This is a genomic window from Rhizobium favelukesii (assembly GCF_000577275.2).
GTDB lineage: Bacteria > Pseudomonadota > Alphaproteobacteria > Rhizobiales > Rhizobiaceae > Rhizobium > Rhizobium favelukesii.
In genome coordinates, this window is sequence record NZ_HG916852.1 from 3,428,532 (window position 1) to 3,657,446 (window position 228,915).

Consider the following 228,915-nt stretch of genomic DNA (forward strand, 5'->3'; position numbering starts at 1 on the left):
TCGATGTCTTCACCTCCGCTCGCTTCGAGGGTAACCCGCTGGCTGTGATCACGGAAGCGCGTGGGCTAACCGATACTGACATGCAGAACATCGCCGCCGAGTTCGGCTATTCGGAAGTTACCTTCGTCCTGCCGCCGGAAGATCCGGCAAATACCGCCCGCGTCCGCATCTTCACACCGACGATGGAAGTGCCCTTCGCCGGACATCCGAACGTCGGAACGGCCTATGTGCTCGGGCAGCAGGCGCATGTCTTCGGGCGGCCAGTCGGCGACCGCCTGCGCTTCGAGGAGAAGGCCGGCCTCGTCGAAGTCGATTTGAAGCGCAACGGCAATGAGGTGCTGTCGGCGGCCATTCGGGCGCCGAAGCCGCTCGCCATCGGCGCCACGGTCTCTGAGCAGACTGTTGCCCGTTGCATCGCGATCGGGCCGCAGGATATCCGCGTGGCGAAGCATTCGCCGGTTGTTGCATCGGTGGGGCTGAGTTTCGTCGTTGCCGAACTTGCAGATCTTGCCGCCCTTGGCCGCGCCCGCCCGAACCTTGCATACTTTCAAGACGCTGCCGCCCCGACCGCCGAAGGCAACCACGACTTCTCGCTGTTCGTCTACGTCCGCTCCGGGGAAAACCCATGGACGATCCGCGCACGGATGTTTGCGCCGCTCGACAACGTGCCGGAAGATCCGGCGACCGGCAGCGCCTCGGCGGCACTCGGCGCCTACCTCCTTTCGCTAGAGCCGGATGCGAACATGAGCGTTTCGCTGACCATAGAGCAAGGCGTCGAGATGGGACGCCGCAGCATCATCGCAATTGACGTGGTCAAGAAGGACGGCATCGTCACCGACGTGACGATTTCGGGCGGCTGCGCGCCTGTCATGCGCGGTGAAATCGCGTACTAGACGAAGACATCGCGCCCGATCAGCGCCACCGCCCAGATCGCGAAGGCGATCAGCGCGATCTTCCAGAAATCCATGCGTCGCTGCAGCCCGGGAACACCCAGCGGCTTGATCAGCTGAATCGCCATCGCCAGGATGAGCAGCAGAGCGATCAGCTTCGTCATGTCTTTATTTTTCCATCTCTTATGAATGTCACAGGACGGACATTTTTTCGCGTCACGACTGCATTTATTCATGCCGTAAAGGCATTTGGGGGCACAATCAATCATCTCGAGGCTGGGCGACACTGCGTGTTGCCATATGACCTTTGACATTCAACGCATAGAGTCTGCTAAATGAAAAGAAATCTGCTGTCCGTCGCCTCGCTTCTCTTCGGGACGCTCTTTCTCTTCATGGGCAACGGGTTGCAGGGCATCCTGCTTCCGATGCGCGGCAATCTGGAAGGCTACGCAACAACCACCCTCGGCCTGCTCGGCACCTCCTGGGCCGCTGGCTTCGTCATCGGCTGCCTCGTCGCACCGAAACTTGTGCGCCGTGTCGGCCACGTGCGGGCCTTCTCCGGCTTCATTGCCATCATCGCAATCATCGCGCTTGTCAGCGGTATCATCATCCACCCGGTCTGGTGGGTGCTGTTGCGAGCCGTCACCGGCTTTGCGACCGCCGGCACTTCGATGATCATCGAGAGCTGGCTGAACGAGCGCGCTACCAATGAGAGCCGCGGCGCGATCTTCTCGCTCTATATCGCCATTACACTCTTCGGCGTCGTGGCGGGCCAGATGATGATCCCGCTGGAGGATGTGCGCACGCCCGTCCTGTTCATGATCTGCGGCATCTTCTACTGCATCGCGATGCTTCCGACGACGCTCTCGACCGCAGCCTCGCCGCAGCCGCTGAAGGCCGTCAAGCTCGATCTGCCAGCCCTTTACCGCAACTCCCCCGTATCCTGCCTTGGCATTCTTCTCGTCGGCATCGCCAACGGCGCCTATGGTACGCTGGGTGCGGTCTTCGGCGCGGGCTCCGGCCTTTCCGATACCAGCATTGCCATCATGATGAGCGCCACCATTTTCGCCGGCGCCCTGATGCAGCTGCCGGCAGGTCGCCTTTCTGATCGCATCGATCGCCGCCACGTGCTCGCGGCGATGTCCGCAATTGCTGCTATCGCCGGCCTGCTGCTGGCGATCCTGCAGCCCTCCTCGCCCTACTTCATCATCGGCCTTGTCGTGCTCTACGGCGCCGTTGCAAACACGCTCTATCCAATCGCGGTCGCACACGCCAACGACTATGCCTCCGCCGAGGACTTCGTGAAGGTATCCGGCGGACTGCTGCTCCTCTACGGCATCGGCACCATCATCGGCCCGACCATCGGCGGCCCAGTCATGTCGATGATCAGCCCGCACGCCCTGTTCCTGGTAACGGCGGTCGCCCATGTGCTGATCACCGCCTACGCCATCATTCGCAGCCGCATGCGCGCCGCCGTTCCGGTCGGCGACCGCGACGCCTTTACCACCATTCCGACGGCCACGTCGCAAACGCTGACGCCCGAAAGCATGTCGCTTGCGGACCGCGGAACCGGCAAGACTCCCGAAACCGGCGATCCTGCCCTAAAATATAGCTGAGGCAAAAAAGGGAGGACTCCATATGAGCTTCATCGACGACGACCGGCCGCAGAAGAAGGTTACGCACGAGATCGGTGCCGACCTCTCCACCTTATCGGTCGACGAGTTGCGAGCGCGCGTCGCGCTGCTCAAAGCCGAGATCGTGAGAATCGAAGCAGAGGCCGCCAGCAAGACATCGACAAGATCAGCGGCGGAAAGCCTCTTCCGCTCGTAATTCGAGAGCGGGGTATTACAGCAAACTAGCGCTCGAAAGGTGTTAATCCGGGACAGGTTTAAGCGGCCATTAAGCTTTATAAGGTATTACTGTACTCATCCAGATCTTCTCTGGATCTCAGACAGTTTTCCATGCGGTGAATTGGTCTGATTTTTCTCCCTGTTTTACCTTGAGAGCCGCTTTTGCGGCTCTTCTTTTTTATTGCGCTGGGGACCATTTCCATGAAACTGTGGAAGTTAACCCTTTCTTAAGAAACGCCTTGCGCAATTCCGCTAAAGCTACCATCTTAAAAGCATAAAGAACGGCCGGAGAGACCTTTTCCCTTCGGCGGGCGTTACCTGACCATAAGTAGATGCGTGCAACAGGGACTGTTTAAATGTCAGAGCTTGGATTGAATACAATCAGTTTTGCAGGTCGCGCTGCCGCATCCTCGCAGTTCAAGGCGCTGTATTCGGAAGGCATGTCGCTGGTCGAAGAAACCGCCGCCTATCTCGATGGCCAGGGTCGCACAGCCTCCAAGGTTCTGCCGCGCATGGCGTCCGTTCTCTATGCGGCAGAGTCGATGCGACTGACCACCCGCCTCATGCAGATGGCCTCCTGGCTGCTGCTGCAGCGCGCCGTTAACAACGGCGAGATGTCGCGCGATCAGGTTCTGGCCGAGAAGAACAAGGTTCGCCTCGACGGCTTTAACGTCGATCGCAACGCACCGGGCTGGGGCGATCTGCCGGAATCCTTCCGCCACCTGATCGAACGCTCGTTGCGCCTGCAGAACCGCGTCGCCCTGCTCGATCGCGAAATCTATCGCCCGGCCGAGGCACCGATCGTTCCCGATAACCAGAACAGCGTCCAGGCTCAGCTCAGCCTGCTGCAGACGGCCTTCGGCAACAACTGAGCCGCCTCAAACTGAATTCACGAAACCGGCTGCGTCCTGCGCAGCCGGTTTTTCGTTGTGTGCGCAACAGAAAGCAACGCCAGGGCATGCGCTCAAAAACAAAGAGCCCCGCCGAAGCGGGGCTCTTTCAAATTCCACCAAGTGGCAACAATTAGAGGCCGAGGCCGCCGAAACGCTTGTTGAACTTGGAAACGCGGCCGCCACGGTCCATGAGCTGCTGGTTGCCACCAGTCCATGCCGGATGCGACTTGGAGTCGATTTCGAGGTTCATGACTGCGCCTTCAGAGCCCCAGGTCGAACGGGTCTCGTATTCGGTGCCGTCGGTCATGACTACCTTGATCGTGTGATAGTCGGGATGGATATCTGCCTTCATAACAATCTTCCTGCCATGCAACGTCCAAATTGACGCATCATCATTGCGACAAGAGGACCGATTGAATAAATGAAGCCGCAGACGCAAACGCCACGGCTTCCCATTAGGATGGGCTGCCTATACATGAAGGCCGGCAGGATAACAAGAGCCATCGGCCGCGGATAAGCGGTGTCGAAGGCGATCGGAGACGAAGTGGCATACGCAGGGCAAGCAGGGGAAAAAAAGTCGGGATCGCTGAAGCCGCTAGGCCGGCTGACGCCCTATGTCGTGCGCTATCGCGGCATGGTCGCCGGTGCCCTCGCTTCCCTTGCGCTTGCCGCCATCACCTCGCTCGCCCTGCCGCTCGCCATACGCCGCATGATCGACCATGGCTTCACGCAGGCCGACGGCAGCTTCATCAACAGCTATTTTCTGATGCTGATGATCATGGCGATCGTGCTGGCCGTCGCGAGCGCCCTTCGCTACTACTTCGTCATTACGCTCGGAGAGCGTGTGGTCTCCGATCTTCGCCGTGATGTCTTCAGCCATGTGACGCGGCTGTCGCCGTCCTTTTTCGATGTCAACCAATCGGGCGAGATCGTCTCACGCCTGACGGCGGACACGACACAGATAAAGTCAGCGGTCGGCGCGACCGCTTCCGTCGCCTTGCGCAACCTTATTCTCTGCCTCGGCGCGATGGGCATGATGATCGTGACGTCGCCAAAGCTGTCCAGCCTTGTGATCGGGGCGATTCCGTTGATCGTCTTTCCGCTGGTTGGCTTCGGTCGCTCGGTGCGGAAGCGCTCGCGCTCCGCCCAAGATACTCTGGCGGACGCCTCCGCCTTCGCCAACGAAACGATCGCCGCCAGCCGCACCGTCCAGGCCTTCGGCGGAGAGGACGCCGCTGCCACCCGGTATGGCACCGCTGTGGAAACGGCATACGATGCCGCCCGCGCGGCTATACGCTCGCGCGCCCTGCTGACAGGCATCGCCATTACCCTTATTTTCGGTAGCGTCGTCGCCGTTCTCTGGGTCGGAGCTCACAACGTCCTGGCGGGCACGCTTTCGCCCGGCACGCTCGGCCAGTTCCTTCTCTACTCCGTCATCGCCGCCGGCTCGCTCGGCGCTCTTTCCGAAGTCTGGGGCGAACTTTCGCAAGCTGCGGGTGCGGCCGACCGGCTGACCGAACTGCTCGATGAAGTCTCGCCGATTACAGCGCCCACGGTGCCCGCTGCTCTGCCTGCTCCGGCGCATGGTCGTGTCCAGTTTACGGGCGTGCATTTTGCCTATCCGTCGCGCCCGGAGAGATCCGCCCTCCATGGCCTGAGCTTCGAGGTAGCCCCCGGGGAGACCGTCGCGATCGTTGGTCCCTCCGGTGCCGGCAAGAGCACCGTCTTCTCGCTGCTGCTCCGCTTCTATGATCCGCAACAGGGTGCGGTAAAAATCGACGACGTCGATGCCCGCAGCACCGATCCCGACGCGTTGCGCAAACGCCTCGCGATCGTGCCGCAGGATGTGACGATCTTTGCGGCCTCCATTCACGACAACATCGCCTTCGGCCGCCCAGAGGCGAGCCGTGAAGAGGTGCGTGCCGCCGCGATCGCTGCACAGGCCGACGAATTCATTGCCCGCTTGGACAAGGGATACGGCACCGAGGTCGGCGAGCGCGGCATCACGCTCTCGGGTGGTCAACGCCAGCGTATCGCCATCGCCCGTGCCATTTTGAAGGACGCGCCGGTCTTGCTGCTCGACGAGGCAACCTCGGCACTGGACGCCGAAAGCGAAACCCTTGTGCAGAAAGCCCTCGACGGCCTCATGACCGGCCGCACGACCCTTGTCATTGCCCATCGCCTCGCGACCGTGCTGAAGGCTGACCGGATCCTCGTCATGGATCAGGGTCGCGTCGTCGAAGAGGGAACGCATCAGACCCTTATTCGACACGGCGGCATATACGCCAAGCTGGCCAAGCTGCAGTTCGAAACAGGTGCCGGAGACTTTCTCGCCGCAGCAAAGTGATCGTCCGACTGCACGTTCCTTCCCATCGCCAGCCTCCGGCGGTGGTATCGACATTACACTCGGTTTATAGACGGATTTATCGTCGCCGCGCGGTGAGAAAGGCTCTGGTGAAGCCGATAGATTTCGCCGATACGTTGATCCTACTCGTCGCCGTGGCCGTCGTCATATCGATGCTGCTGTGCTGTCGCTCGCTCCGGGAGGTCCGGGATTGGTCGCTCACCGACTTTGGTCAGAAGAAGTCGAATGGACGACGACCGACCCGGCCGGAAACCCCATCGATGCCGCGGGCATCCCCCTCGCAGCAGCGCAACTCCCCGATGATAAAGGCGAGTTCGAGCCGTTTATCGCTCGTGTTGGAACCGTCGCGATATTGATGCTCTATCTCGGCTTTCCTGGTGCTCTTCGCGCCGTACCTGATCAACACGTTCTCGTCGGTCTTCTCGATTTTCAAACCGCAGTGCGGCGCATTTCCTGCACGAAATCGGCTCGTCGCGCCGGTTGCAAAGCACGCAAATATCCCGATGGAATAGTTGCGTTTTTTGTTCTAGGCTGCGCCTGCAGATAGGACATCATCCTGATTCCGGGAGAAAAATCGATGTATAAGTTCGAAGTTTACAAGGACAAGGCTGGCGAGTTCCGTTTCCGTTTCAAGGCGCCGAATGGCGAATCCATGTTCGGCTCCGAAGGCTATAAGGCTAAGGCATCGGCGCTGAGCGCCATCGAATCCATCAAGAAGAATTCTCCCGGCGCAGAAGTCGTCGACACGACGAAGGCTGAGGCCTGATCAAATCAGGCGGCGCCAAACGCGCCGCCTCTACACCGCCCGCCCGGCAACCCTGCCGGAAAAGATGCAGCCGCCGAGGAATGTTCCCTCGAGCGCGTTATAGCCATGCATGCCCCCGCCGCCAAAGCCGGCCACCTCGCCCGCGGCATAGAGCCCAGGCACCGGATCACCACTATGGCCGATCACTCGTGCGGAAAGATCCGTCTCCAGACCACCTAAAGATTTGCGCGTCAGGATGTGCAGCCGCACCGCAATCAATGGTCCGGCCTGCGGGTCAAGCAGCGAGTGGGGCTTTGCCGTGCGCATCAACCGGTCCCCGAGATAGCGCCGAGCGCCGCGAATGGCGATGACCTGCGCGTCCTTCGAAAAGGCGTTGCCAATCTCCCTGTCGCGGGCCTCGATCTGCGTCCTGAGACGGCTTGCATCCACGCGCCTTTCACCTGTCAACCCGTTCATGCCGTCGACAAGCGCTTCCAGCGTATCGCGAACGATGAAATCCTCTCCCCTGTCCATGAAGGCCTGAACGGGTCCCGGCGGCTCCTTGCCCAATCGCTTGAGCAGCAGGCGGATATCCTTGCCGGTGATGTCTGGATTCTGTTCGGAGCCGGAAAGGGCAAACTCCTTCTTGATGATTGCTTTGGTCAGGATGAACCAGCTGTGGTCATGACCCGTCGCGCAGATTGCCTTCAGCGTCGCCAGCGTATCGAAACCGGGCATCGCAGGTGCGGCAAAGCGGTTTCCATCGGCATCGCACCAGAAGGAGGATGGGCCGGGCAGGATGCGTATGCCGTGATTGCGCCAGATCGGATCCCAGTTCTTCAGCCCCTCCGTATAGTGCCACATCCGGTCCGAATTGATTTCTCGCCCACCCGCGCGCTCGGTGATCTCGATCATCCGTCCGTCGACATGGGCGGGCACGCCCGCGACCATGCTCGCCGGAGGTCGTCCGAGCCGATCGACCGGCCATTTGCGGCGCACCGCGTCATGATTGGCCCCGATGCCCCCTGAAGTCACGATCGTCGCACCGGCCCGTATCTCGAAGAGCGCCGCAAAAATGCGGTTTGTCTCCTGGCCTCGAACGGAAGCGTCTGGCTGAAGGATCGTGCCACGGGCGCCGCAGACGACACCGTCTTGCACGACAAGGTCATCCACCTGATGCCTGAACAGAAGCGTGACAAGACCCTTCGCCTCCGCCTCGCGCACACGGCGAATAAATGGTGCAAGCACGGCCGGTCCGGTTCCCCACGTGACATGGAAGCGCGGCACGGAGTTGCCGTGGCCATGCGCCAAGCCGCCTCCCCGCTCAGCCCAGCCAACAACCGGGAACCAGCGCATGCCCTGCTGATAGAGCCAGCGGCGTTTCTCGCCTGCGGCAAATTCGAGGTAGCCCTCCGCCCAGCGACGCGGCCAGTAGTCTTCCGGCCGGTCGAACGATGCCGAACCCATCCAGTCCTGCCGTGCAAGGCCAAGACTGTCACGGATACCGAGTAGCCGCTGTTCCGGGCTATCGACGAAGAACAGCCCGCCAAGAGACCAAAACGCCTGCCCGCCAAGGCTCTGCTCGCCCTCCTGCTCGACGATGCAGACCTTCCGTCCGCGATCGGCCGCCTCCGCTGCCGCGACGAGCCCGGCAAGACCTGCGCCGATGACCAGCACATCGCATTCGATCAAAGCATTCTCCCCCACGTCTCATCGAACCTATGCGGAGCCTCGCTCGGCGACAACGCCACTTTTCCCGAGACGATATCTTTTGCAGCCCGATCCGAGAGACGCTTGTTGCACAGGAACGACCTTAGCCGGCAGCAATTGCAGCCGATCTTTTCGACTGGCGAAACGCCGCGTAGACCTACTTCTCGGTGAGCTTCAGTTCGATACGACGGTTGGTGGCGCGTGCTTCTTGGGTGTCGCCTGGCGCGATGGGCTGGAACTCCCCGAAGCCGGCAGCGACGAGACGGTCGGCCGGCACGCCGCGGGAGATCAGAAACTTGACGACGGAGATCGCGCGCGCAGAAGACAGCTGCCAGTTATCTCCGTACCTGCCGGTGCCCGCGAGCGGCACGTTGTCCGTATGTCCGTCGACGCGCAGGACCCAGTTGATCTCCGGCGGGATTTCCTTCGCAACGTCGAGAAGCGCCGTCGCAAGCTTTGCCATCTCGCCCTGCCCGTCCGGATTGAGATCCGCACTGCCAGAGGGAAACAGGACCTCAGACTGGAAGACGAAGCGGTCACCGACGATCCTGATATTCTCGCGATCGGACAGAATCTCGCGCAAGCGCCCGAAAAAGTCGGACCGGTAGCGGTTGAGTTCCTGCACGCGTTGCGCCAGCGCGACGTTGAGGCGACGGCCAAGATCCGCGATCTTCGTCTGCGAGGTCTGATCCTTCTGCTCGGAGGCCTGCAGGGCGGCTTCTACGGCGGCGATCTGGCTGCGCAACGCGGCAATCTGCTGGTTCAGCAACTCGACCTGGCTCATCGCCCGGTCGCTCATCTGCTTCTGTTCGTCGAGTTCCTTGGTGAGGCTGCCGATACGCGACTGTGCAGCGCTCTGGCCTCCCGAGCCAGCATCAAGCAGCGCCTTCAGCCGCGATCGCTCGCTTTCGGCCGACGACAAGGAGGCCTGAAGATTGGCGACGCTGTCCTCGAGGTCCTGCTTGCTTCCCTTCTCGAGAGCAAGCAGCTGCGTCAACTCGTTGATCTGACTGTTCAGACGGTTCAGCACCTCGTCACGGCCGGAGATTTCGCGGCTCAGGATATATTGGCCGACAACGAAGACGGTCAGCACGAACATGATGGAGATCAGCAGCGTCGACAGCGCGTCGACGAAACCTGGCCAGTACTCCACCGCGCGCTCGCGGCGGCGGTTGCGGGCAAGAGCCATAGCTTACTTGCCCTCGCTTTTTTCGGTTTGCGGCGTGCGTTGAACGCGCTCGCTCAAACCATGCCTTTCTTGCGAGCCAATCCGCTCGGCCAGACGATCAAGCGTGCGGCGCATCGCTTTCGTCTCTTCCTGCTGCGCGTCGATCCAGTCGCGCAGCATCTGCTGCTCATTGCGCATATTCTTGACCAGGCCCTGAATACCTTCGGCAAGATTTGCCATCGCCGCAACCGACCTCTGGGTGCCGCCGCTGCCCTCCTCGGAGATCCGGCGCATATAGTCGGAGAGCGCGCGAACCTCTTCGGGCGAGACCGCCGAGGTGCCGCTGATGGCGGGCATGGCGGTATCGGGGCCAACGTCGGTTACCGACGAAAGCCAGTTTTCCAGCTCCATGTAGAACCGGTTCTGAGCGCGACCCGCCTGGAGATCGAGGAAGCCGAGAATGAGCGAACCGGACAAGCCGAGCAGCGACGACGAGAATGCCTGACCCATGCCCGAAAGCGGCGTCGCAAGGCCCTCCTTCAACGCACCAAGAACATCGGTCGAGCCATTCGAGCCCGCATCGAGCGACTGGATGACCGAGCTGATCGAGCCGATTGTGCCGATAAGACCCCAGAACGTGCCAAGCAGACCGAGAAAGACCAGAAGACCGATCAGGTAGCGCGACACATCGCGCGATTCATCAAGGCGGTTGGCAATGGAATCGAGAATGGAGCGGAAGGCCGCGGTCGACAGTCCCGCCGAAGCACTACGGCTGCCAATCAGCGTTCGCATTGGAGCGAGCAGCTTGGGATTGCGTCCGACTTTGTCGGCGCTGCCTGCGGCGCGGAACGAATTGAACCATCGCACTTCCGGCCGCAGCGACAGCACATGGCTGAAGACGAGGATGATACCGACCGCCAGGACACCGAGGATCAAACCGTTGAGGCCCGGATTGTACATGAAGGCAGTCTGCGTCTGTCGGAAAAGAATGGCGGCAATGAACCCGACGATGACCAGAAACAGCACCATCGTCCAAAGAAACGGCATCGGACTGGAAAGTTTATAGCTGTAGTTGCTCGTGGTTTTTTCGGTCGAGCCGAATTCAGCCACATTCACATTTTCCATAGGTTCCGCAGCCTCCGGATTCATTTCAGCCGGAGACTAGAGCAACATTGTGCCGAATTGAAGTATGCGGAAACGAAAACCGTGTCTTTACAACAGCGATTTACCGGCTAGGAACGGGACGCTTGGCCACCTCAAGCAATGCCTTCTGGATATATTCGTTGCCCGCGACGACCGAACCGGTCTCGAGAATGGACGAACCGCCATCCCAATCGGACACATAGCCGCCGGCTTCGCGGATAAGGAGGATGCCCGCCGCGATATCCCAGGCCGACAGCGCGGTTTCCCAGTAACCGTCGAAGCGACCGGCCGCCACGTAGGCAAGATCTAGGGAGGCCGCGCCCATGCGGCGAATGCCGGCGACTTCGCCCATCACGTGACGAAGCTCAACGAGGAACTTACCGTGATTGCCGCGGCCGAGATGCGGAACACCGCAGGCAACGACGGAATCCGAAAGCACGCGGCGGGCGCCGACGCGCAGACGGCGATCGTTCAGGAAGGCGCCACCGCCACGCTCGGCGGTGTAGAGCTCGTCCGTTGCCGGATTGAAGACGACGCCAGCGACGATCTCATTGTTGCGCTCAAGTGCGATCGATACCGCAAACATCGGAATGCCGTGCAGGAAGTTGGTCGTGCCGTCGAGCGGATCGACGATCCAGCGGTGCGCACCGTCCGTACCCTTGATCTCCTCGCTCTCTTCTCCGAGGAAGCCATAAGTCGGGCGGGCCTTCAGGAGTTCGTCCTTGACGATCTTCTCCGCCTTGCGGTCGGCATTTGACACGAAATCGCCCGGACCCTTGACCGAGACCTGCAGGTTCTGGACTTCTCCGAAATCACGCCCCAGCGATTTTCCTGCCTTGATGGCAGCCTGAACCATGACATTGAGGAGAGCTGAACGAGCCATGTGAGCACTTTTCCTTGAGCGATAATACGGTGCGCGCTGTCAGGGCGGGAAAGGTCCCTGATCGCCGGAGAAGGCAGCGCTCGATAAGATTGGCGGCCTCAAGACCACAAAATCGGGAAAATTTCAAGAGGAGACAGGCGCTGCACGGCGCCGCTCGAACAAATGACGCAGAATATTCTAGACAGGTCAGTCCGGAATTGCTATTCATGTGTCCATGGCAAGGCACAAGGAATTCGATAGAGACAAGGCTCTCGATGCCGCGATCGGCGTCTTCTGCGAGCATGGCTACGAGGGTAGTTCCACCGACGCCCTGCTTACGGCGATGAAGATCAGCCGGCAGAGCATGTATGACACCTTCGGCGACAAACGCAGCCTCTACCTGCAGGCTCTGAAGCGCTACAATACCGACAGTATTCTTAGCATCATCGCGGACCTGAAGGACAGCGAGCATCCGCTTGACGCCCTGGAAGCCGCCCTCTTGGCCTTCGCATCCAGACCTTTTTCGGAAGCGTCCAGAGGCTGCCTCGGCGTCAGCGCCATTTGCGAATTCGGCCGCACCGATGCCGACGTGTCGAACCTGACCGACAGCGCCTCGGCAATGCTGGGCAAGGCAATTGTCGTGCTGCTGGAAGATGGCCAGAGGAAAGGTCAGTTATCGACAGAGGTCGATCCCGAGGTCGCCACTCAGTTCCTTGGCGCTACGCTATCCGGCATGAAGGTCAGCGCCCGCAACGGCGCAAGCCCCGAAACCCAGCGCGCCGTCGCCCGCCTCGCAATCCGCAGCCTTCGATAGCAGCATGATCGGACAGCAGTGACTTCTCGCGATCATTTCTAGACCAATCAGTCCAATAAAGGAGAAAAGTGAAAATGACGAAACCACTTGAAGGAAAGGTCGCAATCGTGACGGGCGGCTCACGCGGCATCGGTGCGGCTATTGTGCGCAGGCTGGCGATGGATGGTGCCTCCGTCGCTTTCACCTTTGCGAACTCGAAGGAGAAAGCCGAGGCGATCGCCGCCGACATCGAGGCAAAGGGCGGCAAGGCACTAGCGATCCATGCCGACAGCGCAGATGCCGCCGCTGTGCAAAGAGCCGTCGACACGGCCGCCAGTCATTTTGGCGCCCTCGATATTCTCGTCAACAACGCGGGAATTCTATTGTTGGATAGCCTGGAAGCCTTTCGGCTGGAGGACTTCGACCGCATGTTCGCCGTCAATGTGCGGGCGGTCTTTGCCGGCACGCAGGCTGCAGCGAAGCATATGCATGACGGCGGCCGGGTCATCACCATCGGCAGCGTGGTTGCGGAGCGCAGCGGCTTTCCGACATCCGCCGTCTACAGCATGAGCAAAGGCGCTGTCGCCGCCATGACGCGTGGCCTCGCCCGCGATCTCGGTCCGCGCGGCATTACCGTCAACACGATCCAGCCTGGTCCCACCGTGACCGACATGAACTCCGACCCGCATTCCCACGAAATGCTGAAGGGGTTGATGGCCCTCGGCCGTCTCGGGGAAGACCGCGAAATCGCAAGCTTCGCAGCCTATCTGGCCAGCCCGGAAGCCTCCTTCATCACCGGCGCCAGCCTCACCATCGACGGCGGTTATCTCGCCTGAGAGCAGGTCCGGCAGCATAAGCTGCCGGACTTTCAAAACGTCTGCTGGGTGATCAGGACATCACCGGCGATCTGATCGAGCGGCAGGAACCGATCCACCCCACCCTTGGCGATGGCTTCCTTGGGCATCCCGAAGACGACCGATGGCGCCTCGTCCTGTGCCACCCGTGTCGGCGCCGGCCTGATGCATCTCCAGCATGCCCATTGCGCCGCCATCGCCCATCCCGGTCATGATGATGCCCATTCATCGGCCGTCAATTTGCGTGCCGGCGCCCCATTGACCGCTTCGGTGACGGCATTGGTCAGCGTGCCCTTCGTGGTCAGCCGGATGCTTGCGGAATCATCGACAGTCAGAATGTTTGTGCTCATGGCGTCACCTCTTTATGCAACCAGAATTTAGCGTCGTCAGAGTTGAACGCGTCGAGGAACCCTGCGCGCTCAAGCACCTTCAGAACATTTCCCTTGGCGGGCGAGGAATGCGTGATCGATTTGCTCTGCGCCTTTGCCTGGCGACGAGCGGATTCGATGAGCTGAATGAAACTCAGATCCGCTTCGGCATGTTCGGGAATATCGATGACAATCGAATTAGGTGATGGCGAAATACTTCTAGAGCCCAAAAGGACTCTCATGAGAGGCTTAGCAACGGGCAAAGTTCGGTTGCCAGAACATGCAACTAAGCCGTGTCCAGGCTCCCCGAATTATTACCTGAGATAAATTACACTGAGGGTTGTTCACGTTGCATAATAAGCTGTTTTTCATTGGGAATACGAGAATTCGAGCTCCAGCGTCGGTCGCAGAGCGATATTTTTTGACACGCTGTTAAGCACAACATTGACGAGTCTCCGGTGTTTACCCGCTGTTTCCGTCCCACCCCTAAAGATAGGGTCAAAATTTGCCAGTGTTATAAGTAAAGGAAATAACGTGACGAACGGGGCGGCATCGGCACTTCAGGCATTTGAAGCTTCGGGATCAGGCATCAGCGAGACGCTCGAAGCGGCCCGCAGCCAGGTCGAGGAGCGTTTCCTCGAAGGCGGTACGGTGCTGCTTTCGGTGATGGATGTTCTCAACCGTTTGTTGAGCTCGCTCGACAATGTCACAAAGGTACTGGACGCCAACGAGCCCAGCGACACCGGCGCGGATCTGCGTTCGACGGTCAAGAGCCTAACCGACCTGCCGATCTCCGAAAAGGCGCGCCAGGATGCGCTCTCCTCGCTTGCCGACACGGGCAATTCGTTGCGCAAACACGTCGCCGACATGCAGGAGACGATGCGCTATCTACGCACCTTTGCAGTGACTGCCAAGATCACCGGCGCCGGTCTTCCCGAGTTCGCCGGCTTCGCGCAGGAGATCCTCGAGCGCATCTACTCCGGAACGGCTGAGGTCAACGGTTTTGCCGCCCACCTCGACAGCCTCGAGAAGGAAGTCAAGGTGGCGCTGAGCTTCGGCACGGCAGCCGCACGCAGCTATTCCGAAACAGTGCCCGACGTTGCAAGGGCATTGCAGGACAATGCCCGGAAGATTGCCGAACACCGGAAGAACTTCGCGGCCATCGCCCGGGATGTCTCGGCAATCGCCCGCGGCATACAGAGCAAAGTCGCCTCCACGCTGTCTGCCCTGCAGGTCGGAGACATCACCCGCCAACGCATCGAGCATGTCCAGAGCACCTTTGCGCTGCTCGACGAATTCCTCGGCGCAGAAGACGGACGCAAGCTCGATGCGGATGCGCGCCGGCGTCTGGAGAACGTCGTCCATCATCTGACGGCCGCGCAGATGAACGACATGTGCAAGGATTTCCATCGGGGTTCGCAGAATGTCGTAAAGACGATCGCGAGCCTCGGTCAGGATACGCAGGAAATCCTGCGCCTGCGCGACCAGATGAGCGGCGGCGGCCAGGGGAATTTCATGCGCGCACTGGAATCGAGCGTTTCCGCCGCGCACGAGATCGTCAAGCAGGTCGATCAGGCGACCCGGCAGGCCGATCAGGTAAGCCAATCGACGCTTGGCACCGCCGCCAAACTCCTGGAAGCCGTCGGCAATATCCGTGTGGTCAAAACCGACATCCATTACATGGCGTTGAATACCAATCTGCGCTGCAGCCGCTTGGGCGAAGAAGGAAAATCGATCAACGTTGTCACCGCGGAACTGCGCATCTTTGCCGCCAAACTCGACGAGTCCGCCGATGCGATCGTCAACGGCCTGCCGACGCTGGAAGCGGCTGCCGGCCGGATCGCGCCCGCCAGCGCCGACCCAGCAGGTGGTCTCGGGGAGAACCTGGCGTCAGCCGTCGGCAACATCCGTGCGGCAGCCGACACCGTGGAAGACGACCTCAAGGTGCTCTCCGAGCATGGTGGCGAAGTGGCGAACAAGATCAGCCTGTTGATCGCAAAGCTGGATTTCCAGCGCGACCTTGGCGAGATGCTGGCGCGCTGCGCCGACGTTCTGGAAGATGTGGCCGGCGCTGAAATCGCAGACATATCTGACATTGCCGGCGCGGTCGCACCACTCGATCGAAAGATTTTCAGGCTCTACACGATCGTGCAGGAGCGCAATGTCCATCGCGATATCGTTCCAGCCATGGAACAACGAACCGCAGCTGTCGCCGAGACTGCGAAGGTCGGGGACGACGAAGACCTCGTCGCCGACGCGCTGTTCTAGATCACTGGATCCGGCGGAACTTGTTGGCGGCATCGATGGCCGCCTTCTGCTGGTCTTCCTCGATACCGAGATAGAAGTCCTCGAGCGCTGCGTCGGGCAGGCCGGCCCGACGCGACAGCACATACCATTTTGCGGCCTCGACGGGATCCGGCTTGGTTCCGAGAGCGTTGATGTAGAGGTGCGCGAGCTTGTTTTGCGCAACCACGTTGCCGCGATTGGCGGCAAGCCGCAACCACTGGAAACCCTTGACGAAATCGCGCGGCCCGTTCTGACCGTTGACGAACCAGATCCCAAGATCGACCTGGGCCGTGTCGTAGCCAGCATGCGCAGCGCGTGCCATCCATTCGCGCGACAGCTGTTTCTTTTCTTCCGGCAGATCAGGCAATGAGGCGTAAATCTCCGCCACCGCATACTGCGCGTCGGCGATGCCCTGTTCGGCAGCCTTCTCGTAGTATGGCAAGGCGAGCTTCAGTCCCTTGTCGCCGGGATTGTCAGCCGTCAGGATCTGGCCCCAATTGAACTGGGCCGAGGCATTTCCGGCATCGGCCGCCTTGTGCATGTACTCGTCGGCCTTCGCCTTGTCGCGCTTGACGAACCGGCCCTCGATCAGCATCAGCGAGTATTTGAACATCGCCGCGGCGTCGCCGCCTTCCGCGCCCTTGCTGTACCAGAAGGCCGCATTTTTCATGTCGCGCTTGACGCCTAGCCCATCTGCCAGGAGCTCACCCATAAGCGCCTGCGCAGCCGGGTCGCCGAGCTGCGCGCGGGGTAGAGCCTTTTCCATCGCAGTTAGATAGTAGCCACGCTGATAAGCGCCGTAGGCATCGTCAACCGGCCCTTTGTAGTCCTTTTCCGGCGGCAGATCTGGCAGCTTCGCACCCATGCGGTCGAAAACCCCGACGCCCGTCGACGGTCCCGCGCCGTCTGTCTGCGGCCGCCCAGTTTTCAGCGGTTCGGGAGCGGTCGCGAGCGGCCGTGTCACGACGTTGTCGACCGTCTGGGCCGAAACGCCATGCGTCAGCCCCGCCAGAATGACGGCGGCAAAGGCAGCGGAAACGCGCAAATAGCGGGACAGGATCGGCATGAGCGCGATATCAATCCTCAAACCGTGGCGCTTTTTCGTCCAAGAGCGCATTGACCTCGGCGACGACGGAGGGCGCACGGCCTGCGTCCGCGAAAACCGCAAGCCGCAGCGCGACGAACTCCGCACCCGTCTCGGCCACCGCCAGCGCAGAAGCCGGATCCGTACCGCCCATCACGATGCAGGGAATCTCGATCATGGAGGCCCACCACTCGGCGAGCGCCAGGTTCTTGGAGTGTGCCTCCGGCTTGATGTCGCCTTCGAGCTTGCCGAAGAAGATATAGTCCGGTCGCTCTTCGCCGATCTCCAGCGCATGGTGCCGGTCGGCGGCATTGCCACCGCCGACGATCAGCTTGTCAGCATATTTGTCGATCGCTTCGGAGATTTCGCTGGCCGGTCCGGTCAGATGCAGGCCATCCGCTTTGGTCCGCCCGACCACGCGGCTGTCGCCTGCAAGCAGTGCGGCCGCCCCTGAGTCCTGAATAATTGGAACCAGCTTCTCGGCGTGCTTTTGGAACTCGCCATCATTGAGCCCGTATTGCGGCACAATCACCGAGGCGACATCACCGCCCTTTAAGGCATCGCCGACGATCTTTGCCTGCTCATCGGCATCGGCGATATCGGGGACGATCAGAACTAGGCGGCAGCGGTTTTCCGGTTCGGTCATGAACTCTTTCCATTTACAGCGGAACAGGCCGTTTCGCGGCCCATCTGCACTCGTCTTGTGTGAGTAATTCCGTTAGACGGGGCTGGCAAGGGGAGGATTTTCAAAAGCATGCCGATGGAACTGTCATTTTACTGCGCCGCTGTTCCCGCTGTCATCTTGGTCGGACTTGCGAAAGGCGGTATGGGCGATGCGCTGTCGCTGATCGGGCTGCCCTTTCTCGCTCTCGTCGTCTCGCCCATTCAGGCGGCCGCGATTCTGCTCCCCATCCTCATTTGCATGGACATGATCTCGCTGGTGATCTGGCGCCAGCACGGAGACTGGACAACCCTGAAAATCATGCTGCCAGGAGCGCTATTCGGCATCGCGCTCGGTTGGGCGACCTCGACGCTGGTTCCCGGCAACGTGCTTCGCGTCGTCATCGGCGTCGTCACCGTCCTCTTTTGCCTTCGCTATTTCTGGAACACCGTCGGCCCCGGCGCCGGGAAGCACACGCCGCCCCGCGGCCAGCGGCCGCTGCTTGCGAAGATCTGGGGAAGCCTGTCCGGCTATGGCAGCTTCGTAGCACACGCCGGCGGAGCGCCCTTCCAGATCTATGCCCTGCCACTGCAGATGCCGCCGCGCGAATATACCGGCACCAGTGTTCGCTTCTTCGCAATTCTCAATGCCGTCAAGCTCGTCCCCTACTTCGCGCTCGGTCAGCTCGACACCCAGAACCTCGCCGCCTCGGCCACGCTGCTTCCGTTTGCACCGCTTGCGACCATTGCCGGCGCCTGGTGCGTCCGCCGCATGAAGCCCGCGATCTTTTATCCTTTCATGTATGCCATGGCCCTGATTGCCGCCGCGCTCATCGCGAAGGAAGGCTTGGGTTTCTGACAATTTTGGGTTTCGCTGCGGCGCACAATTTCCTTGCCCGATTGCGCCGTTTGACGTAGCTTTTCGCCATGTCGAACACGGATCCCTTCACGGCGATAGCTGATCCCCACCGGCGCTTCCTGCTGGAAGAACTTCGACGCGCGCCGAAGACCGTAAATGAGCTTGCCGAGGGGCTTCCCATCAGCCGCCCCGCCGTCTCCCAGCACCTCAAGGCGCTGCTAGATTGCAATCTGGTTTCGGTCACCGCAGAGGGCACGCGACGCATCTACGCCGTCAACAATCGCGGCTTCGACCGACTCAATCTCTGGCTCGATCAGTTCTGGGCTTAGCCCGACCACTCAAATGAGAGACGCCGGCTCGCGACTTTCCGTCGGAACCGGCGCCATAATCGCCTGTCGAGCACGACCTTACCTAAGCTTTTGGTGGAATTGGACTTTTGCCCTCCTAGCCTAGGGCCGCGCTCGGAAATTTACTGCATCCTACTCAATGGAAGGATGATTTAAGGCGCTCAATCTCGTCCTTGATCCGCAATTTTCTGCGTTTGCACTCAGCGACTTCATTATCGTTTCGGGAGGGGGATATCATAAGCGAATGCAACTCCTCCTCGAGAGCAACATGCTTTTTCTGGAGTGACTCAAGATGAGCTTGAACAGTCATTTGACCCTTCCTTCCTCTTACCTCTCCCCGGCCAACACCGCCGGAGATCCAAGGCGTCAACCTTTCGACTGTGACACATTTTTGAAGCCTTGTCGAAGGTGAAAACAAGGAGAACAAGTGGCAAAATCATGACGAACAGCCGCTAGCCGTTACCTCTAATTGGTGATAGGAGCTTGCGGAAATCATCGGCAGAACGGACGATGTCCGAAGGCGGTTATGGGGAATGCATATGGCCGATCAGGAACAGGCGGAAATCAGGCTCATGGTCGCAAGACTGCGCCAGGAGCACGAGGATTACGATGCCGCCATCAATGCCATGATTGCCACCGGATGTGACGCATTGCGCATCCAGCGCATGAAGAAGAAGAAACTGGTCATCAAGGACAAGCTGACAAAGCTGGAAGACCAGATCATCCCTGACATCATCGCCTGAAGGGAATGCCGTGACGATGACAGACAGACCATCCGTGGCCATCATCATGGGAAGCCAGTCCGATTGGGAGACCATGAAGAGTGCCGCCGATACGCTGGAGGCGCTCGAAATTCCCTATGACGCGCGCATCATATCGGCCCACCGCACGCCGGACCGCCTGGTGAATTTCGCCAAGACCGCCCGCGATGAAGGCTTCAAGGTGATCATTGCCGGCGCCGGCGGCGCGGCTCATCTGCCGGGTATGGCCGCAGCCATGACGCCGCTTCCCGTTTTCGGCGTCCCGGTGCAATCCAAGGCGCTGTCCGGTCAGGACAGTCTTCTTTCCATCGTCCAGATGCCGGGCGGCATCCCGGTCGGCACGCTTGCCATCGGCAAAGCTGGCGCGATCAACGCCGCCCTTCTGGCAGCGGCAGTCCTGGCATTGTCGGACGAGGACATTGCCGAGCGGCTCGACGACTGGCGCGAGCGCCAGAGCGCGGCTGTTGCTGAATATCCGATGGACGACCTATGACTGTAAGAACCATTGGCATCATCGGTGGCGGTCAACTTGGCCGCATGCTTGCCATGGCCGCAGCCCGGCTCAATTTTCGCACCGTCGTTCTGGAACCACACGCCGACTGTCCGGCGGCGCAGGTCGCCAACGAGCAGATCGCAGCGGCTTATGACGATCCTGCAGCGCTCGCAGAATTGGCGAAGGCTTGCGACGTCGTCACATACGAGTTCGAGAACGTCCCGGTCGCCGCCGCCGAGGCCCTCGCAAGCCAGGTCCCCGTCTATCCGCCGCCCAAGGCGTTGGAGGCTGCGCAGGATCGGCTTGTCGAAAAGCGCTTCATCAACGGATGCGGTATTCCAACGGCCGGCTTCCACGCCGTCGACAGTCAAGCCGATCTCGATGCGGCGCTGACAAACTTCGGCGGTCGCGGCGTCCTCAAGACCCGCCGCCTTGGCTATGACGGCAAGGGGCAGAGAGTGTTCCGCTCCACCGACGATACGCCTCACGGCGCCTTTGCGGCGCTCGGCGGCGTACCGCTCATTCTCGAGAGCTTCGTTTCCTTCGAGCGCGAGATCTCGATCATCGCAGCGCGCGCAACCGACGGAACGGTCGCCTGCTACGATCCTGCCGAAAACGTTCACCGCGATGGCATCCTGCACACGTCAACGGTGCCCGCGTCCATCTCGGCGGAAACTGCAGCCGCTGCCTGCGGTGCGGCCGAGAAGATCCTGACTGCGCTCGGCTATGTCGGTGTCATCGGCATCGAATTCTTCGTACTCGCCGACGGCAGCCTGATCGCCAACGAAATGGCGCCGCGTGTCCACAACTCCGGTCACTGGACGGAAGCCGCCTGCCTCGTCTCCCAATTCGAGCAACATATCCGCGCGGTTGCCGGCCTGCCGCTCGGCAATGCCGACCGTCACTTAGACTGCGTGATGCAGAACCTGATCGGCGACGATATTCTGGCGCTCCCGGACTGGCTACGACGACCGGACACGCTGGTTCACCTCTATGGCAAGACGGAATCCCGTCCCGGCCGCAAGATGGGGCACGTTACCACGTTGACCACAAAATTGCCGGTTTTCCCCTGACAAAAGCCGTTTCGGCCATGGGAAAATCACCCTCATGTGGTTGACACAGGAAAGTCGCCGGGTTATCTGCACGCCCAACCTGAAGAGCGCGCCCTGAGCGCGCTTTTGAATGTAATAGATACGGGCGAATGTGAATTCCCCCTCAAACATCGCGGATCAAAACAATGAAGATCAAGAATTCGCTCAAGTCGCTCAAGGCTCGTCATCGTGACAACCGCCTGGTTCGCCGCAAGGGCCGCATCTACATCATCAACAAGCTGAACCCACGCTTCAAGGCTCGCCAGGGCTGATATAGCGCGCCTGGACGGTTTCGTGGCATTTTGCGCCCGTGCCTGTCGGGGGATTGCTTCGGCAATCAAATCAAATTGCTTTGATCTTCAGCGATGGCGGGCTACTATGCCCGCCATGCGCTTTTTTGCTATGACCTGTGCGGCGCTGCCGCTGTCTCTTTCCCTGCTCGCTCCCATGTCCCCTGCCGCAGCTGCGGAGAAGGAAGTCATCGTCGAGCAGCCGGACGCGAACCTCTCACCAAAGCAGCATCTGGATCAGCTCTACGCACAGCTGAAGCGCGAGCGCGACCCTGACAAGGCGAGTGGTATCGCCGACGAAATCCGCACCCAGTGGAACGACTCGGGCAGCGCGACCGTCAACCTCTTGATGCAATGGGCCGATAAGGCGATCCAGGAGAAACGCACCGCTGCCGCCCTCGATTTCCTCGACCAGGCGATCGCCCTCAAGCCGGATTACGCCGAAAGCTGGAATCGCCGGGCGACGCTCAACTACGCCAATGACAGCTATCGCAAGTCGATGTCCGACATCGAGCATGTGCTCGACCTCGAACCACGCCACTTCGGCGCACTCTCCGGCATGGCCGCCATTCTCACCGAATCGGGCAACGACCAGCTGGCCCTGAAAGCCTGGGAACGTTTCCTGGAGGTCTATCCGGCCAATCGAAGCGCCCAGGAGCAGATGAATACACTCTCCGAAAAGCTGGCCGGCAGCCGCACCTGATCTTGACGGTGAACCACGAGGGCCAATCTTACGTATTGGTCACGTGATTTTGACAGATGTAGCCATGCTTGCCGTAGCCTCCGCCCTCCTTGCACCCATCGCCGCCGCCATCGGCTACTCCTCCTACAAAGGACGTCAATTCGAGGCGACATCCCCGAACATCGGCGAGCTGACGGATATCGGCGGTTACCGGCTGAACGCCTTTCACGTCGCACGTCCAGAGACGGCCGACCTGCCGCCCATTGTTTTCATCCATGGTGCAAGCGGCAACCTGCTCGATCAAGTCGGCGCCTTCCTGCAGCCGCTGGAAGGCCGTGCCGAAATGCTCTTCGTCGACCGCCCTGGCCACGGCTATTCGGAGCGCGGCGGTCCGGAGAATGCCTTGCCCTCAGGACAGGCAGACGCGATCGCAAAACTGATGGAAAGCCGGGGCATCAAACGGGCCATCGTCGTCGGCCATTCCTTCGGCGGCGCCATTGCGGCTGCCTTCGGCGTGCGCCATCCTGACAAGACTGAAGGCCTGCTCTTTCTGGCCCCGGCGACACATCCCTGGCCAGGCGGCGTCGAATGGTACTATCACCTTGCGGCGATGCCCATACTCGGTTGGCTCTTCACCCACGCCGTAGTCGTGCCGCTTGGCTTGCGGCGGTTGGAGCAAGCAACACAAAACGTCTTCCGGCCCAATCCACGTCCGGAAGATTATATCGCGAAGACAGGTCCTACCCTGGTGCTGCGGCCGCGTGCGTTCTTCCACAACGCTGTCGATTGCACGCGCCTGCTTGACTACCTCAAGGCGCAATCTCCGCAATACTCCAGGATCACCGCGCCGACGGTTATCATTACTGGTGACAGCGATGGCATCGTTTGGGAGCACCTTCATTCGCAGGGACTGGCCCTCGATATCGCCGGCTCCGAACTGGTGAAGATCCGTGGCCTCGGCCACAAGCCTGACTATGTGGTCACCGATGTCGCCATTGCCGCACTCGAAAAAATCGGTGGGGCCAGCCGCGACCTCCAGGCCGCCGCACGCAAGGCCGAACAACGTTTGGCGCGACAGACACCGGCTGCGCCGACAGACATTGTGGCTCCCCTGGGCGACCCGACCGGACTGGCGCCACCTGTCACGGCGGAAAACTGATCCTTTAGCGACCGAACAGCGCCCGTAGCGGACAGCAGTGCATTGTCTAGCGCTCACTGCGTCCCATATCCATTGCACCGTCATGCTTTGAGGGAAGTCATGGATCACCCCCACATCAGAATATTTGCGGCTGTCGCCGCGCTGTCGCTTTCACTTGCTCCGCCGGCGCTCTCCGCTTCGCCCACGCCCGTTGAAGCCGAGCATGGCATGGTCGTAACAGCCCAGCATCTGGCGACCAACGTCGGCGTCGATGTGCTGAAGAACGGCGGCAACGCCGTCGATGCCGCAGTCGCCGTCGGCTATGCGCTCGCCGTCGTCTACCCGACAGCCGGCAACATCGGCGGCGGTGGCTTCATGACGATCCGCCTGAAAGACGGCAAGACGACATTTCTCGATTTCCGCGAGCGTGCGCCGTTGGCGGCCACGAAGACCATGTATCTCGACGCCAAGGGCGATATCGTTCCCCGCGCCAGCCTCGACGGCTATCTCGCCGTCGGCGTGCCCGGATCCGTCATGGGCTTTGAGATAGCCCGCGAGAAATACGGCACGAAGTCAAGGCAGGATCTGCTGGCGCCGGCCATTCGCTACGCCAAGGAAGGCTTCACGCTGGAACAAGGCGACGTGGCCAGCATCGCCGGCAGCGCCAAAAGGCTCGCGAAGGACGAGGCCGCCGCAAAGATCTTCCTGAAGGCGGAGGGAAAGCCTTACGCCGCCGGCGAGAAGCTCGTTCAACCCGACCTCGCCGCGGTACTTTCCAGCATCGCGGATAAGGGATCGGATGCCTTCTACAAGGGCGTGCCAGCCGACGCGATCGTCAAGGCGAGCCAGGCGACGGGCGGCATTCTTGCCAAGGAGGATTTCGAACAATACGCGGTCCGTGAACTGAAGCCGATCGAATGCAATTACCGCGGCTACGACATCATCTCCTCGCCTCCTCCCTCGTCCGGCGGCGTCATTATCTGCGAAATCCTCAACGTGCTGGAAGACTACCCGCTCTCCTTCCTCGGCTACGGCTCCGCCGAGACGGTTCACCTGATGGTCGAGGCTATGCGCTACGCCTATGTCGACCGCAATGCGGCCCTCGGCGATCCTGATTTCGTGGAGAACCCGGTATCGACACTGCTCGACAAGGGCTACGCCAAGGCGATCCGCGCCAAGATCGATCCCTACAAAGCCGGCACCTCTGCCAACCTGAAACCCCTAGGCGTCAAGGAAAGCGTCGAGACCACGCATTACTCGATCGTCGACGACGAAGGAAATGCCGTCGCGGTCACCTACACGCTGAATGGATCCTTTGGCGCCGGCGTCGTTGCGCCCGGCACAGGCATCCTGCTCAACAACGAGATGGACGACTTCACCTCCAAGCCCGGCGTTCCGAACCTTTACGGGCTCGTGCAGGGCGAAGCCAATGCGATCGCGCCGAAGAAGACGCCGCTCTCCTCCATGAGCCCGACCATCGTCACCAAGGACGGCAAGCCCTTCATGGTGGTCGGCAGCCCCGGCGGCTCGCGCATCATCACCATCACCCTCGAAGCGATCCTCAACGTCATCGATTTCGGCATGGACATCAGCCAGGCGGTCAATGCCCCGCGCATTCACCACCAATGGCAGCCGGACAAGATCTATCTCGAGCCCTACACGCTCTCGCCCGATACGATCCGGGCATTGATCGCGATGGGCCATACGCTTGATGATGGCAGCGGCCCGCCGCAATGGGGACAGGCCGCCGGTATTCTTGTCGGCGGCAAAAGCCTTGCCGATATCGAGAAGGGCGGCGGCGCACGCTATTATGGCGTGATGGACAGCCGCGCCACCGAGGGTTCTGCCGGCGGTTACTAGTTAGCGGATACGCGCATGGACAAAATCGCCCTTGATACTGACATGCGGCCTGGCGCCTTGCACACTCGGCTCCAGGCTATCGACATAGGACGCCTTGGCGATCACGGAATAGTCCACCGGCACGCCGCTCCCGAACTCTAGATCCGCCTGCAGCGACTGCGCATTGATGCTGACCGTCTCGTCCTGCCGGATCGTGTCGTAGCGTAGCCGTGCGCGCACCGCCGCACCGAGGATATCGATCCCGGTCGCGTGGCCGTCGAAGGTGATGTCGGCCGCCTTGCTGGAGATTGCAACGCTGGCGAAATCGCCATCCAATCGTGCCCTTACCGCCTGCTGGTCGATGCGCACGATGGCGCCCGGCAAAAGATTGGCCGAAACCTCGGGCGCGCAATCCGAAAGATCCGTCCATGAGGTCTGCATCACCTCGATTTTCAGGACCGTTCGATCGATGCGCATTGCGGTTCGATCGCGGCAGCCGTTGAAGAACCAGCTGGAATACCAGGATGAGAACCAGCCGCTGCGCCGCGCGCTCGTGTTGGCCCTGTAGGGTTCCGTGTTGGTCGTGGTCAGCCTGATGTCGCTGGCGTCGCCGCTGATGACGACGGAACGGACGGAGGAAATATCGAGTGCCTCGCCCGGCGTTCGAACATCGGCAAAGGCGCAAGCAAGCGTCAGGATGAATGCAGGTATGAAGAGGATCAGTGTCATCGATTTCTCCTTGAACGGGCCGGCCATCGGCTGGCGACTGCGTGCAAGGTGAAGAGCAAGACACGATCTGGAGACCTTAATCGCGATCCGGGTCGCCCGCGATTGCGATCAAGGCCATAGTCGTGCAGTTATTGAACGCGCCATACCGGACCCGCCGTCATGATCTTCGTTCCGCTTCCTTTTGTCGTCGCGTTGCTGCTCGCCATCCTGCTCGTGCGGATGCTGCGGCAGAACGATTGGGCCGAACAGGAGAAGCGTCCGTTCCTGCTCGTCATTGCTGCCTACACGCTGCAATCGATCCTGATCGGCATCCGCTGGGGCTATGACGTGATCGAGATCCTGCCGGCCCAGTCGGTCGTCGCCTCGCTGATTGCGGCGCTCGCTTGGATTAGCTTTCGCAATCTCGCCACGGATGGCCCGGCATCGCTCCTCCGCTTCTGGCCGCATATTTTGCCAAGCGTATCGATCGTCGCTCTCTTGGTGTTCTGGCGCGACCCGATCGGCCCTATCCTGACCGTCATCTTCCTCGCTTATGGAGCGGCCCTGCTTTGGCTGGGCCGTCAAGGTCCCGACGCGCTAGTCTCCTCGCGCCTCGATGGCGCTCTTCTATCCTACCGATCTCTCTTGATCACTGGCGTGGCGCTGATCGCCTCGGCAGCGGCCGATATTGCGATCAGCCTTGACCTCGAGCAGAGCGGCGGTCTCCATGCCGGCGCGATTGTCGCGCTCGGCAACGTGATCACGCTCCTGATCCTTGGCACCGCGGCCTCTATCGCCAGCGGCAGTCAGTCGATCGTCACGACAGCCTCGGAACCGCCCGCCCCACCCGTACCGAACCAGGAAGACGATGCGATCGCCGGCGCGCTGGAAAATCTCATGCAATCTCGGCAGATCTACCGCGATCCGGACCTCAATCTCGGCCGCATTGCCCGCAAGATGAATCTGCCGGCCCGCCGCGTTTCGATAGCGGTCAACCGCGTCCACGGCGTCAGCGTCTCGCAATATGTGAACGACTACCGAATCCGTGCGGCCTGCGAGACGCTTGTAAACACGGACGACCCCGTCACACGGCTGATGTTCGATTGCGGCTTCATCAGCAAGTCGAATTTCAATCGCGAATTTCTACGCGTCGCCGGCACCAACCCAAGCGAATTCCGGCGGCGAAGTCGCCACAAGCCAGAGGCTGCCGGAACGCGCCCGACGCTTTTCGTGTCACGGTGACAAAGTCACCGTTCACAAGCATCGCGTGCGGCCCTATGCAAGAGCGTTCCGTTATTTGAAAGAGTCTCCATGGTCAGCATTGAAATGATCGTTGCCGCCCGCGCCCGCCTGCGCGGACATGCGCGCCGCACGCCGCTTCTTTCCTCTCCCTTCATCGACGAGCTTGCCGGACGACGGGTGTTCGTGAAAGCCGAATGCCTGCAGCATACCGGCTCCTTCAAATTCCGGGGCGGCTGGTCGGCCGTTTCCGCACTCGATCCTGCCGTGCGCGCACGCGGCGTCATCGCTTTTTCGTCAGGCAATCACGCGCAAGGCGTGGCGCTCGCAGCGAAGCTTCATGGCGTTCCTTCGGTTATCATCATGCCGTCGGACGCCCCGAAGCTGAAGATTGCCAACACCCGCGCGCTCGGCGCCGACGTTGTGCTCTACGATCGCGCGACGCAGGATCGAGACGCCATCGGCGCTGCTCTTTCGGGCGAGCGCAAGCTGACGCTGATCAAGCCCTTCGACGAACCTCAGGTGATCGCCGGACAAGGCACGACAGGTCTTGAGATCGCCGAGCAGACGGAAGAAGAAGGCATCAGGTCGGCTGAGGTTTTGATCCCCTGCGGCGGCGGCGGCCTGACATCGGGGATTGCCCTGGCGCTCGAGGCAAGTGCGCCCGCATTTCGCGTGCGCCCCTGCGAACCTGAAGGTTTCGACGACACGACACGGTCGCTGGCCTCGGGCAAGATCGAACGCAACGCGGCGATGACCGGCTCCATCTGCGATGCGATCCTCACGCCGCAACCCGGCAATATCACCTTCCCGATCCTGCAGCGCCTCGCGGGTGCCGGCATCGTTGTCACCGACGAAGAGGCGCTCCGCGCTATGGCGCTCGCCTTCGTGCGGCTGAAGATCGTCGTCGAACCCGGCGGCGCGGTGGCACTTGCCGCAGCGCTGTTCCATGGCGATCAACTGGAAGAAGACAACGTCGTCGTCGTCACCTCGGGAGGCAACGTCGACGCCGATATCTTCGCCGGCGCACTGGCTCGGCATGGGTAGAGGCAGGACAAGCCTGCCTCATCACTTTCCTCACACAGCCTTGTAGCGCGCGGCCGGTGCCGACCGTGACATGTTCGGCATCAGCGCCTGGCGTGCATCCTCGTAGGCCTTTAGCAGTGCGGCTTCTTCGAGGGCCGGGATGGTCGCGAATTCGCCCTGGTCGAAGCCGGCGAGAGCTGCGTCCACCATGTCTTCCGCCGACATGACGATCTCGGTCGGCAGGTGGTCGACCGGCGTGCCGGCAATACCCCAGAATTCGGTCGCCGTCGCTCCCGGCAGGACAGCCTGGATGCGGATGTTCTTGTCCGCCAACTCGTGCCTGAGCGACTGGCTGAAGGCCAGAACAAAGGCCTTGCTGGCCCCATAGACGCCGTTCAGGATTTCAGGCGCGATCGCGACGATCGACGCGATGTTGATGATCGCGCCGCCGCCACGCGCCACGAAACCGGGCACGGCGGCATAGGTCAGCCGCATCAGCGCCGTGACGTTGAGGTCCACCATCGCTTGCATCTTGTCGACATCGGAGGCAAGCAGCGGTGCGGTGCCGCCGAAACCGGCATTGTTGACAAGAAGCGTGATGCTGCGGTCGCTCTTCAACACCGCCTCGACGCGCGCCAGATCGGCCCTGTCGCCAAGATCGGCGGGAACCGTCTCGACCGTCCTGCCCGTCTCTCTGGTCAATTTCGCCGCGAGTTCGGAAAGGCGTTCGGCATTGCGGGCAGCAAGAATGAGATCGTAGCCGCGCTTTGCGAGCCGCTGGGCATAGATGGCACCGATGCCGGATGACGCGCCGGTGACGAACGCGGTGCCTTTGTGCTGTTCGGTCATTGTCTTTCTCCATGTTGAGCAACGGCACCTGCTGTCCGCTTGAAGGGAGTCTTACGCTCAGTTGCCAATGTCTTGAATGTCATATAAACCACCATTTAGGACAAATAGAGTTTTGAGCCATGCAGCGCATTGCCGTTTTGCTCTTTCCCGGCTTCCAGATGATGAGCCTGGCTGCGATCTCGGCATTCGAGTTCACCAACCTCGAACTCGACGAGCAGGTCTACGACATCACCTACCTCTCGGAGAGCGGAGGACCGGTGCCGGGTTCCTTCGGCGTCACGGTCGAAACCAGCCGCTTCGACGATCCGGCCTTCGATACGCTGCTGGTGTCGGGCGCTGTCGGCATCAAACTGCCGACAGCGCAGGAGAGCGACTTCATCCGCAACGCCCTTGCCGCCTCCCGGCGCGTCGCCTCGATCTGCACCGGCGCCTTCCTGCTGGCCGAGGCAGGCGTTCTGGATGGTCGCCGCGCCACGACGCATTGGCTTCTCGCCCGTGAACTGCAATCGCGCTACCCGAAGATCAAGATCGAGGAAGATCGGATCTTTATCATCGACGGCTCCGTGTGGAGCTCGGCTGGCATGACGGCCGGTGTGGATTTGGCGCTTGCCATGGTCGAGAAGGATCATGGCGCGGATGTCGCTCGCGCCGTTGCCCGCAAACTCGTCGTCTATCATCGCCGCGCCGGCGGCCAGTCGCAATTCTCAGCGCTATTGGAACTGGAGCCGAAATCGGACCGCATCCAGAAGGCGCTCGCGCATGCACGCAGCAACCTTAAGAACACGCTCTCCGTCGAGGAGCTGGCAGAAGCAGCACACCTGAGCCCCCGCCAGTTCAGCCGGACATTCCGAGCCGAGACGGGGCAATCGCCGGCAAAGGCGGTGGAGAACCTGCGCCTCGAGGCCGCGCGCCTGATGATGGAACAAGGCCGGCATCCGATCGATGTCGTTGCCGCGGAAACGGGCTTCGCCGACCGCGAGAGGATGCGCCGCGCCTTCCTGCGCGCCTTTGGCCAGCCACCGCAGGTGATCCGCCGCAACGCGCAGCGCGAGTATCAGGCATAAGCCCTCGCGGCAGAGCGGACGGCCTGCGGCACGACATCGGCGACCGCCTCGCCGACCGATTGCAGCATGATTGACGCAAGCCGGGCCGCGGCCGGCCCGGGCTCCGCCTCGGCACGATGCAGGACAAGACCGAGCGACGGGAGCTCTGGCAACCCGGCCTCCTTCGCGAGGAGTGGCTTGACCTTTCGTGGCAATCCGATCGGGGTGCGGATGGTAATGCCGAGGCCCGCGGCCGTCGCCGCCCACAATCCACCAAGGCTGGGACTGACGAAGGCAAGCCGCCAGGCAATGCCCGCCGCATCGAGCGCCTTTGTCGCCGCGGTGCGCAGCAGGCACGGGGCCTCCAGCGAGGCGAGCGGCACCGGCTCGCCGCTGCCGGGGTTCCAGCCGACCGCCTCTTCCGCCGGTCCGATCCAGCGCATCGGGACGTCGGCGATCTTGTCGCAATGTGGCGTCAATGTACCCTCGCTCCATGTCAGCGCCAGATCGAGCTTGCCGGTCGTGACGCGCTCGATCAGTTCGATATTGCGCACCACCCGCGCCTCGATGCGGACCTTCGGATGCGCACGCGCAAAGCGTCCAAGCACGTCGGGCAGCAGGGTCTCGCCAAAGTCCTCCTGTAGTCCGAGCCGCACCCAGCCCTCGAGCTCCATGCTCTGTACCGCGGCAGCCGCTTCGTCGTTCAGTTCCAGCAGCCGGCGCGCGTAGGCCAGCATCGTCTCGCCGGCATCGGTGAGCGCAAGGCCGCGCCCCGCCTTGCGGAAGATCGGGGTGCCCGCCTGTTCCTCCAGCTTCTTCAGCTGGGCGCTGACGGCCGAGGTCGAGCGGCCGAGCCGGTCGGCCGCTCTCGCGAAGTTGCCAAGCTCCATCCCGGTCGCAAAGGTCCTCAGCACATCGAGGTCGAAGATCGTCCGTCGCATCGCAATAGTCCCGTTTTAGTGGATAATTAATCCATAAAATTCTGATTTTATGCATTATCGTGACGTGCGATGCTCCTCCTGTCAAGAATTCACTGAGAGGGGCTGTCATGCCTTTCGTTCGTATTTCTCTCCTGCGTGGCAAGTCGCCGGAGTATCTTCGCGCCGTTTCGGACAACATTCATCGCGCCTTGGTCGAGACATTCAACGTGCCGCATGCCGATCGCTTCCAGGTCATCCATCAGCATGAACCGGCGGAGCTGATCTTCGACCGCAACTATCTGGCCGGACCTCGCTCCGACGACTTCGCGCTTTTTGCGATCACGGCGGGAAAGCCGCGCTCGACGCAGGTGCGGCAGGCATTCTTCAAGCGCGCCGCCGAGCTTTTAGGACAATCGCCTGGCATCCGGCCGGAAGACATCATGATCGTCGTCACCACCACATCGCCGGATGAGTGGTCGTTCGGCGACGGAAGGGCGCAGATGAGCGAGCCCGGCTGGGAAGCCCAAGCATTCGGGAGTGCTGCGTGATGGGCAATCCCCAACGCATGACGATCCGCCGCCCGGGGAATGCCGTTCGCTCGCCGGATGGCAGTGCCACCGCACCGTTCTGGGTGGAGATGTTGTTGGAAGCGGCTGCCGATGGCGAGAACACGGCAATGCGGGCGACCCTTGATCCGGGCACGATCACGCATTGGCACACGCACCCGCGCGGCCAGCTGCTCTATGCGTTGTCGGGAAAAGGCTTGGCGCGGCGCGCAGGCGGTGTGGTGGAAGAGCTGCGGCCGGGCGATGCCGTCTGGTTTGCCGCCGGCGAAAAGCACTGGCACGGCGCCGGACGCGACAGCCCCTTCAGCTATCTCAGCATCCAGGCTAACGAAGCCGGCCGCTTCGTCGACTGGCATGAACCGGTGGAGGCTCTGACATGATGGCGATGCAGTACAGCTTCAGGCTGCCGGCCGACTACGACATGTCGATCATCGACCGGCGTATCCGCGACAAGGGACCGATGTTGGACGGATTTCCGGGCCTCGGCTTCAAGGCCTATCTCAGCGCCCGCAAGGGCGAGTTCGGATCCAGCGAAAATCTTTACGCGCCCTTCTACCTGTGGCAACAGCCGCAGGGCGCAAGCGATTTTCTCACCGGACCCGGCTTCGAAAGACTGACCCAGTCCTTTGGTTGGCCCCATGTGAAGACATGGATCGTGTGGCACGCCGACACCGCATCCGCGGTCACAGACGCCAAATTCGCCTCCGAGGGGACCATGATGATAGAGCCCTACGCCCCGCTGGCGCAGATCAGAGAGGACGAGAGCAAACGCGCGCAACGCGAGGCGCGACAGGCCGAGGTCTTGGCCTGCGTCTGCGCTTTTGACCCAACGAACTGGACGCTGGTGCGCTTCAGCCTGCACCGAACGGCTCCGCTCATCTCAGGCTCAAGCCAGATCTATCGCGTCGGACACGTCTGCCTGCCCTAGGTCTAGATCACACCGTCGCCCGACGATAGAGCGCCAGCGAACCAGCCAGTGCCAGTAGCGCGCCGCCGCAGGCGCGCTCGAGCCAGAGCGCGCCGCTCGTCTTGAGGAAGCGCACAGCCTGCGCGCCGAACACCGCATAGGCAAGCATGATAGTGAAATCGAGCGTGGCGAACACCAGCGCCAGCACGGTATACTGAACCGCCTGCGGGCTCGTTGGATCGATGAACTGTGGCAGGAAGGCCGAGAAGAAGAGATAGCCCTTCGGATTGGTCACCGCGACCATGAAACTCTTCAGACCGATCGAAAACGGCGTTTCGGTCGCGGCCGCAGTCCCTTGCTTCAAGGCGGCATCGATCGTGCCTTTCGACCGCAACATCATGATGCCGAGAAAAGCCAGGTAGGCGGCGCCGACATATTTGAGAGCCGAGAACCAGAATTCCGAAGCCGCCAGCAGCGCGCCGAGACCGATCGAAACCGCCCCGATCAGCACGAAATCCGACAGCACGGCGCCCACCATGCCGGCAGCAGCACGCCTGACGCCGTAGCGCGAACCGTTCGTCATCGCCAGAAGCACCGTTGGTCCCGGCGTGGCGATGCCAACGAAGGAAACGGCTGCGAACGCAAGAAGCGTGACTGTCTGCATGATACCCTCCCGGTCTTCGGGGCGCAGACTTGCATTTGCAGGTGTCCTACACAAGGGAGCATAACGCGTGGGCTGAAAACAGAAAGCCCGCCGCCTGTGTCAGGCGACGGGCTTTCGTTCAATCCCTGCGGCGAGTCTCAGATGCCGGTCTGGCCGTCGGAGCCGATATAGGCGATGCGCAGCATGTTGGTCGCGCCCGGCGTTCCAAGCGGCACGCCGGCCGAGATGATGATGCGGTCGCCCGGCTTGCCGAAGCCTTCGTCGGCAACGATACGGCAGGCACGGTTGACCATGTCGTCGAGGTCCGTCGCGTCATGCGTGACGACGCAGTGCAGGCCCCAAACGATAGCAAGGCGGCGGGCGGTCTGGATAACCGGCGACAGCGCCAGAATCGGTACCTGCGGACGCTCGCGCGAGGCGCGAAGACCGGTTGTGCCGGACGAGGTGTAACAGACGATGGCCGACAGGCGCAGCGTTTCGGCGATCTGGCGGGCGGCGAGCGAAATCGCGTCGGCCCCGGTTGCCTCCGGCTGCGCACGCTGCGCGTAGATGATGCCGGGATAGTGCGGCTCGCGCTCGATGGCGGTGGCGATGGAGGCCATCGTCGCGACCGCTTCGACCGGATAGTCGCCAGACGCGGATTCGGCCGACAGCATGACGGCATCGGCGCCTTCGAAAACGGCGGTGGCGACGTCAGACACTTCGGCGCGTGTCGGGACCGGCGCGGAGATCATCGATTCCAGCATCTGCGTGGCGACGACGACAGGCTTGCCCGAGCGGCGGCAGGCGCGGATCAGCTGCTTCTGGATGCCCGGAACGGATTCGAGCGGCATTTCGACGCCGAGATCGCCACGGGCAACCATGAGGGCGTCGGAGAGCTCGATGATTTCCTCGATGCGCTCGATCGCCTGCGGCTTTTCGATCTTCGACATGATGCCGACGCGGCCGCGCGCGATCTTGCGCACTTCGGCCAGATCTTCCGGGCGCTGCACGAAGGAGAGCGCGACCCAGTCGACGTCATCGGTTTCGAGAACCGCTGCGAGGTCCGTGCGGTCCTTGTCCGTCAGCACGCCGACGGTGAGCAGTGTATCGGGAAGGCTGACGCCCTTGCGGTCGGAGATCTTGGTGCCTGATATAACCGTCGTGACGATGCTCTTGCCGTCGCACTTTTCGGCGCGCAGTGCGAGCTTGCCGTCATCGATCAGCAACCGGTGCCCGGGCTGCACCGATTCCAGGATTTCCGGATGCGGCAGGAACACGCGGGTGGCGTCGCCGGCAACGTCCTTGTTGTCGAGCGTGAAGGTATCGCCCGGCTTCAGGTCGACCTTGCCTTCGGCAAACTTGCCGACGCGCAGCTTCGGGCCCTGCAGGTCGGCGAGGATGCCGATCGGACGGCCGGAGCGCGCTTCGACGGCGCGGATCCGCTTAATCAGCGTGCGCATGACGTCATGGCTGGCGTGGCTCATGTTGATGCGGAAGACGTCCGCACCGGCCTGGTGCAGCTTTTCGATCATCGATTCCTCGGACGAGGCGGGTCCGAGGGTAGCGAGGATTTTAATTTTGCGGTTGCGCTTCATCAATTCGGGCTTTCTTGCGTGCCGGGGGTATCGGAAAGTTGAACCATCCAGCTGCCCTGGCGGCCCGTGTCATATTCCTTGAACCCCATCTTCTGATAGCCACGGGCGTAGCAGTCATTGACCCCCGTGATCTTGAACTCGTTTTCCGCCACGCACATCTGTACGTCACCCGTCCATCGGCCTCCCCGGGCAGCGTCTTCGGCGTAGAGATAATAATATCGGGACTGCAACTCCCCTTCGATCAGCGTCGCGCAGGTCGTCGCCGGCACTTGCCACCAGCCTTCCGTCATCCAGCCATCCTTGGCTCGATATCCGATCGCCACGCCCACCAGATTCTGTGTTCCGTTGCATACGCGGAAATCCGCGCGGGCCACATCGGCAATGAAGAACGGCGAGAACGCCGTAAGAACAAAAAGGGCAAAACGGGCAAGCGGCCCGGAACGCGTAAGGAAACTTGGCGCGGTCTGGATCAACACGACTTCCAATTGGCTCCCGGTTATTCGTTGTTGTGCCTTCTTGCGCTGCCTCCCCGCGAATGTCAACGCAATGCTAATCGATTATATTCCGGATGGCCGGCCGTACTTGGACCGGGCCGCGGCCTTTGCTTGCCAACCGCGCTTGAACCCGTGCGTGCCCCGTGCGATCAGAGACAGCCCCGTAAACTGCGATCGGCCATTTCCTTCATGAGCACTTTCAAATCACTTGAACTATTAGCCGGCGATCATGACAAAGGCATGGTGCTCCTCGGCGATCACGCGATGAACCGACTGCCGGAGCGCTATGGCAGGCTTGGCTTGCCGGACAGTGCATTCGAGCGTCACATCGCCTATGACATCGGCATCGAGGGACTCGTACGGAACCTGTCGACGAAACTCGGTGTGCCCGCCGTGCTGGGCGGCTTTTCGCGTTTGCTGATTGACCCGAATCGTGGTGAGGACGACCCCACACTGATCATGAAGATATCAGACGGCGCGATCGTTCCGGGCAATCATCCGATCACCGCTGAGGAATGGAATTACCGGGTCGAAACGTTCCACCGGCCTTATCACCATGCCGTCAGTGAAACGATCGACAGGGTGGCAAACAAGACCGGGAGTGCGCCGCTCGTTCTCTCGCTTCATTCCTATACGCCGGTCTGGAAGCACTTCCCTCGCCCTTGGCACGCCGCCGTTCTGTGGGATACCGACCATCGCGCAGTCGCTCCCCTGCTTGATATGTTGCGCAGCGATCCCGATCTCGTGGTCGGTGACAACGAGCCCTACGACGGCGCACTGAAGGGCGATACGATGTATCGGCATTGCATGCTGACCGGCATCCCGCACGCGCTGCTGGAGGTGCGTCAGGACCTGATCGGCGACGAGCCCGGCATTGCCGCGTGGGCAAAGCGTCTCGCGCCGATCTTTCAGACGATGAACGCCAATCCGGCGCTGCACGAGTATAATGTCCACGTATCGCGCACCGGCCCGTACGAATGAAGGAGACCGAGATGGCCGCCCTGACGAAACGACAGCAGACCGAATTCGAGGCTGCGGCTTTTCGCCGCCTCGTGGAGCATCTGCGCGAGCGCAGCGACGTGCAGAATATCGACCTGATGAACCTGGCCGGCTTCTGCCGCAATTGCCTGTCCAACTGGTATCGCGAGGCGGCCGAGGCCGAAGGCGTCGCGCTATCAAAGGACGAATCGCGCGAAATCGTCTACGGGATGCCATATGAGGATTGGAGAAATCTCCATCAGAACGAAGCCTCGTCCAAGCAAAAAGCCGCATTTGAACTGAACAAGCCGCACAAATAGTCCCCTTGCGACCTGAATCGGCTTGACCCCGAGCACGCTTCGCGGCAGTCAACGCCATCCGAATTTCACACCCCCTATCAGGAGAACACGATGTCTGATGCTCATGGCGTCGCCCGCGACCAGCTTCGCGCTTTTGTGGAGCGCATTGAACGCCTGGAAGAAGAAAAGAAGACCATCGCCGACGACATCAAGGACGTCTATGGCGAAGCCAAGGGCATGGGCTTCGATACAAAGATCCTCAAGAAGGTCGTTGCGCTGCGCAAGAAGGACGAGCAGGAACGCATGGAAGAGGACGCAATCCTCGACACCTATCTGCATGCGCTCGGCATGATCGAAGCGCCGCCGGAAGGTTGAGTTTTCCACTTATTCCGTTCAAAGCCGCCGATCCCCTCGGCGGCTTTCTTTTTGTGCCGAGTTTGCGCTCGGCAGATCTTATCTGCCAGCTTCCTTGGCCGCCTTCTCGATCACGTCGGCGACCTTCTTGGGCTGTGATGCGAAGACGGCATGACTGGACTTGATCTCGGTAACCAGGCTGCCGGCGCGTTTTGCCATCGTCCGCTCCAACTCGGGGTTGATGGCGCGATCCTCTGTCGAAACGATCGACCAGCTCTTTTTCGTCCGCCAGGCGGGATCGCCGACTTTCGTGGTCAGAGCCTCCTTGGCAGCAAAGACCTGCGACTGGGCGAGGAAGGCCGCTTCGCCCTTAGGGACGTCGGCGGCAAAATCGGCATGATATGCGCTTGGGTCGAGATAAAGGTATTTGCCGTCCTTGGTTTCCTTGATGCTTGTTCCGGCCGGTGGCTTTGAGCCGGCAAGGGTGGCCAGATCGTCGCCCTTGTCAGGCTGGAAGGCTGCCACATAAACAAGCCCGTTGACGTGCGGGTTGTGACCCGCTTCGGTAATGACCATGCCGCCATAGCTGTGGCCGACCAATAGCGTCGGCCCATCCTGCAGGTCCAACACGCGGTTCGTTGCGGCGATATCGTCGGCCAGGGAAGTCAGAGGTTCCTGCACGAGCGTGACATGAAAGCCGCGCCGCTCCAAAATTTCGGTAGCCTTGCGCCAGCTGGACCCATCGGCGAAGGCGCCGTGAACGATACGATGTTCTTGATCTGCGGGCTTGGGCCGCAACGGCGATGACACTGGTGGCGAGTGCAAGCGCGAAAGTGGAAACGATACGACGATTCATGCGGTCACTCCTTTTGGTTTATGACGCATTCAGGCCCGGAAAAGATCTGGAGGCATCGGCTGAAGGCGTGGCAATCTGGTCAGTGCGACGTATCGCCGATATGTCAGGCTTCGCGGCTAAATGTACCGCAGTGTCGTGCCCTTCTAACATGTGCGGATTTGCGCAAAGAGCGGCCTCCTTGCTCAGGCGCGTATGCTCATAGAATAAGCAGCAGTATAAACTGCTTGATTTTGAGGCGTCGTTCGCGCATTCAATGGCCTCCCGACGGGCTTCGATAGCAGCCTCAAAGATCACAGGGCAGTACAACAACAGCATGGCACCTTTCGCGATACCAATGACGGCGCTATCTCATTCGATGCGCATGCCTGACATTAGCGACCGGCGGTAGACCCGTGGCCAACCGTTCTTCCACGCCCAGCGACCTCAATGTGCTCGTCATCGACGAGAACAGCATCCGGGCGTCGATCATCGAGGTTGGGCTGCGCGAGGCGGGCTACGACAATGTCACGATCATCGACGACATGAACGGCCTTGCGAGGCGCATCATGGAGATCAACCCCGATGTCATCGTCATCGACATCGAGAACCCGAACCGCGACATGCTGGAAAGCATCTTCCAGATCTCGCGCGCGGTAAAACGCCCCATTGCAATGTTTGTCGACAAGTCCGACGAGGCTTCGATCGAAGCCGCCGTCGAGGCCGGCGTTTCCGCCTATATCGTCGACGGCCTAAAGCAGGAGCGTGTGCGCCCGATCCTCAAGATGGCGATCAGCCGTTTCAATGCCTTCTCGCGCCTGAACCGCGAGTTGGAGGAGACGCGCGGAGAACTGGAGAACCGCAAGCTGATCGACCGCGCGAAGGGATTGCTGATGCGATCCCGCGGGCTGTCGGAAGACGAGGCCTATGCGCTCATGCGGCGAACGGCCATGAACCAGAACAGGAAGATCGTCGAGATCGCCCAAAGCCTGATTACCGCCGCAAGCCTTCTGGACCCGGGAACCGACGCATGACGAGCACACATCAGATCACCGCCGGCTTCCTGCCGCTTCTTGACAGCGCTCTTCTGGTCGCCGCCAAGGAAAAGGGCTTTGCGGCGGAACAGGAGATCGACCTCACGCTCGTACGCGAACGCTCTTGGGCGACGATTCGCGACCGACTTGCGGTTAGCCATTTCGACGTGGCGCATATTCTCGCTCCCATGCCGATCGCCTGCAATCTCGGGCTAACCGCACCGGCTCCGCGCATGATCGTGCCGCTGGCGCTTGGGCTTGGGGGTAACGCCGTGACCGTCTCCGCCGGTCTATGGAACGAAATGGCCGAATGCGGCGCCTTGCCCGATCTCGATGCTCGCTCCAGCGGCCTTGCTCTGCGGCAGGTCATCGATCGCCGCAAAGGCGAACGGCTTCGCTTTGGCGTCGTCCATCCCTATTCGGGCCATAATTACGAGCTGCGCTATTGGCTGGCCGCGAGCGGCATCGATCCCGACCGGGATGTGGAGATCGGCATTCTGCCTCCCCCTGATATGGCTGACGCGCTGACGGCCGGCATTATCGACGGCTACTGCGCCGGAGAGCCATGGAACACGCTCGGCGTGCTCCACAACCGCGCCCATCTGGCGACGGTGAAGGCCGCCATCTGGAAATCGAGCCCGGAAAAGGTCCTTGGCGTCAACAGCCGCTGGGCCGACGGCCACCCGGAGGCCTTGGCAGCTCTCCTGCAGGCTCTCTACACCGCCTCCCTCTGGTGCGCAGACACCGGCAATCACGAGGAGCTTGCCCACCTGCTGGCGAAGCCCGCCTATGTGGATCGACCCGCAGAAAGCCTGCTACCCGCATTGGCCGGTCTCCTGCACATCGGCGGAGGCGAGACGCTGAGCATCAAGGACTTTTTCGTCCCCAATGCCAAGGCGGCGACATTTCCATGGAAGAGCCACGCCCTGTGGTTTTATACACAGATGGTTCGCTGGGGACACATCCGGCACACGACAGAACGCCAGCAGATCGCCAACGACACCTACCGGCCCGACATCTACCGAAGCGCGCTGAAGAGCCTCGGCATTGCCATGCCGGCGGCAAGCTCCAAGGTGGAAGGCGCGCTCCGCCTCGAAACGCCCGTCGGCTCCAGCGGCGCCCTGACGCTCGGGCCGGACGGATTCTTCGACGGCGGCCTATTCGATCCGGATGACGTGGATGGCTACATCGCCATTCAGAGCCAATCCTAGCGCCTGCTTATTTTATGCGCATTGCACAATTTTTAGAGCGATTGCTGCAAAATGCGTTAGCGCAGACAATGCCGCCCGATCTAGGCAATCAATCTTAGCCATTTAAAAACAAGCACTTGAAAAACTGGCACGCGCCTTGCTTTGCGATAAGCAGGCCAAGAGGCCAAGAATTCGGTGTCCAACGACGGGCGCCCACAGCAAAGCCGCTGATCAGGATAGCCCGCGCACCTCGCGTGCATGCGCGCCCTGACCAGCGGCTTTTTGTTTTTAACCCCTAGCGATGGATCGGCACGACCTTGTCGGGCCCCGGAGAAGCCATGTCTGTTATCAAGAATACGCAGTCCATGTCCGCCGGCGAACCAGCCAAAGCATTGTGGATGTCCACGATTGCCTTCACCCTCTGTTTTGCCGTTTGGACGATCTTCGCGATCATCGGCATTCGCATCAAGGAGGAACTCGGCCTGAATGAGGCCGAGTTCGGATTGCTCATCGGCACGCCTGTCCTAACCGGCTCGCTCGTGCGCATCGTCCTTGGCATCTGGACCGGCCGTTATGGCGGCCGCCTCGTCTACACGCTGACCATGCTGGCCGCCGCCGTGGCGACCTTCCTCCTCTCCTATGCCCACACCTATACGCAGATGCTGATCGCCGGCCTCGGCGTCGGGCTTGCCGGCGGTTCCTTCGCGGTCGGTGTCGCCTATGTCTCGCCTTTCTTTCCAGCGCAGAAGCAGGGAACGGCGCTCGGCATTTTCGGCGCCGGCAACGTCGGTGCGGCTGTGACCAAATTCGCAGCGCCTTTCGTCCTGATCGCCTGGGGCTGGCAGGCTGTTGCCCAGATCTGGGCCGTCGGCCTGGCGCTGATGGCGATCGTCTTCTGGTTCACCACGACAGATGATCCGGCCTTCCGTCTCCGCCGTGAGCGAGGCGTTGCCTCCAAGAGCCTGCTTCAGGAATTCGCACCGCTGAAGAACGCACAGGTCTGGCGCTTCTCGCTCTATTACTTCTTCGCTTTCGGTGGCTTCGTTGCCCTGTCGCTGTGGCTGCCCCGCTATCTGGTCGGCGTCTACGGCTTCAATCTGGGTGTCGCCGGGATGGTCGCGGCCGCCTATTCCATTCCGGGCAGCATTTTCCGCGCCTTCGGCGGCGTTCTCGCCGACAAGAAGGGCGCACGCAGCGTCATGTACGCAATGTTTGCCGTGTCAGCCGTCGCAACGCTCATCCTGTCGCTCCCGGCGGCCGGGACCGGCGCTGCTCTCGGGATCACGCCGGTTGTCTTCATCGTCGTCATCTTCGCCCTCGGCTTCGTCATGAGCCTCGGCAAGGCTGCCGTCTACAAGCATATCCCCGCCTACTACCCCGAAAACGTCGGGGCCGTCGGCGGCATCGTCGGCATGATGGGCGGCCTTGGCGGCTTCATCCTGCCCATCGCCTTCGGCCTGCTCAAGGACATGACCGGCCTCTGGTCGAGCTGTTTCATGCTGCTCTTTGCGGTCGTCGTGGTCTCGCTCATCTGGATGCACCTGTCGGTCAAGCAACTCGACCGCCGTGGGCTCTCCACACAAGCCGTCGCCGCCACCTGATCTGAGGACCTGAAACTATGACTGAGAAGCTTGTCATCATCGGCAACGGCATGGCGCCCGGGCGCATGCTCGAGCACCTCTTCGAAAAGGCGCCCGACCAATACCAGGTCACGATCTTCAACGCCGAGCCGCGCGTCAATTACGACCGCATCATGCTCTCGCCGGTTCTATCGGGCGAGAAGGACTACGAGGAAATCATCATCCACGGCGACGGATGGTACATCAAGCACGGCATCACCCTCTACAAGGGCCACAAGATCATCGCGATCGATCGTGCCGCCAAGACGGTTACCTCCGATCATGGGGTCGTTGAAGGCTATGACAAGCTGGTGATCGCCACCGGCTCCGTGCCCTTCATCATTCCCGTGCCCGGAAAGGATCTGCCCGGTGTCATCACCTACCGCGACCTCGACGACGTCCAGGCGATGCTGCTTGCCGCCCAGTCGCGCGAGAAGGCGATCGTCATCGGCGGCGGCCTGCTCGGCCTGGAAGCGGCTGCCGGCCTTGCGTCGCGCGGTATGGATGTCACCGTTCTGCATGTCATGCCGACGCTGATGGAGCGCCAGCTCGATCCGGCCGCCGGGTACCTCTTGCAGAAGGCCGTGGAAGAGCGCGGCATCAAGGTCATCACCAAGGCCAACACCAAGGCGATCATCGGCAACGGCAAGGTCGAGGGCATCGAGCTCGATGACGGCCGTATCATCCCCGCGACGCTCGTTGTCATGGCGGTCGGCATCCGCCCGAGCGTCGGGCTCGCGAAAGAGGCTGGCATCGCCGTTAACCGGGGCATCGTCGTCGACGACGGCATGCAGACCTCCGACGGCAGCATCATGGCGCTCGGCGAGTGCGCGGAAGTGGGCGGCATGGTCTATGGCCTCGTCGCGCCGCTCTACGAAATGGCCCGCGTCGCCGCATCGCATCTGTCGGGCGACCGCTCGGCCACCTTCGTGCATTCGGACACACCGACCAAGCTCAAGGTCACGGGCATCGAACTCTTCTCGCTCGGCGACTTCGCCGATGGTGACGACCGCGAGGAAATCGTGCTGCGGGATGCCTCAGCCGGCGTCTACAAGCGTCTTGTGCTGAAGGACAACAAGATCATCGGCACCGTGCTTTACGGCGAGACTGCCGATGGTGCCTGGTTCAATGATCTGAAAAAGAAACAGACCGACATAACCGAGATGCGCGAAACGCTGATCTTCGGTCAAGCCTACCAGGGAGGGTCGCCGCTGGACCCTATGGCGGCCGTTGCAGCCTTGCCGGATGACGCGGAAATCTGTGGCTGCAACGGCGTCTGCAAGGGCAAAATCACCTCGACGATCACAGCTAAGGGTCTGACGTCGCTGGACGACGTGCGCGCCCACACCAAGGCTTCCGCTTCCTGCGGCACCTGTACCGGCCTCGTTGAAAAGCTGATGACGCTGACCCTCGGCGACAGCTACAACCCGGCCGCCGTCCAGCCCATGTGCACCTGCACGGAACTCGGCCACGACGACGTCCGCCGCCTCATCAAGGCCAAGGGCCTGAAGAGTATTCCTGCCGTCATGCAGGAACTCGAATGGAAGACCTCCTGCGGCTGTGCCAAGTGTCGCCCGGCACTGAACTACTATCTCGTCTGCGACTGGCCGGACGAATATGCCGACGACTACCAGTCGCGCTTCATCAACGAGCGCGTCCACGCCAACATCCAGAAGGACGGCACCTATTCCGTCGTGCCACGCATGTGGGGCGGCGTCACAAATTCCAACGAGCTGCGGGCCATCGCGGATGTCGTCGACAAGTTCGAAATCCCGATGGTGAAGGTGACGGGCGGCCAGCGCATCGACCTGCTCGGCATCGAGAAGGAAGACCTGCCGGCTGTCTGGGCCGATCTCGGCAAGGCCGGCTTCGTGTCCGGCCAGGCTTATGCCAAGGGGCTGCGCACGGTGAAGACCTGCGTCGGTTCGGACTGGTGCCGCTTCGGCACGCAGGACTCCACCGGCCTCGGCATCCGCATCGAGAAGTTCATGTGGGGCTCGTGGACGCCGGCCAAACTGAAGATGGCCGTCTCCGGCTGCCCGCGCAATTGCGCGGAAGCGACCTGCAAGGACATCGGCGTCATCTGCGTGGACTCGGGTTTCGAGATCCATTTCGCCGGTGCTGCTGGTCTCGACATCAAGGGCACCGAGGTTCTCGGCCTCGTCAGGACCGAGGACGAGGCGCTGGAGCATATCGTGGCGCTGACGCAGATGTACCGCGAGCAGGCCCGCTATCTCGAGCGCATCTACAAATGGGCAAAGCGCGTCGGCCTGGACGAAATCCGCCGCCAGATCATGAGCGACGCCGACAAGCGGAAGGCCTACTACGACCGCTTCGTCTTCTCCCAGAAGTTCGCGCAGGTCGACCCCTGGTCGGAGCGGGTCTCCGGCAAGGACAAGCATGAGTTCAAGCCGATGGCGACGATCGGCTACCCGCAGGCCGCTGAATAAGGAGATGGACATGAATTGGATTGCAATCGGCGACATCTCCGAAATTCCGCTCAGGGGCGCCCGCTGCGTGAAGACCCCCCAGGGCAAGATCGCGGTCTTCCGAACGGCCGAAAACGAAGTCTTCGCCATCGAGGACCACTGCCCGCACAAGGGCGGGCCGCTCTCCCAGGGCATCGTCCATGCCAAGGCGGTCACCTGCCCGCTGCACAACTGGGTGATCTCGCTCGAAACCGGCAAGGCGCTCGGGGCCGACGAGGGCGAAGTACGGACCATTCCGGTGCGCAACGAAGACGGCGCCCTCTTCATCGCTCTCGAAAGCCTGATGATGGCGGCCGAATAATGGACACAGAGGTTAAGACAACCTGTCCCTATTGCGGCGTCGGTTGCGGCGTCATCGCCAAGGTCGCAGACGACGGCAAGGTTTCCGTCAAGGGCGACCCGGATCACCCCTCCAATTTCGGACGGCTGTGTTCGAAGGGCTCGGCGCTCGGCGAAACCGTCGATCTCGATGGGCGCGTTCTCCATCCGGAGATTTCGGGGGAGCGAGCAGAATGGGGGCAGGCGCTTGACCTCGTCGCGCAACGATTTTCGGATGCCATCGCCGAACACGGACCCAATTCCGTTGCCTTCTATGTCTCCGGTCAGTTGCTGACCGAAGATTATTACGTCGCCAACAAGCTGATGAAGGGCTTCATCGGCTCGGCGAACATCGACACCAATTCGCGTCTGTGCATGTCGTCCTCCGTCGCCGGCCACCGTCGCGCCTTCGGCTCGGACACTGTGCCAGGCACCTATGAGGATATCGAGCTTGCCGATCTGGTGATCCTCACCGGCTCGAACCTCGCCTGGTGCCACCCGGTCATCTATCAGCGGCTGGCGGCTGCCAAGGCCACTCGCCCCGGCATGAAGGTCGTCGTCATCGATCCGCGGCAGACGATGACAGCCGATATCGCCGACCTGCATTTGGCCATCCGGCCCGACAGCGATGTCGCACTTTACGTCGGCCTGTTCGAGCACCTGATCGCGGTCAACGCCATCGACCAGAATTACGTGGCTGAACATACGACCGGCTTTGCCGAGGCGTTTTCGTCCGCCTCCGGCACCTCCTTCAACGAAGTGTTGGAGCTGACCGGCCTGCCAGCCATGCAGCTTCGCGAGTTCTATCGCCTCTTTGCCGCCACCGAGAAGGTGGTCACCTGCTACAGCCAGGGCGTCAACCAGTCCTCGTCAGGTACGGACAAGGTCAACGCCATCATCAACTGTCACCTCGCCACCGGCCGTATTGGCCGGCCCGGCATGGGGCCCTTCTCCCTCACCGGCCAGCCGAATGCGATGGGCGGGCGTGAGGTCGGCGGGCTTGCCAACATGCTTGCCGCCCACATGGCAATCGAAAGTGCTGAGGATCGCAACCGCGTCCAACGCTTCTGGCGGTCGCCGGCGATTGCCGGAAAGCCGGGTCTGAAGGCGGTCGACATGTTCAGGGCCGTCGCCGACGGGCGCATCAAGGCGCTCTGGATCATGGCGACCAACCCGGTCGTTTCCATGCCGGATGCCGACGCCGTCGAAGCCGCCATCAAGGCCTGTCCGTTTGTCGTCGTCTCCGACGTCCTGAAGGACACCGATACCACGCGTCACGCCCACGTCCTTCTGCCCTCGTTGGGTTGGGGCGAAAAGAGCGGTACGGTCACCAACTCCGAGCGCCGCATCTCGCGCCAGCGCTCCTTCCTCGATGCACCGGGAGAAGCGCGCGCCGATTGGTGGCAGCTCGCCGAGGTGGCCCGGCGGATGGGCTTTTCCCAAGCCTTCGACTTCCCCTCCAATGCGGAGATCTTCGACGAGCATGCCGCCCTCTCCGCCTTCGAGAACAACGGCAATCGCGACTTCGACATCGGTTCATACGTCGGTATGAACCGTCAGTCCTATGACGAACTCCCGCCTTTCCAGTGGCCGCAGCCTGCAGGCCACGGTGCGACTGAGACCCGCTTCTTCGCCAAGGGCGGCTTCTACCACGCTGACGGCAAGGCACGCTTCATCGCCGTCAAACCGGCCGCCTCTGATCGCACCAACGCCGACTATCCCTTCACGCTGAACACCGGCCGCATCCGCGACCAGTGGCACACGATGACGCGCACCGGCAAAAGCGCACGCCTCTCCTCCCACATCGCCGAGCCCTTCGCCGAGCTGCACCCGCGCGACGCTATCGAAATCGGCGTCGGCAAAGCCGGCCTCGTCGAGATCGAAAGCCCGCACGGCAGAGCCGTGGTTCGCGCCCTGATCACAGAGCGCCAGGCCCGCGGCAGTATTTTCGTGCCTATGCACTGGAACGATCAGTTTGCCGCCAAGGCCCGCATCGACGCCCTCGTCGCGCCTTTGACCGACGCGCACTCGGGCCAACCCGCCTCGAAAAACGTCGCAGTCGCTGCCCGACGCTTCAAGGCGGCGCGCTACGGCTTTGCGGTCTCCCAAGCCAAGCCGGACAATCTCGATGCCGCGTATTGGGCGTTGGCAAAGGCCGAAGGCGGGTGGCGGGTGGAGCTCGCCTTCGACCAACCGGTGGAGGACTGGTGCGCGTGGTGCCGCACCACTTTCGCTATCCCCGACGGCGTCGAACCACTTGGTTACGCCGACCAGCAATCCGGCGATCTGAGGCTCGCCTTCTTCGACGGCAGGCGGCTGATTGCGGCCCTGTTCCTGGCGCGCGAACCGGTGGCGGTTGCCCGCAACTGGGCGATCTCGCAGCTCACCGCCGAACACACCAATCTGCGCAAGCGCTTCGCTCTCGTTGCGGGTCGCCCTGGCGCAGACAAGCCTGATCCGGGCGCCACCGTCTGTTCCTGCTTCGGCGTCGGCGTCAACCAGATCGTCGCCGCCGTTCGCGGCGGCTGCCACAGCATCGAAGCCGTCGGCAAAGAACTCAATGCCGGAACCAATTGCGGCTCCTGCCGCGCCGAGATCAGGGGGATCATCGATGGATGTCTTGCAGCAGCCGCGGAGTGAAGCACCCGCCCGCATGGAGCCGCTTGCCAAGCTGCCGGTCTTTTGGGCGCTCGAAGGCAAGCGCGTGATCGTCGCCGGCGGTTCCGATGCCGCCGCCTGGAAGGCCGAGCTTCTCGCTGCCTGCGGCGCGAAAGTCGATGTCTATGCAAACGAGCTTTCCGAGACATTCGAACAGCTGATCGTACGGGGTGCCGAACATACCGAAGGCGGCTTCACCCGTCACCCACGCGCATGGGAGGCAACGATCTTCGCCGGCGCGGCCATTGCCATCGCCGACTGTGAGGAAGACGATGAGGCGCAGGCCTTTTTTGACGCTGCTTGCAAGGCAGGCGTACCGGTCAATGTCATAGACAAGCCCGCCTTCTGCCAGTTCCAGTTCGGCTCGATCGTCAACCGCTCACCGGTCGTCGTGTCGATCTCGACCGATGGTGCTGCACCCATCCTCGCCCAGGCAATCCGGCGGCGGATCGAGACATTGCTGCCGCGAGCGCTGAAGGGTTGGGCGGAACTGGCCCACTCGCTGCGAGACAGGATCAATGAGCGGCTCACGCCGGGGCCGCTGCGCCGCGCCTTTTGGGAGCGTTTTGTCGATCGCGCGTTTTCAAGTTCCGATACGCCGGAGGAGAGCGTCGGCGGCCTGCTTCTCAAGGAAGCCGAACGGCTTCGGGAAGCGCCCGCCGCCCACTCTTCCAGAGGTGGCCGAGTGACGCTGGTCGGCGCCGGCCCCGGCGATGCGGAACTGCTGACCCTGAAAGCCGTGCGTGCCCTGCAGGCCGCCGATGTGATCCTCTTCGACGACCTGGTTTCTTCGGAGGTCCTGGAGCTCGCTCGGCGTGAGGCCAAGCGCATGCTGGTCGGCAAGCGCGGCGGCCGCACGAGCTGCCGCCAGGAAGACATCAACGACATCATGGTGAAGCTCGCCAAATCAGGCAAGCGCGTCGTGCGCCTGAAGTCCGGTGATCCGATGATCTTCGGCCGCGCCGGCGAGGAAATTGCCCATCTCGATCGCGAGAACATTCCGGTCGATGTCATCCCCGGCATCACTGCGGCAAGTGCCATGGCCTCCCGCCTCGGGATTTCGCTGACGCATCGCGACCACGCGCAATCCGTCCGCTTCATCACCGGCCACTCTCGCCATGGCGGCCTGCCCGTCGATGTCGATTGGACCACCGTCGCCGATCCGGGGACGACCACCGTCTTCTACATGGGCGGGCGAACAGCACCGCTCATCGCCGATCGGTTGGTGGCGGAAGGCCTGTCGCCTGAAACGCCGGCCGTCATCATCAGCGACGTCAGTCGTGCAACAGAACGCCACTGGAGCGGCAGGCTCGCGACCATCTCAAAAGGGATTGCGGAAATCGGCTATGACAATCCTGTGCTGATCGCTGTCGGCAGCGCGCTTGCGGCACGCCAGACCGTCGCTGGCGATGCCAGTCACGTCGAAAGCGATCTCCGCTTGGTCATGGGCGCGCGCTGATGCAGTTGCAGACGATCGCCCCCGTCTTCCTCGTTCTGGCCATTGCCTTGAGCTGGCCGCGCTTCAGCAGCATCTTTCGCGGCGAAACACAGACGGCGGTGGCGACCGCGCTCCTCACGACGATTGCCAGCGCCGTCAGCCTTTCCGCTCTTGGATTGGCCTTTGCCGGGAACGGGCCATGGCTCGGCATGCTGATCGCGGCACCAGGCCTGCTTCTCGGTTGGACGATGCGGGCACCGGCGCCGGTGCTCGCGGTTTCCCTGTCCACACTCAGCCTAGCCGCCTACCTGCAGTTCGGGCCGGCCACTGCCTTCTAGACGCCATCTCAGGCGGCGATGCGCCCTGTCTGTTCCGGCAGCATGTGAGCAATGGCGCTGAGCAGGTCCGTCTGCGAGATGAGCCCAAGCACGTGGCCGCCGGCATCGACAATGACAACTGCGTGGGTGCGCCCGTCCGTCAGGTCAGGCAACAGGCTGATGGCGGGCGCATCCGGAGAGGCGATTGCCGCCGTTGCAATGTGATCGGAAAGCTGCTCGGCCTGCATCAATTCCCGCAGCCCGACCGTGCCCATCAATCGGCCGCTGCCATCCTTTACGGGAAGCGTGCGGACATTGTGCTTTAGGAGCAGAGCGCGCGCCTCTTCCGCGGTGGCGTTCTCGCCGACCGCGATCACATCGCGCGACATGATATCGGCACAGCGGACAGTGCCGTGGGAGCGAACGGCGGCCTCGACCTCGACCTGCCGCAGCAAGCGGCTCAGGTCGCCGCGATCGATATCGAAGGTTTCCTCGAATTTCGCCAACGCCGCGTCGACATCCTCCTCGCGAAAACCGTTGCGTGTCGCGGACGGCGGATCGATCGTCTGATGCGTATTGACCGGCGCCGGAGCGGCGATATGCGGATAGTTTCGCCGCCCGAGCCTGTGAAAGACAATGCCGAGCGCCACCAGAATGCAGGAGTTCAGTGCCACCGGCACGAAGGGGAAGAGCAGCCCCCAGCTTGCCACTGCCGGGCCGCCCAGCACAGCGGTCAGCGCCGCAGCACCGCCGGGCGGGTGCAGGCAGCGGGTGAACGACATGGCACCGATCGCCAGCGAGACACCCACGCCAATTGCGATGATCGGCTCATGGATGAAGTGCGCGGCGATGATACCCATCATCGCGGAAATCGTGTTGCCGCCAATGATCGACCATGGCTGCGCCAGCGGGCTTGCCGGCACGGCGAAAAGGAGAACGGCCGAAGCGCCCATCGGCGCGACAATCAACGGCAGATGAGAGCCCTGGCCAAAGAAGTAACCGCAGACCATACCGGTCAGCGCGATCGCAATCAGTGCGCCAAGGCAGGCAAGCATGCGCTCCCGCAGCGTGGCGCCGGCCAGGATCGGCGAAAACAGGCGGAGGCGGAAGCGGTGACGAGGATCGACCTTTGGACTGCTGGGATTTGACATGACGAACCGAAGAGTGTGTGAAACGAACGCCTGATTGAGAGAAGGATGCTGGCTGACGTCAGCCGCCGGGAATTGAGGGACCGTCCCTGCCCCGCGAGGCAATGAGGACGTCGTGAAAGGCCTCGAACGAATCCGATCGCTCGCCCTTTCGGTGGACGAGAAATGTCTCCACCGCACCGATCTTACCGGTGACGATGTCGACGGGCCAGCGCAAGAGATCGAACACCGAGCGCGGCATTACGCCAAAGGCATTGCCGGCGACAATGCTCGCGAGTATCGCATGGTAGGAGGCGAGTTCCAGCGTGCGCAGCGGGGTGACGCCCTGAGCCCACTCCTCGGCCATCCGCCGATAGGTGCACCCTGGCTCCATCACGGCAAGTGTCCCAACACGCAGGTCGGCCGCGGCTTTGACGTCGGGGTGTTTCGGAGGAAGGACGAGAATGAGGTCCTCGACATAGATGCGCCGCGCATCGAACCTGCCCAGGTCGAGATCCCCGTAGCGTGTCTGGTCGAGCGACGTCTCTGGCGGCCGGGCGACCAATGCGCAGTCCAGCTCTTCGGCCAGCACGCTCTGCATGAGGTCTCGCGTTGCTCCCATTGTGAGCTGCAGGGAGACGTGGGGCCAAAGCGATCCAAACCGCCTGATCACATCCGGAAGCCGGCTTGCGGCCGTGCTCTCCATCGTTCCGACGCGAAGTGTGCCCGATACCGCCAGCGGACGCACGGCCTGCCTTGCTTCCTCCGCCAGATCGGCAAGCCGCGTCGCATAGGATAGGAAGATCAAGCCTTCGCGCGTCAGCGACATCTTCTTGCCGTCGCGGCTGAACAGCGCCACCGCGAGATCCTCTTCGAGCTGCTGGATGCGCGTCGTGACGTTCGACGGTGCGCGGCCGACTGCCGCCGCCGCCTTCGTGACGCTGCAATGAGATGCGACCGCCTTGAAAATTTCGATTGACGACAGATCCATAGCTTCACTTTGAGAGAATATCGGAGGAGCTTTATTCTCGACATGGAAATGAAAATCAACCCCGCTCTTCAGGAAGCGACGTCTCACTGCGCGACTTTCCGCCACAGTCCGCAAAACAAAAGAGCCGCCGGATCGCTCCGACGGCCCTTCCAAACTCTTCCTTGTCGCCCTTAGTTCGAGTCGAACTTCCGCACTTCCATGAAGTTGACGGCGCTGCCGCTGAAGCGGCCCGGATCGATGGAGGCCGTCTTGGTGAAGCCTTCGGCATAGACTGCAGTCGGCTGGGCACGCAGCGTCTGGCTGACGAAGCGCGGCGCCTTGACCGGCCTGGTGACCATTTCCATGCGGGCATTGGTGAGCGCCCACTGCGAGATGATCTTCTGCGTCAGCTTCGGCTCGGTGCGAACCGTCGCACGGCTGGCGTCGGCTTCTGCGGCCTCATGCTTCGTCGGGCGGCCACCCTTGGTCGGCAGGCCCTGCGACAGCCCATTGGCATCCGCCGACTTCGGTGCATCGAAGGCATCGCCGAAGCTTGCGGACTTCGTGGCAGGCGCGAGAGCGGCAAGCTGCAGTGGCGACTTTTCGCTTGGAACCTTTTGTGGCGTTGCCGCGTTGATAACCTGCTCGACGCTCGTGACCGGCGGCTGGCTGGACGCGACCTGGCGGTCGTCGTCACCATTCTGCTGGTCAAGGGCATCGGCAACGGCCGGAGAAAGCGTATCCTCCTGGTCTGCCACGTCGTCTTCGGCTTCAGCATCGGCCTTCGCCGCTGCCAGAAGCTTTTCGGCAAGCGCCGGTCGTTCAGCCGGCCTCGGAACTGCTGTGAGGCTCCCCGTCCCCGCAGCCGGATCGGCCGAAGCGACTTCCGCGTCACCCGCAGAGCGGCGCGGTCCAAGCAGAGAAGGCACCGGTACGCTGTAGGCGCTGAGATCCGCGAACTGCTGCTGACCTTGCTCAGTCACAGCAGAAAGGGCCTGTTGCGCTGCGTTTCCGGATTGCGGAGCGACAAGGGCGCTAGCCACCTCGCTACCGCCTTGCTGATTGGCGAACGCCGGACGCACCTGCGGAACCGGCGCGGTTACGTTTGCGACTTCGGTAGCCTGCGCGGGCACTTGCTCGCCGGGATTGGCGGCGTTTGGCATGTCAGCCGTCGGCGGCGACGCCTTGGCGACCGCCACGGCTGCGCTGCTATCATCATCGGAACTGTCTTCAGCCTCGTCGGCGCCACCCCCAAACAGGGCGGCAAACAGCGTCTTGTGTTTGGGCTGGTCGCTCGATGACGAGCCCGAATAAGCGCCGGAGCTTGCCATCTGCACCTGCGAAGAGCTCACGCGGCGCTTGTAATCGGCCACGGCCTGCTCGTAACCCGGCAGCGGACGGCCATCCGATGGGATGTGCATCGTGTTGCCGTTCGGGAAAAGCCGGACCAGTTCTTCGCGGCTCATGCGCGGCCAGGCGCGGACGCCGCCGACATCCATGTGAACGAAGGGAGAGCCGGATTTCGGATAGAATCCAACGCCGCCGACCTGCATTTTCATGCCAATGCCGCGCAAAGTGGCGAGTTTGACATCAGGAATGAAGAAATCCATCGCCTTGCCGAGCATGTGCTGGCTCTTCTCGGCGACGCCGGAATTGCGCGAGCGGCCCTTCAGCATGGCGTTGGTGGCCGGCGAACGGAAGCCGCAGACGACGTTGATATAGTCGCGCGAGCCGCTCTGGCGGTAGACTTCCCAGATGAGGTCGAAAAGGCGGGGGTCCATTCTCGTCGGCTGGTTCTTGCGCCAGTCGCGAAGGAATCGGTTCAGCTGCTGCAGACCCTTCGGATCGTACCGGCCGTTTCGCTTGTAGGTGATGACGGCCTTTTCGCCGGTGTGAATGAAATAGAGTTTGAGACTGCGTGTTTCGCCGGCCGCCTCGGAAGGCGAGCTGACCAGAACCGGTGACGAAACGACGAGTGCGAGAAGGGCGGCCATAACCGTCCTAAACACCTTTCCGCAAAGGTCCGTGTACCTTGGGCGCCAGCTCAAGCGCGAAGGTCTCGTATTCCCATTCAGATCCGGCAAACTCAATCCCCGTCAGACAGCCGATGGTCCTCTTTGACACCGTTGGCTGTTAAATGCGGTCACACGATGGCAAAAATGCCACACGTGATCAACCTTTTCTTTACATAGTGAACAGGCCACTAACAAGTGGTTTATGATTGGTAACAAAAGATGACTGCCGGAATGTTAATTTAGAAGACCTATGCGGCGTCCTTCTGCGGATTGTCCGGATCGATGCCGTAATCCTTGAGTTTTCGGTACAATGTGGATCGCCCGATGCCCAGTTTTCGGGCCACTTGACTCATCTGCCCGCGATAGAATTTAAGGGCGAATCGGATCAGTTCCTCCTCCACATCCGCAAGCTTTCGCACGTCTCCGGCAGGATTTGTGCTTGCAATCGCGTTGTCCGGCGCCTCCGTGATTCGTGCGACCGCCTCTTCGACGCTGGCCTGATGGGCCGGATAGTCTTCGGTCGAGAAGTCGTTTTGCCGGTCGTGGCGTGTGTTGTCTGCGACCAGCGCCAAGTGATCGACGACCTCGTATTCGGGCAGCTGCGCGGCGATCTGCGGGAAGTCTGCTTCGGTCAGTTCCCCCCCCTCGGCAAGGACGACCGCGCGGAAGATGGCGTTCTCGAGCTGGCGGATGTTACCCGGCCAGTCATAGGCAGTGAGCAAGGCCAAAGCACCGGAGCTCACCGACATGCGGTGGCTGCCCTTCTGCTCGCTGGAGAAGCGCTCGGCGAAGACCCGCACGAGGTGCGGAATATCCTCCTTGCGCTTGCGCAGCGCCGGGATGGTGATCGGGAAGACGTTCAGGCGATAGTACAGGTCCTCGCGGAAGTGGCCGTTCTTGACCTCTTCGATCAGGTCCTTGTTGGTTGCCGAAATCAGGCGGACATTGACCTTGTGCGCCGTGCGCGCGCCAACGGTCTCGATTTCCCCCTGTTGCACAGCGCGCAGCAGCTTGACCTGGACCTCGAGCGGCAAGTCGCCGATCTCGTCGAGGAAGATCGTGCCGCCATCGGCCTCCATGAACTTGCCGATATGCCGATCGGTGGCGCCGGTAAAGGCACCCTTCTCGTGACCGAAGAGGATGCTTTCGACCAGATTGTGTGGAATGGCGCCGCAATTGACCGTGACGAACGGCTTGCCGGACCGGTCGCTGCCGGACTGGATGGCGCGGGCCACCAGTTCCTTGCCGACGCCGGACTCGCCTTCGAGCACGACAGGAATGTTCGACTGCGCGGCGCGTTGCGCCAGATCGATGACGCGCAGCATCGCCGGGCTGGCCGAAACGATGTCGTCGAAACCGACGGCACCGGAGCGCGACCGACGGCCGGCGCGCGCCTTGACCTCGCGCTGGTCGAGCTTCAGGGCGTTTGAGATCGAATTGGCGATCCGCTCGGGAGAAACCGGCTTGACGACGAAATCGAAGGCGCCGGCACGCATGGCCTGCACCACGGTCTCGATACCGCCTTGCCCCGTCTGGACAATCACCGGAACATGAGTGCCGAACTCGTGCAGTGCCTCGAGGAATTCGAGACCCGTCATCTCGGGCATCATCAAGTCAAGAACGATGATGTTGTAGAGGCCGCTGCCTCTCTTCACCATCTCCAGACCGATCCGGCCGTTTTCGGCCTGATGGACGACGTGGCCGTGACGCTCGATCGCGTTCTTGAGCAGCCGACGCTGGATTGGGTCGTCCTCGACGACAAGAATCTGCGCTGCACCCTTGAGCTCATTGTAACCGGTCATTGCTGCCTCACTTCATGCGAAACCTGAGACGCACTCTGGCAGAAAGGCTTGAACATCCAGTTTTGAGAAACAATTGCATTTTAACGTTTGTGACGGCACTGAATCCGACCCGAAACGGAGCTTGCGAGCAACCGAAAACCCCTTGATGCCAAGCCTTTGGGCGCATAGACAGACAAGCCTGTCGCAAAAGAGGAAGAGGACCCCGATGATGAAAAACACGCTCTCCGGCACCGCCATTAAATTTTCGGCGAGTTCGGCTGCCTCCGCGACGGATGCCGCCCTCGGCGAGTTGCCGACGTGGAAACTGCAGGACCTCTACCCTTCCGCAACCTCGACGGCCTTCACCGGCGACATGGACAAGGCCGGCAAACAGGCAATCGCCTTCGAAGAGAAGTGGAAGGGCAAGCTTGCCGACGCCGCGACCAGGACGGGCACCGAGGGCATCGGCCAGGCGCTGAAGGAATACGAGGCGCTGGACGACATCATCGGCCGCCTCGGCTCCTTTGCCGGCCTCACCTATTTCTCCGACACGTCAAACCCGGTCAACGGCAAGCTATATGGCGACGCGCAAGCGAAGATCACCGAGTTTTCCAGCCACCTTCTTTTCTTCGCACTCGAACTCAACCGCATCGACGATGCGGTCATCGATGCCTGCATGGCGAACGATCCGGATGCCGGCCACTATCGCCCTTGGCTCGTCGACCTGCGCAAGGACAAGCCCTTCCAGCTGGACGACAAGCTGGAACAGCTCTTCCTCGAAAAATCGATGACGTCGGCGGCCGCCTTCAATCGCCTGTTTGACGAGACGATGACGGAACTGCGCTTCGACATCGACGGCGAAAAGCTCCCGCTGGAAGTCACCCTGAACATGCTGCAGGAAAAGGACCCCGAGGTTCGCCACAAGGCCGCGATGGCATTGGCCAAGACCTTCAAGGAAAACCTCCGCACCTTCACGCTGATCACCAACACGCTCGCCAAGGACAAGGACATTTCCGACCGCTGGCGCGGCTTCGAGGACATTTCCGATAGCAGGCACCTTGCCAACCGCGTCGAGCGCGACGTGGTCGATGCGCTCGCTGCCGCCGTCAAGCAAGCTTACCCGCGCCTCTCGCACCGCTATTATAAGATGAAGGCAAAGTGGCTCGGCATGGACCAGATGAACTTCTGGGACCGCAACGCGCCGCTGCCGGAGACCTCCAACGCCGTCATCTCCTGGAGCGAGGCGAAGGACACCGTGCTTTCTGCCTACGGCGACTTCGCGCCGGAGATGGCTGCGATCGCCAAACGCTTCTTCGACGAACAATGGATCGACGCGCCGGTCCGCCCCGGCAAGGCACCTGGCGCCTTCGCGCATCCGACGGTCCCATCGGCCCACCCCTATGTGCTCGTCAACTATCTCGGCAAGCCGCGCGACGTGATGACGCTTGCACATGAGCTCGGCCACGGCGTGCATCAGGTCCTCGCCAGCGCCCAGGGCGCCTTGATGTGCCAGACGCCGCTCACTCTCGCCGAAACGGCCTCGGTCTTCGGCGAAATGCTGACCTTCCGGGCACTCCTCGACAAGACGAAGGACAAGCGCGAACGCAAAGCGATGCTCGCTCAGAAGGTCGAGGACATGATCAACACGGTCGTGCGCCAGATTGCTTTCTACGAGTTCGAGCGTAAGGTCCACACGGCCCGCAAGGCGGGCGAACTGACGCCGGAGGACATCGGCGAACTCTGGCTGTCCGTGCAGTCGGAGAGCCTCGGACCGGCAATCAAGATATCAGAGGGCTACGAGACCTACTGGGCCTACATCCCGCACTTCATTCACTCGCCCTTCTACGTCTACGCCTATGCCTTCGGCGATTGCCTGGTGAACTCGCTCTATGCCGTCTATCAGAAGGCCGACAAGGGCTTCCAGGAGAAGTATTTCGAACTTCTGAAGGCCGGCGGCACCAAGCACCATTCGCAGCTGCTGAAGCCTTTCGGCCTCGATGCGACTGATCCGTCGTTCTGGAGCAAGGGCCTGTCGATGATCGAAGGGCTGATCGACGAATTGGAAGCGCTTGATAGAGGCTGAGACGCCACAGCGAGGCCGACCACAAGCTGCATCTGCTGCTCGTTGCGGCGGGCGGAGCGACCGACGGGCATTGTCTGCAACGCTCACGAGGAAGGATGAAGGTAGCCCCCTTCTCCCGCATTCCTGTGCTTGTCACAGGAATGCGGAAGTCCAGAGCAATCGATGTCAGCAGACGGGAGCGCGGATGACAATTTCAGAGCCACACATCCTCTTCCGGGACGATACGACCGGGGAAGTGATGCTCTTTTCCGATCCGTCGGAGATCATCATCGCCCGGACGCGCGCCGAGGTCTTTGCGGGACTTTCTCGCATGGAAGAGGCAAAAGCCGCAGGCAAGTGGCTGGCGGGCTACATGGCCTATGAGGCTGGTTACCTCTTCGAGGAAAAGATGGCAGCCTTCACGAGTGAAGGTCGGGAAACGCCGCTTCTCGCCTTCGGTGTCTTCGATGCCCCGCGGGCCGATACCCATCCGCTTGCCCAGCCCAAGCAGCGCAGCGAGAACGAGGAATTCCTGAGCGAACCCAAGGCCGGCTGGGATTTCGCTACCTATAAGCGACGCTTTGACCGCCTGCATTGGCATCTGCGCCAGGGCGATTGCTACCAGGCGAACCTGACCATGCCGATCACCGCCCACTGGAGTGGCGATCCGCGCGCGGCATTCTGGTCACTGATCGAACGGCAGCCGGTGAAATACGGCGCGCTTGTCGATCTCGGCGGCCCGGTCCTCCTTTCACGCTCGCCCGAACTCTTCTTCCGCACGGACGAGGAAGGCTGGATCGAAACCCACCCAATGAAGGGGACGGCAAAACGCGGAGCGAGCAACGTCGAGGACGCCGCGATCATTGCCGCGATGCGCGAGGATATCAAAACCCAGGCCGAAAACCGCATGATCGTCGACCTGCTGCGCAACGACATCTCGCGCATCACAGAAGTCGGCACGCTCGACGTTCCCAAGCTGTTCGACATCGAGACCTACCCAACCGTGCACCAGATGGTCAGCCACGTGCAGGCGAGACTTCTTCCTGATCTTGAAATCCGCGATATCTTCGCCGCGCTCTTTCCCTGCGGATCGATCACCGGTGCCCCGAAACTCCGCGCCATGCAGATCCTGCACCAGTTGGAAGACGTGCCGCGCGACGCCTATTGCGGCGCGATCGGCATGATTTCGCCAAGCGGCGCCATGCGCTTCTCCGTCGCGATCCGCACCATCAGCTTGTTTGCCGGCGGCAAGGCCGTCTTCAATGTTGGCGGCGGCATCGTCTTCGATTCGACTGCCGAGGCTGAGTACGAGGAGTGCCTGCTGAAGGCGCGCTTCGCCATCGGTGATCAGGAGATCGCGTGATGAGCGACTTCTCGCTGATCGAAACACTGCGCTGGGAACCGGAAGCCGGCTTCGTTCGGCTGCACCTGCATCTTGCCCGCCTTTCCCGCTCCGCCCGTCGCATCGGCTTTCCCGACCCCACGAATGCTGCTGCGAAATTGGAGGAGGCCGTTGCCGGCGCCACGACGGCTCTGCGCATGCGGCTGACGCTTGATCGCATGGGGCGCATCGACGTGACCTCGGGTCCCTTCGTGCCGGCGCCGGCAGGCACCGAATGGACGATTAGGATCGCCGACACCCGCGTCGATTCCACTGACAGATTGCTGCGGCTGAAGACCACGCGCCGTGGGGTCTACGAGGCCGCGCGCGCCGAATGCGCGACCGTCGAAGCCGACGAGATGTTGCTTCTCAACGAACGTGACGAAGTCTGCGAAGGCACGATCACCTCCGTCTTCCTCGACGACGGATCCGGCACGCTTGGCACGCCTCCAATTTCTTGCGGCCTGCTGGCCGGCGTGCTGCGCACAGAACTGATCTGCCAGCGCAAGGCACGCGTTGGACGCCTCTCTGTGAAAGATCTGACGGCAGGAAAACTCTATGTGGGCAATTCGCTGCGTGGACTGATCCCGGCCCGGCTTATCGGCTAGGCCACGATCTTCAGCCGATCGCGGCCGCTCTGCTTGGCGTTATACAAGGCCTCGTCGGCGCGGGCATAGACTTCGCGCGCCGTCTCGCCGGGCCGCAACTCCGCCAGGCCCGCCGAGCATGTGTAACCGAAGGAAGGTACCGTCGGTATGGGGCGGGCGCCGCGCACCATCCTGACTATGCGGTCGATGATCAGCTCAGCCTGCGCCAGAGTTGTATCCGGCAGGATCAGCATGAATTCCTCGCCACCGATCCGCCCGAAGCTGTCACGTCGGCGGATGACCGGCTGCAGGCGGCGCGAGAAATCGATCAGCACATCATCACCGAACTGGTGGCCATAGATGTCATTGATGCGCTTGAAGAAGTCGAGATCGATGATGCAGATGCAGCCGATGACGCCTGCATTGGCAAAGTCTTGACGTGCTATCAGGCTTTCCAACGCCGCCATCATGAAACGACGGTTGGAAACGCTCGTCAGTTCATCCGTCTGCGAGGCCCGCAACGCAAAATCACGGTCCTGCCGCACCTCGCGCCCGCTTTGCTTCAGATGCGTAATGTCGCTGGCGATGCAGAGCATCCAGCCGTCCTTCTGCACCGTCTCGGTCATCCAGAACCAGCGGCCGCCGACGACGTCGGTTTCGAACGCCCGGAACGGCAGCTTGCCGCGGCGCGATTGTGCGGAAACGAGCCATGTCTCGAAATCGGCTGTGCGAATGATCGTGCCCCTGCCCGCTCGCGTGTTGCGGCGCATGAGTTCCGACCACAACGGCGTCTCATCAGGTTCTAAGGCGTAAGTCGAACGAAAGGCCGCGTTTGCATAGCGCAACCGGTCTTCCTGATCGTACATGGCGATCAGGACGGCGCTGTCTTCCTGCAATTCGGCAAGCCGCTCAGATATCTGGTTCATCCAATTGTTCCGGGCGTGCTGAAATCAACGGTTCGCAGTTTGGCGCAGAACTCTAAAAAGAATATGGATGGTTGCACGCCAATTGAATATTCACATGCGTCAGAACGCAACACTGAAAGGAAATTCTGCGATGCTCATCCTCGCCCTGACCTATGTGAAGCCGAACGAGGAAGCCGACAAATACATGGAGCCCCATATGGCCTGGGTGAAGCACGGATACGCAAAGGGGTGGTTTCTTGGCTCTGGCCGCAAGGTGCCGCGCACCGGCGGTGTTATCCTTTCGGTCGGTCAGCGCGCCGAAATCGAGGCCTATGTTGCACAAGACCCCTTCACCATCCATGGCGTAGCCGAATACGATATCACCGAGGTCGCCATCACCACGACGGCGGCGGGATTGGATATTTTGAAAGGCTGAACGCACCAACGTGGCAGTGGCATGAGCGACCTCAGCGAGCATCTTCAATCTCTGGAACAACGGCTGTTCGAGCCGGAGGTGCGCAATTCGCGCCCTGCGCTCGAATCTCTTCTCTCGCCCGACTTTCGGGAGATCGGCGCTTCCGGCGGCCTGTATCTTTATGAGGAGATCATCGTCGCCCTGCTCGCCGAGCCGCCGGATGGAACAACGCGCACGTTGACCGATTTCGAGATGCAATTGCTCTCACCCGACCTGGCGCTCGTCACCTACAGGGCGGCGCGGTCCACCACGAGCGGCCCACCCATCAGATCGCTGCGCAGCTCCATCTGGCACCATGATGCCCGCGGTCAGTGGCGGATGGTCTTCCATCAGGGGACGTTGACGGCATAGAGTGCGGTCATGACGCTTCCGGCCTACACGCCCTATGACGGCTCCGCCCGCCCGTTCACCATCGGCTTGATGCCACTCGATCTTGCCCGATGGATCGAACCGGATGGCGATTGGGGCCGCTATACCGGTGAAAAGCGACGACTGATCGAGAGCCATCGCGACGAGATCTTCGTCGCCAAGAAGGAGACCGCGGAGGCGCAACAGGAGGTTTTCGATCTCCTGCAGGTTCACCTTTCAGAATGCCATCCGGAGCTCGCCCACAACATTGCCGATGCCGCCGACCGGGACGCGCCTGCCTTGCTGCGCGCCGGACTGCTGGTGCAGGACGATCTCGTCATCATGCGTCGCGAGGAGGACGGCTGGCATCTCGTCGCCGGCTTCGTTGCCTTCCCGTCTTCCTGGTCGCTTAAGGAAAAGTTCGGCCGCCCGATGCAGGCAATCCACGCCGATGTGCCGGGTTTCGGCGAAGGGACGCGCAATGCGGCGCTCATCACCCGCATCTTCGACAATCTGCAGGTCTCGCAGCCGGTCGAGCGGCTGAACTGGTCCGTCAACGTCACCGACGATCTCTTCCTGCCGCTTTCCAAGCACCGTCGCCCGCCGTCTTCCGAACCGTTCACGCTTGCCGAGCGCTTTGCGCGCGTCGAGCGTCAGACACTGCGCAGGCTGCCGGCGTCGGGCGATATCCTCTTCACCATCCGCGTCTATGTCGATCCCATCGCGGCCATCGCCCATCATCCGAATGCCGGCAAACTCGCCGCAAGTTTCGCCGCGCAACTGGATGGCCTCGATGAGCAGCAGGCGGCCTACAAGGGCCTGACCTTGCAGAAGGCAGAGCTTACCGCCAAGCTTCGGGCGCTCTTAGACGCCCTCTTTCCTGACTGATATTTGTCTTCCCGGCCCGAACGCTCTTTATTGTGACGCGGTTTTATGGTTAGAGCCGGTCACTTCGCATAATCTGCGCCATTTCAGATGAATTCTTAGGGCTCATCGCCTTCGTCGCCTTCCACAGGAGAAAAGAATGACGGAAAAGACCCACCCGGTATATGCCGAAATTACCGGCCCGATCGTGATGATCGGCTTTGGCTCCATCGGCCGCGGCACGCTGCCGCTGATCGAGCGCCACTTCAAGTTCGACAAGAGCCGGATGGTAGTCATCGACCCGCGCGACGATGCAGATCACACCGAAATCATGGCAAAGCACGGCGTCAGGCACATCAAGTCGCATGTCACCAAGGACAACTACAAGGAGCTGCTGAAGCCGCTTCTGACCGAAGGCGGCGGCCAAGGCTTCTGCGTCAATCTTTCCGTCGATACCGGGTCGGTCGACCTGATGAAGCTCTGCCGCAAGCTCGGCGCTCTCTACATCGACACCGTCGTCGAACCCTGGCTCGGCTTCTATTTCGACAAGAGCATGAAAAATGCCGACCGCACCAACTACGCGCTGCGCGAAACCCTGCGCAAGGAAAAGGCGAAGAACCCGGGCGGCGCGACCGCCGTTTCGACCTGCGGCGCCAACCCGGGCATGGTCTCGTGGTTCGTCAAGAAGGCCCTCGTCAATCTTGCCAACGATATCGGCCTGAAGTTCGAGGAGCCGGATCAGCACGACCGCGAAGGCTGGGCAAAGCTGATGAAGAAGGTCGGCGTCAAGGGCGTCCACATCGCCGAACGTGACACGCAGCGCACCAAGCACCCGAAGCCGCTCAACGTCTTCTGGAACACCTGGTCGGTCGAAGGCTTCATCTCCGAAGGCCTGCAGCCGGCCGAACTCGGCTGGGGCACTCACGAAAACTGGATGCCGAAGAACGGCAAGAAGCATAAGAAGGGTTGCAAGGCGGCAATCTACCTCGAGCAGCCGGGTGCCAATACCCGCGTTCGCACCTGGTGCCCGACGCCCGGCCCGCAGTACGGCTTCCTCGTCACCCACAACGAGTCGATCTCGATCGCGGATTACTTCACGGTTCGCGACAAGGATGGCGAAGCGACATTCCGCCCGACTTGCCACTACGCCTATCATCCGGCCAACGACGCCGTGCTGTCGCTGCACGAAATGTTCGGCAATGGCGGCACGTCGCAGCCCGTTCACCACGTTCTCGATGAGGACGAACTGGAGGACGGCATCGACGAACTCGGCGTCCTGCTCTACGGCCACGAAAAGAACGCCTACTGGTACGGCTCGCGTCTGTCGCTGGAAGAAACCCGCCGTATCGCTCCTTACCAGAACGCCACCGGCCTGCAGGTGACCTCCGCTGTTCTCGCCGGCATGGTCTGGGCGCTCGAAAACCCGGACGCCGGCATCGTTGAAGCCGACGAGATCGACTACAAGCGCTGCCTCGAGGTGCAGACGCAATACCTCGGACCCGTCGAAGGCCACTACACCGACTGGACGCCGCTGGACGGTCGCCCGGGACTCTTCCCGGAAGAGATCGACGCCAAGGATCCGTGGCAGTTCAAGAACATCCTCGTTCGTTGATCTTAGCCCGCACCACATCCGAAGTTGCCCGCCGCAAGGCGGGCAACTTCGTAACGCTTGCTGTATAAATGCCGCCGCCTCTAGCTGGAGACTTGCCTTCCCGCCGAGCCCGCGCCATGTCTTTCCACAACCACACGGATAGTTTTCGTTCCGATCGCCGGGAGAAGCTCATGAAAATCAGAACCCTCGTTGCCCTCGTCGGCGCTGCCGCAGCCTTGGCTGCTTGCACCATGTCGTCGCCACGCCCGACGCCGGTCGCCGCAAATCCGGCACCAACGGGCGTTGAAGGCTCATGGGCGGATCCGAACGGCATCATCTCGACCTTCCAGTCGGGAACGTTCACCACCCGCACGACCGACAGCAACCAGCTTCTCGCTTCTGGCACCTATGTGAACACCTCTCCGTCGCTCGTCGAGATCAACATGACGTCGCTGGTGCGCAAGACGCAGTCCAAGGTCAACTGCGCGCTGGTGGCCCAGAGCCAGTTGAACTGCACCTCGGATGCCGGGGCGCAGTTCACCTTGACGCGCCGCATGTAAAGGTCCACCGACACCGAACGACGAAAGCTCCCCTTTGTGGGTAATGCAGTTCACTTAGGTTTGCTTACGGCTCTTATCGGGTATCTGGCAGGCAGTTTTTTGACGACACGGGGGCATGATCGCCCCCGTTTTTCTGTCAGCAGCAAGTCTGCCAATCTGTTTCTCAATCTGGTGAGGTGGGCGGGGATTTTGCCGGGTGCTTCGATCGCCATCCATCCCCATTCGTGACGCAGGTAATGCAGGGCTGTGATAAAGCTTAGTCGGGTTGGCTCGACTTGGGCTTCGGTCGCGACCTCTGCCATTTCGAGCCGCACCAGATTGTAGGCCAGCAACGCGCCCCAGACCTCCTGATAGACAGTCTCCGGCGTGCCGCTTCGCAGGGTCAGTTCGCTACCGAGAAGCTCCTGCTTGAGTTCGCGATAACTTGTCTCGATGCGCCATCGCTCTTCATACTGATGGACGATTTCGCTTGCCGGATAAGTTTGTCTGTCCATCAGCGATGTCAACAATATGCGCTTTTTGCCATGGCTGGTGGTCGTCTCGATGGCCCTGACCTCCCAGAAGGCCGGCAAGTCCGGTTCTGCCTGCCGCGCCTGGGGCGAGACCTTCATGCGCACCCGATAATCGGTGGGGTGCGGATCCAGTCGTTCCCATGTGCTGTTGGCTTTGGCCGGAATCAGCCAGTGACGCTCATGTCCCTTCGTCTGCAATTGCAAGAGAAGGCTGGCACTGAAGAAGCCCTTGTCGAAGACCGTCAGCGAATGGTCCGGAACCCGGTCGAGCAGGCTTTTGGCATAGAGCATCTCGTTTGTGCCATAGGCTCCGAACACCGCATCACGCACCAGATGCGTCGCCAGCGCCGTCAGCGTCAGCAGCCGCAATTGCGGATAGCTTGCGACAACGCCAGACGCGTAGGCCTGCGCTCCAAAATGCGCCCGGTTCTCCGGGCTGTCGGACGTCCGCAGCGTGCTGCCGTCCACGGCATAACGACAAAGACCCCGCCAGGCACGCCCGGATTGGTGGCGTTCATCCCAGCATGATGCACTCATTGCAAACAACTGCGCCAACGGTGCCTGACCCAAGCGCTGCCGTGCCTGTGTCAACGCGCTCTTGGCAATATCCGCGTTGACCTCATCGGGCAAAACCAGATCAAGATGAGCCACCACCTCCGGGATCGACTGATGACGATAAAGGGCCAACGCAATCACCAGCCAGACGACCTGCTCGGCTGGCAGCTTGCGCTTGCGGATGCTCGCCTTGCCTGTCGTGGCGAGAGCCTGAGCGATCCAGTCCGGGTCGATCGCCTGCGAAAGAGCCGATAATTCGGCCGAATGTCCAAGGGTGCGTGACATCACAAACAAAAACAGGATGGGAAAACGAATCCCCATCCTGAACCATCAAACTTGCCCGCAGCTCACTAAGTGAACTGCATTACCCCTTTGTGGGAGCTTTTTTGTTTGCCGCTCTTGGAAAGCGTCGAGGCTGTCACAGCTTTTTCTCTTGCCGCCGCTAGTGCTAGGTGGAAACATCGATCACGCAGGGACGGCGCAGCCGCAGGGGTCAAAGGCTTCGCCCAAAAAATCAGGAGAGCAGGATGACGAAATCATTTCAATTCGGTCTGCTGACCGCGTCGATGCTGGCGCTGTCGAGCGGCGCCGCTTTTGCCGATTACGAACTCAATATTCTTCATATCAACGATTTCCATTCGCGCATCGAGTCAATCAACAAGTTTGATTCCACCTGCTCGGCCGATGAAGAGGCCAAGAAGGAATGCTTCGGGGGGGCGGCGCGCTTGAAGACCGCGATCGACCAGCGCCGACAGGCTCTCGATGGCAAGAACGTGCTGCTGCTCAATGCCGGCGACAATTTCCAGGGCTCGCTTTTCTACACGACATACAAGGGTGCGGCCGAAGCCGAAGTGCTGAACGACATGAAGTTCGACGTGATGACCGTCGGCAACCACGAGTTCGACGACAGCGAGGATGGCCTGGCAACTTTCCTCGACAAGGTGCAATTCCCTGTCATTTCAGCCAATGTGTTGGCCGGCGACGGCTCGAAGCTCGGCGACCGCATCAAGCCTTCGCTGGTGCTCGACGTCGGCGGCCAGAAGATCGGCATCGTTGGCGCCGTGACCAACGACACGGAGGAACTCTCCTCGCCCGGTCCCAAGGTGATGATCGCCGACGACGTGCAGACCATCACGGCAGCCGTCGAAGACCTGAAGAAGCAGGGCGTCAACAAGATCATCGCTTTGACCCATGTCGGCTATCCCCGCGACCTCGCAGCCATCGCCAAGATTCCTGACGTGGATGTCGTCGTCGGCGGCCATTCGCACAGCCTGCTGTCCAACACCGACCCGAAGGCCGAGGGGCCCTACCCGACGATGGTCGACAATCCCGGCGGCTACAAGGTGCCGGTGGTCCAGGCCGCGTCCTACAGCAAGTATCTCGGCGACATCGTCGTCACCTTCGATGACAACGGCGTCGTCAAGGGAGCCAAGGGCGACCCGATCCTGATCGATTCCTCCTTCATGCCCGATCCGACGCTGACCGCCCGGATCGCCGAACTTGCCAAGCCGATCGAGGAGCTGCGCGAGAAGGTCATCGGCTCCAGCCAGGCCCCGATCCAAGGCGACCGCACCGTGTGTCGCGTCGAGGAATGCTCGATGGGCAACCTCGTGGCCGACGCCATGCTCGACCGCGGCAAAAGCCAGGGCATGAGCATCGCCATCCAGAACGGCGGTGGGCTGCGTGCCTCGATTGATGCCGGCGACGTCACGCAGGGCGAAGTCATCACCGTGCTGCCGTTCCAGAACACGCTTGCGACCTTCCAGCTGACGGGCGCCGATATCCGCAAGGCGCTCGAAAACGGCCTCGGCAAGATCGAGGAGGGCGCCGGCCGCTTCCCGCAGGTGTCGGGCCTGAAATACACGTTCGACAAAGCCAAGCCCGCTGGCAGCCGTGTCGTATCGGTCAAGGTCAAGGAAGGCGATGCCTTCGTGCCGCTCGACGACGCGAAGAGCTATGGCGTGGTCACCAACAACTTCATGCGCGCAGGTGGCGACGGCTATTCGATCTTCGAGACGGCCGGTAAGAACGCCTACGACTTCGGGCCGGACCTTGCCGACGTGACCGCCGAATACCTGGCCGCGCACTCGCCCTACAAGCCCTATACGGACGGCCGCGTGACACAAGTTGCGGCCTCCGGAACCGAAGCGCCGGCAACCACCGAGGCCGCGCCTGCTGCGCCTGCCTCCCCGGCGGCATCGCAACCCGCCACGGCTCCGGCAGCACCCACGGCCGAAGCTCCCGCTGCGCTTGCCCCGAACACGCCGACCAACCACGTCATCGCGGCTGGCGATACGCTCTGGGATCTTGCCGAGCAGTTCTACGGTGACGGTGCGCTCTGGACGAGGATTTCCGAGGCCAACGGCACGCCGGCGCCACGCCATCTGACGATCGGCAAGGAACTGCAGATTCCGTCGAAGTAAGACGATTTGTCTCGATCCTGAAAGCCGGTCCGGGGTTTCCCGGGCCGGCTTTTGTTCCTATAGGGTGACCATCGAAGCCCGGCCGCATACGAGCCGGCAGACCAGACGAGCACCGGGGTTCAAATGACTGTTGATACTGCGCACCGCCCGGCGGACCATCCGCCCGTGAAATCAGGCAAGGTGGGCGTTTTGCTCGTCAATCTGGGCACGCCCGATGGCACCGACTTCGCCTCCATGCGCCGCTACCTGAAGGAGTTCCTGACCGACAAACGCGTCATCGAATGGTCGCCCTGGAAGTGGTATCCGATCCTATTCGGCATCGTTCTCAACACGCGTCCGCAGAAAGTAGGCAAAGCCTATGAGACGATCTGGAACAAGGACAAGAACGAAAGCTATCTGCGCACCTACACCCGCAACCAGTCCAATCTGATGGCCGAGCGCCTGAAGGATCTGCCCAACGTGAGAGTCGACTGGGCGATGCGCTATGGCACGCCTTCTATCGCGTCCCGCATCCAGGCGCTGAAAGACGAAGGCTGCGACCGCATTGTTCTCTTCCCGCTCTACCCGCAATATGCGGCCGCAACGACAGCGACGGTCAACGACAAGGCCTTCCAGAAGCTGCTCAAGATGCGCTGGCAGCCGGCGCTTCGCACCGTCCCCGACTACCATGACGACGAGACCTATATCGAGGCTCTGGCCAATTCGGTCATGAACCATCTGGCGGCGCTGGATTGGCAACCGGACATGGTGCTTGCCTCCTTCCACGGCATCCCGCTCTCCTATTCAGAGCAGGGCGATCCCTATTACTGGCAATGCCAGAAGACCGGCCGGCTGCTGCGCGAACGGCTGGGGCTGCCGGAAGACAAATTCATGGTGACCTTCCAGTCCCGCTTCGGGCCTGAAGAGTGGCTGCAGCCCTACACCGACAAGACGGTGGAGAAACTTGCACAGGACGGCGTCAAGAAGATCGCCGTGCTGAACCCCGGCTTCGTCTCCGACTGTCTGGAGACGTTGGAAGAAATCGCCGAACAGGCCGCCCACTCCTTCCATGCGCACGGCGGCAAGCAGTTCACCCACATTCCTTGCCTCAACGACAGCGAGGACGGCATGCGGGTGCTGGAGAAAGTCGTCCGCCGCGAACTGCTCGGCTGGGCTTGATCGTCAGACGCCGCGCTTGTTGCCCCAGAGCAGAACGTGCAGCTGGGGCAGCACCCGTGCCTCGAACCACCGGTCCTCGGTGACCTTGTCGACGAGCCACAGCATCCTGTCCATGATGCCATCGATGTCGACGCGCGCATCGTCGTCATCAGGCGGCGGTGGCGTGTGGTTCCCCGGCTGCAGATAGACGGGCAAATCGGGATAGCGGGTGGCCGCCTCGCGGGCATAGGCGTAGTCGCGATCGTCGAAAACGACGATCTTCAGGGCGATCTCAGGTCCATCGGCGGCCATCCCGAGACAGTTCTCGAAGGCATCGAAGTCAGTTGCCATGCCGCTCGAGGGCGGCTTGGGGCTCAGCACCAAGACATCGAGATCGGCAAACCATTCCTTGGCGACGCTGCCCTGCGTCTCCAGCGCGAACCTATAGCCTCGCTCATGCCCGTGCGCGATCAGACCGCCAAGCGGCTGGATCGCCGGATTGCCGCCGGAGAGCGACACCATCAGCGGCTTGCCCCCGGAGAGCCGCGTCACCTCTGCCCATATGCCATCGACCGTCATGGGCAGCCACTGTTCGCGATACGCGCTGTCGACCGCATGCAGGCTGTCGCACCACGAACAGCGATAATCGCAGCCGCCGGTGCGAACGAAGACGGTCGGCAGGCCGATCAGAATGCCTTCCCCCTGGATCGTCGGCCCGAAGATCTCGCTGACGCGGATCTGCGTCTCGCGAGCCCCGCTCATGGCCGGTATTCCGCCCAGGTCTTCGGCGTTTCACTGACGCGCACGGCCGAGGTTTCCGGTAGCCACTCTTTGCACCAGTCGTAGAAGTGCTTGGCGAGATATTCCGACGTCACGCGGTCATGGCCGAACACCTCATTCAGGTGCCGATGGTCGAAGCGCTCGTCGATGTAGCGCTTCAGCGGCGAAAGCTCGTGATAGTCGCGCACGAAGCCGTTCTCGTCGAGCTCGGCAGCCGCAAGCTCCACGACCACGATGTAGTTGTGTCCGTGCAGCCGCGCGCACTGGTGATCGGCGGGCAAATGGGTCAGCTGATGCGATGCGGAGAAGTGGAACTCCTTGGTGATGCGAAACATCACTTCACCTCCCTGGCCGAATAGCCTGATGTTGCCGCCACCCAGAAATCCGGATCCTCGTATTCCGTGGGATCGGCAACGCCAGCAAGATGAAAGGCCTCACGCCGCTCCACGCAGGTACCGCAACGCCCGCAATGGCGTGTACCGCCCTTGTAGCAGGACCACGTCTCGGCAAAGGGCGTTCCGTATTTCGCGCCATCGGCAACGATATCGGCCTTCGAGATGTTGACGTAAGGTGCATGCAGCGAGACGCTGGCGTAGCCGTCAAGCGCCTGGTTCTGCATTTCCTGGAAGGCGTCGATGAAGCCCGGACGGCAATCGGGATAGATGAAATGATCCCCGCCATGCACGGCAACGGCCACGGCATCTGCCTTTTGAGCCGCGGCAAGACCAAAGGCGATTGCCAGCATGATTGCGTTCCGGTTCGGCACCACGGTCGCCTTCATCGTCTCTTCGGCATAGTGGCCATCTGGCACGTCGACGTCGTCGGTCAGCGCCGATCCCGTCAGGTGCCGCCCGATGGTGCGGATATCGATGATCTGGTGTGGCACGCCGAGCCGCTTGGCGCAGGCTGTGGCAAAGTCCAGTTCCTTGCGGTGTCGCTGTCCGTAATCGAAGGAAAGCAGGCCGATAAGCTGATGCTCCGCCGCCACTCGATGGGCGAGCGAAATGGAGTCCAATCCGCCGGAGCAGATGACGATAGTCTTCATGATGAGGATCCCTTGTTTTGACCGGGTGGGCTGCGACCGGTATTTCCTGCGCGCCTTCTAGGCCAAAGCGACCCCGTTGTGAATAGCCAACCGACATCCCATATCGAATCCGATACTGGCGTTTCAGGTCGGCTGGTCTAAGGTTGTGTCCGTCGATTCTATCGCGGGGGAGTTTTATGGTTCTGGGCGGCTTTGATATCGTCGTTATTGCGCTGGTGGTGTTCGTCATCCTGGTCCTGTTTGCCGGGATCAAGACGGTGCCGCAGGGCTACCGCTACACGATCGAGCGCTTTGGCCGCTACACCCGCACGCTGGAACCCGGCCTCAACCTGATTACCCCCTTCATCGAGCGTGTCGGCGCCCGCATGAACGTCATGGAGCAGGTTCTCATCGTGCCGACGCAGGAGGTAATCACCAAGGATAACGCTTCCATTTCGGCCGACGCCGTCGCCTTCTTCCAGGTCCTCAATGCCGCCGAGGCCGCCTATCAGGTCGCGCAGCTCGAGAATGCCATTCTGAACCTGACGATGACGAACATCCGCACCGTGATGGGCTCCCTGGATCTCGACGAGTTGCTGTCGAACCGCGACGTGATCAACGACCGCCTTCTGCGCGTCGTCGACGATGCTGTGCAGCCCTGGGGCATCAAGGTGACGCGCGTCGAGATCAAGGACATTCAACCGCCGCGCGACCTCGTCGACGCCATGGCACGGCAGATGAAGGCCGAGCGCGAGAAGCGCGCGCAGGTGCTTGAGGCCGAGGGCGCCCGAAATGCTCAGATCCTTCGCGCCGAAGGCGCCAAGCAATCCGCCATCCTCCAGGCCGAGGGCCAACGCGAAGCGGCCTTCCGCAACGCGGAAGCTCGCGAGCGCCTCGCCGAAGCAGAAGCCAAGGCGACGAAGATGGTGTCCGAAGCGATCGCATCAGGCAATGTCCAGGCCATCAACTATTTCGTTGCGCAGAAATATACCGAAGCGCTTGCCTCGATCGGCACCGCCACCAATTCCAAGGTCGTGTTGATGCCCGTCGAGGCGTCCTCCCTCATCGGATCGCTCGGCGGCATTGGCGCGATTGCCAAGGAGGTCTTTGGCGACAATCCGACTCCGCCGGCGCCGCGCCCAACGCAGCGCACCACACCGCCCGTCAACCCTTTCAACCCGACCACGGAGCGCTGAGCCATGATTGCCAGCCTTGTCGCGGAACTCGGACCCTGGAGCTGGTGGATCGCCGGCCTGGTGCTGCTGGCGGCAGAGTTGATCGCACCGGGCTTCTTCCTCGTCTGGATCGGCCTTGCTGCCTTGGTCGTCGGCGTGCTGTCGCTGCTGTTCTGGGACAGCAGTTTCTGGTTCTGGCAGGTCCAGGCCATCCTGTTTGCGCTGCTTGCCGTCGTGGCAACGTTCATCGGCCGCAAACTGACCCTGCGGCACGGCGAAACGGATCAGCCTTTTTTGAATCAGCGGGCCGAAAGCCTCGTCGGGCGCACCGCAACGCTGGCGGAGCCCATTCGCGAAGGGCGCGGCCGCATTCGCCTCGACGATACGGTCTGGCGCGTCAGCGGCCCGGACCTGCCAATCGGCACCAAGGTAAAAGTGGTAGCAAGCAGCGGCCGCGATCTAACCGTGGAAGCGGCCTGATCAGGCCACTCCGATCCGCAGCAGATCATGGAAGTGCACGAGCCCGATCGGGCGGTTTTCGTCGTCGACGACGATCAATGCGCCGATGCTGTGCTGGTTGAGCATCGCAAGCGCGGCCGTTGCAAGCACCGTCGGCTTCACCGTCTTTGGCGTGCGCGTCATGATGTCGTCAACCAGCAGCTCGGAGAGATTGCGCGTGAGGTTGCGCGCCACGTCGCCTTCGGTAACGATACCACAGAGACGGCCGTCCCCTTCCACGATCCCGACGCAGCCGAAGTGTTTGCGCGAGAGTGTCGAGATGGCTTCCGGCACCGACGTCCCCTTCGCCACCAATGGCACGCGATCACCCGTATGCATGATGTCGGCGACGTGGCTGAGACTCGCACCGAGCTTGCCGCCTGGGTGGAAGACATGAAAATCGCGGGCAGAAAAGCCGCGCGCGTCGAGCAGGGCGATTGCCAGCGCATCGCCCATCGCCAGCTGCATCAAGGTCGACGTTGTCGGAGCAAGGCCATGCGGGCAAGCCTCCTCCTCGTTCGGCATCAGCAGGATGATGTCGGCGGCAGTCGCGAGTGACGATTTCTCGGAACAAGTGACGGCAATCAGCGGAATCAAAAAACGACGCGTATAGGCGACGATGCTGCGAAGCTCAGCGCTTTCTCCGCCCTTGGATAGGGCAAGAACGACATCCGTCGTGCCGATCATCCCGAGATCGCCATGGTTGGCCTCGGCAGCGTGGACGAAGAACGCCGGCGTTCCCGTTGAAGCCAGTGTCGCCGCGATTTTCACGCCGATATGGCCGCTCTTGCCGACACCGGTAACGATGACGCGACCGGTGATCCCGGTGATCGTCTCGACGGCGCGCATGAAAGACTCGGTAAGGCCGTCGTCAAAAGCTCGCTCCAGGGCTTCAAGCGCCCGCCTCTCGGTGCCGATCGTCCGCTTTGCAGACTCAAGAACACCGTTTTCGATGACATTTACCGCTCTTTTGATCATGGCACTGCGTTAGCGGTTTTCACCGGCCGAGTCCATCGGCTGATCCTCAAGGCATGCCGTCGCAACGAATGGTTAACCACAAGCCTTTACGTTCGGGTAACGCTTCGAAGCATGCCAGGATCGACATGGGCCATAGGAAGGATACGAGCAGTCTAACGCCGCTCCGTGCGGCGGGCTTTGCCGTATCCATGGCTCTGACGGTAGGCGTTCTCCTTGCTCCCCAAGCCGCATTTGCGCAGTCGACGCCGGCCCCAAACAGCTCGATACGCTCGTCCACTACGCTGCCTGCTGCGGCGACCGAGGATGAAGGCGATATCCCAAAACCGTCTGACGGCACCACGTCAGCGGCTGATAATGCAGCGCAAGGAACCACCGCCGCCGCCATTGCAGCGCCCGATCAGAAGCCGAGCGATGAAACCACCGGGGCGATCCTTGATGAGGACATGATACGCCTCAACACGCGCGAGGCGCCGCTCGACGAGCGGCTGCCGCCCCGCAAGCCGGAGCCGAACCCGGCAACCGAGGAAACGCCCGGCATCCGCATCGGAACCTTCGTGCTGCGCCCCACCGTCACCCAGAGCATCAACACCGAGACGCAGAAGGATGGCGGCGTCAAGCAGACGCGCGCGTTCCTCGAAACCGACATGCACACGACGCTGACGTCGGACTGGGCCTTGCACCAGCTCTTGGTGACCACCGAAGGCGCCTGGCAGAAGAACGTCAGCGGCGAAGGCGAAGAACAGCCTGATTTCAGGATCTTCGGCGATCTGCGCCTTGATCTTGCGCAGGACACGACGGCGCACATGAGCGGCGGCTACCATTTCTACCGCGAAGACACCGATGATCCCAATGCCGTGCAGAACGCGGACAAGCAATCGGACGTCCAGGAATTCAGTGCCGGCGCCTCGATCGAGCGCGACTTCGGCATCCTGCGCGGCAGTACCGGCATCGGTCTGAGCCGCGCGATCTATTCCGACGCCACGTTGTCGGACGGCACCACTATTTCACTAGGCGACCGCAACCAGACCAGCGGCACGATCCGCGGCCGTATCGGCTACGAGCTTTCTCCCGCGCTCATCCCCTTCATCGAGGCCAATGTCGGCACGACGGTCTATGACGAGAGAGTTGATTCCGCTGGCTACCGGCGGTCGGGGGATAGCTATGGCGCCAAGGTCGGCGTCGAGCTAGATATGGGCGAAAAGCTTCGCGGCGAGGTTGGCGTCGGCTACGAGACGGCCACCTTCGACGATCCGCGCCTTTCGAATATCGACACGGCCGTGGTGGACGCTCAACTCCTTTGGTCGCCGCTCAGAGGCACCGACGTTAACATCGGCCTGTTGACAAGCATCAACCCATCGACGACCGCCGGTGAATCCGGCTACGTTTCCCATGCCTTGGCGACGGGCCTCACGCATCAGCTGCGTGATAACCTGACAGGCACGGTGCTTGGCGGTATTACATTCCGCGATTACCCCGCGGATAGCTCGACCAGCGACGAAACGGTCTATACCACCAGCGCCGGTCTGATCTGGAATATCAACCGCTACCTCGATCTGACCAGCACGATCGGCTACGAACTGACGGCTCGCAAGACGAGCAGCGACTCCGAGCAGTGGCGAGCCGGTGTCGGCCTCAAACTGAAGCGCTGAAACGAAATCCGCCTCCAAGTGGGAGACTTGAAGGCGGACGCAATTCGCTTAAGCAGCGGGCCTGCTTCAGAGGCCCTTCAGCAGTTCCTTGAAACCGCCCTCGACGGTTGGGCGGATGTCGGCACGCTCCAGTGCGAACGCTACGTTCGCCAGGATGAAGCCGTCCTTGGCGCCGCAGTCATAGGTCGTCCCGCGGAAGTGATAGCCTGCAAAGGCCTGGTCCTTCAGCAGCTTCAGCATGCCGTCGGTAAGCTGGATCTCGTTGCCGGCACCGCGTTCCTGCGTCTCGAGGATCTTGAAGACCTCAGGCTGCAGGATGTAGCGGCCGTTGATGAAGTAATTCGACGGCGCTGTACCCTTGGCCGGCTTCTCGACCATGCCGGTGATGCGGAAGCCATCCCCGATCGCCTCGCCGACGCCGACGATGCCGTATTTGTGGGCCTGATCGGGCGCGCACTCTTCGACAGCGACGATGTTGCCGCCGCTCTGGGCATAAAGATCGATCATGCCCTTCATGCAGCCCTTGCCTTCGCTTTTCATGATCATGTCGGGCAGCAGCAGCGCGAAAGGCTCATTGCCAACGATCTCGCGGGCACACCAGACGGCATGGCCGAGACCGAGCGGCTCCTGCTGGCGGGTGAAGCTGACCGTACCAGCCTTGGGAAGTTGGCCGGCAAGCAGGGTCATTTCCGCCTGCTTGCTGCGCTCGCGCAGCGTCTGCTCGAGCTCGAAGTGGATATCGAAGTAGTCTTCGATAATGTGTTTGTTACGACCGGTGACGAAAACGAAATGCTCGATGCCCGCTTCCAAAGCCTCGTCGACCACATACTGAATGATCGGTTTGTCGACGACAGTCAGCATTTCCTTCGGCACGGCTTTCGTGGCCGGGAGAAAGCGAGTCCCGAGACCCGCAACCGGAAATACAGCTTTGCGAACTTTTTTATGCTCTGCCACACAATCCTCCTGCGATGATTACACCGCTTGAAATAAAAGGCATTTTTGATTGGACTAGATGAGATTTGCTACCGTTTTGCAAATGGTGACTGCGTTCCTGCGTCATGGTAAAGAATTTGTTGACTTCGTTCAGGTAGTCTCAGGCCTGAGCGGAACTTCGCGCTCTGCTGTGCCTGAAACGAAAGGACGGATGACCGCCGATGACTCAAAATCACAGAAACTCCCTTCGTGGTCTTGCTATCGTACTCATCGTGACCGCGTCCGCCGGTCTGGCTCCCCTCAACGCGAAAGCCGATCAGCGGTTCCAGAAGTGGATCGCGGACTTCTACCAAACTGCCGCTCAAAATGGCATCAGCAAGGCAACATATCGCAAAGCCTTCTCAGGCGTCAGCGATCCGGACCCGACCGTGCTCGAGAAGGCAACCTATCAGCCTGAATTTACAACGAAAATCTGGGACTACGTGGATTCCCGTGTAAATCCGTACACGGTTCAGATCGGCCGTCAGATGGCTGCCAAGCATGCCTCGACACTGAATGCGATCCAACGCCAATTCGGTGTGGACAAGACGATTCTCCTCGCCATCTGGTCGATGGAGTCCAACTATGGCGCAGTTCTCGACAAGGATGACCGCCTGCATTATGTGCCGCGCGCTTTGGCGACGCTCGCCTACGCCGACGAACGCCGCGCGAAATTCGCCAAGAAGCAGCTGATCGCCGCACTGAAGATCCTGCAGAACGGCGATATCTCCCCGGATGGCATGACCGGCTCCTGGGCGGGCGCCATGGGCCATACCCAGTTCATTCCGACAAGCTACCTGCTCTACGCGGTCGACGCCGACGGCAACGGTCATCGCGACATCTGGAACTCCGTGCCCGATGCCCTGGCGACATCGGCCAACCTGCTGATGAAGAACGGCTGGGACGCGGGCAAGACCTGGGGGTACGAGGTCGTCGTACCGCCGAACGCGCGAAAGCAGGTCGGTAAGACTCACTCGCTGGCGCAGTGGGCCTCCCTCGGCCTGACACGGCCCAACGGCAAGGGCTTCCGCGAAGGCGGCAGCAACGCCGTCCTCAAGATGCCGGCTGGCGCCGATGGCCCGGGCTTCCTGATGACCAGCAATTTCTTCACCATCAAGAACTACAACGCCTCGGACAGCTATGCGATCGCCGTCGGGCTGCTGGCGGACGAGATCGCCGGCTATGGCGGCATGAAGCAGCGCTGGCCCCGCCCGGGTGGCACGCTCGACGTCAAGGAGAAGTTCGAACTGCAGACGCGCCTGAAGACGCTCGGCTATTATGACGGCGAGGTCGACGGCAACTTCGGCAGCGGATCGAAGGCAGCCATTGCGGCGGTCCAGGCCCGTATTGGAATGCAGCAGGACGGCGAGCCATCGCTGCCGCTCTTGAACGCGCTTCGCAAATAAGAAGAATAAATCGACGACATGTATCTTGGGGTGTGGACGCGCCTTCCTGCTCCATGCGAGAATGCCGGCAGATGCGAGGCTGCTGACTATGCGTAAACGAGTAAACCGGGCAACGCGCTGCTGGGGTGCGATCGGCGCCGCGACACTGGTGCTTGTCTTCAGCGCGCTGCCGGTACACGTGGCTGATGCGCAGGAGCGCTATTACTATCGCCGCTCCATTCTCGACTTCTTCCTTGGTCGTCGCTACATCCAGGAATATCCGCGACAGGCACCGTCTCAGAACGCGCCGCAGCGACAACCTGCGCCGAAGAGGAAGGCGGCGCCGAAGGCGGCCGCAGCGCCACGCCCAGCCGCTCCCGTGGTCGTTGAAGAGAAGGTAGTCGAGAAACTTGTCAACGCTCAGAAGATCCTTGTCGTCGGCGATTTTCTCGCCGGCGGTCTTGGCGTCGGCATGGATGCGGCGTTCAAGGATTCTCCCGGCATCCTCATCGAGACGCACAGCAACGTCGCCTCCGGTCTGGTGCGAGACGACTACTATGATTGGCCGCAACAGCTGACAAAGTTCATGGACGAGGCGAAGCCCGCCATGGTCATCGTTATGCTTGGCGCGAATGACCGCCAGCAGATGGTGACGGATGTAGGCAAGGAAAAATTCAGGACCGACGGCTGGTATGTCGAATATCAGCGCCGTGTCGTAGACTTCGGCAAGCAGGTCACCAGCCGCAAGATCCCGCTCCTGTGGGTCGGCCTGCCGGCCTTCGATTCGCCTGCGATGACGGCCGATGCAGTGCAGCTCAACCAGCTGTTCCGCAAGCAGATGGAGAGCGTCGGCGGCGAGTTCGTTGACATCTGGGATGGCTTCGTCAGCGAAGGCGGTGAATTCATTGTCACTGGCTCGGATATCAACGGCCAGCAGGTGCGCCTGCGCACGTCAGACGGAATCAACTTGACCGAGGCCGGCCGGCGCAAGCTCGCCTTTTATGTCGAGAAGCCCGTGCGCCGCATCCTCGGCATTCAGGCAAGCCCCGACCTCGTCCGGCTTGACACGGGCAATGCGCCCACGCTCGACGCTCTCGCAACACCGGGCCGGACCGAACCGATCAGCCTGTCCGACCCGAACCTCGATGGCGGCGCGGAGCTTCTCGGCGGCAGAGCCCTGCCGGTCAGCGTGACCAAGTCACCGCGCGACATGCTGGTTCAGGACGGCGAGATGGCGCCTCCCCCCGCCGGCCGCGTCGATGACTACCGCATGACGCCGATGAAGCCCGCGGCGCAGGTTTCCATCAAATAGGCAACGTCAGGCGAAAGCCCGTCCTTGATCTCAGCGGCGGACTTGGCTGCTGCTCGTTTTGTGAAACTGACCACCCGTGCGGAAACCTCCGCCCTAGCGAGCACCCGACAGCGCAGACGGAGACAAACGTCATGCAATCACAAATGCCGATTGATCACGGCGCGTGGCCCGCTTGGCATCCCGCGGAACTGGCAGCCCGGCTGAGCGCTGTCTCAAGGCGGTGGTGCATTGTTGGCGGATGGGCGCTCGACCTTTGGCACGGGCATCAGACCCGCGAGCACGAGGACCTGGAATTTACCATCCTGCGGCAAGATTTCGGCATCTTTCGCGATGCTCTGAAAGGCATGGAATTCGATACCGCTGGAGATGGCGTTGTCGAGTACCTGCCAGCAGACGAGGAGCCACCGGCAGCAATCTCGCAGATATGGTGTCTGGACATGGAGGAGCGGCGCTGGCGCGTCGACATGATGATCGAGCCGGGAACGCTCGACACCTGGATCTACAAACGACAACCTGCCATTTCCCGCCCGCGCGACGAGATGGTCGATACGACGGCTGAAGGTATTCCCTATTTGAAGCCGGCTGCCGTCCTTCTGTTCAAGGCGAAATACGGACGCCCCAAGGATGAAATCGACTTCGAGAGGGCCTTGCCGAGGCTGCCGGTTTCGAAACGTCGGTGCTGAAAACCTCGCTTGCGGCATGCCACCCCGGCCACGAATGGTTGAAGGGCCTGCAAGAGCCGCCGATGACGCTCGCGCAGTAGTGATCCGGAGTCCATGGAATGAAAAGGGCCGCACAAAGCGGCCCTAACTCCATTCATCAAACGGCATTGCTTACCGCGGTAGAACCGTCGAGCCCATCAGGGCTTCATCGATGGCGCGGGCGGCCTGGCGGCCTTCGCGGATCGCCCAGACGACCAGCGACTGGCCGCGGCGAACGTCGCCTGCCGTCCAGAACTTGTCGACCGAGGTCTTGTAGTCGCGGTCATTGGCAACGACGTTGGTCGAGCCGCGGCGGTCGGTATTGAGCGTCAGCTTACCGTCGAGCTCCTTCAGCACACTGTCCTTGAACGGACCACTGAAGCCGATCGCGATAAAGGCGAGGTCGGCCTTGATGATGAATTCCGTGCCCGCGATCGGCTTGCGACGCTCGTCGACTTCGCAGCACTTCACGCCGGTCAGCACGCCATCTTCGCCGACGAACTCGAGCGTTGCAACCTGGAACTCGCGAATGGCGCCTTCCGCCTGTGAAGACGAGGTGCGCATCTTCGTCGCCCAGAACGGCCAGACGGCGAGCTTGTCTTCCTTCTCCGGCGGCTGCGGGCGAATGTCGAGCTGGGTAACCTTCACGGCACCCTGACGGAACGCCGTGCCGACGCAGTCGGACGCGGTATCGCCACCGCCGACGACGACGACATGCTTGGCGCCTGCAAGGATCGGGTCAGACGCCCAGCCGACGCTGTCGATGTTTTCGCGGCCGACGCGCTTGTTCTGCTGCACAAGGTACGGCATCGCATCGTGGACACCGGCAAGCTCGATGCCCGGAATGCCTGCTTCGCGGGGCGTTTCCGAACCGCCGCAATAGAGCACGGCATCACAATCCGAAAGCAGCTGCTCGACCTTCACGTCGACGCCGACATTGACGCCACAATGGAAGGTGACGCCCTCGCCTTTCATCTGCTCGACGCGGCGATCGATGAAGTTCTTCTCCATCTTGAAATCAGGGATGCCGTAGCGCAGCAGGCCGCCGGGCTTCGACTCGCGCTCGTAGAGGTGAACGTCGTGGCCGGCGCGGCCGAGCTGTTGCGCAGCCGCCATGCCGGCAGGGCCGGAACCGACGATCGCCACCTTCTTGCCCGTGTGCACCGTGGCCGGCTGCGGGCGGATGAAACCGAGCTCGTAGGCCTTGTCGGCGATCGCCTGCTCGACCGTCTTGATCGCAACCGGCGTGTCTTCAAGGTTTAGTGTGCACGCTTCCTCGCAGGGGGCGGGGCAGACGCGGCCGGTGAATTCCGGGAAGTTGTTGGTCGAATGCAGGTTCTGGATCGCCGCTTCCCAGTTGTTGTTATAGACGAGGTCGTTCCAGTCAGGAATCTGGTTGTGCACCGGACAACCGGTCGGCCCATGGCAATAGGGGATGCCACAGTCCATGCAGCGCGCTGCCTGTTTCTGTACTTCCTGGTCCGACATCGGGATCGTGAATTCGCGGAAATGCCGGATGCGATCCGAGGCAGGCTGATACTTCGCCACCTGCCGGTCGATTTCCAGAAACCCTGTGACCTTACCCATATTTTCGTCCCTTACACTCATGACCGCCTCGCCTGCGGCCAGTTGTCCATCGTCAGCCTCGACAGCGGAGGCAGGTTGCTTCTTTCGACCGTCATCAAGCATATCCCTTGAGTGCCATCCACGCGTCTGCGCTGCCTTAGGCTGCTGCCGATCTGTGGGTCATTGAGATACTTCGGTCATCCGCCGCGCCGGCGTTCACCAGCGCAACGGAAGTAAGCGTAATTACTCGGCCGCAATTCCCATGCGGGCGCGTTCCATTTCTTCCAGGGCACGGCGGTACTCGACCGGCATGACCTTGCGGAACTTCGGACGGTAGTCGACCCAGTTGTCCAGGATCTGCTTGGCGCGGGTCGAACCCGTGTAGTGCAGATGGTTGGAGATCAACTGGTAGAGACGCTCTTCGTCGTGGCGCGTCATGTCACCCGAAACGTCGACGCGTCCCTTGTGCATGAGGTCGCCGCCGTGGTGATGCAGCTTCTCCAGCATGTCGTCCTCTTCCGGAACCGGCTCGAGTTCGACCATCGCCATGTTGCATCTTTTGGCAAAATCGCCGGCTTCGTCGAGCACATAAGCCACGCCGCCGGACATGCCGGCCGCAAAGTTGCGGCCCGTTGAGCCGAGTACGACGACGACACCGCCCGTCATGTATTCGCAGCCGTGGTCGCCCACGCCTTCGACGATGGCGATCGCACCGGAGTTGCGGACCGCGAAGCGCTCGCCCGCGACACCGCGGAAGTAGCACTCGCCTTCGGTCGCACCGTAGAGCACGGTGTTGCCGACGATGATGGAGTCTTCCGCGACGATCTTCGAATTCTCCGGCGGCCGGACGATGATCTTGCCGCCCGACAGGCCCTTACCGACATAGTCGTTGCCGTCACCGATCAGGTTGAAGGTGATGCCGCGCGCTAGGAAGGCGCCGAACGACTGCCCGGCAGTGCCCCTGAGCGTCACGTTGATCGTGTCGTCCTTGAGGCCGCGGTGGTTGTAGCGCTTGGCGACTTCCCCGGAGAGCATCGCACCGGCCGAACGGTCGACGTTCTTGATGTCCACTTCGAAGGCAACCGGCGTCTTCGAGGTCAGCGCCGGCTGCGCCTCCTCGATCAGCTTGCGGTCAAGAATGTCGTCGATCGGGTGCTTCTGGCGGGTCGTCCAGTAGGTTGCATCCTTCGGCGCCTCGACCTTGTGGAAGATGCGGCTGAAGTCGAGACCCTTGGACTTCCAGTGCGCCAGCATTTCGTCCTTCTCGAGCAGCTCCGAAGCGCCGATGATGTCATCGAGCTTGGTGAAGCCGAGCGAGGCGAGGATTTCGCGCACTTCGTTGGCGACGAAGAAGAAGTAGTTGACGACGTGCTCGGGCGTGCCCTTGAAGCGCTTGCGCAGAACCGGGTCCTGCGTGGCAACGCCGACAGGACAGGTGTTCAAATGGCACTTGCGCATCATGATGCAGCCGGCAGCGATCAAAGGTGCCGTCGCGAAGCCGAATTCGTCGGCGCCGAGAAGCGCTCCGATGATGACATCGCGGCCGGTCTTCAGGCCGCCGTCGACCTGCAGGGCAATGCGCGAGCGCAATCCGTTCAGCACCAGGGTCTGCTGGGTTTCGGCAAGGCCGATTTCCCACGGGCTGCCGGCATGCTTCAGCGAGGTCAGCGGCGATGCGCCGGTGCCGCCATCGAAGCCGGAGACCGTGATGTGGTCGGCGCGCGCCTTGGCAACGCCGGCCGCAACCGTGCCGACGCCGACTTCCGAGACGAGCTTGACCGACACATCCGACGTCTGGTTGACGTTCTTCAGGTCATAGATCAGCTGCGCCAGATCTTCGATCGAATAGATGTCGTGATGCGGCGGCGGCGAGATCAGGCCGACACCCGGAGTCGAGTGGCGGGTCTTGGCAACCGTCGCGTCAACCTTGTGGCCAGGAAGCTGGCCGCCTTCGCCGGGCTTGGCACCCTGCGCCACCTTGATCTGCAGCATATCGGCATTGACCAGATACTCGGTCGTGACACCGAAGCGTCCCGATGCGATCTGCTTGATCGCCGAGCGTTCCGGGTTCGACGAACCATCCGGCAGCGGCATGTAACGGTCGGATTCTTCACCGCCCTCGCCGGTGTTGGACTTGCCGCCGATCCGGTTCATGGCGATCGCCAGCGTCGTGTGTGCCTCGCGGCTGATCGAGCCGAAGGACATGGCACCCGTCGAGAAGCGCTTGACGATATCGACCGCTGGCTCGACCGCGTCGACCGAGACCGGCTTGCGACCGATCTCTTCGGCGCTCTTGATGTTGAAGAGGCCACGGATCGTGTTCATGCGCAGCGCCGAGGTGTTCACCATCTCGGCGAACTCGCGGTAGCGGTCTTCGGCATTGCCGCGAACGGCATGCTGAAGCGTTGCGACCGCATCCGGCGTCCAGGCATGGCTTTCGCCGCGCATGCGGTAGGCATACTCGCCCCCGATGTCGAGCGTCGTCGCCAGCAGCGGATCCTTGCCGAAGGCGGAGGTGTGACGCGCAACAGTCTCTTCGGCGATCGCGGCGAGATCGACGCCTTCGATCATCGTTGCCGTGCCGAAGAAGTACTTGTCGACCAGCTCCTGCTGCAGGCCGATCGCATCGAAGATCTGGCCGCCGCAATAGGACTGATAGGTCGAGATGCCCATCTTCGACATGACCTTGAGGATGCCTTTGCCGACCGCCTTGATGTAGCGGTAGACGACTTCGCTGGCGTCGACTTCCTTCGGGAACTCGCCCTTGGCATGCATGTCGAGCAACGTGTCGAAGGCAAGGTAAGGGTTGATCGCTTCGGCGCCATAGCCTGCGAGCAGGCAGAAGTGGTGCACTTCGCGCGGCTCGCCGGTTTCGACGACGAGACCGACCGAGGTGCGCAGCCCTTTACGGATCAGGTGATGGTGCACGGCAGCCGTCGCCAGCAGCGCGGGAATGGCGATGCGGTCCGGGCCGATCTGGCGGTCGGAGAGCACGATGATGTTGTAGCCGCCCTTGACCGCGGCTTCGGCGCGCTCGCAGAGACGGTCGAGCATTTCGGGCATGCCTTCGGCGCCGCGTTCGACATCATAGGTGAAGTCGAGCGTCTTGGTGTCGAAGCGGTCTTCCGTATGACCGATCGAGCGGATCTTTTCCAGATCGCCATTGGTCAGGATCGGCTGGCGCACTTCCAGGCGCTTGGCGTTCGCCATACCCGTATGGTCGAGAATGTTCGGACGCGGTCCGATGAACGAGACGAGGCTCATGACGAGCTCTTCGCGGATCGGGTCGATCGGCGGGTTCGTGACCTGCGCGAAGTTCTGCTTGAAGTAGGTATAGAGCAGCTTCGACTTTTCCGACATCGCCGAAATCGGCGTATCCGTGCCCATCGAACCCACGGCCTCCTGACCCGTGGTCGCCATCGGCGACATCAGGATCTTGGTGTCCTCGGTCGTGTAGCCGAAGGCCTGCTGGCGGTTGAGCAGTGAAACGTCGCGGCGCAGCGCACGCGGCTCGACCGGCTTCAGGTCTTCGAGGATCAGCTGCGTGCGATCCAGCCAGCTGCGATAGGGATGTTTGGTGGCAAGCTCGGACTTCACTTCCTCGTCGGAAACGATCCGGCCCTTTTCCATGTCGATCAGCAGCATCTTGCCCGGCTGCAGGCGCCACTTCTGGACGATGTCCTCCTCCGGCACCGGCAGCGTGCCGGCTTCAGATGCAAGGATGACGCGGTCGTCATTCGTGACAAGATAGCGAGCCGGACGCAGGCCGTTGCGGTCGAGCGTCGCGCCGATCTGCTTGCCGTCGGTGAAGGCGACAGCCGCCGGTCCGTCCCACGGCTCCATTAGCGCAGCGTGATATTCGTAGAATGCCTTGCGCTCGGCCGCCATCGACTGGTTGCCCGCCCAGGCTTCCGGGATCAGCATCATCACGGCATGCGCCATGGAGTAGCCGCCGCGCACGAGGAACTCGAGGGCGTTGTCAAAACAGGCCGTGTCGGACTGGCCTTCATAGGAGATTGGCCAGAGCTTGGAGATGTCGTCACCGAAGAGCGGCGAAGAAACCGAGGCCTGACGTGCCGCCATCCAATTGACGTTGGAGCGCAGCGTGTTGATTTCACCGTTGTGGGCAACCATGCGGTAGGGGTGCGCCAGCTTCCACGACGGGAAAGTGTTGGTGGAGAAGCGCTGGTGCACGAGGGCAACCGCGGACTCGAAACGCGGATCCGACAGGTCCTTATAGTAAGCCCCCACCTGGTAGGCCAGGAACATGCCCTTGTAGACAACGGTCGCCGACGACAGCGACACCGGATAGAAGTTGCTCTCCTCGCCATCAAACTCGTCGTAGATGCGGTTGGAGATCACCTTGCGCAGCGTGAACAGGCGACGCTCGAACTCGTCGTTGGTCGCAGCATCCTTGCCCGCACCAATGAAGACCTGCACATGATGCGGCTCGGTCGCGGCAATCTCGGGCGCCTTGGAAAGCGAGGAGTTGTCGACGGGCACATCGCGGAAGCCGAGGAAGACCTGACCTTCCTCGACGATGACGTCCTGGATCACCTTCTTGAAGTGCGCGATCTGCTTTTCGTCGCGCGGCATGAAGATGTGACCCATGCCGTATTCGCCGACCTTCGGCAGCGTGATACCCTGCCTGGCCATTTCCTCGCGGAAGAAGCGGTCCGGGATCTGCACGAGGATGCCAGCACCGTCGCCCATCAGCGGATCGGCGCCGACGGCACCGCGGTGCGTCAGGTTCTCGAGAATAAAAAGACCGTCCTTGACGATCTGGTGCGATTTCTGACCCTTCATATGGGCGACGAAGCCGACACCGCAGGCATCATGCTCGTTGCGCGGGTCGTAAAGTCCCTGTTTTCGCGGCAGGCCGGAGGCGAATTTACGCGTATTGGCCGTCGCACGCGTCGTTGCCGCTGCGAACTGGTCAAAACCCGTGGATGGCGTCTTCGTCATCATTCCCTCCTGTCAGAGCCCGCGAGCTGCGGGCGGCTTCTTGTCCCGCGTCGCCCCTGATCCTAGGTTCGGCGCGTGACAGCTCTGTTGCATTATCGAAGATCCGGTCGCCGGCGGCAGGCTCTCCAGGGAAAGCAACCGTTGCGCTCCCGCGCCTGCCATCCGCCTCCGCACGCGGGCTTCTGCCCGCATTTGAAGAACTATAGCGTGAAACCCCACGAGTGTAAGGTTTTTTGGCGCCTCTTCGGCCATCGCGGCCAAAATAGGACAGCAACCCTGTCCTAATTCACTCGATCTATGCCAGAAACATCCCGCCCGCGCAAGAGCGTTGAATCAAAAAATCGTCGATTGGCGACAGAATATTACCACATAGGTAGACATCGAGACATAAAATTACGCAACTCCGCATTATTTTGTTTATTGATTGCTTAGGTCAATTTTTGTGATGGATTCCACGCCGCCCCTTTGACCCGCGCAGGCGATAGCGTAATGTCGCCGCCCGAACCTGATCCCCACCACGTCCCAAGCGGTCTCCTTTCATGTATTTTGCATCCGACAACTGGGCAGGCGCCCATCGATCCATCGCCGAACGTCTGCTCCGGGAATCCGACGGCTTTGCCGCGGCCTATGGCGCAAGCGATCTCGATCGGCGCGTCGAGCGACGCTTTGCCGAAGTCTTCGAGCGCGAGGTCGCGGTGCTGTTCGTCGGCACAGGCACGGCGGCGAACTCGTTGTCGCTTGCCAGCGTCCAGCGCCCCGGCGGAATCACGTTTTGCCATTCCGAAGCGCATGTGATCGCCGACGAATGCGGCGCACCCGACTTCTTCAGCGGCGCCCGCCTGCTCGGCGTTCCCGGTGCAGAAGGAAAGATCGATCCGGCAAAACTCAAGGAGAAGATTGCAGCCTTCCCGCAGACCGCCGTACAACACGGGCGGGCAACGGCTGTGACGATCACCCAGGCAACGGAGGCCGGTACGGTCTACACGCTGTCGGAAATCGACGAAATCGCCGCAATCGCCCGGAGAGATAAGCTACCCCTCCACATGGACGGTGCACGCTTTGCCAACGCCCTCGTCTCCCTCGGTGCAAGCCCCGCTGAGATGACCTGGAAGCGCGGCGTAGACATGCTGTCCTTCGGCGGCACGAAGAACGGTTGCTGGTGCGCGGAGGCAATCGTCTTGTTCAATCCGGAACAGGCCAAGGAGATGCCGTTCATCCGCAAGCGTGCGGCCCAGCTTTTCTCCAAGTCACGCTTCATCGCCGCCCAGTTCGATGCCTATTTCGAGAACGATCTCTGGCTCGACCTTGCTCGCCATGCAAACGGCATGTCCGACCGCCTGCGCGCCGGCATTGACGCAAGCAACTCGGCTCGCCTCGCGTGGCCGACCTCGGCCAACGAAGTCTTTGCAGTCATCCCGAAGAGCGCGGCCAAAACCGCCGAGGAGAAGGGTGCGAAATTCTACGAGTGGCCAGTGCCGCCGGCAACGCCCGAGCTCGTCGGCCCAGGTGAGACGCTGGTCCGACTGGTTACCAGCTTTGCGACGACAAAGGCAGACGTCGATGGCTTCCTGGGCTGCCTCGCGGACTGAGTTGTCGGGCTCAATTCTGATGCCCCGTGACGGCGGATTGCGGCTTGCCGCTGTCCGTCGTTTTCGCGTCGTGTCCGGCCACGACAATCAGCATCACACAGGCAACCAGCCCGGATACGAAGAGTATGCCATACGTCATCGGTCCGTTCTCCTTGCCCCGAAGATCGACCATCAAGCCGGGGAGCCTAGACGCCGAACCTAACCAGATGCCTAAGCTACAGGGTTGAGAGCGTCTTAAGATGGTAGGCGGCCCGTTAACTTTTGCGGCAAAAGCCGAACGAAAATTGCGCCCGCGTGAAGCGTTGTTGCGGGATGGGCGTGGTTGATATCCGATGCCCTGGCCACCCCGCCGCAGCCGCGCTATCACGGGGGCACCGGTCTGAAATCGGAAAACAGCGAAGGAAACCCGAATGGAAATCCGTCCTGAACAGCCAAGCGACATCGCGGCGATCCGTCAGATAACAAAGGCGGCATTCGCGTCGATGGAATATAGCAGTCAAACAGAAGCAGAGATTGTTGACGCTCTCCGCGAAGCGGGCGCATTGACGGTCTCGCTCGTCGCGGTCCAGGATGGTGCCGTTCTAGGGCATATCGCGTTTTCGCCGTTGCGATCGATGGCCAAGACAAGGGCTGGTTTGGACTTGGACCGGTCTCGGTCAGGCCGGACCGTCAAAAAGAGGGCATTGGCGGCAAGCTCATTCGCGACGGCTTATCGCGGCTTACCAATGTCGGAGCCAGAGGCTGCGTCGTTCTCGGCGATCCTGGCTACTACAGGCGCTTCGGCTTCCAGAATGACGCCAATGAGGCGGCGCCTGCGGAATATTTCATGCACTTGGCGTTCGACGGCCACACGCCTGCGGGCAAAGTCAGCTATCACGACGGCTTCAGTGCCACTTGATAGGGAAGCCGAGGTCTTGAAGACAAGATCGCCCTCTCCATCGCGCATGTTGGGAAACTGGCTTCGCGACTGTTCGTCCGGCGGCTGACAGCCGTGTCATGCGTTGGCGCGAAGGCTACGCACCTTACCAAGAATATCATCCGATAGGGCTGAAACCAGTGCTTGGTCCGCCCCTTTTCGCGGCACCAGCACAAACTCGACATCCTCGAGCACCGGCAGCTGGCCTTTGCCAATCTCCTTCAACCCTGATGGCGCCATGCTGCGTGGCTGCACCAGAACACCCATCCCCGCCCGCGCTGCCGCCGTCAGTCCGCTGAGGCTGCCGCAGGTGCAGACGATCCGCCAGGCGACCTGGCTGCGCCCCAACGCTTCGAGTGCAATGCTGCGCGTCACGCTCGGCGGCGGGAAGGCGATCAATGACAGGGGCCCACCGCTCAACACCTGCTCGGGATCGCGCGCCAGCCAGACGAGTGGCTCGCGATAGACCAGCCGCCCGCGGGCATCGCCGAGCCGGCGCTTCGCCAGCACGAGGTCGATCTCGCCATTGTCCTGCATCTCGTAGAGCGTCCCGGAGAGCGCCACCGTCAATTCGAGATCGACCGATGGGTGCGAGCGGACGAAATCCTCGAGCACTGCCGGTAGCTGGCTGGTCACGAAGTCTTCCGACACGCCGAGCCGGAGATTGCCGCGCAGCTTCTGTCCCCTGAATTGCGATTGAACCTGTGCCTCGATCGCCAGCATCGCCCGCGCATGGCTGAGCAGCGCCTCGCCGTCGGTCGTCAGCAGCACCTTGTGGGTGTCGCGCGCCAGCAACCGTCGTCCGACGGCGCTTTCGAGCCGCTGGATGTGCTGGCTGACGGTCGATTGGCCGAGCCCGAGCCTTTCGGCGGCAAGCGTGAAGCTTCCCATCTGTTCGACGACAACAAAACTGCGCAGTTGCGTAAGATCAAGCATGGCAATCCAGAAATGCGATAACTGTTATTCCTTGCATCCTGTATCATAATGGAAGAAACACAAATGATCTACTGATCTCCATGAGTGTCCGCCATGCGCCGTTTTCTACCCGATAACTTTACGATGCTACTCGTCTGCACCGTCATCCTCGCCTCGCTGCTGCCGGCCAAAGGCGCTTTTGCCGGCTATTTCGGGATCGCGACGAACCTGGCGGTGGCCCTTCTCTTCTTTCTGCACGGCGCACGCCTGTCGCGCGACGTCGTGATCGCCGGCCTGCTGCACTGGCGGCTTCATCTCGTCATCCTGCTGACGACGTTCGGACTTTTCCCGATCCTCGGCCTCGGCCTCGGCTTCGTGCCTGAATGGATACTGCCGAAGCCGCTCTATCTCGGGATCCTCTATCTGAGCGTTCTGCCATCGACGGTGCAGTCGTCAATCGCCTTCACCTCGATGGCGGGTGGCAACGTCCCGGCAGCCATCTGCTCGGCATCGGCGTCGAACATCTTGGGCATGTTCCTGACACCGCTGCTGGTCGGGCTGCTGTTTTCCGTCGGCGGTCATGGCGGCTTTTCGTGGAACGCGCTGCAGCAGATCCTTCTCCAGCTGCTGCTGCCCTTCGTCGTCGGCCAGTTGCTTGAGCCGTGGATCGGCGGCTGGATCCGCGCGAAGAAGAGGCTTCTGATGCCTGTCGACCGCGGCTCGATCCTGATGGTGGTCTATCTCGCCTTCAGCACGGCGGTCGTCGAGGGTCTGTGGCACACCTTCTCGATCGGCGACATCGCCGCAGTCATTGTCGCCGACACAGCACTGCTCGCCTTCGTGCTGTGCTTCACCATGTTTGGCAGCCGCCTCCTCGGCTTCAGCAAGGCCGACGAGATCACCATCACCTTCTGCGGCTCGAAGAAGAGCCTCGCCAGCGGCGCGCCGATGGCGAGCGTCATCTTTGCCGGGCAATCGGTCGGGGCGATCGTGCTTCCATTGATGCTGTTCCACCAGATCCAGCTGATGGTCTGTGCCGTGATCGCGCAGAAATATGCGGCCAGAGCAGCGCACCACATTACCGAAGAGGAAGCCGAGGAAGCGGCAAGCCCGGCCTGACATTGGACGACAAAAAGGCGGCGCTCACACGAGCGCCGCCTGCATGATTGGCCTGGGAGGATCGATTTAGTTGGCGACCTGCGCCTCGATGGCCTTCGGCGCGCTGACCGGCTCAGCCGCAATCGCGATCTTGCGCGGCTTCATGGCTTCCGGAATGCTGCGAAGCAGGTCGATGTGGAGCAGACCGTTCTTCAACGAAGCGGCGGTGACCTCGACGTGATCGGCAAGCTGGAAGCGGCGCTCGAAGGCGCGCTTGGCAATGCCGCGATAGAGGAACTCGCTGCCTTCCACATTGTCTTCGCTCTTTTCACCCTTGACGGTCAGAGCGTGGGCCTGTGCCTCGATGAAGATTTCGGTCTCATCAAAACCAGCAACGGCCATGGTGATGCGATAGGTGCTCTCGCCGGTACGCTCGATATTGTAGGGCGGATAGGTCTGGCCCTGGTCAGGCTGACCGAGACTGTCGAGCATGGTAAAAAGACGGTCGAAACCGACGGTCGAACGATAAAGGGGAGAGAAGTCTACGTGACGCATGATGTCCTCCTGAGGAAGCGACGTGTTGCGATAATTGCCCCTGAAACCCCTTGATCGGCAGCTTCGGGACGGGTGGACAGGCCCGTTTGGCGCCTGCAGGAATGAGATGGGGATGGCTTTTGCGCAGTTCAAGACCCCGGCGCAGGACCGCCCTCACGTTGCGTGAACCGCATATGAATAGCCGGTTCGGAAGCCATTCATGAGTGGAGGATTAGGAATCATGCCCATCGGGTGACACTGGCCCGACGGCTGGAGTGTATCGTCCCTTCGTCTTCAGCCCGATCTCCAGCCGGCATCGCGGAACCTCACGTTCCGCATGCCGGTCTTTTTTTGAACGGTTGAGTTCGAAGACGACGACAGCCCGTCGCGTGTCAGACCGACAGCTCCTTGGCACGCGCGTTGATCTTTTCGCAGGCATCCTCGAATGGGTGGCGCGTCGGCACCCAATGCGAAGCGCCAAGCAGGAGAAGCGCCTTCAAATGCGTCCAGCCGCCTTCCTCGCCGACAACCGGCGCATAAGACGTCATCGGACCGCGCTCCTCACCGGCATAAAGGCGTTCGTACTCCGCGAAATTGGAGAAGTTTTCGTGACTGTTGTCCGAGGGATGGAAAGTCTCGGCCGCAGCGCCTTCAGCAAGGATGACTTCATGCGTATCGAGCAGGACGGCATAGTACTCGATCGACCTGTCGTTGGCAGGAACGACTGGCGCGATCGTCGTGCCGTTCACGAGGTCCTTGACGCGGATCAGAACACCGTTCAGGAGCAGCGCATGGCCAGGCGACAGGTAGAGATCGGAATGTGGCGTATGCTCATCCAGCGCATGGCGCGAGACTCGGACCGGCACGACGCCGTCATGCCAGCGCGCGCCACTCCTCTTGAAGACTTGGCGACCGACCCACTTGATCCGCCGTATATCCCCATCCGGAAGCGCAACGCGATCGCCGATCCGAAGATCCTCGACACGTTTTTCACCGCAATCCGTGAGGATCGATGTCCCACGCAAGAAGCAATGCGCACCACCGCCGCCACCAGAGTTGCCATTCCCGCTGCCACCAGAATTGCCATGCCCGCGTCCACCAGAACCACCGCGCCCCCAACGCCTGCCCATCGCGTGCGCAGGGGAAGAGGAAACTGCCATGGCGATGGCCGCAACGCTTGCGAAACGAGCACCGGCGGCGGCGGCCACACCCAGAAAATGCCTGCGCGCGGTATTGCCTGGCAGCTTTGGATCTTCCGTCGACAACATGCTGGCTTCCTTTGAAAAGAGTAATACTGCTCCATGGTACAATAAGTTGCATTGCATTGAACTTCGCAGAATAGCGCTAATGCCTACTCAAAAGGGAGTATACGAAGGCTGCCACGAGCCACACCAGCTCAAGACGTTTGCACAGTGGTGACAGGATTCAACGTTTTGCTCTACCGCAGGTTGGCACCGCATCTTTCTTTCATTTGACATGGCGATCGCCTATCAGCTTTACTCGACAGGCGAATCCGGAAGGACACGATCGATCAGCCATGGAACCAGTCCTTTTCTCGACCCCCAACAATCCGATACCGGAGAACCGCACGGAAGGCTTCTTCGAGACCCATGATGGCCATCGGCTGCGCTATGCCGTCTTCCGCTCTGATGCGCCGGTAGCGAAGGGCACCGTCGTCCTCCTCCAGGGCCGCAACGAATATATCGAGAAGTATTTCGAGACGATCCGCGACCTGACGGCCAGTGGCCTCTGGGTTGCAACATTCGATCTGCGCGCCCAGGGTGGCTCCGACCGGCTTCTGAAGAATCGCCACTACGGTCATGTCCGCCGCTTCATCGATTACGAGCACGACCTCGACACGTTTCTCGAGAAGATCGTGCTGCCGGATACCCGCCTGCCCTTCTTCATCCTCGCGCATTCGACCGGAGCGTTGATCGCGATGTCCGCCGCCCCCTACCTCTCGACGCGCATCGAGCGCATGGTGCTGACAGCCCCGTTTATCGGCCTCTCGGGCCAGGCAGCGTCGGAAGGTACGATCCGCGCGCTCGCTGGGGTCGCCTGTTCGCTCGGTCTCGGCTCGTTTCCGCTGACGCGCAAGCTCAAGGAACAGCCGTTCCGCGACAACCCTCTGACATCGGACCAGACGCGGTTCGAGCGCAACGCTGGTGTTGCCGCGGCCCATCCGGAATTGACGCTCGGGCCCCCGACGGCACGCTGGCTGCACGATTCGTTCCTAACGATCGACCGCGTGACGTCACCGAACCATCTGTTCTCGATCACCATTCCGACGGTCGTCATCGCGCCGACGCGCGACGAGATCGTGCCCTATATCGCGCAGGAGCGTATCTCGCGCTATTTCCGCGCCGCCCAGTTCGTCCCGATCAACGGCGCGCGGCATGAGGTGCTGCAGGAACGCGATGTCTACCGCAAGGCAGCGCTTGCAGCCTTTCACGCCTTCGTTCCCGGTAGCGATGCCGAGGCCGTCGAGGAAGTCGAAGGTTTTGGCACCTAGCCCGGCCGCTATCTGACGACCTCGGCAAGTGCCGATGGCTGCTATCGATTGAGGACAGCCATCGCCTGCTCGTAGACGGCGCGGCTTCCCGCGGCGATGATCGAGCCGCCGTTTTCCGGGCGCCCGCCATCCCAGGTCGTGATGATCCCGCCGGCGTTCTCGATGATGGGAATGATGCCGCCGACATCGTAGGGCTTCAGACTGTTTTCGATAACCAGGTCGACGTGGCCGGCAGCGAGCAACGCGTAGGCGTAGCAATCCGTGCCGTAACGGAAGAGCCGCACCTGGCTCTCGATCTCTCTGTACTTGTCCATCTCCGCGCCCGTGAAGAGATGCGGTGAGGTGGTGAAGAGAATGGCGTTCGCCAGTGCACCGCAATCGCGAACCTGCAGCCGGCGCTCTCCCTCCGGACCGTTGTAGATAGAACCATTTTCATCCGCGAAGTAGCGCTCGCCGGTAAAGGGCTGCTCGATCATCCCCATAATGGCCCGGCCATATTGCTGCAGGCCGATCAGCGTTCCCCAGACGGGCACGCCTGAAATAAAGGCACGCGTGCCGTCGATCGGGTCGATAACCCACACGTATTCGCGGTCCAGGCCGATGCTGCCGTGCTCTTCACCAAGGATGCCGTGATCCGGGAAATGCTCCTCGATCAGCGCGCGAATGGCGACCTCAGCCGCCCTGTCGCCCTCGGTGACAGGGTCAAAGCCGCCCGACAGCTTGTTGGTCACGTCGAGCCCGGAACGGAAACGCGGCAGTGTCTCGGCCTTGGCGGCCTCCGCCAGGCGGTTGAAGAACGAGCGATCAGGCAACATGGTGAAATCCATCGGTGGCGCGCGAGTGGCGCTTTTCATAGCGGAATTGCGGCCGGTTGCAAATGAGAGCGGCAGCTTTTAGCCGGCTGCACATTTTTTTTGCACTGCAAAATTCTGATTGACAATTGTGCATCGCAATAGTAGCGTTTGCTCACAGTCTTCTGACTGTAAATACCCTCCTTGGGTGTTTCCTCCCTAGACTTGGACCGCCGCAAGGCGGTCTTTTTTTGGCAGCCTAGAAGGCTTACTCGGCAGCCAGGGCAGAATCTGTCGCGAACTGCGCCACATAGACCGCCAACTGGCGCATGAAGGCGGTGATCGCTCCGACAACCAAGGCGAAGTCGGCACGCTTCTCCAGCGTAATTTCGTCGACATAGATCGACCGGTTCACTTCGATTTGCAGCGCATGCAGCCCGCGTGACGGGCGGCCGTAATGCTCGGTGATGAACCCGCCGGCATAGGGCTTGTTGCGGATCGCGGTGAAGCCCATTTCCTCGAAAATGGCGACGGCGGCGCGCGACAGCTCTGCCGAGGCACTGGTGCCGTAGCGGTCGCCGATGATGAAATCGGGCCGCGCATTGCTGCCGGCCACCCGAACATTGCCCGGCATGGAGTGGCAGTCGATCAGCACGCCGAAGCCGAACTGCACATGCGTGCGGGCAATCAGCCGCCGCAGCGCCGCATGATACGGCTTGTAGACGCTCTCGATACGATCCAGCCCCTCCTGCACCGACAGCCGCCGGGTGTAGATCTCCATGTTCTCCGCAACGATGCGCGGAATAGTGCCGAGCCCGCCCGCCACGCGCAGCGAATTGATGTTCGCGTAAGGCGGCAGCAGACCGTCGAACATGCGCGGATCGAGCTCGTAAGGCTCGCGGTTCACATCCAGATAGGCGCGCGGAAAGTTTGCAAGCAGGAGCGGCGCCCCAAGCGCGCTCGCATCGGCGAACAGCTCATCGACATAGTGGTCTTCGGAGCGACGTATGGAAACGCCTTCGAGACGCGACTGGGCGATGAACTCAGGAGGATAGATGCGCCCACTGTGCGGCGAGTTGTAGACGAATGGAATGGTGTGCGACAAAGGCTCCCGGACCTCGAAAAGTGCGTATTCGGGGATTTCGTGCACCCTTGTTCCCTCTTTACCATGCCAGGAGGCTACTGCTTCGCCCATGTTGCCAGTTGCCGCACGGCAAGTCCATACTATCTCATGGGGATGACGGCCCGGACGGCCTCTTCACCGGTTGTTTACTGGGCGAACTCTAGTGTAAATGGCTGGAGCCCCACGCATAAATTACTGATCAGCGGTCTGGATAATGACTCAGAAGATACTTCTTGCAGAAGACGACAACGACATGCGCCGCTTCCTTGTGAAGGCGCTTGAAAAGGCAGGCTACAAAGTCCTCTCTTACGACAACGGCGCCAGCGCCTATGACAGGCTTCGCGAAGAACCCTTCTCGCTGCTCCTGACCGATATTGTCATGCCCGAAATGGATGGCATCGAACTGGCGCGCCGCGCGACCGAACTCGATCCGGACCTCAAAGTGATGTTCATCACCGGATTCGCGGCGGTCGCGCTGAACCCCGATTCGAAGGCACCGAAGGACGCCAAGGTTCTTTCCAAGCCTTTCCACCTGCGCGACCTCGTCGAGGAAGTGAACAAAATGCTTGCCGCATAAGGCTTCCGGCAGCGCATGTCACAAAACCGAAAAAAGCCTATTGACGGCAAAAAAGGTTTGTGGTCTATGCGCCGCCATCGGATGGGCGTGTAGCTCAGCGGGAGAGCACTACGTTGACATCGTAGGGGTCACAGGTTCAATCCCTGTCACGCCCACCATTCGAATTCAAGGGCTTAGCGGAAAACCGCTAAGCCCTTTTCCGTTTCGGGATGCTGGATGAAGCACCGCTTGCGCGCAGTTCCACGAGCGCCGCTGCCACGGCAAGAAACGGGTGGGCGGCTTTCGGTCTTTGCGCATTTAATGCTCCGACCCCAAGAGCATCGCAGGCACGCCATGTCGCCATTTCTAGCGCTGCACGCTGTTGTCGCTTAACGCGGCGAAGGTCTTCTGCCGGAGCTGCCGGCAATTCTGCGCCATCACGAAGAAAATCGGGTGGAAAAGACGCCGCGGGTAGCAAACTCTGACGGCCGGGCCTTCCGACATCATTCGCGGCCTCTCGTTGAGGCGTCGCCTCGATATCAGCTGGGAGAGGCGCGCCTCCCATTGAGACGCTACGGATTATTGTAAAAGGATCCGCTGTCGTAAACGCAGGCGTAGTCGAGCACGCACTGCTTGCCCCTCGCATCTCGGACATTGGCGGTGGAGCGCCCATTGCCCAACCCACACTTGGCGGGTGGATAGCGAAAGCTGCTGCCGCCGAAGCCGGAGCGGACGAACACCTTCTTGTTTTGGCGGATAATCTGCGAGATTTGGCTGCAGGTGTGAGCGCGAGCATCGACGTTCAGTGCCCCAGCAGAAAAAGCTGTCGATGGCGCCACGAGCGTGGCGGCCAGGATCGCAGCATTGAAGGCAGCACCAGATGCAGCGCCCATTTCGCCCTCCCCCTGGATGAGCATGGCCGGAATCCGACTATACTCGTTTTTGGCGAACCGACAAATCGGCTGCCACCGCACCCCAGGCTCCCCGCTTGCGCGATAGACAGCCAACCCGTAGACGATGCGCGCTGGTCTTGGCAGAACGCCCGCCAATCAGCGGGCGCTTCGTCCGATTTTCGTGCGCAAACAGCAGCCCATGCTACATGCACGCAGCCGCCGATTTCATTGCCGCCTCGGCGAGCGCCTTCGTTTTGTGCGAGCTTCCGACGGCCATAGCGGCCTTGCCGTCAGGGCGCTTCGGCACGACGCTGCATTTGTTGCTGTTCGGAGCATGTTCCACATAATAGTGGCTACTTGCGGCGAGCGCCGGAGCGACGCCGAAGGCCAGGATAGCAACACTCAGAGCGATTTTCCTGATCATCGCATTTCCTCCATCTTAGCTTAACCGGCAGTCTCGCTGCCAGGCCAAGAGGTAGCTATCGCGCCCGATGGGTTTCGACCAAGCGTCATTTCACCGCACGTCCCCGTCTGCTCGGCCCGAATGACCGCACGGCAAACGCGGTCGATTGCCAAGATTGAAAGTCGAGCCTATCGACCAATTTCGAACACAGAAGAATGGCAAGTCGCTGCCCATACAACAGCACTGCCGAGATACGACGAGGTAAAGACATGAAACTGGCAACTTTGGCCGCTGCTTCACTGCTCGCCGCAACACTGACGACAGCAGCCGACGCAGCCCCGCAAAACTTCCCCGGCGCCCCCGGAGCGCTAACGCTTTCCGGCAAATGCGCCAAGCTCGTCGTTGGCAAGGTCGACGCGACGAAGGGTTGCGAAGGCGAACTCGCAAGCGTGACGCTTGTGAATGGCCAGGTCACCTTCATCTTCACCTCAGGCGGCAAGATGCTGGGCTTTCAAGGCGATGGCACGGCCATCAAGCCCGCCTCCAACGGCAATGCTCGCATGCCACTCAACCTAGTCGTGACGGGCGTCGGCCAGAAGATGACCGGTCAAGTGAAAGTTGCCGGCACCTGCACGATGGGCAACCCGTATGGCGGCAAGCCGGTTGCCATCGAATGCACCGCCGAAAGCAAGGACACGGCGTTTGCGGGCAGCTTCCGCACCAATGGCAAGGCGCCGAAGCAGAAGTAGCCCACCGTTTTGCAGGTACAGGCCAGGCTCAGGCACACCAGGCGCCATTCGCGCCGGGTTTGCGTGCCAAGCCCTCGTTGATCATCTGCATGCCGATCGACAGGCCATCGCGCGACACGACGTTCGGCACGCCGGCCTTGCCAGGCTGCCCGGCCGGGTTCATTGAGAAGGATCCGGAGTTCAGGATGTTCAGGAGCCGCAGCTTGGCAGCAAAGCCAAGCCGCTTCTCGTTGTCGCAACGAGCCGTCTCGATGCCGGGGCTCACGACGTCGGCAATGGCGATCTTCTCGCCCTTGTACCAGAACGTGCCTCCATCGGCGACGCAGTTGATGTGCTCTCCCTGCCCGCAATAACCGAACGCGGCCTTGCCGGTCTGCGCTTGCGCGGGTGAGATGGAGACCGGGATCGCTTTTTCGGGGACGACAGGCGCCTTGGCCGGAATCGGCACGGCGGCAGGCGGTACCACGCGCGGCGGCGCGGTGATCGAGGCGGTCTGCCTCGGGCTGGAATCGCGTGCAGGTTCGCTTCGCACGACCGAGGCCGGCCGGGAAACGATGGACGCCGGCGCGTGCGCGGCCAGCATCGGCTTCACGCTCTTCCAGTTGTCGTAAATCGCAATGCCACCAACGGCGATGACGCCGATGATTGTCCAGGGAAGAGCGCTTCCACCTCCCCTTCCCTTCGATCGTGCCGATGATTTGCGGCGGCGGGTCGCAGTCTTTGCCATCTATCCGATTCCCGTGAACGGACGGATTATCGCCGGGCAATCCTTTCCGAAAGGTTGGCGGCTGCTTGATTTTCGCATGGAAGACGAGGGGCGCAGCGGATGTTGCTGATATTTTCCCTGAGCTGGGATTGCGCCGTCCGGGCCAGCAGGTGGTTTTCCGGCGCAAGCGACGCTCCGCCATTGACCGGTTGCGTTCTTGGCCACGTTGCTACGACTTACGAGCAGTTCATCTTGCAGGAGGTGGAAGCGCGGTTCGAGCGATCCTGATCATCAGAGTGACGATCCATGATGCTGCGAAGCGCCTGACGAAGCGGCGACTACAATCGCCGCACCGCCGGGGACGCCATGTCCAGCCTCAAGCGCGTCGGCGGGTCCCAACGAGAGCCCAGCGAATTCGTGATCTCGATGTTTTCCAGATCGATCTGAATATCAGCGGCCGCGCGAAGCGCTTGCCATTCGATCTCGTGCTTCATGTAAATGTCGTGCGGCACCAAAGTTGCTTTCATCTTTCTCACCGGTTGTCGCGAGTAAAAACTCAGGGCTGCAAACACCGATGCATCAACGGGTCGGCTTTGCGATCGTGGAATCGTGCTCCACGGCCGGTTTCGGCCCACTCTTCGAAAGATCACGGCCGGTGACGTGGGCGGGAACGTGGACGTCATCGAAAACGCCGTGCGGCAGGGTCAGATCGACCTGATGTGGTGGCAGCACTTGCGCCTTCTGCATTCGGTTGGGGCGCGCTCGCTTCATTCGGTCGGATTTTTCAGTGCGTTTGTCGGGAGTGTGGGTCGAGGGGTGCATCGTCGGCCTCCTTTTTATTGCGCATAACACTGGTGAACTAGGGGCTAACGACGGCGAGGCCGGATGGTTCCAAAGAAAAGACAAAGCGTATCGCGCCGATCTTGACTGGCGCGGGAAGTTCACTACCTTCGCCTTATCCCGCGGCCTCGGACATCGGCCGACGGGTGAACCTGGTGCCGGGCCCCTCTGGCGAGAGTTATTACGGCGCTCTCGTGATGTCGGTACCGCCTGCAGCTTAAGCCGGCGGATTTTCATTGATGAAAAAGCTCACCATGCCTCACGCGCATGCCCTTTGTGGTATGTCGCGTTTTTCACGCACATATTCCCTGTTCGACAAGGCTCGTGGCTGCGAGGTGCGGCCATGACCAACAATTCCTCGCAGAAATCGACGCTCGGCTATTTCCGCTGGGCCTTCATCGTCACCTTCCTCGGCCTCATCTTGGGCGCAGCCCTTGGCTGGCAGACCACCGGCACCATCGGCGGCATGGCGACCGTCTTCTTCGTCTGCACGGTGCTCGCCGTGCTGGAGATCTCGCTCTCCTTCGACAACGCCATCGTCAATGCCAACAAGCTGAAGGAGATGACGCCGGCCTGGCAGCATCGCTTCCTCACCTGGGGTATCGTCATCGCCGTCTTCGGCATGCGGATCGTTTTCCCGCTCGCGATCGTCGCGATCGCCGCCAACATCGGCCCCTGGGAAGCCTTGGTGCTCGCAGCGCGCGAGCCGGCCGAGTATGCGCGCATCATGAACGACGCGCACCTGCCGATCGCCGCCTTCGGTGGCACCTTCCTGATGATGGTCGGCCTCAACTACTTCTTCAACCATGAGAAAGACGTCCACTGGATCGCCGGGCTTGAAAAGCTCATGGCCCGTTCCGCCACGATCAAAGGCATCGAGATCGCCTTCGTTCTGGCGCTGGTCCTGATCTTCTCGTCCTTCCTTGGCGAGGAAGAAGCCAGCACCTTCGTCCATTGCGCCATCTACGGCCTGCTGACCTTTCTCGCGGTCGAGGTCATCGGCGGCCTGCTCGATGCCTCGCAGCAGACGATGAGCGCCGCCGCCAAAGGCGGTCTCGGCGCCTTCATCTATCTCGAAGTGCTGGATGCCAGCTTCTCCTTCGACGGCGTCATCGGCGCCTTCGCGCTGACGCAGAACCTCTTCGTCATCGCCATCGGCCTCGGCATCGGCGCCATGTACGTGCGGTCAATGACGATCATGCTTGTCGAAAAGGGAACGCTTGCCGAATACCGCTATCTCGAGCACGGCGCCTTCTACGCGATCCTGATCCTCTCCGTGATCATGTACGTGCAGACCATGTTCCATATCCCCGAGGTCATCACCGGCCTTGGCGGCGCGGCCCTGATCGGCATCTCGCTGTGGTCTTCCATCCGCTACAACAAGAAGGAGCAGGCGGCAGAGAGCGCGCAGGCGCACAAGGAACTGCACGCCTGAACCTGATGAGCCACACCCGACGGTGCGGCTTCAGCAGGACAAAAATAAAGCCCGCGACCATCCGGTTGCGGGCTGTTTCGTATCTGGCGATCGGCCGACCGCCAAATCCGCGCCGAAGGGCGCAGATGAGTTTAGTGGTTGATTCTGCCAAACATGCTCGGGTCGATGCCGAGCTCGCGCAGATCGCGGGCCTTCGGGCGACGGCCAGCTTCGATGGTGGCGCTCACAGCATTTGCAGCACCGATCACCGCAAAGGCGCGGCCAAGGAAACCATCGCGAATGGACTTACGGAAGGACATTTTCTTTCTCGCTTTGCTTTATGATTGACCGCTCACATATGTGGCCGCGCGCGTCTCGCCACAAGCAACGGAAATTCAGCCCTGCTATGCAAGAACATACGGTCAGCGGCTTCGCTGGCCCGAAGAAGGAGCTGCTCCTCAAACCAGGCAGGAGCTGTCTTCCCTGTAACACGAAAAGGCCGGCGGATGTTTCCATCGCCGGCCGCAAGGGAGGGGTTCGGGCAGTCTTTTTCTTTAGTCCTCGTTCGCAGCAAGCTGCGACAGAACCTCGCCGCGTCCGCGCAACCGCAGAATCAGCGGAATGATGAAGGCCGCTGCGGCAACGATCAGCAGGCCCGCGGCGATCGGCGACATCACCAGCGTCGTCACGTCGCCCTGGCTGATCGCCAACGCGCGGCGCAATTGCTGCTCGGCCAGCGGACCAAGGATGAGGCCGACGACCGCCGGCGCGATCGGGTAGCCGAAGAGCCGCATGATGTAGCCGAGCACGCCGAAGGCGAGCAGCATGCCGAGCTCGAACACCGAGGGGTTGGCGCCGATCGTGCCGAGCGTCGCAAACAGCAGGATACCGGCATAAAGCCATGGCTTCGGGATCGTCAGCAGACGCACCCACAAGCCGATCAGCGGCAGGTTGAGCACCAGCAGCATCGCATTGGCGATCAGCAGGCTGGCGATCAGGCCCCAGACGATCTGCGGGTTGTTCGCAAACAACAGCGGACCGGGCTGCAGACCATATTGCTGGAAGCCGGCGAGCATAATCGCTGCCGTCGCCGTCGTCGGCAGGCCAAGCGTCAAGAGCGGCACCAGCGTGCCGGCCGCAGACGCATTGTTCGCAGCCTCCGGACCGGCAACGCCTTCGATCGCACCGTGGCCGAATTCCTCCGGGTTCTTCGCAAGACGCTTTTCGGTGGCGTAGGAGAGGAACGTGCCGATCTCGGCACCGCCGGCCGGCATAGCTCCGATCGGGAAGCCGATCAGCGTGCCGCGCAGCCAAGCCTTCCACGAGCGTGACCAATCCTGCGCCGTCATCCACAGCGAGCCCCTGACGGCCTCGACCTTCTCTTCGCCACGATTGCCCTGAGCGGCGATATAGAGCGTTTCGCCGATCGCAAACATCGCGACCGCAAGCGTCGTTACCTCGACGCCATCGAGCAGATCCGGAACGCCGAAGGAAAGGCGTGCCTGTCCTGTCTGCTGGTCGATGCCGACCATGGCAAGGGCAAAGCCGATGAAGAGCGAGGTCAAGCCGCGCAAGGCGGAGTCTCCGAAGGCCGAGGAGACGGTCACGAAGGCGAGGACCATGAGGGCGAAATATTCGCGCGGTCCAAAAATCAGCGCAAGCTTGACGATATAGGGCGCGATGAAAGCAAGGCCGAGCGTTGCGATCAGTCCCGCGACGAACGAACCGATCGCCGCCGTCGCCAGCGCTGGCCCGCCGCGGCCGGCCCGCGCCATCTTGTTGCCTTCCAGTGCGGTGACGATCGAGGCGCTTTCACCGGGCGTGTTGAGAAGAATAGAGGTCGTGGAGCCGCCATACATGCCGCCGTAATAGATGCCCGCGAACATGATCAGCGAACCGGCAGGGTCCAGCTTGTAGGTGACGGGAAGCAGAAGCGCCACGGTCAGCGCCGGGCCGATGCCCGGCAGCACACCGACCGCAGTGCCGAGCGTAACGCCGACGAACGCATAGAGCAGGTTCATCGGCTGCATGGCGACCAGGATACCCTGGAAGAGGAATTCGAAGGTGCTCATCGCATCCAATCCTAGAAGAAGATTCGTTCGAACGGCCCGGCAGGCAGGGTCAGCTGCAAAAGCTTCGCGAAGATCACCCAGACGACGAAGCTGAAGGCGATGCCCGCGGGGATCGAGATCCAGAGTTTGCGACGTCCGAAGCCGGCCGCCGTGAACGCAAAGAGAATGCCGGTTGCGATCGAAAAGCCTGCCGTTTTGAGAAGCAGCATCTGCGCGGCAAGGCCGGCGACAATCCAGATGACGGGAGCAACTTCCTGATGTTCCCGCTCCGGAAACTCGTTGCGCCAGGCTTCGAAGATCGTCCAGATGCCGAGACCGATCAGCCCGAAGGCCACGACCTTGGGTGCGGTTGCCGGGCCGATGCGGTCATACTGGGCGATAGCGCGCATGTGCGACGCGTCCCAGAGCATGACGGCGGCGACGGCGAAAAGACAGATGGCGATGACCAGCGCCGCCCAGTCGGGGCGACGCTTCGTTGCCAAGGGTTCGTTGCCCCTGCTCATTGAACAAGTCCGATCTCTTTGAGGATGGTTTCGGTTGCCGAAACGTCCTTGTCGAGCTGCGCCTTGAAGGCGTCGCCGGCGAGGTAGGTGTTGGCCCAGCCCTTGGTCTTCAGGATTTCCTGCCAGCCGGCGGATTTCGAAAGCTTGTCGAAATCGGCGGTGATTGCGGCCGTCTGCTCGGCCGAAAGACCGGGCGCTGCGGCAACCATGCGCCAGTTCTCGACAGCCACATCGAGACCCGATTCCTTGAGCGTCGGCGCGTCGACGCCCTCGATGCGCTTGTCGCTGGAAACGGCCAGAAGCCGGAGCTGCCCAGCCTTCACCTGCGATTCAAATTCGCCGTAGCCGGAAATGCCTGCGGTCACCTGCCCGCCGAGAATAGCGGCCAGCGCTTCGCCGCCGCCGGAGAAGGCGACATAGTTGATCTTCGTCGGGTCGACGCCGGCAGCCTTGGCGATCAGGCCGACAGCGATATGGTCGGTGCCGCCTGCCGAACCGCCGCCCCAGGAAACGGAGCCCGGATCCTGCTTCAGCTTGGCAACGAGATCGGCCATCGTCTTAATGTCGGATGCGGTCGGAACGACGATCGCCTCATATTCGCCGGTGAGGCGGGCAATCGGCGTGACGTCCTTGAGGGTGACCGGCGACTTGTTGGTCAGGATCGCGCCGACCATGACGTAGCCGCCGACGATCAGTGCGTTCGGGTTGCCGCTGTTCTGGCCGGTGAACTGGGCGAGACCGATGGTGCCGCCAGCGCCCGGAACGTTTTGAACCTGCACGTTGCCAGAAATGCCTTCCTTCTGCATAACGGTCTGCAGCGAACGAGCCGTCTGGTCCCAACCGCCGCCGGGAGCGGCCGGCGCCATGATGGTGTAGTCGGCGGCATAGGCCGGCAGCGCGACCGCGGCTGCGAAAATGGTTGCAAGAAGAGTATGCTTCACGAGTGTGCCCTCCGTGGGCGCGGCTGAGAAACCGCGCATTGTTCTCGATGGAATCGGGAAGGACACTGCAGACGGACGTAGGGTCCGTTATGGCTGGCAAGCTCCTCCCGAAACTTCATCTCTCCGCCTCCACGGAGCTGAAGTTCTGCAAAGCGGACCACAACAAGCTGTCATTTAGCTGACATCGGCTAAGTATCCACCCCATAGTGACACTTTTTTGCCGTAATTGGCACTGGCCGGGGGACATCGCAGAATTTCGACCTCGATGGAACTTGTCCGCCGCCCGGGCGTTAAGGACGGCTAGGAGGATTGGGCCATGAGTTCTCACATCGATACCAAGCAAATCGAACATGAGGGCTTACGACAGGTGTGGAGCGTGCGCGACTTCGCGCGCCGTCACCGGTTGGACAAGGAAGAGGAGAAGCGTCTCCTCGCGCTTTTCGGATCCTTCGCGACCAAGCAGGAATTGCTGGCTAACGCCCAGCGGCCCTGCCTGTTCCGGTAGCTCATTCCGCGACGAACTCCCTATTGCGTGCGCAGCACTTCGTTCCAGTGCGCGATCAGTCTCGCGCGCTTGACCTGATCCAGATAGACCATCAATCCCGGGCTGACAGGCACGGGCCGCAACTGCGCACCCAGAAGCTCCTGCATCGTGTTGGCCGTATTTTCGCCGGCAACTTCGGGGCTGACGGCGGGAATCTGCAGCTCGCGCGCCATGATCGTCTGCCCCTCCTTGGACATGAAGAAGGTGAGGTAACGTCGCCCGAGTTCCGGGTCGGCCGCCGCCTGCGGCACGAGGCCGATGCGCGACATGACCACCGTATAGTCCTTCGGCAGCACGATCCCGACATCGGGATGGCGCCTCGCCCAATCGGCGGCGTAGGAGCCGAGGATGTTGTAGCCGAGCACAAAGCGTCCGTCGGAAACACGCTCCAGAATGGCAGAGCTCGTGGAATAGAGCTTGACGCCGGCCGCCCCCATGGCGCCGACGACCGACCAGATATCGCCGAACTGCTCCTGGTCGCGCGCCATGAACAGGAAACCGACGCCGGAGCGCTCGATGTCATAGGTTCCGATCCGGCCGTGGATAATATCGCCTTTGCGCTTGAGGTAATCGACGAATTCGGCCCGCGAACTCGGGGGCGGCTCACTGGTGAAGCTCGGCTTGTGGTAAACGAAGACCGCCGGCTCGAAAGTCAGCGCGTAGGCGGTATTGCGCCAGTTGGCCCATTTCGGCCAGCGAGCGCTCATCGGCAGGTTGCTCACCTGCGCGTAGCCGTCGTTGGAAAGCTTCACCTGCAGGTCCATTGCCGACGAGAAGGCGAAATCGGCCGTCTGCTTGCCGGCATCCGTCTCGCGCACGATGCGATCGTAGATTTCGCCGGTCAGCATGTCCTCATACTTGACCGCCACATCGGGGTTGGCCGCCTGAAACCCGTGGATCATCGGCTGCGCCAAGGGCTCGTCAAGCGAGGAATAAACGACCAGCGTCGGAGCCTGCGCATTGCCGGAACGCGCGGGATAGAACACCTCGTCCGCAGTCGCCAGACCGGGACAGAGCAGCAGGCATGCAAGTAAATATAGTCTCCTCATCCCCCTAAGATGCATGAGGGTGGAGGGCGACACAAGGCACCGAAGCGATCTAGGGCAGCGGGCGGATCCACGCGCCGCTGAACCGTCCATCCTCGGCGAGAGTGAAGCGCCATTCCATCAGTTCGTTTTCGAAGACCACCTCGTAGACGTCCCATCCTTCCGGCGATACACCCTTGAAAACATGGCCTTTCACGGGACCCGCCTTTTCGAGATCGGCCTTGATCTTCTGCGCCTGCTCGCGCGTCGCGGCGGCGAGCGGCTCGGTCATCCGGCCGAGATCGTATTCGCCGCGTGCAGCCTCGTCGATGAGGCTAAGCAACCGGGCCTCGCTGCCGGCGACCGGTCGCTTGTCCCTGATCCTACTTTCAAGTTCAGCGGCGATCTCCTGCGCCAGACCCTCGTCGATGCGCCGTGCTATCTGCTCGTAGCCGTTCTGGTGGAGTATGAGGCCTTCCGCTGGAGCCCCATTCTCGTGGGCGAAGCTTAGCTGCGCCGGCACGACTCGATAGAAAAAGACATCCTCCTTTTCAGGATAGATATCCAACCGGTCCTGACCGGTGAGCTGAGCCGCCAGCCCTCCCTCACACATTGAGATCGTCATGACGCCGCCGTTCGGAAAGCGGTAGGCGCCGACGCAGCGGCTGTAAAGGGCCGGATCGATCGACACTTCGGTGCGCGGGCGGGCCTGCTCGTAGCGCCGCCATGCCACGGCATCAGCGGTATCGTCGCTCATGTCTGTTTCCCTTGCTATCTTGATGAGGTCGTGAATGGCGATCGGCTCGCCGCCTGCAATGCGCTGCCGCGATGCCCGAATGAGGGCGAGCCCCTCCTCGGCCCTCTCGCGCAAAGCGACGAGGGCGGCCTGCTGCATGGCGAGCGTCCGGTCGAGATCGATCGCACGTCCCGCCAGCAATTGGGTGATGTGGGCGAGACTTAGCCCCATGCGCTTCAGCGCCAGGATTTCATGCAACCGCGCTATGTCAGAAAGACCGTATAACCGCCAGTTCTTGCCGGTCCGGCGCGGGTTGATCAAACCGCGCGCCTCATAGAGCCGCAGCGCCCGCACCGTAAGACCCATCCGCTCGGCGCATTGGGCAGCCGTCAGCCAGAGATTTTCGTTGATTCGTCCGGTCATCGCACCTCCATTGCCCCCTTATAGGCTATGACCCAAGGGGCGGCTCAAGCACGTTTTTCCTCCATCACTAGACGCGCCCGTCCTCGTGACATCGGCCGCACCAGCCTGTATCCTCTTCAAAAACCAAGGGAACATCCGTGCGCATTCTACTGGTGGAGGACAATATCGCGCTGGCCGACGGGCTTTCGGCCATCCTGCGCGGCACCGGTCATGCCGTCGATGTCGTGCATGACGGCGCCTCTGCCAATGCCGTGACGGCAGCCGAGAACTTCGATCTCGTCGTGCTCGACCTGAACCTGCCGGAGATGGACGGCCTCGATGTTCTGCGCGCCATGCGCGCCCGGCAGAACAAGTCGGCGGTCCTCATCCTGACGGCGCGCGGCGCGCCAGAAGAGCGCGTCAAGGGTCTCGATCTCGGCGCCGACGACTACCTCATCAAGCCCTTCGATGTTTCGGAATTCGAAGCGCGCGTGCGGGTTCTGCTACGCCGGCAGGCCGGTCTGCATTCGGCGACGGTCAGCTTCGGCGGCGTGTCGCTTGATCTCAACTCCCGCGCCTTCTCCGCCGGCTCGACGCCATTGGACATTCCCGCCCGCGAGCTCGGCCTTCTCGAGATCCTCTTCATGCGCGCCGGCAAGGTCGTCGCCAAGGAAGCGATCATTCAGTCGCTGACCGCTTTCGACGACGACATTTCCGCCAATGCCATCGAGCAGTATGTCAGCCGTCTGAGGAAGCGCCTGTCGCCCTACGGCCTCACGGTGAAGACCGCGCGTGGCATCGGCTACTATCTCGACAAGCTGCCCGAGGCCTCATGACAACGGTCTATTCGCTCCGACGAAGGCTCTTGTTCTGGCTGCTGATCTCGACCGCCATCATCGGCATGGTCGCGCTGGTCGACACCTACCGCGAAGCCGTGCAGACCTCCAACATCGTATCGGATCGCGTGCTGGCCGGTTCCGCGCTTGCCATTGCAGAACGCGTCGTCGTTGCGGAAGACGGCACGCTCGAGGTCGATATCCCCTATGTGGCGCTGGAGATGTTGACCTCGGCCGCGCAGGACCGCGTCTTCTACCGCGTCGACGGCCCGCCCGGGAAATTCATCACCGGCTATCAGGCGCTTCCCGTCCTTGCCGAAACCGTGGGCGACAATGCTGCCTTCGCTGACGACACATTCCGCGGCGAGCCGATCCGCGTCGCAACGCTCAAGCGTTCGGCCTCGACAGGCATCCGCTCGGTGCCCTTCGCCGTTACCGTTGCCGAAACCACGATTGCCCGCCGCCAGCTTGCCCGCGCCATCCTCTTCCGCTCCGCGCTCCGCCTCTCGTTGATGATCGCAGGAGCCGCCGTCATCGTCTGGATCTCCGTCACCGTCGCGCTGCGCCCGCTCTACAAGCTGCGCGACGCGATCGGTGAGCGCAGTCCCGACGACCTCCACCCGATCGAACAGTCGGTACCGAGTGAGGTGCAGCCGCTGGTCGACACGGTAAACGGTTTCATGGTGCGTCTGGAGTCGGCGCTCGATGCGCTTCGCAACTTCACCGGCAACGCCAGCCACCAGCTGCGCACCCCGCTTGCGATCATCCGCACGCAGCTCGCGCTATCGGCCCGTGCCGGCACCTTGGCCGAAGCGCAAGGCTCCGCCCTGAAAGGCGACCAGGCCGTCGCCCACGCCGAGCGCATCCTCGCCCAATTGTTGCTGATGGCAAAGATCGATGCGGCGACGGCCAAGGAGGCGCTGACGGTCTCCTCCATCGACCTGACGGCCATCGCGCAGGAGATCACCGGCGAGCTCATCCCGGCCGCCGCTGAGGCAGGCATCGATCTCGGATTCGACGGTGACCGCCCTGCGTTCGTCCGCGCCGAGCCGCTTCTGATCGGCGAACTGCTGCGCAACCTCGCCGGAAACGCCATCGCCTATGCCGGCAAGGGCGCAGAGGTGACGGTTCGGATATCGGAGACGGATGATACTGTCCGCCTCGACGTCGAAGACAACGGACCAGGCATCCCGTCCGACAAGCTGGCCGCCGTCCGCCAGCGCTTTTCGCGTGGCAGCGATTCGGGTGCGCCGGGCGCCGGGCTCGGCCTGCCGATCGTCGAGGAGATTGCCGGCCTCTTCAATGCGGCGCTGGCGCTGGAGCCTGGCGCGAACCGCAAGGGCCTCAAAGTCTCCGTGACCTTTGCGAAGGCTGCCTAAAGGCTTAGCCGGCTCGGCCTTACCTTCTTGCATTCTTTCGCTGCATTGCACACACTGACGTCCGGGAACAGGAAATGCCGCACGAAGATGTGGCGCCAGATAAGGCAAGATATGTCGATCAAAGCCAGCATCTATCACCTGACGCACTACAAATACGACAAGCCGGTCCGCCTCGGACCCCAGATCATCCGCCTGAAACCGGCCTCGCATTCGAAGACGCGGGTGATCAGCCACGCGCTGAAGGTCTCGCCGTCCAACCATTTCGTGAACCTGCAGCAGGATCCCTACGGCAATTATCTCGCCCGCTACGTCTTTCCGGACCCGGTCACCGAATTCAAGATCGAGGTCGATCTCGTCGCCGACATGACGGTCTACAATCCCTTCGATTTCTTCATCGAAGAGAGCGCCGAGACGTGGCCCTTCTCCTATCCCGAAGACATCAGGGACGATCTGAAGATTTACATGCAGCCGCAGCCGATGGAACCGGCGCTGGCAGCTTACGTCTCCGGCATCGACCGCACGCCGGTGCGCACCATCGATTTCATCGTCGGCCTCAACGCCCGCCTGAAGGAAGACATCGAATACGTCATCCGCATGGAGCCCGGCGTCCAGACGCCGGAGGAAACGCTGAAGCTCGCCCTCGGCTCCTGTCGCGATTCGAGCTGGCTGCTGGTCGAGATCCTGCGCAATCTTGGGCTCGCCGCCCGCTTCGTCTCCGGCTATCTCATCCAGCTGACACCCGACCTGAAGGCGCTCGACGGCCCCTCGGGGACTGAGGTCGATTTCACCGACCTGCACGCCTGGTGCGAAGTCTATCTTCCCGGCGCCGGCTGGGTCGGCCTCGACCCGACCTCCGGGCTGCTGACCGGGGAGAGCCACATCCCGCTCGCCGCCACCCCGCACTATCGCAACGCCGCCCCGATCTCCGGTGCGCTCTTTGGCGAGGCCAACACCGAGTTCGCCTTCGACATGAAGGTGTCGCGCGTTGCCGAGCATCCGCGTATCACCAAGCCTTTCTCCGACGACAGCTGGGACGAACTCAACGCACTTGGCGCAAAGGTCGATAGCATTCTTCAAGCCGAGGACGTTCGCCTGACCATGGGCGGCGAACCGACCTTCGTCTCGATCGACGACTTCGAATCCGAGGAATGGAACACCGCCGCCGTCGGCCCGACCAAGCGTGAGAAGGCAGACGAGCTGATCCGCAAGCTGCGCGAACGCTTCGCCCCCGGCGGCTTTCTGCATTACGGCCAGGGCAAGTGGTATCCGGGCGAAAGCCTGCCACGCTGGACCTTCTCGCTCTACTGGCGCAAGGACGGCAAGCCGATCTGGCGAAACCCGGAGCTGATCGCCGGCGAAGGCAAGGACACCGGCGTCAAAGCCGAGGACGCCTCCAACCTGCTGAATGCGATCGCCCGCGAGTTGGCGATCGAGCCCGACATGGTACTTCCCGCCTACGAGGATCCGGCCGAATGGATCATCAAGGAAGGCAGCCTGCCGGAAAATGTCGATCCGTCCAATTCCAAGCTGAAGGACCCGGAAGAGCGCAGCCGCATCGCCCGTGTCTTCGAGCGCGGCCTGACGACGCCGACCGGCTACATTCTGCCGGTTCAGGCCTGGAACGCCAGGGCATCGGGCCAGCGCTGGGTCAGCGAAAAATGGAAGACCCGCCGCGGCAAGATCTTCCTCGTGCCCGGCGACAGCCCCGTCGGCTATCGCCTGCCGCTCGGCACGCTGCCCTATGTGCCTCCGGCTCGCTTTCCCTATATCCACCCAGCCGATCCCTCGATCCCTCGCCAGCCGCTGCCAGAGGTCTTCGTTCCCGCCGGCCGCGCCATGCCCGAAGCGTCCCGCCACAGCGACGACAGCAGCCAGAGCCGCGTCGAGCAAACGATCGGCGAAATCGGCGGCGCGGTGCGTACCGCCATTTCGGTCGAGCCGCGCGACGGAAGGCTCTGCGTCTTCATGCCGCCGGTCGAGCGCATTGAGGATTATCTCGAACTGATCGCCGCCGCCGAAAATGCCGCGGCCGAGCTCGGCCTGCCCGTCCATATCGAAGGCTATTTGCCGCCGCAGGACGAGCGCATCAACGTCATCCGCGTCGCCCCCGACCCCGGTGTCATCGAGGTCAACGTCCATCCCGCGTCCAACTGGCAGGACTGCGTCGACATCACCACGACGGTCTATGAGGAGGCGCGCCAGACCCGGCTTGGCGCCGACAAATTCATGATCGACGGTCGCCACACCGGCACCGGCGGCGGCAACCACGTGGTCGTCGGCGGCGCCAATCCAGGCGACAGCCCGTTCCTGCGCCGTCCCGACCTGTTGAAGAGCCTGGTGCTGCACTGGCAGCGCCATCCCTCGCTCTCCTACCTGTTCTCAGGCATGTTCATCGGCCCGACCAGCCAGGCGCCGCGCATCGACGAGGCCCGCCACGACAGCCTCTACGAGCTGGAGACGGCGCTTGCCCAGATCCCGGCGCCCGGCCACGGGGCGGCGCCGCTCCCATGGATCACTGACCGCCTGTTTCGCAACACGCTGATCGATGTGACGGGCAACACCCACCGCGCCGAAATCTGCATCGACAAGCTGTTCTCCCCGGATGGCCCGACCGGCCGTCTCGGCCTCGTCGAGTTCCGCGGTTTCGAAATGCCGCCGAACGCCCGCATGTCACTGGCCCAGCAATTGATGGTGCGCGCGCTGATCGCCCGTTTCTGGCAGAACCCGGCCGATGGCAGGTTCGTGCGCTGGGGAACGACGCTGCACGACCGCTTCATGCTGCCGCACTTCGTCTGGGCCGATTTCCTCGATGTGCTCGGCGATCTCAGGCAGAACGGCTTCGACGTCAGTCCCGAATGGTTCAAGGCGCAGCTCGAATTCCGCTTCCCCTTCTGCGGCGAGGTCGAATACGAGGGCTCGAAGCTGGAACTGCGCCAGGCGCTGGAACCTTGGAACGTCATGGGCGAGGAAGGGGCGATCGGCGGCACCGTGCGCTATGTCGACAGCTCCGTCGAGCGCCTGCAGGTTCGCCTCGAGACCAGCAATGCCTCGCGCTACACCGTCACCTGCAACGGCCGCACGGTGCCGCTGACGCCGACCGGCACGGCGGGCGTCTCCGTCGCCGGCGTCCGCTTCAAGGCCTGGCAGCCGGCGTCGGGATTGCACCCGCTTTTGCCGGTCAGCACGCCGCTGACCTTCGACATTTATGATACGTGGTCGAAGCGTTCGATCGGCGGCTGCATCTATCATGTTGCCCATCCCGGCGGGCGTAGCTATGACACCTTCCCTGTCAATGGTAACGAAGCGGAAGCAAGGCGTCTGGCGCGATTCGAGCCGTGGGGGCATACGGCAGGCGGTTATATCCCGCGCGCTGAAACAGCGTCGCCGGAATTCCCGCTAACGCTGGATCTTCGACGACCGGTGGGAATTTAAACGTTAGGGTGAAATGGGCAAAAAACCGACGGCAGAACTGAGGGAAGAGCCACGGGAGCGCACCGGCAACGATGCGGTACTCGGCTATGCTCCCCTGCCTGGCGTCGCCGACGAAATGGTCGACACCAACGGCGCGATCCGCCCGGTCTGGCAGCGCTTCTTCGCGCATCTCAGCAGCATGCCCGATAAGGATCTGACCGAGCGCTTCACCCGCGCCGATCGTTATCTGCGCGATGCCGGCGTTTTCTATCGCGCCTATGGCAGCACTGGCAGCGCCGAGCGTTCCTGGCCGCTTTCGCATGTGCCTGTCTTGATCGATGCGCGCGAATGGGAGGTGGTCGCGGCTGGCCTGGTGCAGCGCGCCGACCTGCTGGAGGCGATCGTGGCCGACATCTACGGCCAGAACCGGCTCGTCGCGCAAGGCGTGCTGCCACCCGCGCTGATTGCCGCCAATCCGGAGTATCAGCGTCCGCTCGTCGGCGTCACCCCGGCTGGCGGCCACTACCTGCATTTTTGCGCTTTCGAGATCGGCCGCGGGCCCGACGGCAATTGGTGGGTGCTGGCCGACCGCACCCAGGCGCCATCAGGCGCCGGTTTTGCGCTCGAAAACCGCGTCGCGACAACCCGCGCTTTCTCCGACATTTACGCCGAAACGCCGGTGCATCGGCTGGCCTCTTTCTTCGGCGCATTCCGCGATTCGCTGCAAGGCATGAAGCACAGCGGCGACGACCGCATCGCCGTGCTGACGCCAGGTCCCGCCAACGAAACCTATTACGAACACGCCTATATCGCTCGCTATCTCGGCTTCATGCTGCTCGAAGGCGAGGACCTGACCGTCGTCAACGGCAAGGTCATGGTCCGCACCGTTTCCGGCTTGAAGCCGATCACCGTGCTCTGGCGCCGCCTCGATTCAGCCTATGCCGACCCGCTGGAACTGAACCAGAACTCGCATATCGGCACGCCCGGCCTCGTCGAGGCCCTCCGGGCGGAAAGCGTGACGATCGTCAACGCGCTCGGCAGCGGCATCATCGAAACACGCGCGCTGCTTGCCTTCATGCCGACGATCTGTCGCCGGCTGTTCGGCGAAGAACTGAAGCTCCCGTCGATCGCGACCTGGTGGTGCGGTCAGAAGGATGAGCGCGGGCATGTGGCTGAGAACATCGAGAAGATGGTGATCGGCCCGGCCTATTCGCGCGCACCCTTCTTCGACGACAGCGGCGAATCCGTGCTCGGCTCGACCTTGCGTGCCGCCGCCAAGGACTCGATCGGCGATTGGCTGGATTCCGACGGCGCAAAACTCGTCGGCCAAGAAGTCGTGACGCTGTCGACGACGCCGGCCTGGATTGACGGCAAGCTCACGCCGCGGCCGATGTCCTTGCGCGTCTTTGCCGCCCGCACGGCCAATGGCTGGCAGATCATGCCGGGCGGCTTTGCCCGCATCGGCGGCAGCGATGACGTTTCGGCCATCGCCATGCAATCGGGCGGTGCGGCCGCCGACGTATGGATCGTCAGCGACAAGCCGGTGGAACGCCACACGTTGCTGCCGGCGGAAGGCAGCTTTACCCGCAACATGCCGGGCAGCCTGCCGAGCCGCGCGGCCGACAACCTCTTCTGGCTTGGCCGCTACATCGAACGCGCGGAAGGCGCGCTGCGCATCCTGCGCGCCTGGCACGCCCGCTTTGCCGAGGCCGCCGACCCGGGCCAGCCGTTGCTGGCCGACGTGACGGCCTATCTGGCCGCCGTCGACATCGACACCGAAGATGCGGTGCCAAACACACTGCTGCGCAACATCGACAGCGCCGTCTATTCCGCCAGCAACATCCGCGACCGCTTCTCGCCGGACGGCTGGTTGGCGCTGACCGATCTCGCCAAGACCGCGCGCCGCTTCCACGACACGATCTCGCCCGGCGACGATGCCAGCCATGCCATGACGATCCTGCTGCGCAAACTCGCGGGCTTCGCCGGTCTGGTGCACGAGAACATGTATCGCTTCACCGGCTGGCGCTTCCTCTCGCTCGGTCGCCATATCGAGCGCGGCCTGCACATGACGCGTCTGCTCGGCCACATGTCGGGTACGGACGCCCCGGACGGCGCGCTCGACATGCTGCTCGAAATCGGCGACAGCGTGATGACCCATCGCCGTCGCTACAACGTCAACACCGCCCGCCTGACCGTGACCGATCTTCTGGCGCTCGATCCGCTCAACCCGCGCTCGATTCTCTTCCAGATGAATGAGATCCACCGTGAGGTCGAACAACTGCCGAATGCGCTCGTCAACGGCCAGATGTCGCCGTTCTACCGCGAAGCGATGCGGCTGCACTCCGGCCTTGCGGTGATGACGCCGGAGACGATGAGCGTCGACGACTATCGTCGCCTCGAACGCGAGCTGGAACTGCTGTCCGACCTTCTTGCCCGCACATATCTTGGGTGACGCGCATGCTCTACGACCTCTCGCTGCACATGGGCTACATCTACGACACGCCGGCCTCCGGCGCGCGCCACATCATGCGGCTGATGCCATTGTCGCTGCCGAACGGCCAACGGCTGATTGCCGGCTCGATCAAGGTCTTGCCGACGCCCGACGAGCAGGCGCACTTCATCGATTTCTTCGAACATCCGGCAACCTCCTTCATGCTGCGAGCGCCGCATGAGAAGCTGGACATTCGGATGCAGGCCCGCGTCCAGGTGGAGAGCCATTCGATCGCGGCGGATTTCTCCCCCGTGCTGGCGAAGCTTCCGGACGAGGTCGCGGGTGTCTGGTCGCTGAAGCCTGACGCTCCGCACCACTTTCTCGGCAATAGTCCCCGCCTGCTGGAAACGCGCGCGATCTCGGAATATGCGAGAGCCTGCGCCGAACCGTCATTGACCGTGCTGCAGATCGCGACTGCACTCTGCGCCAAAATCCATCAGGATTTCACCTACGACGCCGATGCGACGACTGTGGACACCACCCCGCTCGAAGCCTTCCAGTTGAGGAGCGGCGTCTGCCAGGACTTCGTCCATGTCATGATCCTTGCGCTGCGCAGCCTCGGCATTCCGGCAGGCTATGTCTCCGGCTTCCTGCGCACCATTCCACCGCCCGGCAAGGAACGGCTGGAGGGTGCCGACGCCATGCACGCCTGGGTCAGGGTCTGGTGCGGCGAAACGATCGGCTGGGTCGAACTCGATCCGACAAACAATATCCCGGCCGGCACGGACCATATCGTCGTTGCCTATGGCCGCGACTACGCCGACGTCGCACCAGTCATCGGCGTACTGAAAAGCTACGGCGGCCAACGCGCCGTCCAGGCGGTGGATGTCATCCCGCTGGGATGATTGACCCGGTAGGCGTATTGGCGCAGCACGTCCCTCAGGGAAGGCGTTTTCACCGAGGCTGCGCACAAGAAAGTGACATTCCGTTAGAATCTTAACGACTTGATAAAGGTGAACTCAAGAATTGAGGCGCATGAGTTAAGCATTATTGGGGCACTAACTCAGGTGAACATGATGAGCACCTTGCATTCGCTGAAGTCGAGCCTGTCTCGGCTGCGGAACGACCGGCATGGCAATTTCGGAATGGTGACGGCCATTGTGATCCCGGTTCTGATCGGAACCGCTGGCGTGGCAATCGACTTTTCCAACATGGTACTCCAGCAGCGACAGCTCCAGGAGGCGTCCGATGCCGCGGCGCTCGCGGCGGCTACTGCGCTTGCAAAAGGTACGGTTGCCGATGGTACAGCAGCCGAAGCCCTGGCGAAAGATTTTGTCGTGGGCCAAATGGTCAACTACCTGAGCAGTACCGATTCAACTTCGCTGAGGAACTCAACAACAGCCTCTGTCACCACAACGACCACAGCCACAAGCAAGAGCTACAAAGTTAAGGTCACTGCTGCTTACGCAATGGGTTTGACCCCGTTGATGAACGTGTTCGGCAAGAAAAGCGTGAACATCGCGAGCACGAGTTCGACGAGCAGTGGCACAAGCGAGGTTAAGAGCGCTCTTTCTATGACGCTCGCTCTTGACGAGTCAGGGTCGATGCTGGCTGACACGACGACGAAGCTAAACAATAACAAATGCGATCACTATAACACCAGCGGCAGCAAGATCGGCAGCTACAGCCCCTGCTACGTCAAGAAGATCGATGCCCTGAAGACAGCCGCAAACCTGCTTCTGGACCAGCTCGACAAGGCCGATCCGAACTTCAAATATTCACGGACGAACGCGATCGGCTGGAGCAGCAAAGTTCAGGTATCCAGCAAATTTGCCTGGGGAACTTCGCAGACGAGAAGCAATGTCATCAACGTCCTGTCTGCTGGTGGCGGCACAGAATCCGCCGCTCCGATGAAAAAAGCCTACGACGACCTGATCACAACGGGATCCAGCTCCGAAACACAAATCCACGCGCAGGCTGGCAACCCCAATCTAACCAAATACATCGTCTTGATGACGGATGGCGAGAACAACGCCTCCTCTTCCGATACCAACACGCTGAAGACATGCACTGATGCGAAGTCAGCCGGAATAAAGATCTATAGCATCGCCTTCATGGCACCGACAGCCGGCCAGAACCTACTCCGCAGCTGCGCGAGCGGCGCCTCCTACTACTTCCAGGCAGAAAGCATGACCGACTTGCTGGGTGCATTCACGTCTATTGGCTCTGAAGCATCCTCGGATAAAGTCATCGTCACTCAATAAGGCGACGCCGAAGACAAATCAAAAACGCCGCTCCGGAACCAACCGGAGCGGCTTTTCGTTTCAAAAACGCGCCTATCAAAATCGGAGAACCGATTGAAATCAAGTTCTTTCCGCGGCCGGATACCGAGCTCTGTCAATTTTCTCGTTTGGGTAATTCCCTTGTTGCAAGTGCGTTGTAACGATGCATAAACTGCGTCTTTAGTGCGTGGTAAACCGATTGAAATTGGCATAACGTACTGAAACCAAACAGAATTGGCGAGGACTGACGATGAACACCGTTTCGAAGCCGACCATCCCTTCCCCCGCCCCCCGCAGTTCCAAGCCTGAAATTCTCGCCGAAGAAATCATCGAGCGCCTGACCTATCGCATCGGCAAGGATGCGAAGGTCGCCAAGCCCCATGACTGGCTGACTGCGACGATCCTCGTTTTGCGCGACCGCATCATCGACAAGTGGATGGAATCGACCCGCAGGGTCTATGCGACCGGCGACAAGCGCGTTTACTACCTCTCGCTCGAATTCCTCATTGGACGCCTGATGCGCGATGCTGTCTCGAACCTCGGCCTCATGGAACAGGTTCGCGACGCGCTCGCCTCGCTCGGCGTCGATGTTTCGGTCATCGCCGGCCTCGAGCCCGACGCCGCGCTCGGCAACGGCGGCCTCGGTCGTCTCGCCGCCTGTTTCATGGAAAGCATGGCGACCGTCGAGGTGCCTGCCTATGGCTACGGCATCCGCTATGTGCACGGCCTCTTCCGCCAGCAGCTTGCCGACGGCTGGCAGGTGGAGCTGCCGGAGAGCTGGCTGGCACACGGCAACCCCTGGGAGTTCGAGCGCCGCGAAAGCGCTTACGAAATCGGCTTCGGCGGCACGGTGGATGTCGTCAACAACCCCGAGGGCGAGCCCCGCTACGTGTGGAAACCGGCCGAACGTGTCATTGCCGCAGCCTTCGACACGCCTGTGGTCGGCTGGCGGGGCAAGCGCGTCAACACGCTGCGTCTCTGGTCGGCGCAGCCGATCGACCCGATCCTGCTCGATGCCTTCAACGCCGGGGATCACATCGGCGCGCTGCGCGAAAGCAACAAGGCGGAAAGCCTGACGCGTGTCCTCTATCCGGCCGATGCGACAGCTGCCGGCCAGGAGCTGCGCCTGCGCCAGGAGTTCTTCTTCTCCTCCGCATCCCTGCAGGACATCCTGCGCCGTCATCTGCAGCAGTATGACGACTTCACCTCGCTGCCCGACAAGGTTGCGATCCAGCTGAATGATACGCACCCGGCCGTCTCCGTCGCCGAGCTCATGCGGCTGCTGTGCGATGTTCACGGCATGGAGTTCGACCTGGCCTGGGATATCACCCGTGGCACGATCGGCTACACCAATCACACGCTCCTGCCTGAAGCGCTCGAAACCTGGCCGATCCCGCTTTTCGAGCGTCTGCTGCCGCGCCACATGCAGATCATCTACGCAATCAACGCCAAGGTGCTGCTTGAGGCGCGCCGGAACAAGAGTTTCTCGGAGACGGAAATCCGCTCGATTTCGCTGATCGAGGAAAGCGGCGAGCGCCGTGTGCGCATGGGCAACCTCGCCTTCGTCGGCGCCCATTCGATCAACGGCGTCTCGGCGCTGCACACCGACCTGATGAAGGTTACGGTCTTTGCCGACCTGCACAAGCTTTATCCCGACCGCATCAACAACAAGACGAACGGCATCACGCCACGCCGCTGGCTGCAGCAGTGCAATCCCGGCCTGACCTCACTGATCCGCGAGGCGATCGGCGACGATTTCCTGGACGATGCCGAGAAACTGAAGCCGCTTGACAAGTTCGCGAGCGATGCAAGCTTCCAGGAGAAGTTCGCTGCGGTGAAGCGTGCCAACAAGGTGGCATTATCTAACCTTGTCGCCAGCCGCATGGGCATCAAGCTCGATCCGTCGGCTATGTTCGATATCCAGATCAAACGCATCCACGAATACAAGCGCCAGCTGCTCAACGTCATCGAGGCCGTCGCCCTCTATGACCAAATCCGCTCGCATCCTGAGTTGGACTGGGTACCGCGCGTCAAGCTGTTCGCCGGCAAGGCGGCGCCGAGCTATCACAATGCTAAGCTGATCATCAAACTGATCAACGATGTCGCCCGCACGATCAACAACGACCCGGCCGTCCGCGGCCTGCTGAAGGTCGTGTTCGTACCGAACTACAACGTCTCGCTGGCCGAGGTCATGGTGCCGGCTGCCGATCTTTCCGAGCAGATCTCGACGGCCGGGATGGAGGCATCGGGTACCGGTAACATGAAGTTTGCCCTCAACGGCGCGCTGACAATCGGCACGCTTGATGGCGCCAATGTCGAGATGCGCGATCATGTCGGTGAGGACAACATCATCATCTTCGGCCTGCGCGCCGATGAAGTCGCTGCCGCCCGTGCCGACGGCCACAATCCCCGCGCCATCATCGAAGCCTCTCGCGAACTGTCCCAGGCCCTGCAGGCCATCAGTTCCGGCGTCTTCTCGCACGACGACCGAAACCGATACTCGGCGTTGATCGAGGGCATCTATGCCCATGACTGGTTCATGGTGGCGGCCGATTTCGATGCCTACGCCCAGGCCCAGCGCGATGTCGACCAGCTCTGGACCGATCCATCCACCTGGAATTCGAAGGCGATCTGCAACACGGCGCGGATGGGCTGGTTTTCGTCCGACCGCACGATACGTCAATATGCCAAGGAAATCTGGAGAGCCGGATGAAAACGCCGAAAGCCACCCTTGAAGTCAGACTTCCCTGGGAGATTTCGGCAGACGAGATAGCGGCAATCCTCGCAGGGTCGCATTCCAACCCTTTCGCCGTTCTCGGCGTTCACAAATCGGGCGATGCCTATGTCGCCCGCTGCTTCATTGCCGGTGCCGAAGAGGCAACAGCAATGGCGCTCGACGGCAGCGTCATTGGGGAATTGAGCCTGCAGCATCCGGACGGCTTTTTCGCCGGACAGGTTTCGCTGACGAAGCTGCAGCCGGTGCGCTACCGCGCGCGGCGCGGCGACGCCGAATGGGCTGTGACCGACCCCTATAGCTTCGGGCCGGTCCTCGGACCGATGGATGACTATTACGTGCGCGAGGGTTCCCACCTGCGCCTCTTCGACAAGATGGGCGCGCACTGGATCAAGCACGAGGGCGCACAGGGCATCCATTTCGCGGTCTGGGCACCAAATGCCCAGCGTGTCTCCGTCGTCGGTGATTTCAACGGCTGGGACGGCCGCCGCCATGTGATGCGTTTCCGCTCCGGCTCCGGTATCTGGGAGATCTTCGCCCCGGATGTTCCGACGGACGTCGCCTACAAATTCGAAATTCGCGGCCACGACGGAGTGCTTCTACCGTTGAAGGCCGATCCGTTTGCCCGTCGCAGCGAGTTGCGCCCGAAGACGGCCTCGGTCGCGGCGTCCGAACTGCTGCAGGATTGGGACGACGAAGCGCATCTGAAGCACTGGAGTGAGACCGACAAGCGTCGTCAGCCGATTTCAATCTACGAGGTTCATGCCGGTTCGTGGCAGCGGCGTGATGACAGCACGTTTCTCTCCTGGGACGAGTTGGCATCCCGGCTGATCCCCTACTGCGTCGACATGGGCTTCACTCACATAGAGTTCCTGCCGATTACCGAGCACCCCTATGATCCGTCCTGGGGATACCAGACGACCGGGCTCTATGCCCCCACCGCCCGCTTCGGCGAGCCTGAGGGTTTCGCCCGCTTCGTCAACGGCTGCCACAAGGTCGGCCTTGGCGTCATCCTCGATTGGGTGCCCGCGCATTTCCCGACCGACGAACACGGTCTCGGCTGGTTCGACGGCACGGCGCTCTACGAGCACGAAGACCCGCGCAAGGGCTTCCATCCCGATTGGAACACCGCGATCTACAATTTCGGTCGCACCGAAGTCATTTCCTACCTCGTCAACAACGCGCTCTATTGGGCCGAGAAGTTCCATCTCGACGGCCTGCGCGTCGATGCCGTCGCCTCGATGCTCTATCTCGACTATTCCCGCAAGCACGGCGAATGGATCCCGAACGAGTACGGCGGCAACGAGAATCTGGAAGCCGTTCGCTTCCTGCAGAACATGAACACGCGCATCTACGCCGAGCATCCCGGCGTGATGACCATCGCCGAGGAGTCGACGTCCTGGCCGAAGGTCTCGCAGCCGGTTCACGAAGGTGGCCTCGGCTTCGGCTTCAAGTGGAACATGGGCTTCATGCACGACACGCTGAGCTACATGAGCCGCGAGCCGATCTACCGCAAACATCATCACAACGAGCTGACCTTCGGCCTGCTCTACGCCTATTCGGAGAACTTCGTGCTGCCGCTCTCCCATGATGAGGTGGTGCATGGAAAGGGCTCGCTGATCGCCAAGATGCCTGGCGACGATTGGCAAAAGTTCGCCAACCTGCGTGCCTACTACGCCTTCATGTGGGGCTATCCGGGCAAGAAGCTGCTGTTCATGGGTCAGGAATTTGCACAGTGGAGCGAGTGGAACGAGGCGACATCGCTCGACTGGAACCTGCTGCAGTATCGGATGCACGAGGGCATGCGTCGGCTGGTGCGCGACCTCAACTTCACCTACCGCAGCAAGCCGGCGCTGCATGCCCGCGATTGCGAGGGCGACGGCTTCGAATGGCTGATCGCCGACGACCACGAGAATTCCGTCTTCGCCTGGCTACGCAAGGCGCCGGGCGAAAAGCCGGTTGCCGTGATCTGCAATCTGACACCGGTTTATCGCGAGAACTACACAGTGCGCCTACCGATCGAGGGGCGGTGGCGCGAGATTCTGAATACCGATGCCGACATCTACGGCGGCAGCGGCAAGGGCAATGGCGGTCGCGTTCAGGCCGTCAATGCCGGCGGCAACATCGCCGCATCGATCACCTTGCCGCCTCTGGCGACGATCATGCTTGAACCTGAGAACTGAAGACTGGTGGGAGGATAAAAATGGTAGAAAAACGTGTTCAGCCACTTGCCCGCGACGCAATGGCCTATGTTCTCGCAGGCGGTCGGGGAAGCCGCCTCAAGGAGCTCACCGATCGCCGCGCCAAGCCGGCGGTCTACTTCGGCGGCAAGACCCGCATCATCGACTTCGCGTTGTCGAATGCCCTGAACTCGGGCATCCGCCGCATCGGCGTCGCCACCCAGTACAAGGCGCACTCACTGATCCGCCACATGCAGCGCGGCTGGAACTTCTTCCGCCCCGAGCGAAACGAGAGTTTCGACATTCTGCCGGCCTCCCAGCGCGTCTCCGAGACGCAGTGGTATGAAGGCACGGCCGACGCCGTCTACCAGAACATCGACATCATCGAGGATTATGGCGTCGAATACATGGTCATCCTTGCCGGCGACCATGTCTACAAGATGGACTACGAATACATGCTGCAGCAGCATGTCGATTCCGGCGCCGACGTCACGATCGGCTGCCTGGAAGTGCCGCGCATGGAGGCCGTCGGTTTCGGCGTCATGCATGTCGACCAGAACGATAGGATAATCGACTTCATCGAGAAGCCTGCCGACCCGCCGGGCATTCCCGACAAGCTGGATTTTGCACTGGCCTCCATGGGCATTTACGTGTTCCACACGAAGTTCCTGATCGATGCGTTGCGCCGCGACGCCGCCGACCCGAACTCCAGCAAGGACTTCGGCAAGGACATCATCCCCTACATCGTCAAGAACGGTAAGGCCGTCGCTCACCGCTTCGCGCAATCCTGCGTCCGCTCCGATTTCGAGCACGAGCCCTATTGGCGCGACGTTGGGACGATCGATGCCTATTGGCAGGCCAACATCGACCTCACCGCGATCGTTCCGGAACTGGATATCTACGACAAGTCCTGGCCGATCTGGACCTACGCAGAAATCTCGCCGCCGGCAAAATTCGTCCATGACGACGAGGACCGCCGTGGCTCGGCGACCTCGTCCGTCGTGGCGGGCGACTGCATCATATCGGGCGCGACGCTCAACAGGAGCCTTCTGTTCACCGGTGTGCGCGCCAACTCCTATTCCAAGCTGGAGGGAGCGGTCGTCCTGCCGAGCGTGAAGGTCGGCCGGCACGCACAGCTCAGGGACGTCGTGATCGATCACGGCGTCGTCATCCCGGAAGGCCTTGTCGTCGGCGAGGACCCGGAACTCGATGCCAAGCGGTTCCGGCGCACCGAGAGCGGAATTTGCCTCATCACGCAGCCGATGATCGACAAGCTGGATCTTTGACAAATGAAAGTTCTTTCGGTTTCGTCCGAGGTCTTCCCGCTCGTCAAGACAGGGGGCCTTGCCGACGTGGCGGGTGCCCTGCCGATCGCCCTCAAGCGTTTCGGCGTCGAAACCAAGACCCTCATGCCCGGCTATCCAGCCGTCATGAAGGCGATCCGCAAGCCCGTCGCCCGGCTTCAGTTCGATGATCTGCTCGGCGAGCCTGCGACGGTCCTGGAAGTGGAGCACGAGGGGATTGATATCCTCGTGCTCGATGCACCCGCCTACTACGACCGCGCGGGCGGTCCCTATCTCGATGCAACCGGCAGGGACTATCCCGACAACTGGCGTCGCTTTGCAGCATTGTCTCTGGCCGGCGCCGAGATTGCCGCAGGATTGATGCCGGGCTGGCGGCCCGACCTCGTGCATACGCATGATTGGCAGTCGGCGATGACCTCGGTCTACATGCGCTACTACCCAACGCCGGAATTGCCGAGCGTGTTGACAATCCACAACATCGCTTTCCAGGGCCAGTTCGGCGCCGATGTCTTCCCCGGCCTTCGCTTGCCGCCGCATGCCTTCGCAACGGAAAGCATCGAATATTACGGCAATGTCGGCTTTCTGAAGGGTGGCCTGCAGACCGCCCACGCCATCACCACCGTTAGCCCTTCCTATGCCGGCGAAATCCTGACCCCCGAGTTCGGCATGGGCCTCCAGGGCGTCATCACAAGCCGAATCGATTCGCTCCACGGCATCGTCAATGGCATCGATACCGACGTCTGGAATCCGTCGACCGATCCCGTTGTCCACACGCATTACAACGGCACCACGCTGAAGAGCCGCGTCGAAAACCGCACCTCGATCGCCGAGTTCTTCGGGCTTCACAACGACAACGCGCCGATCTTCTCAATCATCAGCCGCCTCACCTGGCAGAAGGGCATGGACGTCATCGCCGCCACCGCCGATCAGATCGTCGACATGGGCGGCAAGCTTGCCATTCTTGGTTCGGGAGACGCGGCGCTCGAAGGTTCGCTGCTCGCCGCCGCCGCCCGCCACCCCGGGCGGATCGGCGTCTCCATCGGCTACAACGAGCCGATGTCGCACCTCATGCAGGCCGGCTCCGACGCCATCATCATCCCCTCGCGCTTCGAGCCCTGCGGCCTGACGCAGCTTTACGGCCTGCGCTACGGATGCGTGCCGATCGTCGCCCGCACCGGCGGGTTGAACGACACCGTCATCGACGCCAATCATGCCGCTCTTGCAGCGAAAGTGGCAACCGGGATACAATTCTCGCCTGTGACGGCATCGGGTCTGTTGCAAGCCATCCGCCGAGCGCTACTTCTTTACGCCGATCAAAAAGTCTGGACCCAATTGCAAAAGCAGGGCATGAAATCGGATGTCTCGTGGGAAAAGAGCGCCGAGCGCTACGCTGCCCTCTATTCAAGCCTCGCCCCCAAAGGCAAGTGAGAGAAAATGATAAAATCCGTATCCACTACGCCCTATCAGGATCAGAAGCCGGGCACGTCGGGCCTGCGAAAGAAGGTCCCCGTATTCCAGCAGCCGAACTATGCCGAGAACTTCATCCAGTCGATCTTCGATTCGCTGGAAGGGTTCCAGGGCAAGTGCCTCGTCATCGGCGGCGACGGACGCTACTACAACCGGGAAGTCATCCAGAAGGCGATCAAGATGGCCGCCGCCAATGGCTTCGGCAAGGTGATCGTCGGCAAGGGCGGCATCCTGTCGACCCCGGCAGCCTCCCACATTATCCGCAAATACAAGGCCTTCGGCGGCATCATTCTGTCGGCCAGCCACAATCCCGGCGGTCCGACCGAAGATTTCGGCATCAAGTACAATATCAACAACGGCGGGCCGGCGCCGGAGAAAATCACCGACGCGATCTATGCGCGCACGAAGGTGATCGACACCTACAAGATCGCCGATTTCCCTGATGTGAACCTCGACCGCATCGGCAAGGACGAATTGCCCGGCGGCATGATTCTCTCGGTGCTCGATTCGGTCGAAGACTATACGGCTCTGATGGAAGAGCTCTTCGATTTCGGCGCCATCCGCAACCTCATCAGCCTTGGCTTCCGCATCGCCTTCGATGCGATGAGCGCGGTCACCGGCCCTTATGCCAAGGAAATCTTCGAAAACCGCCTTGGCGCCCCGTCCGGCTCGGTTCGCAATTTCATGCCGTTGCCCGATTTCGGTGGCCACCATCCCGACCCGAACCCGGTTCACTGCAAGGAACTCTACGACGAGATGATGGGCGACGATGCGCCCGATTTCGGCGCAGCATCCGATGGCGACGGCGACCGCAACCTCATCATCGGCCGCGGCATCTTCGTGACGCCGTCCGATAGCCTTGCGATCCTGGCGGCCAACGCCAATCTCGCGCCCGGGTATTCGGGCGGTCTCGCCGGCATCGCCCGCTCCATGCCGACATCAGGTGCGGCTGACCGCGTCGCCGAGCGCCGTGGCATCGGCATGTACGAGACGCCGACCGGCTGGAAGTTCTTCGGCAACCTGCTCGATGCCGGGATGGCGACGATCTGCGGCGAGGAAAGCGCCGGTACCGGCTCCAACCACGTGCGCGAGAAGGACGGCCTATGGGCGGTTCTGCTCTGGCTAAACATTCTGGCCGTCCGCGGCGAAAGCGTTCAGGACATCGTCACCCAGCACTGGCAGACCTATGGCCGCAACTACTATTCGCGCCACGACTACGAAGGCGTGGACACCGACGCAGCAAATGGCCTGATGGCAAACCTGCGCAGCCAGCTTGGTTCGCTACCGGGCAAGAGCTTCGGCCCGCTGAAGGTCGAGAAGGCCGACGACTTTGCCTATCACGACCCGGTCGACAAGTCGGTCAGCGAGCATCAAGGCATTCGTATCCTGTTCGAAGGCGGCTCGCGCGTGGTCTTCCGTCTCTCTGGTACGGGAACATCGGGGGCAACTCTGCGCGTCTACGTCGAGCGGTACGAGCCGGATTCGAGCCGTCACAACATCGAGACGCAGCAGGCGCTCGCCGATCTTATCGTTGCCGCCGAGACGATCGCCGATATTCGCAGCCGCACGGGCCGCGACGCTCCCTCCGTGATTACCTGACCGGGGCAGCATGGCGGCGAACAAATCCGGGCAAGGCGGGGCGACCATCTTTGAGACCGGCGTTGATTTCGCCGTCTGGTCGCACAATGCCGGACAGATCGAGTTGTGTCTGTTCGGCGACGACGACAAGGAACTAACCCGCCTGCCGATGGAACGCGGCGATGACCATGTTCATCGTCTCTTCGTCGACGGATTGAAGGAAGGCGCGCGCTACGGCTACCGCGCCGACGGCGTCTATGCACCCGACAGTGGCCTTTGGTTCGACCCGTCGAAGCTGCTGGTTGATCCCTACGCAAAGGAACTCGATCGCCCCTTCCACCATGATTCTCTGCTCGGCACCTTCGGCGCCGAGACGCAGCATCTCGTGCCGAAGGCGATCGTCACCCGCGACATCAGCGGGAAGCCGGCAAAGTCCCTCTTCAGGCCGGGCGGCTTCATCTACGAGGTCGCGGTGCGGCCCTTCACGATGCTGCATCCGGATATTCCCGAAGCCGAGCGCGGCACGGTCGCAGCTTTGGCGCATCCCTCGGTGATCGCGCATCTGAAGCGTATCGGCGTCGATGCCATCGAGCTCATGCCGATCACCGCCTGGATCGACGAGCGTCACCTGCCGCCGCTCGGGCTGAGAAACGGCTGGGGCTACAACCCCGTTGCCTTCATGGCGCTGGATCCGCGGCTTGTCCCTGGCGGCATGGCGCAACTACGCGATACCGTTGCGAAGCTCCATGCGGAAGGCATCGCCGTCATCCTCGATCTCGTCTTCAATCATACCGGCGAGAGCGACCGCTTCGGCACAACGCTGTCGCTGCGTGGCCTCGACAATCTCTCCTTCTATCGCCATCTGCCCGGCCGGCCAGGCGAATTGGTCAACGATACCGGAACGGGCAACACCGTCGGTTGCGATCATCCCTATATCAGGCAGCTGATCATCGACAGCCTGCGCCACTTTGTGCTCGGCGCCGGGATCGACGGTTTCCGCTTCGACCTCGCCCCCGTCCTTGGCCGTTCCTCAAACGGCTTCGAGGCACACGGCAAAACGTTGACGGCGATGCTCGCCGATGATGTGCTGGCGGACCGCGTGATGATCGCCGAACCCTGGGACATCGGCCCCGGCGGCTATCAGCTTGGCAACTTCCCGGCGCCGTTTCTCGAATGGAACGACCGTGTGCGCGACGATGTCAGGTGCTACTGGCGCGGCGACGACTACAAGACCGGCCCGCTCGCGACTGCCCTTGCCGGCTGCTCCGATATCTTCTCGCGAAACGCAGGGACAGGGACGCGCAGTGTCAATTTCCTCGCCGCCCATGACGGCTTTACGCTGAGGGATGTCGTGTCCTACAGCGGCAAGCACAACGAGGCGAACGGCGAGCAAAACCGCGACGGCCACAACGAGAACCACACCTGGAACAACGGCGTCGAGGGCGAAACCCGCTACCCCGATATCATTCGCAAGCGCCGTGACGACCTGAAGGCGCTGCTCGCCACGCTCTTTGCCACCCGTGGCAGCATCATGCTAACGGCGGGCGACGAAGCCGGCCGCACCCAGCGCGGCAACAACAATGCCTATTGCCAGGACAATGAGATCACCTGGGTCGACTGGGCAGCGCTCGACGACGATCTTATCGCCCATACCGCATTCATCTCCGGCCTGCGCAAGCGCTTCTCCGCCTTCGCGGAGATGGGCTTCCTCAACGGCAACGGCGATGTCGAATGGATATCGCCCTCCGGCCAGCCGATGAGCGTGCAGGAGTGGGAGACGCCGAACTTTTCCACGCTCGGAATGGTGCTTTCGACGCGCGACGCTGAAAGCAGCAAGGCGACACGGCTGGCCGTGCTTTTCAATCGCTCGGGCGGCGAGGAAATCTTTGCGTTGCCCGGTTCGTCCCCATGGCGACTTCTTGCCCCCGATGCGTCGAGGAAATCCGCGACTTCGGCGATCGTGCCGCGCCGCTCGGTCGCTTTCTATCTCGAAAGTTGATCTGCCGGGCTCCTGCCTGCAATTCCTTGTCGCAATCGTCACAATCCCATTGTAAGGCTTGCGCTGCGCTTTCTCATGAGGAATCAATGGTCAAGGAAATTTCGCTCGCGGATGTGCCTGGGCTGGTCGGTACTGAAACCGGCCTCTCGGACTGGATTGTCGTCGATCAGGCCATGATCGATGCGTTTGCGCATGCGACCAACGACCATCAGTTCATCCATGTCGACCCGGAGCGCGCCGCATCGAGTCCCTTCGGCGGCACCATCGCTCACGGCTTTCTTACCCTCTCGCTGCTCTCGGCAATGAACTACAACAGCCTGCCGAAGGTCCGCGAGCAGACCATGGGCATCAATTACGGCTTCGAGAACGTCCGTTTCCTCTCGCCGGTCAAAACGGGCGCGCGCATCCGCGGCCACTTTGTCCTCGCCGAAGCCCGCTTCCGCGGCGCCGGCATGCTGATGACGAGCTATGACGTCTCGATCGAGATCGAGAACGAGAAGAAGCCGGCGCTGACCGCCAAATGGATCACGATCATCCAATTCGACCCCAAGGACCGGCCGGAAAACGTCTAGGCGCCTTCGAAATCGATGACGTGCCGGATAATCTGGCCGGCATGGAGCCGATCGAATGCCTCGTTGATCCCCTCCAGCGGACCGGTCGACGACAGCAAACGATCAACCGGCAGCCGCCCGCGGCTCACAGAGTCGGTGTCGCTTTCTCGTCCACGATATCCCTATGGAGCACCGTTGATTTCGATGATGTTGCGATCGGGATCGAGGAGGTAAGCTTGTGGAAAGCCTGCCGGCCCATTGCGCCTAAGTCGCAACCGCCACGGATCGCCATCAGGCGCGTCCTCCCGAAAACCCTTTGCGATCAGCCCTCGAATACATCCCTCGAAATCATCGGTGCGGAACGCGAAATGCCCGTCGGCCGTGTCTATGGTCGCCGCACGCCGGAAGGTCCCGGCCGGATTGATGATGATGTGGACCTGCAGCGCCCCGCAGGCAAACCACGCTCCGTCCGTGCTGAAGGGCGGCCTCTCGATCTGCTCCAGACCGAAGACATTGCGATAGAAGGCGACCGATCGGGCCAGATCCGTGGCAACGATAGAAACGTGATGCAGCATCATCGAAGACACCCCCGCAACCGTTGCGACTACGCTCCAACACGGGCCGCACGCGATGGTGGATGATGACACGAATGACAGCGGCCTTGCAACTCGAAGCCACGTGAGGACGGCACACTAGCACCGTCCCCGATCGGGAGTTTCAAATTGGTGGCGCTTAGTGCGCTGCGTCTTCCGCCCCCTCGGCCAGCAGGCCGAATACGAAATCCGCAAACGAACGCCAGCACTCCACCCGGAATGTATCGTCCTCGGTGCGGAAGAGAACGATCTCGGCCTTTCCGAACAGCGTGCGCGAGCAGGCGCCTACGGGGAAGATCTCGAGCGACAGATCCTGGGGGCAGCCCGCCGAGATCGTCGCCTCCGCCCCGGGGCCGGAAACGATGATCGCAACGTTGCGATGCGAGACGTCAGTGACCGAATGCAGCGCGCCCGACTTGGCGAGCGCACCCATCAGGTCGGCGCCGGACTCGTCGATAACAAGCCATTCGTCCGGGCCGAGCCAAAGGGCGGCACGACCCCCCTTGCGGCCAGAGGTCTTCGGCGCAGCCGGGACCGTGACGCCAAGAGCGGAGGAAAGTGCTTTGAGCGATTCCGCCGGGGCGCGAAGCGCCACGCGGCTTGCCGCCGGCGCCGGCGTCAGCCGTACTGTGGCCGAGCCCCCATGACGACCAGAAAGCACCGACTTGCGAACTGCCGTATCAGCCATTGATGCGGCCTCCTTCCTTGTCAAAGAACACCAAATCAGTCACCTCGACGGCGATCGTCTTGTCAGGCATCGGCACGTAGAGCGTCTCGCCCATCCGTGCGCGGCCACCCGCGACCAGCGCGAAAGCGATCGACTTGCCGAGATTTTCGGACCAATAGGACGAGGTGACGTGGCCGAGCATCGTCATCGGTTTTGGCTCGTTCGGATTGGCGACGATCTGCGCGCCCTCTTCGAGCACGAGCTTCGGATCCTTGGTGACGAGACCGACCAGCTGCTTGCGGCCTTCCTTCACCAGATCCGGCCGCTTCAGCCCGCGAATGCCGACGAAATCCGTCTTCTTTTTGGAGACGGCCCAGGAAAGACCGGCATCGTCGGGCGTCACGGTTCCGTCCGTGTCCTGGCCGACGATGATGTAGCCCTTCTCGGCGCGAAGAACGTGCATCGTCTCGGTGCCGTAGACGCAGGCGCCGAGCGGCTCGGCATTGGCCCAGACCGCTTCCAGCACCGACTGGCCGTAATCGGCCGGCACGTTGATCTCGAAGCCGACTTCACCGGTGAACGACACGCGGAAGAGACGCGCCGGCACACCCATGACCGTGCACTCGGCAACGCTCATATGCGGGAAGGCTTCGTTCGATATATCGACGCCTTCCACCAGTGGCGCGATGATCTCACGGGCCTTCGGCCCCTGCACGGCGATGACGGCCCACTGTTCCGTCACCGAGGTCAGCCACACCTTAAGGTGCGGGAATTCCGTCTGCAGATAGTCTTCCATGTGGTGGAGGACGCGCGGCGCACCGCCCGTCGTCGTCGTTACGTGAAAACGATCGTCGGCCAGACGCCCGACGACGCCGTCGTCATAAACGAAGCCGTCTTCGCGGGTCATGATGCCATAGCGGCACTTGCCGGGCTTCAGCGTATCCCAGGCGTTGGTGTACATCAGGTTCATGAACGCGGCGGCGTCAGGGCCGACGATCTCGATCTTGCCGAGCGTCGAGGCATCGAACACGCCGGCGACATCGCGCGCCGTCTTGCATTCGCGGGCAACCGCCTGATGCATCGTCTCGCCGGCACGCGGATAAAACCACGCACGCTTCCAGTTGCCGACATCCTCGAACACCGCGCCATGGGCTTCTTCCCACTCGTGCAGTGGCGTCTTGCGCGTCGGGTCGAACAGCTCGCCGCGCGAATGGGCGATCAGCGTACCATAGGTGACAGGCGTATACGGCGCGCGGAACGTCGTGAGACCGACCTGCGGGATCTCCTTGCCGAGCATTTCGGCAGCGATCGCCAGGCCGTGCATGTTGGAGAGCTTGCCTTGATCCGACGCCATGCCGTTCGTGGTGAAGCGCTTGATATGCTCGATCGAGTGCATGCCCTCTCGCACAGCAAGGCGGATATCCTTGGCGCAGACGTCGTGCTGGAAATCGATGAACGCCTTGGCGCTGGTCTCCGGGCCCGCACCTTCGGCAGCGCCGATCATGCCGCCGGTCCACTGATGCGCCTGCTGCGACGACAGGCTGATCTTGCCGCCCGAGGACTTGCCTGCGGCCTGCGCCATCAGCTCGCCGGCGGCAAGCGACTCTTCGATCGTCTGCTGCAAATCGTCGGTGCCGTTGCAGGCGCCGACGGAGAGGCAATCCTGTGCATAGGTGCCGGGCAGGAAACGCTGGGTTTCCGGTTCGAAGGCCACCTTGCCGCGCGACTGCGAGAACAGATGCACCGATGGCGTCCAGCCGGCAGACACCAAGAGCGCATCGACCGCGATTTTGCGCGGCGAGCCGCCGCCGTTGCGGGCAACGGTCATCGAGGAGATGCGCAGCTTGCCCGAGGTGTTGACCACGGACTGGCCGGCGAGAACGTCGATGCCGAGCGAACGGGCTTGGGCAAGAACCTCGCCACCCGGCGCCTGCCTGACATCGACGATCGCGGCGATCTCGACACCGGCGCGCTTCAAGTCGAACGCAGCCTCGTAGGCAGAGTCGTGCGCGGTGTAGACGCCGACCTTCTGGCCGACGGCAACGCCGTACTGATTGAGATACATGCGCGCGGCCGAGGCCAGCATGATGCCCGGACGATCGTTGTTCGGGAATACCATGTGGCGCTCGATCGCGCCGTTGGCGAGGATGACACGCTTGGCGCGCAGCTGCCACAGACGCTCGCGCGGCAGGTGGCGGCCCGGGTTTGCGACATGGTCGGTGACGCGTTCGGCGAGACCGACGAAGTTGTGGTTGTAGTAGCCGAAGGCGGTGGTGCGGGTGAGAACCTGCACATTGTCCATCGCCTTCAGGCTGGCAACCGTCTTCTGCGCCCACTCATAGCCGTCGAGACCGTCGATCTTGACACCGCTGTCGTAACGCAGCGCACCGCCGGCCTCCGCCTGCTCGTCGCACAGAATGACCTTGGCACCGGCATGAGCCGCAGCAAGGGCGGCTGAAAGACCGGCAACGCCGGCACCCACCACCAGCACGTCGCAATGCGCATAGCGGCTGGCATAGTGATCAGGATCCGCTTCCTTCGGGGCGACGCCGAGACCGGCGGCACGGCGGATCATCGGTTCGTAGACATGCTTCCATGCCGCCTTCGGCCACATGAAGGTCTTGTAGTAGAAGCCGGCCGCGAAGAAGGGTGACATCAGGTTGCTGATGCCGCCGATATCGAAGGAAAGCGACGGGAAGCGGTTCTGCGATTCGACGATCATGCCGTCGAAGACTTCCTGCACCGTGGCACGCACGTTCGGCTGCTTGCGGGCGCTGTCGCGCGCAACGTCGATCAGCGCGTTCGGCTCTTCGGCACCGGCAGACAGGATGCCGCGTGGGCGATGATACTTGAATGAGCGGCCGACAAGATGGATGTTGTTGGCGATCAGCGCCGAGGCGACGGTATCGCCTTCCAGCGCCGTGTAGCTCTTGCCGTCGAAGGTGAAGCGGGCGGTTCTGGCAGGCGTCAGGCGACCCTTGCCTGCAATACGGTTCGTGCCGCTCATTGTGCCTCTCCTTCGAGCGCTTCGTAGGTCTCGACGGGAGCATGCGGAACGGCGGCCGCGCCGATCTCCGGCTTCGGCTCGCCTGCCTTGTACGTCCTGATGAACTTGTCGCTGACCGTATCACGCGCCGCGTTGAAGAAACGGCCGCATCCATGCTGGTGACGCCAGCGTTCGAAGATCAGGCCCTTCGGGTTGTCGCGCAGGAAGAAATACGCCTCGAACGCCTCGTCGGAGATCGAGGCGATGTCGGCCGGGCGGGCGATGTGCGCATCGCCGGCGCCGCGAAATTCGAGCTCGGAGCGCTCTTCCTGACAGTATGGGCAGTAGATAAGAAGCATGATGTCCTCGTGTCAGTGCGCGACGGCAGCAGCGGCGGCTTCGTCGATCAGACGGCCGGTGCGGAAACGGTCCAGCGTCAAGCCGGCATTGAACTTGTGCACCTCGTCGCGAGCGATCAGATGCGCGAAGAGATTGGCCGAGCCTGGGGTCGCCTTGAAGCCGCCGGTTCCCCAGCCGCAGTTGACGTAGAGCCCCGGAACCGGCGTCTTTGACTGGATCGCCGAACGGTCCGGCGTGTTGTCAACGATACCACCCCACTGGCGCATCATCTTGACACGGCGGAACATCGGGAACAGCTCGCAGATGGCATCGAGCGTATGCGTGATGATCTGCAACCCGCCGGTCTGGCTGTAGGAATTGTACTGGTCGGTGCCGGCGCCGATGACGAGCTCGCCCTTGTCGGACTGCGAGATATAGGCATGTACCGTGTTCGACATGACCACGCAGGGGAAGATCGGCTTCAGCGGTTCGGAGACCAGCGCCTGCAGCGGGCTCGATTGCAGTGGCACGCGCACGTCTGCCATCTTCATGACCGTCGTGGTGTGGCCGGCCGCCGAAACGCCGACCTTCTTGGCGCCGATGAAGCCGCGGCTCGTCTCGACGCCGGTGACGCGCCCGTCCGGGCTGCGGCGGATGCCGGTCACTTCGCAGTTCTGGATGATGTGGACGCCGCGATCAGAGGCGGCACGGGCATAGCCCCAGGCAACCGCATCATGACGCGCCGTGCCGCCGCGGCGCTGCAGCGCAGCGCCGTTGATCGGATAGCGGGCGCTGGCGGAGATATCGAGCGGCGGACAGTAGGCCTTGGCCTGCTCCGGCGTCAGCCACTCGTTGTCGATGCCGTAGAGGCGGTTGGCATGGATATGCCGCTTGAAGGATTGCTGGTCGTGCACATTGTGCGACAGCATCATCACGCCGCGCGGCGAATACATCACATTGTAGTTGAGATCCTGCGACAGGTTCTCCCAGAGCTTCATCGAATGCTCGTAGATGTGCATGCTCTCTTCATAGAGATAGTTCGAGCGGATGATGGTCGTGTTGCGACCCGTGTTACCGCCGCCGAGCCAGCCCTTTTCGAGCACCGCGACATTGGTGATGCCGTGCTCCTTGGCGAGATAATAAGCCGCACCCAGGCCATGTCCGCCACCGCCGATGATGATGACGTCGTATTCGGCGCGCGGCTCGGGCGAAGCCCATTGCTTGTCCCAGCCCTTGTGGCCTCTCAGGGCCTCCCGTGCCACGGCAAAAACCGAGTATCTGCGCATCCGCCTTCATCTCCTTCGGGGAAAGGTCCCTTCTCGTCGGCCATACAAATCGCAAATCCAAAAGCGGCACAACGTTTCTTTTGCGACGCGAAGCGGCTTTTGTTTTGACACACAGCAAGAATGAATGAGATCGGGTGTTCTCTTCGAAGCAGAGCAAACACCGCGAAAAAAGTCGGACCGGCCTGTCGCGGCTTCCGGCCTCGCCATCCCTCGAATTTTAGCATATTTGCACTTACAATTTTTGAGCGCATAGTTCACGCGCTGCGCGAGCGCTCTTTGCGCGCTGAGGGTCAAGCGTGCGCAGCAGTGGCAACATCGTAAGCCAGACGTCGGCACGCATATAGGAAGATTTAACGTCCGGTTTGGCATCGATTGGAACAGACCGACACGGCATGCGGAGCCTGCTGTGGGGTCATTGGGAGGATTCGTCATGAAATCGCATTTCATCACCCTCACGGTTGGTCTGCTTTTGTCCGGAGCATGTCTTAATAGTCCGGTCGCTGCCGCCGAGGACGCTCTAACAAAGGAGGAAGCGGCAGCGATTGGCGTCGATGCCTATCTCTACCTCTATCCATTGGTCACCATGAACCTGACCCGCGAGCAAGCAACCAACGTTGAGGCTGGCAAGACGATGGGACGAGGGCCGGCCAACATGTTCACCAACGTCCCGCAGTTTCCGACCGCGGAATTCAGGGATGTCGTTCGGCCCAATTTCGACACGCTCTACTCGATCGCCTGGCTGGACATGACAAAGGAACCGATGATTATCTCGGCCCCCGATACAAACGGGCGCTATTATCTGTTGCCCATGCTGGATATGTGGACTGACGTATTCGCCTCGCCGGGCTGGCGTACGACGGGAACCGCGAAAGCCGAATTCGCCGTTGTTCCCCCTGGCTGGACAGGCAAGGAGCTTCCCGCCGGAACACAACGGATCGATGCGCCGACACCACATGTTTGGGTCATCGGACGCACAAAAACGGATGGGCCTGCCGACTACGACGCCGTTCACAAGATCCAGGCTGGCTACACGGTCACCCCGTTATCGCAATGGGGCAAGACGGCCGTGCCGGTCAAAGTGACGATCAATCCGAAGATTGATATGAAAACGCCGCCAAAAACGACAGTGGACGGGATGGCGGCAGAGGACTTCTTCGCCTACGCAACGGAGCTGCTGAAGGTCAATCCGCCGCACGCCACCGACCAGCCGATCATAAGCCAGATGAAGCGGATCGGGATAGAGCCGGGCAAGAGCTTCGATAAAAGCAAGGTCGCGCCCGATATCGCCGAGGCTTTGAAAGACGTCCCGGCCGAAGCTCAAAAACTGATGGGATGGAAAATCGCAACACTTGCTCGCGTGGCCAACAACTGGTCGATGAACACCGACACCATGGGCGTCTATGGCAACTACTACCTGAAGCGGGCGATCGTCGCGCAGCTCGGGCTTGGCGCGAACCTGCCGGAGGACGCGATCTACCCGCTCAACCTTGGCGACGCGAAGGCAAGCCCGCTAAACGGAGTGAACAGCTATAAGATTCACTTCGACAAGGAGAACCTGCCACCGGTCAAAGCGTTCTGGTCTGTCACGCTTTACGATCCGGAGGGATTTCAAGTCGCCAACAGCATGAACCGGTTTGCCGTGAGCAGTTGGATGCCGTTTGTTTACAATGCGGACGGGTCGCTTGATCTCTACTTCCAGAGCAAGAGCCCGGGCGAGGCAAAGGAAGCGAACTGGCTACCCGCACCAGCGGGGCCGTTCAACCTGACCATGCGTCTTTACGGGCCGAAAGCAGAAGCCCTGACAGGGAAATGGAACCCGCCCGCCGTAGAAATGGTGCTCGGGCTCCAACAGATCACGGCGCAGTGATGCTTCCACGGGCCTGCCTCGACCAGTCCGGTCAAACATGGCCACTGAAAGCCTAGGCAGGCTCTATTCCATCAAACAAATAAAAAGCCCTCGCGCACTAGGCGCGGGGGCTGTTCAGGAGGACGAAGCCGACTTGCGCGCAGTCCGTCGCTTCTTGACAGGGGCGGCGGCCGGTGGTGCATCGGCTTCCTGCTGCAAGCGCAGCGCCCTCAGCTTTTCCGTCTTCTTTTCGCGAGCGGCGGCTTCTGCCGTAACGATTGCCCTCGCCGTCGTGTCGGTGACGGTCGCCTTGTCGCGCGGTGAGAGCTTAGCCGGATTGAAGAGTTCGTCTTTTGAAGTCATCTGCTCTCTCTCTATCTAGAAGGAGTCTGCCAGATGGCAGTTCAGCGGGCCGGACGGACTGCCTTCTTCGGAGCCGGAAGGAGACCTTCACGCTGAAGCTTCTTGCGGGCAAGCTTGCGCTGACGGCGAACCGCCTCGGCCTTTTCGCGGACACGCTTCTCGGACGGCTTTTCATAAGCGCTGCGCGCCTTGAACTCGCGGAACAGACCTTCGCGCTGCATCTTCTTCTTCAGGACGCGGAGCGCCTGGTCGACATTGTTGTCTCGAACGAGAACCTGCAAAATCTTTCCTTTCATGCGGCAAACTCGTTTGCCGGTTGGTCAGAGTGGAAACTACTTCCGCACCCTGATGCTTGAAGTTTTCAACCAGGATCCGCCCCGGATATCCGCAGCGGCGTCAACTCTCGGCGTCGGGGATGCCGACTGGTTCACGTCGATATCGCTCTCAAGAATCCGCCGATCGAAGTTTTCGGTGTCGAATCGAACCCGATACTGCGGGCGACTGCCGTCAGACGGAAGAATCGCCGCGATTATACAAGTCCTGCTCGCCTCTTCGGTACGGACGAAACCGTCTTTCAGAACGATACTGTCGCCGACAGCGTATCTTGGCATTCGTGCCATTTGGTTCACCGAACTGTCTTGATCGTCAAAAGCATAAAAGGCCGGGTTTAACCCCGACCTTCGCCATCAGCTCTCAGCTGCCAGTACATCCGTGGTCAGCCGGGCCGAATGAGAATTAAGCCACGCGCAGGTTGTCAGCAGAATTCTTGCCGGACTTCTTGTCGCGAACGAGATCATAGCTGATCTTCTGGCCGTCGGACAGATTGCCCAAACCAGCGCGTTCAACGGCAGAAATGTGAACGAAAACGTCCGTGCTGCCGTCGTCCGGCTGAATGAAGCCGAAGCCCTTGGTGCTGTTGAACCACTTAACGGTACCTGAATTCATAACGATCTCCTTTCAATAGTCGTTACTGCCATGCGTTTATTCACAAGGCTAAGATCGATTTTGAGAGGAAATCTGACGGAGCTTCGCGCTCTTTGACAAAGGTCACAACCAACAGTCGATGGGCTACATATATCGCAAATGGCGGAATAAACAAGGGAAAGAAGCAGGCTATTTGGGTTCGGGTGGATCGCGCAACGCTGATCGGCGGTGCGTCAGGGATACCCAGCCATGCTGAATGGCAGCCTTTTGAGGGCTCAACAAACCGGCGCCGATAGGGACAAGACACGGTTTTTTACGGCAAGAACCGCGAGAGCATATGGACTTCCACCCGCCATTCTGCTATCCGCAACCTCAATCGCAAGGCTCCGGCCGCGCGAACCGTATATTTTTTGCCTCTGGCGCCTTGCCGACGCCGGGACCAACCAAACCAAAGGAACGTGATTCTCGTGCAGGTACTTGTCCGCGATAACAATGTCGATCAGGCCCTCCGCGCTCTCAAGAAGAAGATGCAGCGCGAAGGTATTTTCCGCGAAATGAAGATGCGTGACTACTACGAAAAGCCGTCGCAGAAGCGCGCTCGCGAAAAGGCCGAAGCCGTTCGTCGTGTTCGCAAGCTGGCTCGCAAGCGGGCCCAGCGCGAAGGTCTCGTCGCGCGTTAAGCGTAGCTGTCGTTATTTCGACGTTTTCAGATGCATGTTGGCGGGGGCGATCTATTCGCCACCGCCTTTTTAATTTGCTGCTAAAGCTTGCCCGTCCTTGAAACGGACCGGCTGCACTGGGGGAAAACGAGCCCGCATGGCTGACATCACCAAGACCCGCTCTTTGCGTTCGCCGAAAATCGCTGTTCTACCGGTTTTCGCAATCGTCACCGCGCTAGGCCTTGCTGGCTGCACGACAAGCAACACGTCCGATGCGGTCATTCGCATCGACAAAGCGCAGGGTTCACAGGAAAACATCGCCTCGCTGACATCGGTCATCAATGCCAATCCGAAGGATCCGGAAGGCTACAACGTCCGTGGCTCCGCCTATGGCCGTGGCGGCGATTTCCGCCAGGGGTTGAACGACTTCAATACGGCGCTGCAGCTCAACCCGCGTTTCTATCAGGCCTACGCCAACCGCGCGCTGGTCTACCGCAACATGGGCCAGCAACAGCAGGCGATTCAGGACTACAACACCGCCCTGCAGATCAATCCGAACTACGACGTGGCGCTGATCGGCCGCGGCAACGTCTACCGCGCCGCCGGTCAGGACGATGCCGCCTTCAACGATTTCGACAAGGCGATCCAGAACGGCACGACCGATGGCCGCGCCTATCACAATCGCGGTCTGATCTATCAGAAGCGCAATCAGCAGGACAAGGCGATCGACGACTTCTCGAAGGCGATCTCGCTTTCGCCGAACGCGCCGGAACCCTATAACGGCCGCGGCATCTCCTACATCGCGCTGAACGACGACGATAACGCGTTTGCCGACTTCAACCACGCGATCGAGCTCAACGGCAACATTGCCGAATCCTGGGCCAACCAGGCGCTGGTCTATGAGCGCCGCGGCGAAAAGGACAAGGCTGCGCGCTCCTACCGTCACGCGATCGGCCTGGATGCGAAGTACCAGCCGGCAAAGGACGGTCTTGCTCGCGTGGGCGCAGCGACAACCGGCTAAGGCATTACAGGCAGGAGATCGACGATGGCAGCGAAACAGCATGTGGTCGTCGTCGGCTCCGGCATTGTCGGTGCCTCGATCGCCTGGCACCTGACGCGTGACGGCGCCGCCGTTACCGTCGTAGCCGAGGACATCGGCGGAGTGGCGACCCCCAATTCTTTTGCCTGGATCAATGCGAGCTGGGGCAACCCGGAATTCTATTTTCACTTTCGCCGCCGTTCCATGGCCGAATGGAAGCGCTTGGCCCGCGAGCTCCCCGGACTGCCGCTTTCCTGGTGTGGTGGCATCTGCTGGGATCTGCCGCCCGATCAGCTTGAGGCGTTTGCCGTCGAGCACCGTTCGTGGGGTTATGACATTGAACGGCTCGACAGCGCAGCAATTGCAGCGCGCGAGCCTTGCCTGGCACATGTTCCCGATTTCGCGCTGTCGGTCTTGGAAGAAGGTGCGGTCGAGCCGGCCGCAGCCGCGCGGCTGCTGCTTGCCGACGCGGAAACCAGGGGCGCCAAGTTCGTCAACGCCGCTGTCGACGGCCTTATCCGCAGCGGCGAGCGCATTGCCGGCATCGTCTCATCGGCAGGCATTATCGAGGCCGATCACATTGTCCTGGCTGCCGGCGCCGGCAGCACGCCGCTTGCCGCCGCTGTCGGCGTCACACTCCCCTTGCAAGCGCCCCCCGGGCTGATCGTTCACTCGCGTCCTTTCGAAAGGCGACTGAACGGCCTGGTCATGGCAGCCGATCTGCATATGCGCCAAACGGCCGACGGCCGCATCATCGCGGGCTCGGATTTCGGCGGCACCGATCCCGGCGCCGACCAGCACGCCACTGCCGCGCTACTCTTTGCGAAGATGAAGGAAAGCCTGACGGAGAGCGACCGGCTGAGCATGGAGTTCTTCACCGTCGGCTACCGTCCGACACCCAAGGACGGCTTCCCGATCATTGGCAATTGCGGCCAGAACGGCCTTTATATTGCCGTGATGCACTCCGGGGTGACGCTCGCGCCGCTTGTCGGTCTACTCGCGTCTAACGAGATTCTTTCGGGCGATGCAGATTCATCTCTCGCTTCCTTCCGCCTCGGAAGATTCGGCTGACACCACAGTCGAACAAAAATTTGCGAATTGCCGGACGACATGTTTTAGTGTGTTGCAAGCAGCAACACCTGTCCCTAACATGCAGTGGTTTCGATAGCAGGCTATCAGGAGAGCCGGGGGCGCGTTGAAGGCAATTGCAGTGGTCCAGTTTTTTGCTTTCATGCCTGTAGGCGGCGGGCGCACCGGCGGTTTCGGCTGCGTAACTCAGCGAAGTACAGGCTCATGAGAGGCCGCTTCCGCTTCTTTCCGAAGGCGTCGATCGGGACTTACTTGATCGCGATGGCAGTTGCGACGGCCTTGCCGATTTTCACCCTCGTGGCACTTCTGCTGGCGCAACTCGAAGACAACCAGCGCTCGATTCTGAAGCGGGAAACAGCCCAGGATGCCACCGCACTCGCCCGGTCTATCGATCGCCAGCTTCAGGACATGGCTACAACTTTAAGGCTGCTCTCGAACTCGCCGGAATTGGAGAGCAACGACTTCGCGTCGTTCCACGCCCGCACTGAAACATCTCTGCGGGCAGACACCCTTTATGTCATTGCCGTCGACGAGAGCGGCCAGCAGCTCCTGAACACCCGCCGGAACTACGGCGAGCTCCTCGGGAAGGCGGGGAACCTGCCGGCTGTCGAAGCGGCCATCAAGTCGGGCCGAATCGAAGCCTCGGATGTGTTCATGGGGCGAACGAGCGGTGAATTCGTTTACAACGTTACCATGCCGCTGCAGGCGGGCAAGGTCAGGGCGCTGATCATAACGCAGAACGCCAGGGACCTTGCGAAGCTTGTCACGACTGAAGGCCTGCCGAACGATTGGTCTGCAGCTGTCATCGATCAGAGCGGCCACGTGGTCGCCTCTGCCGGCGCCACGAATATCGGTTTCGGCCAACCTTTCAATCCGAGCATTCTACCCTCACTGGTCGATTCCAGCGGGGTCTATGAGGATAGACAGGTCCTGCCGAAGGCAATGCTGGGCTATGCGCAGATTCCGGGCTGGTCCTGGAAGGCTGTGATATGGGGGCCAGTCGCCACGGCGCAGGCTTCCATCCTGACGACATGGCGCTTTCTGGTCATCGGTGGTTTGGCGCTGATGCTTCTCGCAATTCTGGCTGCCTATGTGGTGGCGCGCCAGGTCCGCACGACAATCCGCTCGATCGCCGACATGGCGATTCGCATGGGCGAAGGCCACATCGTGGCGCCGATCGAGACCAGCGTCATCGAAGCGAACCAGGTTGCGGTCGCGCTCTCCAACGCATCTTTCGACCGGAGCCAGACCGAAGATCGCCTGCACTTCGTGATGAACGAGCTGGTGCACCGCACCAAGAACCTTTTGACCCTGGTACAGGCGATGATGCGCCAGGTCGCCAAGCGCGCCGACAGCGTCGAGGCATACCAGGCAGCGGTTGCCGATCGCCTCGAGGGCCTCTCCCGCTCGATCGATCTGCTCACCAGCGAGCAATGGGCGGGCGCATCGCTGCGGCGGGTGATCGACATCCACTTCAAGAGCTTTCCACAAGCTGCCGAGCAGGCCGATATATCGGGCAAGGATTTCACGCTGAGGCCCGAGGTGGTGCAAAACCTCGGCCTCGTTCTGCATGAGCTGGCAACGAACTCGGTGAAATACGGTGCCCTTTCCGTGCCGCACGGCCGTGTTCTGCTGAGCTGGCAGGACGTGCGAGACGAAGAGCGGAGCGAACCCATGCTTCGTTTCACCTGGGAGGAGCGTGACGGTCCGCCCGCCCACCCGCCAGAGAACTCAGGCTTTGGTACGACCATCATCAAGAACCACGCCGCCGCCGCTTTTGGTAGCACCGTCGAAATCGACTTCCGGCCGGAAGGCTTTTATTGGTCGTTGACGGCCCTTCGCCGCACCTTGGAGCGCGCATAGGTCACGGAACAATCCCGCTGAACGTTCGTTTCGGACAGGCTACTCGAAAAGGAGAAGACCATGTTCAGGGAAACGATGATTGCCGCGGCGGCGGCCGCGGTAGCCGCCATCGCAAACCCGGCAAGTGCCGCAAATTACATCACGCTCGGTCAGCTCGTCTGCGGATCACAGGGCGGTCAGGGACTGATCGTCACCTCGCAGAAGAACCTACTCTGCACCTACACGCCGGCGCAAGGAGGCCCGAAGGTCGTCTATGCCGGAACAATCCAGAAATTCGGACTGGATGTCGGCCAGACGGGCAAGACTGTCATGATATGGCAGGTCCTGGCCAAGACCGGAACCGATATTCCAGAATATGCGCTGGCCGGTGAGTATTACGGCATAGGGGCCGATGCGAGCTTCGGCGCGGGTGCGGGAGCCAAGGTTATCGCCGGTGGTACAAACCAATCGTTCATGCTCCAGCCACTGAACGTGCAGGCTCAGGAAGGCCTGAACCTCGCGCTCGGCGTGGAGAAACTGACGCTGGCGCCGGCTGCCACCTGATCGCAGGTCGCGCCGAGGAGGAGAGGGGCGAGCGGCCTCTCTCCTTTCCATATCAGGCGGAATGATCCGCCAGGCCGAAAATCATCATCAACGTACCAATGACGCGATTGACCCATCGAACAGCCCGGGAAGATCAAGCAACCTGGAAACGCCTCAGTGATTTATCGCCTTGTTGATTTCTTCGGTGACCTTCTTGGCATCGCCGAGCAGCATCATCGTGCCGTCCTTGTAAAACAGCGTGTTGTCGATGCCGGCATAGCCGGAGCCGAGCGAACGCTTCACGAAGAGGCAGGTCTTCGCCTTGTCGACGTCGAGGATTGGCATGCCGTAGATCGGCGAGGTCTTGTCGTCGCGCGCCGCCGGATTGGTGACGTCATTGGCGCCGATGACATAGGCGACATCCGCCTGCGCGAATTCCGAATTGATGTCCTCGAGCTCGAAAACCTCATCGTAGGGCACGTTCGCTTCGGCAAGCAGCACGTTCATGTGACCCGGCATGCGGCCGGCGACCGGATGGATCGCGTATTTTACCTCGACACCGTTCTTCTTCAGATTGTCGGCCATTTCGCGAAGTGCATGCTGCGCCTGCGCCACCGCCATGCCGTAGCCTGGCACGATAATGACCTTCGAGGCGTTCGCCATCAGATACGCTGCATCCTCTGCCGAACCGAGCTTGACGGTCTTGTCCGAATTGTCCGCGCCACCCGCCACCGTCTCGCCGCCGAAGCCGCCGAGAATGACCGAGATGAACGAGCGGTTCATGCCCTTGCACATGATGTAGGACAGGATCGCACCGGATGAGCCGACGAGCGCACCGGTGATGATCAGCGCCAGGTTGCCGAGCGTGAAGCCGATGCCGGCCGCCGCCCATCCCGAATAGGAATTCAGCATCGACACGACAACCGGCATGTCGGCGCCGCCGATCGGCACGATCAGCAGTACGCCGAGCGCCAGCGACAGGGCGACGACAGCCCAGAAATCGAAATGGCTTTCCGTTACGGCGAGGCCGACGATGAACAGCACGATCAACACCAGCAGGGCAATGTTGATCAGATGCCGGAAGGGCAGCATGATCGGCTTGCCCGACATGCGCCCGTCAAGCTTCAGGAAGGCGATGATCGAGCCGGTGAAGGTCAGCGCACCGATGGCGACGCCAAGCGCCATTTCGATCCGCGCCTCGGTGTGGATTTCGCCGATATTGCCGATGCCGAAGGAAGACGGCGTGTAGAGCGCCGAGGCCGCCACCAGCACGGCCGCAAGGCCGACCAGAGAGTGGAAACCGGCAACAAGTTGCGGCATCGAGGTCATCGGGATCACGCGGGCGATATAGGCGCCCGCACCGCCGCCGATGGCAAGACCGAGGATGATCAGCACCAGGCCACCGAACGAGGGCGTTGCCAGCGTCAGCGTGGTGAGGATGGCGATTCCCATACCGATCATGCCGTAGAGATTGCCCTTGCGGCTGCTGGCCGGGTGGGAAAGGCCGCGCAATGCCAGGATGAAGAGCACGCCGGAGACGAGGTAGAGGAAGGCTGCAATACTGGTCATGCGGTCCTCACTTGTCCTTCTTCTTGTACATCGCCAGCATGCGCTGGGTGACAAGGAAGCCGCCAAAGATGTTCACGGAGACGAGGACCAGAGCGATGAAGCCGAAGCCTGTCGCAAGCCCGCTGGTCGAGATGCCGACCGCCAGAAGCGCGCCGACGACGATGACCGAGGAGATCGCGTTGGTGACGGCCATCAGCGGCGTGTGCAACGCCGGCGTTACCGACCAGACGACGTAGTAACCGACAAAGATCGCCAGCACGAAGATCGCGAACTGGAACACGAAGGGATCGATCGCCCCGCCGGTTGCAGCACTTGCCGCCTCGGGCGCATGCGCGGCAGCGGCGGCCACCGCATTCACGGCCTGGTTCAGCTGTTCCAGCGCCTTGTCCATTGCTTCACCAGCCATCAGTTGTCCCCTTCTTCGCACCGCCAAATGCCGGATGCACGACATTGCCCGCATGCGTCAGCATCGTCGCCTTGATCAGTTCGTCCTCGAGATTGAGGGCGATCGTCTTCGTTTCCTTGTTGACCATGGTCTCAAGGAAGGTGACGAGGTTCTTGGCGTAGAGCTGGGAGGCACTGGCAGCGATCCTGCCGGCCATATTCGGGAAGCCGATGACGCGCACGCCGTCGACGTCGGCCACCTTGCCGGGCTTGACGCCCTCGATATTGCCGCCGCGCTCGACCGCAAGGTCGACGGCAACCGCTCCCGGCTTCATCGACTTCAGCATTTCGCGCGAGACGAGCTTCGGTGCCGGGCGCCCGGGGATCAGGGCGGTGGTGATGACGATGTCCTGCTTGGCGATATGCTCAGCCACGAGGGCTGCCTGCTTTGCCTGATACTCCCTGGACATTTCCTTGGCGTAGCCGCCGGCGGTCTCCGCCGCCTTGAACTCTTCATCCTCGACGGCGATGAACTTCGCGCCCAAGGACGCGACCTGCTCCTTGGCCGCCGGACGAACGTCGGTCGCCGAAACGGCAGCGCCGAGACGACGGGCCGTGGCGATCGCCTGCAACCCGGCAACACCTGCGCCCATGACGAAGACCTTGGCTGCGGGAACGGTGCCGGCTGCCGTCATCATCATCGGCATGGCACGGTCATAAACCGCAGCTGCTTCGATGACGGCCTGGTAGCCTGCGAGGTTTGCCTGCGAGGAAAGAACGTCCATCGACTGCGCGCGGGTGATGCGCGGCATCAGCTCCATGGCGAAGCTGGAGAGCCCGGCCTTGGCCATGGCGGCGACCGCCTCGTCATTGCCGTAGGGATCCATGACCGCAATGACGATCGCACCGCTCTTGTAGCCGCCGATATCTTCTTCCGTTGGGCGGCGGACTTTTAGCACGACATCGGCTGTCGCCGCAGCGCCGACCGAACCGATCCGCGCGCCGACCGCTTCGAACTCCGCATCCGGAATTTTCGACTTGGCCCCCGCTCCCGCCTCGACGACGACGTCGAGGCCAAGCCCTATCATCTTCTTTACGGTTTCGACGGACGCAGCGACACGCGTCTCATCCCCCGTGATTTCCTTTGCCACAAAAACAACGTTGCCCAACCGCCCCCTCCTCCGGGTCAGCCAGCCTGCCGCAGGTCCTCCCTGCTCAGCCCGAACATTCAGTCAAAGCTTTGGAAAGCCGCGCCGCGCTTAGCGCAGCAGGACGAGGCCAGCGATAAAGACGATCAACAGGACGACGAGGCCGCCAAGGAAACCGGCACCAGTGAAGAAGCCAGCGGCCATGCCAAGCAGGAGAGCGACAAGGAACAGGGTACCGTACTTCGCCGCGGCGAGGAACATGCTGTAGGTCTGCTCATGCTCCTTATAGTCCATCGGCGCGCCAACTTCGGCAGGTCCGGTGTGATGCTCAGCCATGAATATCGTCTCCCTCAAACTTCCCGGCCGGTAAAGCAATGCGGCCGTTCGACTGCCGTGATTTCCTCGATCCCGCGAGGAAATTTCCCTGCAGAGGGATTACACAAAGCTTTGATAAAGCGCAATGCAAGAGAATGCCGCAGGCAGGCGGCATTCTCAGTCAAATTCAAGCGGATGGGCTCACAGCGGAAGATCGGTTCCGAGATCGCCTTCAGCCATGAAACGTGCCGTCGGTATGATGGTGAGCGGCGGCAGCGTGTCATTGGGAGTGCGCGAGAACATCATGCGCTGTTCGCTGGCGCTGGAGATGAAGAAGGGATAGCGCGTTAGGAGCTTTCGGCCGACCTCGATGACATTGGTCGCCATCAGCGTCAGATCGAAGCCGTAGGTCTCCGTCATGCGGCTTGCGACGACGGTGTCGGCGTAGAAGACCCGCTTGTAGAAGGCTGCATGCGCCGCGCGCACGTGCTGCATCACACGGTCGGCGCGAAAATGCGCGGCGGCGACGATGTTCGGACGCAGCGTCAGATAGGGGATCCACGGCATTTCCGTGCTGAGTTCGGGATCCGCGGCAAAGCGCGCCGGATCGATCAGGCTGAGCCCGGCATCCAGAAACGCGTCCATTTCCGCCGGAAAGATACCGCCCGATTGTGAGACACGATGGTCCGGCGTCACGTGATGGATGCGAATCGTGCTGACGAGCTGTTCATAATAGTACAGTCCGAAAACATACGCCTGACTGTCGAAATCGGCCTCGTCGATCATGCTTTTGGCGGCAACCGGAAGCACTTCACGGGCCTTGTAGGCCTTGTAGCGCAGGCGCTCCACCTCTTCCATATCCTCGCCACCTTCGACGCGGCGGTATTCGACGTGGTCCATTATTTCGAGAAGTTTGCTGCTGAAATCACTCGTCTTTAAAGGGTTGTCTACCATAGTTACCCGGTCCGCCTGTTAACGAAGCATTAATCATATGGAACCGGCGGAAGGGCAAGAATGATACGAGAACTTGCGTTATATTTGAATTGTTAAGGTTAACGGCGCGGCGTTTGCGTGAAGAACCCTCAGCCAAGAAAACGGTCGAGCTTATGCAACTTTCGGGCGACGACGCGGTGCGGTACGACGGCTGAGGCTTTGGGAAAGGATGGCGATGTTCTGCGCCGGAACTGCCGGCGAGAAAACGTAGCCCTGCACGAGATCGGTGGCGCGATACTTGTTGAGCAAGGCCAGTTGCTCGGTGGTCTCAACACCTTCGGTGACGATCTTCAGACCGAGTTCGCGCGCCAGGTTGACGGTGCCGCGCAGTAGCTTGAGCCGACGCCCGTCCTCGACGATGTTGCGCAGGAACGAGCGGTCGATCTTCACGATGTCGAGCGGCAGCGTGTCGAGATAGCTGAGGCTGGAGAAGCCGGTGCCGAAGTCGTCGATGGCGATCGTGATCCCGCGTGCCCTAAGTTCGGCGAGGATCGCGCGCACCGCGGCCGGCTCATCGATCAGGCAGCTTTCCGTAATTTCGAGATGCAGCCGCGCGGGTTCGAGACGCGACGCCTCGAGCGCCTCGGAAACGACGGCAAGAATATCCGCGTCGCGCAGATCGCGCGCCGACAGGTTGACCGAGACGGCGATATGATCCGGCCAGCTCATGCAGTCCTTGCATGCCTTCATGAGGATGAAGCGCGTGATCTCGGAGATGATGCCCATCTCTTCGGCAATGCGAATGAAGACGTCCGGCGGGATCGCGCCCTTCTCTGGATGGACCCAACGCGCCAGCGCCTCGGCGCATTCGATGCGCGTTCCGTCCGCCTTGAACATCGGCTGGTAGGCGACGCTGAGACCCTGGTTGCCGATCGCTTCGCGCAGATCCGCCTTGAGCTTTTGCTGCTCGATATAGCGCCCGTCCATCTCGCGTTCGAAGCCGGCAATTCCGCCGCGCTGCTTCGACTTGCTTTCGAAGAGCGCGAGATCGGCCTTGATGCTCCACTCCTCCATCGCGAAGGCATCGCTTTCGAGGATCGCAAAGCCGGCGCTCAGCGAAACGAGGAAGGTGACGTCGTCGGCGTCGTAGTTGCCCTGAATGCTCTCATGGAAGCGATGGATCTCCGCGTCGAGCGCGGCCATGTCCTTCGCGTGCGGGAAGAAGAGAATGAACTGGTCGCCCATCAAGCGGCCGACGATGGCCTTGCCCGCCTGCTTGGCGATGCGGCTTGCGATGGCGCAGAGCAAGCGGTCGCCGGTAATGTGGCCGCGCATGTCGTTGACATGCTTGAACTCATCGATATCGAGAACCATGAAGGCGACAGGGCCGCGCTTCTTCTGGTACTTGGTCAGGTAGTCCTGCACGAGGTGGCTGAAGTATTCGCGGTTCGGCAGACCGGTCAGCGCATCGAAGCGAACCATGTGCAGGATCTTCTGCTCGGCCTTCACGCGGCTCGACACGTCTTCGAAAATCAAGACGGCGCCGCCATCGGCGCGGCGGCTTGCCGAAAACTCCAGGGACAGATCTTCTGGAAAGTGAATCAGCGTGCGCGAAAGCTTGCCCTCGGCGACATGCGTCATCTGCCGCAGGATCAGCTCCGGCTGGGTTGAATCCATGAAGCTGTAGCGGGCACCGTAGCGCAACACCGCGCCGAGGTCGCGTTCCTTCAGCCGCTCCGGATCGCCAATCTTCAGAAGATCGCAGGCCTTGCGGTTGATGACCTGGATGCGGTTTTCCGGATCGACCATCACCAGACCGTGCGGCATGTTGTTGAGTGCCGTGTCGAAGCGGTCGGCGATCATTGAGATCTGGCGACGCGCAATGACGTTCTCATACAGGAACTCGCGCACGCCATTCGCCATTGCCCGCGTCGTCAGGCCAAACGGAATGAGGAAGGCCGACAGGATCGCGCGATAGAAGTCGAGCGCCATCAGGCTGCAGATGATCATCGGCAGACAGCAGGCCAGTGTCTGCAGGTCGATTGCCTTTTGCGATCCGTAATTTCGGCCGACGACGGAGACCATCGACGCCATGGTGACCGCGATGCAGGCGAGCTCGGCGAACGGATCCTGGAGGATGAAGATCGCATAGCCGCTGCCGATGCCGAGGATCGCGGCCGTGGAGGCAGCACCGATGACATAGACGGTTTCCCAATGTTCGATCTGCTCGCGCGATAGCGTCCGCTTGTCGACCTTGTCGAACATGCGGAAGGTAACCATCCGGCCGGCGAAAACGGCAAGGAAACCTACCGAAAGGGCGACATAGAACGGAGAACTGGTTTTCAGGGCTACGGCGAGGAAGGCAACCACATGCACGATGACACCCGCGACGAGTGTCATGCGATTCCCGAAGAGGGAACTGACAAACGACAGATAAACGTCGGTAGGGACCCTGTTCGGGTTATGTGGCTTCATCCATACTTTCCCTGTGCGGCGAAACCTTAACCGCAACCCTTTAAAAATTGATTTCGGGTAATCGATACATTTTTTGTCGAATTTTCCAAAACCCTGGGATGAATTTTAGCATTTGCAATAACTTATACATCCATTCGGTGAAGTTTTCGCGGCATCCCGCCTATCCTGAGGTTGTCTGTGCGCACCGCTATTGACGCCAAGCGTGTCGCATGCGGTTTATACGACTATATTCCAACACGCCCCCTTTGATCTTTCAATTTGAAAAACCGTGGTCTAAACCGGTGGAAAGATAAAAGGCGCAAAAAACGCGCGACATAACGGGGGGGAGGCATGCCGGCTTTGTTGACCGTTAGTCGGCTGATCGACGCGGTCAGCCAATTCATGGGCAAACTGTCCGAATACATGGTGCTGTTGTGCTGTCTGATCAGCGCCGCCAATGCACTGATCCGCTATTCTTTCAATTACAGTTCAAATGGCTGGCTCGAGATCCAATGGTATCTCTTCGCCTTCATCGTCGTGCTGGGGGCAGCGCATACGCTGCGCATGAACGAGCACGTGCGGGTAGACCTGATCTATGGCGCGGTCTCCGACAAGGCGAGGATCTGGATCGACGTCATCGGCCTTGTCGTTTTCCTTATCCCGGCCTGCCTCTTCCTGAGCTGGCTCTGCTGGCCCTTCTTCCTGTCCTCCTACCTCCAGCATGAGGTCTCGGCCAATGCCGGCGGCCTGATCCGCTGGCCGGTCAAGCTCGTTCTCTTCCTCGGCTTCGGGCTGCTGACCCTTCAAGGTCTCTCGGAGTTGATCAAGAGGATTGCTGCCCTCACCGGCTACATCCTGATCGATACGAAATACGAAAAGCCGCTGCAGTAGGCCAGGCCCGGAGGAACACCATTGTTTGATTTCGGCATCATTCCGCCGGCCATGTTCGTGGGTATGATTCTCTTCATGCTCTACGGCTTTCCGGTCGCCTTTTCGCTGGCCGCCGTCGGCCTGTTCTTCGGCATTATTGGCATCGCCACGGGCCATTTCAGCGAAGCGTTCCTGCAGGCCCTGCCGCTGCGCTTCTTCGGGATCGTCTCCAACGACCTGCTGCTTGCCATCCCCTTCTTCACCTTCATGGGTGCTATTCTGGAGCGCTGCGGCCTGGCCGAAGATCTGCTGGAGGGAACGGGCAAGCTGTTCGGCCGAATTCCGGGCGGCCTTGCCTATGCAGTGATCCTGGTCGGCGCCGTGCTCGGCGCCATCACCGGCACGGTGGCCGCCTCCGTCATCACCATGGGCGTCATCTCGCTGCCCATCATGCTGCGTTACGGCTACAGCCCGAGGCTCGCCACCGGCGTCATCGCCGCCTCCGGCACCATAACCCAGGTCATTCCACCATCGCTCGTGCTGGTCGTGCTTGCCGACCAGCTCGGCAAATCGGTCGGCGACATGTATCTCGGCGCCATCGGCCCCTCGATCCTGCAGGTGGCGATCTTCATGGGCTACATCCTGATCCTGTCGTTCTTGAAGCCGGCCGCCATGCCGCCGCTGCCGAAGGAAGTCCGCGGCGATTTCAACTGGGCGCTGCTCATGAGGGTGCTGTCAGGGATGGTGCCGTCGATCGTGCTGATCTTCCTTGTCCTCGGCACGATCTTCATGGGGCTCGCGACGCCTACCGAGGCCGGCGCGCTTGGCGTCGTCGGCGCCATGGTGCTTGCCGCCATGCATCGCCGTCTCACCTGGCCGCTGATGCAGGAAGCGATGCGTTCCACCATGCACATCACCTCGATGGTGGTGATGATCCTGATCGGCTCGACCTGCTTCAGCCTTGTCTTCCAGGGCATGGACGGCTCACGCTGGATCGAGCACATGCTGTCGGGCATCCCCGGGGGCCCGGTCGGCTTCCTGATCTTCGCCAACATCTTCATCTTCGTGCTGGCCTTCTTCCTCGATTTCTTCGAGATCGCCTTCATCGTCATTCCGATGCTGGCGCCGGTGGCTTCGGCACTCGGCATCGACCTGATCTGGTTCGGCGTGCTGATCTGCGTGAACATGCAGACGAGCTTCATGCATCCTCCCTTCGGCTTCGCGCTCTTCTACCTGCGTTCGATTGCCGATCGCAGCGTCAAGACGTCGGATATCTACATGGGCGCCGTGCCCTGGGTCTTTATGCAGCTGATCCTCGTCGCGATCGTGATCTTCTGGCCGCAATCGGTGACCTACTGGCTGGACAAGGGACCGAAGGTCGATCCGAATTCGATCAAGATCGAAGTGCCGGGCTTCGGCGGCAATGGCTTCTCGCTGCCACCATTGGGCGCGCCGGGCGGTGGCTCACCGCAAATGCCCGGACTGACCTTGCCACCGATGAATGGCCTGCCCGGCCAGCCGCCCGCACCCGCAACGCCTGCGCCGCCGGCAACGGATCTCAGCCAGCCACCGAAGATCAACTGACAAAATAGCCCCGGATCGAAATCCGGGGCTTCTTCTTATCGGGGTTGGTAGCGATCAGATTTTGCCGGCGCGCTGCTGGATCATCATGAACGTATCGAACGTGTATTCCGATAGCTGCGCCCAGAGGTAGGCATCGCGCTTGAACGCGGTCTGATCCTCATAGATCCTCTTGAAATACGGGTTCGATGCGGAAATCTCGGCATAGATGCCGAGGGCCGCCTGGAAGCAGGCTTCCAAGATGTCCTGGCTGAAGGGACGCAGCGTCGCGCCCTCCGATACCAGCTGCTTCAGCGCCGGCGGGTTCTTCACGTCGTATTTTGCCATCATGTTGGTGTTGGCAAAGGCGCAGGCATCGGTCAGCGCCGCCTGATAGTGCTTCGGCAGGCTGTTCCACTTTTCCAGGTTGAAGAAGGCGTGAACCGTCGGACCGCCTTCCCACCAGCCGGGATAGTAGTAGTACTTCGCAACCTTGTGCAGGCCGAGCTTCAGGTCGTCATAGGGGCCGACGAACTCAGAGGCATCGATCGTGCCTTTTTCGAGGGCCGGATAGATGTCGCCGCCGGCAATCTGCTGCGGAATAACACCGACCTTGCTGATGACCTGGCCGGCAAGACCGGCAATACGCATCTTGACGCCCTTCAGGTCATCAAGCGTATTGATTTCCTTGCGGAACCAGCCGCCCATCTGGGCACCCGTATTACCCGCCGGCAGGCCGTAAATGCCCTGCGTGGCGTAGAACTCGTTCATCAGCTTGTTGCCATTGCCTTCGTAGAACCAGGCATTGGTGAGGCGTCCGTTGAGACCGAACGGGATTGCCGTACCGATCGCGTAGGTCGGATCCTTGCCGACGAAATAATAGGAGCAGGTGTGCGCTGCCTCGACCGTGCCGGCACTGACGGCATCCGCGGCCTGCAGGCCCGGAATGATTTCGCCTGCCGCAAACGGCTGGATGATGAAATTGCCGTCGGTCGCCGCGGCAAGGTGCTTGGAGATATCGTCTGCCGCGCCATAGATCGTATCGAGGCTCTTCGGGAATGACGACGTCATGCGCCAGGAAATCTTAGGGTTCTCTTGTGCAATGGCGGGCGCCGCCAGCGCACCGGCAGCAGCGACCGCACCGGCGCCGGCGGTTCCTGCCTTCTTCATGAATGAACGACGATCCATCAAAAACCTCCCGTATAGATGGCGCTGCGAGGCGAACCCTCATCTCTGCTCGCAGCAATAGCTGGAAGCTAAGCACGGTGGCAACCGTGTTTCAAGCACCGTGCCATTAGTCTTTGGCATCACGACGGCAATATGGCGCCAAGCGCGCATTTGCATCAAAATCAGCGAGTTAGGCAAGACAGGCCGGAGCCACCGGCCGACAATGCCGCAATTCCGCCCGTGATTGCGCCGAGACGTTGACTTCCAAGCCGTTCTCGGCTCTCACAATAATGAACTGCATCTTCCGACCGGGGTGAAAATGACGAAGCCGATCGTCGCCGTTCCTGCCGATATCCGCACCTTCGACGGCGCCAGCTGGCACGCCGTCCAGCATCAATATGTGCGCGCTGCGTTGAACGCGGCCGGGGTCATGGCCTTCATCATTCCGGCCTTCGAGGAAGGCTACGGCACGGACGCGATTCTGGACCGCGTCGACGGCGTTCTCGTCTCGGGCTCGGCCAGCAACGTCCATCCGTCTTACTACGGCGCAACGGCGACCGACGCCGACGGGCCCTTCGATATCGCGCGTGACGCCACGAGCCTGCCGCTGATCCGCCGCGCCATCGACCGCGCCATTCCGCTGCTGGCAATCTGCCGCGGCATCCAGGAACTCAACGTCGCACTGGGCGGCACACTCGCGAGCGAGATCCAGGACCAGCCGGGCATATGGGACCACCGCAAGCCGGCGGATGTCGACCGCGACGGTATGTACGCGATCCGCCAGAGCGTCTTCGTCAAAGAAGGCTCCTGCATTGCCGGCATCGTCGGCCCTGGCGAGATCAAGGTGAACTCTTTGCATCGCCAGGCCATCGCCGAGACGGCTCCGCGCCTAAAGGTGGAGGCGGTCGCCGAGGATGGCACGATCGAGGCAGTCTCGGTGATCGATGCTCCAGCCTTTGCGGTTGGCGTCCAATGGCACCCGGAATACTGGGCCGAGACCGACAAGCCTTCGAACCAGATCTTCAGGGCCTTCGGCGATGCGGTGAGAGCCTACGCGGCCGGCAAGCTGTCAAATGCCGAGAATGAGGCGCTTGCCTGAAGGGCAGTCCTGAGCGTATGTCGCTTGGCCCGAACGGGCGACTGCTGTCGGCCGATATTGTTCTCTAATGGGTCAAGGAGCGGCGACCGAGGACGCAGGCGCCAACTGTCGTTGGCTGCGTCGTAGAGATGCAATGGTACCAGCGACTTCGTCCACAGTCATATCACCTTCAACTATCCAAAGGCCGATCCGCTCCGAACGGCACATTGCGGTTTTGACTGACAAGACTATTGTGCGTGCCGCAGCTTGGCGGCATCGCGAAACGAGATCAGGCGTCGGCTTTGCTCATCCCACAGAACCAGTTTTACACAGCGCAGGCTCTCCATCATGGTGATGCGGCCAATACCGGCCAATGCTGGGTGGTCTCTCAACACTTCCGGAAGCCTGTAATAGGGTACCCTGCTCGACAGGTGGTGAACGTGATGGATACCGATGTTGCCAGTGATCCAGCGAAGCGCCAGCGGCAGGTCGTAATGCGATGCACCATGAAGGGCCGCATGTGGAAATTGCCATTCCGGTTCTCTTGACCAATGGGTTTCCTCAAACTGATGTTGCACGTAGAAGAGCCAGATGCCCGCGGTTGCCGCAAGTAGGGCGATGGGCAGATGCACCAGCAGGAAGGGCAGGATTCCGATTGCCCACATCAATGTCGCGGAGATAATCGCGATCGCCAGATTTGTCGCCATGGTGGATATCCAGGGCAAGGAACCGGATCGCATCATGCCAAAAGGTAGCCGCTGCTTGAATAGGAACAGCCATGCCGGGCCGATGCCGAACATGACTGCCGGATGCCTGTACAGGCGGTAGTTAAGCCGACCGGGCCAGGAGCGGCCGTTATACTCCGACACCGTCAGCGTTGTTATATCGCCAACGCCGCGACCCTCGAGATTTCCCGCCAAGGCATGATGCTCCGCATGCGCCCGGCGCCAATAGTCATAGGGCGTAAGTGTGAGGACACCGATCACGCGGCCCGTCCAATCGTCGACGCGCCGACGCGCAAAGAAAGAGCCGTGGCCGCAATCGTGCTGGATCATAAACAAGCGAAGCAGAAAAGCGGCTGCGGGAACAATCAGTATCAGCCCGGCCCAGAAGCCGTAGTGAACCGCTGCCAAGGCACCAGCCCAGCAAAACGCAAATGGAATGGCCGTTACCGCAAGTTCGAAAATGCTGCGTCTGAGATGCGGCTGGCGATATTTGGCGAGGATCTTGAGCCAAGCCTTTTCGTCGGAAAGGGGTGGGCTTAGGTCGCGCTGAAGGGACTCAATCAAAGAACAATTCCGCAAATAGCAATGAATTCCGAAAAGGCGAGGGCTATTGCGACGGCGGAAATCCCGCCCTTGTACTGGGTGTCATTTTCGACGCATCGGATGACGACGCGGTCGCGAAGCGGGGGGTATGCCATGAGGATCTTTCTGCGGCGCAGCGCGTAATGCGGCCTAGATAGCAGCGATTGCCCTCGGTTGATAGAAGCGCCCAGAAATATAATCTGGAGATAAAAATCACAGAAATAACAATTTCCATCTACGACACTCGGGAGAATGCGATCGAAAAAGATGGAATTCTAGTTGGTGGATGAACTGCGAGATATATTCCAGCCGCCGCTATTGCCACTCAAAGCGCCCGTCGCCGGTGCTAGCTGCGCATTGCCCATCGAATACCGGCCGCAACCGCGATGCCGAGAAGCGGCCATATCGCCCAGAATGTTCCATGCCACGACAGAAGGTTGATGGCGACAATGCCCAGCCCGACAACGGCAAGAGCGGCGATGCGTCGGTCGATGCGGTTCTGGCTGCGAACCCAGGTCATCGCCGCTAGAAAGGCAAAAGCAAGAATCGGCCAGGGCGCCCAGAAATCGCCCTGCCATGATAGAAGGTTGATCACCACCAATGCGGCCGAAGCCACTGCGTAAAGAGCGCCCATCTTTTGGGCTTTCGTGCTCCGCGGGCCTGCGTCTGGCGTCGAGACGGCCCCCGCCGGCACGGCGCTCACGGGCCGCTGCGATGAACCATCCACGCCTTCGCCGATCCTGACCGCGTAGCTCGGCACAGCCTCGGCGACGTTCTTGACCGCGAGCGGTCCCAGGAAATCGAAGCCGACGGCGACCTTGTTGCGGACCTGGTCGTAGACCGTATTGGAAATTACGATGCCGCCGGCGACAGCCGAGGCCTGAAGCCTGGCGGCGATGTTGACGCCATCGCCATAGATGTCATCGCCTTCGGCGAGCACATCGCCGAGATTAATGCCGATCCGAAACAGCATCCGCCCGTCCGCGGGCCGGGCTGTATTCATCCCTGCAAGTTCGTTCTGAACATCGACGGCAGCCCGCACCGCCTCGACCACGCTCGGGAATTCGGCAATCAGACCGTCGCCCCAGGTATTGATCACCCGGCCGCCATGCGCGACGATCAGGCCCGACATCGCCTCCCGCGAGCGTTTCAGCATCGCAAGCGTGCCTTCCTCGTCGGCCCCCATCAGCCGCGTGTAGTCCTGCACGTCAGCGGAGAAGATGGTCGTCAGCTTGCGCCGAGTTTCGTTCATGACGTCTCGCTTTTACCCAATCAACGTAAGGCGGTTCGAGAAGCGAAATGAATATGCGCGATTGTGATTGATGTAAATTGACGCGAACAAACGTTGCCGAAAAACCTCCCGCTCACCTCCCTTCATCGGTGTCGCCCACCGGTCGCGACATTCTGCCGCGGCTGGAGGACCGCGGAACAGCTTTGCCGATAGAACGTTTCCATGAGGCATATCGGGCACTACCGGCATTTCGCCGGCACTCTCGAGTGGGAGGAAAATCATGAAAACGCTGCTGGTCTCATTAGGCGTGCTGGCCGCGACCGCGCTTTCGGCATTTGCAGCCGAGCCGGCCAAAATGGTCGATACGAAGATGGGCAAGATCCTGGCAACTGATAAGTAAGGGCATGACCCTTTATACCTTCGACAAGGATGCCAAGGACAAATCGAACTGCGACAAGGCCTGCCTGAAGAAATGGCCAGCCTTCCATGCCGCCGCCAAGGCCAAGGCGGAAGGCGAGTGGACGCTGGTCAAGGCTGCGGACGGCAAGGAAATGTGGGCCTATGAGGGCAAGCCGCTCTACATGTTTGTCGACGACAAGATGGCAGGCGACATGAAAGGCGATGGCGTGGGTGGCGTGTGGCATGTCGCCAAATAGCTGAGCGGCCAATTTGGACGGGCGCGCATTCGCAATCGTGCCCGCTCCAGCGCAGTTACGCCTTGACCGGCGTTTCCGGCACCGGTGTCAGCGGCTTGCCATTTTGGAACCACCCGATCAGGTTGTCGACCACCAGGTCCGCCATCGCGTTGCGTGTCGGCACCGAGCCCGATGCAAGGTGCGGCAGAAGCACTGCGTTCGGCAGATCGAGCAGGGAGGCCGGCACATCAGGCTCGTCGTAGAAGACGTCGAGGCCGGCAGCGCCGATTGTTCCAGACTTCAGGGCCGCCGCAAGCGCATCCTCGTCGACCGTCCAGCCGCGTCCGACATTGATGAAGACCCCGTCCGGTCCCAACGCCGACAGGATTTCCGCATTGATCGTCCTGTGCGTTTGCGGCGTTTTCGGAACAATGGAAATCAGCGTATCGACCGCCTCGGCAAGGTCCTTCAACGACGGGTAGTAGCCATATGGCGCATCGGCATGGCGCGTGCGGGTGTGGTAGCTGATCTTCACCTTGAACGGCTCCAGGCGCCTGGCGATCTCCTGGCCGATGCGGCCAAGACCATAGATGCCGACATGCCGGCCCTTCAGGGAAAAGCGCGACAGCGGATAGTTCTGTCCGGGTTTCCAGTTGCCGGCGCGCAGCCAGTTCTCGGCACGCGGAAGTTCGCGAATCGTGTTGAGCAGCAGTCCGATCGCCGTATCAGCGACTTCGTCATTCAGCACGTCGGGCGTGTTCGTGACGATGACGCCCTTGGTGGCCGCGTGCTTGGCATTGACGCCGTCATAGCCGACACCGAAGCTGGCGATGAGCTCGACATTCGGAAGGCTGTCGATCGCGGCGGCGTTGAACGTGCCCGAGACGGCGACGCCGCGAATTCTGCCTGCAGCCTGCGCATCGAGCGCCACCGGATCGGTTTGGATAACATCGAAGCTCTCCCGCAGGCGCGTCAGGACGCGTTCGTGTATCTTCCCGGGAACGAGAACAGCGATGCGGGACATGGCATTTCCTCTTGGCTTGCTTACGGGCGCGCTCGGTAGGGGCTTGTCGACTGGCGGATACGCATCTCGGGCTTGATCAGATGGAGCCCGTCAGGCTCGTGGCTGCCGGCCAGGCGATCGAGAAGCGCGCGGGCGGCAAGGCGTCCGACTTCCGCCTGGCCATTCCAGACAGTCGTCAGCGCCGGCATCGATATCGACGCTTCCTCGAGATCGTCGTAGCCGGTGACGGAGATATCCTTGCCCGGGACGAGACCCGCGCGGGCGATGCCGTTCATCAGGCCGATCGCGACGAGGTCGTTCCAGCAGACGGCAGCCGTCGGCTTTTGCGGCAGCGACAGGAAATGCACCGCCGCTTCGAAGCCGCCCTGCATCGAGCGCGGGCCGGGAATGCGCAGGCCCGGATCGACATCGATGCCGGCCTTGCGCAGCGCGTTGACGTAACCCTGGTAGCGATCGCGTCCCGTCGAGGTCTGGTCGGTGCCGCCGATCATGGCGATCGAGCGATGGCCAAGCCCGATCAGGTGGTTGGTGGCAAGCGAAATGCCGTAGCTGTCGTCGCCGCGATAGGTCGGAAGGTCCAATCCGTCCAGCGAGCGGGCAACCAGGATCGCCGGCATACCATTGTCTTCGGCAAGCTGCATGTCCTCTTGCGGTGTGCCGATCGCCGGCGACATGATGACGCCGTCGCCGCCAAGCTGCAGCAGCGTTTCGATGAAGGTGCGCTGCTTTTCGACCGAATCGTAATGATTCGACAGAATGAAAGTGTGCCGGCTGCGATCGAGCTCGCTTTCGATTGCCTTCAGGATTTCACCGTAGAACGGGTTCATGATGTCGTGCACGACGACACCGATGATGCCGGAGCGAGACGTGCGCAGGCTGGCGGCACGGCGGTTGTAGATATAGCCGAGCGCGCGCGCCTGTTCCTTGATTTTGTCGCGGGTGGCGCCAGCCACCAGCGGGCTGTCGCGTAGGGCAAGAGATACGGTTGCTGTTGAAATGCCGAGCGTTTCGGCGATTGTCGAAAGCTTGATCTTCTGAGCCACGTGTCCTCCCCAGCAACGCGCGGTTTTCTACGCGCCCGACAATTAGAAGAGTCGAGCGTTATTAAAATGTTTAATTAAAAGATTAAACGCAGCGAGGCAATTCGTAATTTCACAAATCTGTCAGATTTCCTCAGGCTCATCGAGAGGAATGGCAGCGGACTGCAAGTTGCCGTCGATTGCCTTCAACAGACGGACAAGATTGCGAATTTCCTTCTCGGAAAACGCCTGGGTTGCCATCCGGTCGCAGGCCGAAGAGGCCATCTCAATTGCCTTGACGCTGCCGCGGCCGAGTTCGGTCAGATAGACTTTCGTCAGGCGTGCATCTTCGGCGTCGGCCTTGCGCTCGAGGAAGCCTTGCGCCTCCATGCGCCCGATCGTGCGCGTCATGGTCGGCGCCTTGACCCCGAGCTTCTGCGCCAGCCCGCCGGCGGTCATGCCGTCACTTTCCGCAAGCAAGACGATCACGCCGTCTTGGCCGGCATAGAGGCCGCTTTCGAGGAGGTTGCGCGACAAGACGGTGCGCATCGACCGGGCCGCCTGCGTCAAAGCCGGCGAAAGATCGACGACCGTATATTCGGTCTGGTCCTTCTTTTTGGATTTCTGCCTCTTTCCATCCTTGTGCTTCTTCCCCATCGCCATCCCTTTGACTTTTGCTGTGTTGCGCATCTCTCGCCCTGCAAGCGAGCCGGAACATTTTGTATCATCTCCCCTAAATCGATTTCGGTTTAAGGGCTTATGCGCTAAGCATTGAGAACGCTGCGTTATGACATTGCGCATCATTTCGTCATAAACAAGAGGTCTTAGCCGGATGACGGAGCCTTCTCGCGACTTCGAGGATAACGATGCGAACCTGACGCCCAAAGACCGCCGCCAGTGGATCGCTGTTCTGCCACTTGGCGCGCATGAGCAGCACGGCCCTCACCTGCCCTTCGAGACCGACACGCTGATCGCCAAGGGTATCGTTGCCCGGCTTAAGGCCACCCTTCCCGCTGCCCTGCCGGTGACCTTCCTGCCGACGGAGGAGATCGGCTACTCGATCGAGCACATGGACGCCAGCGGTACGCAAACGCTGACATACGGCGAAGCCATCGAGCACTGGCTGGGCATTGCCCGAAAGCTCTCCGACCTGGGCATTCGCAAGCTGGTGATGCTGAACGCGCACGGCGGCAACTCGCCGCTGATGACGATCGTTGCAACGGAGGCCCGCGTCCGTTTCAACATGCTTGCCGTCGCGACCAGCTGGACACGCTTCGGTGTTCCGCCGGACACCATTTCGCCCGAGGCGAAGGCGATCGACGTCCACGGCGGCGACATCGAGACCTCCGTCATGCTGGCGCTTCACCCCAATAAGGTCGATATGAGCAAGGCCGCTGACTTCGCTTCCCGCCAGTCTGACTTTGCTGCCCGCTTCAAACATCTGCGCGCCTACGGCCCACACGCGTTCGGATGGAAGATGCCCGACCTGAGCCCGTCAGGCGTCGCGGGCAACGCAGCACTTGCAACGGCGCAGAAAGGCGAGGCACTGATCCAACATTCCGTAAAAGGCCTGGTGGAACTGCTCGAGGACGTCGACGCGTTCGATGCAACACAGCTTGGCTGAAACCATCGCCCTTGCGATGTGATCTTATAACATACAAAACCCTTTGAACTGCCGCTCGCAACTCCTTATATGAGACCGACGAATTTTTAGCCCCGCCCCCGGGCGCCATCTCTCGAGGTTCTCATGACCGACGCGATCTCCACCCAGCAGAAACCAATCCCCGTTACCGTTCTCACCGGCTACCTCGGCGCCGGCAAGACGACCTTGCTCAACCGTATCCTGTCGGAGAACCACGGCAAGAAATATGCGGTCATCGTCAACGAATTCGGCGAGATCGGCATCGACAACGACCTCATCGTCGAATCCGACGAAGAGATCTATGAAATGAACAATGGCTGCGTCTGCTGCACGGTGCGCGGCGACCTGATCCGCGTCGTCGAAGGCCTGATGCGCCGCCCCGGCCGCTTCGACGGCATCATCGTCGAAACGACGGGCCTTGCGGATCCGGTGCCGGTCGCCCAGACCTTCTTCATGGATGACGACGTGCGCGCAAAGACGGAACTCGACGCCGTCGTCGCCCTCGTCGACGCCAAGCACCTACCGCTGCGCCTGAAGGATAGCCGCGAGGCGGAAGACCAGATCGCCTTTGCCGACGTCGTCCTGATCAACAAGACCGACCTGGTGACGCCCGAAGAACTGGCACAGATCGAAGACATCGTGCACGCCATCAACCCATCGGCTCGCGTCTACAAGACCAGCCGTTCCGGCGTCGATCTCGCCCACGTTCTCGATCAGGGTGCCTTCAATCTGGAGCGCGCGTTGGAGAACGATCCGCACTTCCTCGATCATGACCACGACGACCACGTCTGTGGTCCGGATTGCGATCACGACCACCATCACCACGCGCATGATCACGACCACGATCATGACCATCACCATGATCATGACCATGGACATGATCACCATCATCATGGCGCCATGTCGCCGATCCATGACGTGACGGTGCAGTCGGTCTCGCTGCGCGGCGGCGAAATGAACCCCGAGCGCTTCTTCCCCTGGATCCAGAAGGTCACGCAGACGCAGGGGCCGAACATCCTGCGCCTCAAGGGCATCATCGCCTTCAAGGACGATGCAGAACGCTATGTCGTGCAGGGCGTCCACATGATCGTCGAAGGCGATCACCAGCGTCCGTGGAGGGACGGCGAGAAGCATGAGACCCGTCTCGTCTTCATCGGCCGCGAACTCGACCACGAAAAGCTCGAAGCCTCCTTTAAGGCGTGCGAGGCGGCAGCCTGATGCCGACAGTTGCCCCGTTTGACCTCGACGGCCATATCCTGGCCGTCGAATTTTTAGGTGACACCCCTTTCTTCGCCAATGCCGCCGGCACCTTCCACCGCCTCGATGGTGGAGAGAAGGTCACGGAAGCCCATCAGGGCATGCTGAGCTGCATCAGAGATCCCTACAGCGAGAGCCTGATATCCGGTGGCGAGGACGGCAAGGTACTGCGCATGGCGGCTGACGCCGGTGTGACGGAGCTTGCCAGCGCGCCGCGCAAGTGGATATCGCAGCTTGCCGCCGGTCCTCAGGGTGCCGTCGCCTATTCCTACGGCAAGAGTGCGTTCGTCCGTCTCGCAGACGGCATGACCAAGGAATTTACCGAAGAGCGCACCGTCGAAGGCCTCGCTTTTGCCCCGAAGGGCATGCGCATTGCCGCTGCGCGCTATAATGGCGTGTCGCTGCATTGGGTCGGCACAGCTGCCAAACCGGTCGATCTCGAATGGAAGGGCGCCCACACCGGCGTGACTTTCTCGCCGGATGGCAACTTCCTCGTCACCATGATGCAGGAGAATGCGCTGCACGGCTGGAAGCTCGACAGCAAGGCCGGCGCCGAGGCCCGGCACATGCGCATGACCGGCTATCCTGCAAAGGTGAAATCGCTCTCCTGGTCGGCGAAGGGCAAGTGGCTTGCCTCCTCAGGTGCGCCGGCCGCGATCGTCTGGCCGTTCCAGGGCAAGGACGGCCCGATGGGCAAGGCGCCGCTCGAACTCGGTACCCGCGCCAACATCATGGCGACGTCAGTGAAGTTCCACCCCGTCGAAGACATTCTCGCCATCGGCTTCATCGACGGCATGATCCTCGCCGTCCGCGTCGCCGACAGCAAGGAAGCGCTGCTGCGCCGTCCCGGCAAAGGCGCGATCACCTCAATGAGCTGGAGCAAGAACGGCAAGCTTTTGGCCTTCGCGTCCGAAGCCGGCGATTGCGGCGTGGTCGACATCGCGGCTTAGGCAGCAAGAGCGCGCCGCCCAAAATACCGCGCTTGAGATTAGGGGTAAGCGAGGCACCGCAAGGCAGTGGTGCCTCGTCCCCTTTTGCGAAGAGGCCCTCGCCGCCGCACGCTGGTCATGCGGCCTGCTCGCCCTTTGCCGACGCTTCGACGCGATTCCGACCCCGGCGTTTGGAGGCATATAGCGCCTCATCTGCCTTTCGCAGCAGTTGCTCGAAATCGACACCTGTCTCGCCGGAGGCGGCAACGCCGATACTGAGGGTCGGAAAGACTGCCAACCCCGCATGACGGCAGCTGAAAACGCCAGCCTTATGCTTTCGGCGGTCTGCACCGCCTCGGCATCGGGCATGTCCTTCAGAACGGCCAAGAACTCGTCGCCGCCTTGACGGGACAGCAGATCGCCGGGCCGCAGCACCGCCTGCGCCACTCGGGCAAAGAGCCGCAATATATCGTCGCCCAGCACATGGCCGTGTTGGTCGTTCAACTGCTTGAAATTGTCGATATCGATGGCGAGCAGCGCAAACGACTGCGCTCGCCTGAATAGCAGGCGTTGCGCCAGACCGCCGCGATTAAGCGCGCCGGTCAGCGGATCACGATGCGCCAGATCGATGAGCTTGTTCCTGCTGCGCTCGGCGGCCATCAGGACGATGACCATGCTGCGCAGGACGAGGAACACCAATGCGGTGGCCGCCATCCAGCTATGAACGGGATTGTCGCCGAAGACGCCTGGTCCGGAGATCCGGCCCGATGCCGCAAGCAGACTGCGAACCAGGAAGATCGCTGCCGTCGGCATATAAAGCCAAGCGAGCAGCCCGGCCGAGAACAGCTTCTCGCGCCGGTGAATGGTGAGGCCTTCCCGCAGGATTGCGAGATCACAGAGGCAGCACACGGTTGAAACATAGAGGATGCGGGCCGATACCGCGGCGGGATCTCCCGTGAACATCAGTACGGGCAAGCTGATGCAGGCGATGGCAAGCACACAGTAGCGCTCGCCGACCGGCCGCTCGGCGAAGACACGAACGGCAAAGAACGTCAGGAGGTAGCCTGCGATCGTCAAGACGTTGCCGGCGTCGAGGGAGACGAACGAAGGAACGAAATCGCGCAGGGAGACGCAGAAGGAGCCGATACCGATGAGGAGATTACTGACACCCCACCAGGCCGGCCAGCGTCCAAAGCGGCCGCTCCGATGCGCCGCGAGATGCACGCTGCCCAGGACCAGACATGTCATGGCCGAAACGACGTAGATCGTTCTCAGGTCCAGCATCATGTCCGGGCACTCTCCAACCTATGGCTGGCGCACCTTATAACCGCGCTATTGAATTTTAATTTTACAGTTCGCTTGTTTTTTAATGATGTGCCGAAATCGCTCATCAGGTTGCGCGACTGGCTGCAATAATCTCGGCCAGAAGCCGATGCAGCGCATCGCGATAGCCGGTGCGCGCGGATGGGCCGCTCTCGTCCGATGTCATCACGACCGTCATGCCAAAAGAGGGCACGATGTAGAGCATCTGGCCGCCGTAACCCCAGGCGAAGTGGACCTCTTCGCCGCCGATTTGCCGCGAGAACCAGCCGTAGCCATAGTCGTCGCCGGAGAAGCGGGAATTGGTGCGGTGCTGCCACGACTGCGCGATCCAGTCCGCCGGTACCACCTGCGTGCCGTCAGCGGTCCTGCCGCCGTTGCGGTAGAGTTCGCCGAAAGCCAGCAGCGAGCGAGCCGTCATCGCCATCTGGTTGCCGCCGAGATAAATGCCCTGCGGGTCGCGCTCCCAGGCGCCGATTCGGAAACCGTCGACAGGCCCGAGCCATTCGCGAGCCAGAGCCAACGTCGATTTCCCGCCGACCTTTGTCAGGATCGCCGAGAGAAGGTGAGTGGAAGCGGTCGAGTAAAGCATCTGGCCGCCCGGCTCGTCGGCGAAGGGCTGAGCAAGCGCGAAACGCACCCAGTTGCGGGAGGAGATCCAGCGACCGTAGTTGGGACCAGACAGCCGACCAAGTCCTGCCTGCATGGAGAGCAGGTCGCCGATGGTGACTTCGTTGAGCCGCGCATTGGGATGGGCGGGCAGATCGTTTCTCAGGATGGGAGCGATCTTCTGCTCCGGCCCTTCGAGCAATTTCCTTTCGATGGCAATACCGACGAGGCTCGAGATGATCGATTTGGACGCGGACTTGATGTTGACGGATTCGGTCGCTGTGTGGCCGCGATAGCCTTGCTCCGCCACAGTCCGCCCATTCCTGGCGACGATCACCGTCTTAAGCGGTTTTAGATCCTCGCGTGAAGACAAGCTCTCCAGGAGAGCTGTCGTCCGCCCGTTTTCCTGCTCGGCGGTGGCAGCGAATGGGGACAGCAGAAGAACGACGAAGAAAGCGAGGCGCGTGATCATCCCGCTGAGCTAGCGTCGGCGCACCGCGAAGTCATCGCCCGCCCGGCGCGGCTCACGCGGACGTGAAAGTTTATGATCGCCATGCCGTCACTGATGAACGCAGCTACGTTTCATCGAGGGTCGCTTCTGCGCCTTGGTGAACTTGGCGATCATACCGCTCGGGCACCTCTTGTCGTCAAAGAGTACTGATTGGCCGGGCGCTAGCGACTCCACGGTTGGCTTGGATGTGACGGTCTGGATCTCGGCGCTTGCCGGTGCAACACTGGAAATCGCGAAAAGCAATGAAATGGATACTAGGATCAAACTTGAACGTGTCATTTGCGCACCTTCATATATCGCATTGCTAATTTACAATCTTACAGAATGAAGGTCGACGCAACGAATCCGAAAGGCGTAAGCGGGCATCGCGCAGGCACCCCAACGCGCCGCCCGAAGCTTTGCTTCGTAGTGGTTTGCCTGATGGGAATGGGCAGGCGATTGGGTATTGGAGTCGGATGTCAGGCTGCATCGCCTGCCCGATCGCACCGGCTTTCCGGGTTTTCACGATCGGCAGGAGCGTCTCCCGACCCCGGTTCCCCGATGGATCATCAACTCTGACGGCATCCGACCCAGCCTTGGCAACCATCATTGAGCGCCGAAATATGAACGGAAGGCGGACCGGTTCATGAACCTGGCTCCCTGCCCGATGACCAGGCAATCGAATAAAACCTGCGTCAGGAGCGGAAAACGTCTGCCCAAAATTTCATCTATATGATTGAGATAATTGCATATTTACGAGAACAAACAGGGAATTCCATCCACCCCAGGGCGAAACTCAGGTGTTGCTAAAATATCATTAATTTTTGCTCTCACAGTTTTTTGTTCATCTGGCGTTCAGAAAACTCTTTGGAAAGCCACTTTTTGAGCCCACATTGGACTCCTGAGAATAGGAGTGCATGAATGATTCTAAGGGCCACTGCCGCAGCGACTATATTCGCGGTTTATGCTTTCACGATGTTCTTCATCGCCGCTATACCTGAAAATGTCGTTCAGACTGCCGGAACTCAATTCATCGACGCAAGCGTCGTCAAATGATTGAAGCCTAAGGGGGCAAGCAGTCGTAAAAGTTTAGGCTACGCGTTCGCCGGGTCTTCCGGCGCTCCTAAACTTGATTTCCGGAAAAACGGGACAACAAAAAAGCCCCTCCCCTTTCGGGGAGAGGCCGTGCCGATTACGCCGCCCTGCGGACCGGTGCGGTGGCCAGCATGCGTCCCGAGGGGACGATCATGCCGGCCGCGCCATCAAGCCAGCCCTCGATCAACGCCAGCGCCAGGAAGCGCGAGCGCTCGAAGGGGCCCGGCATGACGAGATGTTGAGCCTTCTCTGCAAAGAAGCCGAAACGCTCATAGTAGGGGGCGTCGCCGACAAGCAGGATCGCCCCGTGTCCGCGATTCTTGGCTTCCAGAACCGCAGCCCGCATCAATGCCGAGCCGACGCCCTTGCCTTCGAAGCTGGAATCGACCGCCAGCGGTCCGAGCAACAGCGCATTGATCGGCGTGCCCTCAGCATTGACGCCTGCCTCGACATTCCACAGGCGCACGGTGCCGATCACATGGCCATCGCGATCGCGCGCAACCAGCGCCAGACCGTCTGCCGGAACGCGGCCGCGTCGGATCTTCTCCGACGACTTCTTGCGGCGGTTCGGACCCATGGCGCGATCGAGCAAATTCTCGCGAGCGACGACATCGCCGGGATTTTCGGCGTCGATGGTGAAGACAGACGGCGCAAAGTATGCGCGGACAGATTCAAGAACAGCGGCCATCGTGGCCTCCCGTACCCAAAACCGTTATGAGCGGCGATTGATATGAATTGTGAGGGTGCCGCCCCGGCTGGCTACGGGGCAGGCAAAGTCGAACCTTGGCCCATGAGCCTTTCCTCGGATCAGAAGATCTGAGGGGTCATGTGCTAGATAACGTAGGCTTTCAGCGGCTCGAAGCCATTGAACGCGACCGCCGAATAGGTGGTCGTGTAGGCGCCGGTGCCTTCGATCAGGATCTCGTCGCCGATCGATAGGGAGATCGGCAGCGGATAGAGATTCTTTTCGTACAGCACGTCGGCCGAGTCGCAGGTCGGGCCGGCAATCACGCAAGGCTCCATTTCGTCGCCGTCACGTTCGGTGCGGATCGGGTAACGAATGGCTTCGTCCATCGTTTCGGCGAGCCCGCCGAACTTGCCGATGTCGAGGAACACCCAGCGGGCAGCGTCGTTGTCCGACTTCTTCGAGATCAGCACGACCTCCGTCTTGATGACACCGGCATTGCCGACCATGCCGCGGCCCGGTTCGATGATCGTCTTCGGAAGCTGGTTGCCGAAGTGATTGCGCAGGCTCTGGTAGATCGCACGACCGTAAGCTTCCGCCGATGGAACATCGCGCAGATACTTGGTCGGGAAGCCGCCGCCCATGTTGACCATCTGCAGGTGGATGCCCTGCTTGGCCAGCTGGACGAAGACGCGTTTGGCATCGGCCAGGGCCGAATCCCAGGCATCGACCTTGGTCATCTGCGAACCAACGTGGAACGACACGCCGTAGGACTCGAGACCGAGCTGATGAGCGTAGACGAGAACGTCGACAGCCATCTGCGGCACGCAGCCGAACTTGCGCGACAGCGGCCACTCAGCGCCTTCGCCATCCGTCAGGACGCGGCAGAACACGCGGGCGCCGGGAGCGGCACGCGAGATCTTCTCGACTTCCTCGTGGCTGTCGACCGCAAAGAGGCTGACGCCGAGCGCATGCGCGCGGGCAACGTCGCGTTCCTTCTTGATCGTGTTGCCGTAGGAAATGCGGGCAGCCGTCGCACCGGCGTTGAGCGCCATTTCGATTTCAGCGACAGACGCGCAATCGAAGTTGGAACCCATGTTGGCGAGCAGCTTCAGGACTTCAGGAGCCGGGTTCGCCTTGACGGCGTAGTAGATCGCGCTGTCCGGCATCGCATGACGGAAAGCAGAGAAGTTGTCGCGCACGACGTCGAGGTCGACCACCAGGCAGGGACCATCGGGACGTCGGGTTGCGAGAAAGTCGCGGATGCGCTGAGTGGTCATATCAATCCCTCTTCCAATTCCAGAGCTCCGGGAAAACCCGGAGGACAAAGGGCAACCAATCACTCGCATAGGAACCAGCCGGTGGAGACCCCGGAACCTTAGCAAGCGCTTGGATCGCGCAAATGATGAATCAACGCCGCTTAAGCGACATGGATCCGGCTTTGTCTGCCATGGATTGGAGGGAGAATCCCAACCGCACTTCCGGCAATGAAGGTGTGCCTCTTCAGTAACCCCCGCTGATGGAAAGCAGGGAGAGAACAAAAAGGCCCGCACCGTCGTTGCTTCAGGCGTCCTCGCATTTTCCGGTTGGCCGGAATAGCGACTGGAGGGGTTAATTCCAGGTACCTTACCGATTTCCTCACCAATTCGAGGGTTCGGCGGACACCCATGGGCACGTGCGACTTTGGGCTGAACACGAGATAGGAATATTCGCCGTCATAATCAAGCGGTTTTTTCGCATCTCCCGGCAGAAAATATTTGAACAATACACCGCAATTTGTTCAACGTGGTGAAACGGCAGGCAAGCGATTGATTTGACTTCCGGTTCGACGCGCTCGGAGACGACAGCCATGGACACCCTCACCCGCATCCGCGCCTTCATCGATGTCGTTGAAGCAGAAGGCTTTTCGGCCGCGGCGCGGCGCACCGGCCGTTCCAAGGCGCTGCTGTCCAAATACGTGCGTGAATTGGAGGACGAACTCGGCGCCCTGCTATTGAACCGCACGACCCGACAGTTCTCGATGACCGAAGCCGGGCACACCTATTATCGTACCGCTTCCGACATCCTCAAAGAAATCGACAACCTTGCCGATCTCGTGCGCGAGAACAACGCGCAGCTGAAGGGCCGGCTGAAGGTCTCGGTGCCGCGCACCTTCGTCGATGCCGATGTCGGGCAGTCGCTGATCGATTTCGCCAAGGAAAACCCCGATCTCACCCTCGATATCGCGGCCGACGACAGGTTCGTCGACCTCATCGAGGAAGGCTTCGACGTCGCGATCCGCGTGACCAAGCTCGAGGACTCCGGCATGATCGCCCGCAAGATTTCGGATTTCCGCGTCCATCTTTGCGCAACGCCCGACTTCGTCGAACGCCATCCCGAGCTCGCCCACCCCTCTGATCTCGCGAACGTCCCCTTCATCATCGACACCAACGCGCGCAGCCAGGGCAGCATCCGCTTCTACAATCCGGACAACAGCTCCTTCGCGGTTGCCGTTACCGGCCCCATGGAAGTCAACAGCCCCCATGCGACGCTGCGTGCCGCCCTTGCCGGCATCGGCGTTGCGCTGATCCCCGATTTCATTGCCCGCAAGCCGATCGAAGACGGAGAGCTGGTGACGCTCTTCAACGATTACATTCCGACCGATCGCGGCATCTATGCCGTCTACCCGCACCGCCGCTATCTGCCGGCCAAGGTGCGAATCTTCGTCGACTATCTTCACAATTGGTTCAGGAAGCACCCCTGACCGCCTTGTCGACGCAGCCGGTCCCAATTCCGTCCCATTTACTGGCAAGGACTCAAATGAACAACGGGATCCCGCAGAGCACCCATGAAGAAATCGACATTCCTGATGGCGTCGCTCCTGTCGCTCCTGCCAGCCGCCGCCCTTGCGCACCCGCACGTGTTCGTCGAGGCACGGCTGGAGGTCGTCGCCGACGATGACGGCAATGTTGCCGAACTGCGCAACGTCTGGCGCTTCGACGAGGTCTTCTCTTCATCCGTCGTGTTGGATTTCGACAAGAACACCGACCTGAAGCTCGATCCGAACGAGCTGGCCGAGGTCGGTAAGACGGTGCGGGATTCGCTGGTCGACTACGACTACTACATGAACCTCACGATGAACGGTAAGAACATCAAGGTCGAGAAGCCCGATCTGATCCATGTGGACTACAAGCAGGGCCAGCTCCTGATGTTCTTCGCGGTCAAGCCGGCGGAAAAAATGCCGCTCAAGGGCCGTCTGACTTTCGGCGTCTACGACCCGACGCTCTACACGTCGATCGACTTTCCGAGCGATAACGAGCTGGTCCTGGTCGGAGACAGCTTCAAAAGCTGCAAGCACCAGGTCGTCCGCCCCGATGCGGACCAGGTGATCGCCGAGAACAAGCAGTCCTTGACCGACGCCTTCTTCAACGACCCGACGGGGACGAACATGTCGAAGCTTTTTGCGACGCGGCTGGACGTGACATGCTGAGGCACCGGCTTCGACCGCTTGCCCTCGGTGTAGCACTCGCGCTCGTCGCGGGCATAGCGGTCGCGCATGCGCAATCGCCGCTCGGCATCGGCACGTCGGAGCCGAGCTTCCAGCCGACCGGCGGTCCGCTCGCGCCCATTCTCCTTTACGTCAATGCGCAACAACAAGCCTTCTATCGCGCGCTGACCGGCGCGCTCAAAGCCATGCGGGATGACTCCTGGGACCTGTGGACACTGATTGGCCTCTCCTTCGCCTATGGCGTCTTCCATGCCGCCGGTCCCGGACACGGCAAGGCTGTCATTTCCTCCTACATGATCGCGAACGAAATCGAGTTGAAACGCGGCGTGTCGATCTCCTTCGTGTCCGCCTTCTTACAAGGGCTTGTGGCGATCGCGCTCGTCGGCGGGGCATGGTTGGTGTTGCGCGGCACCGGCATTACCCTGACCGCAGCGACACAGGCGATGGAGATCGCGAGCTTCATCATGGTCGTCCTCTTCGGTTGCTGGCTGCTGTTTCGCAAGCTGCGCGCGATCGTCGCCGGCATGCCGCGCCGCGAAGTCATGGCAACATCCTCCGGGCCCGTCAGCATGATGCTGGACTGGAGGGACAACGAGGCACAGAAGCAGGGGGCCAGCTACGCCTTCGGCGAGGCGCAAGCGCTCAAAGCCGGGCACAGGTTCATTGCGGGCATGGCCTGCGAGACCTGCGGGCAGTCGCACATGCCCGACCCGTCCCTGCTCGGCGCGGCGAACTTCAACATCCGGGAAGCCTGGTCGGCCATCATCGCGGTCGGCCTGCGCCCCTGCTCCGGCGCGCTGCTGGTCATGACCTTCTCGCTGCTGAACGGCCTCTATCTCGGCGGCGTGCTGTCGGTGATCGCCATGTCGTTTGGCACCGCCATAACAGTCGCGATCCTGGCGACGCTTGCCGTCACCGCCAAGAGCACCGCGATGCGGCTTGCCGGCCGCGGCTCTGCCGCTTCGATCTGGATCGGGAATACGATCGAAATTCTCGGCGCCCTGCTTGTGATTGCCATGGGAGCGCTGCTGCTCGGCGCCTCGCTGCAGGGTTAGGGAAGCGTTACTTGCCGCGGCCGCGCTGGTATCGCGCCCTTAGCCAGAAGACAACAAAGAAAGCGAAAACCAGGCAGGCGCCGACGGCAGCCGCCAGATAAGGCGAGTAGCTGCCGAGTTTGAGAACGATGGTCGGCATGAAATAGAGCACGAGGCCTGCCGCCGCGAGGATGACGGCCGCGGCAATCGCCTGCGACCGGCTTTCCGATTTCGGAGCCGTCATACCGCCTGCTCCTTGCTGATCTCGGCGCGGATATCCTCCAGTCGGCGCTTCTGTTTGCCGTCCGCATCGAAATTGTCAGGCGACAGCCAGGCCTCGAACGCGGCGTTCAAGACGGGCCACTCGGAATCGATCATCGAAAACCACGCGGTATCGCGATTGCGGCCCTTGGAGATCATATGCTGTCGGAACACGCCTTCGAAGGTGAAGCCGTAGCGGGCCGCGGTCGTTTTGCTTGCCTCGTTCAGATTGTCGCATTTCCACTCGTAGCGCCGGTAGCCGAGCGCCTCGAAGATATGCTTGGCCATGAGGTAATGGACTTCCGTGGAGAGCGGCGAGCGCTTCATGTCGGGACCGTGCGCAACGCCGCCGACCTCGATCACGCCATTGGCCGGATCTGCCCGCATGTAGTTCGCCATGCCGACGATCTTGCCGGAGCTGTTGTCACGGAAGATGTGCGTCAGCCAGCCCGATTTGGCGACCGAATGAAGCCAGTTGGAGAAATCCTCCATGCCGGTGAAGTCGGGCTGGGCGAAATAGCGCAGCAGCGGGTTGATAGCCATGCCACCCAGTCCATCCCACAAGGCCTGCAGATGCTGCTCGCGGACATAGGGTTCAACGGTGACGAAACGGCCCTTAAGGGTTACCGGCTGTGGTGCCGGGCAACCCTTGAAATTCGATAGATCGCGCATGCGCTCCTCCAGATAAGGAGACATGGCTTAGGCCAGCCGCCCGGGAAAGGCAACTGGCCGGAGGATGCCCTTTACAAACTGACCTTGGCGGAGGAAACCGTCGCCTCGATGTGATCGACCAGCGCATCGGGAAGGCCGAGGCGGCCGGCCAGCAGATCGAGGTAGCCGCGTTCGGCGCGCGAATCCGGCTCGATGGTCAGGCGCGAGGCGGTGTAGAGTTCCACCCGCTGCTCCTCGGTGACCGCGGCTGCGACCAGCGCATCGATATCCGTCGGCTGCGACAGCTCCCGTTCGATGAAGGCGGCTGCCTCGCCGCTCACATCGGCGGCCTTGACCTTGTCGACAATGAGCGCGCGTTCGCCATCATCGATGTGACCATCGGCCTTCGCCGCCGCGATCATGGCGCGGATGAGAACGAGCACGAATTCGTTGCTCTGAGCGGGCGAAGCGGCGCCGAACCCGGACTCGGCGGGCGGTGGCAGCACGGCCGTCTTCGGCGGCGGCGCGTCGGACGGCGTCGCGGGCGCCTGCCCTGCCTGGTAATTCCTGTAGGCCTGATAGCCGAGGCCGGCGATCGCGGCGAGACCGCCGATGGTCAGTGCATTGCCGGCAATGCTGCGGCCGGTCTTGGTTCCGAGAAGCGCGGTTGCCAGCGCGCCGGCCTTCCACGGATTGTCCTTGGCCATCTGGACCGCGTCACCCGCCCGGTCACGGACAGAACCGCCGACACCCGGCACCTGCGAACCCAAGAACTGCTCAAGAAGCTTCTTCGCGTCGAACATTCCTCATCATCTCCCTGTCTAGAGGCCAGATGGGAGATAGGTATTGGCGACGGAAATACAAATGCAGGCGGGAAATCCACCTGCATCGAATGATGGGTCTGTCCCGAAATCAGCCCTTCAACGCTGCCGCTTCCGACGCGAGCTTGGTGATGCCGGCCCAATCACCAGCGGCGATCAGTTCCTTCGGCGCAACCCAGGAGCCGCCAACGCAGATGACGTTCGGCAGCGACAGGTAGTCCATCGCATTCTTCAGCGAAATGCCGCCGGTCGGGCAGAAAACGGTGCCGGCGAGCGGCGAGGACAGCGCCTTGAGATAGGCAGCGCCGCCGGCCTGCTCTGCCGGGAAGAACTTCAGCACCTGATAGCCTTCTTCGCGCAGCGCCATGACTTCGCTTGCGGTCGCAGCACCCGGCAGCAGGGGAACGGACGAACTGCGCGCGGCATCGAGCAGTTCCTGCGTCGCGCCCGGGCTGACGATGAACCTCGAGCCGGCAGCAACCGCGGCGTCCCAATGAGCGGCATTGAGGATGGTTCCGGCACCGACCTCGGCGCCTTCGACCTCGTCGGCAACGGCGCGGACAGCATCGAGTGCGGCCGACGTGCGCATGGTAATCTCGATTGCCTTCAGCCCGCCTGCGACAAGAGCGCGCGCCAGCGAAACGGCAGACTTGACGTCATCGACGATCAGGACCGGGACAACTGGCTGGAGTTTCAGGATGGAAAGGAGCTTTTCTGTCTTCTCGCCCATGGCCGCGTGATCCTTTTGAACCGATTGAATTCGGGACCCGAAATAACCCCAAGGGTAGGCTTTGTCGAGCCGAAACCGATCTTTGGAATAGAATGGGTACCCATGGCGATGAAATTAGGCTAGCGTAATTAAATCGTCACACAAGGTTCACCGGGAATGGCGAAAGAAATCGAGCGGAAGTTTCTGGTGCACAGCGATGCCTGGCGCTCCGGAGCGGAGACGAAATCCGTTTTAAAACAAGGCTATATCGCCTCGATGGATGATCGCTCCGTGCGCGTGCGCGTGCTCGACAATATGAAGGCACGGCTGACGGTCAAGATCGGCCGCAGCACGATGACCCGCGAGGAATTCGAATACGATATTCCCGTCGCCGACGCCGAACAACTGCTCGATGACGCGATCGGCATTATCATCGAGAAGACTCGTTATCGCGTCCCCCACGGCGGTTTCGTCTGGGAGGTCGACGTGTTTGCCGGACAGCATCGTGGCTTGGTGATCGCCGAAGTGGAGATGCGCTCGGAGAGCGACAACCCCGCGCTGCCTTCATGGATCGGCCGCGAGGTGACAGGCGATTTCCGCTATTCAAACCAGGCGCTTGCCACTGAATACGAGCGCGACCGGCATGCCCTTTCGCATACGGCCTGACCACAGTTTCACTGCAGAGTTCAGGAAGGCCGCTGGCGGCCAGCTCTCTCATGCGATCCACACGCTTGCAGAGAGGCCTGACGGCAAGCACGAGGCGATCCACGCCTTTCGCAAGAACCTGAAGCGCCTGCGCTCCCTTTACCGCCTCGTGGCCAGCGAAGTGCCGGAGTTTTGCGAGCGCGAGAACGCTCGGCTTCGTGATGTGGCGAAGTCCCTGTCGGCGATCCGAGACGCGACAGCGCTGATCGAGACCGCCGCCTACCTCAAGGAAAACGCCCGCGACGCCAAAGAGGCAAAAGCACTTGGCCACATTGTCGCGGCACTGGAAAGCCGGCGCGACCACATGGCCGATGCCGAGGCGGATATCGACAGGAAGCTCACCGAAACGCCGGAGGTGCTGAGGGACGCCATTGCAGCGGTGGGGGAGGTCCACTTCAACGGCGGCCCGCGTCGGACTGCACGGCTTGTCGCCAAGGGCTGGCGCAAGACGACGTTGAAGGCGAGGAAAGCCATCGAGCATTGCCAGGCCGAAGCCTCGGCGGAAACCTTTCACACATTGCGCAAACGGGCACAGGACTACCGGGCATACCAACGGCTGCTTCGACCGCTCTGGCCAACGGCGATGAAGGCGAAATACGAGGTGACGAGCAGCCTGATCGATCTGCTCGGCCATATTCACGACCTCGACGTGCTCTGCGCACTGGTGGAGGCCGAGCCGCAACATTTTTCAAATGCCGACGACCTCGCACATCTGCTGGATGCGATCATCTTCCGCCAGCAGGAGGACCGACATGCGGCGTTGGAACGGGCAGAGGACGTCTTCGCCGATGATGCGCAAGAGGAAGCGGATCGGATCGAGTTGCTGTGGCGGGCTCAGGTGAGCTGAAACGCCCCAATTGCGCAGAAGACCCGAAAGCTGTATTTGCAGCCGCATGACAGACACGCTCACACAACCGACGTCTGCGACGAGCCCCTTCCTCGTTGCGGCTCTCTACCATTTCGTTTCGGTGCCGCGCTTCGACAGCCTGCGCGAGCCGCTGCAGGCGCTTTGCGAAGAAAATGGCGTGAAGGGTACGCTGCTTCTGGCGCATGAGGGGATCAACGGTACGCTCGCCGGCCCGGATGCGGGCATTCAGACGGTGCTTGCCTATCTGCGTGCCCAGCCGGAATTTTCCGCGCTCGAGCACAAGGAAAGCCGCGCATCGAAGATGCCCTTCGTTCGCATGAAGGTGAAGCTCAAGAAAGAGATCGTCACCATGGGCGTCGAAAACATCGACCCCAACAAGGTGGTCGGCACCTATGTGGCACCGCAGGACTGGAATGCTCTGATCTCCGATCCGGACACGATCGTCATCGATACGCGCAACGACTACGAGACGGCGATCGGTATCTTCCGTGGCGCTGTTGACCCGAAGACGAAGACCTTCCGTGAATTTCCCGACTGGGTGCGCGACAATACCGGCCTGCACAACAAGCCCAAAATCGCCATGTATTGCACCGGCGGCATCCGCTGCGAGAAGGCAACCGCCTTCATGAAGGAGCAGGGTTTCGACGAGGTCTACCATCTCAAGGGCGGCATTCTGAAATATCTCGAGGAAATCCCGCAGGAAGAAAGCCTCTGGGACGGCGCCTGCTTCGTCTTCGACGAACGCGTGTCGGTCGAGCACGGCCTGAAGGAAGGCGAACATAGGCTCTGCCACGCCTGCCGCAATCCGATCACGGCCGAGGAGATCACCTCACCTTACCATGAGGAAGGCGTCTCCTGCAGCAACTGCTACCACACGCGCAGCGAAGACGACCGCCTGCGCTACCGCCAGCGGCAGCACCAGATTGCGCTCGCCAAGAAGCGCGGGCAGAAGCACATCGGAGGCTAGAGCGCCGTACCTTTAATCGAACCCATAGCCTGCGGCTGTAAAATAGTTTCGACATTCTTGGCTGTTGAAGAGGTTGCAGATGGATCCGAGCGCATTTGAGAGTGCGTCAAACGTGCGAGCGGCGGCGGCTCGGAGATGGGCCTTAATTTTGGCGAAGGCCATTTCGATCGGGTTCAAATCTGGCGAATAAGACGGCAGAAACAGGAGCCACGCACCAACTTCCTTGAGGCAGGCTTTGGCTTTATCGCTCTTGTGAACGCGAAGATTATCCAGGATGACGACATTGCCTGGTTCGAGTGTCGGCGCAAGCTGGGTCTCGATGTAGGTGTCGAAGATTTCCCGGTTCATCGGCCTGTCAATAATCCAGGGCGCAGTAAGACCGAAACAGCGCAAGCCTGCAATGAATGTCTGTGTCCCCCAGTGGCCAAAGGGCGCATCCGTGATGAGACGCTCGCCGCGCGGGGAGCGCCCACGCAGTCTCACCATCTTTGTGTTCACCGAGGTTTCGTCCAAGAAAACAAGTCGATGCGGTTCAAATCGCATCCGGGGTTGGCGTTTCGAAATCCAGACATCACGATCCTTTCGGATATCAGCGCGAGCGCGTTCCGACGCCATTATCTGTTTTTTTATATGTGTATCCCTGCGTTATCAAAAACCGCGACAGGGACGATGGTGGAATAACCAATCCATGTTCATCCTCAAGGCGACGGGCAAGCTCTGGCATGGTGATATCCGGTTTGCCTTCGACCTGTGCGACCAGGAAATCGCGAAACGCCGACAGTTTCCCTGCACCTGGTGGCCTTCCTTGACGCGCGGGGGTTATCAGCCCAGTCCGCTCCCGGCGTTGCAGCAGCTTGATCGCACTGCTGTCGCTGATTGCGAAATGACGGGCAGCGGCTCGCCGTGATTGGCCGCTAGCGACCATGGAAACAACACGCTGACGAAGATCAACAGAATGAGATTTACCCATGTGATTCACCTCCAACCGCAGTGAATCACACCAATACCCTCGTGAAAACCCCACTCGATTCTCAATTCAAGTGCGATGCTCTAAAGCGCGACTTCGGCCGACCTGTTTTCAGGCGGCATTGGGGCGGCGGGTGGTGACCTTCGCCGCGCGCGCCTGCATCAGCCGCTCGGTGATCTGATCGGCCGGCATCGGCCGACCAAAGAAGTAACCCTGTAGCGTATCGCAGCCGAAGAGCCGCACCGCAATGGCCTGCTCCTCGGTCTCGATGCCCTCGGCGGTGACCGGAATGTCGAGCGAGCGGGCAAGCGCCACTGTCGCCTGCAGCATTTCGCGCTGACTATCGCTTTCGAGGATATCCATGACCAACGAGCGGTCGATCTTGATGCGATCGAAGCCGAACTGGCGCAAATAGCCGATGGAGGAAAAGCCCGAGCCGAAATCATCGAGCGCAACCTTGACGCCCAGCGCCTTCAACCGCTCGATCGCCTGCCGGGTTCGCTGTGGGTTCTGGATCATATAGCCTTCGGTGACTTCAAGCGTCACACGTTTGGCCTCGATCTCAGTCTGCTTCAGCACGTAACGGACATAGTCGGCAAAGGCCGGGTTGCGGAACTGCCCGGGAGAAACATTCACCGAGATACGCAGTTCCGGCCATTGCTTGGCGGTTTCGCAGGCCTTGCGCAGAACGAAAAGCCCCAGCGCCTCGATAAGCCCGCTGGTTTCCGCGATGGGAATAAATGTTTCGGGCGAGACCGGGCCGTGTCCCGGGCGGTTCCATCGCACCAATGCTTCGACACCGGTCATTTGATGGGTCGGCGCATCGATCAGCGGCTGATAGGCAATCTGCAGGTCGCCGCCTTCGATCGCCATCCGCAAATCGAGTTCCAGCGCATTGCGCTCTCCGCGGTCTGCGTCCATCGCCGGATCGTAAAGCGTCATGCGTGCACGGCCAGCTTCCTTGGCCTTGTACATGGCAAGATCGGCCCGACGCACCAGCTCTTCGCGATCGATCGTGCCGCCTTCCGACATGGCAATACCGATGCTCGCGCCAATGACGACGACGCGTCGGCCAATCTCCAGCGGCTCTGCCAGGAAGTCCAGTATCTGCTCGGATAGCTGCAGGGCAACGGCGTGCTCGCTTTCGGAGACAAAGGCGATGGCGAATTCATCGCCGCCGATACGTGCGAGAACGGCGCCCTCCGGAATAAGCACGTTGAGACCGGCGGCGACCGCGCGGATCAGCTGGTCGCCGGTGCCATGGCCATAAGCGTCATTGACTTCCTTGAAGCCGTCGAGATCGAGATAAAGGATGAGCACGTTGCGGCGTGTTTGCGCCGCTTCGGCAACGAAGACGTCGATGGCGGATCCAAGCCCATCGCGGTTCAGCAGGCCGCTCAGCCGATCGCGGTTTGCTTCCTCCCGGGCGTTGATTTCTTCTGCCTTGAGGCGCCGCAGCGCCAACCAGCCAATGATGAGCAGAACGACGAAGAACAGGCCAACAAGTCCAAGCGCCTTGACGACCATCGGGCGAACTTCGCCGTAGCCGATATCGCCGGGCGCCCGCGACACCCAGACGAGCTTGCCGAGAGTGACCGCTTGCGCGTCCGCGATCGCCACCGAATAGGGAGCTTGGAAATCCGGAGCGACCAGCTTCAACCCGTCGATAACATAGGTCGCGCCAAGCTCGGCAACTTTGTCGGCGCTGAGATGTCGCGCAAAGATGAGATAGCGATGCTTTCCTGCCGAGACGTCGAGCGCACCGGATTTCTCGCGTATCAGCGCCACACCGACGACTGCTATACCGGCCTTCGTGCCAACGAAGCCCGTCGCCTCGGGATTATCCTGCGGCCCCGCCGCCTTCACTTTGTCGAAGAGCGTCCAGAGCGACGGGGAGAAGAAATCATCCAGCGCGCCGTCCATCGGTTTGCCTTCCCGATAAACCATGATCGGCTTCTTCTCGTCATCGATCACGATCGCCATGTCGAAGAGAGAACTGTTGACCGACATCTCGCCGTAGTTGCTGATCGTCCAGGCCATGCCATCGGCCGCATAGACGTTCGCTGCGGCATCATCCCAGGCTGCGTAGTCGTTGAGCGTCGCGCTCAATTGCATTTCGAAGGTCTTGAGCGCGCCGGACATGGTTTCCCGCGAGCGCTCGTCGTCCAGCACATTCGATCGGTCTGCAACGCGTTCGAGCGCACTCAGCACCATGACGGTGACGATCGCGACGACAATTGCAAAGGAAAAAAGCACGCCGGCGACGGTCGCATGACGACCGAAGCCCGAAACTTTTTTGCTGCCCCCGAAAATTGCCTGCATTCACTGCTCCCCGATCACGGAAGTCTGCCAGCCAAGGGCTCAAAAAACGGTTAAAGATCGATGTAACGATTAATCATCGCGATTTTGCAAGAGCGCTGGAAGCAGCGCAGATTCGTGCAGATTTGATCAATATTACCAATGACTTGAGCGATCCGGCCAGATCCTGGTTCGATTGATTGCAGCGCAGAATTTTGCAAGCGCTGATAAGAGCCGGCGGTTTTCCACGCTCTCTGCGAGGACAGATGCCTGCGCGTCCTCCGATTTGCCGAGCAACGAAATCCGCAAAACGGCGTCATTGACCACGTCGAAGGACATCGTCTTCAGGACCTCAGTCAGCTGTTCCAGCGCGAAATCACCGCGATGCGAGGCATGCGCGATCATCACGGGCTTGAAGGGCACCTCGTCGCGGGAGACCAGCCAATCCAACGCGTTCTTCAACCCGCCCGGGAGGCCATGGGCGTATTCCGGACAGGCGACGATGATGCCGTCGCACGCTCGGACTTTAGCCGCAAACTCTTCGACGAGCGCAGGCGTATTCTCGCCCTCACGATCCGGGTTGAAGATCGGCAGTTCGCCAATCATCTCGCAGATCTCGACGCAGACGGCCACGGGCGCATTGTCCCGCAGCGCTTCGAGCAGCCGGCGATTGGTCGAAGCCTTTCGCTGGCTGCCGCAGAGCGCATAAAGGACAAGCGGCTTTTCCATGCGCCCGCTTTAAGACATGACGCCGATTCGCGCCATGTGTCAGCTGACCTTGTGGTTGCCCTTGGGAAACTGCGCCGCAAGTTCGCTGTACCACTCGCCGCTCTTCTTCACCGTGCGGACCTGCGTGTGATAGTCGACATGCACGAGCCCGAAGCGCATGCGATAACCCTCGGCCCACTCGAAATTGTCCATCAGGCTCCAAGCGAAATAACCGCGCATCGGATAGCCGTCCTTGATCAGGTCGGCGACGACATCAAGATGATCGCTGTAGTAGTCGAGGCGCGGCTGGTCATCGACCTCACCGTTGACGACGTCCATGTTGTAGCAGGCGCCGTTCTCGGTGATGTAGCACTCCGGCAGCTCGTAGCGACGGTAGAGGTCCTCGACGACGTTCTTCAGGCCCGGCGCATAGACCTCCCAGCCGATATCGGTCTTCACGTCGCTGACGCGTGGCGCTTCGATTGTCCAGGGGAAGTCGCCGTTCTTCGCCGGATCATCGGCAACCCGCAGCGGCGTGTAGTAGTTGAGGCCCCACCAGTCGAGCTTCTGGTTGATGATCCTGAGGTCAGCGTCTTCCACAACAGGCATGCGGTCGCCAAGCGCCTCCAGGAATTCCTTCGGATATCCGCCCTTGAAGACCGGATCGAAGAAAGCGCCGTTGTGGAACTGGTGCGCGCGTTCGCCCGCGGCCTTGTCGGCTGCGCTCTCGGAACCCGGAATGACCGACGAAGCATTGAGCACGAGGCCGACGGGAACATTCGGCGCTACCGCGCGAATGGCCTCGACGCCGAGGCCGTGGGCAAGGTTCATGTGGTGCATGGCGTGGAGTGCCGCCTGCATGTTGCGCTCACCCGGCGCATGAATGCCGTAGAGGTGGCTGAGCCAGACGATGCACCACGGCTCATTGAAGGTCGCGACGCTGTCGAGACGGTCGCCGAGGCGGGCCATCACGGTCTTGGCGTAGCGCTGGTAGGCATAGGCCGTCGAGCGCGCCGTCCAGCCGCCATCGCCGGCCAGAAGCAGCGGCAGATCCCAGTGATAGAGCGTTGCGAAAGTCTTGATGCCCCGGGCTTTGCAGCCATCGACGAGGCGATCGTAGAAATCCAGGCCAGCCTCGTTCACCGGGCCGCTACCATCCGGGATGATGCGCGGCCAGGCGATCGAGAAGCGATAGGCTTCGACGCCGATGGACTTGATGAGATCGAGATCCTGATCGAGGCGATTGTAGTGATCGCAGGCAACGTCGCCATTGTCGCGATTGTAGACGCGGCCCGGCATGTTGCAGAAGGCATCCCAGATGGAGGGCTTGCGGCCATCCGTCTTCGAAGCACCTTCAATTTGGAACGCCGCCGTCGCGACGCCAAAGGTGAAATCGCCAGGCAAGCGGGCAGCAAGGGTCTTCGGATCGATCATGGAAATCCCGTTCTTTTGGTTTCGAAGGCGGTTTAGCCAAGCGGACCGATGTTGTACAGAGTCGAAATGACAGCGCTGTAACGTTTCAGTCGCGCCTTCCGCGCCGTTCCGCGCGCTGCCAAAGTCATTGCCTTGCATTGCGCGTCTTTTCGCGAAACAACCCTTGCATGAGCATTCCCGTGACACACCCATTTGCCTTCGACCCGACCTACGGCATGAAGCTCCCCGACCTTCAGGCGATCGTGCCACCGGAGGCGCCGCCCGGCTTCGACCCGTTTTGGCAGACCCGATACAAAAGGGCGATCGCGACGGACCCGCAGCCGGTGCTCCGGATCAGCGCGCTGACGCATCCCATTTGGCAGGTTCTCGACATCGTCTACACCTCGACCGGCGGGATCAGGATCGGCGGCTGGCTGCTTTTGCCGCGCGACCGGCCGGTGCGCCGCGGACTGGTGGTGGGTCATGGCTATGGTGGTCGCGACGCACCGGATTTCGATCTGCCCGTCGAAGACGCCGCGGTCCTCTTCCTCTGCTTTCGCGGCCTGTCGCTCAGCCCCCATCCGCCAATCCCGCCGGATGCATCGGGGCATGTTCTCCAGGAGATCGACAAGCCCGACGACTACATCATCGGCGGCTGCGTCGATGACCTCTGGCTTGCCGTTTCGACGCTTCTGTCGCTCTATCCATGGCTTGCCGGTCACATCGGCTATAGCGGCGTCAGTTTCGGGGGCGGCATCGGCGCCTTGGCGATACCATTCGATCTCCGCATCAATCGCGGCCACCTCGTCGTTCCAACCTTTGGCGACCGAGAGCGATGGCTGACACTGCCGACCGTCGGCAGCGCCGATTCCGTCCAGACCTACCAGAAGACTCATGGAAGCGTGCTCGAGGCCCTGCGCATGTTCGATGCGGCGAGTGCCGCAACCCGGATCAAGGTGCCGATGCTTGCTGCTGTCGCGCTGTTCGACCCTGCCGTCGCACCACCCTGCCAGTTTGCGGTGGCGAATGCTTTGTCGACATCAAAATATAATGAAATCTTCATCCTCGATGCCGGGCACTTCGACTATCCTGGTAGCACAGAACAGAATGCGCTTCTCCGTGAAAAGGTCCGGCATTTTTTCAAGGTGTTATGAACCGAGAATATTTGCGCTGGCATAGTCCGCGCTTGCATCGCGACATGGAACTGCTGGTGTTCGGCCATGCCGGCGCCAAGGTGTTGATGTTTCCCACGCGCGAGGGACGCTTCTGGGAATATGAAAGGCTCGGCCTTGTTGAAAGCCTTGCCGGCAAGCTGGAGGCTGGCCAGCTCCAGCTCTATTGCATCGAGGGGCTGGCCGCCGAGACCTTCTACGGCTTCGATCGGCATCCAGCTGAGCGCATTCACCGCCATGCAGCCTTCGAAGACTATATCCTGAATGAAGTCCTGCCGCTGATGGCTTCGAGGAATGCGCATGATTGCACCATCGTGCATGGCTGCAGCCTCGGCGCCTTCCAGGCCGCCAGTCTGGTCTTTCACCATCCGCATTTGTTTCGCAAACTCGTCGCCTTTTCCGGTCGCTACGATCTGACAATCAAGGTCGAATCCTTCGGCGATCTGTTCGACGGCTACTACGACAGTTCAGTCTATTTTCACACTCCGACGCACTTTCTGCCGGGGCTTGATGGCGGCTGGCAGCTGGAGAAGTTGCGCCAGATCGAGATCGTTCTGACGATCGGCGACGCCGATCCCTTCCTCGACAACAATCACTACCTCAGCCGTCTGCTTTCCGAAAAGCAGGTCGGCCACCATCTACACGTCTGGGAAGGGCGAGCCCATCGTGCCGGCGCCTGGCGGAAGATGGCAGCGCTTTATATCTGATCCTCAGGGAGGGCGGCTGAAAGCAACGGTTTGCCAAGGTCGAGCAGCCCTCCATGGCCACAGACGCTGGCACGAATAGAGCGGGACGGGCGGGTGCGGCGCACGCCCGATCCTAGCGACGGCCGCAGCAGCCTCTCGTTGACAGACAACGCGCTCGCGAAAGCGCCCCGCGGTGCGCGAGGTGCTGCGCCAAGGCAGCGTGGACGCTCTGGCGGGCTTCGTCGAAGACGCCTCCAAGCCCTCTCAGACCGTCTCCTCTGCCGTTTACAGAATGATCTCTTCGCCAAGAGGTAGCTGAAGCCGTCTCGCAACGCCGATATTCTCCAGAAACACCTCGTCATGACTGACGACAAGCAGCGCGCCGTCGTAGGCCTGCAAGCCGGCCTCCACGGCAGCGATGGAATCGATGTCGAGATGGTTGGTCGGCTCGTCGAGGATCAGGAGCGGCGGCGGCTTTGCGCCGCCGAGCACGCAGGCAAGGCCGGCACGCAACAGCTGCCCGCCGGAGAGCGTCGAGACCTGCTGCAGAGCGGCATCTGCCCGGAACATGAAACGCGCCAGCGCCGCACGGCAGGCATTTTCGTTCGCTCGCGGATTGAGATTGCGGAAATTCTCGCGGATCGACAGCGCTCGATCGAGCAGGCTGACGCTCTGATCGAACAGCGAAAAGCCGGTCATGACGGATACCGTACCGGACCATGGCTGCAGTGTGCCTGAAATCAACGCGAGCAGCGTCGTCTTGCCCGAGCCATTTGGCCCGGCGATCGCCACGCGATCAGGACCGGTGATGCCGAAAGAGAGGTTTCGGACGATGGGCTCACCTGGCTGATAGCCGGCGGTGACGCCATTCAGCCTCAGGACGTCCCGGCCCGACGGCAGTCCCGTCGACGCAAGCTGGGCCGAGAAGAGCTGAAGGATCTCGATCCGCTCCCGCGCCGCTGACGCCTCCTGCATCGCTTCCTCGCGGCGCTTTTCGCCGCGGCGAACCTTGTTGCCGCTGGTATTTTCCGCCCGCCGCTGGAGGCCGCCGGCGACGATGCGGGGCATATCCCCCCTTGCCGCCTTCTTGCGCCCGGCGCGATCGCTGCGTGCCTGCCGCTGCGCCGTGACCTGGGCGCTGCCGACGACATCGGCGAGGCGCCTTTCGGCGTCTGCGAGATCGTGCTCGGCGGCAGCCAGTTCAATGGCCTTGCGCTCCCGGAACGCGCTCCAGTTTCCGCCGTATCGCCGTGCGCCGAGCGCGGTGATCTCGATGATCGCATCCATGGTCTCCAGCAGTTCGCGATCGTGGCTGACGACCACAGCACCGGCACGCCAGCTGGCCAGCAATGCGATGACAGCGTCGCGCCCGTCGCGATCGAGATTATTGGTCGGCTCGTCGAGGATGAGGAAATCGGGCTCGGAGAAGATAAGCGCAGCGAGACTGACGCGCGTCCGCTGCCCGCCGGATAGCGAGGCAAGCAGGGTTTCCGGCTGGGCGTCGAGCCCGATACGCTCCAGTGCCGTGGCTATGCGTGCCTCGATGGTCCAATCCGCCAAGGCGATCTCCTCGGTAGTCGCCTCGCCGACCTCGGCACGGCGCAGAATGGCCAGCGCATCGCTGGCCCCGAAGAAATCGGCAACCGTCGCACTCTCCTCCACCTGCACCGCCTGGCGCAGGAAGCCGAGCCGCCCGCCGAAGGCAATGCTGCCGGATTGCGTCGGCAACTCACCGGAGACGAGCTTCAGAAGCGTTGTCTTTCCGACGCCATTGCGGCCGACGAGGCCAGTTCGTTCGGCGCCGAAACTTAGGTCGAGATTGGAAAGAAGCGCGCGCCCGTCAGGCGTGGACCACGAAAGATTGGACAGGGTAATGGATGCAGGCATGGATAAAGGACTCCCGAATGGCAAGGCGAACTGGCGTTGCGATCGGGGTGAAATCCATTACTGCACACATCCTGTTGGTGTTGGAGACGACCGCAATCTAGGCAGGCAGGACACTGAAATCAAGGGCAGGCCTTGCCACGGCAACTGCCCTTGCCGATCCAATCCGTTCTATCGAACCGGAGAATCGTCGCTATATGTGTGGATCGACGCGGCGACCGCGCAGCAGAATGCGAGGACGTTTGCCGCCGCATTGCGTGCGCGTACTGCCATCAGGTGCGCAGCGCTTGCCCATTGTCAGGCTGAACGGTCCAATCCTGCGTGGCGTTTGCTGGCTGCGTGAAAGGCCAAACGATCGTGAGGTTGAGCGCCAATAGCACCGCCGCCGCGATCGAAAGCACCATCGCCGTCCTGTCGTCTCGCACCGCTATGGCGTTCCCGAGATGGCGAGCCACGCCAACGGCAGGAAAGGGCCGACGATCCACCAATCGCGATAGATCTGCTGCGCCACAAAGTCATCCGCTTTCGGCAGTCCGATTTTGTTCCGGAGCACAAAGAGGTGCGCGGCAGGGGCGATCAGCGCAAGTCCGGTTGTGACGACGGTCAGGAATCGCATGTGAAGCAACCGACCCTGAATGGCTCGTTTCACGACACAGACCCGCCGGCGGCCGTTTGAGCATCGATGCGCTGACCAAGCGCCAGCAGGCCGCTGCCTAATATGCGGTCGGCTCAAGGCGGCAAATCTGCCGCTTCGACCACAATGCCGAGGAGCGGTTACGGCTTCTCTTGGCTATCCTTGAGCTTCACCGCCATCGTCACGGTGCCCCGCACGACGATGTCGTTTCGCGAACCGCGATTGAGATCCGCGCTGCTCGTGAGATTGGTGATCTGGCAGCTCTGCGCCAGCGTCTGCAAAATGAGATCGCACTGCCCGCCCGCCATCAGATAGAACCCTTTCTGGGCGGCCTTGATCTGCTCGCCAGTTTCCTGCCCGGCCTCGACCGGCACCGACAGGGAGACCGTCGTCTGCACGTTCACCGTGCCGGGGACACGCTGGCCGGCATAGAAGTTCGGCATGCGATTGGGGACTTCCTGCGACAACGCCGGAAAGGCGGCGAGCGCGAATGCGCAGGTGAGACCTCTAGCAGAAGATTTCATCGGACGCCTCGCCATCTGGTTGCGCTTATTTCTGCCAGCATTGTTAAACGACAATGAGCGCACTTCCTAATATTGTAAGAGGCGCGCTCAATAGCTGTATCATTCAGTCTGGCGGATTGCGGGTCAGACCTTGACCCAGCCACCGTTCTTCTTCGAGGACGCCACGCAGGCCTCAACGAAGGCAACGCCCTTCACGCCGTCATCGACGGTCGGGTAAATGACGGCCTTGTCCACGGCCTTGCCTTTCTTGTGGGCGTTGATGGCATGGGCGGCTTCCGTGTAGATCGTCGCAAAGGCTTCAAGGTAACCTTCCGGATGACCGGAGGGAATGCGTGAAACGCGGGCAGCGGCCGGGCCGGAACCGGCACCGTTGCGGGTGATCAAACGCTTTTGCTCACCGAACGGCGTGAACCAGAGATAGTTCGGATCCGCCTGTACCCACTCCAAGCCACCCTTGGTGCCGTAGACGCGGACCTTCAGGCCGTTTTCATGACCGGGCGCCACTTGGCTGCACCAGAGCATGCCCTTGGCCGCCTTTTCGTTGCCCTTCGCCTTGAAGCGCAGCATCACATGGGCGTTGTCGTCGAGGCGACGACCTTCGACGAAGCTGTCGAGATCGGCGGCGAGGCTGTCGAGTTCGAGGCCGGAAACGAAGGATGCGAGGTTATAGGCATGCGTGCCGATGTCACCGGTCGAGCCGCCCGCTCCCGACTGTGCCGGGTCGGTGCGCCAGACGGCCTGCTTGGCGCCAGTCTGCTCCACGGCTTCCGTCAGCCAGTCCTGCGGATATTCGGCCTGGACGATGCGGATATCGCCGAGCTCGCCGTTGGCGATCATCTCGCGGGCCTGACGGACCATCGGGTAGCCGGTATAGTTATGGGTCAGGATGAAGAGCGCACCGCTCTCGTCGGCGACCTTCTTCAGCTTCTTGGCGTCGGCAAGGTTCGATGTCAGCGGCTTGTCGCAGATGACGTGGATGCCACGACGCAGGAATTCCTTGGCGGCATCGTAGTGCACGTGGTTCGGCGTGACGATCGAGACGGCCTCAATGCCGTTCTTCAGCTTCGCTTCGCGGATCGCCATCTCGCGGTAGCTCGAATAGGTGCGCGACGGATCGAGGCCGAGGTCGCGGCCCGACGCCATCGCCTTTTCCGGCGTCGACGACAGCGCGCCGGCGATCAGATCGTACTGGTCGTCGATGCGGGCAGCGATGCGATGGACCGCTCCAATGAATGCGCCCGCGCCGCCGCCGACCATGCCGAGGCGGATACGCGGTTCGCGCGCCGGTTCTGTAGATGCTTCAATTGCCATTGGTTCCTCCTGAAATGCGTGGGGGGCGGGGCTGGGAAGGGATGACCCCTTCCTGCTGCGTTCCAATCAGCCCTTCCCGTTAACAAGGGCGGGTGTCTCAGAGACCGAGCATGCGGCGGTTGGCCGCCTGGTCCGTACCGCCCGATGCAAAATCGTCAAACGCCTTTTCCGTAACGCGGATGATGTGCGCCTTGACGAACTCGGCGCCTTCGCGCGCGCCGTCCTCAGGATGCTTCAGCGCGCATTCCCACTCGACCACGGCCCAGCCGTCGAAGTTGTTGGCCGTCATCTTCGAGAAGACCGCGCCGAAATCGACCTGACCGTCGCCGAGCGAACGGAAGCGACCGGCACGTTCGACCCAGCCCTGGTAACCGCCATAAACGCCCTGCCGGCCGGTCGGGTTGAACTCCGCGTCCTTGACGTGGAACATCTTGATGCGGTCTTTGTAGATGTCGATGTTGTCGAGATAGTCGAGGCACTGCAGGACGTAGTGCGACGGATCGTAGAGCATGTTGGCGCGCGGATGGTTGCCGACGCGCTCCAGGAACATCTCGTAGGTGATGCCGTCGTGCAGGTCTTCCCCGGGATGGATTTCGTAGCAGACGTCGACGCCGTTCTCGTCGGCATGGTCGAGGATCGGCTTCCAGCGGCGGGCAAGCTCGTCGAACGCGGTTTCGACGAGGCCGGCAGGGCGCTGCGGCCACGGATAGACGAACGGCCAGGCAAGCGCGCCGGAGAAGGTCGCGTGCGCCTTGATGCCGAGATGCTTCGAGGCCGTCAGCGCCATCTTCACCTGTTCGACAGCCCATTCCTGGCGCGCCTTCGGATTGCCGCGCACCTCAGGTGCGGCAAAGCCGTCGAAGGCTTCGTCATAGGCCGGATGAACGGCCACGAGCTGGCCCTGAAGGTGGGTGGAAAGCTCGGTAACTTCGACGCCGTTTTCGCGCGCCTTGCCAGCGAACTCGTCGCAATAATCCTTCGAGGAAGCCGCCTTCTTGAGGTCGATCAACTGGCCCGCCCAGGTCGGAACCTGCACGCCCTTGTAGCCGATGTCGGCCGCCCATTTGGTGATCGAATCCCACGAGTTGAACGGCGCGGCATCGCCCGCGAACTGTCCAAGGAAAAGGCCCGGACCCTTGATCGTTTTCATGTCAATTCCTCCCTAAAAGATGACCGTAAACGTTTCTGGCAGTGTTCTAGCACGCGATTTGCAGTCTGCAAGCCGATTTCGGCGAAACTGCAAATTTGCCCCAACGGGCGCAAATCAAAGGCGGCTGACTTAATCACGGCCTGTCTCCGGCAGCAAGATGTACGTACCGCATTTCTCCTGTCCACCACGTCACGACTGTACCACCTGGCTGCGATCCGAGCACCTGCCGCGTCTTGCGGCGGTAGACATCGCGCCGTGCCGTGCTACTGTCTTTGGACCAGGAGGTTGGCGCATGACGCGGCGTCTGGCAGCAATCTTGGATGCGGATGTTGTCGGCTTTTCCCGGCTGATGGGCCTTGACGAAACCGGCACGTTCGCGAACCTGAAAGCGCACAACAGCGAAGTCATCGTGCCAAGCATCGGCAGGCATCACGGACGGGTCGTCAAGTTTGTCGGCGACGGCACACTGGCGGAATTTGCAAGTGTCGTCGATGCTATCGGCTGCGCCATGGAAATTCAAACAGCATTGCTTCAGCGCAACGAGGCCATCGAGCCGGATCGACGCATGGTGTGGCGGATCGGCATCCATGTCGACGACGTGCTCGTCGAGGACGACGACATCTTCGGCGACGGCGTGAACGTCGCCGCAAGCCTGCAGGCTCTGGCGCCTCCAGGTGGAATCTGCGTCTCCCAGCAGGTCAATGACCAGATCCGGTCGAAGGTTGACTTCAGGGCAATCGATTTCGGCAACCGCAGGCTCAAGAACATCGAGCGACCGATCCGTGTCTGGCGTTGGATGCCGGAGGATGATGAACAGCGGCCACCGCCGTCCGACTGGAAGGAAGAAGCCGCGTGGCCCGTGCGCAATCGCCCCTCGATTGCCGTGCTGCCCTTCAGCAACATGTCGAGCATCGAGGAACAGGAGCATTTCTCGGACGGCTTCACGGACGAGCTGATCGCCACGCTGGCGCGCTGTCGCTGGCTGCTGGTCGCCGCCCGCAATTCGTCCTTCAGCTACAAGGGTCGGAAGGCCAATGCACAACAGGTTGCCGAGGATCTTGGTGTCAAGTACGTGCTCGAAGGCAGCGTGCGCCGCGCCGCCAATCGCGTTCGCATCACCGCGCAATTGCTGAGCGGCACGGATGGCACGCTGCTCTGGGCGGAACGCTACGACCGGACGCTGGCGGATATCTTCGAGGTTCAGGACCAGCTCGCCTCCGAAATCACCGGAACGATCGAGCCGGAACTGGGCTCCATCGAGTTCGCCGCTCTTCGCGGCCGCGCCGTGCTCGACATGGATGCCTGGGAGATTTACCTGAAGGGTCTCTGGCATCTCTACCGATTCACGCTTGACGAACTGAAGACCGCGAAGGCGCTTTTCGAACAGGCGATCAGTATTGATCCGACGTTCGCGCAGGCAAAGGCCCGCCTGGCCTACGTTCACATTCAGCTCGGCTGGTACGGCCCGCTTGACGAGCGGGGTGAGCGCATCTGCGAGGCGATCGAGCTTGCCGAACGGGCGATCGGACTGGACCAGAAGGAACCCGCCGCGCACCTCGCCTTGGGCAGAGCGCTTGCGCTTGATGGGGCGACGGAGGCGGGAATTGCGCATCTGCATAACGCCTTGCAACTGGATCAGAGTTTCGCGCAAGCTCACTTCGCGCTCGGCCAAGTCCTTTGCTACGTCGAGCGGCCCGCCGAAGGCATTGCCGAGATCAAGGAAGCGTTCCGGCTCAGTCCTCGCGATCCGCATCTTTGGACCTTCCATAACGTTCTCGCCATCGCGAACTATCAATTGGGCGACATGGCGGAAGCGGCCAAGGCAGCGCGCGCATCGCTCCGCTCACCGAATGCCACCTTCTGGCCGGCGATCGTTCTGGTTGCGATCCTCGGAAGGCAAGGCGAAACGGACGAGGCTAGAGAAGCGATTTTCAGGCTTCATCGTTTCCGGCCGGGAATGAACTGCGCCGACGCCCGGCGGGAATTCTATTTCGGCGACAATCCGGTGATGACCGAAACCTTCATCGACCGCTTCATCGCCGATCTCGCCAGCGCCGGCCTACCCGGCTAGCAAGCGACACCATCAAAGAAAGGCGCCCGTCCTGTCGAACGGGCGCCGCACTAGGCTTTTCAGATCAGAACGGAGAATCCGGGAAGTAGAAGTCCTTGGCGTTGTCCTTCGTGACGAGCGTCGCGTCGAGGACGAAGGTGCCGCGAACCGGCACCTGGTCGTAGAGACCAGCGGCCGTCAGTTCCATTGCCGTGCCGACCATTGCCGGTGGGTAGAGAACGTCGACCGGGATCATCTTGTCACCGTCCATGACCTTCTTGACCATGTCCTTGGAGCCGGCGCCGGCGACGACATACTTGATGTCGGTACGCTTGGCCTGCTCGATCGCCTGCAGCACGCCGACAGCCATGTCGTCATCCTGGCACCAGACCACGTCGATCTTCGGATACTTCGTCAGGTAGTCCTGCATGACCTTGAAGGCATCGTCGCGGTTCCAGTTGCCGTACTGGCGGTCGAGAACCTTGACCTTGGAGCCGGCAATGCCCTTGTCGAAGCCGTCCTGGCGCTGCTGATCGATCGGGATCGGCAGACCGCGGATGATGACCACTTCGGCGTCCGGCGTCTGAGAAGCGATGTACTTGCCGGCGACTTCACCGAGCGCCGGATTGTTGCCAGCAACGTAAAGGTCGCGGACGGAGTCATCGTTGGTCGATGGCGCGCGGTCGACAAGCGCGACGTACTTGCCCTTGGCCTTGACTTCCTTGATGGCGTTGACGAGCGGATCGGGATCCGACGGCAGGATGACGAGTGCATCGATGCCCTGCGTGTCAAGATCTTGTACGGCGTTGGCCTGGCTGGCAGCGTCCGGCGAGGTCTTAACGATGACATTCAGACCCGGATGCTCTTCCATCAGCTTCTTGGCGATGCGTTCGGCATGGAACACGACGCCTGAGGTCCAGCCATGGTCGGCGGCCGGAATGGACACGCCGATGGTGAACTTCTTGTCCTGTGCGTATGCGGTACCCGCCAGCGTGACGGCCGCAACCGCAAGACCCAACATGAGTTTGCGCATTCTATTTCCTCCCAATAAACGTCAGGGACTTTTCCTACCCGTCAACCGGACGCCCTGTGATCCCGGCCAATTCCTGGAGCCGATCCGCTATGATTTGCGGACCAGCGAGCGCTGTACCAGCATGGCGATGATGATGATCGCACCCTGGATCGCACCGATGAGATATTCGCTGATGAAGTTCGACAGCAGCATGATGTTGCCGACGAGCTCGAGAATGAAGGCGCCGCAGATCGTACCCCAGACACGGCCGGCACCACCCTTGAGCGCCGTGCCGCCGACGACGACGGCGGTGATCGCCTGTAGCTCCCACAGAATACCTGTCGTTGCCGAGGTTGAGCCGAGGCGCGGCACGTAGAGCAGCACGGCGATGGCCACGCAGAGCCCCTGGATGACGAAGGCGATGGTGCGCACGCGATTGACTGCAATGCCGGAATAGCGCGCGACATCGCTGTTCGAGCCGACGGCGACGACGTGCCGACCGTAACGTGTGCGGTAGAGGATGAAGGCTGCAACGGCCGTCACGGCCAGGATCACGACAATCGGCACCGGCACGCCGAGAATGCTGCCGAAATAGGCCGGACGGTAGAGCGTCTGAATGTCGGGCGAGCGTAGCGTAATCGCCCCGCCCTGCGACAACCAAGTCGTCAGGCCGCGATAGATACCCATGGTGCCGAGCGTGGCGATAAACGGCTCGATCCTGCCGACGGTGGTAATCAGACCATTGGCAAGCCCGCAGAGCGCGCCGGCAACCAGCGTAAACAGGACGGCGGCGACCAGCATCAACGTCGGATCGGCAATCACGCCGGAATTCATCAACAGGATCATCAGGCTGGCGACGAAAGCCACCATCGAACCAACGGAAAGATCGAGATCCCCCGCCGAGATCACGAAGGTGGCGCCGACAGCGATGATGGCGATGAAGGCACAGCGCGTCGCGACATTTGCAAGGTTCGTGATGCCGATGAAGTTCGGGTTGACCATCGCCCCCACGATCAAGAGCAATATCAGGGCTGCAAAGGGCGCAACCGCGCGCAGATCGATATCCCGCCAGGGGCGACGCCTAATTTCCCTGGTCTCCTCGTTCACACTCATCTCCAAACCGACCTCCCGCCCCAAATTAGATGGGCATCATACCTGCGCGGCCTGCTGAGCGCAGCCGCCTCTCCGCCAGCATCAGGCGGCTTTCTTCTTCAATCCGGCTGCATAGCGCATGATCTCCTGCTCAGAGATCTCTTCGCCCTCGAGCACGCCGACAATGCGCCCCTCGCGCATCACGGCGACCCGGGTGCAGAGGCCGATCACCTCAGGCATCTCCGAAGAGACGACGATGATGGATCGACCGTCGCGCGCCAGCGCCGAGATGAAATGATAGATCTGCTGCTTGGTGCCGACATCGATGCCGCGTGTCGGCTCGTCGATGATGATGATCTCAGGCTCCGTCTCCATGACCTTGGCAAGCAGCAGCTTCTGCTGATTGCCACCCGACATGCGACCGGCGACGATATTGGTGTCGCGCACGCGGATATCGAAACGTCGCCGCGCCGTGGCAAGCGCCTTCGCCTCGCTGCTCGGGCTGAGATAGCCGTGCAGCGAATGCTGGCCGAGCGACTGAAGCGTCAGATTGGTCATCATGCCGGAACGCAGGAGCAGACCCTTCGACTTGCGATCCTTCGTCATGTAGGCAAGCCCGGCGCGGTTGGCGGCATGCACATCGCCCGAAAGCACGGTCTCGCCGCGAATGACGACCTCGCCGGATGCGCGGACGCGCAACCCTGCGATCGCCTCCATCAGCTCCGTGCGACCGGAGCCGATCATGCCGGAAAATCCGATAATCTCACCCTTGCGGACCTCGAAGCTCGCATCCTGCACGTATCCCGTCGAAACCCCTTCGACCCGGAGGACGATTTCCTCGTCGACGTTGGGCTCGACCTTGGTCGGATAGAGGCTTGAAAGCTCGCGCCCGACCATCAGCTGGGCGATGGATTCGCCGTCGAGCATCGCGGTCGGCGCCGTCTTGACCCACTGCCCATCGCGCAACACGGTCACCCGGTCGGTGATCTCCATCACCTCGTCGAGCTTATGCGATACGAAGATGAAGCTCGTCCCCTTGTCGCGCAGCTTGCGCACCTGCCGGAACAGGAAGTTCGTCTCTTCGCGCGACAGCACGGCCGTCGGCTCGTCCATGATGACGACGCGTGCATCGCGACTGATTGCCTTGGCGATTTCAACCATCTGCTTGTCAGCGATCGACAATGTGCCGATTATGGCATTCTCGTCGACATGCGAACCGAGAAGATCGAGCGCCTTGCGGGTCTCGGCGCGCATGTGTTTGCGGTGAAGGATGCCGAAACGCGTGACTTCGCGACCGAGGTAGAGACTCTCGGTGACGGTCAGATGTTCGGCGAGATTGAATTCCTGGTGGATGAGAACGATGCCGAGCGCTTCCGCCGCACCGTTGGCCGGCAGCACGACCGGCTCCCCGTCGAGCAATATCTCCCCCGAACTCGGCTGCTCGAAGCCGGACATGACCTTGACCAAAGTCGATTTGCCGGCGCCGTTTTCGCCCATGAGAGCATGGATTTCGCCGGCGCGCAGATCGAAGTTGACACTGAAGAGAACTTGCACGCCGCTGAACGACTTGCAGATGCGCCGCGCGGACAACACCACAGGCGCGGCGTCGACAGAATCCACACTCATTGACTGGCTTCCTCCCTGCGGCTCCCATCCGCTGGACGCCATATGTAAACCTTTACACGGCGCATGTAAAGGTTTACATCATCGTTACACACAGATCTGCCGGCTCCGGCGTTTGACCTCTCGGCAAGTCTGTGTAGTGTCGCGGCGAAGGCATCCCAAGGCAGGACGCAGTGTCGAATTCCACGCCCGCAACCATAGAAGACGTCGCTCGGATCGCCGAGGTTTCGATCGCGACGGTGTCGCGGGCGATCCACATGCCGGAGAAGGTCGCCAACTCGACGCGGCTGAAGGTCAACCAGGCGATCGCCATCACCGGTTACACCACCAACGCCATGGCGCGGAGCCTGCGGCTTGGCCGGTCGAACATGATTCTCGTGGTGGCCCCAGACATCGGCGACCCGAATTTTTCCAACATTCTCGTCGGCCTCGAGAACGAAGCGCGCGCCCATGGCTACGGTGTTCTGATCGGCCATACGCAGAATGATGCGCAGCGCGGCCTTGAATATCTGAAGTTCCTGAATTCCAACCAGGCCGCCGGTCTGATTCTCTTTACCGGCATTCTGCCCTTCGGCCATCAGACAATGACGGCCCGCCTGCCGCCAAGCGTCGGCGTCTTCGAGCCGGTCTTCAACGGCGGCATCCCCTATGTCGGCGTCGATGATGTGGAGGGGGCCAGAAAGGCGGTCGACCTGCTGCTTGCCGAGGGTCATCGCAAGATCGCCTTCATCGGCGATTCGCGCACCCGTTTGGCCTACGCCAGACGTCGCGAGGGTTATGACGCGGGGCTCGATGCGGCAGGCGTTGCGCCCGACAAGCGCATCGTGCTCGAAGGCGACGGAACGCTTGAAAGCGGCCGCCACGCCGTCGAGCAACTGTTCATGCGCGACACGCTGCCGACGGCCTTCATGTGTGTGAACGACCAGACGGCGATCGGCGTGATGATCGGTCTCGGCGCCCGCGGCTACGATATTCCGAAGGACTTCTCCGTGACCGGCTTCGACGACGTGCCACAGGCCGTCTTCATGTCGCCGCCGCTCACCACCATCCGCCAGCCGCGAACCGCAATCGGCAAGCAGGCCATGGCGCTTCTCTTGGAGTTCCTGTCCGACGGCCAGCCGGCGGAGACCGAAATCCTGCTGCGCCCGGACCTTGTGGTGCGCAACTCAGTGGGCGCACCGTCGCGGCGATGGACGAAGCGCTGACACCGGTAGCAGATGTTTTAGCCACCCGACACCGACATGGACGTCCCGCCGCGCTTGGGGCGGCGGGAGCGGTTGGCCTTCGTGCCGCACGGCTATTGGCTATTGCGACTTTTGAGGATCGTCCGCCGGGTTGACGTACTTAATGCTCCACGGGCCGTTGGTGTTGATTTGGACGACAGTCTCATCGTCGAAGTAAACAAAATGCGCCGTACCCGGCGGCAAGGCAAAGAAACTGCCCGCGGGCAGTGCCTTCGTGGCGCTCCGATCGGCGGTTTTGCCCATGCCAATTTTGGCAGCCCCGGATATGACCGTGACCACTTCATAGCCAGGATGCGTGTGCGGTGGGATCGCATACCCCGGCGGCAATTTGAGCCGAAGGGCAAACAAGCCTTTCTTGGTGGGATTGCCGAACAAGACCGCCGCTTGGGCTCCGGCAGGAAGCGTTTTGGGAGCCCCGACCCACTTGACATCACCGGGAGCGAATATTGCGTGCGCATCCTGTGCCAAGGCAAAGGCTGCGGTCCCGCAGAATCCAATCCAACCGACTGCGAATATCGATGCGATTTTCATGATATCCTCCCTCTCGCCGGGCCTTTCACCTCGGCTGCACGCTGGAGCAGGCTCGCGAATGCTAAGAATACGTCCGCGGACCATCTCTAGGCAAGCGCTCCTCGGTCATCCGATCGAATGTCGGCAAGTCATTTCACCCGCTTGAACATCCATTTCACGACGTATTCGCCGCTTCGCTTCATCTTCGTTTTCGTCTTGACCTGGACCGGCCCGCCAAGAGCCGCCTCGGCTACATCAAACGCCTGCCGCGCCTCGGCCATTGCTTTGTGATAGGCGCTGTTGTCGCGCTTGGGGCTGTCGGCGACTGCCTGCACGAGGGCAGTCCAATCTCGTTCGCTGTCGCCCATGTATCGGCCCTCCCGTTAGCAGGAAACCGGTCTACGCTCGTCAGCGCGTGCTGCGCAAGCCATGATGATCGGCCGATTTCTGTAACGACCGCTGCGGGTGCTCGCAAACGAGATTGGCGCCCCAGTCAGACTCACCCATCGCGGTCGGCATAAGTGGCCAACCATCATCGGCTGCCTTTAAACGCCTCCTATCGCTCTCCCGCTTCCGGCCGCTTCGGTAACCTGCGGGCGGTGGCGCGAGAGTCTTGACCACGCGTGCTCGTCTGCGCCTTTGCGCGCCATGTCGCGGGCGGCGTGCCGAAGCCACGCGAGAAGGCTCGATTGAAGGCCGCCTCCGTCGCATATCCACGATATCGTGAAGCTCCATGCGATCGAGTTCATCTCGCGATAGCCCGACAACCCGATCCACCTGCCCCCGATCCACCTGCCCCCCGATCCACCTGCCCCCCCGATCCACCTGCCCCCCCGATCCAACTGCCATTGTCGTGCACATCAGGATGAACAACTGCCCCAGCCTCGACCAGTCTTGCTTGTTCAGGCAGGCAATGTGGTCCCGGTAGATGGCGCAAAGGTCGGCCTTCGTCATGACATTGCCTCCTCTTTCCACGGTCCCGCAGCCAGGTAGGGCAGGTCGAACCTCGCCCGACACCAGACCAAGTAAAAAAGCCGGGAAGCTTTCGCTCCCCGGCCCTCTCCTCCACAATCAACCGCCGATCACACGTAACGGTTGACGATGTTTTCGAGCAGTTCCTGCTTGCCGGACTTCGGCTGCGGGTTGACGTCCTTGCTTTCGACCCACTCGGCGATCTGCTCCAGCGAGTATTCGCCGCGCATGAGCTTCTGGCCTTCCGCCGTGCCCCAGCCGGCGTAGCGGTCTTCCAACGGCTGGGAGAGCGCCTTGTCCTCGATCATCTTGGCGGCGGCCTTCAGGCCGCGGGCGCAGCAATCCATGCCGCCGACGTGGCCGATCAGGAGATCTGCCGGGTCCAGCGACTGGCGACGCAGCTTGGCATCGAAGTTCGTACCACCGGTCTTGAAGCCGCCGCCGGCCAGAACGTGATAGTAGGCCAGTGCCATTTCCGGAACATTGTTCGGGAACTGGTCGGTATCCCAGCCGGACTGATAGTCGTTGCGGTTCATGTCGATCGAGCCGAAGATGCCGAGCGCGTTGGCAAGCGCCAGCTCGTGCTCGAAGGAATGGCCGGCGAGGATCGCGTGGCCCTGCTCGATATTGACCTTCACTTCGTTCTCGAGGCCGTTCCTCTTCAGGAAGCCGTAGACGGTCGCGACGTCGTAGTCGTACTGGTGCTTGGTCGGCTCCTGCGGCTTAGGCTCGATCAGGATCGTGCCCTTGTAGCCGATCTTGTGCTTGTATTCGACGACGAGGTTGAGGAAGCGGCCGAGTTGGTCGAGTTCGCGCTTCAGGTCGGTGTTGAGCAGCGTCTCGTAACCTTCGCGGCCGCCCCACAGCACGTAGTTTTCGCCGCCGAGCTTCTGCGTGGCGTCCATGCAGGTCTTCACCGTCGCTGCGGAGAAGGCGAAAACGTCCGGATCTGGATTGGTCGCGGCACCCGACATGAAGCGACGGTTGGAGAAGAGGTTCGCCGTGCCCCAGAGCAGCTTGGTGCCGGTCGCGGCCTGCTTCTCGGCGAAGTAGTCGACGATCTCGTTTAGGTTCTTGGTGTTCTCGGCGAAGTTCTTGCCTTCCGGACGCACGTCGGCATCGTGGAAGCAGTAGTACGGAGCGCCAAGCAGCGAGAAGAACTCAAACGCGACGTCGGCCTTCAGCTTCGCAGCCTGCATCGTGTCTTCGAACCATGGGCGCAGGAAGGTCTGGCCGCCGAAGGGGTCGCCGCCCGGCCAGGTGAAGGTGTGCCAGTAGGCAACGGCAAAGCGCAGATGGTCTTCCATGCGTTTGCCGAGGACGACTTCGTCCTTGTCGTAATGGCGGAAAGCCAGCGGATTGGTGCTGTCCGGGCCTTCATACTTGATCTTCTGGATGTCGCCGAAAAATCCGGTGCTCATCTCGTGTCTCCTCGGGTTTGAGATTGTTGTTCTGGGTTCAGCGCTGCAGCGACTTGATCGCCGGGTAGAGAGCGCGGTAACGCTTGTAGGCATCCTCGTAGGCGCCGCTGAGAGCCGCGACGGGCTCAATCGTGCCGGCCGTCTTCGGCGGTGTGCAGACGGCAACCGGATCGGCGCCGGTCGCGGCGATCAGGCCGAGACGCGCGGCGCCGAAAGCGGCGCCGAAGTCGCCGTCCGCCGGCAGGTCGACCGGCACGCCGAGCGTCGTGGCGATCGAGGCCAGCCAGTAGCGCGAGCGCGAGCCGCCGCCGATTGCGGTGACGCGGGAAATATCCGTGCCAGCCGAGCGCAGTGCTTCGAGATTGTCGCGGATGGCGAAGGATACGCCTTCCAGCACGGCTTGGGTCAGCACCACGCGGCTGCTCTCGTGCTCGAGGCCGATGAAGGCCCCGCGAATGACGGCGTCGTTGTGCGGCGTGCGCTCGCCCGAGAGATAGGGAAGGAAGGTAGCACCCGATGGCGCCTTCAGCGTTTCGCCAAGTTCGGTGGTCAGGTCCGCCGCCGACTTGCCGGTGACACCGGAATGCCAGTTCAGCGCATCCGTCGCCGACAGGATGACGCCCATCTGGTGCCAGGTATCAGGGAGCGCGTGGCAGAAGGCATGCACGGCGCTTTCCGGCTTCGGCAGATAGGCGGCATTGGCGGCAAAAAGAACGCCCGAGGTCCCGAGCGACACGAAGGCAGCGCCATCGCTGACCGTACCCATGCCGCAGGCCGAAGCTGCGTTATCACCTGCGCCGCCGGCAACGACGACGCTTTCCGACATACCCCACTTGCCGGCCAGCTCGCTGCGAAGCGTGCCACCCTGCTCCGTGCCTTCGATCAGATGAGGCATCTGCTTTTCATCGAGGCCGGTGACTGCAAGAAGCTCCGATGACCATTTGCGCTTGCCGGTATCGAGCCAGGCGGTGCCTGCCGAATCCGACATTTCGGAGATGTGCTCGCCGGTCAGCCAGAGACGCAGGTAGTCCTTCGGCAGCAGGACCTTGCCGACCTTGGCGAAGATTTCGGGCTCATGCTTGGCGACCCAGGCAAGCTTCGGCGCGGTAAAGCCGGGGAAAACGATGTTGCCGGTCAGCTTGCGGAACCGCGGATCGGAATCGAGCGCGGCGGCTTCGACGTAGGAGCGGGTATCGTTCCAGAGAATGCAGGGGCGCAGCACCTTGTCGTTTGCATCGAGCAGCGTCGCGCCGTGCATCTGGCCGGAGAGGCCGATGCCCTTCACGGCGGCGAGTTCCTTCGGATGCTTTGCCTTCAGGCCGGCAACGGCCTCTTCGGTGGCACGGATCCAGTGCGACGGCTCCTGCTCCGACCAGCCGGAACGCGGACGCGAGACATCGAGCGCGCCGTTGGCCGAACCGATGATCTTCTGATCGCCGTCGATCAGCATGGCTTTGACGCCGGAGGTTCCGAGATCGAGACCCAGATACATGTGTTTCTCCCCTTGCCGTTACGGCAGATTGTCTTTCAGGAATATGTCGAGGCGGATGCGCTCCTGCGCGTCGATCACGGAAAGTCCGTCCGCCTTCGCCTTGAGGACGCGGATGGCGCTGCGAACCTCATGACCCGCATCCTGGTTCAGAATTGCGTCAATCGTTCCGTCAAGGAGCGCGGCGCGCGTGTGCGCCGTCAGCTCGTGGGCGATGACTGTCAGCGACCGATCGACCGCCTTTTCCTTCAGCGCCTTGATCAGGCCGCGATTGCCGGCACCGAGGCTGTAGATGCCGATGATGCCGCTGTTCTTCGACAGCGCATCTGCCACCAGCATATGGGCCATCTCCGGATCGTCGCGGCCCTCGATGACAGGCAGGATCGAGAGCGACGGAAACTCCGCCGCGATAACGGCGGCGAAACCCTCGAGGCGTTCGCGATGGTCACGCACCAACATCGAGCCGGCGAGCACCGCGATCTCGCCCCTGGCGCCGCCGAGGAAACGCCCAAGCAGCCGCGCGGCCGTGCGACCGGCGGCAATATTGTCGACACCGGCGTAATGATGGCGCTGCGAGCCGGTGAGATCCGAAACCAGCGTCACGACGGGAATGCCGTCCTTCACCAGCCGGTCGACGGCATCGCGCACTTCAGGCGCATCGGTGGCTACAAGCGCGATTCCCGAAGGCCGCTCCTGGCTAAGCTCATCCAGAACCTTAACGAGCGCGCCCGGATCGAAGGCTGGCACCTCGAGGGTGCGAATATTCGTTCGCTCCACGGACGAACGCGCGGCGGCCGCACGGACCTCGGCGTTCAGCCCGTGCATGAAGGAATTGTCGCTGGCCGGCAGGATGAAGACGAGCGGATAAGTGCGGCCCTTGGCGAGGTTGGCAGCAGCGACATCCCTGATGTAACCGATCTCGCGAATGGCATTCTCGACCCTCTCGCGCGTCACGTGGCGCACGCCCGGTCGCTGGTTCAAAACCCGGTCGACGGTTGCCAGACTGACGCCTGCCGCAGCAGCGATATCGTGAACTGTAGGTCTCATCTCTCCTCCTGACGAGACCTTTAACTCCAAATTTGATGTACGTAAATCAAAATCTGTAAACACATCTTTCTATCGAAGATCGGCCGGTAATTTTTCACGGCTTGAAGCGTGATGGGCGATGGCGTGGAAGGAAAAATGCAACAACGCCGGCTTGGTTTCCAGGCCGGCGTCACAATGCATTCATCGGAGAAATCAGTGGCCGCCGCCACCGCCGCCGCCCTGCGGAGCGGGTTTGTCGATCAGCACAATACCGACGATCATGGCGAGGAACAGCACGGTCAGCAACATAAAGATATCGGCGAAGGACATCACCATCGCCTGCTTCGTTACCAGACCGACCATCTGCTTGATCGCGACCACCGCCCCATCCATGCCATAGGCATCGTAGTTCGACGTCATGTTCTTGATCTGATCGAGCGCCATCGGATTGCCCCAGTCGAGACCCTCGCGGATCCGCTGATAGTGCACGTCCTGCCGGTTCGTCAGCACGGTGTTGATCACGGCAAGACCCACGGCGCCGCCGAGGTTGCGCGTCAGGTTGAAGAGACCGGATGCGCCGCGCATACGCGCCGGCGGCATCGTGCCGAGAGCGATATTGTTGATCGGCACCATGCACATCATCAGCCCGAAACCGCGCAGGATTTGCGGAATGAACAGCTCGTAGAAATCCCAGTCCGTGGTCATGCCCGTCATGATGTAGGTGCCGGCAGCAAAGCTTATGAAGCCCAGCACCATCATCAGCCTTAGGTCCATCTTGGTCGACAGCTTGCCGGCGATCGGCGCGGTGAAAAACATCGCGAGACCCGACACGAACATCGTCTCGCCGATCATCAGCGAATCGTAGCCTCGGATGCGCCCGAGATAGAGCGGATAGATATAGGTCAGTCCGTAGAGGCCTATACCCATGACGAAGGAGAACAGCGAGCCGACGGCAAAGTTTCGGTTGCTGAAGGCCCTGAGATCGACGACCGGGAAGTCCACTTTGAACGCCCGGTAGAAGAACACGACGCAACCGATCGCCGAGGCGACGGCACCCATGGTGATGTGGCTGTCGTTGAACCAGTCGTTCGAATTGCCTTCTTCCAGTACATATTCCAGCGCGCCGAGGAACATGCCCATGGAGAGCAATCCCCACCAATCGAACTTCTTGATCAGCGAGAATTCCGGCTTGTCGAAATCGATGAAGTTCCAGGTGACGATCGTCACGATGATACCGGGCACGATATTGACCAAAAACAGCCAGTGCCAGGAGAAGGCATGGCTGAGATAGCCGCCGACGGTCGGGCCGATCGTCGGTGCAAGCGTGGCGATCAGGCCTATGATCGGCGACACGATGCTACGCTTGGAGGGCGGGAAGATCGTGAATGCGGCCGCAAAAACCGACGGGATCATGCCGCCGCCGATGAAGCCCTGAATGGCGCGGTAGACGATCATCTGGTCGATGTTGGTCGCCGTCGCACAAAGCGCACTCGCCATGGTGAACCCCGCAGCCGAGGCCGCAAACAGATATCGCGTCGAGACGATGCGTGCGAGCGTGCCCGACAGCGGAATCATGATGACTTCAGCGATCAGGTAAGATGTCTGCACCCAGCCGATCTCGTCCGAACCGGCGCTGAGGCCCGCCTGGATTTCGGCAAGCGACGCCGACACGATCTGAATGTCGAGGATCGACATGAACATGCCGAGCACCATCGCGAAGAACGCGATGAGCTTGCGGGGATCCATATGATCCGTGGCAGCCGGAGTGGCCGGAACGGTTCCAATTGTTGCGCTCACGGCCATGGGGCTACCTCGTCAGACGATATTACTTGGCGGCGTCCGGCGCTGTGCGCGTGTCGACATCAACGACAACGCTGAGGCCAGCACGCAGGCGGCCGCTATCGAGGGCGTCCTGTGGCAGCGAGATGCGAACCGGCACGCGCTGGATAATCTTCGTGAAGTTGCCCGTCGCATTTTCCGGGGGCAGCAGCGAGAAGACGGAGCCGGATGCCGGCGAGATCGATTCGACCGTCCCGACGATCGGGCGATCGTCATAGGCATCCACGTGGACGTTAACCTTCGAGCCCGGAACCAAATGCTGGATCTGCGTTTCCTTGAAATTCGCATCGATGAAGAGCTGGCGGACCGGGACGAGCGCCATCAGACGCTGGCCGGGCGACACAAGATCGCCTTCCTGGACGAAACGGTTGCCGACAACGCCGTCATAAGGCGCCTTCAAAACCGTGAAGGAGAGGTCACGGGCAGCCTTGTCGCGCGAAAGCTCGAGCTGGCGGATCGTGCCCTCAGCTTCGCGGCGCTGCGCCTGCAGGAGCGTGATGTTTGCCTCCGCGGACGCGATCGCGGCATCGCCACCGATGAGGTTCGCCTTTGCCTGATCGAGCGCGATGTTCGCAGCGTCGAGGTTGGCGGTGGTGCCGACAGACTTGGATTGCAGTTCTGCGGCACGGGTCTGCGTGATCTGTGCACCGCGAACAGTGGCTTCCAAGGCAGTCTTCTGGGCTTTGGCCTGATCAAGGCTTGCCTGTCCACCGGCGATCTGCGCGTCGATGCGCTGCAGCGAGAGCTTTTCGGTATCAAGGGAAGCCATCGCCTGATCGAGGGCGAGCTTGTAGTCGCCGTCGTCGAGCGATGCCAAGAGGTCACCTGCCTTGATTTTCTGGTTGGCAACGACATTCACCTTGGCGACGTAGCCTGTGACCTTCGGCGAGATCGTCGCGATGTCGCCTCCGATATAGGCGTCATCGGTCGAGACCAGGAAACGGCCCGTCGTCCACCAATCGTAGCCGTACCAGCCAGCGCCTGCGAGCAGCGCAAGGCCAATGATCGGCAGAGCGAGACTGCGCTTTTTCTTCTTCTCCGCGGGAGCGGCCTGCGTCTCAGCAGGAGCTTGCGGCGCGCGCGGTGCTTCCGCGGTGGGGACTGCTGCTTCCTGAGCCTTGCCCTCGGTATCAGCAGGCTCGCTGACGATGCGGGCAACATTGGCTTTTGGATTGGACGACATGGGCGGCTACCGGTAAATCGAGTGAATTTAATCGAACTGAACGGTTCGGTTCGGTTCGGTTCGGTTCGGTTGACATAGAACCTTTTTCCATTCATATCAAGATATATCGAACCGGTTGGTTCGGTTTTATTAACGAAAAATTCGCTGATGCGGATATGGTTAAGGAGCGATGACAGAGCTTTCCGATACGCGCGTGGACGACTCTCCGGCGACTGGCGGCCGATGGGCCGCAGGCGAGGACCCTGCCAAGCGCAAACAAATTCTCGACGGCGCCCGACGCGTTTTCATGAAGCTTGGCTTCGATGCCGCGAGCATGAACGATGTAACGCGCGAGGCCGGAGTTTCAAAGGGAACGCTCTACGTCTACTTCGCCAACAAGGAAGAGCTCTTCACCGCGATGATGGAGAGCGAGCGAGCGGCTTTTGTCGCCAGCGTGCGCAATACTCTCAAGGAATCCAATGATCCCGACGTCGCGTTGCACGACTTCGGCATGACCTTTGTCAGCCACCTGACCGAGGATAAGGTCATCAATGCAATGCGCACGGTCATCGGTGTACGCGACCGCATGCCGCACCTCTGTCAGCGCTTTTTCACCGGCCCGGAGAACATCCGGACGGTGTTGAAGGATTTCCTGACGAGCCAGGTCGAGGCGGGCCGTTTCGAGATCGACGACATCGAGCTTGCCGCCCGGCAGTTCCTGGAACTCTGCGGTGGAAGTTTCTTCAAGCTGCGCCTGTTCGGCGACATGGACGCCCCTCCTCCGCGCGAGGAGATGGATCGCGTGGTCAATGGCGCCATCCGCGTCTTCACGGCAGCCTACGGCGCCAAGAAGCAGTCCTGAACCCGCCCTTTGATTTCTTCCTCCGTCCGCGCCAGAATTCCGCAACCGGGATCAAACGCGACCTGCTGCCCTTCGCTATGAAAGGCGTGCAGCCAAGGGAGAAGGAATGAGCGCCATCGGACGAGCGATCTGGTTTATCGAAAGTCATTTCGGCAACGACATCACTCTGCAAGAGATTTCGGACGTTGCCGGGCTTTCGCGCTACCACCTTTCGCGCGTCTTCGGGCTCGTCACCGGGCATTCGATCAGCAGCTATATTCGCGCCCGCCGCCTGAGCGGTGCGGCACGGACGCTGCTCGATCAACCGGCCAACATTCTCGAGGTTGCTCTCGACGCGGGTTACGGCTCGCACGAGGCATTCACCCGTGCCTTTCGCGATCAGTTCGGTTTAACCCCTGAGGCCGTCCGCAAGCAGGGGCACACGCGCAACCTCGCACTTCTGGAGCCGATCCGCATGGACCCCGCCCGCCTTCCCGAACTCGAACCGCCGCGCTTCGAAACCCTGCCGCCGATGCTCTTCGCCGGTTTGCAGGAGACATATCCCTACGGTGGCAACGCCGCGATCCCCTCACTATGGCAAAAATTCAATGTTCATTTCGGCAACATTCCCGGCCAGATCGGCAATGTCGCCTATGGCGTCTGCACGCATATCGAGGGCGAGGCAGAGACGTTCCGCTACATGGCGGCAGTGGCAATCGGTGACAGCAGCGACCTGCCGGACGGCTTTACCACGCTAAAGATACCCGGCCAGCGCTACGCGGTCTTTGCTCATCGCGGCCATGTCTCTGGCATTCCCGCAACGATGCATCAGATTTTCGGGAACTGGATGCCGAACTCCGGCATTCAATTCGGCAACATGCCCGACATGTTCGAGCGCTATGACGAGCGCTTCGACCCCTATACCGGCATGGGCCTGACGGAAATCTGGATTCCCATCAAGGAATAAAAGTCGTCTGGCTTTCGTATATCCCTTGCGCGCTTGCCAAGGCAGGCTGCGTCCGTACATTGCGAGCGTCAAACTATGTGGCGCAAGGGGATATCCGCCAATGCAAGACATCATGATGCTCGTTCAGGACCCGGCCGCCTGGGTGGCCCTCGTCACCCTCGTGGTGATGGAAGTGGTCCTCGGGATCGACAACCTCATCTTCATTTCTATTCTCACCAACAAGCTGCCGCCCGAGCATCGCGAGAAAGCACGCAAGGTGGGCATTGGCCTCGCCCTCGTGATGCGACTTGCCCTCCTTGGCACCATTGCCTGGATCGTGAAGCTGACGACACCGATCTTCGAACTGTTCGGCCACGGCTTCTCCTGGAAGGACATCATCCTCATCGCCGGCGGTCTCTTCCTGCTGTGGAAGGCGACGAAGGAAATTCACCACAACGTCGATCCGATCGATCACAACGAGGATTTCATTGGCACGGCGGCGACGGCCGGCTTTGCTGCCGCCATTGGTCAGATCCTGCTGCTGGACCTCGTCTTCTCGGTCGACAGCATCATCACCGCCGTCGGCATGACACCGCATTTGCCGATCATGGTCGTCGCCGTGATTGCGGCAGTGACCGTGATGCTGGTCGCCGCCACGCCGCTTGCGAATTTCATCGAGAAGAACCCAACCATCGTCATGCTGGCCCTTGCGTTCCTGATGATGATCGGCACGACGCTGATCGCCGAGGGCATGGGCTTCCACGTGCCGAAGGGCTACGTCTACGCCGCGATGGCCTTCTCGGCGTTGGTGGAGGTGCTCAACATGGTCGCCCGCAATGCTCGCCAGCGGAAAAAGCAAGGCGCCCACTGAACCACCAAAAGGCGCGGCTCCGGGCCGCGCCCTAAAGCATGTCCCCCAGGCTCCAATGATTGCCCCACCGCGCGTCGATCTCGTCATCGACGTTCTGATAGCGGATGTCCGTCGATAGCCTGATCCGGTTCGAGGCGCTTTGGTTCGTGGTCGAGGCGTGGATCATATAAGGACTGTGCAACACGACGTCGCCGGCCTCGTAGTCGGCGACCAGCCAGCGCGTATTGAAGCGCTCCGCCATCTCGGGGAGGTCCTTCGAAACCCAGCCGCCCTCGGTCATGTTGCGGTTGAATGCACTGATCCTTTCCTCTGCAGACAGGTCGAGGCTCTTCCTGTAAAGCTCCTCTTCCATACGCATGCCGAGGGCATGCGATCCCTCAAGATAGACGAGCCCGCCCATGTCGACCGGTGTATCGCCGATTGGAATCCAGGCGGTCACCAGCCGGTTGGTGCCGCCCCGCAGATAGACGAGATCGTAATGCGCGGGGGTTGCCGTCGCCGTGCCGGGCTGGGTGAAACGCATGATCTTGCGCTTGTGCAGGTAGGAGATCCCGGAAAGGAACTCGTCCATGAACCCCGCAAGCCGCGCCTGCGCGCAAAAACCCTCAAAGGCGACCGAGCGGACAAGCGACATCAGAATGCGATCGACCTGGCCTTTGTCTATGCCCGTGCCGGCGGATAGCCCGAGCATCGGATCGGAGCCGGGTGCGACGAGCCCGCCGCGTGCCAGATGCGAGAAAACCCAGCCGCGAAACGCATTGACCGCATCGGGATCGAGAAAGCGCTTCAACCAGACATAGCCGTTCTCGTGATAGAGCCTGCGGATCGCCTCCACGCCGATCGATGGATCCGTCGGCACGACCCCACCCAACCGGTTCGCCGCAGTCGAAAGGACCTTCCCGTTGGCGTCCAGGTCGGTCGCCGGCTGACCGGGCTTGCGATCCAGAGCAAGACTTGACATTTCGATCACTCCCAAAGCGAAATAGATGCTGGAAAACCTGGAGGTAAGAAAGCAGACTTGCCATGGATGGAAAGAATGACTGGATTTTTCGCTCATGATGAAACACCGATCGCCCTCTATCGCTCACCCTCTGCCGGCGGCACGGCGCTCGCCGTCACGGGGTTCGGCCGGCAACGCATTGGAACACGCATCGCCAACCGCCGCCTGCCGATGCACGCCGTCGTCCTCGTCGAAGCCGGGCATGGCACGTTGCAGACGGTGAAGGCGGGTGTTCAGGAGATCCGCGGGCCATCGCTCTTCTGGCTGCCCGCCGGCACATTGCATTCCTATGGCCCGACGAACGGAGAGAGTTGGGAGGAACGATGGGCTCTCTTCGAGGGAACGCTGACGGCAGACCTGATCCGTCAGCGCCTGATATCCGCGGCAGCTCCGCTGGTGCGGCTGCACAATCTTCGCGAGATCCAGCATCTCTTCAGCGCGCTTCATTCGGACTTTGCAGCAGGCGATCCGCTCAGCCTTGCATCGGCAGCAGCGACGCTTCACCGCATCGCCGTCCAATGCGCCCGCCAGGCAACCACGCGCAGAAACGATGCTGGCGACGTAAAGGTCGAGTTGGTGATCGAGACCCTGCAGCGTCGCGCATTCGAGCCAACGGACATGCAGTCCCTCGCGCAGGAATTCGCCATGTCCCCGGCAACGTTGCGGCGGCGTTTCCAGGCAGCCATCGGCCTGTCACCGAAGGCCTTCCAGCAGCGCCTTCGCATCGATCGGGCCAAGCAGTTGCTGGCGACATCCGATCTCTCGATCGAGGCGATTTCGAATGCCGTCGGCATCGAGGACGCATTCTACTTTTCCCGAATGTTTCACGATCGCGAACACTGTTCGCCAAGCGAGTTTCGCCGCCAGCACTGCAGATTGTGAGCGCAGCCGGATCAACCGCTCTTCGCAATTTGACGAATGGCGGGCTCAGTGCGCACCACCACCACCACCTGCCTGCGACTTCCGGGTGAGCAACAGAGCGAACGCGGCGATGGCAAGCACCACCCCGATGACGGCGAAAGTGTCGCTGAAGCCAAGAATGAGCGCTTGGCGCTTGACGATTTGGCCCAGGACGACGATGGCTTTCTTGCTGGCGACCGCCGGGTCTGAGACCCCGTGCGCCAGGAAATAATTCGTCGTTTGGCTGAGGCGGTCGCGAACCTCGTCGCGGGCAAGCGTCACAGACTGACCGATGATATTCGAATGGAACTGCTCGCGCTTCGTCAGGATCGTACCAAGCGATGCCGTGCCAACGGCGCCGCCGAGGTTGCGCAGCATGTTCGTCAAGCCCGAGGCAGCCGCAGCATCCGACGCAGCGATGCCGGCAGTCGTGATGGCGGTGATCGGGGTCAGGACAAGGGCCTGGCCTATGGCGCGCACGATATTCGGAATCCAGAACTGATCACCGGCGTTGTCTGCCGACAGCGTGATGTTCATGAAACAGCTGATCGCGAAGATCGAAATGCCGAGGAAGCCGATATAGCGGGCGTCGAAGCGCTTCATCAGCAGTGGGACCAGCGGGATGAGGAGCAGTTGCGGCAATCCGGTCCAGGCCAGCACATTGCCGATCTGCTCGGCGTTGTACCTCTGCACCTGACCCAGATACTGCGGGAGGATGTAGACGGTGCCGAACAGGGCGACGCCGACGAGCACATTGACAGCAACGCCGATACCGAAATTGCGCTGTTTCAAAAGACGCAGCTTCACCAGGGGTTTTTCAACCGTCAGTTCGATCCAGATGAAAGTGACGAGGAAGACAACGGCCACGATGCTGAGCTTGACGATGAAAGGCGAGGAGAACCAATCCTCCTTGTTGCCCTCCTCAAGCACGGTTTGCAGGGCAGAAAGGCCGATCGCCATGGTAAAAATGCCAGCCCAGTCGCCCTCCTTCAGCAGGTGGAGCTGCATCGGCTGCTTCTCGAGCGTCAGGGCAAGCGCGATCGCCATGACGGCGCTCGGAACAGCGTTGATGAAGAAGATGGTCTGCCAGCCGTAATTTTCGGTGAGAAAGCCGCCGATCGTGGGGCCGATGGCCGGAGCGAAGGTAACGGACAGGGCAAAGAGCGCCAGGCCGCGCGGTTGCTGTACCTTCGGCAGCTTGGTCAAGACCATGGTGAAAGCCATCGGGATCAGCACACCGCCGGCAAATCCCTGCAGCCCGCGCAACAGGATCATCGTCCCGAGATCATGGGCGAACGCACAGGCAATCGAGAAGATCGGGAAGAGAACCGAATTGACGAGAATGTAGCGGCGGAAGGAAAAGACGCTGCTGAAATACGCCGTCAGCGGAATGACGACGATCTCGCCGATCAGATACGAGGTGGAAATCCAGGCACCATTGTCGACGCCTGTGCCGATGCCGCCCTCGATCTCGAGGAGGGAAGCATTGGTGATCTGGATGTTGAGGATTGCCATGAATGCGCCGATCATGCCGGCAAGTACGGCAATCCAATCCTTCATGCTGGCACGCGGCTGGGAGACAGCAATTGTGGTAGACATGACAAGATCCTCATCTTCTGCCCATCAGGCCCCATGAGTCGCGTTGGCGGCCTTGGTGTTGATGCTCGGTTGCACCGACATGCCAGGACGAAGGTCGCCGCTGGCGACGCCATTGCCATCGAGCACGATCTTGACCGGGATACGCTGCACGACCTTGGTGAAATTGCCGGTCGCGTTATCAGGTGGCAGTAGCGCAAACTCCTGGCCGCTGGCCGGCGCTATGCTGTCGACATGACCGTGATATGTGCGGCCGGGGAACGTATCGACTTCGATGTCAACCGGCTGGCCGGCATGCACGTGGGTCAGCTGCGTTTCCTTATAGTTCGCAATCACATAGGCCGCATTCGTCGGGACGACTGACATCAACTGCGTACCCGCTTGGACGTACTGACCCACGCGCAGCGTGCGGTTGCCGACGGTGCCGTCAACCGGTGCCACGATCGTGGCGTAGGAGAGATTGAGCTCGGCCTGACGCTCGAGGGCCCGGCTGCGGGCCAGAGCAGCTTGTGCCTGAGCAAGCTCAGCGTTCAGAAGATCGACCTGTTTTACGGCCGCATCGAGGGCTGCGCTGTCGCGCACGATCGTTGCCTGCGCCGCGGCGATCTGCGAGGCCGCCTGTTGGGCGCTCTGGACCGGGGCGTAGCCGTTGGTGGCAAGGCTCGAATAGCGTTTGTTGTTCTGCTCGGCGAACGTCTCGTTGGCCTCGTCAACCGCGACGGTGGCGCGGGCGGCAGCGATCGTCGATTGCTGGATAGCGAGGGCCGCCTGCTTGGCATTCAGCGTGGCCGCAGCGGCGGAAACGTCGGCTTTTGCCTGGTCGAGCGCGGTCTGGAAATCGCGATCATCGATGCGCGCAAGCGGCTGGCCCGCCTTCACCGGCTGGTTGTCATTGACAAGCACCTCGGCCAGATAGCCCGAGACCTTGGGGGCGATCGTGCCGTTATCCGCCTTTACATAGGCGTCATCGGTCGACACGTGGAAGCGACCGACCGTCCAGTAATCGTGCCCGTAATAGGCGCCCGCGGCCACGATCGCGAGGGCCGCCGCGCCAAGCAGCAGCGACCGGCCCGGTCGCCTGCGGGATTGCGGCGCCTTGGCGGCAGCGCGTGGCGCCTCCGCTTGCAGCGGCCTGCCGGCCTCAAGCGTTTCCTCGGCCGCCTCTACCACCTGTTCAGTGGTCGGGGCGCTGTTGTTGTTCAGAGCATGCAGCTTCTGGGCGGTCATGGTTTTCTCCGGATCATGGCCGCCGTCGGGAGGGCTGCGGCTCCTGATGCATAAAAAGGAAAATTGACATTTTCCAAAATATGCTCTATAAAATCGATGTCAACATGAATTTGGAAAATCGTGATGGTCCCAAATCACAAGATCGAGAGAAGGCCCCGTGGCAGACCGCAGGCGCGGTGCGACGAGGACACCAGAAGCGTCATCATCGAGGCTGCGAACAAGCAGTTTCACGAGAATGGATATGCGACGGCGAGCATCGCGGCGATCGCGCAGGAAGCCGGCGTCTCGACGAAGACGCTCTACCGACTCTTTCCAACAAAAGCCGACCTTTTCTCGGATCTGATTTCCGATCGCATCGGCCGCTTTCTGTTGGCGCTCGACCCGACCACGCTGGCGGCAGCTGATCTGCGCCAGGGGCTGGAGCGGATGCTGATGGCCTACGGCATGCTGACGCTCTCAGAAGACACCATCACGATGATGCGCCTTGTGATCGGCGAGTCCGACCGCTTCCCCGAGATCGCGGCTTCGTTCTATGAAAACGCCATCGTCAGAACGAATGCGCTGATGGAGGGATGGCTGCGCAAGCAGGTCGATCGCGGCGTCATCGCCCTCGCCGACCCGCATGCCGCCTGCGGGATGCTGCGCGGCATGATGGCCATGGAGCCCCAGCGCGCCGCAATGTTGCGCCAGCAGCCGGCCCCCGGGATCGAGGAGATCGCCGCGCGGGCAAAAATGTGCGCCGATCTGTTTATGAACGGTGCGGCAGTCGTTCCGTCATAGAGGCCGTGCTTGAGCGCGAAGACCGGCGTCAGGCGGTCCTTGCAAGCTCCTTGTCGATCGCCGAGACCAGCCGCTGATCCTCGGCGGTGACATCCGGCGCAAACCGCGCAGCCACCTTGCCGTCGCGACCGACCAGAAACTTTTCGAAATTCCAGAGGATTTCACTGTTGTCGCCGCTCGCCAGGCCGTTGTTGCGCAGCCGCTCCCGCATCGGACCCTCGCCAATGGCAGTACCGGCAGCGGCTGTCAGCAGTTGGTAAAGCGGGTGCTTGTCCTCGCCCTTTACCGAGATCTTCGAGAAGATCGGGAATTTCACGTCGTAGGTCAGGGTGCAGAATTCGACGATCTCGGCATCCGTGCCAGGCTCCTGCCCCTTGAAATTGTTTGCCGGAAAGGCGGCAATCACGAAGCCGCGCTCGCGCTTGTCCTCATAGAGCTTCTCAAGCCCTTCGTACTGGACGGTCAGACCACATTTGGAGGCGACATTGACGACCAGCATCACCTTGCCACGGTGATCGTTCAAAGTCGTCTCGCGACCATCAGCCAGCTTCACGGGTACATTCAAAATATCAGTCATCGCAATCTCCAGCATGAATTTCGCTGCGGAAGCTATACCCACCCATACGTTTGTCCAGCGGGCAAACGCAGTCCACTGGCAAAATCAATGAAAACAGCTAGTTTGCCCCGAGAGCACGGGAGGTGCGACGTAAGATGGTGCTGGAATTGCTGGTGGCGGTCGTTGTCTTCGCCTTGCTCATGACAGCCTCGATCGGAACGATGCTGACTTATTCGAAGCTGCCGGTCCATCACCGCCAGGACGAAACGAACACCGTCGTCCGGCTGGTCGCCAACATCTTCGTCGTCATGACCTCGCTCGTCTTCGGCCTGATGATCAATTCCTCAAAGAACACCTTCGCCGAGATTGACAAGAACGTTCACGCCTTCGCAACGCAGATCATCCTTCTTGACCGGACATTGCGCACCTACGGCCTCGAGGCCAACGAAACCCGTAAGCGCCTGGAAAACTACGTCGAAAACGCCCTTAGCAATCCAGTTCGGGCGCCGGATCCGCTGGTAAAAAGCGACCGCACGAGCTAATGCAGTTCACTTAGTGAGCTGCGGGCAAGTTTGATGGTTCAGGATGGGGATTCGTTTTCCCATCCTGTTTTTGTTTGTGATGTCACGCACCCTTGGACATTCGGCCGAATTATCGGCTCTTTCGCAGGCGATCGACCCGGACTGGATCGCTCAGGCTCTCGCCACGACAGGCAAGGCGAGCGTCCGCAAGCGCAAGCTGCCAGCCGAGCAGGTCGTCTGGCTGGTGATTGCGTTGGCCCTTTATCGTCATCAGTCGATCCCGGAGGTGGTGGCCCATCTTGATCTGGTTTTGCCCGATGAGGTCAACGCGGATATTGCCAAGAGCGCGTTGACACAGGCACGGCAGCGCTTGGGTCAGGCACCGTTGGCGCAGTTGTTTGCAATGAGTGCATCATGCTGGGATGAACGCCACCAATCCGGGCGTGCCTGGCGGGGTCTTTGTCGTTATGCCGTGGACGGCAGCACGCTGCGGACGTCCGACAGCCCGGAGAACCGGGCGCATTTTGGAGCGCAGGCCTACGCGTCTGGCGTTGTCGCAAGCTATCCGCAATTGCGGCTGCTGACGCTGACGGCGCTGGCGACGCATCTGGTGCGTGATGCGGTGTTCGGAGCCTATGGCACAAACGAGATGCTCTATGCCAAAAGCCTGCTCGACCGGGTTCCGGACCATTCGCTGACGGTCTTCGACAAGGGCTTCTTCAGTGCCAGCCTTCTCTTGCAATTGCAGACGAAGGGACATGAGCGTCACTGGCTGATTCCGGCCAAAGCCAACAGCACATGGGAACGACTGGATCCGCACCCCACCGATTATCGGGTGCGCATGAAGGTCTCGCCCCAGGCGCGGCAGGCAGAACCGGACTTGCCGGCCTTCTGGGAGGTCAGGGCCATCGAGACGACCACCAGCCATGGCAAAAAGCGCATATTGTTGACATCGCTGATGGACAGACAAACTTATCCGGCAAGCGAAATCGTCCATCAGTATGAAGAGCGATGGCGCATCGAGACAAGTTATCGCGAACTCAAGCAGGAGCTTCTCGGTAGCGAACTGACCCTGCGAAGCGGCACGCCGGAGACTGTCTATCAGGAGGTCTGGGGCGCGTTGCTGGCCTACAATCTGGTGCGGCTCGAAATGGCAGAGGTCGCGACCGAAGCCCAAGTCGAGCCAACCCGACTAAGCTTTATCACAGCCCTGCATTACCTGCGTCACGAATGGGGATGGATGGCGATCGAAGCACCCGGCAAAATCCCCGCCCACCTCACCAGATTGAGAAACAGATTGGCAGACTTGCTGCTGACAGAAAAACGGGGGCGATCATGCCCCCGTGTCGTCAAAAAACTGCCTGCCAGATACCCGATAAGAGCCGTAAGCAAACCTAAGTGAACTGCATTAGACCGCACGAGCGAGCTTGCTCTCAACGCGGTCGGCGACAGTCTTGCGCTGATCACACCAACCAACCCGGGGCATGTTGTGCTGTGGAACGACGCCCGCCAGCAATATCAAAGGATCGTCGAGCAGCGCTGGATCATCGTCGAACAGTCGGAGGGCGTCATCCCCCGGCCGCTCATCACGATGTTGACGGCGTGGCTGACACTGATTTTTGCCAGCTTCGGCTATCGCGCGCCCAGGAACGTCATCGTTGTCCTGATGTTCTTCATATCTGCGCTGCTGATATCCTTATCGATCTTCGTCGTGCTCGACATGGATGTTCCGTTCGCGGGCTGGATCGAGATTTCCGACACGCCTCTCCGCCGGGCGCTGGCTGAGCTTCAACGGTAGCAGCGCCCGATTGCCGCGCCATCGAGAACCGACAGCACGGCGCGACGCCTCATCAGGCTCAGCGAACCGCCACCGCTGGCCAGTCGATGAGATCGGCGTTGGCGCCGGCGAGCGTATCGCGGCTTGGGGCCACGACATCATGGGGAAAGCCAAGCGGAATGCTTGTCGGAAAGCTGAGCAGGTGTGCGGGGGCCGATGATCGGCAGCGTGCCCTTGTGCAGCAGCCATGCAATGGCGATCTGGCCGGCGGAAATTCCGGTTTCCTCTGCGATGGCAATCAGAGTGTCGACGGCTGCGGTCTTGCGCGGCATCGCTCTCCCCGTGAATGACGACGCCGAGGCCCTGCTGCCGGCCGGTCTCTCCCTCGAGAAGTGCCGATTATGTTAACATATGATTATTTAACTCGAGATGACCTCTATCGATGGGACATTCGCGTCTTGACGGCCATCGTCCCGCGTCCTGGACGACGGACCACGGCGCCCACTTGCACGCAGAGAGTTTTGCTGGCGCAGCGGGATTGAATAGCCGCCGGCGCGGCACAGTTATCCTTCAGGAGTCTTCTGCCGCCCAGTCTCAGTTTCCGGAAGAGCATGACAACGCATCAGATCCTCGCCTTTGGCGTCATCGGCCTGATGATGGCAGTCTTCATCTGGGATCGGTTCCGCTATGACGTGGTCGCCTGTTGTTCTCTCGTCCTGGCGGTGGCGGTCGGCATCGTCCCTTTCGACAAGGCATTTTCGGGTTTCAGCGATGACATCGTCATCATCGTCGGCAGTGCGCTTATCGTCAGCGCCGGCGTCGCGCGCTCGGGAATCGTCGACACGACGATCAAGCGCTTCTTCCCCAACCTGAACAAGCTGCATGCGCAGCTTGCCCTGCTGCTCATTGTCGTCGCGGTTCTTTCCGCCTTCATCAAGAACATCGGCGCGCTTGCGATCATGATCCCGGTCGCTTTCCAGTTTGCCCGCAAAACCGGGAGATCGCCATCGCTCTACCTGATGCCCATGAGCTTTGCTGCCCTTCTCGGCGGGCTAATGACCCAGATCGGCACCTCGCCGAACATCGTGGTCTCGCGCCTTCGCGGCGAAATTACCGGGGCGCCGTTCACTATGTTCGACTTTACGCCCGTCGGCGCGACGCTCACTCTGGTCGGAATCGTCTTCCTGATTTTCTTCCACTGGCTCGTTCCCGAGCGGCAGAACGAGAATCCGTCGCTGGAGGAAGCGCTGGATCTCAAGAACTACTTCTCCGAAGCAACCGTGGTGGAGGGCTCGAGCTTTGAAGGCAAGGAGCTGAACGGGATCCTGCAGCTCGGCGATGGGGAAGTGGTCGCAACTGCGATCCTGCGCGGACATTCGCGCCTCTCGCCATTCCCTGACGTCCTTCTAAAGGCAGGAGATACAATCCTGCTGCAGGGGCGCCCGGAAGCGCTGGACCGCGTCGTTTCCAATGCCAAGCTCAAGCTTTCCGGCAAGCCGATTCCCGAAGCAAAAGCCGAAGGAGACGTGACCTCAATCGAAGCGGTCGTCTCATCGGAATCGATGTTGATCGGCTGGTCTGCACGCCAGCTCTCACTGTGGAACCGCCGTCGGATCAACCTGCTTGCCGTCAGCCGCCATGGCCACCGGCTGACGGAGCGGCTGAGCGAAGTGACACTGCGCGCCGGCGATGTTCTTGTGTTGCAGGGCAGCCGCCGAAACTTGCCGGCGTTCCTGCAGGAATTCTCCTGCCTTCCTTTGGCGCAGCGCGACATCATGCTTGGCAGGCCGCGCAGGGCCTATGTGCCGCTGCTGATCCTCGCGGCCGCGATGGCCGTGACGGCAGCCGGAATGGTCCCGGTTTCGGTCGCCTTCTTCTGCGCCGCACTGGCGATGGTCGTCTTCCGGGCGATTCCGCTTGCCGAGGTCTACAAGGCCGTGGACGGACCGATCCTGATCATGCTTGCAGCTTTGATCCCTGTCTCCGACACACTGCGAACGTCCGGTGGCAGCGATCTGATCGCCGGATGGCTCGGGCACTTTGCGGCCCAGATGCCGCCCTTTGGCGCATTGGCGCTGATCCTCATCACCGCCATGGCGGTGACACCGTTTCTCAACAATGCGGCGACGGTCCTGGTCATGGCGCCGATTGCGGCGAGCTTTGCCCAAGCGCTCGGCTATAGACCCGAGGCCTTCCTGATGGCGGTCGCCATCGGCGCCGGTTGCGATTTCCTGACGCCGATCGGCCATCAGTGCAACACGCTGGTTTTCGGCCCCGGCGGTTATCGCTTCAGCGATTACCCCCGCCTCGGCCTGCCGTTGTCCTTCATCATCGTCCTCGTCAGCGTGCCCGCACTGCTCCATGTCTGGCCAGTTCACTGACGCTATTGCCCATTTTCCTTGACGCGCGCGGTCGAATATGGCCTTAAGGCCAGCCAAATGGGCAATCGGCGACGAACAGGGGCAGTGCCCTTTTCCGGCCGGTTTCCTGATCCAGTTATCTGCATTCTTTCCGGCCGAACGTCGCTTTCTCAGGAAAGCCGTCCGGCATCATTTGACGGGCACATAAAATGACAGCTTCCGGCGTCCGCGTCCGCATTGCTCCCTCGCCGACCGGCGAGCCGCATGTCGGCACAGCTTACATCGCTCTCTTCAACTATCTTTTCGCTAAGAAGAACGGCGGCGAGTTCATCCTGCGCATCGAAGACACCGATGCGACGCGCTCGACCCCGGAATTCGAAAAGAAGGTGCTGGACGCGCTGAAATGGTGCGGGCTCGAGTGGAAGGAAGGCCCGGACATCGGCGGTCCCTATGGTCCCTACCGCCAATCGGACCGCAAGGAAATCTACACGCCCTACGGCCAGGAGCTGTTGGACAAGGGCCATGCCTTCCGCTGTTTCTGCACGCCCGAGCGTCTGGAAAAGATGCGCGAAGAGCAGCGCGCCGCCGGCAAGGCGCCGAAATATGATGGTCTCTGCCTGAAGCTCACCGCCGAGGAAGTCACCTCCAAGATGGCAGCTGGCGAAAGCTCGGTCATCCGCATGAAGATCCCGGCCGAAGGTTCCTGCGACTTCACCGACGGCGTCTACGGCGATGTCAGCATTCCGTGGGACTCGGTCGACATGCAGGTGCTGATCAAGGGCGACGGCATGCCCACCTATCACATGGCGAACGTCATCGACGACCACCTGATGAAGATCACTCACGTCGCTCGCGGCGAAGAGTGGCTGGCCTCGGTGCCGAAACACATCCTGCTTTATCGCTACTTCGACTGGGAAGCACCGGTCTTCATGCACCTGTCGCTGATGCGCAATGCCGACAAGTCGAAGCTGTCAAAGCGCAAGAACCCGACCTCGATCTCCTACTACTCCGCTCTCGGCTACATCCCGGAAGCGCTGATGAACTTCCTCGGTCTGTTCTTCGTACAGATCGCCGAAGGCGAAGAGCTGCTGACGATGGACGAGCTCTCCGAGAAGTTCGATCCGGACAACCTTTCCAAGGCCGGCGCGATCTTCGACATCCAGAAGCTCGATTGGCTGAACGGTCGCTGGATCCGTGAGAAGCTGTCGGAAGAAGAATTCCAGACCCGCGTGCTTGATTGGGCGATGGAAAACGATCGGCTGAAGGCCGGCCTGCGCCTGTCGCAGTCGCGTATCTCCAAGCTCGGCGAACTTCCGGATCTCGCGGGCTTCCTGCTGAAGTCCGATCTCGGCCTCGACCTGTCGGCCTTCGCCAAGATCAAGTCGCCGCCGGAAGAGATCCTCGAGATCCTCAACACCGTCCAGCCGGATCTCGAAAAGATCCTCGAATGGAATGTCGAGACCATCGAGGCCGAACTGCGCGCTATTGCCGATCGCATGGGCAAGAAGCTGAAGGTCGTCGTGGCGCCGCTCTTCGTCGCCGTCTCCGGGTCGTCGCGCTCGCTGCCGCTATTTGACTCGATGGCGATCCTCGGCCGCTCGGTCGTGCGCCAGCGGTTGAAACTGGCGTCGCAGGCCGTGGCGTCGCTCGTCGGCCCGAAGAACTGAAGGCTAGAAACATGACTGATAAAAACGAAAAGCGCACAGCAACGGCAAACATCATCGAACAAGATGATACGCTCAAATCCACTGGCTTGTCTTCAGACGCCACTCAAGTGCGCGCCCAGAAGCTCGAGCTGCTGCGCGAGCAGATCGGCGACGTCTATCCGGCGCATTTCCACCGCACCATCACCAATGCGGAGCTGGTCGAGAAGTACAAGGACCTCGAAGCCGACGTCGAGACGCAGGACATCGTGACCGTTGCCGGCCGCGTCTACTCCTCGCGCAACTCCGGGATGTTCATGGATATCCATGATGCCGGCGGCAAGATTCAGATCTTCAGCCACAAGGACACCACGCCGGAAGACGCCCGCGCCCTGCTGCCGATGATCGACATCGGCGACATCATCGGCGTCACCGGCGTCGTGCGTCGCACCAAGCGCGGCGAACTCACGATCAACGCCCAGAAGATCGAAATGCTGACCAAGTCGCTGCTGCCGATGCCTGAAAAGTGGCATGGCCTCACCGACATCGAGGCGCGCTATCGCAAGCGCCACCTCGACATCATGACCAACGATGAGTCGAAACTGCGCTTTCAGCAGCGTTCGAAGATTGTCTCCGGCATCCGTCGCTTCATGGAAAACGACGGCTTCATGGAAGTCGAAACACCCATGCTGCACTCCGTCTATGGCGGTGCCACGGCCGAGCCGTTCAAGACGCATCACAACACGCTGAAGCTCGACATGTACCTGCGCATCGCGCCGGAGCTGTTCCTGAAGCGCACGCTGGTTTCGGGCCTTACCGACAAGGTGTTCGAGATCAACCGCAACTTCCGCAATGAAGGCGTCTCGACCCGGCACAATCCTGAATTCACCATGATGGAGTGCTACTGGGCCTATGCCGACTACGAGGACATCATGGACCTCGTCGAGCGGCTGTTCGAAAGCCTGGCGCTGTCGATCCACGGGACGACGGAGTTCCCCTTCGGCGACAAGACGATCTCGTTCAAGGGCCCGTTCAAGCGCGTACCGATGCCCGACGCCGTCAAGCAAGTGACCGGCATCGACTTCCTCAGCCTCAAGACCGACGAGGAAGCTCGCGCTGCCGCCAAGGCTGCCGGCTTGGCGGTCGAGAAGGACTGGACCTGGGGCGAATGCCTTGCCTTCATCTTCGAGGAGAAGGTCGAGGCGACGCTCATTCAGCCATCGCATGTCACGCATTTCCCGAAGGACATCTCGCCCTTTGCCAAGGAAGTGCCGGGCGAGCCGCGCCTCGTCGAGCGCTTCGAGACCTACTGCAACGCCTGGGAACTCGGCAACGCCTTCTCGGAGCTCAACGATCCGGAAGAGCAGCGCCGCCGCATGGTCGAGCAGCTGGAGCAGGCACATGCCCGCGGTGAAAAGGAAAAGCAGCTGGACGACGAATTCCTCGATGCGATCGACCAGGGCATGCCGCCGGCCGGCGGCCTCGGTATCGGCGTCGACCGCCTGATCATGCTCTTGACCAACGCCCCATCGATCCGCGACGTCATCCTTTTTCCGGCTCGCCGTAGCAAGGCTGACTGAAACAGGCACACTTGAATAGAGAAAAGGCGGCGGCCCGATGGGCTCGCCGCCTTTTTCTTTTCGAACCGTCAGTGACCGGCAGCCGGTGCCGCTTCTTCCGCCGCAGGTTGCTCAGCAGGCGTAGCACCGTGCCCGCCGCCCTCGGCCGGCTTTTCTTCCTTCGCCTCTTCCGCCTTCTCGCCCTTGCTCTTGCCTTCGCCACCCTTCGTGGCAGCGACAGCGATCGGATCGATACAGTCGGAGTATTCGTTAAAGGATGCGTTCAGGGCCGTAATTTCGTCTTCGGGCAAATCGACGCGTTCGCCGAAGAACAGCCCGTTGGCGGCAGCCGACCCGTCGTAATAGCGGGCGGTATAGGCCTTGGCCTGCGCGCTTTCGAGAACGGCATCGGGATGCGGTATGTAGACGACGTCGGCGCCGATCGCCCGGCCGCGAATGTCGGATCGCAGCGTCGGCCCATTGGTATCGAGGACGACGACCTGCACCAGATCAGGCTTCTGCGCATCGTAGACCGCCTTGGCCACCCGAAGCGCGGTCTTGACCCGCGTCATGCCATCTGTCGGCTCGGTCTTGATATACTTGCGGATCCAGACCCGGTTCTGCTTCTTGATGGTGACGAGATTGACGTCGGTGCAGGAGAGACCGTTCATTGTTTCCGCGGAAAGGCCCAGGATCCTGTCTTTGCCGATAAAAAGCGCGGCACCGCCGGAGACGCCCCCGAGAAGGGCGACGCCAGCGATGATAAACACCAATTTCCGGGAAGGCCGGAAGATGCGCAGTAGGGCCTTCACGCCAACTGCTCGGCCATTGACAAGCTCCAACGCAATACGAGTGGTTTCAACGCTAGAGAAATGACGTTTCTGAATACTTAAACGAGCCCTCCAAGTTTGCGCCAGTATGGGATTAGCACCAAAAAAGGTCCAAGCTTTCCCGATGCTTGCCAATGTCCTTATGGCCATGCTCTAACGGCGCATGGCCTTCACCCTTCGCCAGATTCAGTATTTCGTTGCCGTCGCCGAACAGGGCTCCGTGACGCGCGCCGCGCAGAACCTTTCGATCTCGCAATCCTCGGTTACGGAAGCCCTGAAGGAGCTGGAAACCGACCTCGGCGTCGAGCTTTTCGAGCGCCATCCACGCGGCCTGACGATCACCCACAACGGCCACCAGTTCCTGCGCCACGCGACGAAGATCCTGGCGAGCGTCACTGATGCTCGCACCAGCTTTTCCGGCAAGCAGAACGAGATTTCCGGAACGCTCAACATCGGCGTCACCTCGCTCGTCGCCGGCTATGTCCTCTCCGATCTCCTGGCGCGCTATCGCCGCGCCTGTCCGGGCGTCGAAGTCAGTGCCATCGAGGACAATGGCGGCTATCTTGAACACCTGCTGGTCGGCGGCGAGTTGGATGTGGCGGTCATGGTCATCTCCAACCTGCGCGACCGCATGGCCCTGCAGGCGGAAATCCTGGAAACCTCGCCCTACCGGCTGTGGCTGCCCATGGGCCATCCGCTCGTCTCTGCCGACATCATTTCCGTCGCCGACATCGCCCGTGAACCGCTGATTATGCTGACCGTCGACGAAATCGAGGAAAACACCGGCAAGCTGCTGTCGGCGCTCGGCGCGCGTCCGCATGTTGCCTTCCGCACCCGCTCCGTGGAAGCGGTCCGCAGTCTGGTCGCCACCGGCGCCGGCGTGGCGCTGCTACCCGATCTCGTCTATCGCCCTTGGTCGCTGGAAGGCGATCGCATTGAGAGCCGCGACGTGTCCGGCTCGCTGCCGGTCGTCCAGGTCGGCATGGTCTGGCGCAAGGGCTCCAGTCTGCCGCAAGCCGCGCGCGACTTCGTCGGCATCGCCGAAGCGCTTCGATCCGGCCGGCCTCGCTGACGATTCTGGTACAATATCGGAAATTCCGATATCGGCTTTCTGATAAATGAATTTGCGAAACCGGAAAATTCGTCGCACCTTTTCAACCGGGAACATAACGCCACGAAAAGTGGCACAACCGGGAGACGGACGATGAAATATCTTCTGAAATCGTGCACCGCGGCCCTCGCGAGCCTGAGCTTCGTGACGCAGGTTGCCGCCGCGGAGCCGCTGAAGGCGCTGGGCAACGGTGAAGGTGCGGTCAGCATTGTAGCCTGGGCGGGCTACATCGAGCGTGGCGAAAGCGACAAGAGCTACGACTGGGTCACCGCCTTCGAAAAGGAAACCGGCTGCAAGGTTTCCGTCAAGACGGCGGCGACGTCTGACGAAATGGTCTCGCTGATGAACGAAGGCGGCTTCGATCTCGTCACCGCCTCCGGTGACGCATCGCTTCGCCTGATCGCCGGCAAGCGTGTGCAGCCGATCAATACCGACCTCATCCCGAGCTTCAAGAACGTCGATCCGCGCCTGCAGAAGGGCCCGTGGTACACGGTCAACGACGTCCACTACGGCGTTCCCTACCTTTGGGGACCGAACGTGCTGATGTATAATACCGATGCCTTCAAGGGGAAGGCACCGAGCAGCTGGAAGGTCGTTTTCGAGGAAGAGACCCTTCCGGACGGCAAGTCCAACAAGGGTCGCGTCCAAGCCTATGACGGTCCGATCTACGTTGCCGATGCCGCGCTCTACCTGATGGCGCACAAGCCGGAACTCGGCATCAAGGATCCCTATGAGCTGAACGAAGATCAGTACAAGGCGGCCCTCGACCTACTGCGCGGCCAGCGCAAGCTCGTTTCGCGCTACTGGCACGACGCGATGATCCAGATCGACGACTTCAAGAACGAGGGCGTCGTGGCCTCCGGCTCCTGGCCCTTCCAGGTCAACCTGATGCAGGCTGACAAGCAGAAGATCGCCTCAACCTTCCCGGAAGAAGGGGCGACCGGCTGGGCCGATACGACCATGCTGCATGTCGACAGCGAGCATCCGAACTGCGCCTACATGTGGATGGAACATTCGCTGCAGGCCAAGGTCCAGGGCGATGCCGCTGCCTGGTTCGGCGCCGTACCTTCGGTTCCCGCAGCCTGCAAGGGCAACGAACTGCTGACCGATGAAGGTTGCGCAACGAACGGCTATGATCATTTCGACAAGATCAAGTTCTGGAGAACGCCGACGGCCAAGTGCACGACGCAGGGCGAGTGCGTGCCGTATCACCGTTGGGTCTCCGACTATATCGGCGTGATCGGCGGACGATAATCTCGCCCGCAACCTCACCGTCTCCGTCAGCGGAGAAGACGCCCTTTGAGGGGCAGACGAGGGGACAACCGAAGACACGAGCGGACGTCCGAGCGCTGCGCGGCGACGGAAAGCCGACTTGTCCCCTCGTCGAAGCCTTTGGGCCACCGCCTTCCTGCGGGGAGGACGAGACATCAGACACAATCCCGGAGTTTACAATGACCCCCGCCGTCCGTTTCCAAAAGGTCTCACGCCATTTCGGGCAGGTTCGCGCCGTCGATGGCGTCAATCTCGAAATCGCGCCGGGCGAATTCTTCGCCATGCTTGGCCCTTCCGGATCCGGCAAGACGACCTGCCTGCGCCTGATCGCAGGCTTCGAGCAGCCGACGGGCGGCCACATCGAAATCTTCGGCGAGACAGCCGAGGGCATTCCGCCTTATCGCCGCAACGTCAACACCGTCTTCCAGGACTACGCGCTCTTCCCGCATCTCAACATTCTCGACAACGTCGCCTACGGGCTGATGGTCAAGGGCATCGGTAAGGCGGAGCGCACCAAGGCTGCCGAGCAGGCGCTGGAGATGGTGAAGCTTCCCGGCTATGGCGCGCGCAGGCCCGGACAGCTTTCCGGCGGCCAGCGGCAGCGCGTGGCGCTCGCCCGCGCCCTCGTCAACAAGCCGAAGGTCCTTCTCCTCGACGAACCGCTCGGCGCCCTCGATCTGAAGCTGCGCGAGCAGATGCAAGAAGAGTTGAAGAGCCTGCAGCGCGCGCTCGGCATCACCTTCGTCTTCGTCACCCATGACCAGGGCGAGGCCCTGTCGATGGCAGACCGCGTCGCCGTCTTCAACAATGGCGGCATCGTCCAGGAGGGCACGCCGCACGACATCTATAGCCGCCCGAAGACCCGCTTCGTCGCCGATTTCGTTGGCTCCTCGAATGTCATCGCGCCCGAGGTGATGACTTCGCTCGGCGGCGAGACGCGTTGGGCGAGCCTGCGCCCGGAAGCGATCCATCTCGCTGGCGACGGCGTCGAGGCGCGCGTCCAGGCCGCAAGCTTCCTTGGCGCGGCAACCCGCCTCTCGGTCGATATCCGCGGCACCCGCCTGCATGTCATGCTGCCGGCCGGCACCAACGTGCCGGATGTCGGCACGAGCGTCCGTCTCGTCTGGCAGCCCGTCGACGTGCACTACATGGATGACGCAGCATGACAGCGCTTGCCCTCACCAAGCCGGCCGAGCTGCGGGAAACGTCGATCCTGCCCGGTCGCGGCGGTTTTTTCGGACAGCTCTCCGATGCCTTCTGGCGGCATCCGAAGCTGCTGCTCTTCCTGATGCTGACGCCGCCACTTTTGTGGCTCGGCATCATCTACATCGGCTCGCTGATCGCACTTCTACTGCAGAGCTTCTTCTCGATCGACGATTTCTCGGGCCTGGTGAACTACGAGTTCACGCTCGCGACCTATGCGCAGCTCCTCAGCCCGACGAACTTCGACATCATCATCCGCACCATCGTCATGGCGGCTTTGGTGACGCTGGCCTCCGCCGTCGTCGCCTTCCCCATTGCCTACTATGCCGCCCGCTACGCGCAGGGCAAATGGAAGGCGCTCTTCTATCTCGGCATCATGCTGCCGCTTTGGTCGAGCTACCTCGTGAAAATCTATGCCTGGAAACTCATCCTCGCCAAGGAAGGCATTCTCACCTGGATCTTCGCCAAGCTGCACCTTTCCTGGCTGCTCGACGGTGTCCTCAACCTGCCCGTCATCGGCGGCAATTCGCTCTCGGTCAGCTATCTCGGCACCTTCCTCGTCTTCGTCTATGTCTGGCTGCCCTACATGATCCTGCCGACTCAGGCCGCACTGGAGCGTGTCCAGGCCAACCTCATCGAAGCCTCCGCCGATCTCGGTGCAACCCCGAGCCAGACCTTCCGCACGGTGCTCTTCCCGCTGGCGCTGCCCGGCATCGTTGCCGGCTCGATCTTCACCTTCTCGCTGACCTTGGGCGATTACATCATTCCGCAAATCATCGGCTCGTCGCGCCTTTTCATCGGCCAGGCGGTCTATGCCCAGCAGGGTACCGCCGGCAACGTCCCGCTCGCGGCAGCCTTCTCCGTCGTCCCGATCGTCATCATGGCCATCTATCTTTGGCTTGCCAAGAAACAGGGGGCCTTCGATGCGCTCTGACCGTTCACAGCGTTCACCGCTGCTTCTGAAGATCGCCGCCGCGGGTGGCCTGCTCTTCCTGCATCTGCCGATCCTCTTGATCTTCGTCTACGCCTTCACCACCGAGGAGAGGAGTTATCAGTGGCCACCGCCGGGTCTGACGACGCAATGGTTCGCCGTTGCGTGGAACCGTCCCGATGTCTGGTCCGCGCTCGGCCTCTCCGTGCAGGTGGCCTGTGTTGCCACCGCCATCGCTCTGATACTCGGAACGCTTTGCGCAGCCGCGATCAGCCAGACGAAGTTCTTCGGTCGTGAAGCGATCTCACTCCTCGTCATCCTGCCGATCGCGCTGCCCGGCATCATCACCGGCATTGCGCTGCGTTCGGCCTTTAGCCTGTTCGACATCCCTTTCTCGGTCTGGACGATCGTGCTCGGCCACGCGACCTTCTGCGTCGTTGTCGTCTACAACAACGCCGTCGCCCGCTTCCGCCGCACCTCCGGCTCGCTGATCGAGGCGTCGATGGACCTTGGCGCCGACGGCTTCCAGACCTTCCGCCATGTCATCCTGCCCAATATCGGCACGGCGCTGCTCGCCGGCGGCATGCTTGCCTTCGCGCTGTCGTTCGACGAGGTCATCGTGACCACCTTCACCGGCGGCCAGCAATCGACGCTGCCGATCTGGATGCTCGAAGAACTCATCCGTCCGCGCCAGCGCCCGGTCACGAACGTGGTCGCAATGGTCGTCGTGCTCGTCACTTTCCTGCCGATCCTGGCAGCCTACTACCTCACCCGCGACGGCGATCAGGTCGCCGGAGCCGGCAAATAACCCAGAGTGGGATGCGGAAAAGTGTGAAGCGGTTTTCCGCCCACATCCCACTCGACCAACGACAAGGGAGAACATCATGGACACCGCGATGCTGATTGGATCCCGCTTCGAAGCGGGCACGGAAACGGAAGAGCACATCCTGAACCCGAAGACGGGCGAGACAGTGCTTGACCTGCCGGAAGCCTCGCTTGGCCAGATCGACGCCGCCGTCGATGCCGCCGACAGCGCGTTCAGGAGCTGGTCGCAGACGACACCGGGGGAACGCTCCGGCTACCTCCTGAAGATCGCCGATGCGATCGAGAAGGCGGCGCAGGGCTTTGCAACGCTGGAAGCGCTGAACTGCGGCAAGCCGATCAACGCCGTGCTCAATGACGAAATCCCGGCGATCGTCGATTGTTATCGCTTCTTCGCCGGCGCCGTGCGCAACCTGCATGGACCGGTCGCTGGAGAGTATCTGCCGAACCACACCTCGATGATCCGCCGTGACCCGGTCGGCATTGTCGGCTCGATCGCGCCGTGGAACTACCCGCTGATGATGATGGCCTGGAAGCTCGCTCCGGCCATCGCCGGCGGCAACACCGTCGTCTTCAAACCCTCCGAGCAGACGCCGCTGACGGCGCTGAAGATGGCGAAGCTCCTCGCCGATATCCTGCCGGAGGGCGTCGTCAACGTCATCCTCGGCCGCGGCGAGAGCGTCGGCAATGCCCTGATCAACCATCCGAAGATCGGCATGGTCTCGATCACTGGCGATGTCGCCACCGGCAAGAAGGTGTTGCAGGCTGCTGCCAAGACCGTCAAGCGCACGCATCTGGAGCTGGGCGGCAAGGCGCCGGTCATCGTCTTCGACGACGCCGATATCGATGCCGTCGTCGCAGGCATCCGCACCTTCGGCTACTACAACGCCGGCCAGGACTGCACCGCCGCCTGCCGCATCTATGCCGACGCCAAGGTCTACGACAAGTTCGTCGCCGACCTCTCCTCGGCCGTCTCCTCGATCAGGTTCAATCAGGCCGACGACACCGAAAACGAGATCGGCCCGCTGATCTCCAAGCGCCAGCGCGACCGTGTCGAAAGTTTCGTCACCCGGGCTGCCGAGCACAAGCACATGGAGGTCACGACGGGCGGCAAGTCATCGGGCGAGAAGGGCTTTTTCTTCGCGCCGACCGTCATCGCCGGCGCCACGCAGGATGACGA

The 228,915-nt window shown here is 61.3% G+C and carries 207 protein-coding genes, 1 tRNA gene and 11 pseudogenes (2 of these 219 running past the window's edge); 113 read left to right on the top strand and 106 right to left on the bottom strand.

All coding sequences use genetic code 11. From position 1 onward, the window contains the following. A protein-coding gene (locus LPU83_RS55560; protein ID WP_024317264.1) for a PhzF family phenazine biosynthesis protein crosses the window boundary here: on the top strand, positions 1-893 show its 3' portion. The gene continues 25 nt to the left of window position 1, outside the view; 893 of the gene's 918 nt are visible here — the last part of the coding sequence; its start codon lies off the left edge, out of view; its stop codon occupies positions 891-893. Here LPU83_RS55560 and LPU83_RS73120 read toward each other — a convergent pair. After that, complete coding sequence (locus LPU83_RS73120) at positions 890-1,054, bottom strand: hypothetical protein (RefSeq protein WP_093041322.1); 165 nt, start codon at positions 1,052-1,054, stop codon at positions 890-892. The two genes, LPU83_RS55560 and LPU83_RS73120, sit on opposite strands and share 4 nt — an antisense overlap. A 171-nt stretch (positions 1,055-1,225) precedes the next feature. On the opposite strand from LPU83_RS73120, the gene LPU83_RS55565 reads away from it, so the two are divergent. The 3 genes from LPU83_RS55565 to rcdA all read left to right on the top strand — a co-directional run bounded on the left by LPU83_RS55565 (position 1,226) and on the right by rcdA (position 3,612). Then, complete coding sequence (locus LPU83_RS55565) at positions 1,226-2,506, top strand: MFS transporter (RefSeq protein WP_024317265.1); 1,281 nt, start codon at positions 1,226-1,228, stop codon at positions 2,504-2,506. A gap of 22 nt (positions 2,507-2,528) precedes the next feature. Further along, positions 2,529-2,720: a DUF1192 domain-containing protein gene (locus tag LPU83_RS55570; RefSeq protein ID WP_024317266.1), complete on the top strand. Its 192-nt coding sequence runs from the start codon at positions 2,529-2,531 to the stop codon at positions 2,718-2,720. Between the two features lie 376 nt (positions 2,721-3,096). Further along, positions 3,097-3,612 carry a protease adaptor protein RcdA gene (rcdA, locus tag LPU83_RS55575; protein ID WP_024317267.1) on the top strand — a complete coding sequence of 172 codons (516 nt, stop codon included), beginning with the start codon at positions 3,097-3,099 and terminating at the stop codon, positions 3,610-3,612. Positions 3,613-3,763: 151 nt separating this feature from the next. Here rcdA and rpmE read toward each other — a convergent pair whose 3' ends face one another. Then, a complete protein-coding gene (gene rpmE / locus LPU83_RS55580; protein WP_007527409.1) occupies positions 3,764-3,985 on the bottom strand; it encodes a 50S ribosomal protein L31 in 222 nt (73 codons plus the stop codon). 192 nt (positions 3,986-4,177) lie between these two features. Here rpmE and LPU83_RS55585 point away from each other — a divergent pair, with 192 nt between their 5' ends. Beyond that, positions 4,178-5,980: an ABC transporter transmembrane domain-containing protein gene (locus LPU83_RS55585; protein ID WP_024317268.1), complete on the top strand. Its 1,803-nt coding sequence runs from the start codon at positions 4,178-4,180 to the stop codon at positions 5,978-5,980. Positions 5,981-6,209: 229 nt separating this feature from the next. Here LPU83_RS55585 and LPU83_RS55590 read toward each other — a convergent pair whose 3' ends face one another. After that, on the bottom strand, positions 6,210-6,401 hold the full coding sequence (locus LPU83_RS55590) for a hypothetical protein (RefSeq protein WP_162392083.1): 192 nt from the start codon (positions 6,399-6,401) through the stop codon (positions 6,210-6,212). A gap of 174 nt (positions 6,402-6,575) precedes the next feature. Here LPU83_RS55590 and LPU83_RS55595 point away from each other — a divergent pair, with 174 nt between their 5' ends. Beyond that, entirely contained in the window at positions 6,576-6,764 is a 189-nt protein-coding gene (locus LPU83_RS55595) for a YegP family protein (RefSeq protein WP_007527415.1), read from the top strand. Between the two features lie 30 nt (positions 6,765-6,794). Here the strand turns inward: LPU83_RS55595 and LPU83_RS55600 are convergent, their stop codons facing one another. From LPU83_RS55600 to LPU83_RS55615, 4 genes are all read right to left on the bottom strand, one after another. Then, positions 6,795-8,435: an FAD-binding dehydrogenase gene (locus LPU83_RS55600; RefSeq protein ID WP_024317270.1), complete on the bottom strand. Its 1,641-nt coding sequence runs from the start codon at positions 8,433-8,435 to the stop codon at positions 6,795-6,797. Between the two features lie 175 nt (positions 8,436-8,610). Continuing rightward, positions 8,611-9,642, bottom strand: a complete 1,032-nt coding sequence (locus LPU83_RS55605; RefSeq protein WP_024317271.1) for a peptidoglycan -binding protein — start codon at positions 9,640-9,642, stop codon at positions 8,611-8,613. A 3-nt stretch (positions 9,643-9,645) separates the two neighbouring features. After that, entirely contained in the window at positions 9,646-10,746 is a 1,101-nt protein-coding gene (locus LPU83_RS55610; RefSeq protein WP_024317272.1) for a hypothetical protein, read from the bottom strand. Between the two features lie 100 nt (positions 10,747-10,846). After that, positions 10,847-11,647 (bottom strand): inositol monophosphatase family protein, encoded by an 801-nt coding sequence (locus tag LPU83_RS55615; protein WP_024317273.1) that lies wholly within the window; start codon positions 11,645-11,647, stop codon positions 10,847-10,849. A gap of 214 nt (positions 11,648-11,861) precedes the next feature. Between LPU83_RS55615 and LPU83_RS55620 the strand changes: the two genes are divergently transcribed. Together LPU83_RS55620 and LPU83_RS55625 are read left to right on the top strand one after the other, a co-directional pair. After that, positions 11,862-12,440 (top strand): TetR/AcrR family transcriptional regulator, encoded by a 579-nt coding sequence (locus tag LPU83_RS55620; protein ID WP_024317274.1) that lies wholly within the window; start codon positions 11,862-11,864, stop codon positions 12,438-12,440. A gap of 74 nt (positions 12,441-12,514) precedes the next feature. Further along, positions 12,515-13,255 (top strand): 3-oxoacyl-ACP reductase family protein, encoded by a 741-nt coding sequence (locus LPU83_RS55625; RefSeq protein ID WP_024317275.1) that lies wholly within the window; start codon positions 12,515-12,517, stop codon positions 13,253-13,255. 32 nt (positions 13,256-13,287) lie between these two features. Here the strand turns inward: LPU83_RS55625 and LPU83_RS55630 are convergent. The 3 genes and pseudogenes from LPU83_RS55630 to LPU83_RS55640 all read right to left on the bottom strand — a co-directional run. Beyond that, positions 13,288-13,498, bottom strand: a pseudogene (locus LPU83_RS55630) (chemotaxis protein CheB); the annotation flags it as partial. 26 nt (positions 13,499-13,524) lie between these two features. Next, a pseudogene (locus LPU83_RS55635) lies at positions 13,525-13,623 on the bottom strand (response regulator); the annotation flags it as partial. After that, positions 13,620-13,883 (bottom strand): hypothetical protein, encoded by a 264-nt coding sequence (locus LPU83_RS55640; RefSeq protein WP_225039737.1) that lies wholly within the window; start codon positions 13,881-13,883, stop codon positions 13,620-13,622. The pseudogene LPU83_RS55635 and the gene LPU83_RS55640, both read right to left, overlap by 4 nt. 292 nt (positions 13,884-14,175) lie before the next feature. Between LPU83_RS55640 and LPU83_RS55645 the strand changes: the two genes are divergently transcribed. Then, positions 14,176-15,909 carry a hypothetical protein gene (locus LPU83_RS55645; protein WP_024317277.1) on the top strand — a complete coding sequence of 578 codons (1,734 nt, stop codon included), beginning with the start codon at positions 14,176-14,178 and terminating at the stop codon, positions 15,907-15,909. 1 nt (position 15,910) lies between these two features. Here the strand turns inward: LPU83_RS55645 and LPU83_RS55650 are convergent, their stop codons facing one another. Together LPU83_RS55650 and LPU83_RS55655 are read right to left on the bottom strand one after the other, a co-directional pair. Next, positions 15,911-16,993: a tetratricopeptide repeat protein gene (locus LPU83_RS55650; protein WP_024317278.1), complete on the bottom strand. Its 1,083-nt coding sequence runs from the start codon at positions 16,991-16,993 to the stop codon at positions 15,911-15,913. A 10-nt stretch (positions 16,994-17,003) separates the two neighbouring features. Further along, a complete protein-coding gene (locus LPU83_RS55655) occupies positions 17,004-17,657 on the bottom strand; it encodes a thiamine phosphate synthase (protein ID WP_024317279.1) in 654 nt (217 codons plus the stop codon). Positions 17,658-17,765: 108 nt separating this feature from the next. On the opposite strand from LPU83_RS55655, the gene LPU83_RS55660 reads away from it, so the two are divergent. Together LPU83_RS55660 and LPU83_RS55665 are read left to right on the top strand one after the other, a co-directional pair. Then, a complete protein-coding gene (locus tag LPU83_RS55660) occupies positions 17,766-18,530 on the top strand; it encodes a sulfite exporter TauE/SafE family protein (RefSeq protein WP_024317280.1) in 765 nt (254 codons plus the stop codon). 68 nt (positions 18,531-18,598) lie between these two features. After that, the gene (locus LPU83_RS55665; protein WP_007802507.1) at positions 18,599-18,859 is read left to right on the top strand and encodes an ArsR/SmtB family transcription factor; all 261 of its coding nucleotides are present in this window, start codon (positions 18,599-18,601) and stop codon (positions 18,857-18,859) included. Positions 18,860-19,013: 154 nt separating this feature from the next. Here LPU83_RS55665 and LPU83_RS55670 read toward each other — a convergent pair whose 3' ends face one another. After that, positions 19,014-19,187, bottom strand: a complete 174-nt coding sequence (locus tag LPU83_RS55670; protein ID WP_007802505.1) for a YdcH family protein — start codon at positions 19,185-19,187, stop codon at positions 19,014-19,016. A gap of 229 nt (positions 19,188-19,416) precedes the next feature. Here LPU83_RS55670 and LPU83_RS55675 point away from each other — a divergent pair, with 229 nt between their 5' ends. The 7 genes from LPU83_RS55675 (at position 19,417) to ggt (ending at position 25,192) form a co-directional block, all read left to right on the top strand. After that, positions 19,417-19,620 carry a YdcH family protein gene (locus LPU83_RS55675; RefSeq protein ID WP_007527435.1) on the top strand — a complete coding sequence of 68 codons (204 nt, stop codon included), beginning with the start codon at positions 19,417-19,419 and terminating at the stop codon, positions 19,618-19,620. 16 nt (positions 19,621-19,636) lie between these two features. Further along, on the top strand, positions 19,637-20,131 hold the full coding sequence (gene purE, locus LPU83_RS55680) for a 5-(carboxyamino)imidazole ribonucleotide mutase (RefSeq protein ID WP_024317281.1): 495 nt from the start codon (positions 19,637-19,639) through the stop codon (positions 20,129-20,131). Further along, the gene (locus LPU83_RS55685) at positions 20,128-21,204 is read left to right on the top strand and encodes a 5-(carboxyamino)imidazole ribonucleotide synthase (protein ID WP_024317282.1); all 1,077 of its coding nucleotides are present in this window, start codon (positions 20,128-20,130) and stop codon (positions 21,202-21,204) included. Before purE ends, LPU83_RS55685 begins: the two co-directional genes overlap by 4 nt. Positions 21,205-21,368: 164 nt before the next feature. Next, the gene (ykgO, locus tag LPU83_RS55690; RefSeq protein WP_003566454.1) at positions 21,369-21,494 is read left to right on the top strand and encodes a type B 50S ribosomal protein L36; all 126 of its coding nucleotides are present in this window, start codon (positions 21,369-21,371) and stop codon (positions 21,492-21,494) included. Positions 21,495-21,600: 106 nt separating this feature from the next. Beyond that, entirely contained in the window at positions 21,601-22,215 is a 615-nt protein-coding gene (locus LPU83_RS55695) for a tetratricopeptide repeat protein (RefSeq protein WP_024317283.1), read from the top strand. Between the two features lie 64 nt (positions 22,216-22,279). Next, positions 22,280-23,353 carry an alpha/beta fold hydrolase gene (locus LPU83_RS55700; RefSeq protein WP_024317284.1) on the top strand — a complete coding sequence of 358 codons (1,074 nt, stop codon included), beginning with the start codon at positions 22,280-22,282 and terminating at the stop codon, positions 23,351-23,353. A gap of 99 nt (positions 23,354-23,452) precedes the next feature. Next, positions 23,453-25,192: a gamma-glutamyltransferase gene (gene ggt / locus LPU83_RS55705; RefSeq protein ID WP_024317285.1), complete on the top strand. Its 1,740-nt coding sequence runs from the start codon at positions 23,453-23,455 to the stop codon at positions 25,190-25,192. Here the strand turns inward: ggt and LPU83_RS55710 are convergent, their stop codons facing one another. After that, the gene (locus LPU83_RS55710) at positions 25,193-25,900 is read right to left on the bottom strand and encodes a hypothetical protein (protein ID WP_024317286.1); all 708 of its coding nucleotides are present in this window, start codon (positions 25,898-25,900) and stop codon (positions 25,193-25,195) included. 159 nt (positions 25,901-26,059) lie between these two features. On the opposite strand from LPU83_RS55710, the gene LPU83_RS55715 reads away from it, so the two are divergent. Then, positions 26,060-27,121: a helix-turn-helix domain-containing protein gene (locus LPU83_RS55715; RefSeq protein WP_024317287.1), complete on the top strand. Its 1,062-nt coding sequence runs from the start codon at positions 26,060-26,062 to the stop codon at positions 27,119-27,121. A 69-nt stretch (positions 27,122-27,190) separates the two neighbouring features. Beyond that, positions 27,191-28,165: a threonine ammonia-lyase gene (locus LPU83_RS55720; RefSeq protein ID WP_024317288.1), complete on the top strand. Its 975-nt coding sequence runs from the start codon at positions 27,191-27,193 to the stop codon at positions 28,163-28,165. 30 nt (positions 28,166-28,195) lie between these two features. Here the strand turns inward: LPU83_RS55720 and LPU83_RS55725 are convergent, their stop codons facing one another. Then, positions 28,196-28,993: an SDR family NAD(P)-dependent oxidoreductase gene (locus LPU83_RS55725; protein WP_024317289.1), complete on the bottom strand. Its 798-nt coding sequence runs from the start codon at positions 28,991-28,993 to the stop codon at positions 28,196-28,198. A 119-nt stretch (positions 28,994-29,112) separates the two neighbouring features. On the opposite strand from LPU83_RS55725, the gene LPU83_RS55730 reads away from it, so the two are divergent. Further along, positions 29,113-30,057 (top strand): GlxA family transcriptional regulator, encoded by a 945-nt coding sequence (locus LPU83_RS55730; RefSeq protein WP_024317290.1) that lies wholly within the window; start codon positions 29,113-29,115, stop codon positions 30,055-30,057. Here LPU83_RS55730 and LPU83_RS55735 read toward each other — a convergent pair. Next, a complete protein-coding gene (locus LPU83_RS55735; protein WP_024317291.1) occupies positions 30,048-30,977 on the bottom strand; it encodes a LysR substrate-binding domain-containing protein in 930 nt (309 codons plus the stop codon). The genes LPU83_RS55730 and LPU83_RS55735 overlap by 10 nt on opposite strands. Positions 30,978-31,084: 107 nt before the next feature. Between LPU83_RS55735 and LPU83_RS55740 the strand changes: the two genes are divergently transcribed. The 3 genes from LPU83_RS55740 to LPU83_RS55750 are packed head-to-tail and all read left to right on the top strand — an operon-like array spanning position 31,085 to position 32,450. After that, the gene (locus LPU83_RS55740; RefSeq protein WP_024317292.1) at positions 31,085-31,504 is read left to right on the top strand and encodes a tautomerase family protein; all 420 of its coding nucleotides are present in this window, start codon (positions 31,085-31,087) and stop codon (positions 31,502-31,504) included. Further along, positions 31,504-31,902: a cupin domain-containing protein gene (locus LPU83_RS55745; RefSeq protein ID WP_029710297.1), complete on the top strand. Its 399-nt coding sequence runs from the start codon at positions 31,504-31,506 to the stop codon at positions 31,900-31,902. Before LPU83_RS55740 ends, LPU83_RS55745 begins: the two co-directional genes overlap by 1 nt. After that, entirely contained in the window at positions 31,899-32,450 is a 552-nt protein-coding gene (locus LPU83_RS55750; protein WP_024317294.1) for a DUF4865 family protein, read from the top strand. The genes LPU83_RS55745 and LPU83_RS55750 overlap by 4 nt, the downstream gene beginning before the upstream one ends. Positions 32,451-32,457: 7 nt before the next feature. Here the strand turns inward: LPU83_RS55750 and LPU83_RS55755 are convergent, their stop codons facing one another. From LPU83_RS55755 to LPU83_RS55765, 3 genes are all read right to left on the bottom strand, one after another. After that, the gene (locus LPU83_RS55755; RefSeq protein WP_024317295.1) at positions 32,458-33,093 is read right to left on the bottom strand and encodes a LysE family translocator; all 636 of its coding nucleotides are present in this window, start codon (positions 33,091-33,093) and stop codon (positions 32,458-32,460) included. A 137-nt stretch (positions 33,094-33,230) separates the two neighbouring features. Next, a complete protein-coding gene (gene pyk, locus LPU83_RS55760; RefSeq protein ID WP_024317296.1) occupies positions 33,231-34,670 on the bottom strand; it encodes a pyruvate kinase in 1,440 nt (479 codons plus the stop codon). Next, positions 34,670-35,155, bottom strand: coding sequence for a DUF1036 domain-containing protein (locus tag LPU83_RS55765; RefSeq protein ID WP_024317297.1), 486 nt, complete (start codon positions 35,153-35,155; stop codon positions 34,670-34,672). Before LPU83_RS55765 ends, pyk begins: the two co-directional genes overlap by 1 nt. A gap of 198 nt (positions 35,156-35,353) precedes the next feature. Here LPU83_RS55765 and LPU83_RS55770 point away from each other — a divergent pair, with 198 nt between their 5' ends. From LPU83_RS55770 to LPU83_RS55780, 3 genes are all read left to right on the top strand, one after another. After that, on the top strand, positions 35,354-36,145 hold the full coding sequence (locus tag LPU83_RS55770; RefSeq protein ID WP_024317298.1) for an N-formylglutamate amidohydrolase: 792 nt from the start codon (positions 35,354-35,356) through the stop codon (positions 36,143-36,145). Between the two features lie 11 nt (positions 36,146-36,156). Further along, complete coding sequence (locus tag LPU83_RS55775; protein ID WP_024317299.1) at positions 36,157-36,462, top strand: DUF1244 domain-containing protein; 306 nt, start codon at positions 36,157-36,159, stop codon at positions 36,460-36,462. Positions 36,463-36,552: 90 nt separating this feature from the next. Then, complete coding sequence (locus LPU83_RS55780; protein ID WP_007527482.1) at positions 36,553-36,816, top strand: DUF2312 domain-containing protein; 264 nt, start codon at positions 36,553-36,555, stop codon at positions 36,814-36,816. A 78-nt stretch (positions 36,817-36,894) separates the two neighbouring features. Here LPU83_RS55780 and LPU83_RS55785 read toward each other — a convergent pair whose 3' ends face one another. Further along, positions 36,895-37,605, bottom strand: a complete 711-nt coding sequence (locus LPU83_RS55785; RefSeq protein WP_231052263.1) for an alpha/beta hydrolase — start codon at positions 37,603-37,605, stop codon at positions 36,895-36,897. Between the two features lie 438 nt (positions 37,606-38,043). Here LPU83_RS55785 and LPU83_RS55790 point away from each other — a divergent pair, with 438 nt between their 5' ends. From LPU83_RS55790 to LPU83_RS55825, 8 genes are all read left to right on the top strand, one after another. Further along, on the top strand, positions 38,044-38,661 hold the full coding sequence (locus tag LPU83_RS55790) for an ANTAR domain-containing response regulator (RefSeq protein WP_024317300.1): 618 nt from the start codon (positions 38,044-38,046) through the stop codon (positions 38,659-38,661). Beyond that, positions 38,658-39,872, top strand: a complete 1,215-nt coding sequence (locus LPU83_RS55795; RefSeq protein WP_024317301.1) for a CmpA/NrtA family ABC transporter substrate-binding protein — start codon at positions 38,658-38,660, stop codon at positions 39,870-39,872. The genes LPU83_RS55790 and LPU83_RS55795 overlap by 4 nt, the downstream gene beginning before the upstream one ends. 317 nt (positions 39,873-40,189) lie before the next feature. Continuing rightward, positions 40,190-41,452 (top strand): MFS transporter, encoded by a 1,263-nt coding sequence (locus LPU83_RS55800; RefSeq protein ID WP_024318259.1) that lies wholly within the window; start codon positions 40,190-40,192, stop codon positions 41,450-41,452. Positions 41,453-41,469: 17 nt separating this feature from the next. After that, entirely contained in the window at positions 41,470-43,920 is a 2,451-nt protein-coding gene (gene nirB / locus LPU83_RS55805; protein ID WP_024318260.1) for a nitrite reductase large subunit NirB, read from the top strand. Positions 43,921-43,924: 4 nt separating this feature from the next. Next, positions 43,925-44,260, top strand: coding sequence for a nitrite reductase small subunit NirD (nirD, locus tag LPU83_RS55810; protein WP_024318261.1), 336 nt, complete (start codon positions 43,925-43,927; stop codon positions 44,258-44,260). Beyond that, positions 44,260-46,917, top strand: coding sequence for a nitrate reductase (locus LPU83_RS55815; RefSeq protein WP_024318262.1), 2,658 nt, complete (start codon positions 44,260-44,262; stop codon positions 46,915-46,917). The genes nirD and LPU83_RS55815 overlap by 1 nt, the downstream gene beginning before the upstream one ends. Continuing rightward, positions 46,889-48,394, top strand: coding sequence for a siroheme synthase CysG (cysG, locus tag LPU83_RS55820; RefSeq protein ID WP_024318263.1), 1,506 nt, complete (start codon positions 46,889-46,891; stop codon positions 48,392-48,394). Before LPU83_RS55815 ends, cysG begins: the two co-directional genes overlap by 29 nt. Next, positions 48,394-48,711 carry a hypothetical protein gene (locus tag LPU83_RS55825; RefSeq protein ID WP_024318264.1) on the top strand — a complete coding sequence of 106 codons (318 nt, stop codon included), beginning with the start codon at positions 48,394-48,396 and terminating at the stop codon, positions 48,709-48,711. The genes cysG and LPU83_RS55825 overlap by 1 nt, the downstream gene beginning before the upstream one ends. 8 nt (positions 48,712-48,719) lie before the next feature. Here the strand turns inward: LPU83_RS55825 and LPU83_RS55830 are convergent, their stop codons facing one another. The 5 genes and pseudogenes from LPU83_RS55830 to LPU83_RS55845 all read right to left on the bottom strand — a co-directional run. Further along, on the bottom strand, positions 48,720-49,841 hold the full coding sequence (locus LPU83_RS55830) for an HPP family protein (protein ID WP_024318265.1): 1,122 nt from the start codon (positions 49,839-49,841) through the stop codon (positions 48,720-48,722). Between the two features lie 58 nt (positions 49,842-49,899). Then, positions 49,900-50,808, bottom strand: a complete 909-nt coding sequence (locus tag LPU83_RS55835; RefSeq protein WP_024318266.1) for a LysR substrate-binding domain-containing protein — start codon at positions 50,806-50,808, stop codon at positions 49,900-49,902. Positions 50,809-50,978: 170 nt separating this feature from the next. After that, positions 50,979-52,871 (bottom strand): peptidoglycan L,D-endopeptidase MepK, encoded by a 1,893-nt coding sequence (locus tag LPU83_RS55840; RefSeq protein WP_024318267.1) that lies wholly within the window; start codon positions 52,869-52,871, stop codon positions 50,979-50,981. Positions 52,872-53,050: 179 nt separating this feature from the next. Then, positions 53,051-53,275 (bottom strand): annotated as a pseudogene (locus LPU83_RS75870) (helix-turn-helix domain-containing protein); the annotation flags it as partial. A 65-nt stretch (positions 53,276-53,340) separates the two neighbouring features. Then, positions 53,341-54,604, bottom strand: a pseudogene (locus LPU83_RS55845) (sigma-54-dependent transcriptional regulator); the annotation flags it as partial. Between the two features lie 208 nt (positions 54,605-54,812). Here LPU83_RS55845 and LPU83_RS55850 point away from each other — a divergent pair. The 3 genes from LPU83_RS55850 (at position 54,813) to LPU83_RS55860 (ending at position 58,634) form a co-directional block, all read left to right on the top strand. Next, positions 54,813-56,666 (top strand): M3 family oligoendopeptidase, encoded by a 1,854-nt coding sequence (locus LPU83_RS55850; protein ID WP_024318269.1) that lies wholly within the window; start codon positions 54,813-54,815, stop codon positions 56,664-56,666. A gap of 184 nt (positions 56,667-56,850) precedes the next feature. Further along, positions 56,851-58,008, top strand: coding sequence for an aminodeoxychorismate synthase component I (locus LPU83_RS55855; protein ID WP_024318270.1), 1,158 nt, complete (start codon positions 56,851-56,853; stop codon positions 58,006-58,008). Beyond that, positions 58,008-58,634, top strand: coding sequence for an aminotransferase class IV family protein (locus LPU83_RS55860; RefSeq protein ID WP_024318271.1), 627 nt, complete (start codon positions 58,008-58,010; stop codon positions 58,632-58,634). The genes LPU83_RS55855 and LPU83_RS55860 overlap by 1 nt, the downstream gene beginning before the upstream one ends. Here LPU83_RS55860 and LPU83_RS55865 read toward each other — a convergent pair. Then, positions 58,631-59,539: a sensor domain-containing diguanylate cyclase gene (locus tag LPU83_RS55865; RefSeq protein ID WP_024318272.1), complete on the bottom strand. Its 909-nt coding sequence runs from the start codon at positions 59,537-59,539 to the stop codon at positions 58,631-58,633. The two genes, LPU83_RS55860 and LPU83_RS55865, sit on opposite strands and share 4 nt — an antisense overlap. Before the next feature lie 130 nt (positions 59,540-59,669). Between LPU83_RS55865 and LPU83_RS55870 the strand changes: the two genes are divergently transcribed. The 5 genes from LPU83_RS55870 (at position 59,670) to omp10 (ending at position 63,356) form a co-directional block, all read left to right on the top strand. Continuing rightward, positions 59,670-59,954 (top strand): YciI family protein, encoded by a 285-nt coding sequence (locus LPU83_RS55870; protein ID WP_024318273.1) that lies wholly within the window; start codon positions 59,670-59,672, stop codon positions 59,952-59,954. A 21-nt stretch (positions 59,955-59,975) separates the two neighbouring features. Next, entirely contained in the window at positions 59,976-60,344 is a 369-nt protein-coding gene (locus LPU83_RS55875) for a nuclear transport factor 2 family protein (RefSeq protein WP_024318274.1), read from the top strand. A gap of 9 nt (positions 60,345-60,353) precedes the next feature. After that, positions 60,354-61,229: a heme-dependent oxidative N-demethylase family protein gene (locus LPU83_RS55880; protein ID WP_024318275.1), complete on the top strand. Its 876-nt coding sequence runs from the start codon at positions 60,354-60,356 to the stop codon at positions 61,227-61,229. 136 nt (positions 61,230-61,365) lie between these two features. After that, positions 61,366-62,817 carry a homospermidine synthase gene (locus tag LPU83_RS55885; RefSeq protein WP_024318276.1) on the top strand — a complete coding sequence of 484 codons (1,452 nt, stop codon included), beginning with the start codon at positions 61,366-61,368 and terminating at the stop codon, positions 62,815-62,817. 170 nt (positions 62,818-62,987) lie between these two features. Next, positions 62,988-63,356, top strand: coding sequence for an outer membrane lipoprotein Omp10 (gene omp10 / locus LPU83_RS55890; protein WP_024318277.1), 369 nt, complete (start codon positions 62,988-62,990; stop codon positions 63,354-63,356). Between the two features lie 50 nt (positions 63,357-63,406). On the opposite strand, the gene LPU83_RS55895 is transcribed toward omp10, so the two are convergent. Beyond that, the gene (locus tag LPU83_RS55895) at positions 63,407-64,744 is read right to left on the bottom strand and encodes an IS4 family transposase (RefSeq protein ID WP_197901934.1); all 1,338 of its coding nucleotides are present in this window, start codon (positions 64,742-64,744) and stop codon (positions 63,407-63,409) included. Positions 64,745-64,950: 206 nt separating this feature from the next. On the opposite strand from LPU83_RS55895, the gene LPU83_RS55900 reads away from it, so the two are divergent. Further along, a complete protein-coding gene (locus LPU83_RS55900; RefSeq protein WP_024318204.1) occupies positions 64,951-66,846 on the top strand; it encodes a bifunctional metallophosphatase/5'-nucleotidase in 1,896 nt (631 codons plus the stop codon). A gap of 123 nt (positions 66,847-66,969) precedes the next feature. Beyond that, positions 66,970-68,004, top strand: a complete 1,035-nt coding sequence (hemH, locus tag LPU83_RS55905; protein ID WP_024318205.1) for a ferrochelatase — start codon at positions 66,970-66,972, stop codon at positions 68,002-68,004. A gap of 3 nt (positions 68,005-68,007) precedes the next feature. On the opposite strand, the gene queE is transcribed toward hemH, so the two are convergent. From queE to queC, 3 genes are read right to left on the bottom strand one after another with little or no spacing between them, the layout of a single operon-like run. Further along, positions 68,008-68,745: a 7-carboxy-7-deazaguanine synthase QueE gene (queE, locus tag LPU83_RS55910; protein WP_024318206.1), complete on the bottom strand. Its 738-nt coding sequence runs from the start codon at positions 68,743-68,745 to the stop codon at positions 68,008-68,010. After that, the gene (gene queD / locus LPU83_RS55915) at positions 68,742-69,098 is read right to left on the bottom strand and encodes a 6-carboxytetrahydropterin synthase QueD (protein WP_024318207.1); all 357 of its coding nucleotides are present in this window, start codon (positions 69,096-69,098) and stop codon (positions 68,742-68,744) included. The genes queE and queD overlap by 4 nt, the downstream gene beginning before the upstream one ends. After that, positions 69,098-69,808 carry a 7-cyano-7-deazaguanine synthase QueC gene (queC, locus tag LPU83_RS55920; protein WP_024318208.1) on the bottom strand — a complete coding sequence of 237 codons (711 nt, stop codon included), beginning with the start codon at positions 69,806-69,808 and terminating at the stop codon, positions 69,098-69,100. The genes queD and queC overlap by 1 nt, the downstream gene beginning before the upstream one ends. Before the next feature lie 176 nt (positions 69,809-69,984). On the opposite strand from queC, the gene LPU83_RS55925 reads away from it, so the two are divergent. Both LPU83_RS55925 and LPU83_RS55930 read left to right on the top strand, forming a co-directional pair. Further along, positions 69,985-70,983 (top strand): SPFH domain-containing protein, encoded by a 999-nt coding sequence (locus LPU83_RS55925; protein WP_024318209.1) that lies wholly within the window; start codon positions 69,985-69,987, stop codon positions 70,981-70,983. A gap of 3 nt (positions 70,984-70,986) precedes the next feature. Further along, positions 70,987-71,442 (top strand): NfeD family protein, encoded by a 456-nt coding sequence (locus LPU83_RS55930; RefSeq protein ID WP_024318210.1) that lies wholly within the window; start codon positions 70,987-70,989, stop codon positions 71,440-71,442. Here the strand turns inward: LPU83_RS55930 and LPU83_RS55935 are convergent, their stop codons facing one another. Continuing rightward, entirely contained in the window at positions 71,443-72,438 is a 996-nt protein-coding gene (locus LPU83_RS55935; RefSeq protein ID WP_024318211.1) for a KpsF/GutQ family sugar-phosphate isomerase, read from the bottom strand. It lies immediately after the preceding gene. 125 nt (positions 72,439-72,563) lie between these two features. Here LPU83_RS55935 and LPU83_RS55940 point away from each other — a divergent pair, with 125 nt between their 5' ends. Further along, on the top strand, positions 72,564-74,087 hold the full coding sequence (locus tag LPU83_RS55940) for an outer membrane beta-barrel protein (protein WP_024318212.1): 1,524 nt from the start codon (positions 72,564-72,566) through the stop codon (positions 74,085-74,087). A gap of 66 nt (positions 74,088-74,153) precedes the next feature. On the opposite strand, the gene galU is transcribed toward LPU83_RS55940, so the two are convergent. Then, positions 74,154-75,041: a UTP--glucose-1-phosphate uridylyltransferase GalU gene (gene galU, locus LPU83_RS55945; RefSeq protein ID WP_024318213.1), complete on the bottom strand. Its 888-nt coding sequence runs from the start codon at positions 75,039-75,041 to the stop codon at positions 74,154-74,156. Positions 75,042-75,241: 200 nt separating this feature from the next. Between galU and LPU83_RS55950 the strand changes: the two genes are divergently transcribed. The 3 genes and pseudogenes from LPU83_RS55950 to LPU83_RS55960 all read left to right on the top strand — a co-directional run bounded on the left by LPU83_RS55950 (position 75,242) and on the right by LPU83_RS55960 (position 78,519). Beyond that, a complete protein-coding gene (locus LPU83_RS55950; RefSeq protein WP_024318214.1) occupies positions 75,242-76,465 on the top strand; it encodes a lytic murein transglycosylase in 1,224 nt (407 codons plus the stop codon). Positions 76,466-76,526: 61 nt separating this feature from the next. Continuing rightward, positions 76,527-77,756: an SGNH/GDSL hydrolase family protein gene (locus LPU83_RS55955; protein WP_024318215.1), complete on the top strand. Its 1,230-nt coding sequence runs from the start codon at positions 76,527-76,529 to the stop codon at positions 77,754-77,756. 131 nt (positions 77,757-77,887) lie between these two features. Then, a pseudogene (locus LPU83_RS55960) lies at positions 77,888-78,519 on the top strand (nucleotidyltransferase domain-containing protein). Between the two features lie 70 nt (positions 78,520-78,589). Here LPU83_RS55960 and LPU83_RS55965 read toward each other — a convergent pair. Further along, positions 78,590-80,044, bottom strand: a complete 1,455-nt coding sequence (locus LPU83_RS55965) for a glutamate synthase subunit beta (RefSeq protein WP_024318216.1) — start codon at positions 80,042-80,044, stop codon at positions 78,590-78,592. 222 nt (positions 80,045-80,266) lie between these two features. After that, a complete protein-coding gene (gene gltB / locus LPU83_RS55970; protein WP_024318217.1) occupies positions 80,267-84,991 on the bottom strand; it encodes a glutamate synthase large subunit in 4,725 nt (1,574 codons plus the stop codon). 536 nt (positions 84,992-85,527) lie between these two features. Here gltB and LPU83_RS55975 point away from each other — a divergent pair. Further along, a complete protein-coding gene (locus LPU83_RS55975) occupies positions 85,528-86,577 on the top strand; it encodes a threonine aldolase family protein (RefSeq protein ID WP_024318218.1) in 1,050 nt (349 codons plus the stop codon). Between the two features lie 10 nt (positions 86,578-86,587). Here LPU83_RS55975 and LPU83_RS75175 read toward each other — a convergent pair whose 3' ends face one another. Beyond that, complete coding sequence (locus LPU83_RS75175; RefSeq protein ID WP_258579757.1) at positions 86,588-86,716, bottom strand: hypothetical protein; 129 nt, start codon at positions 86,714-86,716, stop codon at positions 86,588-86,590. 271 nt (positions 86,717-86,987) lie between these two features. Here LPU83_RS75175 and LPU83_RS73125 point away from each other — a divergent pair. Continuing rightward, a pseudogene (locus LPU83_RS73125) lies at positions 86,988-87,475 on the top strand (GNAT family N-acetyltransferase). Between the two features lie 96 nt (positions 87,476-87,571). On the opposite strand, the gene LPU83_RS55980 reads toward LPU83_RS73125, so the two are convergent. Beyond that, the gene (locus LPU83_RS55980; RefSeq protein WP_024318220.1) at positions 87,572-88,429 is read right to left on the bottom strand and encodes a LysR substrate-binding domain-containing protein; all 858 of its coding nucleotides are present in this window, start codon (positions 88,427-88,429) and stop codon (positions 87,572-87,574) included. Between the two features lie 93 nt (positions 88,430-88,522). Here LPU83_RS55980 and LPU83_RS55985 point away from each other — a divergent pair, with 93 nt between their 5' ends. Continuing rightward, complete coding sequence (locus LPU83_RS55985) at positions 88,523-89,527, top strand: bile acid:sodium symporter family protein (protein WP_024318221.1); 1,005 nt, start codon at positions 88,523-88,525, stop codon at positions 89,525-89,527. 66 nt (positions 89,528-89,593) lie between these two features. On the opposite strand, the gene LPU83_RS55990 is transcribed toward LPU83_RS55985, so the two are convergent. Both LPU83_RS55990 and LPU83_RS55995 read right to left on the bottom strand, forming a co-directional pair. Beyond that, the gene (locus tag LPU83_RS55990; protein ID WP_024318222.1) at positions 89,594-90,061 is read right to left on the bottom strand and encodes an Hsp20 family protein; all 468 of its coding nucleotides are present in this window, start codon (positions 90,059-90,061) and stop codon (positions 89,594-89,596) included. A gap of 371 nt (positions 90,062-90,432) precedes the next feature. Next, positions 90,433-91,308 carry a Hint domain-containing protein gene (locus tag LPU83_RS55995; RefSeq protein WP_037070053.1) on the bottom strand — a complete coding sequence of 292 codons (876 nt, stop codon included), beginning with the start codon at positions 91,306-91,308 and terminating at the stop codon, positions 90,433-90,435. A 269-nt stretch (positions 91,309-91,577) separates the two neighbouring features. Here LPU83_RS55995 and LPU83_RS56000 point away from each other — a divergent pair, with 269 nt between their 5' ends. Continuing rightward, positions 91,578-92,552 carry an alpha/beta fold hydrolase gene (locus LPU83_RS56000; RefSeq protein ID WP_024315904.1) on the top strand — a complete coding sequence of 325 codons (975 nt, stop codon included), beginning with the start codon at positions 91,578-91,580 and terminating at the stop codon, positions 92,550-92,552. Positions 92,553-92,593: 41 nt separating this feature from the next. Here the strand turns inward: LPU83_RS56000 and hisN are convergent, their stop codons facing one another. Together hisN and LPU83_RS56010 are read right to left on the bottom strand one after the other, a co-directional pair. Beyond that, positions 92,594-93,367 (bottom strand): histidinol-phosphatase, encoded by a 774-nt coding sequence (gene hisN / locus LPU83_RS56005; protein WP_024315903.1) that lies wholly within the window; start codon positions 93,365-93,367, stop codon positions 92,594-92,596. A 244-nt stretch (positions 93,368-93,611) separates the two neighbouring features. Further along, positions 93,612-94,493 carry an N-formylglutamate amidohydrolase gene (locus LPU83_RS56010; RefSeq protein ID WP_024315902.1) on the bottom strand — a complete coding sequence of 294 codons (882 nt, stop codon included), beginning with the start codon at positions 94,491-94,493 and terminating at the stop codon, positions 93,612-93,614. Between the two features lie 187 nt (positions 94,494-94,680). Here LPU83_RS56010 and cpdR1 point away from each other — a divergent pair, with 187 nt between their 5' ends. Both cpdR1 and LPU83_RS56020 read left to right on the top strand, forming a co-directional pair. Continuing rightward, entirely contained in the window at positions 94,681-95,043 is a 363-nt protein-coding gene (gene cpdR1, locus LPU83_RS56015; protein ID WP_007527565.1) for a response regulator CpdR1, read from the top strand. Between the two features lie 83 nt (positions 95,044-95,126). Further along, positions 95,127-95,201: transfer RNA gene (locus tag LPU83_RS56020), tRNA-Val, on the top strand. Between the two features lie 393 nt (positions 95,202-95,594). On the opposite strand, the gene LPU83_RS56025 is transcribed toward LPU83_RS56020, so the two are convergent. Together LPU83_RS56025 and LPU83_RS56030 are read right to left on the bottom strand one after the other, a co-directional pair. Beyond that, positions 95,595-95,915, bottom strand: a complete 321-nt coding sequence (locus tag LPU83_RS56025) for a hypothetical protein (protein WP_024315901.1) — start codon at positions 95,913-95,915, stop codon at positions 95,595-95,597. A 202-nt stretch (positions 95,916-96,117) separates the two neighbouring features. Beyond that, the gene (locus LPU83_RS56030) at positions 96,118-96,339 is read right to left on the bottom strand and encodes a hypothetical protein (RefSeq protein ID WP_024315900.1); all 222 of its coding nucleotides are present in this window, start codon (positions 96,337-96,339) and stop codon (positions 96,118-96,120) included. A gap of 248 nt (positions 96,340-96,587) precedes the next feature. Here LPU83_RS56030 and LPU83_RS56035 point away from each other — a divergent pair, with 248 nt between their 5' ends. Next, the gene (locus LPU83_RS56035) at positions 96,588-97,067 is read left to right on the top strand and encodes a hypothetical protein (RefSeq protein WP_024315899.1); all 480 of its coding nucleotides are present in this window, start codon (positions 96,588-96,590) and stop codon (positions 97,065-97,067) included. A 28-nt stretch (positions 97,068-97,095) separates the two neighbouring features. Here LPU83_RS56035 and LPU83_RS56040 read toward each other — a convergent pair whose 3' ends face one another. From LPU83_RS56040 to LPU83_RS56050, 3 genes are all read right to left on the bottom strand, one after another. After that, positions 97,096-97,794: a hypothetical protein gene (locus LPU83_RS56040; protein WP_024315898.1), complete on the bottom strand. Its 699-nt coding sequence runs from the start codon at positions 97,792-97,794 to the stop codon at positions 97,096-97,098. A gap of 317 nt (positions 97,795-98,111) precedes the next feature. After that, positions 98,112-98,300, bottom strand: coding sequence for a hypothetical protein (locus LPU83_RS56045; RefSeq protein WP_024315897.1), 189 nt, complete (start codon positions 98,298-98,300; stop codon positions 98,112-98,114). A gap of 52 nt (positions 98,301-98,352) precedes the next feature. After that, the gene (locus tag LPU83_RS56050) at positions 98,353-98,595 is read right to left on the bottom strand and encodes a hypothetical protein (protein ID WP_024315896.1); all 243 of its coding nucleotides are present in this window, start codon (positions 98,593-98,595) and stop codon (positions 98,353-98,355) included. 361 nt (positions 98,596-98,956) lie between these two features. Here LPU83_RS56050 and LPU83_RS56060 point away from each other — a divergent pair, with 361 nt between their 5' ends. Further along, positions 98,957-100,048 carry a DUF475 domain-containing protein gene (locus LPU83_RS56060; protein ID WP_024315895.1) on the top strand — a complete coding sequence of 364 codons (1,092 nt, stop codon included), beginning with the start codon at positions 98,957-98,959 and terminating at the stop codon, positions 100,046-100,048. A 131-nt stretch (positions 100,049-100,179) separates the two neighbouring features. Here LPU83_RS56060 and LPU83_RS73130 read toward each other — a convergent pair whose 3' ends face one another. From LPU83_RS73130 to LPU83_RS56075, 4 genes are all read right to left on the bottom strand, one after another. Further along, positions 100,180-100,347, bottom strand: coding sequence for a hypothetical protein (locus tag LPU83_RS73130; protein ID WP_093041484.1), 168 nt, complete (start codon positions 100,345-100,347; stop codon positions 100,180-100,182). Between the two features lie 234 nt (positions 100,348-100,581). After that, positions 100,582-102,099 carry a tripartite tricarboxylate transporter permease gene (locus LPU83_RS56065; RefSeq protein WP_024315894.1) on the bottom strand — a complete coding sequence of 506 codons (1,518 nt, stop codon included), beginning with the start codon at positions 102,097-102,099 and terminating at the stop codon, positions 100,582-100,584. 11 nt (positions 102,100-102,110) lie between these two features. Then, complete coding sequence (locus LPU83_RS56070) at positions 102,111-102,602, bottom strand: tripartite tricarboxylate transporter TctB family protein (RefSeq protein ID WP_024315893.1); 492 nt, start codon at positions 102,600-102,602, stop codon at positions 102,111-102,113. After that, positions 102,599-103,543, bottom strand: a complete 945-nt coding sequence (locus LPU83_RS56075; RefSeq protein ID WP_024315892.1) for a Bug family tripartite tricarboxylate transporter substrate binding protein — start codon at positions 103,541-103,543, stop codon at positions 102,599-102,601. Before LPU83_RS56075 ends, LPU83_RS56070 begins: the two co-directional genes overlap by 4 nt. Positions 103,544-103,859: 316 nt before the next feature. On the opposite strand from LPU83_RS56075, the gene LPU83_RS56080 reads away from it, so the two are divergent. Further along, positions 103,860-104,048, top strand: coding sequence for a hypothetical protein (locus LPU83_RS56080; protein ID WP_024315891.1), 189 nt, complete (start codon positions 103,860-103,862; stop codon positions 104,046-104,048). A gap of 20 nt (positions 104,049-104,068) precedes the next feature. On the opposite strand, the gene LPU83_RS56085 is transcribed toward LPU83_RS56080, so the two are convergent. Both LPU83_RS56085 and LPU83_RS56090 read right to left on the bottom strand, forming a co-directional pair. Beyond that, positions 104,069-105,136, bottom strand: a complete 1,068-nt coding sequence (locus tag LPU83_RS56085) for an ABC transporter substrate-binding protein (RefSeq protein ID WP_051166689.1) — start codon at positions 105,134-105,136, stop codon at positions 104,069-104,071. 49 nt (positions 105,137-105,185) lie between these two features. Then, the gene (locus LPU83_RS56090; RefSeq protein ID WP_024315889.1) at positions 105,186-106,271 is read right to left on the bottom strand and encodes a MerR family transcriptional regulator; all 1,086 of its coding nucleotides are present in this window, start codon (positions 106,269-106,271) and stop codon (positions 105,186-105,188) included. 137 nt (positions 106,272-106,408) lie between these two features. On the opposite strand from LPU83_RS56090, the gene LPU83_RS56095 reads away from it, so the two are divergent. The 13 genes from LPU83_RS56095 to LPU83_RS56155 all read left to right on the top strand — a co-directional run bounded on the left by LPU83_RS56095 (position 106,409) and on the right by LPU83_RS56155 (position 128,423). Beyond that, positions 106,409-107,086 (top strand): response regulator, encoded by a 678-nt coding sequence (locus LPU83_RS56095; RefSeq protein WP_024315888.1) that lies wholly within the window; start codon positions 106,409-106,411, stop codon positions 107,084-107,086. Then, on the top strand, positions 107,083-108,465 hold the full coding sequence (locus LPU83_RS56100; protein ID WP_024315887.1) for a sensor histidine kinase: 1,383 nt from the start codon (positions 107,083-107,085) through the stop codon (positions 108,463-108,465). Before LPU83_RS56095 ends, LPU83_RS56100 begins: the two co-directional genes overlap by 4 nt. A 111-nt stretch (positions 108,466-108,576) precedes the next feature. Then, on the top strand, positions 108,577-111,897 hold the full coding sequence (locus tag LPU83_RS56105; RefSeq protein ID WP_024315886.1) for a transglutaminase family protein: 3,321 nt from the start codon (positions 108,577-108,579) through the stop codon (positions 111,895-111,897). 13 nt (positions 111,898-111,910) lie between these two features. Further along, the gene (locus tag LPU83_RS56110) at positions 111,911-114,328 is read left to right on the top strand and encodes a circularly permuted type 2 ATP-grasp protein (protein ID WP_037070056.1); all 2,418 of its coding nucleotides are present in this window, start codon (positions 111,911-111,913) and stop codon (positions 114,326-114,328) included. 5 nt (positions 114,329-114,333) lie between these two features. Further along, complete coding sequence (locus LPU83_RS56115; protein WP_029710137.1) at positions 114,334-115,212, top strand: transglutaminase family protein; 879 nt, start codon at positions 114,334-114,336, stop codon at positions 115,210-115,212. Positions 115,213-115,383: 171 nt separating this feature from the next. Then, positions 115,384-116,571, top strand: coding sequence for a vWA domain-containing protein (locus LPU83_RS56120; RefSeq protein ID WP_024315883.1), 1,188 nt, complete (start codon positions 115,384-115,386; stop codon positions 116,569-116,571). A gap of 268 nt (positions 116,572-116,839) precedes the next feature. Next, positions 116,840-119,302 (top strand): glycogen/starch/alpha-glucan phosphorylase, encoded by a 2,463-nt coding sequence (locus tag LPU83_RS56125; RefSeq protein ID WP_024315882.1) that lies wholly within the window; start codon positions 116,840-116,842, stop codon positions 119,300-119,302. Continuing rightward, positions 119,299-121,506, top strand: a complete 2,208-nt coding sequence (gene glgB / locus LPU83_RS56130) for a 1,4-alpha-glucan branching protein GlgB (RefSeq protein ID WP_024315881.1) — start codon at positions 119,299-119,301, stop codon at positions 121,504-121,506. The genes LPU83_RS56125 and glgB overlap by 4 nt, the downstream gene beginning before the upstream one ends. Positions 121,507-121,526: 20 nt before the next feature. Next, the gene (gene glgC, locus LPU83_RS56135) at positions 121,527-122,789 is read left to right on the top strand and encodes a glucose-1-phosphate adenylyltransferase (RefSeq protein WP_024315880.1); all 1,263 of its coding nucleotides are present in this window, start codon (positions 121,527-121,529) and stop codon (positions 122,787-122,789) included. A 3-nt stretch (positions 122,790-122,792) separates the two neighbouring features. Then, positions 122,793-124,235, top strand: a complete 1,443-nt coding sequence (glgA, locus tag LPU83_RS56140; RefSeq protein ID WP_024315879.1) for a glycogen synthase GlgA — start codon at positions 122,793-122,795, stop codon at positions 124,233-124,235. Between the two features lie 6 nt (positions 124,236-124,241). Then, positions 124,242-125,873 carry an alpha-D-glucose phosphate-specific phosphoglucomutase gene (locus LPU83_RS56145; protein WP_024315878.1) on the top strand — a complete coding sequence of 544 codons (1,632 nt, stop codon included), beginning with the start codon at positions 124,242-124,244 and terminating at the stop codon, positions 125,871-125,873. A gap of 10 nt (positions 125,874-125,883) precedes the next feature. Next, the gene (glgX, locus tag LPU83_RS56150) at positions 125,884-127,851 is read left to right on the top strand and encodes a glycogen debranching protein GlgX (RefSeq protein WP_024315877.1); all 1,968 of its coding nucleotides are present in this window, start codon (positions 125,884-125,886) and stop codon (positions 127,849-127,851) included. Positions 127,852-127,937: 86 nt separating this feature from the next. After that, positions 127,938-128,423 carry a MaoC family dehydratase gene (locus tag LPU83_RS56155; protein WP_024315876.1) on the top strand — a complete coding sequence of 162 codons (486 nt, stop codon included), beginning with the start codon at positions 127,938-127,940 and terminating at the stop codon, positions 128,421-128,423. Here the strand turns inward: LPU83_RS56155 and LPU83_RS74255 are convergent. The 6 genes and pseudogenes from LPU83_RS74255 to LPU83_RS56185 all read right to left on the bottom strand — a co-directional run. Continuing rightward, positions 128,420-128,545 (bottom strand): annotated as a pseudogene (locus tag LPU83_RS74255) (alcohol dehydrogenase); the annotation flags it as partial. The gene LPU83_RS56155 and the pseudogene LPU83_RS74255 sit on opposite strands and share 4 nt — an antisense overlap. Positions 128,546-128,584: 39 nt before the next feature. After that, a complete protein-coding gene (locus LPU83_RS56165; protein WP_024315875.1) occupies positions 128,585-128,980 on the bottom strand; it encodes a VOC family protein in 396 nt (131 codons plus the stop codon). A gap of 154 nt (positions 128,981-129,134) precedes the next feature. Then, positions 129,135-129,683 (bottom strand): sarcosine oxidase subunit gamma, encoded by a 549-nt coding sequence (locus tag LPU83_RS56170; RefSeq protein ID WP_024315874.1) that lies wholly within the window; start codon positions 129,681-129,683, stop codon positions 129,135-129,137. Further along, a complete protein-coding gene (locus tag LPU83_RS56175) occupies positions 129,676-132,669 on the bottom strand; it encodes a sarcosine oxidase subunit alpha (RefSeq protein ID WP_024315873.1) in 2,994 nt (997 codons plus the stop codon). Before LPU83_RS56175 ends, LPU83_RS56170 begins: the two co-directional genes overlap by 8 nt. Continuing rightward, the gene (locus LPU83_RS56180) at positions 132,666-133,007 is read right to left on the bottom strand and encodes a sarcosine oxidase subunit delta (protein WP_024315872.1); all 342 of its coding nucleotides are present in this window, start codon (positions 133,005-133,007) and stop codon (positions 132,666-132,668) included. Before LPU83_RS56180 ends, LPU83_RS56175 begins: the two co-directional genes overlap by 4 nt. Positions 133,008-133,019: 12 nt before the next feature. After that, the gene (locus LPU83_RS56185; RefSeq protein ID WP_024315871.1) at positions 133,020-134,273 is read right to left on the bottom strand and encodes a sarcosine oxidase subunit beta family protein; all 1,254 of its coding nucleotides are present in this window, start codon (positions 134,271-134,273) and stop codon (positions 133,020-133,022) included. Positions 134,274-134,703: 430 nt separating this feature from the next. Here LPU83_RS56185 and LPU83_RS56190 point away from each other — a divergent pair, with 430 nt between their 5' ends. Continuing rightward, positions 134,704-136,140 (top strand): DUF1254 domain-containing protein, encoded by a 1,437-nt coding sequence (locus LPU83_RS56190; protein WP_024315870.1) that lies wholly within the window; start codon positions 134,704-134,706, stop codon positions 136,138-136,140. Positions 136,141-136,254: 114 nt separating this feature from the next. Here the strand turns inward: LPU83_RS56190 and LPU83_RS56195 are convergent, their stop codons facing one another. The 3 genes from LPU83_RS56195 to LPU83_RS56205 form a co-directional block, all read right to left on the bottom strand. Next, on the bottom strand, positions 136,255-136,482 hold the full coding sequence (locus LPU83_RS56195) for a hypothetical protein (RefSeq protein ID WP_024315869.1): 228 nt from the start codon (positions 136,480-136,482) through the stop codon (positions 136,255-136,257). Between the two features lie 41 nt (positions 136,483-136,523). Further along, on the bottom strand, positions 136,524-136,763 hold the full coding sequence (rpsU, locus tag LPU83_RS56200; protein WP_007527643.1) for a 30S ribosomal protein S21: 240 nt from the start codon (positions 136,761-136,763) through the stop codon (positions 136,524-136,526). Positions 136,764-137,217: 454 nt separating this feature from the next. Continuing rightward, entirely contained in the window at positions 137,218-137,427 is a 210-nt protein-coding gene (locus LPU83_RS56205; protein ID WP_024315867.1) for a cold-shock protein, read from the bottom strand. A gap of 446 nt (positions 137,428-137,873) precedes the next feature. On the opposite strand from LPU83_RS56205, the gene rpsU (LPU83_RS56210) reads away from it, so the two are divergent. The 5 genes from rpsU (LPU83_RS56210) (at position 137,874) to LPU83_RS56230 (ending at position 142,599) form a co-directional block, all read left to right on the top strand. Then, entirely contained in the window at positions 137,874-138,086 is a 213-nt protein-coding gene (gene rpsU / locus LPU83_RS56210) for a 30S ribosomal protein S21 (protein ID WP_003585885.1), read from the top strand. Positions 138,087-138,222: 136 nt separating this feature from the next. After that, complete coding sequence (locus LPU83_RS56215; RefSeq protein WP_024315866.1) at positions 138,223-139,086, top strand: tetratricopeptide repeat protein; 864 nt, start codon at positions 138,223-138,225, stop codon at positions 139,084-139,086. A gap of 24 nt (positions 139,087-139,110) precedes the next feature. Continuing rightward, positions 139,111-140,175 (top strand): NAD(P)/FAD-dependent oxidoreductase, encoded by a 1,065-nt coding sequence (locus LPU83_RS56220; protein ID WP_037070060.1) that lies wholly within the window; start codon positions 139,111-139,113, stop codon positions 140,173-140,175. A 222-nt stretch (positions 140,176-140,397) separates the two neighbouring features. Then, on the top strand, positions 140,398-142,056 hold the full coding sequence (locus tag LPU83_RS56225; RefSeq protein ID WP_024315865.1) for a sensor histidine kinase: 1,659 nt from the start codon (positions 140,398-140,400) through the stop codon (positions 142,054-142,056). 60 nt (positions 142,057-142,116) lie between these two features. Continuing rightward, positions 142,117-142,599: a DUF992 domain-containing protein gene (locus LPU83_RS56230; protein WP_024315864.1), complete on the top strand. Its 483-nt coding sequence runs from the start codon at positions 142,117-142,119 to the stop codon at positions 142,597-142,599. A gap of 153 nt (positions 142,600-142,752) precedes the next feature. Here LPU83_RS56230 and LPU83_RS56235 read toward each other — a convergent pair whose 3' ends face one another. The 6 genes from LPU83_RS56235 to LPU83_RS56260 all read right to left on the bottom strand — a co-directional run bounded on the left by LPU83_RS56235 (position 142,753) and on the right by LPU83_RS56260 (position 149,402). Then, positions 142,753-144,147, bottom strand: a complete 1,395-nt coding sequence (locus LPU83_RS56235; RefSeq protein WP_024315863.1) for an NAD(P)(+) transhydrogenase (Re/Si-specific) subunit beta — start codon at positions 144,145-144,147, stop codon at positions 142,753-142,755. 7 nt (positions 144,148-144,154) lie between these two features. After that, positions 144,155-144,553 carry a proton-translocating transhydrogenase family protein gene (locus tag LPU83_RS56240; RefSeq protein WP_024315862.1) on the bottom strand — a complete coding sequence of 133 codons (399 nt, stop codon included), beginning with the start codon at positions 144,551-144,553 and terminating at the stop codon, positions 144,155-144,157. Beyond that, a complete protein-coding gene (locus LPU83_RS56245; protein ID WP_024315861.1) occupies positions 144,543-145,700 on the bottom strand; it encodes a Re/Si-specific NAD(P)(+) transhydrogenase subunit alpha in 1,158 nt (385 codons plus the stop codon). Before LPU83_RS56245 ends, LPU83_RS56240 begins: the two co-directional genes overlap by 11 nt. A gap of 90 nt (positions 145,701-145,790) precedes the next feature. Beyond that, on the bottom strand, positions 145,791-146,015 hold the full coding sequence (locus tag LPU83_RS56250; RefSeq protein ID WP_024315860.1) for an aa3-type cytochrome c oxidase subunit IV: 225 nt from the start codon (positions 146,013-146,015) through the stop codon (positions 145,791-145,793). A 180-nt stretch (positions 146,016-146,195) separates the two neighbouring features. Beyond that, on the bottom strand, positions 146,196-146,894 hold the full coding sequence (locus LPU83_RS56255) for an N-acyl amino acid synthase FeeM domain-containing protein (RefSeq protein WP_244656128.1): 699 nt from the start codon (positions 146,892-146,894) through the stop codon (positions 146,196-146,198). A gap of 204 nt (positions 146,895-147,098) precedes the next feature. Then, positions 147,099-149,402, bottom strand: a complete 2,304-nt coding sequence (locus LPU83_RS56260; protein ID WP_024315858.1) for a putative bifunctional diguanylate cyclase/phosphodiesterase — start codon at positions 149,400-149,402, stop codon at positions 147,099-147,101. 330 nt (positions 149,403-149,732) lie between these two features. Between LPU83_RS56260 and LPU83_RS56265 the strand changes: the two genes are divergently transcribed. Further along, complete coding sequence (locus LPU83_RS56265; RefSeq protein ID WP_024315857.1) at positions 149,733-150,272, top strand: TRAP transporter small permease subunit; 540 nt, start codon at positions 149,733-149,735, stop codon at positions 150,270-150,272. A 21-nt stretch (positions 150,273-150,293) separates the two neighbouring features. Continuing rightward, complete coding sequence (locus tag LPU83_RS56270) at positions 150,294-151,835, top strand: TRAP transporter large permease (RefSeq protein ID WP_024315856.1); 1,542 nt, start codon at positions 150,294-150,296, stop codon at positions 151,833-151,835. 54 nt (positions 151,836-151,889) lie between these two features. Here the strand turns inward: LPU83_RS56270 and LPU83_RS56275 are convergent, their stop codons facing one another. Continuing rightward, positions 151,890-152,999 (bottom strand): TRAP transporter substrate-binding protein, encoded by a 1,110-nt coding sequence (locus LPU83_RS56275; protein WP_024315855.1) that lies wholly within the window; start codon positions 152,997-152,999, stop codon positions 151,890-151,892. Between the two features lie 298 nt (positions 153,000-153,297). On the opposite strand from LPU83_RS56275, the gene LPU83_RS56280 reads away from it, so the two are divergent. Continuing rightward, on the top strand, positions 153,298-154,077 hold the full coding sequence (locus tag LPU83_RS56280; protein WP_024315854.1) for a gamma-glutamyl-gamma-aminobutyrate hydrolase family protein: 780 nt from the start codon (positions 153,298-153,300) through the stop codon (positions 154,075-154,077). A 227-nt stretch (positions 154,078-154,304) separates the two neighbouring features. Here LPU83_RS56280 and LPU83_RS56285 read toward each other — a convergent pair whose 3' ends face one another. Together LPU83_RS56285 and LPU83_RS56290 are read right to left on the bottom strand one after the other, a co-directional pair. Beyond that, positions 154,305-155,345, bottom strand: coding sequence for a fatty acid desaturase (locus LPU83_RS56285; protein ID WP_024315853.1), 1,041 nt, complete (start codon positions 155,343-155,345; stop codon positions 154,305-154,307). Between the two features lie 364 nt (positions 155,346-155,709). Beyond that, the gene (locus LPU83_RS56290) at positions 155,710-156,615 is read right to left on the bottom strand and encodes an adenylate/guanylate cyclase domain-containing protein (RefSeq protein WP_024315852.1); all 906 of its coding nucleotides are present in this window, start codon (positions 156,613-156,615) and stop codon (positions 155,710-155,712) included. Between the two features lie 259 nt (positions 156,616-156,874). Here LPU83_RS56290 and LPU83_RS56295 point away from each other — a divergent pair. Next, positions 156,875-157,250: pseudogene (locus tag LPU83_RS56295) on the top strand (COG4315 family predicted lipoprotein). 55 nt (positions 157,251-157,305) lie between these two features. On the opposite strand, the gene LPU83_RS56300 reads toward LPU83_RS56295, so the two are convergent. The 3 genes from LPU83_RS56300 to LPU83_RS56310 form a co-directional block, all read right to left on the bottom strand. Beyond that, the gene (locus LPU83_RS56300) at positions 157,306-158,253 is read right to left on the bottom strand and encodes a 2-hydroxyacid dehydrogenase (protein WP_024315851.1); all 948 of its coding nucleotides are present in this window, start codon (positions 158,251-158,253) and stop codon (positions 157,306-157,308) included. Positions 158,254-158,273: 20 nt separating this feature from the next. Beyond that, the gene (locus LPU83_RS56305) at positions 158,274-159,296 is read right to left on the bottom strand and encodes a LacI family DNA-binding transcriptional regulator (protein WP_024315850.1); all 1,023 of its coding nucleotides are present in this window, start codon (positions 159,294-159,296) and stop codon (positions 158,274-158,276) included. A 120-nt stretch (positions 159,297-159,416) separates the two neighbouring features. Then, entirely contained in the window at positions 159,417-159,962 is a 546-nt protein-coding gene (locus LPU83_RS56310; RefSeq protein WP_029710136.1) for a MarR family winged helix-turn-helix transcriptional regulator, read from the bottom strand. A gap of 142 nt (positions 159,963-160,104) precedes the next feature. Here LPU83_RS56310 and LPU83_RS56315 point away from each other — a divergent pair, with 142 nt between their 5' ends. From LPU83_RS56315 to LPU83_RS56325, 3 genes are all read left to right on the top strand, one after another. Continuing rightward, a complete protein-coding gene (locus tag LPU83_RS56315) occupies positions 160,105-160,896 on the top strand; it encodes a creatininase family protein (protein WP_024315848.1) in 792 nt (263 codons plus the stop codon). A 123-nt stretch (positions 160,897-161,019) separates the two neighbouring features. Then, positions 161,020-162,132, top strand: coding sequence for a CobW family GTP-binding protein (locus LPU83_RS56320; RefSeq protein WP_024315847.1), 1,113 nt, complete (start codon positions 161,020-161,022; stop codon positions 162,130-162,132). After that, positions 162,132-163,121 carry a WD40 repeat domain-containing protein gene (locus tag LPU83_RS56325; protein ID WP_024315846.1) on the top strand — a complete coding sequence of 330 codons (990 nt, stop codon included), beginning with the start codon at positions 162,132-162,134 and terminating at the stop codon, positions 163,119-163,121. The genes LPU83_RS56320 and LPU83_RS56325 overlap by 1 nt, the downstream gene beginning before the upstream one ends. A 115-nt stretch (positions 163,122-163,236) precedes the next feature. Here LPU83_RS56325 and LPU83_RS56330 read toward each other — a convergent pair. The 5 genes and pseudogenes from LPU83_RS56330 to odc2 all read right to left on the bottom strand — a co-directional run bounded on the left by LPU83_RS56330 (position 163,237) and on the right by odc2 (position 168,579). After that, positions 163,237-164,387: pseudogene (locus LPU83_RS56330) on the bottom strand (GGDEF domain-containing protein). Between the two features lie 103 nt (positions 164,388-164,490). Beyond that, positions 164,491-165,501, bottom strand: a complete 1,011-nt coding sequence (locus LPU83_RS56335; RefSeq protein WP_024315844.1) for a serine hydrolase domain-containing protein — start codon at positions 165,499-165,501, stop codon at positions 164,491-164,493. Between the two features lie 87 nt (positions 165,502-165,588). Further along, positions 165,589-165,819 carry a DUF6719 family protein gene (locus tag LPU83_RS75390; protein ID WP_037070062.1) on the bottom strand — a complete coding sequence of 77 codons (231 nt, stop codon included), beginning with the start codon at positions 165,817-165,819 and terminating at the stop codon, positions 165,589-165,591. A gap of 892 nt (positions 165,820-166,711) precedes the next feature. Next, positions 166,712-167,302, bottom strand: a complete 591-nt coding sequence (locus LPU83_RS56340) for a GNAT family N-acetyltransferase (protein WP_024315843.1) — start codon at positions 167,300-167,302, stop codon at positions 166,712-166,714. A gap of 143 nt (positions 167,303-167,445) precedes the next feature. After that, positions 167,446-168,579: an ornithine/lysine decarboxylase gene (gene odc2 / locus LPU83_RS56345; RefSeq protein ID WP_024315842.1), complete on the bottom strand. Its 1,134-nt coding sequence runs from the start codon at positions 168,577-168,579 to the stop codon at positions 167,446-167,448. 569 nt (positions 168,580-169,148) lie between these two features. Here odc2 and LPU83_RS56350 point away from each other — a divergent pair. The 3 genes from LPU83_RS56350 to LPU83_RS56360 all read left to right on the top strand — a co-directional run bounded on the left by LPU83_RS56350 (position 169,149) and on the right by LPU83_RS56360 (position 171,841). After that, positions 169,149-170,042, top strand: a complete 894-nt coding sequence (locus tag LPU83_RS56350) for a LysR family transcriptional regulator (protein WP_024315841.1) — start codon at positions 169,149-169,151, stop codon at positions 170,040-170,042. Positions 170,043-170,126: 84 nt separating this feature from the next. Then, positions 170,127-170,768, top strand: a complete 642-nt coding sequence (locus LPU83_RS56355) for a DUF1007 family protein (protein ID WP_024315840.1) — start codon at positions 170,127-170,129, stop codon at positions 170,766-170,768. Beyond that, positions 170,762-171,841, top strand: coding sequence for a nickel/cobalt transporter (locus tag LPU83_RS56360; RefSeq protein ID WP_024315839.1), 1,080 nt, complete (start codon positions 170,762-170,764; stop codon positions 171,839-171,841). Before LPU83_RS56355 ends, LPU83_RS56360 begins: the two co-directional genes overlap by 7 nt. A 7-nt stretch (positions 171,842-171,848) precedes the next feature. Here LPU83_RS56360 and LPU83_RS56365 read toward each other — a convergent pair whose 3' ends face one another. The 4 genes from LPU83_RS56365 to LPU83_RS56380 all read right to left on the bottom strand — a co-directional run bounded on the left by LPU83_RS56365 (position 171,849) and on the right by LPU83_RS56380 (position 174,283). Then, positions 171,849-172,064, bottom strand: coding sequence for a hypothetical protein (locus LPU83_RS56365; protein WP_024315838.1), 216 nt, complete (start codon positions 172,062-172,064; stop codon positions 171,849-171,851). Then, complete coding sequence (locus LPU83_RS56370) at positions 172,061-172,753, bottom strand: GNAT family N-acetyltransferase (RefSeq protein ID WP_024315837.1); 693 nt, start codon at positions 172,751-172,753, stop codon at positions 172,061-172,063. The genes LPU83_RS56365 and LPU83_RS56370 overlap by 4 nt, the downstream gene beginning before the upstream one ends. A gap of 71 nt (positions 172,754-172,824) precedes the next feature. Further along, positions 172,825-173,535: a tellurite resistance TerB family protein gene (locus LPU83_RS56375; protein WP_024315836.1), complete on the bottom strand. Its 711-nt coding sequence runs from the start codon at positions 173,533-173,535 to the stop codon at positions 172,825-172,827. 109 nt (positions 173,536-173,644) lie between these two features. Continuing rightward, positions 173,645-174,283, bottom strand: a complete 639-nt coding sequence (locus tag LPU83_RS56380) for a 2-dehydro-3-deoxy-phosphogluconate aldolase (protein WP_024315835.1) — start codon at positions 174,281-174,283, stop codon at positions 173,645-173,647. Between the two features lie 156 nt (positions 174,284-174,439). Between LPU83_RS56380 and LPU83_RS56385 the strand changes: the two genes are divergently transcribed. From LPU83_RS56385 to trhO, 3 genes are read left to right on the top strand one after another with little or no spacing between them, the layout of a single operon-like run. Beyond that, the gene (locus tag LPU83_RS56385) at positions 174,440-174,928 is read left to right on the top strand and encodes a CYTH domain-containing protein (RefSeq protein WP_024315834.1); all 489 of its coding nucleotides are present in this window, start codon (positions 174,440-174,442) and stop codon (positions 174,926-174,928) included. Further along, positions 174,906-175,814: a CHAD domain-containing protein gene (locus tag LPU83_RS56390; protein WP_024315833.1), complete on the top strand. Its 909-nt coding sequence runs from the start codon at positions 174,906-174,908 to the stop codon at positions 175,812-175,814. The genes LPU83_RS56385 and LPU83_RS56390 overlap by 23 nt, the downstream gene beginning before the upstream one ends. A gap of 46 nt (positions 175,815-175,860) precedes the next feature. Further along, the gene (gene trhO, locus LPU83_RS56395) at positions 175,861-176,802 is read left to right on the top strand and encodes an oxygen-dependent tRNA uridine(34) hydroxylase TrhO (protein ID WP_024315832.1); all 942 of its coding nucleotides are present in this window, start codon (positions 175,861-175,863) and stop codon (positions 176,800-176,802) included. A 12-nt stretch (positions 176,803-176,814) separates the two neighbouring features. Here trhO and LPU83_RS56400 read toward each other — a convergent pair. The 4 genes from LPU83_RS56400 to LPU83_RS56415 form a co-directional block, all read right to left on the bottom strand. Then, a protein-coding gene (locus LPU83_RS56400; protein WP_112334086.1) for an IS630 family transposase occupies positions 176,815-177,772 on the bottom strand; the annotation gives its coding sequence in 2 pieces (ribosomal slippage) (positions 176,815-177,420 and positions 177,422-177,772; 957 coding nt in all). 108 nt (positions 177,773-177,880) lie between these two features. Further along, positions 177,881-180,091 (bottom strand): putative bifunctional diguanylate cyclase/phosphodiesterase, encoded by a 2,211-nt coding sequence (locus LPU83_RS56405; protein ID WP_024314881.1) that lies wholly within the window; start codon positions 180,089-180,091, stop codon positions 177,881-177,883. Between the two features lie 132 nt (positions 180,092-180,223). Further along, complete coding sequence (locus LPU83_RS56410; protein ID WP_024314882.1) at positions 180,224-180,796, bottom strand: NADPH-dependent FMN reductase; 573 nt, start codon at positions 180,794-180,796, stop codon at positions 180,224-180,226. A gap of 39 nt (positions 180,797-180,835) precedes the next feature. Next, positions 180,836-182,209 (bottom strand): GH1 family beta-glucosidase, encoded by a 1,374-nt coding sequence (locus LPU83_RS56415; protein WP_024314883.1) that lies wholly within the window; start codon positions 182,207-182,209, stop codon positions 180,836-180,838. Positions 182,210-182,376: 167 nt separating this feature from the next. Here LPU83_RS56415 and LPU83_RS56420 point away from each other — a divergent pair, with 167 nt between their 5' ends. Together LPU83_RS56420 and LPU83_RS56425 are read left to right on the top strand one after the other, a co-directional pair. Then, the gene (locus tag LPU83_RS56420) at positions 182,377-183,342 is read left to right on the top strand and encodes an acetylxylan esterase (RefSeq protein ID WP_024314884.1); all 966 of its coding nucleotides are present in this window, start codon (positions 182,377-182,379) and stop codon (positions 183,340-183,342) included. Beyond that, positions 183,339-184,067: an esterase family protein gene (locus LPU83_RS56425; protein ID WP_024314885.1), complete on the top strand. Its 729-nt coding sequence runs from the start codon at positions 183,339-183,341 to the stop codon at positions 184,065-184,067. Before LPU83_RS56420 ends, LPU83_RS56425 begins: the two co-directional genes overlap by 4 nt. A gap of 264 nt (positions 184,068-184,331) precedes the next feature. Here the strand turns inward: LPU83_RS56425 and LPU83_RS56430 are convergent, their stop codons facing one another. From LPU83_RS56430 to LPU83_RS56450, 5 genes are all read right to left on the bottom strand, one after another. Beyond that, positions 184,332-185,933 carry an ABC-F family ATP-binding cassette domain-containing protein gene (locus LPU83_RS56430; RefSeq protein ID WP_024314886.1) on the bottom strand — a complete coding sequence of 534 codons (1,602 nt, stop codon included), beginning with the start codon at positions 185,931-185,933 and terminating at the stop codon, positions 184,332-184,334. 424 nt (positions 185,934-186,357) lie between these two features. After that, a complete protein-coding gene (locus LPU83_RS74260; protein WP_225039742.1) occupies positions 186,358-186,546 on the bottom strand; it encodes a hypothetical protein in 189 nt (62 codons plus the stop codon). Between the two features lie 158 nt (positions 186,547-186,704). Continuing rightward, positions 186,705-187,088: a hypothetical protein gene (locus LPU83_RS56440; RefSeq protein ID WP_024314887.1), complete on the bottom strand. Its 384-nt coding sequence runs from the start codon at positions 187,086-187,088 to the stop codon at positions 186,705-186,707. Between the two features lie 123 nt (positions 187,089-187,211). Next, positions 187,212-188,399 carry a Gfo/Idh/MocA family protein gene (locus LPU83_RS56445; protein WP_024314888.1) on the bottom strand — a complete coding sequence of 396 codons (1,188 nt, stop codon included), beginning with the start codon at positions 188,397-188,399 and terminating at the stop codon, positions 187,212-187,214. Between the two features lie 97 nt (positions 188,400-188,496). Beyond that, a complete protein-coding gene (locus LPU83_RS56450; protein WP_024314889.1) occupies positions 188,497-189,549 on the bottom strand; it encodes a sugar phosphate isomerase/epimerase family protein in 1,053 nt (350 codons plus the stop codon). 292 nt (positions 189,550-189,841) lie between these two features. Between LPU83_RS56450 and LPU83_RS56455 the strand changes: the two genes are divergently transcribed. Next, a complete protein-coding gene (locus LPU83_RS56455; protein WP_024314890.1) occupies positions 189,842-191,620 on the top strand; it encodes a tetratricopeptide repeat protein in 1,779 nt (592 codons plus the stop codon). 64 nt (positions 191,621-191,684) lie between these two features. Here LPU83_RS56455 and LPU83_RS56460 read toward each other — a convergent pair whose 3' ends face one another. The 3 genes from LPU83_RS56460 to LPU83_RS56470 all read right to left on the bottom strand — a co-directional run bounded on the left by LPU83_RS56460 (position 191,685) and on the right by LPU83_RS56470 (position 195,329). Then, positions 191,685-192,632 carry a substrate-binding domain-containing protein gene (locus LPU83_RS56460; RefSeq protein ID WP_024314891.1) on the bottom strand — a complete coding sequence of 316 codons (948 nt, stop codon included), beginning with the start codon at positions 192,630-192,632 and terminating at the stop codon, positions 191,685-191,687. An 87-nt stretch (positions 192,633-192,719) separates the two neighbouring features. Beyond that, positions 192,720-193,724: an ABC transporter permease gene (locus LPU83_RS56465; RefSeq protein ID WP_024314892.1), complete on the bottom strand. Its 1,005-nt coding sequence runs from the start codon at positions 193,722-193,724 to the stop codon at positions 192,720-192,722. Positions 193,725-193,805: 81 nt separating this feature from the next. Next, positions 193,806-195,329 (bottom strand): sugar ABC transporter ATP-binding protein, encoded by a 1,524-nt coding sequence (locus LPU83_RS56470; protein WP_024314893.1) that lies wholly within the window; start codon positions 195,327-195,329, stop codon positions 193,806-193,808. A 170-nt stretch (positions 195,330-195,499) separates the two neighbouring features. On the opposite strand from LPU83_RS56470, the gene LPU83_RS56475 reads away from it, so the two are divergent. Then, positions 195,500-196,531 (top strand): LacI family DNA-binding transcriptional regulator, encoded by a 1,032-nt coding sequence (locus LPU83_RS56475; protein ID WP_024314894.1) that lies wholly within the window; start codon positions 195,500-195,502, stop codon positions 196,529-196,531. A 99-nt stretch (positions 196,532-196,630) separates the two neighbouring features. On the opposite strand, the gene LPU83_RS56480 is transcribed toward LPU83_RS56475, so the two are convergent. The 7 genes from LPU83_RS56480 to LPU83_RS56510 all read right to left on the bottom strand — a co-directional run bounded on the left by LPU83_RS56480 (position 196,631) and on the right by LPU83_RS56510 (position 205,010). After that, complete coding sequence (locus LPU83_RS56480; RefSeq protein ID WP_024314895.1) at positions 196,631-197,101, bottom strand: cupin domain-containing protein; 471 nt, start codon at positions 197,099-197,101, stop codon at positions 196,631-196,633. Positions 197,102-197,229: 128 nt separating this feature from the next. Beyond that, entirely contained in the window at positions 197,230-197,448 is a 219-nt protein-coding gene (locus tag LPU83_RS56485; protein ID WP_024314896.1) for a hypothetical protein, read from the bottom strand. Positions 197,449-198,162: 714 nt separating this feature from the next. Continuing rightward, positions 198,163-199,473 carry a xylose isomerase gene (gene xylA, locus LPU83_RS56490; protein WP_024314898.1) on the bottom strand — a complete coding sequence of 437 codons (1,311 nt, stop codon included), beginning with the start codon at positions 199,471-199,473 and terminating at the stop codon, positions 198,163-198,165. Between the two features lie 37 nt (positions 199,474-199,510). Continuing rightward, positions 199,511-200,965 (bottom strand): xylulokinase, encoded by a 1,455-nt coding sequence (gene xylB, locus LPU83_RS56495; protein WP_024314899.1) that lies wholly within the window; start codon positions 200,963-200,965, stop codon positions 199,511-199,513. An 18-nt stretch (positions 200,966-200,983) separates the two neighbouring features. Continuing rightward, complete coding sequence (locus LPU83_RS56500) at positions 200,984-202,009, bottom strand: LacI family DNA-binding transcriptional regulator (RefSeq protein WP_024314900.1); 1,026 nt, start codon at positions 202,007-202,009, stop codon at positions 200,984-200,986. Between the two features lie 192 nt (positions 202,010-202,201). After that, positions 202,202-203,791 carry a DHA2 family efflux MFS transporter permease subunit gene (locus tag LPU83_RS56505; protein WP_024314901.1) on the bottom strand — a complete coding sequence of 530 codons (1,590 nt, stop codon included), beginning with the start codon at positions 203,789-203,791 and terminating at the stop codon, positions 202,202-202,204. A 22-nt stretch (positions 203,792-203,813) separates the two neighbouring features. After that, positions 203,814-205,010 (bottom strand): HlyD family secretion protein, encoded by a 1,197-nt coding sequence (locus LPU83_RS56510; RefSeq protein ID WP_037070070.1) that lies wholly within the window; start codon positions 205,008-205,010, stop codon positions 203,814-203,816. Between the two features lie 169 nt (positions 205,011-205,179). Here LPU83_RS56510 and LPU83_RS56515 point away from each other — a divergent pair, with 169 nt between their 5' ends. The 3 genes from LPU83_RS56515 (at position 205,180) to LPU83_RS56525 (ending at position 207,647) form a co-directional block, all read left to right on the top strand. Next, on the top strand, positions 205,180-205,851 hold the full coding sequence (locus LPU83_RS56515; RefSeq protein ID WP_024314903.1) for a TetR/AcrR family transcriptional regulator: 672 nt from the start codon (positions 205,180-205,182) through the stop codon (positions 205,849-205,851). A 106-nt stretch (positions 205,852-205,957) separates the two neighbouring features. Continuing rightward, a complete protein-coding gene (locus LPU83_RS56520) occupies positions 205,958-206,797 on the top strand; it encodes a GyrI-like domain-containing protein (protein ID WP_024314904.1) in 840 nt (279 codons plus the stop codon). Between the two features lie 100 nt (positions 206,798-206,897). Continuing rightward, positions 206,898-207,647: a TerC family protein gene (locus tag LPU83_RS56525; RefSeq protein WP_024314905.1), complete on the top strand. Its 750-nt coding sequence runs from the start codon at positions 206,898-206,900 to the stop codon at positions 207,645-207,647. A gap of 31 nt (positions 207,648-207,678) precedes the next feature. Here LPU83_RS56525 and LPU83_RS56530 read toward each other — a convergent pair whose 3' ends face one another. Next, positions 207,679-208,608 (bottom strand): phytanoyl-CoA dioxygenase family protein, encoded by a 930-nt coding sequence (locus LPU83_RS56530; RefSeq protein ID WP_024314906.1) that lies wholly within the window; start codon positions 208,606-208,608, stop codon positions 207,679-207,681. A gap of 75 nt (positions 208,609-208,683) precedes the next feature. Here LPU83_RS56530 and LPU83_RS56535 point away from each other — a divergent pair, with 75 nt between their 5' ends. Beyond that, the gene (locus tag LPU83_RS56535; RefSeq protein ID WP_024314907.1) at positions 208,684-209,529 is read left to right on the top strand and encodes a helix-turn-helix domain-containing protein; all 846 of its coding nucleotides are present in this window, start codon (positions 208,684-208,686) and stop codon (positions 209,527-209,529) included. A 45-nt stretch (positions 209,530-209,574) separates the two neighbouring features. Here LPU83_RS56535 and LPU83_RS56540 read toward each other — a convergent pair whose 3' ends face one another. Together LPU83_RS56540 and LPU83_RS56545 are read right to left on the bottom strand one after the other, a co-directional pair. Next, the gene (locus LPU83_RS56540) at positions 209,575-211,146 is read right to left on the bottom strand and encodes a DHA2 family efflux MFS transporter permease subunit (RefSeq protein ID WP_024314908.1); all 1,572 of its coding nucleotides are present in this window, start codon (positions 211,144-211,146) and stop codon (positions 209,575-209,577) included. Between the two features lie 24 nt (positions 211,147-211,170). Next, positions 211,171-212,370: an HlyD family secretion protein gene (locus LPU83_RS56545; protein WP_024314909.1), complete on the bottom strand. Its 1,200-nt coding sequence runs from the start codon at positions 212,368-212,370 to the stop codon at positions 211,171-211,173. 123 nt (positions 212,371-212,493) lie between these two features. Here LPU83_RS56545 and LPU83_RS56550 point away from each other — a divergent pair, with 123 nt between their 5' ends. Then, the gene (locus LPU83_RS56550) at positions 212,494-213,150 is read left to right on the top strand and encodes a TetR/AcrR family transcriptional regulator (RefSeq protein WP_024314910.1); all 657 of its coding nucleotides are present in this window, start codon (positions 212,494-212,496) and stop codon (positions 213,148-213,150) included. A gap of 28 nt (positions 213,151-213,178) precedes the next feature. On the opposite strand, the gene LPU83_RS56555 is transcribed toward LPU83_RS56550, so the two are convergent. Continuing rightward, on the bottom strand, positions 213,179-213,727 hold the full coding sequence (locus tag LPU83_RS56555; protein ID WP_024314911.1) for a glutathione peroxidase: 549 nt from the start codon (positions 213,725-213,727) through the stop codon (positions 213,179-213,181). Between the two features lie 134 nt (positions 213,728-213,861). On the opposite strand from LPU83_RS56555, the pseudogene LPU83_RS56560 reads away from it, so the two are divergent. The 3 genes and pseudogenes from LPU83_RS56560 to LPU83_RS56570 all read left to right on the top strand — a co-directional run. After that, positions 213,862-214,245: pseudogene (locus LPU83_RS56560) on the top strand (bestrophin-like domain); the annotation flags it as partial. 46 nt (positions 214,246-214,291) lie between these two features. Continuing rightward, positions 214,292-215,629: an IS4 family transposase gene (locus LPU83_RS56565; RefSeq protein WP_197901939.1), complete on the top strand. Its 1,338-nt coding sequence runs from the start codon at positions 214,292-214,294 to the stop codon at positions 215,627-215,629. Positions 215,630-215,662: 33 nt separating this feature from the next. Continuing rightward, a pseudogene (locus LPU83_RS56570) lies at positions 215,663-216,025 on the top strand (bestrophin-like domain); the annotation flags it as partial. Positions 216,026-216,162: 137 nt separating this feature from the next. Here the strand turns inward: LPU83_RS56570 and LPU83_RS74265 are convergent. Continuing rightward, complete coding sequence (locus tag LPU83_RS74265) at positions 216,163-216,336, bottom strand: aldo/keto reductase (protein WP_231052208.1); 174 nt, start codon at positions 216,334-216,336, stop codon at positions 216,163-216,165. 279 nt (positions 216,337-216,615) lie between these two features. Between LPU83_RS74265 and LPU83_RS56580 the strand changes: the two genes are divergently transcribed. The 3 genes from LPU83_RS56580 to lysS all read left to right on the top strand — a co-directional run bounded on the left by LPU83_RS56580 (position 216,616) and on the right by lysS (position 221,587). Further along, positions 216,616-218,385 carry an SLC13 family permease gene (locus LPU83_RS56580; protein ID WP_024314913.1) on the top strand — a complete coding sequence of 590 codons (1,770 nt, stop codon included), beginning with the start codon at positions 216,616-216,618 and terminating at the stop codon, positions 218,383-218,385. Between the two features lie 188 nt (positions 218,386-218,573). Then, the gene (gltX, locus tag LPU83_RS56585) at positions 218,574-220,031 is read left to right on the top strand and encodes a glutamate--tRNA ligase (RefSeq protein WP_024314914.1); all 1,458 of its coding nucleotides are present in this window, start codon (positions 218,574-218,576) and stop codon (positions 220,029-220,031) included. An 11-nt stretch (positions 220,032-220,042) separates the two neighbouring features. Then, the gene (lysS, locus tag LPU83_RS56590; RefSeq protein WP_024314915.1) at positions 220,043-221,587 is read left to right on the top strand and encodes a lysine--tRNA ligase; all 1,545 of its coding nucleotides are present in this window, start codon (positions 220,043-220,045) and stop codon (positions 221,585-221,587) included. 68 nt (positions 221,588-221,655) lie between these two features. Here lysS and LPU83_RS56595 read toward each other — a convergent pair whose 3' ends face one another. Beyond that, the gene (locus LPU83_RS56595; protein WP_024314916.1) at positions 221,656-222,378 is read right to left on the bottom strand and encodes a hypothetical protein; all 723 of its coding nucleotides are present in this window, start codon (positions 222,376-222,378) and stop codon (positions 221,656-221,658) included. Positions 222,379-222,559: 181 nt separating this feature from the next. Here LPU83_RS56595 and LPU83_RS56600 point away from each other — a divergent pair, with 181 nt between their 5' ends. The 6 genes from LPU83_RS56600 to LPU83_RS56625 form a co-directional block, all read left to right on the top strand. Then, a complete protein-coding gene (locus LPU83_RS56600; protein ID WP_024314917.1) occupies positions 222,560-223,468 on the top strand; it encodes a LysR family transcriptional regulator in 909 nt (302 codons plus the stop codon). Between the two features lie 132 nt (positions 223,469-223,600). Continuing rightward, positions 223,601-224,761 (top strand): ABC transporter substrate-binding protein, encoded by a 1,161-nt coding sequence (locus LPU83_RS56605; protein ID WP_024314918.1) that lies wholly within the window; start codon positions 223,601-223,603, stop codon positions 224,759-224,761. A 197-nt stretch (positions 224,762-224,958) separates the two neighbouring features. Then, the gene (locus LPU83_RS56610) at positions 224,959-225,945 is read left to right on the top strand and encodes an ABC transporter ATP-binding protein (RefSeq protein WP_024314919.1); all 987 of its coding nucleotides are present in this window, start codon (positions 224,959-224,961) and stop codon (positions 225,943-225,945) included. Further along, on the top strand, positions 225,942-226,916 hold the full coding sequence (locus tag LPU83_RS56615) for an ABC transporter permease (protein ID WP_024314920.1): 975 nt from the start codon (positions 225,942-225,944) through the stop codon (positions 226,914-226,916). The genes LPU83_RS56610 and LPU83_RS56615 overlap by 4 nt, the downstream gene beginning before the upstream one ends. Continuing rightward, positions 226,906-227,721, top strand: a complete 816-nt coding sequence (locus LPU83_RS56620) for an ABC transporter permease (protein WP_024314921.1) — start codon at positions 226,906-226,908, stop codon at positions 227,719-227,721. Before LPU83_RS56615 ends, LPU83_RS56620 begins: the two co-directional genes overlap by 11 nt. Positions 227,722-227,797: 76 nt before the next feature. Beyond that, a protein-coding gene (locus LPU83_RS56625) for a gamma-aminobutyraldehyde dehydrogenase (protein ID WP_024314922.1) crosses the window boundary here: on the top strand, positions 227,798-228,915 show its 5' portion. The gene runs 310 nt beyond the window's last position; 1,118 of the gene's 1,428 nt are visible here — the first part of the coding sequence; it begins with the start codon at positions 227,798-227,800; the stop codon falls past the right edge of the window.

Coding starts and splice junctions, on each gene's coding strand:
- LPU83_RS73120 (WP_093041322.1), bottom strand. CDS start 1,054: ATGACGAAGCTGATCGCTCTGCTGCTCATCCTGGCGATGGCGATTCAG.
- LPU83_RS55565 (WP_024317265.1), top strand. CDS start 1,226: ATGAAAAGAAATCTGCTGTCCGTCGCCTCGCTTCTCTTCGGGACGCTC.
- LPU83_RS55570 (WP_024317266.1), top strand. CDS start 2,529: ATGAGCTTCATCGACGACGACCGGCCGCAGAAGAAGGTTACGCACGAG.
- rcdA (WP_024317267.1), top strand. CDS start 3,097: ATGTCAGAGCTTGGATTGAATACAATCAGTTTTGCAGGTCGCGCTGCC.
- rpmE (WP_007527409.1), bottom strand. CDS start 3,985: ATGAAGGCAGATATCCATCCCGACTATCACACGATCAAGGTAGTCATG.
- LPU83_RS55595 (WP_007527415.1), top strand. CDS start 6,576: ATGTATAAGTTCGAAGTTTACAAGGACAAGGCTGGCGAGTTCCGTTTC.
- LPU83_RS55605 (WP_024317271.1), bottom strand. CDS start 9,642: ATGGCTCTTGCCCGCAACCGCCGCCGCGAGCGCGCGGTGGAGTACTGG.
- LPU83_RS55610 (WP_024317272.1), bottom strand. CDS start 10,746: ATGGAAAATGTGAATGTGGCTGAATTCGGCTCGACCGAAAAAACCACG.
- LPU83_RS55615 (WP_024317273.1), bottom strand. CDS start 11,647: ATGGCTCGTTCAGCTCTCCTCAATGTCATGGTTCAGGCTGCCATCAAG.
- LPU83_RS55620 (WP_024317274.1), top strand. CDS start 11,862: ATGGCAAGGCACAAGGAATTCGATAGAGACAAGGCTCTCGATGCCGCG.
- LPU83_RS55625 (WP_024317275.1), top strand. CDS start 12,515: ATGACGAAACCACTTGAAGGAAAGGTCGCAATCGTGACGGGCGGCTCA.
- LPU83_RS55640 (WP_225039737.1), bottom strand. CDS start 13,883: ATGAGAGTCCTTTTGGGCTCTAGAAGTATTTCGCCATCACCTAATTCG.
- LPU83_RS55650 (WP_024317278.1), bottom strand. CDS start 16,993: ATGCCGATCCTGTCCCGCTATTTGCGCGTTTCCGCTGCCTTTGCCGCC.
- LPU83_RS55655 (WP_024317279.1), bottom strand. CDS start 17,657: ATGACCGAACCGGAAAACCGCTGCCGCCTAGTTCTGATCGTCCCCGAT.
- LPU83_RS55660 (WP_024317280.1), top strand. CDS start 17,766: ATGCCGATGGAACTGTCATTTTACTGCGCCGCTGTTCCCGCTGTCATC.
- LPU83_RS55665 (WP_007802507.1), top strand. CDS start 18,599: ATGTCGAACACGGATCCCTTCACGGCGATAGCTGATCCCCACCGGCGC.
- LPU83_RS55670 (WP_007802505.1), bottom strand. CDS start 19,187: ATGACTGTTCAAGCTCATCTTGAGTCACTCCAGAAAAAGCATGTTGCT.
- LPU83_RS55675 (WP_007527435.1), top strand. CDS start 19,417: ATGGCCGATCAGGAACAGGCGGAAATCAGGCTCATGGTCGCAAGACTG.
- purE (WP_024317281.1), top strand. CDS start 19,637: ATGACAGACAGACCATCCGTGGCCATCATCATGGGAAGCCAGTCCGAT.
- LPU83_RS55685 (WP_024317282.1), top strand. CDS start 20,128: ATGACTGTAAGAACCATTGGCATCATCGGTGGCGGTCAACTTGGCCGC.
- ykgO (WP_003566454.1), top strand. CDS start 21,369: ATGAAGATCAAGAATTCGCTCAAGTCGCTCAAGGCTCGTCATCGTGAC.
- LPU83_RS55695 (WP_024317283.1), top strand. CDS start 21,601: ATGCCCGCCATGCGCTTTTTTGCTATGACCTGTGCGGCGCTGCCGCTG.
- LPU83_RS55700 (WP_024317284.1), top strand. CDS start 22,280: ATGCTTGCCGTAGCCTCCGCCCTCCTTGCACCCATCGCCGCCGCCATC.
- ggt (WP_024317285.1), top strand. CDS start 23,453: ATGGATCACCCCCACATCAGAATATTTGCGGCTGTCGCCGCGCTGTCG.
- LPU83_RS55710 (WP_024317286.1), bottom strand. CDS start 25,900: ATGACACTGATCCTCTTCATACCTGCATTCATCCTGACGCTTGCTTGC.
- LPU83_RS55715 (WP_024317287.1), top strand. CDS start 26,060: ATGATCTTCGTTCCGCTTCCTTTTGTCGTCGCGTTGCTGCTCGCCATC.
- LPU83_RS55720 (WP_024317288.1), top strand. CDS start 27,191: ATGGTCAGCATTGAAATGATCGTTGCCGCCCGCGCCCGCCTGCGCGGA.
- LPU83_RS55725 (WP_024317289.1), bottom strand. CDS start 28,993: ATGACCGAACAGCACAAAGGCACCGCGTTCGTCACCGGCGCGTCATCC.
- LPU83_RS55730 (WP_024317290.1), top strand. CDS start 29,113: ATGCAGCGCATTGCCGTTTTGCTCTTTCCCGGCTTCCAGATGATGAGC.
- LPU83_RS55735 (WP_024317291.1), bottom strand. CDS start 30,977: ATGCGACGGACGATCTTCGACCTCGATGTGCTGAGGACCTTTGCGACC.
- LPU83_RS55740 (WP_024317292.1), top strand. CDS start 31,085: ATGCCTTTCGTTCGTATTTCTCTCCTGCGTGGCAAGTCGCCGGAGTAT.
- LPU83_RS55745 (WP_029710297.1), top strand. CDS start 31,504: ATGGGCAATCCCCAACGCATGACGATCCGCCGCCCGGGGAATGCCGTT.
- LPU83_RS55750 (WP_024317294.1), top strand. CDS start 31,899: ATGATGGCGATGCAGTACAGCTTCAGGCTGCCGGCCGACTACGACATG.
- LPU83_RS55755 (WP_024317295.1), bottom strand. CDS start 33,093: ATGCAGACAGTCACGCTTCTTGCGTTCGCAGCCGTTTCCTTCGTTGGC.
- pyk (WP_024317296.1), bottom strand. CDS start 34,670: ATGAAGCGCAACCGCAAAATTAAAATCCTCGCTACCCTCGGACCCGCC.
- LPU83_RS55770 (WP_024317298.1), top strand. CDS start 35,354: ATGAGCACTTTCAAATCACTTGAACTATTAGCCGGCGATCATGACAAA.
- LPU83_RS55775 (WP_024317299.1), top strand. CDS start 36,157: ATGGCCGCCCTGACGAAACGACAGCAGACCGAATTCGAGGCTGCGGCT.
- LPU83_RS55780 (WP_007527482.1), top strand. CDS start 36,553: ATGTCTGATGCTCATGGCGTCGCCCGCGACCAGCTTCGCGCTTTTGTG.
- LPU83_RS55795 (WP_024317301.1), top strand. CDS start 38,658: ATGACGAGCACACATCAGATCACCGCCGGCTTCCTGCCGCTTCTTGAC.
- LPU83_RS55800 (WP_024318259.1), top strand. CDS start 40,190: ATGTCTGTTATCAAGAATACGCAGTCCATGTCCGCCGGCGAACCAGCC.
- nirB (WP_024318260.1), top strand. CDS start 41,470: ATGACTGAGAAGCTTGTCATCATCGGCAACGGCATGGCGCCCGGGCGC.
- nirD (WP_024318261.1), top strand. CDS start 43,925: ATGGACATGAATTGGATTGCAATCGGCGACATCTCCGAAATTCCGCTC.
- LPU83_RS55815 (WP_024318262.1), top strand. CDS start 44,260: ATGGACACAGAGGTTAAGACAACCTGTCCCTATTGCGGCGTCGGTTGC.
- cysG (WP_024318263.1), top strand. CDS start 46,889: ATGGATGTCTTGCAGCAGCCGCGGAGTGAAGCACCCGCCCGCATGGAG.
- LPU83_RS55825 (WP_024318264.1), top strand. CDS start 48,394: ATGCAGTTGCAGACGATCGCCCCCGTCTTCCTCGTTCTGGCCATTGCC.
- LPU83_RS55830 (WP_024318265.1), bottom strand. CDS start 49,841: ATGTCAAATCCCAGCAGTCCAAAGGTCGATCCTCGTCACCGCTTCCGC.
- LPU83_RS55835 (WP_024318266.1), bottom strand. CDS start 50,808: ATGGATCTGTCGTCAATCGAAATTTTCAAGGCGGTCGCATCTCATTGC.
- LPU83_RS55850 (WP_024318269.1), top strand. CDS start 54,813: ATGAAAAACACGCTCTCCGGCACCGCCATTAAATTTTCGGCGAGTTCG.
- LPU83_RS55855 (WP_024318270.1), top strand. CDS start 56,851: ATGACAATTTCAGAGCCACACATCCTCTTCCGGGACGATACGACCGGG.
- LPU83_RS55860 (WP_024318271.1), top strand. CDS start 58,008: ATGAGCGACTTCTCGCTGATCGAAACACTGCGCTGGGAACCGGAAGCC.
- LPU83_RS55865 (WP_024318272.1), bottom strand. CDS start 59,539: ATGAACCAGATATCTGAGCGGCTTGCCGAATTGCAGGAAGACAGCGCC.
- LPU83_RS55870 (WP_024318273.1), top strand. CDS start 59,670: ATGCTCATCCTCGCCCTGACCTATGTGAAGCCGAACGAGGAAGCCGAC.
- LPU83_RS55875 (WP_024318274.1), top strand. CDS start 59,976: ATGAGCGACCTCAGCGAGCATCTTCAATCTCTGGAACAACGGCTGTTC.
- LPU83_RS55880 (WP_024318275.1), top strand. CDS start 60,354: ATGACGCTTCCGGCCTACACGCCCTATGACGGCTCCGCCCGCCCGTTC.
- LPU83_RS55885 (WP_024318276.1), top strand. CDS start 61,366: ATGACGGAAAAGACCCACCCGGTATATGCCGAAATTACCGGCCCGATC.
- omp10 (WP_024318277.1), top strand. CDS start 62,988: ATGAAAATCAGAACCCTCGTTGCCCTCGTCGGCGCTGCCGCAGCCTTG.
- LPU83_RS55895 (WP_197901934.1), bottom strand. CDS start 64,744: ATGGGGATTCGTTTTCCCATCCTGTTTTTGTTTGTGATGTCACGCACC.
- LPU83_RS55900 (WP_024318204.1), top strand. CDS start 64,951: ATGACGAAATCATTTCAATTCGGTCTGCTGACCGCGTCGATGCTGGCG.
- hemH (WP_024318205.1), top strand. CDS start 66,970: ATGACTGTTGATACTGCGCACCGCCCGGCGGACCATCCGCCCGTGAAA.
- queE (WP_024318206.1), bottom strand. CDS start 68,745: ATGAGCGGGGCTCGCGAGACGCAGATCCGCGTCAGCGAGATCTTCGGG.
- queD (WP_024318207.1), bottom strand. CDS start 69,098: ATGTTTCGCATCACCAAGGAGTTCCACTTCTCCGCATCGCATCAGCTG.
- queC (WP_024318208.1), bottom strand. CDS start 69,808: ATGAAGACTATCGTCATCTGCTCCGGCGGATTGGACTCCATTTCGCTC.
- LPU83_RS55925 (WP_024318209.1), top strand. CDS start 69,985: ATGGTTCTGGGCGGCTTTGATATCGTCGTTATTGCGCTGGTGGTGTTC.
- LPU83_RS55930 (WP_024318210.1), top strand. CDS start 70,987: ATGATTGCCAGCCTTGTCGCGGAACTCGGACCCTGGAGCTGGTGGATC.
- LPU83_RS55935 (WP_024318211.1), bottom strand. CDS start 72,438: ATGATCAAAAGAGCGGTAAATGTCATCGAAAACGGTGTTCTTGAGTCT.
- LPU83_RS55940 (WP_024318212.1), top strand. CDS start 72,564: ATGGGCCATAGGAAGGATACGAGCAGTCTAACGCCGCTCCGTGCGGCG.
- LPU83_RS55950 (WP_024318214.1), top strand. CDS start 75,242: ATGACTCAAAATCACAGAAACTCCCTTCGTGGTCTTGCTATCGTACTC.
- LPU83_RS55955 (WP_024318215.1), top strand. CDS start 76,527: ATGCCGGCAGATGCGAGGCTGCTGACTATGCGTAAACGAGTAAACCGG.
- LPU83_RS55965 (WP_024318216.1), bottom strand. CDS start 80,044: ATGGGTAAGGTCACAGGGTTTCTGGAAATCGACCGGCAGGTGGCGAAG.
- gltB (WP_024318217.1), bottom strand. CDS start 84,991: ATGATGACGAAGACGCCATCCACGGGTTTTGACCAGTTCGCAGCGGCA.
- LPU83_RS55975 (WP_024318218.1), top strand. CDS start 85,528: ATGTATTTTGCATCCGACAACTGGGCAGGCGCCCATCGATCCATCGCC.
- LPU83_RS75175 (WP_258579757.1), bottom strand. CDS start 86,716: ATGACGTATGGCATACTCTTCGTATCCGGGCTGGTTGCCTGTGTGATG.
- LPU83_RS55980 (WP_024318220.1), bottom strand. CDS start 88,429: ATGCTTGATCTTACGCAACTGCGCAGTTTTGTTGTCGTCGAACAGATG.
- LPU83_RS55985 (WP_024318221.1), top strand. CDS start 88,523: ATGCGCCGTTTTCTACCCGATAACTTTACGATGCTACTCGTCTGCACC.
- LPU83_RS55990 (WP_024318222.1), bottom strand. CDS start 90,061: ATGCGTCACGTAGACTTCTCTCCCCTTTATCGTTCGACCGTCGGTTTC.
- LPU83_RS55995 (WP_037070053.1), bottom strand. CDS start 91,308: ATGTTGTCGACGGAAGATCCAAAGCTGCCAGGCAATACCGCGCGCAGG.
- LPU83_RS56000 (WP_024315904.1), top strand. CDS start 91,578: ATGGAACCAGTCCTTTTCTCGACCCCCAACAATCCGATACCGGAGAAC.
- hisN (WP_024315903.1), bottom strand. CDS start 93,367: ATGTTGCCTGATCGCTCGTTCTTCAACCGCCTGGCGGAGGCCGCCAAG.
- cpdR1 (WP_007527565.1), top strand. CDS start 94,681: ATGACTCAGAAGATACTTCTTGCAGAAGACGACAACGACATGCGCCGC.
- LPU83_RS56025 (WP_024315901.1), bottom strand. CDS start 95,915: ATGGGCGCTGCATCTGGTGCTGCCTTCAATGCTGCGATCCTGGCCGCC.
- LPU83_RS56030 (WP_024315900.1), bottom strand. CDS start 96,339: ATGATCAGGAAAATCGCTCTGAGTGTTGCTATCCTGGCCTTCGGCGTC.
- LPU83_RS56035 (WP_024315899.1), top strand. CDS start 96,588: ATGAAACTGGCAACTTTGGCCGCTGCTTCACTGCTCGCCGCAACACTG.
- LPU83_RS56040 (WP_024315898.1), bottom strand. CDS start 97,794: ATGGCAAAGACTGCGACCCGCCGCCGCAAATCATCGGCACGATCGAAG.
- LPU83_RS56045 (WP_024315897.1), bottom strand. CDS start 98,300: ATGAAAGCAACTTTGGTGCCGCACGACATTTACATGAAGCACGAGATC.
- LPU83_RS56050 (WP_024315896.1), bottom strand. CDS start 98,595: ATGCACCCCTCGACCCACACTCCCGACAAACGCACTGAAAAATCCGAC.
- LPU83_RS56060 (WP_024315895.1), top strand. CDS start 98,957: ATGACCAACAATTCCTCGCAGAAATCGACGCTCGGCTATTTCCGCTGG.
- LPU83_RS73130 (WP_093041484.1), bottom strand. CDS start 100,347: ATGTCCTTCCGTAAGTCCATTCGCGATGGTTTCCTTGGCCGCGCCTTT.
- LPU83_RS56065 (WP_024315894.1), bottom strand. CDS start 102,099: ATGAGCACCTTCGAATTCCTCTTCCAGGGTATCCTGGTCGCCATGCAG.
- LPU83_RS56070 (WP_024315893.1), bottom strand. CDS start 102,602: ATGAGCAGGGGCAACGAACCCTTGGCAACGAAGCGTCGCCCCGACTGG.
- LPU83_RS56080 (WP_024315891.1), top strand. CDS start 103,860: ATGAGTTCTCACATCGATACCAAGCAAATCGAACATGAGGGCTTACGA.
- LPU83_RS56085 (WP_051166689.1), bottom strand. CDS start 105,136: ATGAGGAGACTATATTTACTTGCATGCCTGCTGCTCTGTCCCGGTCTG.
- LPU83_RS56090 (WP_024315889.1), bottom strand. CDS start 106,271: ATGACCGGACGAATCAACGAAAATCTCTGGCTGACGGCTGCCCAATGC.
- LPU83_RS56100 (WP_024315887.1), top strand. CDS start 107,083: ATGACAACGGTCTATTCGCTCCGACGAAGGCTCTTGTTCTGGCTGCTG.
- LPU83_RS56105 (WP_024315886.1), top strand. CDS start 108,577: ATGTCGATCAAAGCCAGCATCTATCACCTGACGCACTACAAATACGAC.
- LPU83_RS56110 (WP_037070056.1), top strand. CDS start 111,911: ATGGGCAAAAAACCGACGGCAGAACTGAGGGAAGAGCCACGGGAGCGC.
- LPU83_RS56115 (WP_029710137.1), top strand. CDS start 114,334: ATGCTCTACGACCTCTCGCTGCACATGGGCTACATCTACGACACGCCG.
- LPU83_RS56120 (WP_024315883.1), top strand. CDS start 115,384: ATGAGCACCTTGCATTCGCTGAAGTCGAGCCTGTCTCGGCTGCGGAAC.
- LPU83_RS56125 (WP_024315882.1), top strand. CDS start 116,840: ATGAACACCGTTTCGAAGCCGACCATCCCTTCCCCCGCCCCCCGCAGT.
- glgB (WP_024315881.1), top strand. CDS start 119,299: ATGAAAACGCCGAAAGCCACCCTTGAAGTCAGACTTCCCTGGGAGATT.
- glgC (WP_024315880.1), top strand. CDS start 121,527: ATGGTAGAAAAACGTGTTCAGCCACTTGCCCGCGACGCAATGGCCTAT.
- glgA (WP_024315879.1), top strand. CDS start 122,793: ATGAAAGTTCTTTCGGTTTCGTCCGAGGTCTTCCCGCTCGTCAAGACA.
- LPU83_RS56145 (WP_024315878.1), top strand. CDS start 124,242: ATGATAAAATCCGTATCCACTACGCCCTATCAGGATCAGAAGCCGGGC.
- glgX (WP_024315877.1), top strand. CDS start 125,884: ATGGCGGCGAACAAATCCGGGCAAGGCGGGGCGACCATCTTTGAGACC.
- LPU83_RS56155 (WP_024315876.1), top strand. CDS start 127,938: ATGGTCAAGGAAATTTCGCTCGCGGATGTGCCTGGGCTGGTCGGTACT.
- LPU83_RS56165 (WP_024315875.1), bottom strand. CDS start 128,980: ATGATGCTGCATCACGTTTCTATCGTTGCCACGGATCTGGCCCGATCG.
- LPU83_RS56170 (WP_024315874.1), bottom strand. CDS start 129,683: ATGGCTGATACGGCAGTTCGCAAGTCGGTGCTTTCTGGTCGTCATGGG.
- LPU83_RS56175 (WP_024315873.1), bottom strand. CDS start 132,669: ATGAGCGGCACGAACCGTATTGCAGGCAAGGGTCGCCTGACGCCTGCC.
- LPU83_RS56180 (WP_024315872.1), bottom strand. CDS start 133,007: ATGCTTCTTATCTACTGCCCATACTGTCAGGAAGAGCGCTCCGAGCTC.
- LPU83_RS56185 (WP_024315871.1), bottom strand. CDS start 134,273: ATGCGCAGATACTCGGTTTTTGCCGTGGCACGGGAGGCCCTGAGAGGC.
- LPU83_RS56190 (WP_024315870.1), top strand. CDS start 134,704: ATGAAATCGCATTTCATCACCCTCACGGTTGGTCTGCTTTTGTCCGGA.
- LPU83_RS56195 (WP_024315869.1), bottom strand. CDS start 136,482: ATGACTTCAAAAGACGAACTCTTCAATCCGGCTAAGCTCTCACCGCGC.
- LPU83_RS56205 (WP_024315867.1), bottom strand. CDS start 137,427: ATGAATTCAGGTACCGTTAAGTGGTTCAACAGCACCAAGGGCTTCGGC.
- LPU83_RS56215 (WP_024315866.1), top strand. CDS start 138,223: ATGGCTGACATCACCAAGACCCGCTCTTTGCGTTCGCCGAAAATCGCT.
- LPU83_RS56220 (WP_037070060.1), top strand. CDS start 139,111: ATGGCAGCGAAACAGCATGTGGTCGTCGTCGGCTCCGGCATTGTCGGT.
- LPU83_RS56225 (WP_024315865.1), top strand. CDS start 140,398: ATGAGAGGCCGCTTCCGCTTCTTTCCGAAGGCGTCGATCGGGACTTAC.
- LPU83_RS56230 (WP_024315864.1), top strand. CDS start 142,117: ATGTTCAGGGAAACGATGATTGCCGCGGCGGCGGCCGCGGTAGCCGCC.
- LPU83_RS56235 (WP_024315863.1), bottom strand. CDS start 144,147: ATGACCAGTATTGCAGCCTTCCTCTACCTCGTCTCCGGCGTGCTCTTC.
- LPU83_RS56240 (WP_024315862.1), bottom strand. CDS start 144,553: ATGGCTGGTGAAGCAATGGACAAGGCGCTGGAACAGCTGAACCAGGCC.
- LPU83_RS56250 (WP_024315860.1), bottom strand. CDS start 146,015: ATGGCTGAGCATCACACCGGACCTGCCGAAGTTGGCGCGCCGATGGAC.
- LPU83_RS56255 (WP_244656128.1), bottom strand. CDS start 146,894: ATGGACCACGTCGAATACCGCCGCGTCGAAGGTGGCGAGGATATGGAA.
- LPU83_RS56260 (WP_024315858.1), bottom strand. CDS start 149,402: ATGAAGCCACATAACCCGAACAGGGTCCCTACCGACGTTTATCTGTCG.
- LPU83_RS56265 (WP_024315857.1), top strand. CDS start 149,733: ATGCCGGCTTTGTTGACCGTTAGTCGGCTGATCGACGCGGTCAGCCAA.
- LPU83_RS56275 (WP_024315855.1), bottom strand. CDS start 152,999: ATGGATCGTCGTTCATTCATGAAGAAGGCAGGAACCGCCGGCGCCGGT.
- LPU83_RS56280 (WP_024315854.1), top strand. CDS start 153,298: ATGACGAAGCCGATCGTCGCCGTTCCTGCCGATATCCGCACCTTCGAC.
- LPU83_RS56290 (WP_024315852.1), bottom strand. CDS start 156,615: ATGAACGAAACTCGGCGCAAGCTGACGACCATCTTCTCCGCTGACGTG.
- LPU83_RS56300 (WP_024315851.1), bottom strand. CDS start 158,253: ATGTCCCGCATCGCTGTTCTCGTTCCCGGGAAGATACACGAACGCGTC.
- LPU83_RS56310 (WP_029710136.1), bottom strand. CDS start 159,962: ATGCGCAACACAGCAAAAGTCAAAGGGATGGCGATGGGGAAGAAGCAC.
- LPU83_RS56315 (WP_024315848.1), top strand. CDS start 160,105: ATGACGGAGCCTTCTCGCGACTTCGAGGATAACGATGCGAACCTGACG.
- LPU83_RS56320 (WP_024315847.1), top strand. CDS start 161,020: ATGACCGACGCGATCTCCACCCAGCAGAAACCAATCCCCGTTACCGTT.
- LPU83_RS56325 (WP_024315846.1), top strand. CDS start 162,132: ATGCCGACAGTTGCCCCGTTTGACCTCGACGGCCATATCCTGGCCGTC.
- LPU83_RS56335 (WP_024315844.1), bottom strand. CDS start 165,501: ATGATCACGCGCCTCGCTTTCTTCGTCGTTCTTCTGCTGTCCCCATTC.
- LPU83_RS75390 (WP_037070062.1), bottom strand. CDS start 165,819: ATGACACGTTCAAGTTTGATCCTAGTATCCATTTCATTGCTTTTCGCG.
- LPU83_RS56340 (WP_024315843.1), bottom strand. CDS start 167,302: ATGGCCGCTGTTCTTGAATCTGTCCGCGCATACTTTGCGCCGTCTGTC.
- odc2 (WP_024315842.1), bottom strand. CDS start 168,579: ATGACCACTCAGCGCATCCGCGACTTTCTCGCAACCCGACGTCCCGAT.
- LPU83_RS56350 (WP_024315841.1), top strand. CDS start 169,149: ATGGACACCCTCACCCGCATCCGCGCCTTCATCGATGTCGTTGAAGCA.
- LPU83_RS56355 (WP_024315840.1), top strand. CDS start 170,127: ATGAAGAAATCGACATTCCTGATGGCGTCGCTCCTGTCGCTCCTGCCA.
- LPU83_RS56360 (WP_024315839.1), top strand. CDS start 170,762: ATGCTGAGGCACCGGCTTCGACCGCTTGCCCTCGGTGTAGCACTCGCG.
- LPU83_RS56365 (WP_024315838.1), bottom strand. CDS start 172,064: ATGACGGCTCCGAAATCGGAAAGCCGGTCGCAGGCGATTGCCGCGGCC.
- LPU83_RS56370 (WP_024315837.1), bottom strand. CDS start 172,753: ATGCGCGATCTATCGAATTTCAAGGGTTGCCCGGCACCACAGCCGGTA.
- LPU83_RS56375 (WP_024315836.1), bottom strand. CDS start 173,535: ATGTTCGACGCGAAGAAGCTTCTTGAGCAGTTCTTGGGTTCGCAGGTG.
- LPU83_RS56380 (WP_024315835.1), bottom strand. CDS start 174,283: ATGGGCGAGAAGACAGAAAAGCTCCTTTCCATCCTGAAACTCCAGCCA.
- LPU83_RS56385 (WP_024315834.1), top strand. CDS start 174,440: ATGGCGAAAGAAATCGAGCGGAAGTTTCTGGTGCACAGCGATGCCTGG.
- LPU83_RS56390 (WP_024315833.1), top strand. CDS start 174,906: ATGCCCTTTCGCATACGGCCTGACCACAGTTTCACTGCAGAGTTCAGG.
- trhO (WP_024315832.1), top strand. CDS start 175,861: ATGACAGACACGCTCACACAACCGACGTCTGCGACGAGCCCCTTCCTC.
- LPU83_RS56405 (WP_024314881.1), bottom strand. CDS start 180,091: ATGCAGGCAATTTTCGGGGGCAGCAAAAAAGTTTCGGGCTTCGGTCGT.
- LPU83_RS56410 (WP_024314882.1), bottom strand. CDS start 180,796: ATGGAAAAGCCGCTTGTCCTTTATGCGCTCTGCGGCAGCCAGCGAAAG.
- LPU83_RS56415 (WP_024314883.1), bottom strand. CDS start 182,209: ATGATCGATCCGAAGACCCTTGCTGCCCGCTTGCCTGGCGATTTCACC.
- LPU83_RS56420 (WP_024314884.1), top strand. CDS start 182,377: ATGAGCATTCCCGTGACACACCCATTTGCCTTCGACCCGACCTACGGC.
- LPU83_RS56425 (WP_024314885.1), top strand. CDS start 183,339: ATGAACCGAGAATATTTGCGCTGGCATAGTCCGCGCTTGCATCGCGAC.
- LPU83_RS56430 (WP_024314886.1), bottom strand. CDS start 185,933: ATGCCTGCATCCATTACCCTGTCCAATCTTTCGTGGTCCACGCCTGAC.
- LPU83_RS74260 (WP_225039742.1), bottom strand. CDS start 186,546: ATGCGATTCCTGACCGTCGTCACAACCGGACTTGCGCTGATCGCCCCT.
- LPU83_RS56440 (WP_024314887.1), bottom strand. CDS start 187,088: ATGAAATCTTCTGCTAGAGGTCTCACCTGCGCATTCGCGCTCGCCGCC.
- LPU83_RS56445 (WP_024314888.1), bottom strand. CDS start 188,399: ATGGCAATTGAAGCATCTACAGAACCGGCGCGCGAACCGCGTATCCGC.
- LPU83_RS56450 (WP_024314889.1), bottom strand. CDS start 189,549: ATGAAAACGATCAAGGGTCCGGGCCTTTTCCTTGGACAGTTCGCGGGC.
- LPU83_RS56455 (WP_024314890.1), top strand. CDS start 189,842: ATGACGCGGCGTCTGGCAGCAATCTTGGATGCGGATGTTGTCGGCTTT.
- LPU83_RS56460 (WP_024314891.1), bottom strand. CDS start 192,632: ATGCGCAAACTCATGTTGGGTCTTGCGGTTGCGGCCGTCACGCTGGCG.
- LPU83_RS56465 (WP_024314892.1), bottom strand. CDS start 193,724: ATGAGTGTGAACGAGGAGACCAGGGAAATTAGGCGTCGCCCCTGGCGG.
- LPU83_RS56470 (WP_024314893.1), bottom strand. CDS start 195,329: ATGAGTGTGGATTCTGTCGACGCCGCGCCTGTGGTGTTGTCCGCGCGG.
- LPU83_RS56480 (WP_024314895.1), bottom strand. CDS start 197,101: ATGAAAATCGCATCGATATTCGCAGTCGGTTGGATTGGATTCTGCGGG.
- LPU83_RS56485 (WP_024314896.1), bottom strand. CDS start 197,448: ATGGGCGACAGCGAACGAGATTGGACTGCCCTCGTGCAGGCAGTCGCC.
- xylA (WP_024314898.1), bottom strand. CDS start 199,473: ATGAGCACCGGATTTTTCGGCGACATCCAGAAGATCAAGTATGAAGGC.
- xylB (WP_024314899.1), bottom strand. CDS start 200,965: ATGTATCTGGGTCTCGATCTCGGAACCTCCGGCGTCAAAGCCATGCTG.
- LPU83_RS56500 (WP_024314900.1), bottom strand. CDS start 202,009: ATGAGACCTACAGTTCACGATATCGCTGCTGCGGCAGGCGTCAGTCTG.
- LPU83_RS56505 (WP_024314901.1), bottom strand. CDS start 203,791: ATGGCCGTGAGCGCAACAATTGGAACCGTTCCGGCCACTCCGGCTGCC.
- LPU83_RS56510 (WP_037070070.1), bottom strand. CDS start 205,010: ATGTCGTCCAATCCAAAAGCCAATGTTGCCCGCATCGTCAGCGAGCCT.
- LPU83_RS56515 (WP_024314903.1), top strand. CDS start 205,180: ATGACAGAGCTTTCCGATACGCGCGTGGACGACTCTCCGGCGACTGGC.
- LPU83_RS56520 (WP_024314904.1), top strand. CDS start 205,958: ATGAGCGCCATCGGACGAGCGATCTGGTTTATCGAAAGTCATTTCGGC.
- LPU83_RS56525 (WP_024314905.1), top strand. CDS start 206,898: ATGCAAGACATCATGATGCTCGTTCAGGACCCGGCCGCCTGGGTGGCC.
- LPU83_RS56530 (WP_024314906.1), bottom strand. CDS start 208,608: ATGTCAAGTCTTGCTCTGGATCGCAAGCCCGGTCAGCCGGCGACCGAC.
- LPU83_RS56535 (WP_024314907.1), top strand. CDS start 208,684: ATGACTGGATTTTTCGCTCATGATGAAACACCGATCGCCCTCTATCGC.
- LPU83_RS56540 (WP_024314908.1), bottom strand. CDS start 211,146: ATGTCTACCACAATTGCTGTCTCCCAGCCGCGTGCCAGCATGAAGGAT.
- LPU83_RS56545 (WP_024314909.1), bottom strand. CDS start 212,370: ATGACCGCCCAGAAGCTGCATGCTCTGAACAACAACAGCGCCCCGACC.
- LPU83_RS56550 (WP_024314910.1), top strand. CDS start 212,494: ATGGTCCCAAATCACAAGATCGAGAGAAGGCCCCGTGGCAGACCGCAG.
- LPU83_RS56555 (WP_024314911.1), bottom strand. CDS start 213,727: ATGACTGATATTTTGAATGTACCCGTGAAGCTGGCTGATGGTCGCGAG.
- LPU83_RS56565 (WP_197901939.1), top strand. CDS start 214,292: ATGGGGATTCGTTTTCCCATCCTGTTTTTGTTTGTGATGTCACGCACC.
- LPU83_RS74265 (WP_231052208.1), bottom strand. CDS start 216,336: ATGCCGCGCAAGACCGCAGCCGTCGACACTCTGATTGCCATCGCAGAG.
- LPU83_RS56580 (WP_024314913.1), top strand. CDS start 216,616: ATGACAACGCATCAGATCCTCGCCTTTGGCGTCATCGGCCTGATGATG.
- gltX (WP_024314914.1), top strand. CDS start 218,574: ATGACAGCTTCCGGCGTCCGCGTCCGCATTGCTCCCTCGCCGACCGGC.
- lysS (WP_024314915.1), top strand. CDS start 220,043: ATGACTGATAAAAACGAAAAGCGCACAGCAACGGCAAACATCATCGAA.
- LPU83_RS56600 (WP_024314917.1), top strand. CDS start 222,560: ATGGCCTTCACCCTTCGCCAGATTCAGTATTTCGTTGCCGTCGCCGAA.
- LPU83_RS56605 (WP_024314918.1), top strand. CDS start 223,601: ATGAAATATCTTCTGAAATCGTGCACCGCGGCCCTCGCGAGCCTGAGC.
- LPU83_RS56610 (WP_024314919.1), top strand. CDS start 224,959: ATGACCCCCGCCGTCCGTTTCCAAAAGGTCTCACGCCATTTCGGGCAG.
- LPU83_RS56615 (WP_024314920.1), top strand. CDS start 225,942: ATGACAGCGCTTGCCCTCACCAAGCCGGCCGAGCTGCGGGAAACGTCG.
- LPU83_RS56620 (WP_024314921.1), top strand. CDS start 226,906: ATGCGCTCTGACCGTTCACAGCGTTCACCGCTGCTTCTGAAGATCGCC.